Origin of the sequence: Vreelandella halophila (assembly GCF_009856365.1) — a bacterium.
GTDB classification, from domain to species: Bacteria; Pseudomonadota; Gammaproteobacteria; order Pseudomonadales; family Oleiphilaceae; genus Halospina; species Halospina utahensis_B.
On sequence record NZ_WMEX01000001.1, the window covers coordinates 113,540 to 344,225 of the forward strand.

Consider the following 230,686-nt stretch of genomic DNA (forward strand, 5'->3'; position numbering starts at 1 on the left):
AAGAGCACCGGTTCATCGTGGCCGAACAGGCCCGCCAGGCAGACATGGCGCTCGACCGGATCATGCTTGAGCCCTTTGGGCGTAATACCGCCCCTGCGGTGGCGATGGTCGCCATGCAGCAGCGCGCGCGTAACGCGGACCCGCTGCTGCTTGTGCTTCCTTCCGACCACCTGATCGATGACGATGAGCGCTTTACCACGCTTATTCAACAGGGCGCTGAGGCTGCGGCGGACGGTCAACTGGTTACCTTCGGGGTGGTGCCTACCGGCCCGGAGACCGGCTTTGGTTACATCGAGGCCGGCGCTCCGTTGAGTGAGGGCAGCAATGCGCTTGCCGTGAGCCGTTTCGTGGAGAAGCCGGATCAGGCAACCGCTGAGCAGTTCCTGGCCGCAGGCAATTTCTACTGGAACAGTGGCATGTTCATGTTCCGCGCCTCCGCGTACCTGGAAGAGCTGCGCAACAACCGGCCGGACATCTATGAAGCCTGCGAGCGGACAGTAGCGGCCATGCCACAGGACCCGGAGTTCGATCGGGTTCCGGCGGAAGTCTTCGAGGCATGCCCGGACGAATCCATCGACTATGCGGTCATGGAGCATACCCAAAAGGCCGCTGTTGTGCCCTTCGATGCCAGCTGGAGCGATCTTGGCTCCTGGTCCGCACTCTGGGAAGCGGAGCCCAGGGATGAGGACGACAATGTCTGCATTGGTGATGTGGTAACCCACGGAACGCGTAACTCCTACGTGCGTGGCGAGAGCCGGCTGGTCGCCGCCGTTGGGATGGAGAATGCCGTGATCGTGGAGACGGCGGATGCCGTGCTGGTAGCAAACCGGGATCGGGTTCAGGATGTCAAGAAAGTGGTGGAAGCCATCAAGAATGGCGACCGGACCGAGCATCACGCCCATGCCCGGGTCTTCCGCCCCTGGGGTGATTACCAGTCCATTGACGGTGGGCACCGGTTCCAGGTTAAGCGCATCACGGTCAAACCCGGCGAGAAGCTCTCCCTGCAGATGCATTATCACCGTGCCGAGCACTGGGTGGTGGTCAAAGGGACTGCCATTGTCGAGTGCAACGGCGAGGAGAAGCTTCTGACGGAAAACCAGTCCACCTACATCCCCATTGGCGCCACTCACCGGCTCAGCAACCCAGGCCAGGTTCCGCTGGAGCTGGTGGAAGTGCAGTCCGGCGCCTACGTGGGCGAGGATGACATTGTACGATTTGAGGATACCTATGGGCGCTCTTAAGGCACTCTGGGCCTATCGGGGCTTCATCCTCGGCAGTGTGAAGCGCGAGTTCCAGTCCCGGTATCTCAACTCCCTGCTCGGGGCTATCTGGACGGTGATCCAGCCCCTGTCGATGATCGTGGTCTACACGGTCATATTTTCGCAGATCCTGCAGGCCAAGCTTCCGGGGGTAGAGCACAGCTTCGGTTACAGCATCTATCTGTGCTCGGGTATAATCACATGGGGTCTCTTTCTAGATATCATTAACCGTGGGCAAAATATCTTCCTGGCGCATGGGGATTTGCTGAAAAAACTTAGTTTTCCGCGCCTTTGCCTTCCGGCAACCGTTGGGCTGACTGCTCTTTTGGACTTCGCCATCATCTTCGCCCTTTTTACGGCTTTTCTGGTTGTCACCGGCACCTTCCCGGGACTCGTGTACTTTGCAGTTATTCCTGTTCTGATCGTACAGCTTGTTTTTTCGATGGGGCTGGGCATCACGCTCGGCGTGCTGAATGTGTTTTTCCGGGATGTAGGCCAGGCGATGGGCGTTATCCTGCAGTTCTGGTTCTGGCTCACGCCAATCGTCTACCCCGCTAATATTGTGCCTGAGTCTGCGCGAGAGCTCTTGGCGTACAACCCTATGGTCGGCCTTATGGGAGCCTACCAGACCATTTTTGCGAGGGCAGAACTACCAGACTGGCATGCATTGATCCCGGTTATTCTGCTTGGCGTGTTCTTCTGTGTGGCGGGTATGCGCCTGTTCCGTAAACACTCCGGTGAAATTGTGGATGAGCTCTGATGGGTCAGATCACAGTACAGGGCTTGGGCAAAGCCTATAAAAAGTATCCTAACGAATGGGCCCGTTTGGCAGAGTGGGTGCTTCCGGGTCACAGGCAGAGGCATAAGCTCATCTGGGTGTTGCAGAACATCAGCTTCACCGTCAGCCCCGGTGAGGCTGTGGGCATCGCCGGTATGAACGGCGCGGGTAAGAGTACGCTGCTCAAGCTGATCACCGGCACTGCCATGCCCACAACGGGTTCGGTGGAAATGACGGGCCGGGTTGCAGCCCTGCTTGAACTCGGCATGGGGTTTGATGACGACTTTACCGGACGACAGAACGCCTACATGTCCGCACAGCTTCTGGGCCATTCGGTTGAGGAAATCGAGCAAATGATGCCGGAAATCGAAGCCTTTGCCGAGATAGGTGATTATATGGACCGGCCTGTCCGGATGTATTCCAGCGGCATGCAGATGCGTTTAGCTTTCAGTGTCGCCACGGCAAGGAGGCCGGATATACTCATTGTAGACGAAGCACTCTCCGTGGGAGATGCCTACTTTCAGCACAAAAGTTTTGATCGTATACGGGATTACACTGAACAGGGAACTACACTGTTGCTTGTGTCCCATGACAAGGCAGCTATCCAGTCGATCTGTGATCGGGCAGTACTCTTGAGTGAAGGTAAACTCGCCATGGAGGGAGAGCCAGAATCAGTTATGGATTTCTACAATGCGCTTTTGGCTGAAAGGGAAAACTACAAGGTTGAACAGACCGTACAGGAAGATGGTAAAACACAGACCATTTCGGGGACTGGCGATGTCACGCTGCTTTCCGCTGAACTCTTGGATAGCGATGAGCAAGCGATTGAAGTTGGTTCCGTAGGTCAATCTGTATCCCTGCGGATACGCGCAAGGTGCGTCTATAGTATTGAAAACTTGGTCGTTGGGTACCTGATTAAGGATCGCTTAGGTCAGCCAGTTTTCGGTACTAATACCTTCCATCATAAGTCAGTTTTGAACCATCTCGATAAAGGGCAAGATATAACCATAGACTTTGCTTTCGGGCTATGTATTGGGGAGGGGAGTTATTCCGTGACTATCGCTTTTCATGCAGGCGATACTCACGTAGCGAAAAGTTATGAGTGGCGAGATCGTGTTCTTGTTTTCTCTGTCATCAATACCTCGAAAGAACCGTTCGTCGGTGTTGCTTGGCTCCCTCCGAAGGTCAGGTGGCTTCCATGACAGATGACTTCTATCGAGCATTTGAGGAAAAGTATCGTGGTTCAAGGGAAGATATTCAGGAAAAACTGAGTGCCTACCAACCTTTTCTCCTTCCTTTTTTGAAAATTTGGGAATGCCCATCGGCTGTAGATTTTGGATGCGGCAGGGGCGAGTGGCTTGAATATCTCTCCAATCTTGGCTTTTCCGCCAGTGGAGTCGATCTTGATGAGGGGATGCTTGCAGCTTGCCAAGAATTACAGCTGCGAGCTGAGAAAGGGGATATGATCGAGTACATTAGAGGTCTGCCGGATGAATCAGAAGTGGTTCTTTCCGCGTTTCATGTAGTCGAACATATTTCTTTCGATGATTTGCGTAGCTTTATCGATGAGGCAATACGGGTTTTAAAGCCTGGAGGTGTTCTGATCATGGAAACACCTAATCCTGAAAATATTAAGGTCGCTACCTACAGCTTTCACTTTGATCCAACCCATAATAAACCAATCCCTCCAGAGCTTCTATCGTTTGTCGCCGAATACTATGGTTTTCATAGCACTAAAACGCTTAGGCTTCATGAGCCGAAAGACCTATCGATGGGAGATGATGTCAGTGTTCAGCAGTGGCTGGAAGGAGTTAGTCCAGACTATGCAATAGTCGCTCAGAAAGGCGGCGAGTCATCGGTTCTGGAGCACTTCAGGGCAGCTTTTGGCCACGAGTATGGGGTTAGTCTGAACGATCTTACCAGTCGATTGGATAATAGACTCAACGCACTGGAAGACCGAACGGACAAAAATATAGATATCTCTTACAGAGCAGAAGAACGGGCGAGAAATGCTGAACGCAAAGTTAATGACGCCGAAAAAAGAGCAGCAGAGGCCGAGGAAAGGGTGGATGCTGAACAGCGTAAGATGGAAGCGTTGAAAAACAGTACCTCTTGGAGAATTACTGCACCACTAAGGTTTCTAAGTGAGTCGAGAGGTCAGTTGAGATCTTTAAAAGAAAGTGAGAAGCCAGCACTGATTCTTCGGCATGCACTTCTTTACGTGAACCGTCGACCTCGATTGAAAAGGATTATTGAGAAAATCCTGACTTTGTCGCCGCGCTTGCGTACACGGTTAATCAGAATTGCCGCTGCGCATAGGGGATCGCCTGTTGCATCTGAGGATATTCCTCCTGAACTGGCGCACCTCAATCCGCAGGCTAGGCAAATATACCAAGATCTGAAAGCCTATTCTGTGGAGAAAGATAAGGAGCGAGAATAAGTAATGCGCATTGTCATCGATATGCAGGGCGCGCAGACGGAAGTTCAGTCAAACGGAGCTGGCCATCAGGCAATGGCATTTGCCCAAGCGGTGGTGCGCAATCGGGGGAAGAATGATGTCATCCTTGCGCTAAATGGGCTTCTATCTCACACAATTGAACCCATAAGGGCGGCTTTCGATGACGTGCTTCCACAGGAGAAAATCCGAATCTGGTATGGGCCGCTGGAGCCTCTAAGCGGTGAGGGGAGGGAGAGTGACGTTCGGCGGAACGTTGCTGAACTCGTGCGCGAGGCATTTTTGGCAAGCTTGGATCCGGATTTAGTTCATATCAGTAGTTTCTCCCTTATTGAAGAGGGTAACGCTGTTGCGAGCATCGGTCGGTTCGATACAACGACTCCGGTCAGTGTAATGTTGTCTCGGACCGATTTCTTTGCAGCTTCAGATAAATCTGAAAACTCACGTTTAAATTATGATCGGTTTGCCCCTGACAAACTACAGCAGCTGAAGGGGTGTGCTATATGTACGACCCTCTCAGAGGCAGGCGGTGAGTCGTCACTTTCTGAGGCTCTATTGGAGGACCCGCATGTCAGGATACTTGAGCTTTCTACTAATACGAACCAGGCCGCAGAGTTAGATACACAGCCTCAGAAATTGGGAAGCAATTATTGGGAGCGCATAAGTCACGCCTTTAGGTCTGCCGTTGAACAGGCGCTAGCGGCATGGGAGTCGTTAGTTCAAGGAAATGTAGTGAGCAAGATGCGGGAATCGGACGCTAAACCCCGTATGGCTTATGTGTCACCGCTCCCACCTGAAGGGACGGGCATTGCGGATTACAGCGCGGAATTACTGCCTGCGTTAGCAGAGCATTACGATATTACGGCGATAACAGCTGAAGAAAATCTTGATACCTCACGAGTCGATGGACAGCGTGTGAGCGTTAGGGGGGTAGCCTGGTTTCGGCGTCATGCTTCAGAAATGGATAGAGTAATTTACCATCTAGGTAATTCCGTTTTTCACAGCCATATGTTCTCCTTAATAAGAGAGATACCAGGAACGGTCATTCTACATGACTTCTATCTGGGTGATTTGATGTATTGGCTCGAAGAAAAAGGTGGATTCGAGAGGGTATGGAGCCGAGCACTTTATCAGGATCATGGTTACAAAGCTTTTAGGGCAGGAAGCTACGATGTTCATGCAGGCGTTAAAGATTACCCTGTTAACTTTGAGTTTCTAAAAAAGGCAGTTGGTATTATTTCTCACTCCGAGTATTCAAAGGAGCTTGCAGGCAAATGGTATCAAGAATCGGTGACGGAGAATTGGAGCGTAATACCACATCTACGGTCAGCAATTCCAAAAATTGAAAACGGTAAGCGGGATGCAAAGACTAAGCTGGGATTTTCAGAGCAAGATTTGGTTGTCTGCTGTTTTGGAGTTATTGGCCCCACAAAGTGTAATAAAGCTGTTGTCGAGAGTTGGCTAAATGCAAATTTGGCGAACGATCCCAAAAAATATCTAATTTTTGTAGGTCAAGATAATGATGATAGATATTCTAGAGAGTTAAAACAGATTATTAAGAAAAATGGATTGAAAGACAAGGTACGAATTACAGGGTTTGCATCCCATAATCTTTTTCATCAATATCTTGACGCAGCAGATTTGGCCGTTCAGCTCCGTACGCTTTCCCGTGGAGAAACCTCTGGTACAGTACTTGACTGTATGAATCATGGAGTGCCCGTCGTCGTTAACGCTAATGGGTCTATGAGTGAACTTGATCAAGATAGTGTTTGGATGCTACCCGACGACTTCGGCCAGGGTCAGCTACAAGATGCATTGATGGTGCTAATAGATGACGAGCAGCGGCGGGAAGCAATGGTTGAGCGCGCTCGAGAAGTATTAGTAGAACAACATGACCCAAAGAAGTGTGCAGGCCTTTACCATCAAGCTATCGAGCAATTTTATGGAAAAAAATGGGATGTACTAGAATCTTTAATTAGACGGGTAAGTGAGGCGAAAGATTCTGACGAGGTTGGTGGAGTTGAATTAACCGAAATAGCAGAGTCGATTGCATGGAGTCTTCCCGAGAAAAAGCCTTGTTCGACATTATATGTAGATATAAGTGCCACCTGTCGCAATGATCTTGGGACTGGAATAGAAAGAGTAGCGCGGGCACTCGTTTTGGCAATGTTCGAAATTAGTGAAAATGATGTCAGGGTTGAGCCAGTATATTTGGACTTCGTTAATGGGCAATGGCGGCATCGTTTGGCCAGTCGGTACACTTTAAATCTTATCGAATGCCCATGGAAAGCTGGCAACGACGAAATCATTTCACCTCAATCAGGAGACGTTCTGGTTGGTTTGGATCTTTGCGGAATTGAGTTGGTTCAAGCACAGAAACAAGGCCTGTTCGACAACTATCGTGACTTAGGTATTCCTGTGTATTTTATGGTTCACGACTTATTACCCGTTAGAATGCCTGAGGTTTTCCCGAAAGGGGCAGGTGAGGTGCATGAAGAATGGCTTTACTCTTTATCAACTTTTGATGGAATCATTGGTGTTACAGAAACTGTGGCGGAAGACTATTCGCAATGGTTGCAGGAGCATGGAATCGAATATTCAGGCAGGCGGCCATTTTTAATATTCTCATCACATCACGGCGCAGACGTCGGTAGTTCTGCGCCCAGCCGTGGTCTAGCAAGGGATGCGGGAGAAAAGCTTGCCAAGATCACTGCAAGGCCGAGTTTTCTTATGGTAGGGACAATTGAGCCACGAAAGGGGTGTTTGGAGGTTATTAACGCGTTTTCCTCTTTGTGGGAGCAAGGAGTAGAAGCCAACTTGGTCATTGTTGGCAATGAAGGCTGGAAAGAATTACCGGAAGAAGAGCGGAGGGATATCCCGGAAACCATACGATGCTTGAGAAATCACCCGGAGACTGACCGACACTTGTTCTGGCTTGAAGGGATTAGTGATGAGTATTTGGAAGAGGTGTATGCTGCCAGTAGCTGCCTTATCGCGGCGTCTTATGGGGAAGGGTTTGGGCTTCCGCTGATTGAAGCGGCGCAACACGGAATGCCTATAATAGCGCGTAATATTCGAGTTTTCAGGGAGGTTGCCGGGAATCACGCTTTTTATTTCAATAATAATGGTTCTGAAGAGCTCGCCGATGCGATCAAGGAATGGCTAGAACTTTATCAAGAAGGTGGCCATCCGCGCTCGGATGAGATGCCGTGGCGAACTTGGAAAAAGAGCGCACAAAATCTTATGGAAATTGCTTTGCATAAAAAGAAGAATAGTAGTGGTTTAAAAAAGGTAAGAAATAAAGAGGTGCAATGAGCAATATGTATTGGCTAGCCAGGAGCCTCGGATATAAAACCTTCTTGAGTATATGCCGATGGGGGATGCGTGAACGTCATACTCTCGGTTGAACCCGTTCGGTTCCCCCTGACCGGCATTGGCCGTTATACCTATGAGCTGGCGAAAGGGTTGCAGGAAAGTGAGGACCTTGAGTCCCTGAAGCTGTTCTCCGGCACACGGTTCATGGATCACCTCCCGGTACCCTCCCACGAGTCCACCAGCTCCCATGGACTAAAGCGCCTGATCCAGAGAAGTGGAACGGCGATGGAACTGTATCGCCGCCTTATGCCGCTGATTCGGGCTTACTCACTGCGTGGACATGAGGATTTCATCTACCACGGCCCCAACTTTTCGCTGCCGCCGTTTCCAGGCCGGAAGGTTGCGACGATCCACGATCTATCAGCGTTCAAGTGGCCGGAAACACAGGATCCGATCAAAGTAAGATATCTCCAGAAGGAGCTGGGAAAAACACTGGATTCGGCGGATGCATTGATTACGCCTTCAGAGTTCATCCGCCGGGAACTCGCTGAGTTTGCCGCGTGGCCGCTGGAGAAGATTCATGCCGTGCCGCTGGCTGCGGGCCCTGAGTTCCGGCCTCGAGGAGAGGAAGAACTGCAGCCCTTCCTTAAACGCCACGGCTTGAGCTATCAGGGTTACACGCTTTTTGTGGGAACCATTGAGCCCCGTAAGAACCTGGAAAGTCTTCTGGACGCGTATCGGCAGCTACCAAAAGCAGTGCGCCAACGCTGGCCACTGGTACTGAGCGGTTACTGGGGGTGGCAGAGCGATGACATACACGCACGCATCAAGGATGCGGAACGGGAAGGGTGGGCCAAGTACCTGGGCTTTCTGCCTGCTCAGGATCTACCCCTTCTGTATTCTGGAGCACGGCTGTTCGCATTTCCGTCTCTCTATGAGGGTTTTGGGCTGCCTATTCTGGAAGCGATGCAGTCCGGGGTGCCAGTGGTCTGTTCAGATGCGGCGTCGTTGCCAGAGGTCGCGGGGGACGCTGCGTTATGCCAGAAAGTGGAGGATGTCCCTGGGCTGGCTGATGGGGTTCGTTCCGTTCTCGAAGAGCAAGTCCTGCGCAACCGGCTCATCAGTGATGGCAGCGCACGAAGCGAATGTTTTAGTTGGGCTGAGTGTATTGCTGGAACCCGGATGGCGTACCATGCCACACAGCCTTGACTGCAATGCTGTATAAGAACAATCCGTTTAACAGGAGTGAAGTTGTGAAGCTGATAATCCAGATCCCTTGCTATAACGAGGCGGGGACTCTAGCTGTTGCGCTTTCTGCTCTCCCAAGGGAAGTCGAAGGCTTTGATGAAGTCGAGTGGCTGATAATTGACGATGGCAGTACCGATGAAACTGCGAGCATTGCTCGCGAAAATGGTGTCGATCATATTGTGCGGCATACTAGAAACCAAGGGTTGGCTAAAGGCTTCATGAGCGGGATGGACGCCTGCTTGCATCTGGGTGCGGATGTGATCGTTAACACCGATGCCGATAATCAGTATAACGCCGATGATATTCCTGCGCTCACTGCCCCTGTTCTAGAGGGAAGCTCCGACATTGTTGTGGGGGCTCGTCCTATAGAAGATATCGAACACTTTTCTCCGATAAAGAAGCTTCTTCAGAAGATTGGGAGTGGAGTTGTTCGAATGGCCAGCAACACTGATATTCCGGATGCGCCCAGCGGTTTCCGGGCTATGAGTCGTCGTGCAGCCCAACAATTGATGGTTTTCAACGATTACACTTATACTCTTGAAACCATAATCCAAGCTGGGCAGAAAAACATGGCGATCTCCTCGGTTCCGGTTCGAGTGAATGAAGACCTGCGCCCTTCAAGGCTTTTCAAAAGCATTCCTTCTTATATTAAACGAAGTATTTTTACTATCATCCGTATCTTTGTAATTTACCGTCCATTTCGGTTTTTTGGAACTATTGGCGGTATTCTTTTTGGCTTGGGCTTCCTCATAGGGCTGCGGTTTATGGGGTATTACATGATAGGCGACGGAGAGGGGCATGTGCAGTCTCTGATCCTAGCAGCGGCACTGCTTATCATGGGGTTTCAAACGATACTAGTAGCTTTTTTGGCCGATTTATTGGCTGCAAACAGAAAGCTGTCAGAAGAGATTCGCTACCGACTGAATAGCGATAACAAAAGAACGAAATCATAAATGTGCGGGGTTTAGGCTAAGATGAAAGTTTCTGGCGGTCTCACTGAAGACGGTGTTGTTATTGGAAATACGTTCGATAAATATGGAACAAAAAATCCAATAGCACGGAAATTGATGCGCGGGTTTGATCAGACCTTATCGGAGCTTGTTGATAAGTCCAGGCCTGAGTCAATACACGAGGTTGGCTGTGGCGAAGGGTTTTGGGTTCTGCGTTGGCATGAGCAAGGAATGCAAGTCCGTGGAACCGATTTTTCGTCGAAAATTATTGATATGGCAATTCAAAATGCTAACAAAAAGGGGATCTCGGATACCCTTTTTGAACAGCTTAGCGTTTACGACCTGAAAGCCGATCGGGATCAAGCAGATTTGGTTGTTTGCTGTGAAGTCATGGAGCACCTTGATAACCCTGAAGCGGCGTTAGAAGCGCTTCAGGGTATCGTGAAAGGGCACCTTATTGTCAGTGTACCGCGAGAACCTATTTGGAGAGTCCTTAATTTAGCCCGAGGGAAGTATATAACAGAGCTAGGGAATACGCCGGGGCATCTTCAACATTGGTCGACGAAGAAGTTTGTCGGACTGGTTTCGAGGTTTTTTCAAGTAGAAGAAATTCGGACCCCCTTGCCCTGGACTATGTTGCTCTGTAGGGCGAAGATCTGAATTGCTTCAATCAATCGGTAAGAACCAATTAAAGAAGTTTCTGCGATGGGCAGGAACATTAATCGCCGTTGGGGCGATTATATTTGTTGGTTCACGGTTGTGGGAGTTTGGAGGCAAAGTAGACTTCGAGAGGTTCGAAAGCTCTGATTGGTTAGTCATTGCTTTGTCTTCAGTGATTTATGGAGCCGCCAACCTTCTCCTTGGCTATGGTTGGGGCTGCATTCTTTTGAGGTTTGATAAAAGTGTTTCTTTTCATTGGGCCCAAAGAGTATACGGCATTTCTCAACTTGCTAAGTATATGCCCGGCAACATCTTCCAGTTCGCCGGGCGCCAGGCAATGGCCATGGCCGGGGGGGTCGACGGGTTTCTTCTTGCAAAATCCGTTGGTTGGGAACTGAGTCTGCTATCCCTATCTGGCGCTCTTTTTGGTATTGTTGTTGTCTCTATTTTTTTTCCGGCTATCCCTTATTGGCTTCTCTTATTTTTTCTGGGGTTGGCTATACTTCTAGTAAGTATATTCCTGAATCATCTCTTTGATCGCCATATTTCTAACGCATTTCGAGCTTATTCCGCCTTTTTGGCGGTCTCCGGTTCGTTATTTGTGGTTGTCTTGGAGTTGGTCTCTGATGGCTACCCCACTCAAAGTGAAATACCTTGGATTCCCGTATGCGGAGCTTACATATTAGCTTGGTTGGCCGGGTTAGTAACACCAGGATCTCCGGCCGGTTTAGGGGTACGGGAGGTCGTATTACTTTATCTTGTCGGTGGGATTGTAAATGAGCCTGCGCTCATACTCGCGGTATTAATCGGGCGCATGGTGACGATTTTGGGAGATATTTTATATTTTCTGTCGAGTTACTTTATCGGGGGTAAGGAATGAGTAGTTCTGTTAAGTTGCCAGTTCTAGTGGTGGCAGTATCGTTCATTCTCCTCGTTTACGGTGCGATTCCATTTTTAGGAGTTCCTGCCTTAGGGATCCCTGTCTGGAGTATGGGATTTGCCATGTCCTTCGTAAATGACTCCTTATTTTCGATCTATGCAACTAATTTTGGAATGCCTGAGCCAGCTCCTATGGCATTCGGTCTCGCTGGAGCTTTGCCGACGTCTTGGTTTATCCGGATGGGGCTTAGTCCTGGAGATGCGTATTCAGCCATGGCCGCTGTTTGGCTTTTATTATCTTTTTATGCGGCAATGAAGATCAGTTATTTATTTGGGAGTGGGTTTTATCGAGCAATTTTAGCGGGGGTCGTTTGGTTAACCATGCCTGTCGTTTGGGCCCACGCCGGCTATGCGATGTTGTCTCTCGGTTTTGCTCTGCTTCCATTATACTTCTGGGCAGCGATCAAATTGTTTTTGCAGCATCAACAAAACAATTCATCGTTTTTTGTTAGGTCCTTGTTTTATTGTTTGGTTTGCATTCTGGCTGTATTTATGGATGGATACAGTTTCATGATGTTTGCTTGTGGATCTAGCTTTCTGGTTATTTCACGGTTTATTCTGAACCCAGAAGACCGGGCTTATCTGTTAAAGCGTGCTGTCTGGATACATGTTGCGGGCTTTGGAATCGCCTATCTTCTATATGCTTTGTATATTGGAAAAACCCAATTCCAGGCTTACCCAATGGACTTTTTCCGAGGGTGGGGCGCGGACCTGATCTTCTTTGCTTTGCCTACCCAAGGAATTCACTGGATTCCAGATCTTTTAGGTCTGAGCGTTACTCGGTCAGGAAATGAGTATTTCGGCGATTCAAGTGTTTGGAAAACGACCTTTTCCTTGCCGATTTTTTTAGCCGCATTTTGGATTTGGGTTAAAATAAAGAAAAGTCAGCGGATTGTGACTGGGTTTTTGGTGATTGCCCTATTTGGGTTCTACATGTCTTTGGGGCCTTCACTTAAAGTAGCTTCAGTTAAACAATCTGAAGACTTAGGGCGTTCGATGCCAAGTGAAGAAGCAGTGGTGCCAACAGGGTCTTCTCTTCTCTCTGGGTATTTGCCCGGCTTTCAAAACATGAGGGCGAGCTATCGTTGGATAGCTCTAGGAGTTTTGGGAGCTTGGCTACTTTTAGTTTGCGGGATTTCCAGCAATAGAAAAGATGTATCCACTATTTCAATGGCTCTGGCTTTTGGTGTCGTGGTATTAAATATTCCAGATGTTCAAAGCCGCTATCAATCAAGTGTTTCCAATAGGGAAGCGCTGATTTCTGCGCATAATGATTTGGTTGGCTCTCTTGATAACACCTTGAGAGAAAATGAGAGAGTTGTTTTTCTTCCATATCGTAATGATTTTATGGTTAATTATCTAGCCGGAGCGTTGGACATTTACACCTATAACATTGGTGGGGATAAGAATTTGTCCCAAGCTTCCAAGCATTGGCCGGAAACAATGAAGGGCTTTGTGATGGGAGCCTACGACGAGCGGTTTGATGGTCGTATGTTGCTATTGCTTAGCCAAGGGTTAGTAGATGCTGTTGTGCTGCCTTATTTTGACTTGTTGGATGCGGCGCATCGTTGGCCGATCAAGCTCGACAATAAATCAAAGGTACAAGAAATCTTGGCGGATATTGGAGATCGCGAATTTCTATCTATTGAGGAAGGCCCGTTTTATTCAGTCGTTAGACTTTCTAAAAAAGGCGCTAAATTAGCTGAAAAAAATGTACTGGAAGATCGGATTTTAAAGGACTTTTATTACCCTGCTCCTGTTGAATTAAACCAAAAGTTAAGGTTTAACGAAAGCGGTGATGGAAAAGGTTATTTATGGGAAGGGTGGTCGTACCCTGAGAGTTGGGGAACATGGTCGAACGCTGGGCAAGCGACTTTGATTTTACCCTTGGGCAGTGGAAGGGCCAGCTCGGTAAAATTTGATGCTATTCCTTTTGTTGGTAAACATCTAAAAAAGCAAAATATACATATTAGTGTTAACGATGTTTTTGTTGAGAGTATTACCCTAGACCATGAGGATCATGGTTTTGAGCTGGAGATTTCCGATAAAATGAAAGATAATTCAACTATAGAAAATATGTTGAAGATAAGGTTCGAATTTCCTGATGCGGAGGCGCCAGCAAAATTGGGAATTAACAGTGATTCGCGAAAACTCGCGCTTGGCCTGAAAAGTCTTGTGGTTCAATGACTTTTCAGGCTTCTGCCTTGAGTATTAATTGTTTAGAGGGGGTGTTTGAAGTTTGAGTACTGCATGGAAAAGGCTTAATGCATTTCGAATGTGGGTCAATTGGTCCCTTAATTTTAGAAAGAGCCTTTAATGCTCAGTACGAGTAACTCGTTGGGTAAAAGGAAGCAATAAGGAAGGCCCAACACCCGTCAAGAATGGGTTTGCTTTGGCGACGATATCGTTACTCGGTGCGTTCACTATCAATTTTTGAGGTGTATGCTCTGGCATGTATTGTGGATATAAAGATGTAGTCCCGCTTCGGTGGTGATATAGGACCAACTGGAGTTAAACCACTCAAGATAAATTGGAGGCATCCCCGAAATGCCTTTTTTTACCAAAGCGACGCATGCCTCTCTTTCTTCGGCGAAATGGTCAAGATCTGAGGTGGAGGTATTTTCGTTAAGAATCTTGGTGTTATGAAGTGGGTGGATGTTTATAAATTGATCTTTAAGAAAAATGTTATCGCCATCATTTATAATTACCGGCCCGTTTTGAGCAAGATCTAAAGCTCTTTTGTATGCTGATATCCCTCCTCTTTTAGACAAAACTTCCCTTAAGGAACAAGTTGGGCCGCATTTTTGGCTAAATATTGACCCGTAAAAGCCGCTCCCGATTTCGCTATAGGCCCTCGACAACTGCGGGTATCCAACATTATAGAACGAGAATGCAAATAAAGTTGTGGCGAGTACGATTAAAGTCGTTTTAGACGCTCTAGGCTTTGCTCTTTCTACAAGTCCAAATGCATAAACTAAGCAAATTATTACCGATAACAATATATACCGTGTAAGAAATCGCCCTTCAAAGCGGTCAATGCTGAATATTATGAGGAATGCTACGGCGGCGATGCAAAGGGTGTCCTTGAACGTTATTTTTAGTAAGCAAGCTTTAATTGCTACTATAAATACGCATATAAAAATGCCTGCTAACGCAAGCGCACCTATACTGTCGTTGCCAGAGACGGGATAGGTGTCCAATAATAAACGCCAAACATTGGATATATAAGATAGAAAATCCAGTTCCAAACCGTTGGAGTTTCTCTCATCCCACAGAGATTGAGTAAAGTCGCTGAAACTCGTTCCAATGGGATAAATCGGGTTTCCTCGCGACCAGAATGAGTAACCGAGCCACGGAGTCAACGGAAGCATGAAAGCTAGTGCTGAGCGGGCTAGTTCACGAATATTGTTTAGGGCGCGAGTCCGGTAGTATAAAGCCGTAGCTCCGATAAAAAACAGGAGCACCGGAAAAGCAACCGTGAGTTTTGCAGCAGAAGCATACCCTGCAAGTACGAAGCTAATATAGATAGAATGCCTTGATTCTCGTTTATAAGCTTGGAGCAGAGACGTACATGCCAAAAGCGCTATAACGGCACTTGGGATATCGTTTTTCCCTAATCCGATCCTATAAGTGGAGCCTATTGTAAATAATGAAAGACATACAAGTAATGAAAAAGATCGGTTGAGGCCCATTGAGCGGGCTAAGAAATAGGTGACTGGGAACAGGAGAAGGGAAAAGCTTGCGTTATATGACTTTATTGCGAGGAGAGCCATGTCCGGGTAGTCGTCAAATAACAACACCTGTGGGATAAGTGCATGAGAAATATCGAACGCCAAGTATACGCCCCAGTTGAGTATCTCGGGGAAACGCAGAATTCGTCCGGCTTCGAGAAAATGTAAAGGGAGGGCGATATGGTAGCGTTCCGCATCCCCATGCAATATTGGTGATGCTGTTTTGGAAATGAAAATAATGGCAGCGCTTATTGATATCGCTGCTATCATCAGAATGCGAAGTAGTTTGAATCTTTCAGGATCCAGATAGTGAAGTTGATGTCTGAAAGGTTGAAAAGGATTTTTTGAATATAGGTAGGCGCTATAGCCTAAACCGGTCAGGAACGATGCTATAACAAAATAATTAGATAAAGCTCCGACAACTAGGAAAAAGAATAATAGGAGCGTTGATACGATCGCGCCGATTACGATGGCAATTAAATTCTTTAATGGTGTATCAAAATCACATGGAATGAATCTTAATGTGAGGTGGCCGTTGCCGAACAAGGCGAGCAGCATTAAAGGGCCTGTCAGGGTGGCACTCAAAACTAACAAAAAATCATGGAATTGGTTCATGCGGTTTTGAAGCTTATTGAAAGTTTAAGGACAGCCGGGTAACTGAATTTGAAATTAGAGGTTTTCTTGGTTAAGAATTCTGGACATGAAGCAACTTTCTTAAAAGAGTTTGAGTCGCTTCGATGGTCTCGGCTTCGCAATAACAGCGCAATTCGGGAGCATTGCCTGAGGGACGGAAATGAATGATCCATCCGTTGCTGAGAGTTGCACGCAGGCCGTCGGTTGTGTCTATAAGTTTTATTGGTGAGCCTAATTCCAGTTTTTCGCTTAAGGAACCTGGATCGTTCTCCCACTGATGGATTAGAGCCCGGCTTTCTTGGGGTGGAAAATTCTGAATCCGGTCGCTCGCCGTGTAACGGTTTGGTAGATCTTCGAGTAACTGGGAGAGGGGGTTGTTCTGGCTGGTGCCTTCGGCCAGAACCGTCAGCGCGGGAAGGACGGCATCCCGGGTTGGAAGTCCTCGCAGGGTTCTGGATCCGATTTGTAGGGTGGTTTCAAGCAGAAAACCGCCATTGGCCTCAAAGCCCGCGACCGTTTTGTATTCCTGGGCGAGGTGGCCCATTGCCTCGATAACATGAGGCGAGCCGATGCGGGTCCTGCTGACTTTCCTGAAAGCCCCGCTGAGCTCGATGGCCGTGTTGCAGCTCACCGGGGTCGCAATGGCCTCGATACCCAGACTGCGTGCGCACAGAAGGCCCAGAATGTCGCCATTCAACCATTCGCCGTTTTCGTCAGCCACCAGGGGGCGGTCCCCATCGCCATCCGTGGAGATTATGGCGTCCAGGTGATGGGTTTTGGCCCATTCCCGTGCCTGGGCGCGGTCGGTCTCTGAGACCGCTTCGGTGTCAATGGGGACGAACTCATCCGTGCGGCCCAGGGAAACCACCTCTGCCCCTAGGGCTTCCAGAATCTCCCGGTTGATGTCGCGCCCGGCAGCGGAATGCTCATAGAGGCCGATACGCTGCCCTTTCAGGGCGTCCGGTTCATGGAGGCTGGTGTAGCGTTGGATGTAGTGGGTTCTGGCCTGAGGGGAGGCTTCCGGCAAGGCCGGCTGGTAGTGCGGGAGGGGTTGATCGGCATCGAGGATACCGGCTTCATCCGCTTTGCTGATCTCGCCGTCCGGCCGATAGAACTTGATGCCGTTTCGGTCAAAGGGGATGTGGCTGCCGGTGATCATGATCGCCGGAATGCCGTCGCTCATGGCCTGGAGAGCCAGGGTCGGGGTCGGGAGGATGCCGTAATAGTCCACCTCAAGCCCGAGGGCCTGGGCAGCGCCGGCGCAGGCCGCGGCCATCTGAGGGCTGCTCGGGCGGCGGTCGATGGCGATGGCGACGCGCTGGAACTGGAAACGCGACTGCATCTGGCCCAGAAACGCGACGGTGAAAGCGGCGCAGGCGTCATCCGTGAACTGTTCTACCAGGCCTCTGGCACCGCTGGTACCGAAGTTGATCTGGCTGTTGGTGATGATCCGGTCGGTAGTCTGGGGTGCAGCCATGGGTTTAGGGCGTTCCTTTTCGAGTTGTCATCAGGGTGAGGATGATAGACATTGAGTGCACTTTTGCAATGGCGCCAGGCTATTCACTGGCGCCGGCCCGGAACCACAGAGCGATGATCACCAGCGGGGCGAATGCGGCTGTGAGGATGAGTGCGGGCGGTACGGTTGTTTTAAGCAGCAGGAGGGCCATGGGGGTGAGCCAGAGGAGGTTGATGAGGCCGAAGGCCAGCGAGACCGGTGCGTGGCTGCCGTAGTGGCGCGAGGCAACCTGATAGGCATGGCTGCGGTGCGCTTCGTAGAAAGGCTCGCCGCGAAGGATTCGACGCAGCAGGGTGAGCGTGGCGTCCACCAGGAACGTGCCCAGGAGGATGACCCAGGCGATGAACAGCTCGGCCTGAAGCAGCCCCTGCCAGACGGCGATCAAACCCAGAACCAGCCCCAGAAAGCCGCTGCAGGCATCGCCCATGAAGATGCGGGCCTGCGGGAAGTTCCACGCCAGAAACCCGAGCCCGCTGGCGATCAGTACCGCCAGCAAGAGGTCGGCTTGCTGAACGCCGGCAACTGCGCCTACGATCATGCCTCCGAGGGCGACGGTGATCAGCTCAATGCCGGCAATGCCGTTGATGCCGTCCATGAAGTTGTAGAGGTTCAGCAGCCACACCAGGAATACGGCTGCAAGCAGGTGGCCGGCCAGCCCCAGATCCACGGGCGCCTGCCACAGCACGATGGCCGGCAGCCCGCCCAGCCAGTAAAGACCCCATCCGGCGGCCAGGAAGTGCCCCAGAAGCCGCCAGCGCGCTGCCACGTGGGCGTGGTCATCCAGGAAGCCTACAGAGGCGACAATCAGCCCTGCCCCGCCGAGCGCGATGCCTACTCTGGGTTCAAGGCTCGCACTCCAGGGCATCAGGGCCAGAGCCGCAAGAACCACGATCACCACCGCCAGGCCGCCGCCCCTGGGTGTGGGCACCTGGTGTGAGCTCCGTGCGTTGGGCACATCAATCAGGCTCCGTGAGAGTGCGTAACGGCGGAAAGCACCTGTGAGCACGGTGGTGACAATGAACGCGCCCATAATCAGAAGAGGTTGGGTGGACATGTCAGTGCTTCCTCAGGGCATTGGCGGTCTGTCGCAGGCCTTCATCCATTGTCAGGGGCGGTGCCCAGCCAAGCGTCTCGCGGGTATGGCGTATATCCAGCTGCAGCGACCCAAACAGGCGCTGGTAGACTGGTTCCCTGCCGATCATTCTGGCACCGAATTTCATCAGCGGTGGTGGTACAGGCAGAAGACGAGCCGGCTTGCCCAGTGCTGCCGCCATGCGGCGCAGCAGCTGTGTGGTCGAGACATCCTCGCCGTCACTGGCGAGAAAGGTCTGGTTGGCGGCATCCGGGTGGTTAAGGCAGGTTGTGATGAGATCCACCAGGTTGTCCACGGCCAGGAGGGAGCGGGCATTATCCGTTCGGCCCAGGGGCAGGGGGATACCCCGCCTGAGCCAGTTCAGCATAACCGCAAAATTGCCTTTTACGCCTGGTCCATGGATCAGGGGCGGGCGGATAATCACCACTTCCATGCCGGTGCTGGCAGCAACTGCGCGCAATGCCTGTTCGGCTTCAGCCTTGGATTGCCCGTAGGGATCCTGGGGGGCCGGGATGTCGTGAGCGGTGAAAGGCCTGCCGGGGGCGGTGGATTCGCCATTGACCTTGATCGAGCTGATGAAGATGAAACGCCTGACGCCGGCGCTGGCAGCCTGTTCCGCGAGGTGGCGTGTGCCCTCTGTATTGGTCCGCCGGAATTCGCTCAGGGGGTCCTGTGCCTCATCTTTCATGACGTGGGCACGGGCGGCCAGGTGCACAACAGCCTCAACGCCCGCGAGTGCCGGCTGCCAGTCAGTCTTGCCATCGACAGGTCCGACAGCCACGGTCTGAGCGCCCTTTATCCGGGGCCCAGGGGAGCGCACCGCTGCGGTAACGGATGCCACACGACTGAGAGCGGGGGTTACCTGCCGCCCCACGAACCCTGTGGCACCAGTAACCAGAATCTGCTGTTGTTGGGGGGCCGCAGTCATGATCGGAAACGTTGATCCCTGTATGCCATCTGGGTTCCGAGCGTGCTGTTGTCTGGGGTATATCCTAGAGCCTCGATGTCCTGTTGGTACAGTTCCGACACAATGTTCAGGCTCTCCGGTGAGTAGTACTCAAGGTAGTGATCTGTGCCTGTGGTGGATGCGTTCCTGCGCTGTAGTGTGAGCGCATTGAGCCTGGGGTGAGGGGCGCTGGCAAGATCCTGGTCGAGTGTTTCGAAGAAGCAGAGGTCGTCCAGCGGGGTCTGCCAGTGCCGGTTCAGTGAGAGGTAATGGGTCTGCGGTTGAAAGTGCGGGGTGCGATGCATGGTTGCCGGAGTCAGCCAGGAGCGCACGAAGTCATCGAAGGAACGGTAACCGCTGAGGTGGTTATCGAAAAATGCTCGGTCTTTTTCGTTGAAGCCGCCGTTACTGAGAAAGTTGTATGCTGAAACCAACCTGTCCCAGGGGTTGCGGACAACGGTGAACTTGTAGGTGTTCAGGAATACGTTTGGGCTGGAGGCGTGCAGATAGCGCATCACCGGCTCGTGGCCCGGGCCCAGTGAGTGGTACAGCGCGTGGTTGAGGGCAATACCGGCGCATTTGGGGATATGCACGAATAGCAGCCCGGTCTCGATGGGGCCCTGATAGTTGTATTGTTTGTTCTTCCGGGTTTTATTGCGCAGTGCTCTTACGCTGCCAGGTCGTGTCGCCAAGTGCCAGAGAGTGGTTGCATAAAGCGAAGCGACGCCTGGCGTGTAGGGTGTAAGTTGCATGGCTGCGCTCAGCGTCCGATCAGGAACATGAGATTGGCCCAGACGCGCTGGCAGTTCTGCACCAGGGCATAGCGTTCCCGGCGGAACCGGGTTTTGAGGTTGCGTCTGGTCCTGGCTCTTCCCTGGCTGATCATTGAGTCGAATTGTGGATCATTGGTCAGGCAGGGGGGAACAAGCCCATAGCACTCGACCCCGTTTCGCCAGAACTGGTCCATGTAAAGGTCCACGGGGAGAATCCACTCAGAGGCGCCGCGAAGGAATTTCCGGGCGCCGGATGGTGTCAGGTAGTAGCCCGTGGTGCTCATGTGGCCTTTCAGGAACTTCTTCACGTACAGCTCCCCGGCGAGGTGGCGGGGATGGATGCCTTTCCGGACCTTTGATTTATTCTCGAACAGGCGAAGGCACTCAACATCCCCGGGGAGTTCGGGGATCGCGTTGACGAAAGCCTGGAACCGCTCGGGGTCAATCAGGGCATCGTCCTCAATCACCAGGATGGGTTCCTGTGACTCCACACACTCCTGCCAGATGCGGTAGTGACTGGCGAAGCAGCCCAACTGGCCGGGGCTCATGGGCTCGCCTCTCAGCTTCAGGCGTTTGGGTTCATTGTAGTGATCAAAAAGCGGGTGGTGCCCCTGGCCGCCGTCAACCCCATGGAAGTACTCGAAGGGGTGGCCGATGGCCTCAAGCTGGCCGGCAATGTTGCGCTGCCGGTCTTTGGCACGCTCCAGGGTGACAATCAGGGTTCTCATGCGGTCTGGCTCCCCGGCTCCTTTTCGGTGACATTGCCCAGCAGGGTCATGGTGAGGAAGAACAGGAAGATCGTCTCCGGGTGATGAAACGGGACGCTGCTCATGGAGGTGCCCCCGTAGAGGGCCACCAGCGCCAGGCCGGCCATTAGCGCAGCCGGGAACGCCCGGTTCAGCCAGGTGCTGCGCAGGGCTGCGAGGATGAGCGCTATGAAGAGGGTGACCCCGATCAGGCCTTTCTTGACCGTGTAGTCGAGGAGCTGGTTATGGAAGTGATCGAGCTGGAAGCGGTGGAGGCGTTCGGAGATCAAACCCTGTTCGTACAGGTTATCTACAATGGCGTAATGGCCCTCGCCAACGCCAACAATGGGTGACTCGGAGATCACCCTGAATCCCGCCTCCCACATTTCCAGGCGCAGCCCTATGGAAGTGGAGTGTTCAAGATTCTCTACTTCGTGGAAGGTGCGCTCGACCCTGTCTTCCATCAGCATCCATCCGGTTGGGATCAGGACGATGGAGAGAGCCGCGACGCCCACCAGTGCCGGCAGCTTCTGGCGTGAGCGAATGACCAGGATAACGGACGCTGCAACCACGATGATGCAAAAGGTTGCGGAAACGCCGCGGGTGCCGGTCATGAAAAGGGCTGATGCCAGAAGCAGGGCAAGCACCGCGAGGCCGCTCTGGACCCACCGATTACGAGCGCCTGTTGCAATACAGGCAATGACCACAGAGAGGCCACCCAGGGCCGCTGCGTAGGTGTTGGCATTGATGAACCCGTGAATGCGAGGGACACCCTGCGTGAATTGCCATAGCGAGAGTGTGATCAGCCCTGTGGCGGATACGGCCAGAAGGATAAAGAGGTGTCTTGCGGATAGGCGAAAACCAGCAATCACGGAGATATAAATGGCGGCTGCCAGATACCCCCTCACTTCGGTCCAGCTGTCTTCCATCCAGAAGAAGATCACGAGCGAATAGGCCATCCAGAGCCAGAATGCCCAGAGAAAGGCCTTATGGCGTTGGAGAATCGTGGTGTCCCTGAACCGCCATCCCCGGTTGGCCACAAAAGCCAGCAGCGCAAGGACGACAAGCCCCGGCACGTATTTCACGCCCTCGGGCAGCCACCACATGAGCGTGAAGCAGTACCAGAGCGGGAGCAGTGTCAGGCCATGGAGAATGGCGGAAAACCAGGTGAAAGGGGGACGTTCGCCCGAAATTGACGACATGAGGCTGCAGGAGACGTGATTAGTGGGTGTGGCGCGAGTCTACGGGGCCTTGGTGGGCCTCGCAAGCGTGAGAGACGAGGCTTTGGCCCTGTAGGAGCGAGCCTGCTCGCGATTCTTTTGGGTATCGCTTGCGAGGCAAGCTCCTACGGAACCGTGGATCCTGCATCCCCTGTAGGAGCGAGCCTGCTCGCGATTCTTTGGGGTATCGCTTGCGGGGCAAGCTCCTACGGAACCGTGGATCCTGCATCCCCTGTAGGAGCGAGCCTGCTCGCGATTCTTTAGGCTATCGCTTGCGAGGCAAGCTCCTACAGGGGTGGGGGAGGGCTGCTTCAGGTGTCATCCAGGAGCTGGCGGTAGCGGCTGAGCACCGCTTCGTCCTCTGCCGGGTATTCCGGTGCCAGGTTTTCCAGTGTGTCGGCCAGGAGGCTGGCGACAATGGCGCGGGCTTCCGGTTTGTTGTCGGCGGGGATGATGTGCCAGGGGGCTTCGGGGATGTGGGTGGCGGCGATGGCGTCTTCCGCGTAGCCTTGCAGTTCGGCCCGGCGCTGCCAGCCCTCGATATCCGAAGGGTCGAATTTCCAGCGTTTGTGGGGCTTCTCGAGGCGTTTGCGCAGCCGTTCCCGCTGTTCCTCCTCGGAAAGCTGGAGCCAGCACTTGAGGATGCAGGTGCCTTCCCGCGCCAGGTGCTGCTCGAACTGGCGCAGTGAGGTGTAGCGCCCCTCCGTATCCCCGGGGCTGGCGTGCCACACCGGCCAGGCCCGCTCGGCGATGACTGCCTCATGGTGGCTGCGGTTGAAGGCCGCCACTTCACCGAACCCCGGCAGCAGGGGGGTGACCCGCCACAGAAAGTCGTGCCGCGCCTCGCTGCCCGTGGGCCGTGCGAAGGACCAGGCGTGGAAACCGGCCGGGTCCATGTAGGTGGCCAACGTGCGGATCAGGCTGTCCTTGCCGCTGGCGTCTGTGCCGTGTACCACCAGCAGCAGTGCCTTCTCCCGGTTGGCCCAGAGACGGCGCTGGTATTCGCCGATGGTCTTCAGGCTGGTGTCCAGATCCGGCAGGGCCTCGGGCTGCTCCGCGCGGCTCGGGTAGTGGCTCAGTTGGGGGTGGTTGGGGTTGAACTGCCAGTCCATGGGGCCTCGATCGGGTAGAGGAGTTCGTCCCTTCAGCGTAGCCTATTTCCCGGGCACAACTGTAGGAGCGAGCCTTGCTCGCGATTTTTTGGTATCGCTTGCGAGGCAAGCTCCTACAGGGGGTGGAATACGTTTTGATTTGAACGGAAATAAGGAGACATCCCATGGATGGGAATACCGCTCCGGCAGGCCATCGCCTGCGGAAAGGGCGTGTGAGCGAGGCCGGGCGCATCTACCTGGTGACGATGGTGTGCCACGACCGCAGGCCTCTGTTCTCGCACTTCGACCACGGCCGCCAGGCCGTTCACAGCCTCCAGGCAACCCATTCCCTCTGCGACACCCTCTGCTTTGTGGTTATGCCGGACCACGTCCACTGGATGCTTCAGCTGCACGATGGCGTGATGCTTTCCCGTTGCGTCCAGAAGGCCAAATCCCTCACTACCCGTGCGATCAGGGACCGGCATCCCGATCCTGGAGGCGTCTGGCAGAGCGGTTTCCACGACCGGGCGTTGCGCCGTGATGAGGATGTTCGCGGTGTGGCGCGGTATGTGATTGGTAATCCGTTGCGAGCCGGGTTGGTGGAGCATATCGGGGATTACCCGTTGTGGGATGCGGTGTGGTTGTAACCGTGGCTACCATCGTTCTGTAGGAGCGAGCTTGCTCGCGATTGGTCTTTGGTAGCGCGTTCCCCGTAGGAGCTTGCCTTGCAAGCGATACCCGCAAATCGCGAGCGAGGCTCGCTCCTACAAGGCAATGCAGAAACGCCATTCCGTAGGAGCTTGCTCCGCAAGCGATACCACAGATCAATCGCGAGCGAGGCTCGCTCCTACAGTGAGGGGGGCAGATTTTCCAGGGTCTGCAGCGGTGAAAGGGTCCCCCTTTCACGATGAAATACCCTCCTGAGACACCCCGGCTTCTACGTATTGCTTTCCTTTCATTAACGTCCTTCCAGAACAACGCTTTAACAGCGTCTTTGTTGTTTCCGAACGCTCTGGCACAGCGCCTGCAATAGGTCAGGCAGAGCTGAACCAGAGACTGAACGTGCAGGAGGTGGAGCCTTCTGCGTTCCCGGACAACAACAAGGCGCTGACCAGCCATGACCAAACCACTCGAAGATGTGCGGATCATTGATCTGACGCACATGCTCTCCGGACCCTACGCCGGCATGCTGCTGGCGGACCTCGGAGCGGAGTCGATCAAGGTTGAGCCGCTCAAGGGGGAGGGCACCCGCTCGCTGCTTGCCGGTAACCCCAAGTTCTCCCATGGGGGGCAGGGGGCGTACTTCATCACCCTCAACCGCAACAAGAAAAGCGTGTGCATCGACCTCAAGAGCGAGGATGGCCTGGCCATCTTCTATGACCTGGTGCGCGATGCGGACGTGGTGCTGGACAACTTCTCCGCCGGCGTCCCCACCAAGCTGAAGATCGACCACGAGCACCTTTCCGAGATCAACCCGCAGATCATCACCTGCTCGGTCACCGGCTTCGGCGAGGACGGGCCCAACTACCAGCGCCCGGCCTTCGACCAGGTGGTGCAGGGCATTGGCGGTGGCATGTCGATCACCGGCCATGACGCCGAGCACCCGGCACGCGCGGGCATCCCCATCGGCGACCTGGGCGGCGGCATGTTCGCGGTCATGGGCATCCTCTCGGCCCTGCACTCGCGCACCACCCATGGCTACGGCCAGCACGTGGACATCTCCATGCTCGACTGCCAGGTCAGCATGCTCAACTACATGGCCACCATGTATTTCCTCTCCGGCGAGAACCCCTCGCCCATCGGCAACAGCCACTTCGTGCACGTGCCCTACGACGCCTTCCGCACCAGTGATGGTTTCGTGATCATCGCGGTGATCTTCGACAGCTTCTGGGACAACCTGGTGGAGCTGCTCGACATCAACGAACTGCGTGACCCGGAATACCGCACCCAGCCCGGGCGCTTCGCGGACAAGCACCGCATCAACGGCATCCTGACCGAGCTGCTGCGCACCGAGTCCACCGCGCACTGGGTGGAGCTGCTCTCCGGCGCCCGCATTCCCTGCGCCCCAGTCAATCGTCTGTCCGATGCGTTGAACGACCCGCAGGTGCTGTTCCGCAACATGGTGGTGGACATTCCCCAGCCGGACGGCGGCACCGTTCGTGCGCCCGGCAACCCGATCAAGCTCTCTATTGACGAGCCCGACTCCTACACACCGCCGCCGCTGCTGGGCCAGCACACCAGTGAGGTGCTGGAGAAGCTGGGCTACAGCGCGGACCGGATCCGTTCACTTCTGGATAAGGGGATCGTTGGATGATGGCAACCGCCGTAAACGATTCAGTCGTCATCAATGAGGTCGGCCCCCGGGACGGCCTCCAGAGCCAGGGCAAGACGCTGACACCAAGGGAACGCCTGGAGCTGATCCAGCGTCTTGTTAATACAGGGCTGCGTCATGTTGAGGCAGGCAGTTTTGTCTCGCCGAAGGCCGTGCCCCAGATGGCCGGCACGGATGAGGTCTTCCACGGTCTGCCCTCAAAGGACCAGGTGCGCTACGCCGCCCTGGTTCCCAACATGAAGGGCTATGAACTGGCCGTGGCCGCCGGGGCGCGCGTGGTGAACGTGGTGCTCTCGGTCACCGAGACCATGAACTACGAAAACATCCGCCGCACGGTGGATGAATCCGCAGCTGATTTTGAGCGGATCCTTGAGCGTGCCAGTGCCGAGGGTGTTGCCGGCCAGGCGTATCTGGCCGTGGCGTTTGAGTGCCCCTTCGAGGGGCCGGTAAACCCGGAGGTGGTCCGCCACTACGCCGAGCGTATGAGTGCGGCCGGCGCGGGGAAAATCATCATTGCGGACACCATCGGTGCCGCCAACCCGACCGGGGTTAAGGCGGTACTTGAGGCGGTCAGCAGGGTGATCCCCCTCAGCCGGGTTGCCTGCCATTTCCACGACACCCGGGGCCTGGCCCTGGCCAATGTGCTGGCCTCGCTCAACGCGGGCGTGCGCGAGTTCGATGCCTCCATCGGGGGTCTCGGTGGCTGCCCGTTCTCACCGGGCGCGACCGGCAATGTGGCCACTGAAGATGTCGCCCTGCTTCTGGGGTCCATGGGGTACGACACAGGTATTGACCCGCAGGCCCTGGTGCCGGTGGTGCGCGCCGTGCAGTCGCTGACCGGCACTGAGCTCGGCGGCAAGAGTTTCCGCTGGCTGTCACAGCAGTACGACAAACAGCAGGGAGGCGGTAGCAATGGTCGGTAAAGTGCTTGGATTTGCAGCCCAGCTGGCCCCGTGGGCCGTTGTGGCCAGCCTCGGTTACGCCGCGGCCTTCATCCACCCGACGGTGGAGCCGCTGCCCCTGCCCCAGCCGCTCACCGAGCCGCGGGACATCTTCTACGACGTGGCCAGCGCCAATGGCGAACGCTTCTGGTTCGTGGGCAACGCCGGCACCGTGCTGGAGGGCACCCGCGAGCCGCAGGGCTGGGAGCGCCACACCATGCCCGAGGCCATCAACCTCCAGGGCGTGGCCGTGACCCCTGAGGGCACCGTGGTGGCCGTGGGGAACGAAGGCGCGGTCTTCATCCGCCGGGCGGGTGAGTCGGCATGGACATCCCAGTGCCTGCCGGTGTCCGAACGCGCCGGGAAGATGGTGGACGCGGCCTGGCTCAAGGGTGAGCTGTGGGTCGTGGGCGAGATGGGCGCGATCTTCCGCAGCGACGATGGCGGCCGCAGCTGGCAGTCACTGGGCCTGGATGAGGACATCGGGCTCAACGACATCAATGCCGCGCCTGACGGCACCCTCTGGATCACGGCCGAGTTCGGGGAGCTGATCCACTCGCAGGACAACGGCCAGAGCTGGCAGACCCGGACCTTCGGTTCCGAAAGCCTGCGCTCGGTCGACTTCACCCAGAACGGCGCCGGCGTGGTGGTCGGCAACAACGGCACCATGCTGTACCGCGCCGGCTCTGACAGTGACTGGCGCGAGCTTGACCCAGTGACTTCCGAGCATCTGTACGACGTGGGCTTTGACGGCAAGCGCTGGCTGGCCGTCGGTAACTCCGGCGCCCTGGTCACCTCCACCGACGGGCAGCAGTGGCAGAGCCGCGAGCCCGAGAACTTTGGCAGCGGCTACCACACCCGCCTCCAGACCACTGAACGCGGCACCGTGATCGCCGGCCAGACCATTGGCCTGCTGCGGGCCTCCGACTGGAACACCTGGCCGGTAGCAGAGGAGAACCAATGATGTCGCTCAGCCGTTTCGCTCAGGCCCTGTCTGAATTCTGTATCCGCCACCGCAAGCCGGTGACCGCCCTGATCGTGGTCTCCACGATCGCCATGGCGGCACTGCTGACGCGCCTGGAGGTCTACACCGAGTTCAGTGACATGGTGCCCCAGGGCCACCCTTACGTGGACGTGCACCAGGAGTACAAGGAGACCTTCGGGGGCTCCAATAAGGTGTCGATCATGGTGGCGGCCGAGGAGGGCACCATCTTCCAGCGCCCGATCCTGAAGGAGGTGCAGCGCATTACCCAGGAGCTGGCCAAGGTCAGTGGCGTCAATCCCTTCCAGATCACCTCCCTGGCCTCGCGCAAGCTCAAGTCCGTGAACGCCTCTTCCCGGGGCATCGAGAGCGTGCCGCTGATGTGGCCGGATGTGCCCGAGACCCGCGAGGGCGTGGATAAGCTTCAGAGTGCGGTGCTCAACAACCCGCTGGTCTACGGCATCTACGTGGCCCAGGACCAGGGGTCGACGCTGATCCAGGTGGACTTCTACGACAACCTGGTGGACTACACCAAGATCTTCCCGCAGATCCAGTCGATCCTGGATGCCTCGCCGGTCGAGGACCAGGTCGAACACCACATTGTGGGCCAGCCGGTGCTGTACGGCTGGGTGAACCATTACCTGGGCGAGACCGTGAACATCGCGCTGGCCTCGCTGGGGGCGATGCTGCTGGCGCTGTTCCTGCTGAACCGGACCTGGCGCGGGACGCTGCTGCCGTTGCTCAGTGGCGTGGTCTCGACGATCTGGGCGCTGGGCATCGGGGTGCTGCTGGGCTTCAACTTTGATCCGCTGGTCATCGTGGTGGCGTTCATCATCACCGCGCGCTGCTTCAGCCATGCGGTGCAGTTGATCACCCGGTTTGATGACCTGTGCGACGGCGAGGGCGTTCAGCCGAAAAAGGCCGCCGAGCAGACCATGAAGGAGCTGTTCCGGCCCGGGCTTCTGGGGCTGGTCTCGGACGCCGGCGCCATCCTGTGCGTGGTGCTCACGCCCATCCCGCTGCTGCAGAAGGTGTCCATCATCGGCGCCATCTGGGTCATGACCATCGGCTTCTCCGCCGTGATCCTGACCCCGGTACTGCTGAGCTGGGTCAAGGCGCCGCTGCGCAACGCTCACCCGCTGAACCTGCGCTTTCTGCTGACTGCGGTGCTGAGCGTGGCGGTGAAGGTGGTCGAGACCCGCGCCCGCTACGTGGTGCTGCCAGTGACCGCCATTGCGGTGGGCCTGCTGGTGTTCAAGGCCACGGACCTGACCGTGGGCGATGCCACCCCCGGCTCGCCGATCCTTTGGGAGGATTCCTCCTTCAACCGGGACAGTGCGCTGATCAATGAGCAGTACCCGGGCACCGAGCAGATGTTCATCGTGCTCTCCGGCGGCGACGACGTGCTCAAGCGCCCGGATGTGCTCGACTGGATGCAGCGCTTCCAGCGCCGCATGGAGCGCATGCCGCAGGTCGGGGGCAGTCTCTCGCTGGCGGACATCGTGGTGGACGTGCGGCGCAACCTCTACGAGGGCAACCCGCGTTACCGCGAGCTGGGCAACAGCCAGATGGAGAACGGCGAGCTGATCAGCTTCTACATGCAGGGTGCGGCGCCGGACGATCTGGCCCAGTACGCCAACCCCATGTTCAGCGACGGCTCGGTGATCCTGTTCCTGCAGGACCGCAAGGGCGAGACCCTGCGTCAGGCGACCTACCAGATCAAGCGCTTCATCAACAACAACCCGCTGGATGGCGTGGACGTGCGCATGGCCGGTGGTTCCCTGGGGATCATCGCGGCGGTCAACGAGGTGCTTCTGAGGGACCAGGTCGAGGCGATCGCGCTGGCGCTGCTGGTGGTGATCCTGTCCTGCCTGGTGGTGTATCGCTCTTCCGCCAGCGGCATCTTCTTCATGGTGCCGGTGCTGATCTCGAACGTGGTGACCTTCGCGTTCATGGCCTGGCAGGGCATCGGCATGAGCATCAGCACGCTGCCGGTGGTTGCGCTGGGCATCGGGCTGGGGGTGGATTACGCCTTCTACATCGTGGACTCGGTCAAGGAATACCTTGAGAAAGAGCCCGATGGCGATGCCGTTGAGGCCATCCGCCAGTCCCTCTATTCCGCTGGACGCGGGGTGCTGCTGACGTCAGTGACCCTCGCCGCCGGCGTGCTTCTCTGGTCCTTTTCCTCTCTCCGCTTCCAGGCGGAGATGGGCATGCTTATCGGGTTGTGGTTGCTCGTTTCAGCGTTCACCTCGCTGTTCGTCATGCCCTCCCTGGTAAGGGTGCTGCGCCCGAAGTTCATCTTCGGCCAGGCCCCGCAGACCACCCGGAGCGATGACTCGACCGGGCAGCCTGCTCCCTCAACGTACTGACAACGGGTAAATGAGATGACTACATACAACAAACGCGGCTGCGGCCGCACAAGCACCCCGAGGCGTGCGCTGCTGGCAGGGGCGATCATGGCGGCATCGGCGGGAATCAGCAGCCCGGTGCATGCCGAGGAGCAGAGCTGGTTGCTCAAGGACTGGGAAATCAGCGGCTATCTGCGCCAGTACGTCGGCATGAACCTGGAGAACCCGACGCTGATCGGCCCCGGCCCGGCGATCTTCGATGGCACGCAGGAGGATGATTACAAGTACGACCTCTCGATGCTGCGCTCCGTGGGCAAGCTGAACCTGTTCCGGGACTTCGGCGACGGCACCCGCTTCAAGTTCAGTGGCCGGATCTCGCGCGAGGTGAACACCGAGTACATGCGCGACATGCAGCGGGTGGCTGATGAGTGGGCCCGCACGGGCCCCGAGAACGAGGCATTCCGGGATCTCAAACGCGATGTCTACAACGACGAGCAAGTGCGGGCGGCCTGGCTCCAGATGGACCTGACGGATTCGACGAACCTGAAGCTGGGCCGGCAGCAGGTGGTCTGGGGCGAGACGGACTTCTTCCAGCTGATGGACGTGGTCCACGGCTACGACTTCCGCTGGCGGTCCTTCCTGGAGCCGGAGAACGAGGAGCTGCGTAAGCCGCTCAACATCGTGAACCTGCGCCAGCGTATCGCCGACGGCGATCTGCAGGCGATCTACATTCCCGGCAAGCTCAACGACAAGGAAGACTTTGGTAACAGCTACGACGTTGAGGGTGGGCGCTGGGCCAATCAGCCCAACCGCGGGGTCCAGTTCCAGTCCGCGCCTTTCGGGGCCGGCGTGCGTTACAACTACGAGCACCCGGAGGCGGATGTGGAGGACGGCGCCTACGGCCTGCGCTGGAGCAGTACCCTGGGCAACTGGGGCTACTCGCTGGCCTGGTTCCATGGGCCCAACCCCAATCCGGTGGCCAACCCCAATCCGGCACTCAACAACACCGCGCCCCAGCTGAGCACGGGAGCCTATGAAGGCATCTATGAAGGGCCTGCCGGCAGGGCTGGTGAGTTCATCTTCCCGACCATCGATGTGTTCGGGGTAACGGCGAACAACTACTTCCCGGCACTGGATGTGGTGTTCAGCACCGAGCTGGCCTACATCCCGGAGGCACCGTACAACTTCGGTGTGGAAAGTAACGGTGCCGCGCCGCCCGGCGAGGCCTGCGGGTTTTTCCCCGGCTTCTGTGGTATTAAGGAGAAGAACCTCTTCCGGTCGATGTTCCGTATCGACAAGCAGCTGGATCTTACCGACCTGATCGGCACCAGCCGCCCGTCGTTCGCCAGTATCCAGATCTTCAACAACTGGATCACGGATTACGAAGGTAACGATCAGCTGGTCAATACCGCCGGTTTTGGCGGCAAGACTGAGGAGTTCAGTTCCATCCTGACCGCCGTGCTGTCGGCCAACTACGCCAACGACACGGTGAACCCGTCACTGGCCGCGGTCTCCGACCTGACCTATGGCGGTGGCGTGATCATACCGGCAGTTGAACTGGTACAGGGGGACCACATCCGTATTCGTCTCGAGGGGAACTTCTTCTTCCACGAGACCGACCAGGACCGCCCGCTGGAGGGGTTCAATGACACCAACCTGTTCGGGTACTTCTCAGGCAATGACCAGCTCATGGCCCGCCTGACCTACCAATTCTGAGGAGAACAACAATGACCATCCAACCCACAATCCGAAAGATGACTCTGGCGCTGGCCCTGGCGGCCGGCTCCAGCGGGGCCCTGGCGGCGGCACTGTCACCGGGCGATGAGCTCAACGCCGGCAACCTGAAGCAGCACCTCCAGGACACTTTCGAGGGCAACACCATTGAGTCGCTGCTGACCGACGTGCAGGAGCGCCTGATTCTGGAAGAGGGCCTGACCATGACCCTCAAGGCCTCGGAGCCGGTCAAGCTGGGCGAGGATTACATGGCGGCCACGGAGAAGTACTCGGACCAGGCCACCTTCAACCCGGAAACACGGCTGATGGAAGGCTGGGTGGCAGGCATGCCGTTCCCCGACGTAACGGAGGATACCCCGCATGCGGCCGAGAAGCTGGTCTGGAACCACCACGTGGCCCAGCCCACCAAGAACTTCCAGGACTACCCCAAGTTCGCGTACCTGTTCGTGGATGACGAGGACGGACTGGAGCGCCGCCAGGAATGGGTGTTCAAGCGCTTCTACACCAAGGGGCGCCTGGGCGAGGAACAGACCGAGGTGGGCGATGAGGATGTGCTGTTCAAGCAGCTTCTGTACGCCACCTACCCGAACGACATCCGCGGGCTGGGCCTGTTCACCATCCGCTATGACGGGCCGCAGCTGGACGACAGCTGGGCCTATCTGACAACGGTCCGGCGGACCCGGCGCCTTTCCGGCGGGACCTGGATGGACCCGATCGGCGGTACCGACCAGCTCAATGACGACATTGAGATCTTCAACGCCCACCCGACCTGGTACCCGGAGTACAAGCTGCTGGGTAAGCGCACCATCCTGGCGGTAGCCCACAGCCAGACGCGCTCCTGGAACCTGGACGCAAGCGGGCCCCAGGAGTTCCCGATTGTGGATCTCGACGATGCCCCGCACTGGAACCCGCAGGATGAGTGGGAACCGCGTGATGTCTGGGTGATCGAGGCCACCGCGCCGCCGGAGCACCCCTACAGCAAGAAGGTCATGTACATGGACACCGAGTTCCCGCGCTTCTACATGGCGGACGTCTATGACCGTAAGGGCGAGTTCTGGAAGTGGATGAACTACAACCTCAAGACCGTGGATACCGAGGACGGGGATCGCGGGATCGTGTCGGCCGCCGGCTTCACCATCGACTACCAGCGCCGCCACGCGACCATCTTCATCCTGCATCCGGATGTGCGGCTGAACACACCCGGAGTGGGTCCTGAAGACATCACCCTGCGTGAGCTCGAACGGGCGGCGGAACGCTGATGCCTCGCCTTTCAACCATCGAGCAACGGGCGGCTGACGCCCGTTGCCACCAATCGTCTGTAGGAGAGCATCTATGAGCTTCAGATTGGGTGTGGATGTCGGGGGTACGTTCACGGACCTGCTCCTGATCAACGATGCCACCGGCGAGGCATTCACCTGCAAGGTGCCCTCGACGCCGAGCGACTCCTCCCAGGGGGTGCTCAACGGCATTGAGCAGATCTGTCGCACGTCCGGGGTCAAGCCGCAGGACATCACGTCGGTGATGCACGGCACCACGGTGGCCACCAACGCCATCCTGACGCAGAAGGGCGCCCGGGTGGGGCTGGTGACGACCCAGGGCTACCGCCAGGTCCTGCACATTGCCCGTTCCTACGTGCCGGGCGGCATTGGCGGCTGGGTGATCTTCAACAAGCAGCCACTGCTGGCCTCGCTGGAGGACACGGTGGAGGCTCATGAGCGTATCGGGGCCAAAGGGGATGTGGTGACGCCGCTGGATGACAACGACATCCGGGGCAAGCTCCAGGCGCTCAAGGAAGCGGGCGTGGAGGCGGTGACGGTCTGTCTCATCAACGCCTACGCCAACGGCGAGCACGAGCGCCGCATCGGTGAGATCGCCGCCGAGGTGATGCCGGACATTCCGGTGTCGCTGTCCTCGCGGGTGGTCCCTGAGATGCAGGAGTACGAGCGCACCGAGACCACGGTGGTGAACAGCTTCGTGCACCCGGAGGTGTCGAGTTACCTCAGTCACCTGGAAAAGGAAATCGCCCACCGGCTGGCCGATGATGTGCACCTGTCGATCCTGCGCTCCGACGGTGGTCTGGCGGCCAGCGAGGCGGCGGCCGCGACACCGGTCAACCTGTTGCTCTCCGGCCCTGCCGGCGGCGTGGCCGGGGCGATCTGGTTCTGTTCGCGGGGTGGCTTTGACCGGGTGCTGACCTTCGATGTGGGGGGAACGTCCACGGACGTGGCCCTGATCGAGAACAGCAGCGCCCGGCTGCGCCGCGAAACCCAGGTGGGGGATGTGGCGGTACGCGCGCCCTCGGTGGACGTGCGTACGGTCGGGGCCGGAGGCGGCTCCATCGCCTTTGTGCCGGAGCTGACCAAGGCCCTGCGCGTGGGCCCGGACAGCGCGGGCGCCACGCCGGGCCCGGCGGCCTACGGCCAGGGCGGTGAGGCCCCGACGGTGACCGACGCGGACGTGGTGCTGGGCTACCTGCCCGCCGACCAGAAACTGGGCGGCAACATGGCCCTGCGCAAGGATCTGGCGGAAAAGGCGGTCCAGACCGTGGCGGACGCCATGGACCTGTCGATCAAGGACGCGGCCGAGGGCATTGTGCGTATTGCCAACGAGCACATGTTCGGCGCCCTGCGCCTGATCTCCGTGGAGCAGGGCTATGATCCCCGGGACTTTGCGCTCTGTGGTTTCGGTGGCGCCGGCCCGCTGCATGCCAACGCCCTGGGCATCCTGATGGACGCCTGGCCGGTGATCATCCCGCCCTCGCCAGGGGTGCTGTGCGCCTACGGGGATGCCACCACCCGGGTCAAGGACGAGGCGTCGCGCTCGCTGGTCAGGGGCTTCTCAGGCCTGACGAAAGACGACGTGGTTGCAACCCTGGACCAGCTGACCCAGCAGGTGAACGACTCCCTCGCCGACCAGGACATTCCCCGGGACCAGCAGGTGGTGACCTGGGAGGCGGATGTGCGCTACCAGGGCCAGGCCCTGCTGCTGACCCAGGTGGTCGAGCCCGAGACCCTGCGCAGCGAGGGACTGGACGTGCTCCGGCGCGCCTTCGATGCTGAGCACCTGCAGCTGTTCAGCTTCTCGCTGGATGAGGAGCACGAGCTGGTGAACCTGCGCGCCACCGCCAGGGCGCCGCGCCCGAACATCCGCGAGCGCCAGTGGGCGGTCAGCGAGACCAGCTCGGATGTCGCCATCGTGGGCGAGAGCCCGATCTATTACGAGGGCCGGGACTACAACGCCACGCTGTACGACCGCGACCACCTGAGTCCGGGCCATGTGGTGGAAGGGCCGGCCATTGTCATGGAGATGGACTCCACCACCGTCATCCTGCCCGGTTACCACGCCACCGTGGACAGGGTCGGGAACCTTCTGATCGAGCCTGCCAGTCCGGGCAAGGAGTAACTGCGATGCCAGCCACACTGAACGAAACCAACAATACTCCGCTGAAGCGGGTCGATGTGGACCTGGTCACCCTCGATATCATCGAGAATGCCATGTCCAACGCCCGCAAGGAGATGGACGCGGTGCTGATGCGCACGGCCATGTCCCCGGGCATCCGCGAGCAGGGTGACGCCTTCCCGATGATCGCCAACCACGAGGGCAAGATGGTGGTGGGCCAGTTCGGCTCCTTCATCTCCGGGTTCGTCAATTCCTATAACGGCGACATCAACGAGGGCGACGTCTTCCTCACCAATGACCCCTATGCCTGTGACGGCGCGGTCAGCCACCTGCCGGACTGGCTGATCCTGGTGCCGGTGTTCAAGGACGGGCGGCTGATCAACTGGGCGGCGATGTTCGGGCATATGTCCGATGTGGGCGGCAAGGTGCCGGGCAGCCTGCCCACCGATGCCACCTCCATCTTCGAGGAGGGCATCCGGATCCCGCCGATGAAGATCTACCGCGGCGGCGTGCTCAACGAGGACGCGCTGGACATCATCCTGCACAACGTGCGGGTGCCCAGCTGGGACCAGTCGGATTTCAATGCCATTGTGGCGGCCTGCCGCACGGCGGCGCGGCGCTGTATCGAGCTGGCGGAGCGCTTCGGTGACGACATCTTCACCAGCGCCCTGGGCGAGATGCTGGAACGCAACTACGTGGCGATGCGCGAGATCATCCGCAACGTGGTGCCCGAGAGCAAACGCTCCTTCGAGGATTACATCTGCGATGACGGCGCGGGTCTCGGGCCCTACACCATGCGCTGCACCCTGTGGCGCGAGGGCGACAAGGCCATCTTCGACTTCGAGGGCACCGACCCGCAGGCGCCGTCATCAGTGAACTTCTACCTCAACGAGGAGATGTTCAAGATGTTCTTCGGGGCCTTCACCATCAACCTGTTCGATCCCTCGATCCTGTTCAACGATGGCTTCTACGACCTGGTGGAGGTGCGCATCCCCCAGGGCTCCATCCTCAAGCCCAACTTTCCTGCGGCGCTGTCGTGCCGGACCCACCTGCTGGGGCGGCTGTTCGATGTGATGAGCGGACTGCTGGGCCAGGGTTCGCCGGATGCCATGAACGCGGCCGGCTTCTCGGACTCACCGCACTTCATGTACTCGGGTTACGACGACAACGAGGAATGGTTCCAGCTGTTCCAGATCGGCTTCGGGGGTATTCCCGGGCGCCCGCTCGGTGATGGGCCCGACGGTCACTCGCTGTGGCCGGGCTTCACCAACGTGCCCAACGAGTTCGTGGAGGCGTACTTCCCGATCCGGATCGAGACCTACGAGACCATCACGGACTCCGGAGGTGCGGGTAAACATCGCGGCGGTAATGGCATCCGCGTGGGCTACCGCTTACTGGCCAACGGCGAGGTCTCGATCCACGACGACCGCTGGCTCACCTATCCCTGGGGCGTGAATGGCGGTGATCCGGGTATGCGCAGCCGCAAGACGCTGCTGCGGGCGGACGGTTCCGAGCAGATCCTGCCCTCCAAGTGCGACCACGTGACCGTGCGCAAGGACGACCTGCTGCTGTTCGACACCTGGGGAGGCGGTGGCTGGGGCAACCCGCTTGAGCGTGATCCGGAGGCCGTTGCGACTGATGTAAAGCGTGGGCTGGTGAGTGTGGACGGAGCACGGCGCTACGGCGTGGTGCTGGACGCCAATGGCCGGATCGATGCCGCCGCGACGGAAAGCCTGCGCGGCGAGATGGCGCCCGGCCGGGATACCACGGAGCTGTTCAACCGGGGCGGCACCATTGCCGAGATCAAGGCGCGCTGCCTTGAGGAGACGGGGCTGCCGGCACCGGAAACCCCGACCTGGGACAAGCAGGGAGCCTGACCATGAGCCTGACTTCCCGATCCCTTGCAAGGGCAGAGCGTTACGCGCTGGTACTGGTGGACATGAGCGTGGGGTTCACCGACCCCGTGCAGAGCGCCCTGGGCACCGAATCGGCCGCCGTGGTGGCGGCCAACCAGCAGTTGCTGGCGTACTTCCGCGAGCAGGGGCTGCCGGTGTTCTACACCACGGTGGCCTACAGCGAGCCCGACCAGGCCCGGATCTTCCGGGAGAAACTGCCGTCGCTGGAAGTGCTGGCGCTGGGTTCCGGCATGGAGGTGATCGACCCCAGGGTCGCGCCCCGTGACAACGAACCGGTGATCATCAAGCACTGGCCCAGTGGCTTCTTTGGGACCGACCTGAACGAGTTCCTGAAACAGGCCGGTGTGGATGGCGTTGTGGTGACGGGCATGACCACCAGCGGCTGTGTCCGGGCCACCGCCCTGGACAGCCTGCAGAACGAGTACCGCACGATCGTGGTGCGCGATGCCGTGGGCGATCGTGATGCCCAGGCCCATGACGCCAACCTCAAGGACCTGGAGACCAAGTATGTGGACGTGCTTTCCCTGCAACAGACACTGGCGCTGCTGGCCGGTGATGATTAGCCGGGCGGTGGTGCCCGTGGCGCTGCTGGCGCTGGCGGGCTGCAGCGCGCTTCCGGGCCTCGGTGAGGATCCGCTGAAGGCGGAGCTGGAGGCCAGGCTGGCGAGTGAACCGGCGGCCTGTGCCGACTATCGGGCGGCCTACGTGGCGGGGTTCGAGACCCACGTCCAGGGGCTCAGTGTCGATCAGCAGGCGCTGACGCAGCAGGGGCTGGAACGGTTGGCGAGCAGCCGCGCCATTCTGGCGGCCAATGACCTGGCGCGCACGGACTGCACACGCCCCCACTGCATCATCGAGCCGTTGGATGCGGGCAAGCTGGACAGCTGGTGCGGCTACCGCCTTGACCGCAGTGACGGGCCCGAGGTGTTCCAGTGGTTTGAGTGGTCGAAGGTGGAGAATGAGTGATGATGGCAAGAACCCTGTACGACAAGCTCTGGGACAACCACCGGGTCGATGATCTGCCCGATGGCAGTTCGCTGATCTACATTGACCGCCAGCTCCTGCATGAGGTCACCTCGCCCCAGGCCTTTTCCGGGCTGCGCATGCAGCACCGGCCGGTGTGGCGCACCAGTGCCAGCATCGCCGTGCCGGATCACGCGGTCCCCACCCGTGACCGGGAGGCCGGCGTAACGGGCATTGCGGACCTTGTGGCCCGCCGTCAGGTCCAGCGCCTCACCGATAACTGCGATGAGTTTGGTATTGAACTGTTCCCGCTGTCGGACTCACGCCAGGGGATCGTGCACGTGATCGGCCCGGAGCAGGGCCTGACCCTGCCGGGCATGACCATTGTCTGTGGCGACTCGCATACCGCCACCCACGGCGCCTTCGCGACCCTGGCCATGGGCATCGGCACCAGCGACGTGGAACACGTGCTCGCGACCCAGACCCTGAAAATGCGGCGCCAGAAGAACATGCGCGTGGTCTTCGACGGCCGGCTATCGCCCTGGGTCACGCCCAAGGACCTGGTCATGGCCATGATCGGGCGCATCGGCACCGCCGGTGGCACCGGTTACGCCATTGAGTACGCCGGCTCGGCCATCCGCTCACTGAGCATGGAAGGGCGCATGACCATCTGCAACATGAGCATCGAGGCCGGCGCGCGGGCGGGCATGGTGGCCTATGACAGGGTCACCGAGGATTACGTGCGTGGGCGCCATTACGCGCCGAAAGGCGATATGTTCCAGCGCGCGATCGGTGTCTGGCGGGACCTGGTCTCTGACGAAGGGGCGCATTTCGACCGCGAGGAGCACTTCGATGCCGGGGCACTCTCACCGCAGGTCTCGTGGGGCACCTCCCCGGAGATGGTTTGTGGTATAAGTGAATCCATACCCCGGCTGGAAGAGGTCGCCGACCCGGGGTTGCGCGAGGCCTACCGGCGGGCGCTGGATTACATGGCGCTGGAACCAGGGCAGCCGCTGGCGGGCATAGAGCTGGATAAGGTGTTCATCGGCTCCTGCACCAATGCGCGCATTGAGGACCTGAGAGCCGTTGCGGCGGTGGTTGAGGGCCGGCGGGTGCACAAGCGGATCCGCCAGGCCCTGATCGTGCCGGGCTCGGGCCAGGTCCGCGAGCAGGCTGAGCGTGAGGGGCTCGACCGCATCTTTCTGGAGGCCGGCTTTGAATGGCGTGCGGCCGGGTGCTCGATGTGTCTGGGGATGAACGACGATCGCCTGTCCGAAGGCGAACGCTGTGCCTCGACCTCGAACCGCAACTTCGAGGGGCGCCAGGGTAAGGGAGGACGTACCCATCTCATGAGCCCGGTGATGGCCGCTGCCGCTGCAGTAACCGGGGCCATCACCGACGTACGGGAGTTGTGACCATGCAGCCTTTCAGTACCCATACCGGGATCGTGATCCCGTTTGACCGGCGCAATGTGGACACCGATGCCATCGTGCCCAAGCAGTACCTGAAGATGCTGGAGAAGACCGGCTTCGGGGCCTTCCTGTTCGATGACGAACGCTACCTGGACCCCGGTGATGTGGAAACGCCGATCACCGAGCGCCGCCCGAATCCGGACTTCATTCTCAACCAGGCGCCGTACGACAAAGGCAGTATCCTGCTGGCACGGGATAATTTCGGGTGCGGCTCCAGCCGTGAGCACGCCGTCTGGGCGCTGGCGGATTTCGGCATCCGTGTGGTGATTGCGCCGAGCTTCGGCGAGATCTTCTACAACAACTGCATCAACAACGGCCTGCTGCCGGTGATCCTGAAGCAGGCCAGTGTGGAGGAACTGTTCGCCTGCTGCCGCGAGCACGCTGGCTTTGAGCTGACGGTGGACCTGGAAAACCAGACACTGGTGAACCCGGCGCAGGGAGAGTGGCCCTTCCGGATGGAAGACGGTCACCGCAAGGCGCTGTTGCAGGGGCTGGATGAGATCGGGCTGACGCTGGAACGGGCGGAGGCCATCCGGGCGTTCGAGGCCAACCGTCGCGCCCGCGAACCCTGGTTGTTCACTGAGTGAGGGGCAGGCCGTGGAGTTCAACAATGCGGAGTCACGACGGGTCCAGATCTGCCTGATCGGCAATTCCAAGCTCAACCAGATGGTGCACTCGCTGATCCCGGAATACCGGGGCGTGGCGGACATCACCATCATCGACAGCATCTTCCACGATGCCCTGGGCGCGGCCCGGCGGATGGTGGAGTCGGATGCCGTGGATATCTTCATCAGCGCCGGCGCCAACGCCCACTACCTCAAGGATACCCTGCCCAAGCCGGTCGTGGTGCTGGAGGTGCGCCAGTCGGATATGATCAATGCCGTTCTGAGGGCGTCTGGGATCAGCAACCGGATCCTGCTGCTGACGTACAAGCACCAGCCCACCTGGACGGAGTTCCTGTCCTACTTCAATGGCCTGGAAGTGGTGCACAAGACCTACGGCACCGCCGAAGAGGCGCGGGATCTGTTCCTCAGCACCGACCTCAGTGAGTTCGGTGTAGTCATCGGTTCCAGCTATGTGTGCGATCTGGCGGAAAAGGCCGGGCTGCCGGGAACCCTGCTGTATTCCAAGGCCTCATGCCGGGCCATGATCGAGCAGGCGGTTGATACGGCGGCCCGGAACAAGGTGGAGCGCGAGCGCGATGCCTTCATCGATTTCCTGCTCTGGCAGTCGACCAAGGCGCTGGTGGTCACGGATGTGATGGACCGGGCGGTGGCGTTCAATGAGCGGGCGTTTGAGCTGATGCCGAAGCTCAAGCGGGGGCGGGGCGTGAAACGCTTCCTGGATGCCCGGTTCGAGAATTACACGGAGATGGTGGCCGAGGGTATGGTCCTCAATGATCGGCTGTGCCGGGTGACCAAGCGCCTGTTCGAGGTGGACGGCAATCACGTGGGCCACCTGTACTCGATTGTGGCCTCGCCGGTAAGGCGCGAGGACGACAGCGATGACGCCTCACGCTCGCTCGTGTTCCAGTCGCCGCAGATGACCGAGGCGAGCCATTTCCTGTCCATCTATGGCGCCACCCCGGGGCCGGTGCTGCTGCGCGGGGAGACCGGCACCGGCAAGGAACTGGCGGCGCGCCAGATCCATGAGGTCAGCCTCAACAGCAAGGGGCCGTTCGTGGCCATCAACTGCGCGGCCATTCCCAGCGAGCTGTTTGAGGCTGAGCTGTTCGGCTATTCCGACGGTGCGTTCACCCATGCACGTAGCGGCGGCAAGTCCGGTCTGCTGGAGTCGGCCAACAATGGCACCTTCTTCATGGACGAGATTAATTCGCTGCCACTGCCCCAGCAGGCCAAGCTGCTGCGCGTATTGCAGGAGCGCGAAATCAAGCCGGTGGGCTCGCGCACCACGGTGGCGCTCAATATCAAGTTCGTGGCCGCCTGCAACCATGACCTCTACGAGGAGGTCCAGGCCGGGCGTTTCCGGGAGGATCTCTACTACCGGCTGAATGTGTTCAACGTACGCCTGCCGGCATTGCGCGAGCGGATCGAGGACATCCAGCCGCTGAGCCACCACTTCCTGAAGAAGCTTGATGAGCAGTATCAGGTGGATGTGGACATTGAGGCGCTGGCCACGCTGTTGCAGCCGTACTTCGTGCGCTTCAACTGGCCCGGGAACGTGCGCCAGCTGGAGAACATGCTGGAGCGGTTGCTGGTGTCGGTCACGCTGTACGAGTCGCTGGCGGATTTTGAGAAGGCATTGCCGAGGCTGGTGCCGGAACTGTTCCCGGAGGACTGCGTGGAGCCTGAAGGGGTGGCCGTGGAAGGGCGCCTGCGCCAGGTGGAGCGCGAGGAGATCCTGAAGGTGCTCGGTCAGTTCGGGGGCAATAAGACCCGGACCGCCGAGTACCTGGGGATCAGTCAGACGACGCTGTGGCGCCGTCTGAAAGAGCTTTGAGGCCCGTTAAAGGGCCTGCATCTGCTCCGGGTTGAACTGCTCCAGCGAGCCCGGCTCGATGTAACGCTTCCAGTTGTCGAAGATTTCCCGACCCGCGAGAAAGCCCTCGAAAATGGCGTGGTCCGTCATCCGGGGCGTGACGCAGTCGCCCACCCGGTGGACGTTGGGCAGCTGGGCTTTCAGTTCGAAGTACAGGTCTTCCAGCGGCAGGTGCCGTACTGCCATCACCACTGAATCAATGCCTTCCAGCGTTTCGGTCTCGCCCGTGTAGAGGTTGAAGATGTCCACGCTGTTGTCGTGAATGGCGCCGACCCAGCTGTTGAGGGTGTGCGTCATGCCCGCCTTGAACAGGTTGGCGTACACCACCGGCTGGTCCAGGGTGGTGGCCAGCTTGTGGAACAGTGCGTTCCAGCGCGTGACCACATGCACCTGGTGGCCGCGTTCGGTCAGAAGCTCGGCGATGCCGGCGGAGTAGCGTGTGCCGTGTTCATCCACGATCAGCACCCGCTTGCCGATGCTGTCGGGCTTGCCCAGAACCTCGTCCACGGTGATCACGTGGTTGCTGTCCGCGCCCGGGACCTGGGCGACAAGGGGGTTGATGTCGCTGTAGCCGCTGCGATCCGGAGTGGAGCCGGTGGCCACGATGATGCCGTCCGGGTTCAGGCCCTTCACGGAATCCAGGGTGGCGGTGTGGCCGGTCTTGATCTCGACCCCCAGTTTCGCGATCTGCGCCTTGAGGTCGGTCACGATCCATTGGAACGAGTCCCGCCGTGGCAGCTGGACGATCTGGTTCACCTGGCCGCCCAGCTGGTTTTCGCGCTCGAGCAGGGTGACCTTGTGGTTGCGGCTCGCTAGGCCCTCGGCGGCCTTCATGCCGGCGGGCCCACCGCCGATCACTACCCAGTGCTGGGCACGGCCGGCCATCTGGATGGTCTCCGGGCCGAACACCGCTTCGCGCCCGGTGGCCGGGTTGACCTGGCAGGTCATGGAGGTGCCATGGAACAGGCGCGCCACACAGCCCTGGTTGCAACGGATGCAGTGATAGATCTCGTCCTCGCGCCCGGCCTCGGTCTTGTTCGCGAACGCCGGGTCGGCGATCTGGGCGCGCGTCATGGCCACCATGTCGGCACCGCCATCCTCCAGGATCTGCTCCGCTTCGGTGGCATTGCTGATGCCGGAAACGGCGAACACCGGCAGTGACAGGGCCTTCTTCAGGCGGGTGATGGGTGGCACCAGCCAGGAGTCCGGTACATCGTAGGGCGGCATGATGTAGGAGGCGGACTGATAGATCCCGGCGGTGGTCATGACGTAGTCGATCAGGCCCTCGGCCTCGATGATCCGTGCGATCTCGATCCAGTCATCGGCCTGGAGCCCGCCCGGGACCATCTCATCCACCGGCAGGCGGATGCCCACGATGATGTCATTGCCCACGCGCTCGCGCACCGCCCGGATAACCTCCAGCGGGAAGCGCATGCGGTTGGCCAGTTCACCGCCGTATTCGTCGGTGCGCTTGTTGAAGGCCGGCGACAGGAACTGGTGCAGCAGGTAGCTGTGGGCCAGGTGCACCTCGATGCCGTCGAAACCGGCTTCCCTGGTGTACTCGGCGGAGCGGCACCAGCCTTCCACCACCTCGTCCATGTCGCTGCGCTCCATGGCCTTGGCCATCTCGCCGAACACCGGCGACTTGATGTTCGAGGAGGACCACAGCACACGGTAGTCATCCATGGCGTGGGTCTCGCCCATGACACCGAAGTGGTTGAGCTGGGCGAAGATGTGCGAGCCGTGGCGGTGAACGGCGTCGGTCAGTTCGCGGTCCCGCTCCACCATCTCGTGGCGGTAGCCGTAGGGGTAACCGCGGGTGAAGGTGTTGGAGGTGGGGTGGATCAGCCGGTTGCCGGTGATCATCAGCCCGATGCCACCCTTGGCGCGGGCCACGTGGTAGTGGATGTCGCGGTCGGTGGTGATGCCGTCGCGCGTGTTGAACGCCATGGCATGGGCGGACTGCATGATCCGGTTGCGCAGTGTGACGTTGCGGATCGTCAGTGGCTTGAACAGGTTGGGGTATTGGGCGTGGGTCATTCCGATGGCTCCTTGATGGGATTGTTATTGCTCTGGGATATGGGCCTTTCGGAAGGCCCGGAACGGCGCTGGGCGCCGGGTTGGTAATGACTGATCAGGATGCCCGCGAATACGGCGATGGCACCGGCGATCTGCGCCACGGTCAGGGCCTGGTCGAGCACCAGGTAACCCAGCAGCATGGCGGAGATGGGACTGAAGAACAGGAAGGCGGTGATCAGCACCGGCTCGAGGTGGCGCAGTGCGCGATACCACAGGAAGTAGGGCAGCAGCGTGCCGATCACTGCCAGGTAGAAGTAACCGCCCAGGTGGCCGGTCTCCAGCTGCTGGAAGGGCAGCTCGAAGGCCAGGGCAAAGGGCAGCAGGAAAAGCCCGCCGAGCAGCAGCTGCCAGCCCGTGAACGCGAGCGTGGGGATGGCCAGCTGCCAGCGCTTGACCAGCAGGATGCCCAGGGCCATGGAGAACGCCGCTACCAGGGCGGCGGCGATGCCGACCGTGTCCCAGGCGAGGCGGCTGGGCGCGATCAGGATCATCGCAACGCCCCCCAGGCCAATGAACACGCCCACGGCGACGTGCCGTGGTGTGCGGTTTCCGAAGAGAAGCCAGCCCATGACCATGATCAGCAATGGCTGCGAGGCCACCAGCAGTGCGGCCAGCCCGCCCGGTAAGCGGTAGGCGGCAACAAACAGCGGCCAGTGCAGCAGCGACATGCACAACAGGCTGACCACCGCCAGCTTACCCCACTGGCTGCGGTCCGGGCGGTAGCGGGTCATCAATGTGATGACCAGCCCCACCGGCAGTATCCGCAGCACGGCCGCCATCAGCGGCTTGTCCGGGGGCAGCAGCTCGGTGGTCACCAGGTAGGTGCTGCCCCAGATTGCCGGGGGCAGCGCCGCCATGAGCAGGATCAGGGCACGGTGAGCGGGGCTCACAGAAGCTCCTTGCGCCAGCTCTCGTCAAAGCCCTCCAGCGCGCCGTGCTCGATGAAGCGATCCGGACTGTCCAGCAGTTCCCGGCCGGCGAGCATGCCCTCGTAGATCACGTCCTGAAGGGGACGGGGGAGCTGGGCATCACCGACGCAGTGCAGGTTCTCGATGCGCCCCTGGAGCGCCCCGTAAAGGGCGTTGTCCGAACGGTGGCCACAGGCCATGACGAAGGTGTCGGCCTCCAGAACCTGGGTGTCCTGGTCGGTGAACAGGTTGAACAGCTGCGTCCTGCCGCCGTCGATCCAGCGGACCCAGGCATTGATGGTGTATTCCAGCCCCTTGCGGAAGACGTGCTGGTAGTTCACCGGCAGGTCCAGTGTTACGGCCAGGTTGGGGGCCAGGGCGTTGAACCGGCTGATCAGGTGCACGTTGTGGCCCCGGTCCAGCAGGAATTCCGCCGCGCCCAGGGCGTAACGGCCGCCATCCTCGTCGAACAGCACGACGTTTTTACCCACGGAGCCGGGGTTGTCCAGGATGTCCATCACGCTGAGCACGTTGGCCTGGTTGGTGCCCGGGACTTCGTCCACGGCGGGGCGGGTGGAGGTGAAGCCGGTTTTCAGCGGTACCGAGCCGGTGGCGATGATGACGCCGTCCGCCCCGAACGCTTCAATCTCGTCGGCGCTCCAGCTGGTGTTGAGCCGGATATCGACGCCGGCCTTGCGCAGCTGGCGTTCCAGGTCGCGCGGGATGAAGCCGAACTTGTCGCGCCGTGGCAGCTGGGCGGCGTAGTTCACCTGCCCGCCCAGCTTGCCGGCACGTTCGATGAGGGTCACCTCGTGACCGCGCTGCTGCAGCGTCAACGCGGCTTTCATGCCGGCAGGGCCGCCCCCGACAACAAGCCAGTTCGCCGGTTTCCGGGCGGGCTGCAGCGTGTGCGCCCCAAAGGCCTGCTCACGCCCGGCGGCGGGGTTCACCACACAGGAGATGGCATTGCCCATCATCAGCCGCGCAATACAGCCCTGGTTGCAGCGGATGCAGTGGTTGATCTCGTCCTCACGGCCTTGCTGGAGCTTGTTGGCGAAGGCCGGGTCGGCGATCTGGGTGCGGGTCATGGCGACCATGTCCGTGGCGCCGCTGGCGACCAGTTCCTCGGCGCTGTGCGCATCCACGATGTGGCCGACGATGAACATGGGCACGTTCGGGTTGACCGACTGGATGGCCTTGCGCATGCGGGCGCCGTCCTTGACCAGCCAGTTCTCGGCGTAGTCCCCGGGCGGGATCTGGTCGGCGTGGGCGGCGTAGGTGCCGGCGGTGGCGCTGACGTAGTCGACCTTGCCGGTGGCGACCAGCAGCTTGGTCATCTCGATGGCCTCATCGGCCTGCATGCCGCCTGCGGTGCACTCGTCCATGGAAACGCGGATGCCGACCATGAAGTCCGGCCCCACGGCCTCGCGCACCCGATCGATGGTCTCGATCGGGAAGCGCACGATGTTCTCACGGCTGCCGCCGTACTCGTCGGTGCGCTTGTTGTAGACGTAGGACAGGAACTGCTGGTGGAGGTAACCGTGCGAATAGTGCAGCTCCACGCCGTCAAAGCCGGATTCCTTGGACTGTACCGCCGTGTGGGCAAAGGCCTCGGAGACTTCGTCCATCTCGGCCTTGGTCATCTCCCGGGCCCACTCGTTGTAGGCGGGGGATTTCATGGTGGAGGGGCCCCAGACTACGCGGTAGTCGTCCTGGGAGCCGCTGCGCCCCTGGGGGCCGAAGTGGATGAGCTGGGCCACGATCCGGCCGCCGAACTCGTGCACCGCCTGGGTCATCTGGGCGTCGCGCTCGACAATGGCCCTGAGGTTGCCGCGGGCCATGGTCCGGTGCGGGCCGGTGGAGTTGGGGTGGACGTGGCGCGCGCCGGTGACGATCAGGCCAATGCCGCCCTTGGCGCGCTCGGCCTGGTAATAGATGTCGCGGTTGTTAGTCAGTCCATCGCCGGCATGGAAGCCCTTGGCATGGGCGGTCTGCATCAGCCGGTTACGGATGGTGACGTTGCCGATGGTCAGCGGCGTGAACAGGTTCGGGTAGGCGTGGGAATTGTTATTGGTGCTCATGGTGGACCCCTTTGTGTGGTTCAAGGGGGTGTAGCAAACCGCAGGCCAACCCGGATAGGCGTGCAAAAACAGTTATTTATGGTTTGAGTTCGGGGTTTGGAAGGTGGGGGTGATCCATTGTGAAAGGGTGCGTCTTTCACAGCTGAAAAAAAGGCGCCGACCCGGAGGTCGGCGCAAGGACAGCGCTCGCATCGCTGTATCGGAGGCAGGGTGGTGCGCGAGTTGATGCTGGCTTACTTGAGAACGTTGGGGCCGCTCATGAACACAAAGACCCGGGAGAATTTGCCGTCCTCGACGTACCAGAAATTGCAGTTGGTCAGTTTGATCTCGCCGCCGTCTTCGGTTTTCAGGTAGACGTTGAAGCGGGCGGCGATGCTCTGGGTGGCTTCATCCGCCGTGCACTCGAAGTCGCCGTGCCAGATCTCGGTGTAGGAGTCGAACAGGGTCTGGAACATCTGGCGGATGCCGTCATCCCGGCCTTCGTGGACGATCGGGTCCGTGGGCACGGTGAGCGTGGCGTTGTCGTGGAAGTTGGCGAGCACGCCATCCATGTTCTTCCTGTCGACGTTGGCGAAGTAATCCATGGTCGCCTTTTCGATGAGCTGGTCGCGTGTGAGCTTGGTCATTGGGGTTATCCTCTATGGTGTTGTTGGTGGCCTCGGACAGTCTCAGCCGCCTTTCACGATCTGGTGGTAGACCTCGAAGTTGGGCTTCTCCGGGGCGGGGTAGGCCTTCTTGCTGTGGGTCAGCCCCAGCTCCAGCATCATCTGGCAGGTCTTGAACGCCACCTGGCCTGGATTGACCACGGGAACCGGGAGCCGTTCCGCCAGGAAGGCGTGCGACTGGTGCATGGTGGTCGAGCCCAGGATGATGGTGTCGGCGCCGTCCTCGGTGATCGCCTTCTGGGATTCCTCCAGAAGCTTATTGAACACCACTTCCTCCTTGCCGGCGAGCAGTTCCGACAGGTCCGGGCGTGTCTTGATGGAGCGCATTGAAGCCAGGCGGTCCCACATGCGGTATTCGGTCAGTGTCTTGTCGTAGAGCGGGAACCATTCGTCCCACATGGTGACGATGCCGAATTTCTTGCCCAGGTTCGCGGCCATGTAGAAGCTGGAGCCGCCGGGCGCCACAACCGGTATGTTGAGGCAGGAGCGCAGGGCGTTGAGCCCGGAGTCGCTCATGGTGTCGATGCAGACGGCGCTGTAGCCTTCCTTCTCGGCGGTCAGCGCGGCCTCGACCACGCTCACGTCCATCAGCAGGGCATCGTGGAAGCTGTCGCCCAGGGCCGCGCCGGCCTTGACCGCCTCAAACACGACCTCGTAGTCCGGAGGCAGCAGACCCTCCGGCAGCTGGGCCTGGCGCGCGGCCACGCCGGCGGCATCCACCGGGATGGGAATGATCACTTTGATTCGGTGGCTCATGGTGCAGTGTCCTTGTTGTGGCGTTGTTGTGAAGAGACAGCAGCATGCTCTGTGCCATGTTGTGATCGGATGGAAAGGGTCTTTTTAAAACAGGGTCTTAAAGGGGCGCGAGCGATAAGGGATGGGCACGGATTCTTCAATTCTGAAAAGCCCCCGTCCACGAATGAAACGCCCCCTATCGCGGCCATGGCCGCTCCCACAGAACCCCGCTCCCCCTCCCCCTGGAGGAGCAGCCATGGCTGCGACAGGAAAAGGTCGCGGCCGTGGCCGCTCTCACGGGTGAGCCTGGATTTGTAGGAGCAGCCATGGCTGCGACAGAAACAGGCCATGCCATCACTGCGATAGGACAGGAGTCGCGGCTATAGCCGCTCCTACAGGGATGGTGGGGGTTCCGTTGCGGTAGGCCGCGTGGGATCATTCCGGCCGGAACGCGTCTACAACCAGGGAAGGAGACCGCCCATGGAACGGGCCACCCAACCTGCAGGCCATCGCCTGCGTCGAGGCCGGGTCAGCGAGCCGGGCCGCATCTATCTCGTTACTGCAAACTGCTGGAACCGGCACACGGTATTCAGGGAACTCGAATCCGGCCGAGCCGTTGTTGGAGGGCTTCGTGAGGCGGAAGACCTCGCGGAGACCTGGTGTTTTGTGGTCATGCCCGACCATATCCATTGGCTGATGCAGCTGCGCGACGGCGCGTCACTTGAACGGGCGGTGGGCAAGGTAAAGGCCAGAGCTACGCTGCGCCTCAGAAATCTTCGTCCGGAACTGGCCGAAGCCCGTATATGGCAGCCTGGGTTCCATGACAGGGCGTTGCGCCGGTACGAGGATTTTCGGGCAGTGGCGCGCTACGTTGTGGCCAACCCCCTGCGGGCGGGGCTGGTCGAGCGGATTGAGGATTATCCGCTTTGGGATGCTTGTTGGTTGTGATTGGGGGGATGATCGCGGCCATGGCCGCTCCCACGGGTGAGCCTGGATTTGCAGGAGCAGCCATGGCTGCGACAGGAAAGGTCGCGGCCGCGGCCGCTCTCACGGGTGAGCCTGGATTTGTAGGAGCAGCCATGGCTGCGACAGGAAAAGGTCGCGGCCGTGGCCGCTCCTACGGAGGAGGATGGGTGTTTGATTGTAGGAGCAGCTATAGCTGCGATCAGTGAATCGCGGCCGTGGCCGCTCTCCTACGGGGGTCAGCCTTCCATTTCTTTCAGGATCATCAGGGCCTCTTCCCGGCTGTTTCCGCACACGCTGTGTTCGGCCTGGAAAGCTTCACACACGGCGGGGCGGCTGGGATCACCGAAAAGTTTGCAGTGGTAATTCTCATCGAGTTGCACACAGGGCGTGCCGGCGGGCTTGCCGTTGGGCATGCCAGGGATGGGCGACGAGATGGAGGGCGCGATGCAGCAGGCACCGCAGCCGGCGCGGCATTCGAAGGTGTTGGTATGCATCGGGGCATGATACCAGCCACCGCCCAGTGCCTGTAGGAGCAGCCAGGGCTGCGATAGAAGCAGGTCGCGGCCGTGGCCGCTCCTACGGGGGAGGATGGGCTTTTGTTTGTAGGAGCAGCTATAGCTGCGATCAGTGAATCGCGGCCATGGCCGCTCCTACGAGGGGGTGGTCAGAAGGACATGCCCAGCTCCACGGCGCCGCCTACTTCCTCGCTGCTGAACAGCGCGCCGGCCTCGATGCGCAGGGCCCAGGGGGACAGGGCAAAGCCGGCGGTGTACTGGGTTTCCTCCTCAATGCCGTCCTCCCCAGTATCGCTGGCGAGGTTCTGGCGGGCGCCGGCGCGCACGTTGATCCAGTCGTAGACGTTGAATTCTCCACCCACGGCGAGCCACTGCTGGTCGGCGGCCGGGCCGATGCCTTCGTTCTTGGTCAGGTCCAGGTCCGCGGTCAGGGTGTGCCAGCCGCTGCTGTGGGCCACGCCGACGGTGACCAGCGGGTCCAGCTTCATTTCTTTCTGATCGTACCGTACTGGCCGGTTGTTGTTCTCAACGGTTTTAAGAGTCTGCGGGATCAGGTTGCGGACGGAGGCGCCGACCCGCCATTGGTCACTGCTTCCAAGATCGGCGCTGGCGCCAATGTCCACGTTGATGTGGGAGTCCTCGGTCTCGTATTCGGAGGCGTCGAAGTCGTCTTCGTCAAAATCATCCACGCCCTGGGCGTAGTCGAAGGTGCGCATCTGGACGAGTTTGGGTGTCACACCGAAGTTCACGCTCTGCCCCTGGATCTGGAAGGAACGGGCAAGGGTGAGACCGATTTCGCCGACGGCTGAGGCGAGGACGCGGCCGTCGGATTCAAGATTATCGATATTCCCGTTGTTATCAACGATGTTGGTATTGGAGGGGATAGTGCCGCCTTCAATGTCTCTCAGGGCCTCGATTTCCTCCTGCTTCACTCTGGCTTGGACGGTCGCTCTGAGCTGGGCATTGGTATGCAGGCCCACCGAAAGATTCGGGGAAGGAACCGCGAGCAGGACGCCAAGGCCAGCGTCAGCTCTCAAGGGTTTCCTGTCGATGTTTTCCAGAGAATCCGCGAGTTTGCCTGCGTTGTCCTGTATCTCTCCCTGGGTTGTCGCCTGGTTGAAAGCATCAATCGTATCCTGAATCTCATCAATCTCGTCGACCACCTCCTCGTTTTCCGCATAGCGGGCGTTCACTGACGGCAGGGTGACTGAGAACCCATCGTTCCAGCCGCTGTGATCGGCCGCCAGCAGTGATGGGTTGAACAGCGCGGCACCGCTCGGGCGTGCTGCGGCGACGCCGGTGCCGCCCATGCCAAAGGCTCGGGCGTCGTTGAACTGGGGTGGCGCGGCCTGGGTGCTTGCAGCTGCCGTAGTGAACGCAACCGCCATGGCGAGGCGGGTCCGGGCTCGGGAGGAGCTTGTGGTCATGGGGTGATTCCCTCTCAGTGACGTGGATTTAATCCGGTGAACACTGGCAGCGTAGTCAAAGCACGGGGAAAGGCCATGTTTTGCTACGTGCGGAAACGACTTTTTACAGGCACTTGCAGAGTGATCAGATGCTGTACTGTCGGAGTATGGAAGGTGTTCTTTCTGGTCCGGTATTTGCAGGCATCTACTGACGGCAAACCTGAGGGGAGCTCCGGCAAAGCGTGAAGATTGTGCAACTGACCCTTGCCATGGTGGCGGCACTGCTGGCGGCAGGCTGTTCCAGTCTGCCCTGGATGGATACGCCTTTCGGTGCCCCGGAGGAGGCCTGGTTGCTGCTGGCCCGGGGGGAACTGGATGAGCCCACGGCTGAGTTCGGTGAGGTTGAGGACTACTGGCGCCAGCGTCTGTGTGAGACCGAGCAGCAGGCGAGAAGCCGACTGGAACACCGGGTGAGGGCGGAACTGGAAACGGCATGGGCCGAGGCAAGGCTGGCCGGGGGAGGCAATGCCTTGCCGGCGCTGACCGAGGGGAAACGGGAACAGATGGTCTCGCAGGTGATGGCCGAGGCCCGTCTGCTCGGTCGGGTCCGGCCTGAGTCGGGGCGTTTTGAGTCGTTCCATGGGGTCCGGTTGAGTGGCCGGCTGGCACAGTGCCTGACCGAGACCGCAGGGGCGAAGGAGTGCGCCCGTCCGCCGGTAATGGAGCCGGTATCGGCCTGCGGGGGTCTGACTCCCGCGCCTGAGCCACTGTATTTCCTGGAGGGGGCATGAGAATCACATTGATGGGAGCGCTGCTCATGGCGCTCGTGGCCTTGCCGCTGGGTACCAGTGGTGCCCAACAACAGAGCGCTGGCGCGGATAAGCAGCCCGTGCAGGTCCACTTCCCACAGCAGCTGCGCCCCCAGCCTGCGGTCTCGAGACTGGGCGGGCCGGGCAGTGCCGGGCAGGGTGAGGCAGTGAAAGAGACCCGCCCGGTCGCGCTGGTACCCCGGGATACGGACAACCGTGAGCGCTCGGCCGCCAACCTCCGGCGTTTGCAGCGGGCGCCCTCGCTGCAGGAAGGGTCCTCCTGCCCGGGGCGTGATACCAGCCGGTTCCGCAAGAGTGTGGCCATCACCCGTTTCCCATTGCTGGACTCCGATGGGGCGATGCTGGGGCGGCTGGGCAACGTTGTCCGGGCCCTGCCGCGGATGCTCAACGATGATCTGAGTTCCCGTGAAACCATCCTGATGCATCAGGCCTTTGACCGCCGGCTCTATGATCGGGCGGTCAACGCCCCGACCGTACAGGCGGTTGACCGGCATCTGACCCGTGCCTCGGAGCTGACCCGTGCCATGGGGGTGCAGTTTGTGATCTCCGGAGTGGTTCACGACATCGGCGTTGAGAACCCGGACGCCTGGGGAACCTCAGCCGCATCCTGGCTGGGTCGCGGACTGGGGGTCGCGAATCAGCAGCGCCGGCTGGCGGTGGATCTCTTCGTGTATGACGGGCTCAGTGGTGTGATGGTCATGAGTGACCGGCTGGCGGTGCGTGGCGAGTGGGATCACGCTCGGGAAGCCGACGTGGGTTTCGGCACGCCAGCGTTCGCGGAGACCGAATTCGGGAAACGGATTGGTGAGCGGGTTTCTGAGCTGGCGGATGAGGTGGCGGTGAATCTGGGCTGCCAGCCGTTCATCGCCTCCGTGGAGCGGGTGGACAGTCGCCGCGTACGGATCAGCGCCGGTGCGGATTCCGGGCTGCGCCCTGGCCAGACCATGGAAATTCTGCGCGCTGAGCGCTATCTGGATCAGCCCCAGGAATACCCGGCCCTGAGACCCATTGGCCGGACCCTGGAAATCCAGCAGGTCCAACCGCGCTTCAGCAGTGGTCAGCTGCCAGTGGAAGGTGGGCGGATCAATGTTCAGCGTGGGGATCGTGTGGTGATCTGGTAACCAGAACAGCGCCGTCACTAACCGTAGGAGCGGCCATGGCCGCGACCCGGATCCATCGCAGCTGTAGCTGCTCCTGCAGGGAATAGGTGGGGCGGGTCAGGTGTACTGCTGGGCGGTGGCGCGGATCTGTTCGACCATGGCGCGCAGGCCGTTGCCCCGGGTGGGCGAGATATGGCGCATCAGGTCCAGTTCCTCGAACAGGCCCTCGATGTCCACCGCCAGAAGGTCATCCGGTGTGCGGCCGTTCAGGGCGATCATGATGATGGCGGCGAGACCGCGCACGATCATGGCGTCGCTGTCGATCAGCAGGTAGAGCCGGCCACTTTCCGGGTCTTTCCAGTGGATCAGCCAGACCTGGCTCTGGCAGCCGTGGACGTAGTTCGCCTCGCGCCTCTCGTCGTCCGGGAAGGCGGGAAGCTTCTTGCCCAGGTCCATGATGTAGCCGTAGCGCTCTTCCCAGTCGTCCAGCAGCTCAAAGCCGTCCCGTACATCATCGGTTGTGATGTCGGTGCCGAGTTCGGTGTTGGTGAAGTTGGTATCCGTTGTCATGGGAACCTGTTCATCAGTAGGAGCAGCTATAGCTGCAATCTGTTTTGGGGTTCGCGGCCATGGCCGCTCCCACATGTTCTGTGTTTTCTGTAGGAGCGGCTATAGCCACGATTTGTTTCGGTTTCGCGGCCATGGCCGCTCCTACGTGTTCTGTGTTTTCTGTAGGAGCGGCTATAGCCGCGATCTGTTCGGGGTCTCGCGGCCGTGGCCGCTCCTACAGTGGGGGATCAGAGCAGGCCGAGTTCGAGTTTGGCCTCTTCAGTGAGCATCTCACTGCTCCAGGGTGGATTAAAGGTGAGTTCCACCTCGACATCGTCCACGTTCGGAACGGACTCTACCTTACGCTTTACGTCATCGGCAATCACAGGGCCCATACCGCAGCCCGGCGCAGTCAGGGTCATCAGGATGTAGGCGTGGTTGCCTTCGCTGTCGTTCCAGACCTTGCAGTCGTAGATCAGTCCCAGATCGACGACGTTCACGGGAATTTCCGGGTCGTAGCAGGTCATCAGGGCTTCCCAGACCTGGTCCTCGTTGATGCTGCCGTCGCTGGGGGTCTCGAACTCGCTTTCGGCTACCTGTTTGCCGATGGCGTCGGCGTCCTTGCCGTCAAGGCGCGCCAGGTTGCCGTTGACGGCCACGGAGAAGCTGCCGCCCAGTGCCTGTGTGAGCGTGACAAAGGTGCCCTCGGGGATGGTGATGGCGGTGCCGGAGGGCACCAGCCGGGCTTCCACATCCCGCTGGGTTACGACAACTTCCCGATCCTGCATAGTCTGTTCCGGTTGCCTCAGTTCACCGCAAAGCTTTCGCCACAGCCGCACTCGGCGGTGGCGTTGGGGTTGCGGAATTCGAACATGCTGTTGATGCCCTGAGTGACGAAGTCGATCTCAGTGCCGCCGACCATCGTCAGGTCCTTGGCGCTGACGTAGACCGTTACGTCCTCTGACATCTGAAACGCGGTGTCATCGTCGCCGGGGTCGCGCACGAAATCCGTGGTGTACTTGAACCCGGAGCAGCCGGATTTTTTCGTACCCAGGCGGATGCCGGCCATTTCCGGCCGCTTTTTCAGCTGTTCACGACAGTGTTCGATGGCTGCATCGGTCATGGTGACGCCGGTCTGGGGCGTTACGGTTTCCACTGTCATGTTGCCCTCCTTATTCCGATGGGCATTTTTTTCCGTGGGAATCGCTTGTTAGCAAGCGCCTACGGTAACTCTGTTTGCAGGGTTTCGCAGCTGTAGCTGCTCTTACTGAAACCCGAACCTTGGGAGCGGGCGCCGCGGCAATCAGCACTGATCGCAGCTGTCGCTGCTCCTACAATAAATCTGGAGTCTTAGGAGCGGCCATGGCCGCGATTACCGCCGGTCGCAGCCATGGCTGCTCCTACTGTTTATTTGCCGGTGAACAGGCGCTGGATCCTCTGCAGGCCCTGGAAGAAAGTGTCCACCTCTTCCACCGTATTATAAAACGCGAACGAGGCCCTGGCAGTACCCGCGATGCCGAAGTGCTCCATCAGCGGCATGCAGCAGTGATGACCGGTGCGGATCGCGATGCCCTGCTGGTCGAGCAGGGTGCCCAGGTCGCTGGGATGCAGGCCTTCGAGCCAGAACGAGAGGACCGGAACCTTGTTCTGCGCCTGGCCGTAGCGGGTCAGGCCAGGGAAGTCGGCGACCCATTCGTCCACGCGCCGGTCCAGTGCGGCCTCGGCCTCGTGCAGGCCGTCGTGGCCCAGATCGTCCAGATAGCGCATGGCGGTGGCCAGGCCGATGGCCTCGGCGATGGCCGGTGTGCCAGCCTCGAACCGGTAGGGCGAGTTCTGGAAGCTGGTGCCCTCGAAGCTCACCCGGTGGATCATCTCGCCGCCGGTCTGATACACGGGCCATTCGTTGAGCAGATCCTCCCGGCCGTACAGCACGCCAATGCCGGTGGGGCCGAACAGCTTGTGGCCGGAGAAGACATAGAAATCGCAGTCCAGCGCCTGAACGTCCGCGCCCAGATGCGGTATGGCCTGGGCGCCGTCGACCAGGGTGTAGGCGCCGGCTTCTTTCGCTGCGGCTACCATTTCCCGGGTGGGATTGATGGTGCCGAGCACGTTGGACACCGCCGTGATGGCGAAGACCTTGGTGCGCTCACTCAGCTGGTCGCGGAAGCTCTGCTGGTCCAGCTCGCCCTCGGGGGTAACCTCGATCACCTTCAGGCTCGCGCCGGTGGCCTCGGCCAGCATCTGCCAGGGCACGATGTTAGCGTGGTGCTCCATGCGCGAGACCAGGATCTCGTCGCCCTGTTTCAGGCTGCGATAGAACCCGTTGGCCACCAGGTTGATGCCCTCGGTGGTGCCGCGCGTCCAGATGATCTCGTTGGCGCTGGCGGCGTTGATCTGGCTGCGGACCGTCTCGCGGGCACCCTCGAACAGGGCTGTGGCACGATCACCCAGGCTGTGCGCACCGCGGTGCACGTTGGAGTGCGTCTCGCGGAAGTACTGGGTCATGGCGTCCATGACCGCCTGCGGCTTCTGGGCCGAGGCGGCGTTGTCCAGATAGACCAGTGGCTTGCCGTTGACCTCCTGCTCGAGGATCGGGAAATCCGCGCGCACCTGCTCCAGATTCATTCAGCCGCCCTCCGGAAGCTGGCCTCGATGAAGTCCGTCAGGCGGGTGTTGACCGCCTCGCGGATGTCCTCCAGCGGTACCTGGCCCACAAGCTCGTGCACGAAGGCCATGCTGAGCATGGTTGCCGCCGTGTCGCGGTCAATGCCGCGCGAGGTCAGGTAGAACAGCGAGCCTTCGTCCAGCTGGCCGACGGTGGCGCCATGGGCGCAGGTGACGTCGTCCGCGTAGATCTCAAGCTCGGGCTTGGTATCAATCTCGGCGTTGGTCGACAGAAGCAGGTTCTTGTTGTTCATATCCGCGTGGGACTGCTGGGCGTCCGGGTGGATATGAATGCGGCCGTTGAAGATCGCGTGTGAGCGGTCCGCGGCGAGGCAACGGTAGTTTTCGTCGCTGTCGCAGTTCGGTACCACGTGGTCGATGGCCGTGTGGTTATCGTAGTGCTGGCGGTCCTGGGTCAGGGCAATGCCGTTCAGCCGTGCGTAACCACCCTGGCCTTCGAGCCTGACCTGGAGGTCGTGCCGGCGCAGGTCGCCGCCGAAGCCGATGCAGTGGCTGTCGAGTTTGGCATTGGCGCCGACCTTCACGCCGGTAGCGCCGATGTGGCGCACGTTGGCCGGGTCCATGCACAGCCGGATGTAGGTGATGTTGGCGCTGTCGTCGAGCAGCAGTTCGGAGACGCTGTCCACCAGTACCGGCTGGTCGCCATTGCTGATGTATTCTTCCACCAGTGTCATCTTGCTGCCCTGGCCGGCTTCGACCATGACGCGGGGGTAGTTGGAGCCACTGGCGCCGGCATCGGTGACGTACTGGATGTAGACCGGTTTGTCGACGCTGGTGTCCGCTGAAAGCCGGATCAGTACGCCGTCTTCGAGCCGCGCGGTGTTGAGCGCCGCCAGCTGGGTGGTGCCGTGGTCGAGCGTGGTGTCGAGTTTCTTGGCCACGCTCTGGGCGGCGACATCGTCCAGATCCACAAAACGGCGAATGTCCACGCCGCTGGCGCTGGGCAGGTTGCTGCTGTCGAGATCGACCACCCCGTTGCGGATGACCAGACGGTAAACACCTTCAACGCTGCGGTAATCAGCGTCACCCGTGCCCTGGGTCTGCGGCGCCAGTTCCGGATCCAGCTTGAGGTAGCGGCTGGAGTATTTCCAGTTCTCGGTCCGGCGGTTGGGCAGTGCCATGCCAGTGATGGCCTTGCTGCGGATGTCGCGCAGGCTCTTCAGCGGCGCGGGCAGCTGCTTGCCACCTTCCGGTGTGAAGGCATCGTCCAGCGGTGTCAGGGGCGTCTTGTGCGCAAGTGTCATGGAACCTCCTTCAGCCGGCGGCTTCCGCTTCGTTGATGCCGAGCCAGCCGTAGCCGTGTTCTTCGAGTTCCATCGCCAGCTGCTTGTCGCCGGTCTTGATGATCTGACCGTTGGCGAGCACGTGCACGACGTCCGGCACGATGTGGTTGAGCAGGCGCTGGTAGTGGGTGACGACGAGGAAGGAGCGGTTGTCGGCCCGCAGGGTGTTCACGCCGTTGGCGATGGTTTTGAGCGCGTCGATGTCGAGGCCGGAGTCGGTCTCATCGAGGATGCCCAGGCGCGGCTCCATCATGAGCATCTGCATGATCTCGTTGCGCTTTTTCTCGCCACCGGAGAAGCCTTCGTTGACGCCACGCTTGAGGAAGTCGGGGCTGAGGTCAACCTGCTTGGCTTTTTCCTTGGCCAGCTTCATGAAGCTGGGGGCGTCGAGTTCGTCCTGGCCGTGGTGCTTGCGCAGGGTGTTGAGGGCGGTGCGCAGGAACTGGAGGTTGCTGACGCCGGGGATTTCGACCGGATACTGGAACGCCAGGAAGAGGCCAGCGAGGGCGCGCTCTTCGACTTCGAGCTCGAGCAGGTTCTGGCCGTCGAACAGGATTTCGCCTTCGGTGACTTCGAAGGCTTCGTGGCCGACGAGGACCTGGGCGAGGGTGGACTTGCCGGAGCCGTTGGGGCCCATGACGGCGTGGACTTCGCCGGGTTTGATCTCGAGGTTGATGCCCTTGAGGATCGGGGTGCCCTCGACGCTGGCGTGGAGATTTTTGATGGTCAGCATGTGGGTGCTCTCTACCTGTTTACAGTTGTTCAAATGATCAAGACTGATGAATTCCTGCTCCGGGCGCTGGGGGACTTCGCTCCGGGAATCGCCACGAGTACGTCCATGTAGGCTGCTCTTCCGCCATCCATGGCTCCAGAGCTTCCCGAATCGAAGTCCCCCACCACCCGGTATCTGATTCTCTGCTGTACGCCGCTGGTGATGGGGTGATGTACCCCACCCACCTTGATCTGATCGCCTTGAAGACGCCTGATCCGGGTGTCTTTACCCGACTGAGCCTTCCAGGCTCACTTCCAGCAGCTTGCCGGCTTCGACGGCGAACTCCATGGGCAGTTCCTTGAAGACTTCCTTGCAGAAGCCGTTGACGATCATGGACACGGCCTGTTCCGGGTCGATGCCGCGCTGGCGACAGAACAGCATCTGCTCGTCGCTCACCTTGGAGGTGGTGGCTTCGTGTTCCACCGTGGCGGAGCTGTTCTTGTTCTCGATGTAGGGGAAGGTGTGCGCGCCGCACTTATCCCCGATCAGCAGCGAGTCGCACTGGGTGAAGTTGCGCGCGCCTTCGGCGGTGGGCTGGAACTTCACCAGGCCGCGGTAGCTCTGGTCGCTGTGGCCGGCTGAGATGCCCTTGGCAATGATGGTGCTGCGGGTGTTCTTGCCCAGGTGGATCATCTTGGTGCCGGTGTCGGCCTGCTGGTAGTTGTTGGTCAGCGCTACGGAGTAGAACTCGCCGACGCTGTTGTCGCCCTTGAGCACGCAGCTGGGGTACTTCCAGGTGACGGCGGAGCCGGTTTCGACCTGGGTCCAGGAGATCTTGGAGTTTTTGCCCCGGGCCATGCCGCGCTTGGTGACGAAGTTGAAGATGCCGCCGTTGCCGTTCTCGTCGCCGGGGTACCAGTTCTGCACCGTGGAGTACTTGATCTCGGCGTCGTCCAGCGCTACCAGTTCGACCACGGCAGCGTGCAGCTGGTTCTCATCGCGCTGGGGCGCGGTGCAGCCTTCGAGGTAGCTGACGGAGGCGCCTTCGTCGGCGATGATCAGCGTGCGCTCAAACTGGCCGGTGTTCTCGGCGTTGATGCGGAAGTAGGTGGACAGCTCCATGGGGCATTTGACGCCCTTGGGCACGTACACGAAGGAGCCGTCACTGAACACTGCCGAGTTGAGTGAGGCGAAGTAGTTATCGCCACGGGGCACGACGGAGCCCAGATACTGCTTCACCAGCTCCGGATGCTCCTGCAGGGCTTCCGAGATGGAACAGAAGATGACGCCGGCTTCGGCCAGCTTTTCCTTGAAGGTGGTGACCACGGAGACGGAGTCGAAAACCGCGTCCACGGCGACGTTGCTGTAGGCGCCGCCACCGCCGGTGCTTTCAGCCTCGGACTCCGCCGGTGTGCCGGCGCCGGCCACGCCCGCCAGCGCTTTCTGTTCGTGCAGCGGGATGCCGAGCTTTTCATAGGTGCGCAGCAGCTCCGGGTCGACCTCGTCCAGGCTCTGGGGCTTGTCGCTGTCCTTCTTGGGCGCGGAATAGTAGGAGATGGACTGCAGGTCCACGGGCTCGAAGTTGACCTTCTGCCAGTTCGGCTCGGTCATTTCCTGGAACTGGCGATAGGCTTCCAGGCGCCATTCGAGCATCCATTCAGGCTCGCCCTTGATCTGGGACAGGCGCTTGATGACGTCCTCGTTCAGGCCGGGTTCGAAGGTGTCCGATTCGATGTCGGTGACAAAGCCGGCTTCGTATTCGTGCTTGACGAAGTCTTCGGGCTTATTGGATTCGGCCATGGCTGCAACTCCACTGGTTCTGGGCCTGTGCGCGCGTGGCACCGGCCTTTCATGAACGGATAAATTCGGGGAAGACTGTGCAGTGCAGTGTCTTGCCGGAATTCATCCAACCCCTTTGAAAAGCGTCTCCTGAAGCGGATTCCCGCGAGTTACGCTATCACTGGCTTCTACGTCCAGCCTTGTTCTGGAGATTGATTGTACAATACCTGAGTAAATATGTCAGGTATTCCGCCTGAGTGGTAACCATTATACCGGAAGCGGCATGGGCGGGGTTAATCGTGCTGATAGGGGTCGGCTCCGGGTATAATCCGTGGCTCCTGGATTGACTCTGGAGAGAGCTGTAATGGAGACCATTGAGTGGGGTGATTTCGAGCGGGTTCAGATCCGGGCCGGCACCATTGTTGAGGTCGAGGACTTTCCGCAGGCCCGGCGCCCGGCCTACAAATTGCGCGTGGATTTCGGGGCCGGGCTCGGGGTTCTCAAATCCAGCGCCCAGATCACGGATCTTTACGCCCGTGAGGAACTGGAGGGGCGCCAGGTTCTGGCGGTGGTGAACTTCCCCGCCAAGCAGATCGGCCCCATCCGCTCGGAGTGCCTGGTCACCGGCCTGCATCGTGAGGACGGCGCGGTCGTGCTGGCAGTACCGGACAAGCCGGTGCCGAATGGGGCGCGGCTGGCCTGAGCTCGGCTGGCTGGCGGATCAGTTGGGCAGTCTCAGGCGCAATGCCAGAGGAACAGTGAGTGCTGTGCACAGGGTGATGAATCCCACGGCGGCGAGTGCGGCCCCGGTGGTGTCCGCCAGAAGGCCGCCGCCCAGGGGTACGAGGAACGCCACGGTGTAGCCGATGGTGAAGGTTCCTGCCGACAGCCGGCCAGCCTCGGCGCTTGGGACCAGTTGGGGGGGCAGTGAGACGATCAGGATGAGCAGGATGCCGGCAAAGAAGCTCATGGCCACGGCGAAGGCAACACCGGGCCAGCCGTCGACCAGGATGAAGCCGAGCATGGCGGCCACGCTGAGACCGGCGCTGCACAGGATTGGGCCGCGCCGGCCGACCCAGTGCCGGGCCATCCACAGCATCAGGGCCGAGGCGACGACCTGCGCGAAGTTGAAGCTGAACAGGGTAGTGTCCAGCCGGGCCAGTTCGCCGCGGTCCTCAAGGACGCTGGCCATGTAGGCGTTGGTGCCGAAGAAAAGCGACGCGGTGCCGGCCAGGAGCAGGCCGAGCTTCCACATCAGCGGGTCGCGCAGGCGCGGCAGCCACTGGCTGCTGTCGCTGCCATCGCTGGAGGCGGTTTTCGGCAGCATCAGAAGGAGCGCGATCAGCAGGGCCGGCAGCGACCACACAAGCAGCGTCAGTCGCCAGCTGTTTCCGGTCAGCGGCATGATGACCGGCAGAGTCAGGCCGGCGCCGATGAACTCGCCCATCAGCATGCCGTTCATGTAACAGGCCGAGCCCAGAGCGAGCCGTGTGGGAGTGAGCCAGCGTGGGAGAAGCGCCGGCAGCGACGGCTGCATGACGGCTATCGCCAGACCCATGACGGCACTGGCGCCCAACAACAGGACGGGGCCCTGGGCGAGCCCCCGGGTTGCCGACATGACGCCGACCACGGCCAGGGCAGCTGCCAGTGCGTTGCGTGGGCCCATGCGCATGATCAGGAGCGACCCCGCGAGTGCCCCCAGGGCGAGCATCAGAACCGGCAGGGTGGTCAGTGCCCCGATGTGGGTCTGGCTCAGGGCCAGTTCTTCGCCGATGGCCGGTGCCAGGGCGGGAGCCACCAGTATGGGCAGGCGCATGTAGAGCCCTGCCAGCCAGAGCAGGACCAGCAGGCCGATGTCCCTGGTGCGGTCGTTCATGGAATCCCCCTGACAGTACCCCCGTAGGAGCGGCCATGGCCGCGATTGCCTGTGACCGCCTTTCGATCGCGGCCATGGCCGCTCCTACAGAGGGGTGTTGCTGTATGCCGTTGTGGAGCAGGCTAGGCCCGGAGCGCAGTCCGGGCCATGGGGATAAACCGAGATGCGGTGTCAGAAGTGATACTGGATCGAGCCGGTAATCAGGCTCAGGTCGTCCTCATCCAGTGCCCCGTCGCTGTAGTCAACGTTGGGGACGTAGTCGTAGTCCGCGCGGATATAGAGGTGCTCGGTTATACCCACCTGGGCACCGACACCGGTTCGCAGACTGATGCCGGTGTTATCCACCGTCGCTGTCGCTATGTCCAGTTCTGAGTCCCAGAAGAAGCCGCCGGCTTTGGCGAAGACATCCATCCGGTTACCCAGCGGCAGGTGAACGAGGCCGGTTACATCCAGTCCGTGCAGGCTGAGTTCCGTGTCTGTTGTATCGTTCAGCTCAAAGTCCTGACTCCGGGTATAGCCCACTTCCACGCCGAAGTTCGAAAGCAGCCGCGCACCGCTGTAGACGCGGAAAGCCGTGGTCCCATCGTCACAGTCGGAGCCCAGGTTGTCGCAGGCATCGGCCAGTGATGCCATGCCGCCGCCAATGCCGGAGTAGGGATACTCATAGTCCCCGCTGGCGTTCGCCTGGAAGGGAACGGCGGTGGCGAGCAGTGCGACGGCGGGAAGAAGTCGATTCATTGGTTGCCTCTTTTGCTGGAATGCGCGGTAAGGGTTTGATTCATCTGAGCAGAGATATAGCCGCTGCGATGCACCCTGTCAACGTGGGGGGCTCGCCGACAGCCCCGGTCGCAAAGGCAAATGCAATGCAAGGTGTTCTGTGGTTTGCTGTTTCCGTGTCGCGTTGGAGTAGCCAGTACTGAATCGCAGCTGTAGCTGCTCCTGTACAGAGGTCCGTAGGGGGCCCATTGGCGCGGGCAAATCGCAGCTGTAGCTGCTCCTACACAGGGGGTCCGTAGGGGGGGCCATTGCCGCGGTCGAATCGCAGCTGTAGCTGCTCCTGCACAGGGGGCCCGTAGGAGCGGCCATGGCCGCGACTGGACCGCAGCTGCTCTGAAGGGATCTGAAGAGAGGTTGATTATGACAGAGAACGATGCCGGCCCGATCCTTGATCGGCTTCTCGAGGCGCACGTGCAGCACGAAATGGCACGGATGGATCATGACGCGCTGCGCGAGGACCTGGAAAGGGAACTGGGCCATGCCCTTGAGGCAGCCAACAGCATCCGGCTGAACGAGGTGATCAGTGCGGACACGGTCAATGCCATCATTTACCGCCATACCGTGGAACGGGAGATGCCGCCGATTATCCCCGAGATGGCGGCCACCTTTACCCAGGATGTGGTTGGCTCGCAGTTCCACCGGGATGCCACACCGGGTGACCTGATGGACCGCCAGCGGCTGGAGGCCTTCGTGGACCAGGTGCTGCTTCTCAGGGAACAGCGCCAGAAGCTGATTGACCGGATGCTGGAGCAGCCGGTGTACAAGGAGCTGGTGGCCAACCTGATGTACGAGGCCATCGTGCGCTACGTGTACGAGGAGAACCTTCTGAGCCGGCGGGTGCCGGGGGTGAGCTCGGCGCTTAAGTTCAGCTCGAAGGTGCTCAACAGGGCCGTCTCCGGGCTGGACGATGTCTGGGAGAAAAGCATCAAGGGCTACATCTCGCGCAACGTTGAGAAGCTCGCACGCCACAGCGCGGACTTCCTGGCGGAGCAGCTTACGGATGAGGAGATCAAGGCCAGCGTGATGGATGCCTGGGATACGTTCAGCGACCGTCCCCTCTCCGAGCTGGAGCAGGGCCTTGGTGAGGTTGAGTGGAGCGAGTTTGTGGTGATGGGCTACGACTACTGGCTGGCTTTCCGCAAGAGCGATTACTACCGCAACGCCTACGAAACGGTGGTGAACCAGCTGTTCGAGCGTTATGGCGACCGCACCCTGGGTGATCTGCTGAACGAGTTCAACATTGACCAGTCAACCATCATGACGGAACTGGACGCGGTCCTGCCCCGGGCTCTGGAAGCACTGAAGGCCAGTGGCCTGCTGGAGGGGATTGTCCGGCGTCGGCTGGAAGGGTTCTATAACAGTGAGGCGGCACGCGCGGCGCTGGATGGATGAAAAACGGGCGGCCGAAGCCGCCCGCGGTGTGTCGTGCTGCCCTGGTGCACCTCAGAAGGCGACGTTCAGCCGGATATAGCCAGGGATGCTGACCTCGGTAGAGGCATCCGCCAGACCGTTGTTCGGGGTGGCCTGGATCATCGACACATCCAGGGTCACATTTTCGTTGTACAACCAACGGGTGCCCAGCATCAGCGAGGGGTCCACGCTGTCGCCGAAGCGGTCTTCCCGGGTCGTCACGTTGACCTCAAGGCCGGGCTCAAAGCGCCCGAAATCAGTCTCCGGCAGGGCGTAGTGGGCGCCCATGCCCAGGTTCAGGTAGGCATCACTGGCGTCATTCCGGGCACCGTCGTCGAACACCAGTTCCGGGTTGAAGTTGAGGATGAACCGGTCGATGTCGGCCGTGAAGGCGGCGCCGGCACCCAGGTTGGTAGTGCTTTCCTCGGTATAACCCTGCTGTTGTTGGGCATCGTCTGAATCGTAGTGGGCAACCGCACCGTAGGCCGCCCAGTCAATCACCACGTCATCGCCGGCCTGCAGGGGGCGCAGTCCCACCTTGAACAGCGCTTCATTCTGACTGGTGCGTGGGTTGATGCGGCTGTGGTTGAGAACCAGCTCGGAGCCGGGCAGTCCCAGCCGTACGCCGGCACTGAAGTCCTGATCACCCCCGGTGCGCAGATCAACACTGGCCTTTTTGTTGGGGGCCGTGGTGCCGCGCTCGAGCATGAAGCCACGCGTGGGTTCGTTGTAGCTCTGGTTCTGGGCGAGTGCACCGGTGGAAACAGCGGCGGTTGTCAGCGCCAGAGTGGTAACACGGAACATCTTGTTCATGGTGCTCTCCTTGGTGTTGAGCTGCATGATTGTCAGGTCTGTATTGCAAAAGCAATGTAAACGCGGGGCTGCGACTGGTTCAATTAAACCTGTGACAGGAAACACATTTGTGGGGTAGTAGCCTGTTCCCGCCATGACAGAGCGTTATCCTCAACGCTGCGTATTCCTTGGCAGTAAGGGAGAGTGAAGACTATGTCATCCAGGTTTTTTGTGGCGTTGCTGGCCGTTCTGGCGATGCCTGTCTGGGCCCAGGGCCCATCCTTTTCCTACGCGGAAGCCGGCCTGGCACTGTATCCGAACTTCGAGAGCGAGCCACTGCTGGGGGCCCAGGTGCGGGGCAGCCAGGCGCTGAACACGCAGTGGTTCATGTTTGGCGGGCTCAAGGCGCTGACGGGGGATATTGATGTCACGGCCCTGCATGGAGGCGGAGGGTATCGCTATTCGGTGGATCACCGGACGGATGTCTGGGGCGGCCTGACGCTGGAGTATCAGGATATTGAAGTGGAGCGTTGTCGGAGTGTTATGCGCCCCGGCAGCAACTTTGTGCGTTCATGTACCAGTGTATCCAGCGATGACACCGCACCGGGCCTGCGCGGCGGTATACGGCGCCAGCTGCACCGGGACCTGGAGATCGGCGCCTCGGCGCGCTACATCACCGGCGATCTGGACTACCTCGGATTCACCGGTACTGCCCGCTACCGCTGGCAGCCCAATGTGAGCGTGCTGGCGGAAGCGGACTATTACGATGGCAATTTCGGGGTGATCGGCGGTCTGTCGTTGCGTTTCTGATGGTGTAAAGGGTCGCGGCCGTGGCCGCTCCTACGGTTGTTGTCTGCAGGAGCAGCTACAGCTGCGATTGGGTCGCGGCCGTGGCCGCTCCTACGGTTGTTGTCTGTAGGGGCAGCTACAGGGGCGATTGTGGGTCGCGGCCGTGGCCGCTCCTACTGGTTGTTGTTTGTAGGAGCAGCTACAGCTGCGATCCTGATCAGGCAGCGTTGTTGTGGCTGCCGCCCTCGGGCGGCATGCGATAGCGTTCCTTGACCTCGCCGTTGTCCACACTCTCCAGAACCACATCGAAGCCCCAGAGCCGGTGCACGTGTTTGAGCACCTCCTGGGTATCATCGTCCGCCATGGGGATGCCGTCCACCCGGGTGTGGCGCAGCAGCAGGGAGCGGTCGCCGCGGGTGTTCACGTTCCAGACCTGAATGTTCGGGTCCTTGTAGCTGAGGTTGTACTGGCGCGCGAGCTTCTCGCGCACGCGCCGGTAACCGCGGTCGTCATGAATGGCCTTGATCTCGTAGGCATCGTCGCCTTCCTCGTCAGCAATGGCGAACAGTTTGAGATCCCGGATCACCCTGGGCGAGAGGTACTGGAGGATGAAGCTCTCGTCCTTGAAGTTGCGCATGGCGAAATCCAGGGTCTGTTGCCAGTCACTGCCGGCGATGTCCGGGAACCACGCCTGATCCTCCTCGGTCGGGTTCTCACACATGCGTTTTAGGTCCATGTAGATGTTGAATCCGAGCGTGTAGGGGTTGAGCCCGGAGTAGTAGGGGCTGTCGAACGGCGGTTGGTAGATCACAGCGGTGTGGTTCTGCAGAAATTCCAGCATGAAGCCGTCGTCCACCAGGCCCTCGTCGTACATCCGGTGCACGATGGTGTAGTGCCAGAAGCTGGCCCAGCCCTCGTTCATGACTTGGGTCTGGCGCTGCGGGTAGAAGTACTGGGCGATCTTGCGCACGATGCGCACCAGCTCACGCTGCCAGGTTTCGAGCAGTGGGGCGTTTTTCTCGATGAAGTAGAGCAGGTTCTCCTGGGGTTCGGCCGGAAAGCGTCGCTTCTGGGACTCGGGGTCGTCGTCGCCCCCCATATCGGGGATGGTGCGCCAGAGGTCGTTGACCTGCTCCTGGCGGTATTCCTCGCGTTCCTTCTGGCGCCGGCGCTCCTCTTCGGCGGAGATGGGGGCGGGGCGCTTGTAGCGGTCCACGCCCTGGTTCATCAGCGCGTGGCAGGAGTCGAGGATGGCCTCCACTTCCTCCACACCGTAGCGCTCCTCGCATTCGGCCACGTAGTTCCGGGCGAACATCAGGTAGTCGATGATGGAGCTGGCGTCCGTCCAGCTTCGGAACAGGTAGTTGTTCTTGAAGAACGAGTTGTGGCCATAGCTGGCGTGGGCGATCACCAGCGCCTGCATCATCATGGTGTTTTCCTCCATGAGGTAGGCGATGCAGGGGTTGGAGTTGATCACGATCTCGTAGGCCAGCCCCATCTGGCCGCGCCGGTAGCCCTTCTGGGTGGCCATGAACTGCTTGCCGAAGGACCAGTGGTGGTAGCCCACGGGCATGCCCACGGAGCTGTAGGCGTCCATCATCTGTTCGGCGCTGATCACCTCAATCTGGTTGGGGTAGGTATCCAGGCCGAAGTCGGCGGCAATGCGGGCGATCTCGCGGTCGTATTCCTCGATCAGCTCGAAGGACCAGTCGGAGCCGCTGGATATTGGTTTGGTCATAGCCACCTCATAGCCCGTGTTTCTGTTCACGTGGTTGCGGCCGTGGCCGCTCTTACGGGTTTGTGTTGTCTGTAGGAGCGGCTATAGCCGCGATTCCCGTGTCTTTATTCCCGTGATCGCGGCCATGGCCGCTCCTACGGTTCGTGATCAGGCGGTTTTGGGCTCGAACAGCTTGCGGAAAACGGGGTAGATCTCGCTGGCGTCCGACAGCTGCTGCATGGCGAAGCGGTCCGGGAAGTTCGCCTGTACCGTTTCGTACTCCTCCCAAAGGGCCTGGTGCTCGTGGGGGGTGATCTCCACGTACGAGTAGTACTGCACCATCGGAAGGATCTTCTCCTCGAGCAGTCTGCGGCAGATGGGCGAGTCGTCGTTCCAGTTGTCGCCGTCCGAGGCCTGGGCCGCGTAGATGTTCCAGTCGTCGCTGGGGTAGCGTTCCTCAATGATCCGGTGCATCAGCTTGAGCGCGCTCGACACGATGGTGCCGCCGGTCTCGCGGGAGTAGAAGAACTCCTCCTCGTCCACTTCCTTGGCGGCGGTGTGGTGGCGGATGAACACCACCTCGATGTGCTTGTAGTTCTTCTGCAGGAACAGGTACAGCAGGATGAAAAAGCGCTTGGCAATGTCCTTGTGCACCTGGGTCATGGAGCCGGAGACGTCCATCAGGCAGAACATGACGGCGCTGGTGGAGGGCTTGGGCTCCCTGCGGTGCTGGCGGTAGCGCAGGTCGATCTCGTCGATCCAGGGGATGCGCTTCACCTGCCGGCGCAGTTCGTCCAGCTCCTCCTGCAGGCCTTCGATCTGGCGTTCCCTGGAGAAGGCCGGGTCATCCGAGTCCGGCTGGGCTTCCAGAGCCGCGATCTGCTGCTCCAGCTCCCTGATCCGGCGCTTGCGCTTGCCGGCCAGGCTGATGCGCCGGGCGTAGGCCTTGCGCAGTGAGCGCACGACGTTGAGTTTGGCCGGGGTACCGTCAGTGGTGAAGCCGGCGTGAACATACTGGTACGAGTCCGCGCTCTTGAGCTTCTTGCGCACCAGGAAGGGCAGTTCCAGGTCGTCGAACAGGAAGTCCAGGAACTCCTCCTGGGTGATCTGGAAGACGAACTCATCCATGCCCTCGCCCTGGTCGCTGGCCTGGCCCTCGCCGCTGCCGCCACCGGAGCCGCCATCGGGCTTGGGCAGGCGGTCGCCGGTGACGAACTCCTTATTGCCCGGATGGACCATCTCGCGGTTGCCGCCGGCGCCGTGGTGGAACACCGGCTCGTGGATGTCCTCGCTCGGGATACTGACCTGCTCGCCCTGCTCCATGTCCGTGATGGAGCGGTTGTGAACGGCTTCGGATACCGCCTGCTTGATGTGCTTGCGGTAGCGGCGCAGGAACCGGTTCCGGTTCACCGCGCTCTTGTTCTTGCCGTTGAGGCGGCGGTCAACAACGTGACTCATGCCCATGCAGACACCTGCTTACCCTACTGGGATTTCCGGACGCGCAGGTACCACTCCGCCAGCAGCTTGACCTGCTTCTCGGTGTAGCCCCGTTCGATCATCCGGTCCACGAACTGCTGGTGCTTGCGCTGATCCTCCTCGGAGGCCTTGGGATTGAACGAGATCACCGGCAGCAGCTCCTCGGTGTTCGAGAACATCTTCTGTTCGATCACGCTGCGCAGCTTCTCGTAACTGAGCCAGGACGGGTTCTGGCCGTTGTTGCTGGCCCGTGCCCGCAGCACGAAGTTGACCACCTCGTTGCGGAAGTCCTTGGGGTTGCTGATGCCGGCCGGCTTCTCGATCTTTTCCAGTTCCTCATTGATGGCCGCGCGGTCGAACATCTCGCCGGTTTCCGGATCCCGGTAGTCCTGGTCCTGGATCCAGAAGTCGGCGTAGGTGACGTAGCGGTCGAACAGGTTCTGGCCGTACTCGGAGTAGGACTCGAGGTAGGCCGTCTGGATCTCCTTGCCGATGAACTCCACGTATTCCGGTGCCAGGAATTCCTTGATGAACCGGAGATAGCGCTCGTGGGTCTCCGGCGGGAACTGTTCCTGCTCGATCTGCTTTTCCAGCACGTACAGCAGGTGCACCGGGTTGGCGGCCACCTCGGTGGTGTCGAAGTTGAACACCTTTGAAAGAATCTTGAACGCGAAACGAGTGGACAGGCCGTCCATACCCTCGTTCACGCCGGCGGCATCCCGGTACTCCTGGATGGACTTGGCCTTGGGATCGGTGTCCTTGATGTTCTGGCCGTCGTAGACCTTCATCTTGGAGTAGATGCTGGAGTTCTCCGGCTCCACCAGCCGTGAAAGCACTGTGAACTGGGCCAGCATGCTCAGGGTGTCCGGCGCACACGGGGCACCGGCCAGGGAACTTTCGCGCAGCAGCTTCTCGTAGATCTGCTGTTCCTCGGTCACGCGCAGGCAGTAGGGCACCTTGACGATGTTCACCCGGTCCAGAAAGGCTTCGTTGTTCTTGTTGTTGCGGAAGGTCTGCCACTCGGACTCGTTGGAGTGGGCGAGGATGATGCCGTCGAACGGGATCGAGGACATGCCTTCGGTGGTGTTGTAGTTGCCTTCCTGGGTGGCGGTCAGCAGTGGGTGCAGCACCTTGATGGGCGCCTTGAACATCTCCACGAATTCCATGATGCCCTGGTTGGCGCGGTTCAGGCCGCCGCTGAAGCTGTAGGCGTCCGGGTCGTCCTGGCTGAAGTCCTCCAGCATGCGGATGTTGACCTTGCCGACCAGCGCCGAGATGTCCTGATTGTTGTCGTCGCCGGGCTCGGTCTTGGCCACGGCCACCTGGTCCAGGATGGAGGGGTATTTCTTGACCACCCGGAACTGGCTGATGTCGCCGCCGTATTCGTGCAGGCGCTTGACCGCCCAGGGCGACATGATGGGCTTGAGGTAGCGCTGGGGAATCCCGTACTCCTCCTCGAGGATGGGGCCGTCCTCTTCCGGGTCGAACAGCCCGAGGGGGGATTCGTTCACGGGCGAGCCCTTGATGGCGTAGAAGGGCACTTTCTGCATCAGGTGCTTGAGCTTCTCGGCCAGCGAGGACTTGCCGCCGCCAACAGGGCCGAGCAGGTACAGGATCTGCTTCTTCTCCTCCAGGCCCTGGGCGGCGTGGCGGAAGTACGAAACGATGTTCTCCACGGCTTCTTCCATGCCGTAGAACTCGGAGAATTCCGGATAGCGTTTGATAACCTTGTTCTGGAAGATCCGGGAAAGGCGCGGGTCGCGGGAGGTGTCGACAAGTTCCGGCTCGCCGATGGCGAGCAGCATGCGCTCGGCGGCGGTGGCGTAGGCGGAGGGATCCTCTTTGCAGATGCTGAGGTATTCCTCGAGGCTCATTTCCTCTTCCTTGGTTGCCTCGTAACGGTCCTGATAGCGCTGCAGTATGCTCATGCTTGGCCCCCTTGCTGTGACCTGGGTAAGGGGTGGTGCCTGCGCTGGCCGCACTCGCCCCTGATGGTGTCAGTTCATCATGCCTCTGTTCCGTTGGGTTCTGTCTTCAATTATGGGTAAGCCGGCGCGGGTTGCGAGTCTGATTGACGTTTCTGTGACCCGTTCGCGGCCAGGGTGCTTTCCCTTGAGATTAGTAGACGGTGGTGGGGTTGAACAGGGGCGTGTGGATTAAGGTTTGATCGCTCGGGGCGTGGCTGTTGATCCGCGGCGGCATGGATGACTTTCGAACGGGTGCGATGCCTTCGCCGAGTGCGCCTGTTGCTTGTCGGCTTCGTATAACCCGGAGCTGACAGACGTAGCACGAGCTATTTCCCGGGAGCTGGCGAACATGAGTCAAGGCTGCGAAAGCGTTGTGTCCTTTGATGACGAACCCCTGATCCTTGTCGACGAGAACAATCGCGTGCTGGGTTACGATTCCAAGGTTGCCTGTCACCGGGGGAGTGGGCAGCTTCACAGAGCCTACTCCATTTTCGTCTTCAATCGGCGCAATGAATTGCTTCTTCAGCAACGAAGCCCGATGAAGCCGCTGTGGCCGCTTTTCTGGTCAAACAGCTGCTGCAGTCATCCAAGGCGCGGTGAAAGCGAGCAGGAGTCGGTGCAACGGCGACTGGAAGAAGAGCTCACTATCGCGGCCCGCCCGGAGTTTCTCTACCAGTTCCGCTATCACGTTTCATTCGGTGATATCGGGTCGGAGCATGAGCTCTGCTCTGTCTACATCGCCCGCTGGGATGAACCGGTTGTGCTTAATCCGACTGAGGTTGCCGATTACTGTTACATCCAGCCGGAGGTGATGGATCGGGAACTGGCAGAGCACCCAGGGCGCTACACGCCCTGGCTCAAGCTGGAATGGCCCCGCCTTCGCAACGAGTTCTGGTCCAGAATCGAGAAACATTGAGACGTTTCCGGGAAGCAATGCGAGATTGCCGTGATCCTCTTCGGTGAGCTGGGCGTATCGCCCTTGAGTCGTCCTTCGGTGGCAACACCGGTTCGACTCGAATGTCCTGTGACAGGATCAGGCGCAATTTTCAGTGGGAGCAACACAAATGCTAAACCTTGAAACATTGTCAATGGATCAATACTCGTTCGTGGCCAATGCGTTCTCGTTCGGGCTGGCGGTGATGGCGTCGACCACGATTTTCCTGTGGTTGATGCGGTCCTCAGTAGCGCCAGCTTATCGCATGGCCGTGACTATTACGGGGTTGGTAACCGCCATAGCGGCCTACCACTACCTGCAGATTATGCTCTCCTGGGAGCATGCCGTAAGCATTGAAACGGGCGAGGTGGTCGCGACGGGCGAGCCCTTCAATCGGGCCTATCGTTACGTGGACTGGCTGCTCACGGTACCACTACTGCTGATTGAGCTGATTCTCGTTATGAAGCTGAGCCAGCAGGAAACCATCAACAAGTCGCTCAAGCTGGGTGGCGCGGCTGCGCTGATGATCGTGCTGGGCTATCCCGGCGAGGTGGCCGAGACAATCGGCACGCGGATGATTTTCTGGATTCTGTCCATGATTCCGTTCCTCTACATCGTGTATCAGCTGGTGATTGGGCTGAAGGAATCGGTGGACAAGCAGCCTGAGAACGTCAAGGGGTTGATGCACATCGCGGCCTACCTGGTCGTCGCCTCCTGGGCCTTCTACCCGCTTGTCTATCTCCTCCCACTCGCCGGCGTCACTGGCGGTTCCGCGATCGTTGCGGTGGAGACCGGTTACACCATCGCCGATATCGTAGCCAAGGCGGTGTTTGGCCTCTTCATCTTCACGATAGCCGTGCGCAAGTCCGAAGCCGAGGCTGGTGCATCGGGAACCTCTGCCAGCAAGAAGGCATGAGGTGACGACAACGCTCTGGGTGCCCGCCTGGTAGTAGGGCACCCAGGCGTTACCAATCGGTACCGAGGGGAGTAAAGACAATGACTATCTCCTGCGCCAGAACCGATATCGATCCTGCAGCACCGGATTGCGAACGAAGAGAGGGTAGCGGTGAGCCTGATTCAGGCTGGAACGAAGTCCAGGAATTGAATCGAGTCCAGGCATGCATGAAAGAGCATGTGCTGGGGCTGACACACGGACCAGCGACAGAGGCCGCCACTTACCAGATACGCAGTGGCGGCAGTTTTCTGAGAGCACGGCTGGCTCTGGCCAGCGGGCATTCATTTGGCCGGTCAATTGAGTACCGGGTGGCAGCGGCAGCAGCCTGTGAGCTGATCCATAACGCCTCACTCGTCCATGACGATCTGTCCGACGGCGATGAGCAGCGTCGCGGCAAGGCGACAGTCTGGCGCCAGTTTGGCGAAGACGTTGCACTCTGTACCGGGGACCTGTTGCTCTGCGCGGCTTTCGGGGTTGCGGCCGAGCTTGAGACCCCCGAGGAGTCCAGAGCCCTGACCCAGCAGTTGAGCCGTTTGACCAGCTGCACGATCGTGGGGCAGAGCCGGGAGGTGGCGTCCAGCCATGACCAGCATTTGCCGGGGCTAAGGCAGTACCTCGAGACGACCTCTGCGAAAACGGTACCGTTGATCGAGTTGCCGCTGATGTCGGGGGTCGTTGCGGCGAGAGCGGATGCGGTGACTCAGGCCGGGATCGTACGGCTGGCACGGTCAGTGGGGCTTGCCTACCAGATTATTGACGATCTGGACGACCTGACGGAGGAGACCCCGGCGTTGCACCCTTTTCATGCGTGGCATCATCATCGGCCAGTCGGGCAGCGAAGCGCCGGCGCCCGTTTCCGTCGTGCCACACAGCATGCCTTCGCGGCGCTGAATCGCGCTCAGAGGGCACTGGATGAGCTGGAGCGCCATGCCGTCGGCGGGCTTGCCGGTCGGTTGCAGCCACTCTTGTCCCAGCTGGAGAGCCGTGCCATCGCCCACCGCCGCACTGGCTCTGACGAGGGAGGAGCCGCTCTGCATGGCGTATCCCAACAGCAGTAACGGATCATCACGCGCCCTGGTGGTAGGCGCCGGTTTTGGAGGGCTGGCTGTCGCGCTGCGACTGCTTGCACGTGGTTACGACGTGCACCTTCTGGAGAAGCACACTGATCTGGGGGGACGCGCCCGGACCTTTGAGTTGGATGGCCACCGTTTCGACGCGGGCCCAACCGTCATCACAGCGCCTTTTCTGTTTTCAGAACTCTTCGAGCGCTTCGGGGAGCGCGTGGAGGACCACGTTACGTTCCTGCCGGTATCCCCTTTCTACCGGATGGACTTCGCGGATGGCTCCTGCTTCGACTACGGGGACACCACCGATGCCATCATTGCGGAGATCGAGCGCCTCTCGCCGGGTGAAGGCGAACAGTACCATGCGTTTCTGGAAGCGGCGGAGTCGATGTATCAGCGGGGATTCGTGGAGTTGGCAACCCGACCGTTTACGCGGGTCACCGATATGCTCGATGTGATTCCGGATCTGGTACGACTCAGAGCCGACCGCAGTATTTACCAGTTTGTTTCGCGTTTCTTCAGGGATGAGCGCCTCAGGCGGGCTTTTTCAGTGCCCTCGTTGCTGGTGGGGGGCAATCCGTTTCGCACCTCCTCGCTCTATGCACTGATCCACGCACTGGAGCGAAAGGGCGGTGTCTGGTACGCCAAAGGCGGCACGGGGGCGCTTGTCGATGCACTGGCAGCGCTTTTCCAGCGTCACGGGGGGCGGCTTCACGCTGGCCAGTCCGTGGAGCGCCTGGAAATGGACGGTTTGAGAGTGCAAGCCGCGGTGACGGCCGAGGGACAGCGTTTTGATGCGGATTTGGTGGTGAGCAATGCTGATCCACTTTATGTCTATAACCACTGGATCGCTCGGACCGCGGGGCAGCGACTTGCGGACAGTCACCGCAAGCGGCTCAAACACTCCATGGGGCTGTTCGTGCTCTATTTCACCACAGATCGCGTCTACTCCGAGCTTGAGCACCACACCATCGTTTTCGGAGAGACCTTCCGGGAGATCCTGGAGCAGCTTTTCGACCGCCATGAGCTGCCGCAGGATCTGAGTCTCTATCTGCATCGCCCCGGGGCCACGGACCCCTCCATGGCGCCCGACCAGGGCGACGCATTCTATGTCCTGGCGCCGGTGCCGAACCTCCAGGGCAATCAGGACTGGTCGACCCTTTCGCCGGTTCTCGAGCAGCGCATCGTGGCCATTCTGTCTCAACGGTTGATGTCCGACCTTCCGCAGACAATCCGCGCAACGCGCAGTATCTCTCCCCGTTATTTCCACGAGGCGCTTAACACGCCCCATGGGAGTGGCTTTTCGATCGCGCCCACGCTCACCCAATCCGCTGGTCTGCGGTTTCACAACCAGTCACCGCGCTATGACAACCTCTTTTTCGTCGGGGCGGGCGTGCATCCCGGTGCCGGTGTGCCCGGTGTGGTTTCCTCAGCGGCCGTGGTCGAGCGTCTGGTAGACCGCTGGCAGGGACAGACCCATCAAGCACATGCAAGTCGACCATCAACCGTCCCCCCGGAATCCGGATGATGGTAATGGCGCCCGCGGGAACGGATGCCGATGTACTGCGCCGTAATGGCCGCAGTTTCCACTGGGCCGGGCAGCTGCTCAGCGGTGATCAGCTCGCCAGGGCGGCGAGCCTCTACAGTCTGTGCCGCCGGATTGATGACCTGGCGGATGAGGCGGAAACCGATTCGCAGCGCCAGAACGCCTCTGAGCAGCTGCACAATCTGAACCAGGCCCTGCGGCAAGGCAGGTCACCAGAGGAGCCATTGCGACCGCTCTATGAGCAGGCGCAATGGTTGCTCGCGGGTGACGTCACCGCCCAGCAGGCATTGACGGACCTGATCGCCACCGTGCAGCAGGACCTTGAGCCGGTGCACATCCCCGACCATGCGGCGCTCTGCCAGTATTGCTACGGCGTAGCCGGTACGGTCGGTGTCATGATGGCCTCCCTGCTCGGGGCAGGGCCGCGCTCGCAGGCGCTGCCGCATGCTATTGATCTGGGAATCGCCATGCAGATGACGAACATCGCACGGGATGTGCTGGAGGACGCGGGGCTGGGGCGTGTTTATCTGCCCGTCTCGGGACCTGCCGGATCACTGGATCCTGACCAGCTTCGGCAAGGCCATGGACCTTCACGGCACCGGGCCTGGCTGGGCGTGCGCGAGCTGCTTGAGTGGGCCGAGCGCTATTACGCCAGTGGTTGGCAGGGCCTTGGTTTCCTGCCCGTGCGCCCCCGGTTCGCCATCGCTGTTGCCGCGCAGCTGTACCGGGAGATCGGGCGCCGTATTGAGCGTGAGGGTGAGGCAGCCTACTGGCGGCAGCGCAGCGTGGTCGGACCCCTGAGAAAAATTCGGGTAGCGTCCGCCGCCGTGGTGCAAGTGCTTCTGGTGCCATCCGCCCCAGCGAGCGGTGAGCATCATGGATCGCTGCACCAGGGAATCGTGACCTGCCTGGATCGGGGAAAGCCGCATGGGCGCGCCGAGACGGGCGGCTTTGAAGGGAGAGGCTGACCGCTATGGCGCCAGGGACCGCACCGGATCACGACCTTATAATCGTTGGCGCGGGTCTCACCGGCCTGAGCCTGGCATGCTGGCTGAAAGAGCTTTCCCAGGCCCACGGGCAGCGGATGCCGAACGTGCGTCTGCTCGAGCCGAGAACAACCTACACCAATGATCGCACCTGGTGTTTCTGGGATCGGATGGATCACCCGTTCCGGGAGCTGATCACACATCGGTGGCGCCACTGGCAGGTCAGCTCCGGGCAGCAGCGCGCGATCCAGTCCAGCGACTTAACACCCTATGCCCTGCTACCGGCGGATCGGCTCTATCGACACGCGCTGGCGTGCATTGATGCCTGCCAGGAACTGACCCTCGAACAGGGCGCCCGCGTGAGTAGTGTGGAAGAAGAGGGCAGCGGCGCCCGGGTGATCACTGATGCCGGGCAGCTGCGTGCGCGGGCCGTCGTGGATACCCGGATGCCAGCGAGCCTGCCCGGGAGCAGCGTCAACGGCTTCTGGCAGGTGTTTACGGGATTGGAGATTGAATGTCGCCATCACGGCTATGACACCACGACCGCACGTCTTATGGATTTCCAGGCGTGCCCATCCCATCCCTGTTTTGTATACCTTCTGCCTCTGGATGAGCACCACCTGATGGTGGAATGGACCGCCTTCAGAACCGAGCGCGATAACCGGGACACCCGGTCACAGCTTGAGCAATGGCTCGACCGGGCGGGGATCAACGATTACCGTGTCCTGCGGTCCGAATCCTCACTGCTGCCCATGATCCCGATGCGCCGTGAGCGCGGCACCGGGCGGGTGATCCGGGCGGGAGTCGGCGCAGGCTGGATGCGTGCTGCCACCGGCTACCACTTTGCAAGCTGCCAGCGGGGCACCCGGCATCTGGCGGAACAGATTCTTGCCGCCAATCAACGTGGGCAGTGGCACCTTCGTCCGCCCACGTTGCGTGCGCGCTGGCTCGAGTGGATGGATCGGGTCTTTCTGCGCGCCCTCCGTCGTCATCCCGATCGTGCGCCGGAATGGTTCCTGGCGCTGTTCGCAGGCACCACCGCCGCGCAGATGAGCCGATTCATGAACGACGAGCCTGGCCCGGGCGATGCGTTGGCCATTGCGGGTGCGCTTCCCCCAGCTCCTTTCCTCAGGGCGGCCCTATCATGAGTCAGGATGCCGGGAATACGGTCAAGGCGGGTCTCTCTCGCAGCGAGGGCGGCCGCCGTCATCAATGGAGTGTCCTTGTCGTGGCCTTGGCGGCGGCTTTGGGAGCGGTCGTGCTACCACCGTTGACCATCGAGCAGCAGTTCTGGATCGTGCTGGTGCCCATCGGGGTTTTCGGTCTGTCCCACGGGGGTGCCGATCCGCTGATTCTCAGGCGTTTGGCGGCCGATCGGCGGGGCACTGTTGCTCTTATGACAACGCTGTACGTGCTGGCTTCACTGGCGTTCGTGGCCCTGATCTGGTTTCTCCCAACGTTGGCGCTTCTGGTGTTCCTCCTGCTGTCCATATGGCACTTTGGCTACACGGATGCCAGTTTCCTCAGCGCTCAACCCAATGCGCTGCTGCTCTGGCTGAGCGGCAGCTTGCCCATACTGGGGCCCATGCTGGGGCATCCCGCGCAAACCAGCGAGCTCTTCGCCTGGCTTATTGTGAGAGACCCTGAGCAAGTGCGCTCAATTCTAGAGCTTGCGGGGCCCGTGCTGGCTGGGGTATGGCTGCTTGGGTTTGGTCGCCTGGCTTATCGGTATCATCACAAGCTGAGCTCGCGCGTACTCGCGGAACTGATTCTGGTGGCGGTTGCGCTCATTCTGTTGCCCCCGTTACTGGCCTTTGCGTTCTACTTCTGCGTCATTCACAGCATCCGCCACTTTCTCTCGGTCGCACAGCAGGGCCTTGGGGTTGGTGAGGTTGCCGCCACCCTGGCTTTTCTCGGGCGCAAAGCGGCACCGGCCACGCTCGGGGCAATCGGCATCGCGTTTGGGGTCTGGGTCGTGATCGTGCTTCTTGAGCCCTCCACCACCCTGCTGGTGGAGGCTGTCCGGGTGATGTTCTGGGCACTGGCCGCGCTCACGCTTCCCCATGGCCTGGTTGTGAAAACCTGGTGGGAAAGCAGGCTGAGCGCGTCCTAGTTGTCAGTCGGGCATGTCCGTTACGGCGCCCTGAGAGGCGGAGTTCACGGTCTTGGCGTACTTGGCCAGGGCGCCGCGCCGGTATTTGGGGGCCGGTTTTTGCCACTGGGAACGGCGCTGTTCCAGTTCTGAATCGCTGATGTCGACGTCGATCCGGTTGGTTTCGGCGTCGATCGTGATGGTATCGCCGTCCTGGAGAAGGGCGATGGGGCCGCCGTCGACCGCTTCGGGGGTGACGTGGCCCACCACAAAGCCGTGGCTGCCGCCGGAGAAGCGCCCGTCGGTGATCAGCGCTACCTGGTCGCCCAGGCCGCGGCCCATGATGGCGGAGGTTGGCGTGAGCATCTCGCGCATGCCGGGGCCACCCTTGGGTCCTTCGTAGCGGATGACCACCACGTCGCCGGCCTGCACGGTGCCGTCGTTGATCCGCGCCTGGGCTTCCTCCTCGGACTGGTAGCAGCGCGCGGTGCCGGTGAAGTGCGTGCCTTCCTTGCCGGTGATCTTGGCCACCGCGCCGGTGGGCGAGAGGTTGCCGTAGAGGATCCGCAGGTGGCTGTCCGGCTTGATGGGGTTGTCGAAGCTGTGAATGATGTCCTGGCTCTCCGGGTAGGGCTCCACGCCTTCAAGGTTCTCGGCGAGTGTCTTACCGGTCACCGTCAGGCAGCCGCCGTGAAGCAGGCCGCGATCAAGCAGCATCTTCATCAGCGGCTGGATGCCGCCGATGGCGACCAGCTCGGACATCATGTACTGCCCGCTCGGACGCAGGTCCGCCAGCACCGGGACGCGCTTGCCGATCTCGGTGAAGTCATCCAGCGACAGCTCCACGCCAATGGTGTTGGCCATGGCCAGCAGGTGCAGCACCGCGTTGGTGGAGCCGCCCAGAGCGATGACCACGGTGATGGCGTTCTCGAACGCCGCGCGGGTCATGATGTCCGAAGGCTTGATGTCCTTCGCGATCAGGTCCAGCACCGCCGCACCGGCAGCCCGGCAGTCCTCTTCCTTGGTCTTCGAAACCGCGTTCTGCGCCGAACTGTCCGGCAGACTCAGCCCCAGCGCCTCAATGGCCGAGGCCATGGTATTCGCCGTATACATACCACCACAGGAACCTGGCCCGGGAATCGCCGTCTCCTCGATCTGTTTCACATCGATCAGCGACTTGTCGCCCTTGGTGTAGGCGCCCACCGCCTCGAACACCGACACCAGATCCGTATGGTTTTCGCCCGGCTGGATGGTGCCGCCGTAAACGAAGACCGAGGGCCGGTCCAGACGCGCCATGCCCATGACGAGCCCGGGCATGTTCTTGTCACAGCCACCGAGGGTCACGAGCCCGTCAAAGCCCTCACAACCGGTCACCGCCTCCACCGAATCCGCGATGATCTCACGCGAGACCAGCGAGTACTTCATCCCCTCAGTGCCGTTGGCGATGCCGTCGGAGATGGTGATGGTGTTGAAAATCACACTCTTGCCACCGGCTTCATCCGCCCCGTTACCGGCATGCTCCGCCAGCTTGTTGATGTGCATGTTGCAGGGCGTGACCATGCTCCAGGTGGAGGCGATGCCGATCTGGTTCTTCTGGAAATCCTCATCCTCGAACCCGACCGCCCGGAGCATGGCCCGGCTGGCGGATTTGCCGACTCCGTCGACGACGTTGCTGGAATAGCGGCGGTTGTTGTCTTCGGCCATGGGTGACTCTCTTTTATCCTGCTGATTGTTTTCAGGCTTTGGCGTTAACCGGGGCGTTTGAAGTAAGGGAGCGGGGAGTCCTGATCGGGAAGCTCTGGAGCCATGGATGGCGGAAGAGCAGCGTACAGGGATGTATTCACAGCGTTTCCCGAGCAGGACTCCCTGCTCCCTTACCGCAACAAGCCGGAACGCTGGTATGGTAAAGCTTAAAGGCGTAATAGTACCGCGACTGAGAACTCAGGGTAAGGGACTCCATCAATAATGTGGCAGCAACGCATTCTCCAGTTATCCCCGAAATCCAAGGGCTTCCACCTCATCAGCCGTGAAGTCCTCGACCAGCTCCCCGAGATCGCCGACATCCAGACCGGCCTGCTGCACCTGTTCATCCAGCACACCTCCGCCTCCCTGAGCCTGAACGAAAACGCCGACCCCAGCGTACGCGGTGACATGGAACGCCACTTCCAGCACGCCGTGCCCGAAAATGCGCCATACTACGAACACACAATGGAAGGCCCCGACGACATGCCAGCCCATATCCGATCCGTGATGCTGGGCGAATCCCTCAGCCTGCCAATCGGGCAGGGCCGGCTGCTTCTGGGCACCTGGCAGGGGATCTATCTGGGCGAACACCGCAATAACGGCGGCGCACGCAGGGTCGTGGCCACCCTCAACGGCGATTAACAGGGGCAGCACGTGATACCCGAGTACCTGACCGCACGTCTTAAGGAATGGGAAAACTGGCTGCTGGAAAAGCCGGACGCCGAGCACCCCCGTTCGGTGGCCTTTGCCCGCCGCCAGCTGCGCGTCGCCTATGCCGTGGTCCGGGACCTGATGGCCGGCCAGCTCAACCTCCACGCCATGAGCCTGGTCTACACCACACTCCTCTCAATGGTGCCGCTGCTGGCACTGAGTTTCTCCGTGCTCAAGGCCATGGGCGTGCACAACCAGCTCACGCCAGTGCTGTACCAGTTCTTTGAACCCCTGGGTCGACAGGGAACCGAGATTGCCGAGCAGGTCATCACCTTCGTGGACAATATCAAGGTCGGCGTGCTGGGGTCGGTGGGGCTGCTCCTTCTGGTCTATACCGTGATCGCTCTGGTTCAGAAGATCGAGCGCTCCTTCAACATGGTCTGGCGTGCCCCGATGGGCCGCTCACTCGGGCAGCGGTTCTCCAACTACCTGAGCGTGATCACCATCGGCCCGCTCCTGATGGTGGCCGGCATTGGCCTCTCGGCCACGGTCTTCGGCTCCGACATCGTCCAGCAGCTCAGCGCCATCGAGCCCTTCGGCACCCTTATCGCTGTGGTCAGCCGCTCCACCCCCTTCCTGATCACGGTGATCGCTTTCACCTTTGTCTATGCCTTTGTGCCGAATACCCGGGTCCGCTTCCAGAGTGCCTTCGTGGGCGGGCTTGTCGCGGGTGTGGCCTGGCAGGCCGCGAGCCTCGCCTTCGCCTCCTTTGCGGTGAATGCCAGCCGCTACGAGGCGATCTACTCCAGCTTTGCCATTGGCATCCTCCTGCTGATCTGGCTCTACATCAACTGGATCATCCTGCTTTCAGGCGCCAGCATCAGCTATTACCACCAGCACGAACAGGCGATCTCCTCGCGTCGGGAAGTGCGGTCGTCACCGCAGGTGGAGGAGCGCCTGGCGCTGGCGCTGATGGAGCGCGTCGCGAAAGCCTTTGACCAGGGCGATAAGCCACCCCGCCAGGAGCTTCTGGCGCTGGATTTCGGCATTCCCGGGGACATCACCCAGCACGTGAGCGACAAACTGATCCGTGCCGGCATCCTCCACCCTGGCGGGGATGATGGTGAGGAACTGATCCCCGCCCGGTCCCTGGACCGGATCCGCCTGGTGGATATCCTCAGCGCCGCCCGGGCGGATGAGGACGGGTTGCTCGCGCGTCTGCCGGCTGTGGATGCGCCGCAGATGGAAGAGATTGCGGATGCCCGGCTTACGCAGACACTGGCGGACTGGGTGCGATGATCCTGGGTCTTGCAGCGTCTGATGGCTGATCCCTCCCGGAAGCCTGCGCGTACTCCTCTCCCATATGGCTCTATCAGAAGCTGCCCCTTGTTGAGGTGCTTTTCCTCCGGGGCAGCAATGACGCCTCTTTTCGCCCTGTGTTTGGACCGGATCCTGCTGGATCTGCTTTCCTTGACGGCAGGACAACCGGCTCCGGGAGTAGTAACCCATGACGACCCTGAATCAACAGGCGCATGAACGCCTGCCCAATGACAGACTGATGCTTGGCCTGCTTCTGGCCCACGTGCCCGTTGTCGGGCTGATCATTCCCTGGGGGTATGAAACCACGGCGTTTGCGCTGACGGCTTCCGTGGTCCTGGGATTGCTCGTGGCCCTCGCCCACGCGGCTCTGAAGGGTCAGCGTGCGTTCTCCGTTGTTGTGGCAATGGCGCTCATGGCGTTTTCGGCGATCATGATCCAGGCCCAGATGGGGCGCATTGAGATGCACTTCCACATCTTTGGTGCCCTCGCCTTTGTGATTCTCTACCGGGACTGGCTGCCGGTTGTCGCTGGTGCCCTCGTGATTGCTGTCCACCATATGGTGATGACGGCACTGCAGCTTGAGGGCGTGTCCGTCGGTGGTATGCCACTGATGATTTTCAGCCATGACTGCAGCTGGGGGGTGGCTTTCCTGCACGCGGCCTTCGTGGTGTTTGAGGCTTCCGTGCTCGTATTCCTGGCGCGGCTTCTGGGCGCGGAGAAAGAGCGAACCCACCGTATGCGTGAACTGGTGGAACGCGTTGCCGGGGATGGGGATCTGAGTGTGCGCCTGGATGCTGGCGGGCAGGATGCCAGTGCCACGGCCTTTGACCGGTTGATGGAACAGTTTGAAGGGCTGGTCCGCGACGCTACCGGGCTCTCCCGGAGGCTTCAGTCCGTTTCCGGCAATGTGGATGAGCTCAGCCAGGGCACTCTTGCCGCGGCGGATAACCTTCAGGGCCAGACCACGCAGGCGGCTTCGGCCATGGAGCAGATGAGCTCCTCGGTCAGGGGGGTCGCGGACAATGCGGCCCAGGGCTCCGAGGCAGCCACCCGTGCAGCGGCCCACGTGGGCGCCAGCCGCCAGGATGCCGATCAGGCCCACCAGGTGACCCGGGCCAGTAACGAGGCTATGGAGCAGGCGAGTAGCGTGATCCGCCGACTGAGTGATCAGGTGGCGGAAATCCACGGAGCCGTGAGCGCCATCAATGAGATCTCCGACCAGACCAACCTCCTGGCACTGAATGCGGCCATTGAGGCTGCACGCGCCGGTGAGCACGGGCGTGGCTTCGCGGTGGTGGCCGATGAGGTGCGCAGCCTGTCCCAGCGTACCCAGTCCTTCACGCAGCAGGTGCAATCCATTGTGGCCCAGCTCAACGAGGGCAGTGAGCAGGCGCTGGCGGCGATCGACATGGGGACCACCCGCTCGGGCGAGGCGCTGCAGCAGATGGAGCGGGTCAGTGAGGGCGCCCAGGAACTGGAGACGCTGGTGAACGACCTCAGTGGTTTGAGCCAGCAGATTGCTGCTGCCGCGGAGCAGCAGTCCTCCGCTGCGGATGAGATCAGTGGCAGTGTCCAGTCCGCGGCGGATGAGAATCGAACCGTGGCGGAGAAATCGGGTGAGACCCGCGAATCCGCGTCCGAGCTGCGCGCCCTGGCGACGGAAATGGATCAGCTTCTGAGCGGGTTCAGTATCAGGCGCGATTGAGCCCGGTCTACGGGCTCTTGATGTTGTAGGGCTCTTTAGACGGCAGTCGATCGCGCTGCTTGAGGTCTCTCAGGTTCTGATCCCAATCATCAGCCAGGGCCTGAGCGTTTGCCAGCATCTTTGAGACGAAGAAATGGACATCCAGTCGAGCGATGACATCGCTCTCAAGGCCGGTGAGCCCATACTGGGCAATGGTGGTGTCCGCCGACGTCTGGTAGTTCAGCAGGTAGTCGGCACGCCCAAACTGGATCATCTGGAGCGCTGACTGGTGCGTTCGGGCCTCAGTGATGCGCATGGCATCGCTTTCAGCCTCAAAGAAGCGCCCGAGCTGGCCGTAGGAGTAGCCTTTCATCAGCACCACGTGATGGCCCTTCAGTTGCTCCACATCGCTGACCGGTTGGGTGTCCTTGCGGTGGTACACGGTCAGGTTGAGGGTGATGGCGGGTTCTTCGGCCTCGACAGCGGTGTTTTTCAGTCGGTGCAGGTCGGCTGCAGCCAGTGTGAAAGCGGTCTCGCCGGAGTCAATCTGGCGATAGAGGCGGGTGGCCGGGTGCTGTACGAAGCGCACGGGCTGATCCATGGCACTGAATACCTGGCGAGCCAGCTCTACAAGGTATCCCTTCGACTGGCCCTCACTGTCCGTGTACCCGAAAGGCGGCAGGTGAATGTAGCCGAATTCCAGTGGCTCGGGTTCCGTCTGCGCGGATGCCTCCGTGGACAGGAGCAGGAGGCTGAACAGCAGAGACATGAACAGTGAGGTTCGGGAACTGCGGCGCAGGGACATCGTTCACCTGTCAGAGGGGGGATAGGGGAAGGTGATTCTATCGGCTGCACTCACTTTATGCGCTGATCAGGATGTAAACAATTTCAAAACATCGTCGCCCCGAAGATAAAGGTCAGCTGCGCCAGGCCGGCGAGGAAACCCAGGGCAGCGCCGGCGGCGATCAGCTTGATCTCGTCCTCCTGGAAACAGGGCCTCAGCAGCTCCTGGAATTCCGCGGGTGAGAGTTCCTCCATGCGCCGGCGCATGATGTCCTCCACGGCGGCGGCCCGGTCGTTGGCGAACATGGGGTCGTCGAAGGTTTCGCTCGCGATTTCGATGGACAGATCGCCCACGCGCTGCTTGAGGTTGGCGAAGGAGGTGGGGCCGAAAGCCATCTGGGTGAAGGCCTTGCCCATGCCGGCGGTCTCATCCACCAGCTTTTTCATGTGCTTGCGCACCAGGTTGCGGGCGCGGTCGGCTTTCGGGCCGTTGAGAATGGCATCCACCAGGTTGCCCACGGTCAGGATCTCGTGGGTGACAATGTGGCAGAAGGATTGGGCCACCTCGGGCTGACGGCGCAGGAACTGGCCCTGCAGTCGGAAGGGGCCGATCTTCACAGGGTAGAGCGGGCGGAAAATGAAATTGAGCGCGATCCAGTTGGTGGCCCAGCCCACCAGAAGCCCGAAGAAGGGCAGGATCCAGCCGGCCTGGAAATAGTACCAGACGATCATCTGGATGATGCCGAAGGCGAAGCCGAAGTAGAGCCCGGAGTTGATGATGAAGCGGAATTCCTTCTCGCCGCATTCGAGGAAGATGCGGTTGAGCAGGGAGCGGTCCTCGCCCAGCTGGGTGACTACCATGTTCTGGATGTCGAGCAGATCCTCGGCGTTGTTGGAGAAGTCATCAACCAGGTTGTCCACCAGTTCGGGGGAACGGTCCCGGACCCGCTGGTAGATCATTTCCCGTGCTTTCTGGGGCAGGTTTTCCCAGAAAGTGGGGTGTTCGGCGAGCATGATCTCGTCCACGTATTCGTCGGTGCGTGGCACGGTGTGGTCCACGATGTACTGGGTCAGAACGCGTGGGTCGATGTACTCGAAGATCTCCTGGACGGTGCCGATCTTGGCGATGGTGGAGTCCACGGCAATGCGGGCCATCTTTTCGGCCTTGGAGGGAATGATGCCCTGCCAGCCCAGGAAGGGGCGGATGCCGATGAATTCCTTGGGGTAGAAGGTGAGCTTGATCGCCATCCAGTTGGTGATCCAGCCGATGAGCGCGGCGATCACCGGGATGCTCAGGTATTTCCAGAATTCCGGGTTGGTGAGCAGGTCCGTCATTCAGCAGTTTCCTTACCGGAGGAATGGAAGTCGCCCCACAGCCACTGGCACAGGCCAATGGCAGCCACCGGCGCGGTTTCAGTGCGCAGTACCCGTGGGCCCAGGGCCAGGGGCGCGAAGCCCGCCGTTGCGGCGGCATCGAGCTCGGAATCATCCAGCCCGCCTTCCGGGCCAATGAGCAGGGCAACCGAGGTGGGCGCGGTGTCCTGGCTGCGGACCGGCTGGCCTTCATGGTGAAGGACGAGCCGGATAGCGTCGTCACAGTGCGTGAGCCAGTCGGCCAGTTTCATGGGGGAATGGATCGTCGGTATCCGGGCGCGGCCACACTGTTCAGCGGCGCTGATCGCCACCTGCTGCCAGTTCTTCAGGCGCTTGCGCTCACGTTCCGGGTTGAGCCGCACCTCGCAGCGGGCGCTGTCCAGAGGCTGGATGGCGGTCACACCCATCTCGGTGGCCTTCTGGATGGCGTAATCCATGCGATCACCCCGGGACATGACCTGACCCAGGGTGATGGCCAGCGGGGATTCGGTGCCGGGGTCATGGGGCGACTCAACGTGTACGGTGAGCCGCTTGCGGCCGGCCTCGAGGATTTCCGCCGGGTAGTCCAGTCCGTCACCGTTGAACAGCACCACTCGGTCGCCTGCATTCATGCGCAGGACAGTACCGGCGTGATGGGCGGCGTTACCGGCAAGGGTGTGCTCGCCCGGCGCCAGAGTCTCCGGGGTGTGGATCCGCGGTATCCGCATCAGTGCCTCAGTCCCTGGTGGCCTTGTCGATGCCTTCGGTGGCCACGGTGGCCAGGTGCCGGATCTGGTCCTCATTGATCACGTAGGGCGGCATGAAATAGGTGACGTTGCCCAGCGGCCGCAGCAGTGCCTCGCGGTTGATGGAGTGCTGGTAGACGCGCAGCCCGCGGCGTTCCTGCCAGGGGAAGGGCTCCATGGTGGCTTTGTCCTTGACCAGCTCCATGGCGAGGATCATGCCGTGCTGGCGGATATCGCCCACGTGCGGGTGCTCGCGCAGGTGTTCCACGCTCTCGCCCATGATCCGGGCTTTCTCACGATTGCTCTCGATGACGTTGTCATCCCGGAAGATGTCCAGGGTTGCCCGTGCCACGGCGCAGCCGATGGGGTTGCCGGTGTAGCTGTGTGAGTGAAGGAACGCCTTCATGGTTTCGAAGTCATCGTAGAAGGCCTCGAAGACGTCGTCCGTGGTCATTGTGATCGACAGTGGCAGGTAGCCGGCGGTCAGGCCCTTGGAAAGGCACATGAAATCCGGTGAGATGCCGGCCTGCTCGCAGGCGAAGAGGGTGCCGGTGCGGCCGAAGCCCACGGCGATCTCGTCCGCGATCAGGTGGATGTTGTAGCGGTCGCAGGCCTCGCGCAGCTTCTTCAGGTAGATGGGGTCGTACATGCGCATATGGCCGGCGCACTGAACCAGCGGCTCGACGATGACGGCGCAGACGTTGTCCGCGTTCTCGGCCATGAGCTTTTCCATGTGCTCAAACTGGCGCAGGGCGTAATCCTCCCAGCTCTCGCCCTTCTCGCGGTAGAAGGCGTCCGGGGCCGGGGCGGTGAGCATCTCCATCAGCAGCGGCTCGTAGGTCTCGCGGTAAAGGCCCACGTCGCTGAGCGCGAGGGCGCCCAGGGTTTCGCCGTGGTAACTGTTGGAGATGTTGATGAAGTTCTTCTTCGCCGGCTTACCCGTATTGCGGAAATAGTGGTAGCTCATCTTGAGCGCCACCTCGATGGCCGAGGAGCCGTTGTCCGCATAGAAGCAGCGGTTGAGTCCTTCGGGCGTCACATCGATCAGGCGTTCCGACAGGTCGATCACCGGTTCATGGGTAAAGCCGGCAAGCATGGCGTGCTCAAGCTGCTGGGTCTGCTGGTTGATGGCCTCGTTGATGCGCGGGTTGGCATGCCCAAACAGGTTCACCCACCAGGAGCTGACCGCATCGATGTAGCGGTTGCCGTCAAAGTCGTAGAGCCAGACGCCTTCACCGCGCTTGAACGGAATGAGTGGGAGCGTCTCGTGGTCCTTCATCTGGGTGCAGGGGTGCCAGACGGCCTTCAGGTCACGCTCGATCATCTCGCGGTTGGATGTCACGACTGCCTCCCGGTGGATCGTTTACAGAATCATCAGTGGGGGAGTGATGATACGGGCCGGGGGCCGGGCATGGAAGGGCTGTAATGACGGGGAGAGGATGTAGGAGCGGCTATAGCCGCGACCGGGTCGCAGCCATGGCTGCTCCTACATGGAAGGGCGGTGTTCAGAATGCGATCTTTTCCTGTACCTCGTTGTCGAGGCCGAGGTTTTTCCAGATGCGCATGCTGGGATCCGCCTGGTTCAGCGTGTAGAAGTGCAGGCCCGGTGCGCCGGCGTCGAGCAGCTGCTCGCACATGCGCGTGACCACTTCCTCGCCGAACTTCTTGATGGAGTCGGTGTCGTCACCGTAGGCTTCCATCTGCTTGCGGATCCAGCGGGGAACATCCGCGCCGCACATCTCGCTGAACTGGACCACCTTCTGGAAGTTCACGATCGGCATGATGCCGGGAACCACCGGAATGTCCACGCCCATCTTCTCCAGCCGGTCGATGAAGTGGAAGTAACTCTCGACGTTGAAGAAGTACTGGGTGATGGCACTGTTGGCGCCGGCCTCGACCTTGCGCTTGAAGTTCATCAGGTCCGCCTCGGCGCTCTGCGCCTGCGGGTGGAACTCCGGGTAGGCCGCCACTTCCAGGGAGAAGTGATCGCCACTGTGCTCGCGGATGTATTCCACCAGCTCGTTGGCATAACGCATCTCGCCATAGCCGGTGTTGCCCATGCCGGAGGGGATATCACCGCGCAGGGCCACGATCCGTTCCACGCCGCCTTCCTTATAGGCGTCGAGAAGGTCGGAGATGATGGCCTTGTCGGAACCGACGCACGACAGGTGCGGTGCGGTCGAGATGCCTTTCTGGTTGAGCTCGATCACCGTGTTCTTGGTGCCTTCGCGGGTGGAGCCGCCGGCACCGAAGGTGACCGAGAAGAATTCAGGGTTGAGCGTCGCGAGCTTGTCGCGCGTCTGATGCAGAGTCTCAGCGCCTTTGTCGCTCTTCGGAGGGAAGAACTCAAAGCTGAAACGTCGCTTGAACTGCTTCTGACTTTTCATGAATCTGTTCCTTTCGGGCGCCTGGCCCGGTCAATCACTGATTCAGAACCGGGAAAGCCGGGGCCCGAAGACCCCGGCTGTCGCCTTGATGAATCCGCGTGGGATCAGTACTTGTAGGCTTCCGCCTTGAACGGCCCGTGAACCGGAACGCCAACGTAGTCGGACTGTTCCTTGGTCATGCGGGTAATGGTGCCGCCAAAGCCTTCGACCATGTACTGGGCAACTTCTTCGTCCAGTTCCTTCGGCAGGACGCGGACGTAGAGGTTGTCCTTCTTCTTGTCTTCCGGCAGATCGGCGAACTTGCGCTCGAACAGGTACATCTGAGCTGCAACCTGGTTGGCGAAGGAGCCGTCCATGATGCGTGACGGGTGGCCTGTTGCGTTACCCAGGTTAACCAGGCGGCCTTCAGCCAGCAGGAAGATGTGATCGTCCTTGGACTTGTCACGATAGATCTTGTGAACCTGCGGCTTGATCTCGTCCCATTCCCAGTTCTCGCGCATGAACGCGGTATCGATCTCGTTGTCGAAGTGACCGATGTTGCAGACGATGGCGCCGGACTTGACCGCGGCGAGCATGTGCTTGTCGCACACGTCCACGTTACCGGTGGTGGTCACCAGAACGTCAGTGTCCTGCAGCAGCTGCTTGTTGATGCTGTCGGCCTTGCCAGTGTTCTCGCCATTGAGGTAGGGAGAAACCACTTCGTAGCCGTCCATGCACGCCTGCATGGCACAGATCGGGTCGATCTCGGAGATGCGAACGATCATGCCTTCCTGACGCAGTGACTGCGCGGAGCCCTTGCCGACGTCGCCATAGCCGATGACCAGGGCTTTCTTGCCGGACATCAGGTGGTCGAGTGAACGCTTGAGGGCGTCGTTCAGGCTGTGACGGCAGCCGTACTTGTTGTCGTTCTTGGACTTGGTGACCGAGTCGTTCACGTTGATCGCCGGCACCTTGAGGCTGCCTTCTTCGATCATGTGCTCGAGACGGTGAACGCCCGTGGTGGTTTCCTCGGAGATGCCGTGGCAGTTCTTGAGGATTTCCGGATACTTCTCGTGCAGCATCTCGGTCAGGTCACCGCCGTCGTCCAGGATCATGTTCGGTTCCCAGCCGTCAACGTCGGCGCCGATAGTGCGCTCGATGCACCACTCGTACTCTTCTTCGGTCTCACCCTTCCAGGCGAATACCGGAACGCCGGTAGCGGCGATGGCGGCAGCGGCCTGGTCCTGGGTGGAGAAGATGTTGCAGGAGGACCAGCGGACGTTGGCGCCCAGCGCGGTCAGGGTCTCGATCAGCACGGCCGTCTGTACGGTCATGTGGATGCAGCCCATTACGTTCGCGCCTTTCAGCGGCTGCTGGTTGCGATACTTTTCGCGCAGCTTGATCAGAGCGGGCATTTCGCTCTCGGCGATGGCGATTTCCTTGCGGCCCCAGCCGGCAAGGTCGATGTCGGCTACTTTGTAGTCAGTAAAATTACTGTCCAAAGGCATTGTTAATACTCCTGATTCATATGGGTAATTCGGTTGTGCAACAGGGCCAGCCGGCGGCCGGCCCTGTGTGGCAGAGGTTTACTTGGCTGCAGCCTTCAGTTCTTCCGCCTTGTCGGTCTTTTCCCAGGGGAAGGTAGTGAAGGTCTGGCCATTGACGGTCTTCTGTTCCGGCTTGCGGCCGAAGTGACCGTACGCGGCTGTGTCGCGGTACATCGGATGCAGCAGATCCAGTTGCTTGGTCAGTGCATAGGGACGCAGATCAAAGGTCTTGCGGACCAGCTGCTCGATCTTGCGGTCATCCATCTTGCCGGTACCGAAGGTGTTGATGGAGATCGAAGTCGGCTCGGCAACGCCGATGGCGTAGGAGATCTGGATCTCGCACTTGTCGGCCAGGCCAGCGGCTACGACGTTCTTCGCTACGTAACGGCCAGCGTAGGCAGCGGAGCGGTCGACCTTGGACGGATCCTTACCGGAGAAGGCGCCGCCACCGTGGCGAGCCATGCCACCGTAGGTGTCAACGATGATCTTACGACCTGTCAGGCCAGCATCGCCTACCGGGCCACCGATTTCGAAGTTGCCGGTCGGGTTGATGTGGAACTTGGTGTCGTTGTGGATCAGCTCGGACGGGATCACGTCCTTCACGATCTCTTCCATGACCGCTTCACGCAGCTGCTCCAGGGAAACATCCGGGCTGTGCTGTGTGGAAAGGACAACGGCGTCGATGCCGGTTACCTTGCCGTCTTCATAACGGCAGCTCACCTGACTCTTCGCGTCCGGACGCAGCCAGTCAAGCTTGTTGCTCTGCAGCAGCTCGGCCTGCTTCTCACACATACGGTGCGCGTAGCAGATCGGAGCCGGCATCAGCACGTCGGTCTCGTTGCAGGCGTAGCCGAACATCAGGCCCTGGTCGCCAGCGCCCTGATCTTCCGGCTTGGAGCGGTCAACGCCCTGGGCGATGTCGACGGACTGCTTGCCGACAACGTTGATGAAGGCACAGGTGTTGCCGTCGAAGCCAACGTCGGAGTGGTTGTAGCCGATGTCGGTGATCGCTTTACGCGCCACTTCTTCGAACTCAACGTTGGTGTTGGTGGTGATTTCGCCAGCGATCAGGCACATGCCAGTCTTGACGACAGTCTCGCAGGCGACACGCGCATAGGGGTCGTCCTGGAGAATGCGGTCAAGAATGGCATCGGATACGGCGTCGGACAGCTTGTCCGGGTGGCCGGCTGTTACCGACTCGGATGTAAAGAGACTGTAGTCACTCATGCTTGCTTTCCTCCTTTTGAAGGTGGTTAAAGGTCATATTGGGAAGCCGGTTCGCTAGCCCGTAAATTCCCTGACCTGGATCTGAAAACCATTGCGCAGGCCGATGAACAGGGTTTCGCCCTGTTTCAGGCCAGCGTCTTCTGCCCATCCCGTGAGCTCTTCCGGCTCAAAGCCCTGCCAGATATCGCCGCAGTTATCCCTGACCCAGCTCTGTTCGTGCCGGCAGAGTTCACTGACAATCATTCGGCCGCCGGGTTTCAGCAGCTGGGCGCTGTCGCGGAAGATGTTCGCGGGGCTGGCGACGTGGTGCAGCACCATGTTGGCCACCACAAGATTGAACGTTTCCCCGCGTTCAATCACATCAGGACACTCCCCGTGCACCAGGCGCACGTTGGTGAGTGCCTGCTGTTCGCAGAACTGCCCGGCGCGGTCGAGCATGGCCTGGACGTTGTCCACCGCCACCACCTCGCCGAAGCAGTTCGCCAGAACCGGCAGGAAGGGGCCTTCACCCGGCCCGATCTCCAGCGCGTTACCGCTGCCGTCGCAGGCGTAACGCCGGTGGACGAGTTCCGCCACTGGCTGCGCATAGCGCTGGTGATTGGCGATCAGCTCCTGCTGCTCCCGGAAGTGACGGGCGTAACGCGCGAAAAAGACCTGGGACTGTTCCGAGCGTTGACGCCGTATCGTGCGGATCCGGTCCAGCAGTTCCTCGGTGAGCTGGATCTGGTCCACGGCCTCGAAGACCGAGCGAACCGCGGTGTAGCGGGGTTCGTCTCCGACCCGAAGCAGTGGACGCCGGTAGAAGGTGGCGTTGCCTTCCCGCTGGGGTTCAAGCAGTCCGGCCTGGGTCAGCACCTTGAGGTGATGGCTCATGCCGGACTGGCGCATGTTAAAGAGCCGGCACAGTTCCATGACTCCGAAGGTGTCTCGCTGCAGGACCCGGAGGATATCGAGTCTCAGCGGGTCGCCGGCGGCCTTGTAGAGGCTCCCCAGCGTGTGCAGCGCTGTTTCGGTATCTGCGGATTTGACGTGTGCCGTTGAATTCATTGCCCCTACTTTACGGTCGGGTCTGAACCGGGGTCAACAGCTATATCAAAAAAAATTGATATAGCGTTGCGTCAAAGGTCGGATGACATTTGCTCAATCGGGTGGCGATCGGTGAAAATACGCGCCTCTTGAAACGGCCCCGTTGTGGGGCTGTATCCAATCAGCCAGTGGGAGACAATTCCGATGCCGTCGCGTAAAGACCTTGCCAACGCGGTACGCGCGCTCAGTATGGACGCCGTGCAGAAGGCGCAGTCCGGCCATCCCGGCGCGCCCATGGGGCTTGCCGACGTTGCCGAGGTGCTGTGGAACGATTACCTCAGGCACAACCCGGCCAACCCGTCCTGGCCCGATCGCGATCGCTTCGTGCTCTCCAACGGCCATGGTTCCATGCTCCAGTACAGCCTGCTGCATCTCACCGGCTACGATCTGGGCATCGAGGATCTGAAGCAGTTCCGCCAGCTCCATTCCCGTACCCCGGGGCATCCGGAATACGGCTACACGCCGGGGGTTGAGACCACCACCGGGCCGCTCGGTCAGGGCCTGGCCAATGCGGTGGGCATGGCACTGGCGGAGAAGAACCTGGCGGCGCAGTTCAATCGCGACGGCCATGAGGTCATCGACCATCACACGTACTGCGTGGTTGGTGACGGTTGCCTGATGGAGGGCATTTCCCACGAGGCATCCTCGCTGGCGGGAACACAGGGGCTGGGTAAGCTGGTTGTGTTCTATGACGACAACGGCATTTCCATTGATGGCGACGTCAGTGGCTGGTTCACCGATGACACGGCCAAGCGTTTTGAGGCCTACAACTGGCAGGTGATTGCGGGCGTTGACGGGCATGACCCCGAGGCGGTGAAAAACGCGATTGAGAAAGCGCGGGGCAACACCGAGCAGCCCACGCTCATCTGCTGCCGCACCGTGATCGGCTTTGGGTCACCCGGCAAGGCGGGCTCTGAAAGCAGTCACGGGGCGCCGCTGGGCGATGATGAGATTGAGGCGACCCGCCAGAATCTGGGCTGGAACCACGGGGCCTTTGAGGTGCCGGATGACCTGTATCAGGCCTGGGATGCCCGCGAGGCCGGCGCGGCGGCTGAGAAGGACTGGAATGAACGCTTCGCAGCCTATGAGAAGGCGTATCCGGAGCTGGCCGCTGAGCTCAAGCGCCGTCTGGCCGGCGAGCTGCCGTCTGATTTCTCACAGAAGGCCCAGGACTACATCCGCCAGTGCCAGGAGGGGGGCGAGAACATGGCCACCCGTAAAGCCTCCCAGAAGACGCTCAACGCGTACGGCCCGGTTCTGCCGGAACTGGTGGGTGGCTCGGCGGACCTTGCCGGTTCCAACAACACGCTCTGGAGTGACTGTCAGGCGATTACTGCGGGCGATGCCAGTGGCAACTACGTGTACTACGGCGTGCGCGAGTTCGCCATGACCGCCATTGGCAGTGGCATGGCCCTGCACGGTGGTGTGGTGCCCTATGTGGCCACCTTCCTGATCTTCATGGAATACGCCCGCAATGCCACACGCATGGCCGCGCTGATGAAGCAGCGCAACGTGCTGGTCTATACCCATGACTCCATCGGCCTGGGTGAGGATGGCCCCACCCATCAGCCGGTCGAGCAGCTGGCGACTCTGCGCCAGACCCCGAACATGAGCCTGTGGCGCCCCTGTGACACGGTTGAAACGGCCGTGGCCTGGAAGGCTGCCATTGAGCGCACCGATGGCCCCACGGCCCTGGTGTTCACCCGTCAGGCCCTGGCACATCAGGATCGGGATGAGCAGCAGCTTGCTGACATCGAGCGCGGGGGCTACATCCTGTCGGATTCCGACGGCTTCCCGGAGATCATCCTGATTGCCACCGGCTCGGAAGTGGCGCTGGCCCAGGAGGCGGCGATACAGTTGCGTGACCAGGGCCGCCAGGTGCGGGTGGTGTCCATGCCGAGCACGGACCGGTTCGAGGCCCAGCCCGCCGAGTACCGTCAGAAGGTGCTGCCGGCCGAGGTCACCTGCCGTGTCGCGGTGGAAGCGGGCATTACCGACTACTGGTACAAGTACGTGGGCATGGAGGGGCGCGTGCTTGGTATGACCACCTTTGGTGAGTCGGCGCCGGCCGGTCCGCTGTTTGAGGCGTTCGGCTTCACCGTGGATAACCTGCTCGCCATCAGCGAAACCCTGCTGGACGACATGGCGTGAACGGAGGGCGACCGATGCCGGCTCGGGTAGCGATCAATGGTTACGGGCGCATCGGTCAGTGCCTGCTGCGCGCGCTCTATGAGAATGGCTACCGCGACCAGCTTCAGGTCGTTGCTATCAATGAGCTTTCCGACCCGGAGACCATCGCGCACCTGACCCGTTTTGACACCACCCATGGCCGTTTTGCCGGTCAGGTGGATGTCAGTGGCCAGGGGCTGGTGGTCGATGGTGATCCCATCCGCATCGTGCGGGAGTCGGAGGCACAGAACCTGCCCTGGGGTGAGATTGGCGTTGATCTGGTGCTCGACTGCACCGGCCTTGGTGCCACCCGCGAGCAGGGTCGGAAGCATCTGGATGCCGGTGCTGGCCGGGTGCTGTTCTCCCAGCCGGGGGATCCGGATCTGGATGCAACCCTGGTCTACGGGGTGAACCATGAGACCCTGAGCGCCGGGGATCGCATCGTCTCCAACGCGTCCTGCACCACCAACTGCATCGTGCCCATCATCCAGGCTCTGGACGCGGCCTACGGGATCGAGCAGGGCTCCACGACGACCATCCATTCGGCCATGAACGATCAGCCGGTGATTGATGCCTACCATCACCAGGACCTGCGGCGCACCCGCAGTGCCTTTCATAACATGGTGCCGGTGGATACGGGGCTGGCCCGGGGTATTGAGCGGCTGCTGCCGTCCATGGCGGGGCGGTTCAGTTCGGTGGCCGTAAGGGTGCCGACCATCAATGTGTCGGCTATTGATATGACGGTGGCGGTGCGTTCGCAGACGGATACGGATTCGGTGAACGCGGTGCTGGCGGAGACGGCGGCGTCGTCGCTCGATGGGATCATCGGGTACACGGAGGAGCTTCTGGCGAGTACGGATTTTAACCATGATGCGCGCTCCGGGGTTGTGGATGCGGGGCAGACCCGGGTCAGTGGGGGGCGGATGGTTAAGGTGCTTTGCTGGTTTGATAATGAGTGGGGGTATGCGAATCGGATGCTGGATGTGGCTCGGTATTGGAGCCAGCTCCGGGAAGACTGACTGATTGTTGCAGGTGCTGAATTGGGGGAATGCTTTCCGGGACCGCTGTGAACCCATCCATGGGCGCTGGCGCGATGGCATCCATGCCATCGAGCCTCCCGGAAAGCATTCCCCCACTCCAGCACATTGGCGGTATTGGTATCGCTGGCGCCAGGGGTGTCTGGCCTCGGGTAGAGTTTTGAAAATTCATCGTTAATCGCGCTTTTGAGGAATCGCACCAATGAGCATTAAACGCATGACCGACATGGATCTGAAGGGCAAGCGGGTTCTGATCCGGGAGGATCTGAACGTGCCGATCAAGGATGGTGAGGTGACAGGGGATGCCCGTCTGCGGGCGTCGCTGGAGACGATTCGCGCAGCCCGGGATGCCGGTGGGCGGGTGATGCTCATGTCGCATCTGGGGCGTCCGGAGGAGGGCGTTTACTCGGAGGAGGATTCGCTCAAGCCAGTGGCGAAGCGGCTGGGTGAGCTGCTGGGTCAGGAGGTGCGTGTTCTGGATGACTACCTCGATGGCGTGGATGTGGCCGAGGGGGAAGTGGTTCTGTGTGAGAACGTGCGCTTCAACCAGGGTGAGAAGAAGGACGATGAGGCGCTCGCGAAGAAGTACGCAGAGCTATGCGATGTGTTCGTAATGGATGCTTTTGGCACCGCGCATCGGGCGCAGGCGTCGACTCATGGTGTGGCGAAGTTTGCGCCGGAGGCCTGCGCCGGGCCGTTGCTGGCGGGGGAGCTGGATGCGCTGACCAAGGCGCTTGAGCATCCGCAGAAGCCGGTGGTGGCGATCGTGGGTGGTTCCAAGGTGTCCACCAAGCTGACGGTGCTGGAGCAGCTGTCGAAGGTGGTGGATAAACTGATCGTCGGCGGTGGCATTACCAATACCTTCCTGGCGGCCAGTGGTAAGCCGGTGGGTAAGTCGCTGTGTGAGCATGACATGCTGGATGAGGCCCGGGCGCTGATGGAGAAGGTCGAGATTGCCCAGCCCACCGACGTGGTCGTGGCCAGTGAGGTCTCCGAGAGCGCGCAGGCCACCACCAAGAAGGTGGAGGATGTGTCCGATGATGACATGATCCTCGACATTGGCCCGGAAACGTCCGCGGCCCTGGCCGAGGAGCTCAAGGGGGCGAAGACCATCATCTGGAACGGCCCGGTGGGTGTGTTCGAGATTGAGGCGTTCTCCCATGGCACCCGCAAGCTCGGCGATGCCATCGCCAGCAGCGATGCGTTTTCTCTGGCGGGTGGGGGTGATACCGTATCCGCAATCGACGAATTCGGTCTCAGCGACCGGATTTCCTATATTTCGACCGGCGGTGGCGCCTTCCTGGAGTTCGTAGAGGGCAAGACGCTGCCGGCCGTTGCCGTACTCGAGGAGCGCGGCGCCTGAGCGCCGCTACCAGACCTGATATTAAGGAGAGGCCGACATGGCACTGATTTCCATGCGACAGCTGCTCGACCATGCCGCCGAGCACGGCTATGGCGTTCCAGCGTTCAACGTGAATAACCTTGAGCAGATGCGCGCCATCATGATGGCGGCGAACAAGACGGACAGCCCGGTGATCGTTCAGGCCTCGGCCGGTGCGCGCAAGTACGCGGGCGCACCTTTCCTGCGCCGGCTGATGGAAGCGGCGGCCGAGGAATGGCCGCATATCCCGATCGCGGTGCACCAGGACCACGGTTCCAGTCCGGCGGTGTGCCAGCGTGCCATCCAGCTTGGTTTCACGTCCGTGATGATGGACGGCTCTCTGGGCGAGGACGGCAAGACGCCCATGGATTACGACTACAACATGGGCGTAACCCGTAAGACCGTCGAGATGGCCCATGCCTGCGGCGTGTCCGTGGAAGGTGAGCTGGGCTGCCTGGGGTCACTGGAATCCGGTGAAGCCGGCGAGGAAGACGGTGTGGGCGCGGCCGGTAAGCTCAGCCATGACCAGATGCTGACGGATCCGGAAGAGGCGGCGCAGTTCGTCAAGGATACTTACTGCGATGCCCTGGCCATCGCCATCGGCACCAGCCACGGGGCCTACAAGTTCACCCGTCCGCCGACGGGCGACATCCTCGCCATTGACCGGATCAAGGAGATCCACGCCCGCATTCCGGATACCCATCTGGTGATGCACGGTTCCTCCTCCGTACCCCAGGAGTGGCTCGATATCATCAACGAGTACGGGGGCGAGATCCCGGAGACCTATGGTGTGCCGGTCGAGGAGATCGCCGAGGGCATCCGCCACGGTGTGCGCAAGGTGAACGTCGACACCGACCTGCGCCTGGCCGCAACCGGTTCCGTACGCCGCTTCCTGGCCCAGAACCCGGCGGAGTTTGATCCGCGTAAGTTCATGAAGGAAGCGCTGGCCGGCATGTATGACGTCTGCGTGAAGCGCTATGAAGCCTTCGGCACGGCGGGCAACGCCAGCAAGATCACACCGATCAAGCTTGAGGATATGGTCAGCCGTTACGACAGTGGTGAGCTTGACCCGAAGGTCAACTGATCAGTGACGTTAATGCCACAAAGCCGGGTGTGAATCGCGCCACAATCTGGTTTAGGCTTTATGCATGCTGACCGTGCATGGAATCCGTCTGACCAACATTGTGGCGCTGCTTGTCCTGGCGGTGTGCGCCATCATGGCTGCTCCCGCCAGCGGGAGCCCGGATATCCGCGAGCATCACCGGCTGCCGCTCGAGAATGAACTCCAGTTCCTGGAGGATCCGGGGGGCAGTCAGGACCTGAAGGACGTGCGCGGGCGCAATGACTGGCGACACCTCGACGGCCACACCTTCAATCGCGGCTATTCTGATTCCGCCTGGTGGCTTCGGGTCCGTCTTGCCAATGACGGCACGACGGACCTGGAGCGGTTTCTCTCCATTGGCTACCCGGTGCTGGGCGATGTGAGGGTGTATGCGCTGGCCGAGGGCCAACTGCGCAATTCCTGGCAGCTGGGGCATGATTACCCCTACAGCCAGCGTCCCGTGGATCACCGTTTTTTCGTAGTGCCCCTTGAGTGGGCGCCGAAGGAAACGCTGGATGTCTACGTTCGCGTTCGTACCGACAGTTCCGTCCAGGTGCCCGTGACGCTCTGGGACCGCGAAACCTTCCGCAGTCATGACATCAGTGCCAACACTCTCCAGGGCATCTACTTTGGCGCCTTTCTGGTGATCGGCGTCTACAACCTTCTTCTGTTCTTCGCTCTGGGTGAACGCAACTACCTGTACTACGTCGGTTTCGTGTTCAGCATCGCGCTTCTGATGGCGTCGCTGACCGGCTATGGCTTCCGCTATCTCTGGCCGGGGGCGACGGAGTGGAATGATCAGGCAATCCTGATCTTCATCTGCGGTGCTCTCGGCTTTGCCGGCCTGTTCACACGGCGCTTTCTGGAACTCAGCCGCCTTTCAACCGGCCTGAATGGGTTTGCCCTGCTGGTGATCATTGTCAGCGGTATCTGTGCGGTCCTGTCGTTCTTTCTCAGCTATTTCGTGCTGATTTCGGTTCTGATTCCCCTGGTGGTGCTCGGCTGTATTATGGCTTTCGCAGGGGGTGTCTATGCCTGGTATCGGGGCCAGATCACTGCCAAGTATTACGTCATGGCCTGGTCTTTCGTGCTGGCCGGAGGCGCTATCCTGGCCCTTTCCAAGGGCGGAGTACTGCCGTCGAACTTCTTCACCGATCACGCCGCCCAGCTCGGCTCCATCATCGAGGTGGTACTGCTTTCGTTCGCGCTGGCCCAGCGGATCAACGTAGAGCGTCAGCTCCGCTATCAGGCCCAGTCCGAAACCCTGGAGACGGCGCGGCGACTCAACCGGGAGTTGGAGGATCGGGTCAGGGAACGCACCCAGGAGCTGGAGGAACTCAACCAGAGGCTGAACGAGCTGAGTGTCACCGATGGGCTGACAGGGCTGCGCAACCGCCGTTTTCTGGATGCTCAGCTGCGCCAGGAGGTGGAACGGGCACGGCGCACCGGGCGGTCCATGGCCGTGGCCATGCTGGACATCGATCACTTCAAGCCGGTTAACGATACCTACGGCCACCAGACCGGGGATGAGTGCCTGAAGATGGTGGGCGAGATCATTCACGCCAATCTGCGCTCACCCCAGGACACGGCGGCCCGGTATGGCGGCGAGGAGTTCGCCATGATCCTGCCCGAGACGGATGAGGAGGGCGCGATGCGGGTTCTGGAGCGGATCCGTCAGGAGGTGGCCGCAGCGTCGGTTTCCTACGACGGGGTCACACTGCGGATGACGCTCAGTGGTGGCGTCACCATCCGGCGCGATGCCGAGGCCGTCACGCCTGAGCAGCTTCTGGCCGAGGCGGACGGGGCGCTGTATCGCGCCAAGTCCGGAGGGCGGGATCAGGTGTGTGTGTACAGGCCTCATGCCTCCTGATTGTCGGTATGTTTGAAATCACGGATGAAAATACCCCAGAAGGCGGTGAACAGGGCCGCGATGAGGGGGCCGATCACGAAGCCGTTGATCCCGAAGAGGATCAGCCCGCCGAGGGTTGAGAGCAGCACCATATAGTCCGGAAGCTTGGTGTCGCGCCCGACCAGGACGGGCCGCAGCAGGTTGTCGATCAACCCGATGACCACGGTTCCGAACAGCACCAGCACAACCGATTGGATCCAGTTGCCGATGGCGAACAGGTAGATGGCCGCCGGTACCCAGATCAGGCCGGCACCCACTGCCGGAATCAGCGACAGAACACCCATGACCACGCCCCAAAGCACCGCTGCCGGCAGCGCCAGAGCCCAGAAGATGAAGCCGCCGAGCAGGCCCTGGATCGCGGCGATGACCACGTTGCCCTTGATGGTGGCGCGGGTCACCTCCGCGAACTTGCCAAGCAGCAACTGCTCGCGCTCCCGGCTCAGCGGCACCGCCTGGCCGATGAGGTTGCGCAGGTAGCTGCCATCGCGCAGCAGGAAGAAGGCCAGATAGAGCATCACCCCGAAGTGGATGAAAAAGCGGGCGGTGTTCTGCCCGATGTTCAGTGCCGACTGGGCAAAGAACTGTCCGCCCTGCATGACCGCGTTGACTGCGCGCTCGCGCAGCGATTCGATATCCACGCCGAAGGATTCAAGGGCCGTGCCCACGAAGGGGACCGTCTCGCCAATGCGGTCGATAAAGGCCCGTGGGTCGATTTCCCCGGCCTGGATCTGCTGGTACAGGTTGACCCCCTCGAACACAAAGGAGGCGGCCACAAAGAGTGTCGGCAGGATCACGATGGTCAGGCAGAACGCGAGCGTGGCCAGTGCCGTCAGATTCGGCCGTTCTCCCCACAGCCGTGTAAAATACCGCTGCGCCGGGAAGAAGATGATGGCAATGGCGCAGGCCCAGAAGATGGCGCCGAAGAACGGCTGCATCAGGTACAGGAAAAGCGCGGTGACAATGAGCAGCAGGAACAGGAAGCTGCGCTGTTCGAGGCGTGCCTGCATGGTGTGGACCCTTCCCCGATTGATGAAAGGCAGAGGATACTGCGCCCCATGACCGATGCACAAACCAGCGGTGTTACCTGGCCGGTTCCGGCCCGCGAAGCCGAGGCGGAAACGCAGGTCCGCAAGAGCCGCTTCATCGCAAGGGCGGCCCCGGCCGCCAGCCGGGAGGAGGCGCTGGCACTGGTTGAGCGGGCGCGTCTGGACCATCCCGAGGCGCGCCATCACTGCTGGGCCTACGTGACCGGCGCGCCCGGGAGGGCCACCAGTGCCGCCATGAATGACGATGGGGAGCCGTCGGGCACGGCGGGTCGGCCCATTCTCAATGTCATTGAGCACAAGGGGATCGGGGATGTGGCAGTGGTCGTGATCCGTTATTTCGGGGGCGTGAAGCTGGGTGCGGGCGGCCTAGTGCGTGCTTACGCAGGCGCGGCCGAGGCGGTTCTGTCGTCGCTGGAAGTCGACCATCGGGAGCCGCGGGTGAGCCTTCAGCTGGAGATCGGCTTTGCGGATGAGCAGCCTTTGCGGCTGGAACTGGAGCGGCTGGGCGGCGAGCTGGCGGCCATTGAATATGGGCAGGGCGTTTCAGTGCGGGTGTCGGTGCCGGCGACAGCCCGGGAGGCCATCGGCTCATGGGCCGCCGGGCGCGGCCTTGGGGTAACGGAGCTCTAACTTCCTAGAAGCGCAGATGGGCGCCGATGCCGTTGGCCGTCAGGTAGACATCCGTTTCCACTTCCACCGCCGCCTGCCCGATACCGATCACACTGGATTCGCTCATGGTCCGTGGGAAGGTCCAGAGCTTGATTTCGTTGACCAGCATCCCGGTCAGAGCCACCTGCAGCGCGTCATCATGGCGGCCATCCTCCTCGGCAATGGCGTGATAGGCGCCGCCATTGACGATCAGCGAGCCCAGGCGCCCGCGCCAGCCCGTGCGGCTCTGCTCGGCCTGGGCCAGTGCCCTGGCATTACGGCGGGCGTCAGCCAGTGCGCCGGGGGCATCGCGGTCAATGGCATGGTGCCTGCGGTAGGCCGACAGGTGGGGCGGTGCCTTGATGATGGTATCCAGCAGCCCAAGGGTTGAGGTGATGGCGCGGACACGTCCGTCGTACTCATCCGCGTCCGTGTCGGCGCCGGCACTGGAGAGAGCGCTGAACACAGCGGAACCGGCAAAGAACAGGCTCCAGCGCTGGCGCCATGTCTGGGCGCTGTCCAGACCGTCCGCCATGACCCGGTCCAGGGCCTGCCAGTCCGGTTTCTCCTGGGCACCGAGAGGCGGCGCTGTGGCTACCGCCGTCAGCACAGTGGCTGCCATCAGCAGGCGTTTGGGTGTGACCATGGAACCTCCGGGTCAGTTCGGACTTCAGGTGAACGCCGCATTGTGGCGCAGTACATTCCACGATGATGTGATGGGCTGCACCGAACCGGCGTTTCTTGCTATCGATCAACGCGCTCCGGTATCCTCCTTCGCAATGTCCAGCCCTTGGAGCACCCCGCGCTGATGCTGCTTGCCGTTCTCTCCGGATTCATCCTGGCTCTGTTTGCCCCCCTGATCTGCAGGGTAGCGGGTGACCGGTGTGGGTGGGTGTTCGCACTGCTGCCGGCGACGCTTTTCGTGTGGTTTGCCTGGCTGCTTCCGGAGGTCATGGCCAACGGGGCGCAGGTGGTGCGCTATCCGTGGTTTCCGGCCATGGAGATCAACCTGGATTTCCTGATCGATGGCCTGTCACTGATGTTCGCACTGCTGATCAGCGGCATCGGTACCTTCATCCTCATCTATGCCGGCGGTTACCTGAAAGGCCATCCCTATCTGGGCCGCTTCTACGTGGTCATGCTCAGTTTCATGGCCTCGATGCTCGGGGTGGTGCTTTCGGACAACCTGGTCACGCTTTTCGTGTTCTGGGAGCTGACCAGCATCACCTCCTACCTGCTCATCGGTTTTGAGCACGAGGACGTCAAGGCCAGGGCCAGCGCCCTCCAGGGCCTGTTCGTGACGGTGGCGGGGGGGCTGGCATTGATGGCCGGTCTCATCATGCTGGGCACCATGGCCGGGTCGTACTCACTGAACGACGTGCTCGCCTCGGATGCGGACCTGCTCGGGCACGAATGGGCCGTGCCCATGTTGCTGTGCATCCTGGCCGGGGCCTTCACCAAGTCGGCCCAGGTGCCGTTCCATTTCTGGCTGCCCAACGCCATGGCCGCCCCCACTCCGGTATCGGCCTTCCTGCACTCGGCGACCATGGTCAAGGCCGGCGTCTATCTGCTGGCGCGGCTGAACCCGGCGCTGGGTGAGGCGGAGCTGTGGACACTGCTGCTCAGTTTCTTCGGGGGCCTGACCATGTTCACCGGTGCCTTCATGGCCATCACCCATACCGGGGCGAAGAAGGTTCTGGCCTATTCCACCATCATGGCGCTGGGTACTCTGGTGATGCTGATCGGCATCGGCACCCACTATGCCTTGGTTGCGTTCGCAACCTTCCTGGTGGCGCATTCGCTGTACAAGGGCGCACTCTTCATGATCGCCGGCATTCTCGACCACGAGACCGGCACCAAGGATGTGGCGGAAATGGGCGGCCTGGCGTCGCTGATGCCGGTGACTTCGGTGGCGGCGGCGGTGGCGGCGCTGTCGCTGGCCGGGCTGCCGCCACTGCTTGGGTTCGTAGGCAAGGAGCTGATGTTCGAGGCGGTGCTGGATGCGCCTGCCTGGCAGATGCTGCTGCCGGTGCTGGCCTTCGGGGCCGGAATCGGTGTGATGGTGGCGGCAGGCATCATCGCCATCAAACCCTTCTACGGGAAGCGCCTGGAAACCCCGAAACACCCCCATGAAGCGCCGGTTTCCATGCTGGCGGGGCCGGTGGTGCTGGCGGGGCTGTCGCTGCTGTTCGGTGTGGCCCTGTTCATTCCGGAGCAGACCCTGGTGGCGCCAGTGGTTGCCTCCCTGGGCGGGGCAGCGGAGAAAGTGCATCTGGCCCTCTGGCACGGCATCAACATGCCGCTGATCCTCTCTCTGGGCTGTCTGGTGGTGGCAGGGTTGATACTGCGCTTCTGGTCCCGCCTTCAGCCACAGCTGGATGTTCTGCGTGAGGGGCTGGGGCGCTTTGGCCCCGAGGCGGGCTACTTCCGGATCATGGAATGGCTGACCCGCATCGCGACCTGGCAGACGCGGGTGCTGCAGAACGGCACCATGGGCAACTACATGATCACGCTGGCGCTGACCACAGTCGGCATCACCGGCTTCACGCTCATCACCCAGTACGGGGTGCCGCTGCGGCTGCCGGTTCCGGATTCCGGCTTTGCCGCGGGCATCGCCCTGCTGATGATTGTGTCGGCCTTTTTCGCCACGGGGACGGTATCGCGGCTCGGGTCCGTGGCCGCCATGAGCATCGTCGGCTTTGCGGTGGCGCTCATTTTCATCCTTTTCAGCGCTCCGGATCTGGGCATCACCCAGATCCTGGTTGAGACCCTCACGGTGATCCTGCTGGTGCTGGTGCTGTTCCGGCTGCCCGGGTTCACGCGCATGTCCTCGCCCCTGGAGCGCTGGCGCGACATCATCGTGGCCGTGATGGTGGGCGCGCTCATGACGGTACTGATCCTGGCGGCTACCGAAGTCCAGTTCTTTGAACCCATCTCGGCCGAGCACGTGGCCCGCAGTGTCTCGGATGGCCACGGCCGCAACATTGTCAATGTGATCCTGGTGGACTTCCGGGCCCTGGATACCCTGGGTGAAATGTTTGTGCTGGCCCTGGCGGCCGTTGGTGTCTACTCCATGATCCGGCTCAAGGCGGAGGATCAGACAGCATGAGGGAAGCCAATACACTGATTCTTCGAACAGCGGCGCTGTTGCTGGTGCCTATGCAGTTGCTGTTCTCGGTTTTTCTGCTTCTGCGTGGCCACGACGAGCCCGGTGGTGGGTTCATTGCCGGGCTGGTGGCTTCCGGGGCCGTGGTGCTGTTCCTCTTCTCTTATGGCGTCAGCGCCACACGCGAGCTGCTGCGGGTGGATCCGCGTGATTTTCTGGGCGTCGGGCTGCTCATCGGCCTGGCCTCGATACTGCCCTCGCTGATTCTGGGCCAGCCGGCCATGACCGCGCAGTGGTGGCAGATTCCGCTGCCCGGAGGCGACTACTACAAGTTCTCGACGCCGCTGATTTTCGATGTCGGCGTCTATCTGACCGTAATCGGTTCCATTCTCACCATGGTGGTGGGCCTTTCCGAATCGGAGGAATCCGATGCCTGAGTGTGGAGGCTGCTGATGGAAACACTGATGGCCTATATCGTGGGCGCGATGTTCGCTGCCGCAGTGTACATGATGCTGCGCCGGTCCATCGTCAAGCTGGTGATCGGCCTGATGCTGCTGAGCAATGCGGCCAATTTGCTGATTTTTACCGTGGCCGGAATGCGCCAGGGGGCGCCGCCTCTGGTTCCCGAGGGCGCCGAGGTGCCGGCCTCGGCCGTTGCCGACCCGTTGCCACAGGCGCTGATCCTGACGGCGATCGTCATCGCTTTCGGTGTGCTGGCGTTCTCTGTAGTGCTTATCCACCGAGCCTATGAGGTGGTCGGTACGGATGACCTGGACCGGATGAAGGATACCGATACCTGATGTCGCTGGCTGTTGCTCCCATTCTGGTTCCACTGTTCTTCGGAGCCCTGTCGCTGGCGCTGTGGCGCTACCGTATCGCCCAGCGTGTGCTGGGGCTGGTGGGAACCCTGGTGCTGCTGGCGGTGGCCATACGCCTGTTCCAGGTGGTGCATGCGGAGGGTATGGTGGTGCTGCATATGGGCGGCTGGGCCGCACCGCTGGGCATCACCCTCGCCGTGGATATGCTGGGAGCCATCATGGTGGTGCTCACCGGCATAACGGGCCTGGCGATCGCGCTGTTTTCCATGGGCGACACCCCCGAGCGCCATGAGCATTTCGGCTACTACCCGCTGATGCACCTGCTTCTGGCAGGCGTGGCCGGCTCCTTTGTAACCGGTGACATATTCAACCTCTACGTCTGGTTCGAGGTGATGCTGATCGCCTCCTTCGCGCTTCTGACCCTCGGGGGTGAGCGGGCGCAGATGGAGGGGGCGATCAAGTACGTGACCCTGAACCTGTTCTCCTCGGCGATCTTCCTCTCGGCGGTGGGCATCCTCTACGGGCTGCTCGGCACCCTGAACATGGCTGACATCGCCCAGAAGATCGACCAGGTGGAGAACACCGCCATGATCAATGTGGTGGCGGTGATGTTCATGGTGGCCTTCGGCATCAAGGCCTCAGCCTTCCCGCTGTTCTTCTGGCTGCCGGCGTCCTATCACACGCCACTGGTAGGGGTATCCGCGCTCTTCGCCGGGCTGCTGACCAAGGTCGGGGTCTATGCGCTGTTCCGGATGTTCACCATTGTCTTCGACCATGACGTGGCCTACACCCATGAGATCCTGGTCTGGGTGGCGGGGCTGACCATGCTGTCCGGCGTACTGGGCGCGGCGGCCCAGTACGAGTTCCGGCGGATCCTTTCGTTCCACATCGTCAGCCAGATCGGGTACATGATCCTGGGGCTGGCGCTGTATACGCCGCTGGCGATCATCGGCGGGGTCTTCTACATCATGCACCACATCATTGTTAAGACCACGCTCTTCCTGGTCAGTGGTGTGACCTACCGGATCGCAGGCACCCATGAGCTGAAGGACCTGGGCGGGTTCTTCCGCAGTCGGCCGATGCTGTCGGTGCTGTTCCTGATTCCGGCCTTCTCGCTGGCGGGGATGCCGCCGCTTTCCGGATTCTTCGCCAAGTTCATTGTCATCCGTGCCGGCGTCGAGGCGGAGGCGTGGGGGGTGACCGCCGTGGCCCTGCTGGTGGGGCTCCTGACACTGTATTCGATGACCAAGATCTGGGCGGAGGTTTTCTGGAAGGCGGCTCCGGATACGGAATCCGGGGAGCCGGCCGGGCAGGGCAGTACCGTCGGACTGGGCTGGATGTATACCGCCATTGCCGGGCTGGCCGCCTGTACCGTGTTCATCGGCCTTAACGGTGAACCCATCTATGCGCTGGCGGAGACAGCGGCGGATCAGCTTCTGAACCCGGATCGCTATATCCGGGCGGTACTGGAGGCGCGCCCATGATTGCCTTTTTCTGGAATGTGATCCTGGCACTGCTGTGGGTGGCTCTGACCGGCAGTTTTTCCGGGGGCAATCTGCTGGCGGGCTTTGTTTTCGGTTATCTCGCGCTTGCCGTCATGCAGCGCCACATACCGGTGCTCCATGGCTACTCCCAGAGGGTGCCCCGATTCATGGCCTTTGCCTTGTTCTTCCTGAAGGAGCTGTTTGTGGCCAATGTGCGGGTGGCCTATGACGTCATCACCCCGGTGTGGTACATGAAACCGGGCGTTATCGCCATGCGCCTGGAGGCGGAGAGCGACATCGAGATCACGCTTGTGGCGAACCTGATCTCGCTGACACCGGGCACGCTGAGTCTGGACGTTTCGGACGACCGTAAAGTGCTCTACATCCATGCCATGTTCATGGCCGACGAACAGGAACTGCGCGACAGCCTGCACGAGCTGGAGCGTCGGATCCTGCGTGTGCTGCGCTAACGTGATCGGCTGCGGGGACTCGATACGATGAACAGCTTTGTGCTGACACTGGTTTACTCGATGCTGGCGCTGGCCATGCTGATGGCCGCCATCCGGCTGGGTAAGGGGCCCTCCCTGCCGGACCGGGTGGTGGCGATCGAGCTGATCAGCTCCATGGTCGTTGGCATCATTGGCGTGCACGCGCTGGATACTGGTGTGCTCAGTTTCCTGGATGTGGCGATCGTGGTGGCGCTGGTGGCCTTTCTGGCGTCCATCGGCTTTGCACGCTTCATTGAGCGGGGAGGACCTCGCGAATGATGGACCTGATCATTGCCGTATTCCTGATCAGTGGCGCAGCCTTCATGCTGCTGGCGGCACTGGGTATCCTGCGCCTGCCAGACCTGCCCACGCGCATGCACTCCTCCACCAAGGCCGGCGCCATGGGAGCCATGCTGATCATGGTGGGCGTGGTGATTGGTTTCGCCGAATGGCTGGCGCTCGCGAGGGGGCTGGCGATTGTCCTGTTCATCATGGCAACGACGCCCATTGCCGCCCACGCCATCGGGCGCGCGGGCTATATCATTGGCGTGCCCCTCTGGGACGGCACCATCAAGGATGAGCTGCGCGAGAACTACGATACCCGCACCCATGGCCTGCGCAGTGATGCCGCGGACCAGGACGAGCCACGCCTCTGATCCCCCTGCTGACTTGCCGGCGCTGAGCCGGTAAGGTGGTTTACATGAGACGTTCAACTCCCTGGTCCCTGCCGTCACTGGGCGCTCTGCGGGAAGCCCTGCTGCGTCCGGGGGTGGATGATGAACGGCTGACCGCTGCCCTGGCCCAGGCACGGGAGCAGCAGCCCCCTCCCGTGGTCTGGCTTCTGGGTAAGGCGCAGTCCGGCAAGACCTCTGTCATCCGGGCGCTGACCGGCAGTCCACGGGCCACCATCGGCAACGGCTTCCAGGCCTGTACCCGCACCGCTTCCTTCTACGATTTTCCGGAGCAGGCGCCTGTGGTGCGCTTTCTGGACACCCGTGGGCTGGGCGAGGTGACCTATGATGCGGGCGAGGACCTGGCCTTCTGCGAATCCCAGTCCCATCTGGTGATGGCGGTGATGAAAATCGCCGATCCGGATCAGGGGGCGGTTCTGGATGCTCTGGAGACCGTGCGCAGGCGCCACCCGGAGTGGCCTGTGGTGCTGGTGCACACGTCCCTCCACGAGCTGTACCCGCCTGGCTCGGACCATGTCATGCCGTGGCCCTTTGAGGCTGAGCCACTGCCGGAGACAGTGCCCTCGGATCTTCGTCGGGCGCTGGCTGAGCGCCGGGAGCTGGCTGAAGCGCTTCCCGGGCACGCCCCGGTGGTGTCGGTGGCTGTGGATCTCACCCTGGAGGAAGATGGCTTCGCCGTGGCGGATTACGGGCTGGAAGGCCTGTGGCGGTCGATTGAGGAGACCGCCACTTTTGAGCTTCGGGCAAGGCTGCAGCAGGATCCGGGTCTGCGGGATCTGTTCAGTCGGGCTGCCCACCCGCAGATCACCGGCTACAGTCTGGCGGCTGCCGGCGCCGGTGCCCTGCCGCTGATCGATGCCGCGCTGCTGCCGGCGCTGCAGGTGCGGATGCTGCACGCCCTTGGCCGGATCTATCAGCAGCCCTGGGACATGCGGCGCAGCTCCGAGTTCTTCGGTCTGCTGGGGGTAGGAGTGCTCGCCGGCTATGGGTTGCGCTGGGCCGGGCGCAGCCTGGTCAAGGTGGTGCCGGGCTGGGGCCAGACACTGGGGGCTGCCTGGGGCGCCTCCAGTGCCGCTGCGGTCACCTATGCGCTGGGCAAGGCGGCGGATTTCTATCTGGCCCGCACGGCGGATGGCATGCCGGTCGAGGCGGATGCCATCCGGCGTCTGTACCGCGAAGCGTTCGAGCAGGGCCTTCATCTGGGCCATGACAGGGGTAGCGAATGAGGGCCCTGCTGCGTGAGTTCGGTTACCTGCGGCTGTTGGCCGTACTGATCGCCTTCCTGCCATTTTTTGTGCTGCCCGCCCTGGGCGTGGTCTGGCTATGGCATTCCGGCCAGCTTCTGGTCTGGTTCCTGGTTACGGCGGGCTGTGGCTTCCTCGGGTATGGACTGCACTGGCTCTCGAGGCTGTACAGCCGCAGCCAGCTGCCGCCCGCCACGGGCCCCGAAGCCCACTGGCCTCCGGACTCCCATGAGGCCTGGCAGCACGTTGAGGCTCGCGCCAGCGAGGCTACACCGGAACAGTATCCGCTCAGCGACGCCACCGGACTCTTCCGACTGGGCCGAGATACCGTGGAGGATGTGGCCCGCCATTACCATCCGCACCGCGAACGCCCCCTGTTGGAGCTGACCGTTCCGCACATGCTGCTGATCATTGAGCGGGCCAGCCGCGAGCTGCGGGCGGACATTGTCGATCACGTGCCGCTCAGCCATCGGCTGACCCTGGGCAGCATGGCCAGGCTGCGACGCTGGCGGGATACGGCGGTGCGCCTGGAGGGACTGTATCGGCTGGGGCATGCGGCGGTGGACCCGACCAGTGTGGTGTTCCGCGAACTGCGTCGTGATCTGGGCAACCGGGTACTGGGTTACGGTTCGGAGCAGGTCCAGACCTGGTTGTTGCGTGAATACATCCGCAAGGTGGGCTATTACGCCATCGAGCTCTACAGCGGCCGTTTGCTGCTGGCGTCGGAAACACCCGTGGAATCGGTGACGCGGGCCTCTCAGCTGCAGCAGCAGGAGAGTGAAGGCCGCCCGGAATCGTCGGAACCGCTGAGGATCCTTCTGCTGGGTCGCGCCAATAGTGGCCGCTCCAGCCTGGTCAACGCGCTGGAGGGCGAACCGGTGGCGGCGGTGGACAGCGCTGCTGGAACCACCGGCGCCATTGAGGCCTACAGCTGGGGCAGCAGTGACGGCGATGAGGTGCTGCTGATTGACACCCCGGGAGTGGAAGGCGAGGCCCTTGATACCGCAACCCTGCGCCGCGAGGTACTGGGGGCGGATCTGGTGTTGTGGGTGACGCCGGCACTGCGCGCCGACCGTGAGGGTGAGCGGGCGGTACTGGAGCGCATACGCGACTGGTTCCGTGAGGATCCCTCCCGGCGCCCACCGCCGCTGATCGGCGTGGTGACAGGGGTGGACGCGGTCCGTCCTGCCCGTGAATGGGCGCCGCCCTATACGCTGGCCGAACCGGCGACGCCCAAGGCCCGCAACATTGTCGCCGCCGTGGAGGCGGTGGGTGGCGAGCTTGAGTTCGACGCCCGGCACCGGGTGGGCGTCAGTCTCAGCGGTGACGCGCCTTTCAACGTGACCCCGGGGCTGGTGGGGCTCATGGAGGGCCAGCTGGACGAGGCCCGGCGGATCCGGCTTCTGAGGTGCCTGCGCGAGCGCCGGCGGGACGAGACCTGGCGTTATCTCTGGCGGCAGGTTCGTAATGCCGGGCAGACGGCGCTTGCAAAGGCCCGTGAACGTCACTGAACGGGATCATGCGAATCGAGGCGCTTTCTATGAACCCGCCCCGGGACGTACCATTCACGCCAGTGTTTCGCTGACCTTCCAGGCACCCTGATGGACGCACAGACCCGCGCCCCGCGCCGTGAGATCTTCGGCTGGGCGATGTTCGACTTCGCCAACCAGGCCTACACGCTGCTGATCATCACAGTGGTGTTCGGGGACCTGTTCACCCGTGTGATCGTCGGCGACGGCCCTGACTACCGGTTGGGGAACTTCCTCTGGAGCCTGGCGCTGGCAGTCAGCTATGGGCTGGTGGTGGTAGCCAATCCGGTCTGCGGCGCCGTCATGGATTACACCCGTTCACGCAAGCGCTTCCTGTTTGCCAGCTACCTTGTGACCGTGGTGGCGACCGGCCTGCTGTACTTCGTGGAACCGGGCTGGATCACCATCGCCATGGTGCTGATCATCATCTCCAATTTCGCCTACGCCATCGGCGAGGGCTTCATCTCGAGTTTCCTGCCGGATCTGGGCCCGCGCGAGGCACTGGGCTGGATCTCGGGGCTGGGGTGGAGTCTGGGCTACATCGGCGGGCTGGTGGCGACGGCCTTTACTCTCGCCTTTCTGGGGGAGGTTACGGCGGAAAACTACGACACCATCCGCTGGGTCGGGCCCTTTGCGGCGGTGTTCTTCCTGATCGCGGCGATTCCCACCTTCCTCTGGGTGCGCGAGCGCGGCGACGCCCGTGTGGTGCCCGAGGGCTGGTCGCTGACCCGGCTGGGCATCAACCGCCTTCTGGCCACAGCGCGGGTGGTGAACCAGTTCGGGGACCTGCGCTGGCTGCTGGTCTCGATCTTCTTCTCAATGGCCGGGATCTACATCATCGTCAGCTTCTCGTTCATCTACGGCTCCCAGGTGATCGGCTGGGACGAGGCCACGCGTACGCTGATGTTCATCACCGTCCAGATCACCGCCGCCATTGGCGCGCTGCTGTTCGGCTGGCTCCAGGGCCACTGGGGCGCGCGCCGGACCTACCTCATCACGCTCTGGCTCTGGGTGGTGGCCATACTGGCCATCTGGCAGACCCCCAACATGACCCTGCTGCTTGAGCGGTTGGCCGGACTGAGCTTCGAGGCCCAGGAGGTGTTCCTGGTGGCCGGAGTTCTGGCCGGGCTCAGCCTGGGCTCGGCCCAGTCCGCCGGCAGGGCACTGGTGGGCGTGCTCACGCCCACGGGCAAGGCGGCGGAGTTCTTCGGTTTCTGGGGTACCGCCTCCAAGCTGGCGGCCATTGTCGGTATCCTGGGTCTGGGGCTGATCCAGTGGGCGCTGGGACTGGCGGATGCCATTCTGTTCTGCCTGGTGCTGTTCGTGCTGGCCATGGTGACAGTGCTGCCGGTGAATGAGGGTCGGGGGCAGGATGTGGCCGAAAACTGGCGGGAGTCGGAATCCGGATGAGTGCTGAGCTTTATATGAAGCGGGGAGCGGCCGTTCCGTGGAGATAGCGGCTCTGGTGGTGCTTGCCGTGGTGCTGGTGGTGGGGGCGTCCATCCTGTGGTCGACCCTTCGCACGGGCATGCCGCCGATGCCCAGTCTGGGCCGGGCACCGAAAGCGATGCTGGAACTGGTCCCTGAGCAGCCAGACGGCGCCATCGTGGACATGGGGTCGGGCTGGGGCACGCTTGCCATCCACTTTGCACGGCGCTTCCCGCGGACCCGGGTGGTCGGCTACGAGGTGTCGTTCTTTCCCTGGCTTGTGTCCGTATTACTGGCGCGGCTGATGCGGCTGGATAATCTTGTGTTTTACAGGCGGGATTTCCGGCAGGCTGATCTTGAGGGCGTCGAGGTGCTTCTGTGCTATCTGATGCCAGAGGGCATGCAGGCGGTACAGCAGCGGCTGGAGCGAGATCCGGGGTCGGTGCGCTGGGTGATCAGCCACTGCTTTGCCCTGCGTGGACGTGAGCCCGAGACGGTCAGCGAGCTCCCGGATCTCTACGCCACGCGGGTCTACCGCTATCGTTACCAGTAGCGCCCGCCGGTGGCGATGACCACTACGATCAGGCCGATGACCAGGTTGATGGCCACGAACTTGCGGATCTGGCCGACCCGGCGCTTGCCTTCCTCGATGTCGCCACTGTCTACGGCCTGCTTGAGGCGCTTGTAGGGAGCGAAGAAGATGTGCAGGAACAGCAGCATCATCAGCAGGCCGAGCCCGTGCATCATGTGGATGTGCCAGTTGACGCTGCCCATGCCGCCGTAGGCGTGGATCAGGCCGTAACCGGTGACCAGCAGGATGCCCACCGCGGCCCAGACCCAGCGGAAGAACAGCGACAGGGCGTGGCACCACAGCAGCGGGCGCTGGGAGGGATCCACCACCCGCACCACGGCCGGGCGCATGGCCATATAGGCGAAGAACATGCCACCCACCCAGATCACGGCGGCAAGGGCATGCAGAGAGAGAGACAGTCCGGTCATTGCGCGGTCTCCATTGAGTTCTTGTGGGTGTTTTCGGCGGTCTGGGTCTCGCGGGCCCTGAGGGCCTGGACCTGTCTGCGTTCATAGCGTTTGGCGGCACCGGCAATGGCGCCGCTTTTGCCCGTCCGGATCCAGCGCCGCACGCGCCCGGCGTCGCCCAGCGGGGTGTGTTTCCCAAAGGAATTCAGGAACACCATGCCCACCGGGCGGTCATCCACCCGGGTCACCATCATCAGGCAGCGCCCGGCGTCGTTCAGGTAGCCGGTCTTCGTCAGGCGCACCGGCCAGCCCCGGCGGTGCACCAGAACGTTGGTGTTGCCGTAGCGCAGCTGGTAGCGCGGGCTGCGGAAGTGCACGGTATGATAACGCGTGGTTGACAGCTCGCGCAGGGTCTCATTTTTCCAGGCCGCACGCATCAGCCGTGTCAGGTCCGCGGCCGTGGACTGGTTCTTCGACGACAGCCCGGCCGGGTCCACGAACCGGCTGTTGTTCATGCCGAGCAGAGTGGCTTTGCGATTCATTGCCTCGATGAAGGCATCGTAGCCGCCGGGGTGATGGCGCGCCAGCTGATGGGCCGCCAGGTTTTCGGAAGACATCAGCGCGATGCGCAACAGATCCCGGCGCGTGGCTTCGGAATTGATGCGGATGCGGGAGTAGGCGTTGACCGGGGCCGGGCGGTCCCGCTCCAGGATGGTGAGGTATTCATCCAGTGGCTCGTCGGATTCCAGGACCACCAGCGCGGTCATCACCTTGGTGATCGAGGCGATGGGAACCGGGGTCTGGGCATGTTTGCCATGGATCTGGGAGCCCGTCTCCAGGTCAACCACGGCTGAGTGAACGGAGGCGAGTTCCAGGTTCCGGGTGTCGAGTCCTTCGGTCAGCGGTGATGCACCCGCCCCTGCCGGAAGCAGGATGAGCAGGCAGAACAGCCAAGTCAGCCAGTGTCTTACCATCGGACCCCCTCCTCGTGAAAGACGTCATTGTTCCACACTGGGCGCCGGGGTGGAACCGGGTTCACTGTACCGTAACCACCTTGCTGGCGCGGCGGTAACGGATCTTCCAGCCCTTCCAACTGGGCAGTTCCCAGCGCTTCGGGGGCGTTTTCCGGGGGCCGTGGCGGTAGTCCAGGGTGATGCGCCGGGCGGTGGGTTCATAGGTTACATCCATGACCAGATCCCCGAGCGAAATCCGGCGGGGGTAACGCCGGTCGAAGGTTTCGCGTTCCCATTCCGGAATGCCCTCAAAGGCGAGGTCCCCGGGCTCAAGCAGGCTCTCATCCCCGGGCTCCTCCACGCCCAGCGCCTGCAGACGCTGACAGAGCCACTGCTGGGCGGATTCCGGAACCTCGCCTTCCCCATGACCCAGCGCCACGTACAGTGCCCACTGCTGGATATCCGCCTGGACCCTGTCGCCAACAGGGGTGAGCAGCTGGCCCTGGAGGATCAGTTCGGCGAGGGCGTTGCGCAGCTCCGAGCCAGCGGGGGTCGTATCCTCCGAGCTGACCACCCGGTTGGCGTAAAGGCGTTCGCGGCGAACCCGGGGCTCGCCATCCTCTAGGCGCATCTCCCCGAAGCGGACCTCGCCCAGGTCCAGCTCGTCCAGAATGGCCAGTGGCACCGGGGCCAGACAGGTGGCGATGGTGATGGTCTGGCGGTGGCCGCGCTTGCCGGGGGTGCTGTGCTCGTCCAGCACCAGTGCGGCCTCGGCGTCTTCCGGCAGCCTGGAGGCCTCATCCGGGAGAACCTCGCGGGCGTCGTTGCCCATGGCCTGGCGGCGCTTCTCGCGGCGGACAAAAACCAGCTCCGGAGCCGCACGGGCAATGGCCCGGCGCAGGTGGTCCGGGTTGCTGACCGGATCATCGGGGATGCCCGGAAGGGCCAGGGCGTCCCGAATGCGCCCGGCAAGCTGGCGGGCTTCCTGGCGGGCCTGGTTGTTCACGCTCAGTGGCGCCGGTGGGCGGTTCCGCAACAGAGCGATCAGTGTGGTGGCGTCGCAGGGGTCGGGCAGCCAGTCGCCCAGGGCGCGGCGCTGGTCTTCCCTGTCCGGGAAGCGGAACAGGCGTGGGCGGGTGCTCAGTGCGGCCGTGAGATCCGCCATGGCGCCCTGGGTGTCGGCATCCGGCATGGCCGAGATCAGGTGCGCGAAGAAACTGTCGATGGGGAGCTGGAACAGGCGCTGGCCGTAGTCGGTCGCAACGCCGTCTTCATCCACGGCACCCATGCGCTGGAGCTGCTCGAGCGCCTTGCTGTGGGCTTTCTGCGGCAGTGGGTCAGGGAAGCTCAGGCAGTGAGCGGGGGCGTTGGCGCAGCCGGCGGCCAGCACCAGCTCGGTCAGCTCCTCACGCTGGATTTCCGGTGCGGTGGTGGCCTCCAGCGGTGCGCCGCGGCCCCAGAGGCGGATGGCCGTACCTGCTTCGGTGCGTCCAGCCCGGCCACTGCGCTGGTCCGCTGAGGCCTGGCTGATGGCGGCCAGGCTGAGCACAGTGCGGCCGTTGCGCTGGTGGGTGCGCCTCTCCAGGCCGGAGTCCACCACGGCGGTCACGCCGGGGATGGTCAGGGAGGTTTCGGCCACGTTGGTGGCCAGGATCACGCGCTGGCCACCGTCCTCGGCCAGTGCCGCTTTCTGGGATTCGGCGTCCACGGTGGCGTGCAGGGTGAGTACCGGGACGCCGGGATCGACCAGGGCCTGCTCCGTATCACGGATTTCGCCCCGGCCCGGAAGGAACGCCAGCACTGGCCCGTGGGTCTCACTGAGCGCCCGCTTGATGGCCCGGGCCATCCGTTCCGCCAGATGTCGGCTTTCGGGCATCTGGCGTTCATCCTTTGCCTCATGCTGGAGGGTCACCGGGAACCGCCGCCCTTCCGCCTCGATCAATGGCGCCTGTAGATGGCGGGCTACGGCCTCCGCCGCGAAGGTCGCTGACGTGACAACGAGATGATGCTCGCCCTGGTGTTGAAGCAGAGCAAGCAGCAGGTCGGTGTCCCAGCGCCGTTCGTGGAATTCGTCCAGTACAACGGTCCGGAATCGCCGCAGTCCGCCTTCGCCCAGCCATCGCAGCGCCATGCCGGGGGTGGCGAAAACCAGTGGCGTGTCGCTGTTGCAGCGCACATCAAACCGAACGGCGTAGCCAATGCCCTCACCGAGGGCCGTCCCCTGTTGCCGGGCGAGGAAGCCAGCCAGTGCGGTGCAGGCTACCCGCCGGGGTTCGATCACCAGGGTGGCTCCCCGTTCGCAGGCCCACACGGGCAGGCGGGTGGACTTGCCGGAGCCGGTGTCCGCGGTCACAACGGCGTGGCCCTGCTGCAGGGCTTCCATGAAGCGTGTACGGTGGGAGTCGATGGGTAGTGGATGCATTCGGTTGCAGTCGAGCGCTGTATGCCGGTTCAATGGGCTAGGTAGTAATGCGACTCCCATTCTAACAGTGGCTGGCCTAATGTGGCGGCAAAAGGGGGGCGCCTGGAGTGCACGGAGCTGAACATGAACCCGAAAGGCAGTATGACGGCGCCCCAGAGGCGCTGGTGACGACACTCGACGCGGCCATCAGCCGCCTTGCTGAGGTCAATGCCGTTGAAGGCGTCTCGCCGGTTTTCGAGGTGATTGAGGCCGCACAGCCCCTGATGTTCAGTCCCGGAGGCCTGGAGACGCTCTACGAGCGCGTGCCCGCCATTGAGAGCGCGGGGTTTTTTGGCGGCAGTGATTGGGACTATCCCCAGACGCTGGTGCCCTCACTGGCCGTGCGCACGGTGCGTTACGGCGAACCCACCGCAACGCTGGTGGAGAGTCTGAGCCAGATTCGGCTTCTGGCGGTAGCGAAAGGCGATTACATCCATCCGTCGATTTCGGCGGAACACGCCCACCACTTTCTCGCCCAGGTCCTGGCCATGAATCTGGATCTGGTGGTCAGCGATCTGCAGGAAAGCGACCGGCTTCGGCCCAATGAGCTGGGTTACGCGGTTCAGAATCTCTATCACTACCTGCTCCGGCACCTGGGCTACGAGAATCTTCTGGAGCATCTGGTGGCTGAAGTCTGGCGGATTCTGGAACAGCGCCCGGTCCAGGTGGAGGGCGTCAAACAGATGGTGACGCAGATCGCGGTTTGCGTGCAGAAACCGGATGCACTGGGCAGTGAGGTTGGCGACGACGCGCTGCAACTGATCAACGCCGTGTTCAGCCCCACCGAAGCGTGCCGTGAAGATCCCGGTTTCGAGGTCTATTCGGAACGGCTGGCGGACATGGACGACGCCGCCCTGTTGCAGGAGGCCATCGCCTTTGCCCAGGCCATGCACAGCACTGGGCTGGTGTCGGCCTACATGCCGGTGTTTATACGCTACCTGCGGGGCCGCTGGAACGCCCTGATTCCGACAGCTTTGGGCCTGAGTTACACGGGTGCCGACGCGTTTCACTGCTACCCGGCATTGATCCACACCCTGATTGATGAGGCTGTGTTTCCCGAGACCAGCCAGTGTGCCTATGGCCTGGCCATGATGCTTGAGCGGGGTATTCTCTATGCGCCTCCGGTAGCCCCCTCCCTGTGGCGCCAGATACGGCTGTCCCTCTGTGACGCGGCCGCCCGGAAGATGGTGGCGGTTTTTGGCAGCGCCCGCTCACCGGCGTGTTTTCTGCTTGCCGACGTGCTCAATGTGCTTGGACGTCCGCTGGGCGTAGGGCAGGGGAACTATCCCACCTGCCAGTCGACCCGCGCCCTGTCCATGTGGGCGTACAGCATGCCGGAGGAACTGCTTCGGATCCTGGCCTGGGCGGCTCGCGACGACGAGGTGGTGATGCGCTTTGAAGGCAACAGTGTTTCGTCGCGGGAGCTGGGCGCCGGCCTGGCCGCCGAGCCCCCGGTGGATGTGGATGCCGTGTCGCTGCTGACCGTGCCACACCTGGATCGCATCTACTTCGAGATGGGGCGTCGCAGCGCCGGGCGCGGAGAGGACCCGCATAAATGGGTCAACGCCGAATTCCACGGTGATCGTGTGGGTCACGGATTCCGTATAGCGGTGGATGTGTTCACCGGCGGCCTGAAGGACTTTGAAGGGTTTATCCGCGACTTTTACGCGGCTTACCACCCCTTCTACAACGGCAATATTCCGGTCATCAATCCACAGCCTGCCGGTATTGCGGTCACCGACAGTGCCACGCGCTTTCTCGGCTGGCACGCGATCACCATCCAGCGGCTTGCGCTGGATACAGATAAGACCATGCGCGTCTATTTTTTCAACCCGAATAACGACAGCGGGCAGAACTGGGGCCAGGCTATTGTGACCTCGACCCAGGGCCACGGCGAGCTCTATGGTGAAGCCTCGCTGCCGGTGGCCGAGTTCGCGTCACGACTGTACGTGTTTCACTACGACCCTCTTGAGAAGGGCGAACCGAACGATATTCCAGCCGATGAAGTCAATCGGGCCATGCAATTGGCCCAAACGAGTTGGGCCCAAGGGCGTTAGCTGACCCCATAAGCCTGCTTGTCGAATGCTGGCGCTGCCAATCCTGGCGTCAGCTTCTTGCGCAAAGCAAAAGGAGAATAATGTATGCCAAGCGAATCACAAGTTCCAACAACAACCCGGGATGTTTCCGGCTGGACTGATCCGACACTGGACTCGGTACGCGGAACGGAAACACCCAAAGACCCGAATAAGGGCTACATCGCACTGCTGGGCTGGAGCGTCAACGCCATTAAAGCCGCCCAGAAGTTTGATCGGCGCTACATCGTGGTCGCCCCCGAGTGGGCCGCTGATTTCTGCGAAGCCAACAAGATTCCATTCATTTCCTGGGATTTTGAGCGTCTGAACGACCGTTCGCTGGAAATTGCCGAGCGGCTGAAAGAAGAAGGGGTTGATGTCGCCATACCCCTGTTTGAGGAAACCGTTGAGTGGTCGGGTGCGATCAACTCAGTGCTCATGGACAACCCGCGCATGTACGGTCAGTCCATCCTGTTCCGGGACAAGGCGCTGATGAAGCGCCGCGCCCAGCTGGGTGGTATACGCGTGGGGATTTTCGAGGAAGCCCACGAAAAGGACGACATCGTCCGCTTTATGAAGCGCGTTAACCAGACGCTGCTCAAGCTTGACGGTGACCCGGATGACCCGATTCACGTCAAAGCCTTCGACAAGGCCGGCTGCCTCGGGCACCGCATGATCCGCACGCTTGAAGAGATCGAGCACATACCGGACGAAGAGTATCCGCTGCTCATGGAAAGCCACCTGGATGGCTGGGAGTTCGCGGTCGAGGCCTGGATCCACGATGGTAAGATCCAGTTCCTCAACATCTCTGAGTACGTGACGCTGGGGTATTCGGTCTTTGTGCCCGCCACCAAGGAGCTGGAAAGCTGGCGCAACGCGATCACCAAGCAGATCGAGAAGCTGATCAAGACCTTCGATATCCAGTTCGGCCTGATCCACCCGGAGTACTTTGTGACCGCCGATGGCGAAATGTACTTTGGTGAGATCGCCTATCGTCCACCCGGGTTCAAGGCGTTCGAACTGATTGAGCGGGCTTACGGGTTCAGCGCCTATCAGGCGTCCATGCTGGTGTTCGATCCCAAGAGCACCAGGGAAGAGGTGGAAAACTTCTTCCCGAAAGAAGTGGAAGGTGCCAGGGGCTACGCCGGGTGCTTTGGTGTTTACCCGCGCCATCGTGTCGTCAGCAGGCTGGAAATGCCCAAAGAGACCACGGAACATCCGTACTTCGAGTCTCACGAACTGGTCGAACCAAAAGAGGAAACGGTACCGGACCGGTCAGCCTTCGGCACACACTGGGGGCTGGTCTTCTTCTTCGGGGACGACCCCATCACGATGCGGGATCTGCTCAAGGCGCAGGAAGACCTGCACTTCTACGTCTAGAACAGCCCCATCTGCTCACCGCCTGGGCGCCGGAACAATCCGGTGTCCAGCGGTTCCTCTTCGTGCACGTTCAACCCCACCGCACGGCACTGACGCTCGAACCGCTGCCGATAGAGTCCTGCCAGAACGCCCGTGCCCGTCATCCGTTGTCCCCACTCACTGCTGTTGGTATTGCCGCCCCTGAGATCGCGGATACGGTTCATGACGTGTGTTGCCCGGTCCGGGTAATGACGCTGCAGCCAGTCCTCGAACAGCGGCGTCACCTCGTAGGGTAGGCGCAGCAGCACCCAGCTGGCGCGCTGTGCGCCGTTTTCCGCCGCTGCGGTGAGCATGGATTCCATTTCGTGGTCATTGATGAACGGGATGATGGGGGCGGTCAGAACCCCGGTGGGGATACCAGCAGCACTGAGTTCACGCAGCACCCGTAACCGCGTGGCCGCTGCTGTGGCCCTGGGCTCCAGCTGGCCCTTGAGTCGGTTGTCGAGGGTCGTCAGCGAGACCCGCACGGAGCACAGCCCCATTGCCGCCATCTCCGACAGCAGGTCTGTGTCCCGCAGGATCAGTCCGCTCTTGGTAATGATGGACACCGGATGACGGTATTCGAGCAGTATCTCCAGCAGTTGGCGGGTGATCCGGTGATTCTTCTCTGCTGGCTGGTAGGCGTCCGTGTTGACGCCCAGAGCAATCGGCGTGGGCTTATAGCGGGGGTGGTCCAGAGCCGCTTTAAGCTTGTCGGGCGCGTTGGTTTTGACCTGGATCCGGGTCTCAAAGTCCAGCCCCGGTGACAGATCCTGGTAGGCGTGGGAAGGCCTGGCAAAGCAGTAAATACACCCGTGTTCGCAGCCCTGGTAAGGGTTTACGGACTGGCTGAAGGGTACATCCGGCGATTCATTCCGGCTGATGATCGAGCGCGCTGCCACCGGTTGGATGGTGGTAGGGGGCGCTCCCTCTGCTTCGGGAGACGATGCCTCATTGGCCCATGGCTCGCTGACGCGGGCCTCGAACCGATGCGGGATATTGGTCTGGCTGGCCCGTCCCTTCATCCTCAAAACTGTATAAATAGACAGTTTTGAGGTCAAGAAAAAGGTGTGGTTGGGACTTCCGAGCGATTTATAAAACCTAATAGTTCTATCGTTATACTCATATAGCATATTAAAAAGTTTCCCCCTATGATTCGCGTACTGGAGACAGCGACAGCCGGCGTCGACTCTCCAGAAACCATCAGTAATCACAGTGCACAGGGGAAACACCATGACACTTCGACTTGGCGATACAGCGCCGGATTTCACGGCAGAGAGTACAAAGGGAACCATCCACTTCCATGATTGGATTGGCGATTCCTGGGCCTTCCTCTTCAGCCACCCTGCGGATTTCACGCCGGTATGTACCACTGAAATGGGGCGGACCGCGCAGCTGGCCGATCAGTTCGAGCGCCGGGGCGTGAAACCCATCGGGCTTTCCACTGATACCGCGGAAGAGCACCTGAAGTGGATCGAGGACGTTAATGACACGCAGAGCACCACGCTTGATTTTCCGATCCTGGCGGATGCGGATTTCAATATCGCGCGGCTCTACGACATGATCCATCCGGGCGAGAGTGAGACGGCCGCGGTGCGCAGTGTTTTTATCATCGATCCGGACAAGCGGATCCGTCTGACCATGACCTACCCGATGACCGTGGGTCGCAATTTCGATGAGATTCTGCGTGCCATCGATGCACTGCAGACCAGCGATAACCGCACCTGCGCGCTTCCCGCTGACTGGAATCAGGGTGATGACGTGATCATCCCGCCGTCGATTCCAAACGAGCGGGCCAGTGAGCTCTTCCCGAACGGGTGGGAGGAGCTGCGGCCCTATCTGCGTATGGCGAAACTCTGAGGGCGGTAGGCCATCCCTGGTGCTGCGATAGCGTCCGGGGATGGTCCCGATAATCACGCCCCATTGCTTTATATGTCATTTGGTATTAACGTTATAACCAAATAGCTAAAAATTCATTAAGCTCACGATTCCTTTGGAGGCCGACATGAAAACGTTCGAGCGTTCCAGCAGCACAGGCGCCGGCAAGCCGGATGTGGCCGGGTTCTACGACCCGCGGACTTTCAGCATTCAGTACGTGGTTTCCGATCCCGCAACCAGCCAGTGCGCCATCATTGATCCGGTGCTCGATTACGACGAGAAATCGGGCGCGACGGGGACCCATCACGCGGATGAGATCCTGGAATACGTGGCGGACCAGGGTCTGACGGTTGAATGGATTCTGGATACCCATCCGCACGCCGACCATTTCTCCGCCGCCCAGTACCTGAAGGGCAAAACCGGCGCGCCAACGGCGATTGGCAGCGAGGTAACCGCCGTGCAGGCGCTGTGGAAAGACATCTACAACTTCCCGGACCTGGCGACTGATGGCAGTCAGTGGGACCGCCTGTTCAGTGAAGGTGACCGTTTCACCGTGGGTGAGATGGAAGCGGAGGTGATGTTCTCGCCAGGCCATACGCTGGCATCCATCACCTATGTGATCGGCGATGCCGCCTTTGTTCACGACACCCTGTTCCAGCCTGACTTTGGTACAGCGCGGGCGGATTTCCCTGGCGGCAGCGCCGAACAGCTCTGGGAGTCCATCCAGGCCATCCTGGCACTGCCGGAAGAGACAAGGGTCTTCACGGGCCATGATTACATGCCTGATGGCCGTGAACCTGAGTGGGAAAGCACGGTGGGCGAGCAGCGTCGCAGCAACAAGCACCTGGTGGATCAGAATCGGGAAGCCTATGTGGCCATGCGCAACGAGCGCGATAGCCAGCTGCCAATGCCGAAGCTGATCCTGCACGCGCTTCAGGTCAATACCCGCGGTGGTCGTCTCCCGGAGCCGGAAGACAATGGTCGGCGCTACATCAAGATTCCCCTGGACACCCTCTCTGGCGCGGCCTGGGGTAATTGAACGGAGGTTGCAGCAATGACGATCCAACAGGTTGAGGATGGTGTCGGACTTTCCGGCGCCATGACTGCTGAAGACCTGGAGAATGCGCAACAGCAGGGGTTTCAGGCGCTGATCTGCAACCGGCGGCCTGCTGAGTCTGCCGATCATGATGAGCAGGCCCTTGCGCAGAAAGCGCAGAGTCTGGGGCTTTCCTGGACCTGCATCCCGGTGGCCACCGGTGAGTACTCGGATGCCGACGTGGCCGCCTTTCACGAGGCACTTGAAACCCTGCCGCGCCCGCTTCTCATCTTCTGTCGCAGTGGGCGGCGTTCCATCCATCTCTGGGCACTTGCCCGAATCCGCCATGACGGCGAGCAGCCCGAGACGGTACTGGAGCGCATGCGGGCTCTGGGGCATGACCCCGAGACCCTGCGTCCACTGCTGGAGCCGGCCGGGGGTAGCCCCGATCCGGAATGACGTGAACCAACTGGAGACATCCCATGAGTGATCACACCGCAACGCCGGCGCCTACAACGACCCACCAGATCGTGATCATCGGTGGCGGGGCAGCGGGAATCTCCGTTGCCGCCAGTCTGCTCAAGCGCCAGCGCAGTCTGGATATCGCCATTGTTGAACCTTCGGAGGTACACAGCTACCAGCCGGGATGGACGATGGTCGGAGGAGGCGTCTTCTCTCCCGAGTCCACTCGTAGGCCGATGGCGAGCGTGATGCCGCGGGATGTCAGCTGGTACCGCACCAGCGCCAGCCGCGTTGAGCCGCAGCATCGTCAGGTGACGCTGGGAGATGGTCGTGTCCTCGGTTGGCGGCGGCTGATTGTCGCGCCCGGGCTGGATCTGGACTGGGATGCGATCGAGGGGCTCAGTGGCACGCTTGGCTGCAATGGGGTCACCTCCAACTACCGCTATGACCTGGCGCCCTACACCTGGTCACTGGTGCAGTCGCTGAAAAAGGGGACGGCCCTGTTCTCACAGCCTCCGATGCCGATCAAGTGCGCCGGTGCACCGCAGAAGGCCATGTACCTGTCCTGCCATTACTGGCAGCGCCAGGGTCGGTTGGGTGACATTGATGTGCACTTCTGCAACGCCGGCGATAAGCTGTTTGGCGTTCAGGATTATGTTCCCGCGCTGGAGCGCTATGTGGAGCGCTACGGCATCCATACCCAGTTCCAGAATCGCCTTGTGGCCGTAGATGGTCCGTCCCGGACCGCGCAATTCGCGGTGGCTGGCGATGATGGAGAGCACATGGTGGAGCGGCGTTTTGACATGCTGCACACCGTGCCGCCCCAGAAAGCGCCCCGATTCATCGCCGAGTCGGGCCTGGGCAATGACGGGGGATGGCTGGATCTTGATTCGGAGACCCTCCAGCATCGCCACTACCCGGCCATCTTCGGTCTGGGAGATGCCAGCGGCACGCCCAACGCCAAGACAGCCGCGGCGGTGCGCAAGCAGGCACCGGTTGTCGCCGAGAACCTTCTGGCTACCTTCAGCGGGGATCCACTGCCGGCAGCCTATCTGGGCTATGGGTCCTGTCCGTTGACGGTCGAGCGCGGGCGCATTGTGCTGGCGGAGTTTGGCTATGGCGGTGAGCTTCAGCCGACTTTTCCGAAATGGATCAATGACGGTACGAAACCCACCCGCCTCGCCTGGTGGCTGAAGGCTGGGCAGCTGCCCTGGATTTACTGGCAGTTGTCACTCAAAGGTCACGAGTGGCTGGCACGTCCGGAACGGCGGGACACGACCCCAACCTCACTGGGAGCTGATAAGGCATGAATCTGGAACGATGGCTGCCGCTGGCGGGCTGGCTGCGCGGCTACGGGCGCGATACCTTCCTGCGTGATGCCATAGCAGCTGTGATCGTCACCCTGATGCTGGTGCCTCAGGCACTGGCATACGCCATGCTGGCGGGGCTGCCACCGGAGGTGGGGTTGTACGCCAGTATGCTGCCGCTGGTGCTTTACGCGCTGCTCGGCACATCCGCGACGCTGGCGGTCGGACCGGTGGCGGTGGCTTCACTGATGACTGCCGCGGCGCTTGGCAGCATCGCCGAGGCTGGGACACCGGAGTATGTGGCTGGCGCCCTGGTGCTCGCGGCTCTTTCCGGCCTGATTCTGGTCGGTATGGGGATTCTGCGGCTTGGGTTTCTTGCCAACTTTCTCAGCCATCCGGTGATTTCGGGATTCGTAACCGCCTCTGGAATCCTTATAGCGGCAAGCCAGCTGCGCCATATTTTTGGTGTCGAGGCCTCCGGACATAACCTGGTTCAACTCGTGCCGGCCCTGTGGCAGGGGATGGACAACATCAGCGGTCTGACTCTGTTGATTGGTGGCGGTGCCTGGCTCTATCTGGTGCTGTGCCGGCGTCACCTGCGAACTGGCCTGCAGAAGCTGGGTCTGCCAGGTCAGGCCCCGGATCTGATGGCCAAAGCTGCTCCGGTCTCGGCGGTAATCGTGACGACGCTCCTTGCCTGGGGGTTCAATCTCAAGGCTCAGGGCGTGGAGCTGGTCGGAAAGGTCCCCAGCGGCCTGCCTTCTCTGGCGATGCCGAGCCTCGATGGTGAGCTCTGGTCCACGCTGCTTCCGGCCGCGGTACTGATCAGCCTGGTCGGGTTCGTCGAGTCGGTATCAGTAGCGCAGACCCTGGCAGCCAAACGGCGTCAGCGGATCGATCCGAATCAGGAGCTGATCGCCCTGGGTGTTGCCAATATCGGTGCTGGGGTCAGCGGTGGTTCACCCGTTTCGGGAGGCTTCTCCCGCTCGGTAGTGAATTTTGACGCTGGGGCTGTCACGCCTCTGGCCGGTGCCCTCACCGCGCTGGGTATTGCGCTGTCCACGCTGCTGCTAACCACACCACTGGCTTTCCTGCCCAAGGCAACGCTGGCGGCGACCATTATCGTCGCGGTAGGTACCCTGATCGATCTGCCCGCCATCCGCCGCACATGGGCCTATTCCCGAGTGGATGGCGTAGCGATGGTGGCGACGCTGGCGCTGACACTGTTCCACGGTGTCGAGAGCGGCATTCTGACCGGTGTGGCGCTCTCGCTGGGGCTGCATCTGTACCGCACGAGCCAACCCCATAGTGCCGTGGTGGGGCGCGTTCCTGGAACCGAGCATTTTCGCAACGTTGAGCGCCATAATGTGGAGACGGACCGCCATCTGGCGCTGCTGCGGGTCGATGAGAGCCTGTATTTCGCCAATGCCCGCTACCTTGAAGACACAGTTCTGGAACTGGTTGCCCGGCGCCCGGAACTGCGTGATCTGGTGTTGACCTGCCAGGCAGTCAACATCATTGACGCCTCCGCGCTGGAGAGCCTGGAGGCGATCAACAGCCGGCTCAGCGATGCCGGCGTGCGCCTGCATCTGGCGGAAGTCAAGGGGCCGGTCATGGACAGGCTCAAGAACTCCGATCTCCCCCATGAGCTCAGCGGACGCATTTTCCTGAGCACCTATGAGGCCTGGCAGGCCCTTGGGGGTGATGGCGGAGCTGGAAAGTCTGTTTGACCTTTGTTTCCTGGCTGCACGATCGCCAAAATTGAAATCGATAACCACTGTGATCCCGTCCTTGCGGAGGCTTTATGGATCTCGATCCCGTTCTTCTGTCACGCATACAGTTTGCTTTCGTGGTGTCATTCCACGCCATATTCCCGGTGTTCACGATCGGGTTGGCTTCGTTCATCGCATTTCTTGAGACATGTGCCTACGCATCGGGCAATCCGCTGTACACGCGCCTGTCAAAGTTCTGGATCAAGGTCTTCGCCGTGGTCTTCGGTATGGGGGTGGTCTCGGGGATTGTCATGTCGTTCCAGTTCGGGACGAACTGGAGCAACTTCTCCCAGGCTACGGCCAACTTTCTCGGACCCGTTCTGAGTTATGAGGTGGTGACGGCATTTTTCCTTGAGGCTGCGTTCCTCGGGATCCTTCTTTTCGGGCGTGACCGGGTGCCGGCCGGTATCTATCTGTTTGCCTCGTTCATGGTGGCCATCGGCACCTTCATCTCATCATTCTGGATTCTTTCCGCGAACAGTTGGATGCATACCCCGGCGGGAACCGTGATGGAAAACGGCATGCACCAGGTCGTTTCCTGGAGTGAGGCAATATTCAATCCGTCATTCTGGTACCGGTTTACCCATATGGGGCTGGCGTCATTCCTGACGGGCGGGTTTGTGGTGGCGTCCCTCAGTGCCTGGTTCCTCCTGAAAGGGCGCGAGGTTGAAGCCAACCGGCGTGCATTGTCCATGTGTCTCTGGCTTCTTCTGGTGATCGCGCCCGCTCAGCTGTGGGTCGGGGACCTTCATGGTCTCAACACCCTCAAGCACCAGCCCACTAAGGTGGCGGCGATGGAAGGCAACTGGGAGACCTCGTCCAACGTCCCGCTGCTTCTGTTCGCCTGGCCGGACCAGCAGGCACAGACCAATCACTGGGAGGTCGGAATCCCCGGCCTCGCGAGCCTGATCCTGAAGCACGACACTGACGGCGTTGTCCCCGGTGTTTCTGCGGTGCCTAGAGAGGAGCAGCCGCCGGTCGCGATCGTCTTCTGGTCGTTCCGTGTCATGGTTGGTCTTGGCATGCTGATGATCGCGTTCGCAATCGCTGGTCTCCTGTTGCGTCCCGGAGGCCGCTACTGGCGCAGTCGCTGGTTCCTCAAAGGGCTTGTTCCGATGGGCGTAGCACCCTTTGTGGCTGTGCTCGCGGGCTGGTTTGTCACCGAAATCGGCCGCGCACCCTGGTTGGTTTATGGTCAGATGACACAGGCAGAGGGGGTAACGCCCTCCCTGACCGGTGGCATGGCACTGTTCACGCTTATCGGTTACATCGTTGTCTACGCCCTGGTCTTCACCTCCGGGCTCTACTACCTCGGACGGCTGTTTGAAAGCGGTGTCGAGGATGCCGGTCACGACAGCGATCTTGATCAAGAAGAAGTGGAACGGGCGAAACGACCGTTTTCCGCTGCCCATGTGCCGCTTGAACACGAAGGAGGGCGCGCCTGATGGAACCGTTTGACCTGACACTGATCTGGGCCGGAATCATCGCGTTTGGCGTGATCATGTATGTCCTGATGGATGGCTTTGACCTTGGGGTTGGCATCCTGTTTCCGCTGGCACCGGATGAAGAGTCCCGTGACCTGATGATGAACTCGGTTGCGCCGGTATGGGACGGCAACGAAACCTGGCTGGTGCTGGGAGGGGCCGGTCTTCTGGCGGCGTTCCCGATGGTCTACTCGATCATGCTGCCGGCGCTTTACCTGGGCGTTTTCCTGATGCTATCAGGGCTTATTTTCCGGGGCATTGCCTTTGAGTTCCGGTTCAAGGCCAACCGCTCGCGTTATCTGTGGAATATTGCCTTCGCGGGGGGCTCAACTCTGGCGGCCTTTGCCCAGGGCATGGTGGTTGGCAAGTACATTGAAGGGATCAATACGGCCAACGGTGTCTACGTCGGTGGGCCTCTGGACTTCGTTACACCCTTTACCTTGCTGACAGGTCTGGGCCTGGTAGCCGGATACGCGCTGCTCGGAAGCACCTGGACCATTATGAAGACCGAAGGCACGACGCAGGCCTGGGCCCGGCGTATGGCCCGGCCTCTGCTTATGATCGTGCTGGCCGTGTTTGGCGTTATCAGCCTCTGGACTCCGTTCGTGGATGAAGCTGTCTATGAACGCTGGTTCTCAAACCTGCACCTGATCTGGGTGCTTCCGGCGCTGGCACTGTTCTTCGCCTGGCGGATCTGGCACGGGGTTACGCACAAGCGCGAGGGCTCGCCGTTTGTCGCGACCATGGGATTATTCGTCTTCACCTATCTCGGGCTTCTGGTCAGCAAGTGGCCTTATGTTGTCCCCCCTGAAATCACGCTCTATGACGCGGCATCAGCCTGGGAGTCACAGCTGTTCCTGCTTCTGGGACTGCTGTTCGTGATTCCGATTGTGCTCACCTACACCGCATGGACGTACTGGGTTTTCCGGGGCAAGGTGAGGGCCGGTGACGGCTACCACTGATCCACGCGCCGGCGCGCGATGGCTGAGCCAATGGGCGCGGGATGCCAGAGGGTATCTTGCGCTGGGGGTCATCGCGGGCGTTGTACAGGCGCTGGCCATGGTGGTTCAGCTCGGTTTGATGGCCTGGTTCGTGGATCGTCTTATCGTCCACGACCAGCCGGTAACCCTTGTCGCCACTGGTGCCGCACTGGCGCTGGCAGTGGTCGTGCGCAGCATTGGGCAGTGGGGTCAGGAGATGGCCGGTCTGCAGGCCAGTCACCGGGTGCGGCGTCAGGTGCGCCGGGCACTTCTGAATGCCTGGGCCAGTGCGGGGCCAGTTGGCCTCAGTAGCTGCGATTCCGGCAGGCTGTCCAGTGAGTGGACTGAGCAGGTTGACTCGCTCGATGGCTACTACGCCCGCTTCCTTCCCCAGATGATCCTGGCGGTTATCGTTCCCCTCATTATTCTCAGCGTGGTCGCGGTTCAGGACTGGTTGGCGGCGCTGTTCCTGCTGGCGGCAGCGCCGCTGATCCCACTGTTCATGGCCTTGATCGGGATGGGTGCGGAGCGTGTGAACCAGCGCCACTACGAATCCCTTGCGCGTCTCTCCGGTCACTTCCTGGATCGTATCCGTGGAATGACGACCCTGCAGCTATTCGGTCGCAGCGTGGATGCAGTGGAGGATGTTGCGGCTGCGACTGATCATTACCGGCGATTGAACATGGCGACCTTACGGGTCGCTTTCCTTTCCTCCGCGGTCCTGGAGTTTTTTGCGTCCGTGGCAATTGCCGCGGTTGCGATCTATGTCGGCTTCGCGCTGCTGGGGATGATTTCTTTCGGACCGGCAGACGAAATGAGCCTGTTCAGCGGGCTCTTTGTGCTTCTCCTGGCTCCAGAGTTCTTTCAGCCGCTCAGGCTGCTGTCACAGTACTACCACGACAGGGCCGCCGCATTGGGGGCAGCGGCTCACCTGAGTGCGAGATTGGTTGCCAGCGACAGTCTGGTCCCGCAGGCGGCGCAAGCACAACGCCAGGAGCCTGACAGCTCAGGCATCCGGGTGTCCGGACTGGGCGTGCGCTATCCGAATGGGCGTGAGGTGCTGAGTGATCTGGATTTCGAGCTTCCATCCGGGCAGACGCTTGTTGTGACGGGGCCCTCAGGCTGCGGGAAGTCCACGCTGCTGGCGGTTCTGGCGGGATTCATGGCGCCCTCACAGGGAGAGGCCAGAATCCGCGGGCAATCGCCGGGATCGATGCCGGTGGGCTGGATGGGGCAGAGGCCCTGGCTGGTGCCCGGGAGCTGGCGTCAGAACCTGAGGCTGACCGCGCCAGAGGCCAGCGAAGGGGCGATGCTGGAGGCGATCGATCGGGTAGGGCTCAGGTCTGTCCTGGATGGGCTTCCTGAGGGGCTTTCAACCCGGATCGGCGAGGGGGGCCTGGGGCTTTCAGGCGGTCAGGCGCGGCGTCTGGCTCTGGCTCGTCTTTTCCTCACCTCGTCCACCGTGATGCTGCTGGATGAGCCGACAGCTGGGCTCGATGAAGCAACCGAGGCTGAGGTGATTGAAGGGGTGAGAGGGATCATAGGGGGGCAGCGTCTTTGTGTGATTGCCTCCCATCAGCCGGCGCTGCGCGCGCTGGGAGACCAGCATCTGGCATTGGGGAGCACTCATCATGCGTGAACTCCGACCCTGGCTGGGCCTGCTCCAGCGTCATCGCCGGCAGTTGGCAGTGGGTCTTGTGTTGATGGCCGCAACGTTGATGGCGGGTCTGGGACTTCTCGCTCTCTCTGGCTGGTTCATTACCGCCACCGCCATTACCGCACTGGCCTGGGCCGCCGGGCTCAATGCCAGCCTGAACCTCTATGCGCCGGGAGGGGGAATCCGGTTCTTTGCGCTGGCGCGCACGGCGAGCCGCTATTTTGAGCGTCTGGTCAATCACGATGTGGTACTCCGGCTGCTGGCGGATATCCGGGTGGAGCTTTTCCGCAAACTGCTCAGGGCCGAGGCATACAGCGCTAAGCGTTTGGGATCGGCGGCCTTTCTGAACAGGCTGGTCAGCGACGTGGACACGCTCGACAATCTCTACCTGCGTCAGATCGCGCCGCCATTGGTAGCGCTTGCAGGAAGCCTGGGGGCAGCCGGGCTGATTGCTGTGTTTGCCCCGGCGCTGTCACTGGTGGTGCTGGCTGTGCTCGTGCCCTGGCTTGGCGTGGTGACGCTGGGCATGGCCTGGTGGACGCGGCGGCATGGTGCAGCGGAAATGGAAGCCGCGGAGCGGCTGCGCAGTCACGCCCTGACCGAACTTGAAGGGATGGCAGAGTTGTCCGCAGCGGGACTGCTGTCACGCGACCAGAATGATCTGCTGGGTGAGGACAACGCCCAGCGATACCGTCAGATGCAGCAGGAGACCTCGGCCATCAGTGGGCAGGCGCTGAATACGCTGGTGATCCACCTGCTGGTGGCGGCCCTGCTGCTGTTCGCGTCCCAGGCCTGGCAGGCGGGCCAGATCTCGGGCGCCGTGATGGTCCTTATTCCTCTGGTTATCATGGCATTGTCTGAAGGGTTCCTGCCGCTGCCCAGGGCGTTCATGCGCTTGGGAGCGACGGAAGCGGCTGCCGAACGCCTCAACACTCAGGACGGTTCCCAGCCAGACTCATCAGGCCAACCGTCGGAGGTTGGTTTGCCTGAAAATCCCACGCTGACCTGGTCCCATATCCGTGTTGCCCGCGGTGCGCCGGTCGTTTTCGAGGATTTCAGTCTCTCGGTCTCACCGGGAGAGCGGCTGGTTATAACGGGAGCGTCAGGCAGTGGTAAGTCCACTTTGGCTTCATTGGCGGCCCGCCTGACATCACCAGACGATGGGCAGGTGATGGTCAATGGTAATGACGGCGCCCTGTTTTCGCTCAGCGAGTGGCGTGAGCGCATCAGCTTGCTGACCCAGGATGCTCATCTTTTCAATGAATCGGTAGCCGCCAACCTCCGGGTGGGAGATGCCGATGCGAGTGAAAGCCGGCTTTGGCGGGTTCTTGAAGCGGTAGACCTGGCGCCGCTGGTGGCGTCACTTGATTGTGGTCTTGAGACACCTGTTGGTGAAGGGGGAGGGCAGCTCTCCGGCGGTGAGGGGCGACGTCTTGCGCTGGCGCGCGTGCTGCTGCGCTCGGCGCCGATCGTCATTCTTGATGAGCCTTTCACGGGGCTTGATGAGGCGACAGCGGAGCGAGTCTGGAAAGGCATTCAGCACTGGCTCAGCGGTTGCAGCGTTGTGCTTATGCTGCACGACTCAATGCCCTTTATTGAGGCGGATAGGGTCATTTCGCTGACGGCAGGAAGGGCTATGTAACGAAAAGAGCTGTTTAAAGGGCATATCGGCGGCCCCCCTCAGGGTGACCGCCATAATGCGAACGGGAATGATCAGACCTTGGTCATGCGCAGGTACGGGCGCAGTTCGCGCCAGCCCTCTGGAAACATTTCCTTCGCCTGTTCATCGGTGATGGAGGGCGGAATGATGCACTCATCACCTTTACGCCAGTCTGCCGGCAGCGCACAGCTCTTTGCGTCACTGGTCTGAAGGGCATCAATGGCACGAAGTATCTCATCGAAATTCCGCCCTACAGTCATCGGGTAGGTCATCGTCAGGCGGATTTTCTTGTTCGGATCGATGATGAAAACACTTCTGACCGCCGCCGTTTCGCTTTCCCCGGGGTGTATCATGTCGTACAGCTGGGCGATTGAGCAGTCGGCGTCCGCCAGGATGGGGAAATCCAGGCTGCAGGACTGGGTGTCATCGACATCCTCAATCCACTTGAGATGCTCTTCCGCGGTATCGGTGGAAAGCCCCAGCGGCTTTACATTGCGCTCAGCAAACTGTTCCGCGAGCTGAGCGGTACGACCCATTTCCGTGGTGCACACCGGCGTGAAGTCAGCTGGATGACTGAAGAAAAATACCCAGGAATCGCCGATCCAGTCATGGAAGTTGATTGTGCCTTTAGTGCTTTCGGCGGAAAAGTTCGGCGCTGTGTCGCCAAGTCGAAGTGCCATAGGTCGGTTTCTCCCTTGATCTCTTGGTTACTGTCAGTGTGACTGGCCAATGGTTATGAGTCAGAAGCGATTGACGGGGACCTTGAGGTACACCTGACCATTGTCCTCAGCGGGCGGCATCTCGCCGGCTCTCATGTTGACCTGGACTGAGGGCAGGATCAGGCGCGGCATGTTCAGTGTCGCGTCACGCTCGGTTCTCATTTTCACGAACTCATCCTCTTTGATGCCTTCGCGGACATGGATGTTGCGTTCACGCTGTTCGGCAACGGTTGTCTCGTGGACAAATTCATCACGACCCGGAGCCTTATAGTCATGGCAGAGGAAGATGCGTGTTTCTGGTGGCAGAGCCAACACCTTCTGGACTGAGTGGTACATGGTATGCGCGTCTCCCCCCGGGAAATCACAGCGCGCGGTACCGGCGTCAGGGGCAAAGAGGGTGTCGCCAACGAAGGCGGCATCGCCAATGACGTATGTCAGGCACGCGGGGGTATGCCCCGGGGTGTGCAGAACGCTCGCCTCGAGATTGCCGATGGTAAAGGTGTCCCCTTCACTGAAAAGCCGGTCGAACTGACTGCCATCACGGGCGAACTCAGTTCCCGCATTGAAGGCTTTTCCAAAAATATCCTGAACTTCCATGATCTTATGGCCGATGCCTGTCTGGCCACCCAGCTGCTCATGCAGGTAGGGGGCGGCAGAGAGGTGGTCAGCATGGACGTGGGTTTCGAGGATCCATTCAACTTCTAGCTGATTGTCTCTGATGAAACGGATGATCTCGTCAGCCGACCGCACGTCCGTGCGTCCCGCCGCGTAGTCAAAATCCAATACCGAATCGATGATGGCGCAGGCCCTGCTGTCAGGGTCCTGAACCACGTAGCTGAATGTGTTTGTGGGTTCGTCGAAAAAGTGTTGTACCTGTGGGCTATTCATAGCGTCGTCACCTCTGCACGGTTGGTCACCTATTTCACTATTAGAACATTCTAATAATTATAACGATAGACTTAATCGAAATATTAAGCCTCTGCCTTTGATAGCTTGGCTCAATGAAAGTCGGATTGAATTCCGCAGCATGAAGGCGCAGCATAGTGTTTGAAGGAATAACAATATTCCTTTAAGGATTACAAATTCGGGAGATTGAGTCATGACAGTCAATATCGGTGCTTTGGATCGCAGCATTCGTGCCATAGTCGGGGTGGTTCTGGTCGCCCTGGTTTTTATCGGACCTGAAAGTGCATGGGGCCTGATCGGTCTGATTCCTCTAGCGACGGCTGCTATGGGCAATTGCCCGGCTTACAGCTTGATCGGGATCAGCACCTGCAAGGCCGGCAACCGTTGAAAGGGGGGACACTATGATCAAGAGAACGGTTGGGACAGTGGTGCTTGCGCTGATGGTCTGTTTGCCCATGAGCGTCTCTGCGTCGGGCCATGATGGAGCTGTTGGGAAGGTGATGATCATCCTTTCAAGCAGTTCGCCACAGACTCAGGGAATGGCAATGGTTTTGGGTAACACCATGGCCCAGGAGGGAGCTGAGGTTGAGGTGCTGCTGTGTGACGCCGCCGGCGACCTCGCGCTCGCTAACCAGGATGGCAACACAGCCCTCGAGCCTAAAAAGGTTACGCCGGCTCAAATGCTGAATGGGCTCGTGGAGAAAGGGGCATCTGTCTCCGTCTGCGCACTTTATCTGCCTAACAGCGAATACATGGAGTCGGATCTTGCGGATGGTGTCTCTGTGGCCAAACCTTCCCAGATGACCGCCCTGATGCGGGATCCTGAAGTACGGGTGTTTGCATTCTGACCGGAGGTGCCAGGGGCGGTCGCGGCACCAGCTCAGCTGCCCCGGATTGGCCTCCTTCTGGTGAGGCCAAAGAATTAGTCAAACTTTCAAAGAGAGGAAGAGGTCTATGAAGACGAACCAGTTGACCAAGCCAGCCTTAATGCTGGGTTTGGCGCTCAGCATCAGCCTGGGCGTGTCAGGTTGCTCCCATGTTCACCATTGGAATGAGTCGCCTGATGAGTCCTCCATCAGTCAGGGCGCGTCACAGCGTGGACAGCCATTTGATACGAGCATTGATGCTGGGATGGCGCCTTTCGGCGATGTCATGACACAGGCTGTGTCCAATTACAACCGGCCGTCGCCGTACATCGGAACAGGCGGCCATGTGTCTGCTGGTGCTATGCCGGAACTGAAGCAGATGGGGTTCAGAACCGTGGTCAGCCTCCTCACTCCAGAAGAGGGGCTGAGCGATGAGCGTGACGCGGCCGGTGATGCAGGACTGGGGTTCCACGGCATCAGCGTATCTGGGGGGCCACCCACGGCGGACCAGGTGGATGAGTTCGCCAGAATCGTCTCGGAACAGGGCAACTACCCCATCCTCATGCACTGCGCCAGTGGTAACCGCGCGGGGGCGATGTGGGCCCTGTACCGGCATCAAGTCGGCGTTCCGGCAGAAATCGCCCTGGAGGAAGGCAGGGCCGTAGGGCTGGACAGCCTTGAGCCGGGCGTGCGTGAGCGACTTGGCCTGGGTGCTTCTGACTAGCTGATCAGTTCGAACTCCCGGGGCCGGGAGAGGTCGAAGACGATACAAAAGGCAGCTCCTGAGCTGCCTTTTCAGTATAGGCCCTGATGGCTTGCGCCTCGCGTCGGCAGAAATCCGCGACCGCTGGCCTCAGCTGCTTATCGCCCACCCAGTGGAAGGATTCGAACAGCTCCGGCTGGAAGCCGCGCTTGAGCTTGTGCTCGCCCTGGGCGCCGGCGTCGAAGCGGCTCAGCGCCCGTTCGATGCAGAGGTCGATGCCCTGGTAGTAGCAGGCCTCGAAGTGGAGTTGATCGTACTCCTCGAGACAGCCCCAGTACCGGCCGTAGAGGCGCTGCTCATCGTGCAGGAAGAGAGCAGCGGCCACGTAGTGGCCCTGGTGGACAGCCATGACCAGGGTGAGCTGTTCCGGCATGCGGTCCGCCAGGTACTGGAAGAAATCCCGGTTGAGGTAGGGGCGCTGGCCGCGCTTGAGATAGGTGGCCTGGTAGAAGACATGGAAAGCTTCCAGCGCGTTCTCCGGAATGCCGTTGCGGCCGGAGTAGTGGCGGAATTCAATGCCCTGGTCCGCGACCAGGCGCCGTTCCCGCCGGATCTGCTTGCGTTTGCGCGATTTCAGGGTGGCCAGGAAGGCCTCGAAGTCGGCAAACCCCGGGTTGTGCCAGTGGAATTCGCAGCTCAGGCGGCGCAGCCACTGGTCGCGATCCAGATGGTGCTGTGATTCCGCATCCGGGAACAGCAGGTGCCAGCTGGAGTACGAGCCGCCTTCCAACTCCGCCAGAACAGCTTGCGTACTGCGGAATCCGGTACTGGCACCGTCCGCGTCATGATGCAGCAGCAGGCGGGGGCCCTCGCAGGGCGTGAAGGGCACCGCGCTGAGCAGCTTGGGGTAGTAATCGCGCCCGTAATGGGCCCAGGCCTCTGCCCAGGCCCAGTCGAACACGTACTCGCCGAATGAGTGGTGCTTGCGGTAGCAGGGAAGGGCCGCCATCAGTTGGCCCTGGTCATCCCGTTCAATCCAGTGGTGGGGCGTCCAGCCGGTTGCCGTTGTGGTGCAGCCCGTGGTTTCCAGCCCGTACAGGAACTCATGGCGCAGAAACGGCGAGTGTGTGCCCTGCAGGCGGTTCCATTCGCTCGGTTCGATAGCAGCGAGGCTGTCGATGAACGCCATGTTGCGCTCCCTATTGGGCCGGTATGGACAGCAGCGCGGAGGCGAGCCCGAAATAGACCAGGATACCGGCGACGTCGGCGATGAACGAAACCACCGGGGCGCTGGCTGTGGCCGGGTCCATGTTCAGCTTGTTGAGCACGAACGGCAGTGACATGCCGATGAGGCTGCCGCTGAGCACCACGATCACCATGGTCAGCGATACCACGTGGGCCAACTCGGCGCCGCCCCGGTAGAGCCCGATAGCCGCGACGGCGGCTGCCATGGTCAGCCCGAGCATCAGCCCCAGGCCGATTTCGCGCAGCAGCATGCGGAACCAGTCGCGGCTGATGACGTCACCGGTGGCGATGGCGCGCACCATGAGGGTGGCGGACTGGGAGCCGGCGTTACCGGCACTGGCGATCAACAGCGGCAGGAAGAACACCAGCCCCACGTGGGCCTGGATGGTGTCCTCGTAGAGCGAGATGCTTGCCCCTGAGAAAACGTTGGCGAAGACCAGCAGTACCAGCCACATGATGCGCTTCTGGTAGAGGGTTGTGAGCGCGGTTTCCTTGAGGCTGCCCGGCAGGTCGCCGACGCTGGCGCCCTTGTGGATGTCCTCGGTGGCCTCGGCCTCCTGAACGTCCATGGCATCGTCGTGGGTGACGATGCCGACCATGCGGTCTTCATCGTCCACCACCGGGACCGCCAGCAGGTCGTAGTCGGCGATCAGGCGTGCCGCCTCGGCGCTGGGTGCGTCCGTATGAACGTTGACCACCTCGGTCTGCATCAGGTCCTCGACCGACTCCCCGGGGGAGGCCACCACCAGCCCACTCAGGGTCACGATCCCCAGCAGGTGACGCTCGGTATCGAGCACGTAGGCGACGTAGATTGTTTCCTTGTTCAGCGCCTGCAGGCGCAGGCGCTCGATGGCCTGGCGGGCGCTGATGTGGGCCGGGACCGTGGCGTATTCGCTGGTCATCACCGAGCCAACGGTCCCCTCGGGGTAGCTGGTAAGCCGCAGCAGATCCTCGCGTTCGGCCTTGGCCAGGGCGGGCATCAGCGCTTCCTGAACGTCCTCGGGCAGTTCCTGGTAGAGGTCGGCCCGTTCGTCGGCGTTCATGTCCGTCAGCAGCCTGGCCTGGGCGTGACGGCCCAGGTGCTGGACCATGCTCAGCTGATGGGACGGCTGCATGTAGGGCAGTATTCGCGCCTGGGTACGGCGGTCGAGCTGGTCGAACAGGGCGTAGGCGGTTTCACCGTCGAGCTCGTCAATAACCCCACCGACTTCCGCAGGGTGGCGGTTATTGAGGAACTCAATGGCGGCATCAAGGTCGCCCTGTTCGAGCAGCGTCCGGACTTCGGATTCGAGTTCGGCGGTTTCGGTCATAGCCGTCTCCGGTCAGTCGGTGTTCAGCGCTGCCAGATCCTCCTCGGAGAGCATCTGTTCAAGAGCCGGGGATACCCGGGTCTGGAAGCGGTCGTCTTGGTGCTCGATAACGAGCACGGCAACGTCATGGGTGCGGGCATAGTCCAGCGTCTGCGTCACGCCCATCACCATGAAGGCCGTGGCCAGTGCGTCCGCCCTCCGGTTACTGGGGTGGAAGACGCTGGCCGAGGCCAGCGAATGCGTGACCGGACGCCCGTTGCGTGGGTCAATGGTGTGGGAATAACGCTGTCCGTCCACTTCAAAGTAGTTGCGGTAATCGCCTGAAGTGGCCAGCGACATATCCTCCAGCGGCAGTATATGGCGAGGGCTCTGTGGCCCGTTCCGGGGGACTTCAATGCCGATGCGCCATGGTGCGTTCTGCGCCTTGCGCCCGCTGGCCAGCAGGTCGCCCCCGATGTTCACAAGGTGGTTTTCATGGCCTCGTTCCTCCAGCAGGGCCGAGACCCGGTCCACCGCCTCGCCCTTGGCAATGGCCGATAGATCCACGAACAGGTCCGTCATGCGCCGGGCACGGTTGGCTTCCGGGTTGATCTCGAGGTTCCCGTGACCAACCTGTTCCAGGCGCGCCTCAATGGTGGCGTCCGCTGGTACCTCTGTAGGGCGGGCCTCGGGGCCGAAGCTCCACAGGTTAACCAGGCCGCCGATGGTGGTATCGAAGGCGCCTTCGGTGCGTTCCGAGAGGTCATCGGCCGCCTGCAGTACATCGATCACTCCTTCCGGCAGATTGACCCAGTCGCCCGGCGTGCTGCTGTTGAGCCGCATGAGGTCGGAGTCATCGCGGTAGGTGGACATGCCCTGGTCGACTTTGGCGAGAACCCCGCGCACGGCTTCATGCAGGGATTCACGACGCTCTTCGGGGAGCTCGCCGGCAACGCTGACCTGGTAGAAAGTACCGAAGATCCGCCCTTCAACCCGGGTGACGGGAACTTCCCGGTTTTGCGGCTCGCCGGGATCACTGCAGCCGCCCAGGAGCATCAGTGGGATCAGAAGACAGAGGATGAGGGCAGGCGGAAGCGCGGTACGGCGTGGCATGACGGCTCCGGGCAGGTCAGTGACTGGCGGCATTATACCCTGTCCGGGCCGGCTTAACATCCGTGGCGCGGACACAAAAAAGCCCGGCCGGAGCCGGGCTTGTGTGGCGTGAGGAAGGCTGCGATCAGCTGTTGCTGTCCGCCATGTCCTCTTCCGCTGTCTCGACTTTTTCCAGAATGGTGTCGAGGACTTTCTGGCCTTTCTCGCCAGCCTGCTCCAGATAGATCTGGCGCACGTCCTTGCTGGCTTCGCGGAAGACCTCGCGCTCTTCCTCGGTCAGCTCAACCCATTCAGTGCCGCCTTCGTCGAGAATGGTCTGCAGCCGGTCCTCGTTGTACTCGCGCTGCTTCTCGCTGATCCAGGACACCATGTTGTCACGCACATCCAGAATCAGCTCCTGGCGCTCCTCGGAGAGGTTGTTGAACCAGTTGTTGCCGGTCGCCAGGGTGGTGATGAACTGGGCGTGGCGTGCGGAAGTGAGCACGTCCTGCTCCTCGTAGAAGCTCATCTCTTCGATAGCGAAGATCGGGTTCACCTGACCATCGATCTGACCCAGCTGGAGGCCGCTGTAGACCTCGGAGTAGGGGGTCGGGGTCGGGTTGGCGCCATAGGCCTTATAGGATTCGACCAGGATCGGTGAGGTCATGGTACGGATCTTGAAGCCCTCGAAGTCCTCCGGGCTGCGCAGGGCCTTGTCACCACTCCAGACCATCCAGCCTTCCGGGATGATGTCGAGCAGCTGCAGGTCCATTTCGTTGTACATCGGCTGGAAGAGTCCGTAGACCTCCGGATCCGACAGAACCGCGCGGTTCACCTCGGGGTCCTCGGACAGCACGAAGTGCAGCGTGAAGATGCCGACTTCCGGGATGGCGTCCGCCAGGTGGCCCGGGGAAGCGAAGGCGATCTCAATGGCACCGTTCTGGAGCAGTTCGGTCAGCTGGGAGGAAGTGCCGAGTGTCCCGTAGGGGTACACCTCAACCTTCACCTCACCGTCAGTACGCTCCTCAATGCGGCTCTTGAATTCCTGGGCGTAGGCGTCCTGGACGCTGCCTTCGACTTCTTCCAGCGCAAAGCGCCACGTGTCGGACTCGCGCTGTTTCGCCAGCTCTTCATCGCGATCCATCTCCTCCTGCGACGACTGCCCGCTGCTGGAGCTGTCGCTGGAGGTGTCACCGCCATCAGAGCAGCCATAGAGAAATGCCATGGCAAGCAGCATGATCAGGCCCGTAAGCCATTGGCGAGGTTGGTTCATACCCTGTCTCCCTCTGTTGGATTTTCTTGTTGATCCGCATTAAACATAACACATCTTTACAGCAGCAAAAGCAGTGAACGTGAATTTCCGGCAAAGCGTACGGGAATGTTGCCGAACCCCGGATCGTCAGACTATTGTTACGTATGAGCGACCTGCGGAGAGTCCCATGACGGACCAACCTCAAGCCGGCCACGGAGGTGGCTGGCGAAACGCCCTTAAGGCGCCCTTTGACTGGATCGACTCGGGTCTCGACTGGTTTGAGCGCAGTGCACTGATTCTCTGTGTGGCGGGTATGGCGACAGTGACTGTCGGCAATGTCATCGCCCGCAACCTGCTGGGTTTCAGTCTGCAGTTCGCCAACGATGTGGCCCAGATGCTGCTGGTGATGGTGACCTTCCTGGGGATCGGTATCGGGGCACGTCATGCCCGTCACATCCGGGTTTCGGCGCTGCACGACCTGCTCCCCCATCTGGGACAGAAAATCCTGCTGGTTATTGTGAGCTTCACCACCGCCTGGCTGCTGTTCTCGCTGGCGGATTTCGCGTGGAACTATGCTGGCGCCGTGCAGCGCACCTGCCGGGTTCTTCCAGAGGCTGTTGATCTGGGGCTGTTTTCACTGCCCGTTGGCGGCATGCCCCTGGCAGCGGGCATTGTGGCCACACTGGTTGGCATTGCCCTGGCGGGGCACCTGATCCGCCTGATCAGCGAGGGCGGCGCCCGGCTTCTGGACCGCTTTGACGGGACCCAACGCCAACTGATGGTGCTGGCGGCGCTGGTGGTGTTGGCGCTTCTGGCCTGGGGGATCTTCACTGTGTTCATCGGGATGGTGGAAGCGCGCAGTGGCCAGTGCCGGGTGACGTCGTCCACCGGCTTCCCGGTCTATCTCAACTATATGGTCGTGCCGCTGGGCTTTCTGTTTGGTGGTATCCAGTTTTTCCTCGCGGGGGTCCGCAACCTGATCAGTCCTGAGAACTACCTGTCCTGGTATCAGAAGGATGAGTACGAGGAAGAGGGTGTGGACCCGGGTATGACCGGTGGCTTTGACCCCGAAGAGGATGCGGCTGAGGAGCGTGACCGTGGCTGAACTGATTGAATGGCTCAACCTGTCTTCCATGGCCACGCCGGATGTCGCTCTGGTGGTCGGCGCTGTGATGATCGTGCTGCTTCTGATGGGCTACCCCATGATGGTGCCGCTCACCGCCGGCGCGCTGCTTCTGATGGCCGCGAAGTTCTCGGGGCTCAACGAGTCCACCCTGATCCAGCAGATGATCGGGGGTGTGGAGCAGACAGTGCTGGTGGCCGTGCCCATGTTCATACTGGCGGCCGACATCATGATCAAGGGCCACACGGCCAATCGATTACTGGATCTGGTCAGCAAGTTTGTGGGCCACATCCGCGGCGGGCTGCCGGTCACCACGGCGGTTTCCTGCACGCTGTTCGGAGCGGTTTCGGGCTCCACCCAGGCCACGGTGGTGGCGATGGGTCGTCCACTAAGGCCACAGCTGATCAATGCCGGCTACTCGGACCGCTTCGCCATTGCCCTGATCATCAACGCGAGCGATATCGCGCTTCTCATACCGCCGTCCATCGGGATGATCATCTATGGTGTGGTTTCCGGCACCTCCGTAGGGGCGCTGTTCATTGCCGGTATCGGTCCGGGCCTTCTGATCCTCGCGCTGTTTGCGGTCTACTGCTATGGCATCTCGGTATGGAAGGGCATACCGGTGCAGCCCAAGGCAAGCTGGAACGAACGGCTGATAGCCCTTAAACGTGCCAGCCTGGCCACCGGCTTCCCGGTGATCATCATTGGCGGTATCTACACCGGTACCTTCAGTCCCACCGAGGCGGCGTCGATGTCGGTGGCCTATGCACTGTTCCTGGAGATGATTCTGTACCGGCAGGTGCGGCCTTCCCAGCTGCCCGAGATCGCGCTCTCCACCGGCATGATCACCGCCGTGGTTTTCATTCTGGTAGCCGCCGGCATGGCGTTCTCCTGGATGATCTCCTTTGCCCAGATTCCGAGTCTGTTGCTGGGAGACATGCTGGCCGAGGCCTCCCAGCATCCCTATCAGCTGCTGATCCTGATTGCGGTGGCGTACTTCGTGGGCTGTATGTTCGTGGACCCGATCGTGGTGATCCTGGTGCTCACGCCGATCTTCTCACCGGCCATTGCGTCCGCGGGCCTGGATCCCGTGCATGTTGGGACGCTGGTGGTGCTCCAGGCGGCCATTGGTTCGGCAACACCACCCTTCGGGTGTGACATCTTCACGGCCGTGGCCATATTCCGGCGGCCCTATCTTGAGGTGATCCGCGGAACACCGCCCTTTGTCATGATCCTGCTGTTCGCAACTGCAATGCTGATCATGTTCCCGCAGATCGCACTCTTCCTGCCCAATCTGATGCGGTGATACCAATCCTGACGGGAGGGTCCTGATGAGTCACGAACCCGCCGAGGTCCGTTTCCATGTTGAGGGCGAGGCGCTGGCCGGCTGGTGGTTCCAGCCGGCAACGCCCGCGCGCAGCCCGTGCCCCTGTATTGTGATGGCCCATGGTCTCGGGGGTACCCGGGATGCGGGGCTTGTTCCCTATGCCCGGGCCTTTGCAGAGGCTGGATTTGCGGTACTGCTTTTTGATTACCGGCATTTCGGGGCGAGCGCGGGTGAGCCACGGCAGCTGGTGTCCGTGCAGCGCCAGCTGGCGGACTGGCAGGGCGCCATTGATTTCGCACGCCAGCAGCAGGGCATTGACCCAGAGCGCATCGCGCTTTGGGGATCGTCGTTTTCGGGGGGACATGTGCTGGTGGCAGCAGCCCGTGACGGCGGTGTTGCAGCGGTTTCCGCTCAGGGCCCGATGATGGACGGCCTGGCTGCTGTACTGAATGTGGTCAGCTATGCCGGCATCGGTGGCATCCTGCGCCTGAGCACCCTGGCACTGAGGGACCAGCTTCGCGCCCTGGTGGGCGGCGCCCCCCTGTACGCGCCCATTGTTGGCCGCCCGGGTGAAACGGCGGCCATGGCCACCGAGGATGCCTATGACGGGTACCGGGCTATTGCGCCTCCAGACTGGCGTAATGAGCTGGCGGCGAGACTGGCACTGCAGCTGCCGCTTTACCGTCCGCTGCGCCATGCGCGTCGACTGCCGTGTCCGGCACTGATCCAGGTCTGTGGCCGTGATTCCGTAGCGCCGCCGGAGGCAGCGGAGAAAGCCGTGAGCAGAGCCGGAGGCCGGGCGGAACTGAAGCGTTACGAGGACCTGGGGCATTTCGATATCTACGTGGGGGATGGATTCGAGCGCTCATGCGCGGATCAGATTGATTTCTTCCAACGCCATCTTCTGTCATGAAAGAGGCCCCGATCCCGGATAACGAACCGGAGCGGCAGGCGGCTCTGGATGAGTACGAACTGCTCAGCGGGAGCCCGGAAGAGTGGTTCGACGACATCGTTGCCGTCGCAGCCGAGGTCTGCAGCAGTGAAATGGCCATGGTCAATCTGCTCGACCGGGATCAGCAGCTGTTCAAGGCTGCGGTGGGTGTGAACCGGGAGCATTTCATTCCGGAGCGTTCCTCCTCGTTCTGTGGTCACGCCATTGTTCAGTCCGATGTGTTCGAGATCCCCGATGCCCGCGAGGATGAGCGTTTCCATGACAACCCCTGGACGCTGGACCATGGTGTCCGGTTCTATGCCGGTGTGCCCCTGGTCAACGCGGATGGTTATGCACTCGGGACCATCTGCGTGCTGGACCGTCATCCACGCCACCTGGATGAGCGTCAGAAGGAATCGCTGAAGTCGCTGGCGCGCGTGGTCATGAAACACATTGAGACCCGCCGCGCCGAGACCTTCGGCTGGCGTGTGAGTGAGCTGATCCAGCAGAGCGATGATTTTGTGGCCATGGTGGATGCCACAACGTTCACGGTGCTCTACGTCAATGACGGTCTGGCCGATCTTGTAGGGACAGCAAGCGATCGTCAGTCGCTCAAACAGCTGGCCATCAGCGGCATTTTCCCCTCGCTGACACCGCAGCGGCTGAGCGAATGGGCGGCTCTCACCCCGGATCAGGGATCCGTGGATCTTTTCTCGGAGACGCTCAGGGGGGCGGACCAGGAACGTGTGGTGAGCCTCAGGATCACCCCCTCCCGGGTCCGGGATCGGCCGGTGCTCCTGCTGGTGGCCGAGGACATGGAGGCACTTCTCAGCAGTCGCAAACGCGAGGAGCAGGCAGCCAGTGAGGTGCGGCGTCTGGCCCTGGTGGCCCGTAAGACTGATAACCCGGTCATCATTACCGACGCTGAGGATCATATCGAGTGGGTGAATCCGAGCTTTGAGTCACTGACCGGCTACCCGCTGGATGAGGTGCGCGGACTGCGGCCAGGGGATTTCCTGCAGGGTCCGGACACGGATGAGCAGGCCCGGCGACGGCTCGCCATTGCCATTGCCAACGGTGAACCGGTACGCCAGGAGATTCTCAATTACAGTCGCCAGGGCCATACCTACTGGCTCGATCTGGATATCCAGCCGGTGCATGATGATGGGGGGCGGCTGGTGAATTTCGTGGCCGTCCAGACCGACATCACAAGGCGCAAGGAGCTGGAACACCGGCTGCGCCAGGCCAAGGAGGACGCGGATCGCTCCAACCAGGCCAAATCCCAGTTTCTGGCCAACATCAGCCATGAACTGAGGACCCCCCTGAACGGTATTATCGGAATCAGCGAGCTGCTCCAGCGGGATCAGAAGCGACCGGATGCCGAGGAGCAGCTGTCGACCCTCAAGGATTCGGCCAACGGCCTTCTGGAGATCATCAACGATCTGCTGGATCTGTCCAAGATCGAGGCCCGCAGCCTTGAGCTGGAACTCCGGCCTTTTGATCTGGACCGTATGCTGCGCAATCTGGACAACCTTTTCCGCCCGCAGGCGGAGGGTAAGGGCGTCACGCTCCATTTCGATATAGAGGAGCAGGTCCCCCGGCACCTGCACGGCGACGAGCAGCGCCTGCGCCAGGTTCTGATGAACCTGTTGGGCAACGCGCTCAAGTTCACCCAGCAGGGGACGGTAACCCTTGCCATCGACTCCCGTGCCTCCTTCGGTGATACCTGCAACCTGGCGTTCCGGATTACGGACTCCGGGCCCGGGATTGAACCGTCCGCACGCGACAGGATCTTTGAACCCTTTGGCCAGGCGGATGCGTCCCTGGCAAGACGTTATGGTGGGACCGGGCTGGGTCTGACCATCTGCCAGCGTCTGGTGGAGCTGATGGGGGGCAGCATCCAGGTGGAGAGCGAAGAGGGCCAGGGCGCCACCTTCTCGTTCGTGCTGCCGCTGCTGGCAGCGTCCGAAACAGAGGTGCACCGTCTGGAGGACGACCAGGATGACATGCGCGTGGAGTCCTTTGCCGGCGAACCGAGTGTGCTGCTGGTGGATGACAACCCGGTCAACCGCCATGTCGGGGAAGCCATGCTGGGGGAGCTGGGAATGCGGGTAACCAGCCGCGAAGATGGCGCCGGGGCGCTGGAGGCGTTTTCAGGCGGGGTCTTTGACCTGGTTCTTCTGGATATCCAGATGCCGGACATGAACGGCTATGATGTGGCGATCCGGATGCGGGACCTGGATGCCAGCCATCAGCGCCACACCCCGCTGGTGGCGGTAACGGCGCACAGCGCGCCGGATCTTGACAGCCGGCAGGCCGGTTTCATGGATGGCTACCTGACCAAACCCCTGACGTTCCAGGGGCTGTACCGCATGTTGAGCCGGTGGCTGGCACAGGGTGAGCATCCGACCACGGGGGCCACGGTTGAGGAAGGTGCTGCCGGCGACAAACCGGCCTCGGGAACCACTCTGGCGCAGGAACCCATGGTGGACCGGGATCTGGTCCTGCGGAACCTGGGCGGCAACCCGCGACTCATGGGCACGCTCAAGGATCTGTTTGAGCAGCAGCATGAGCAGTACCTGGAGGCGATCGCCAGAGCCCACGCTGACGATGACGCGGCGGCCCTGGCCGAGGCGGCGCACGGGTTGAAGGGGGCGGTGGGGTACTTCACCGCCGGCCGGCTCTGGCAGGCTGTGTCGGATATGGAGAAAACGGCCCGCGATGGCAGCCTGCCGGAAAAAGCCGCTCTCTCCGAACTCGATCAGGCCGTGCGTGAGATGGCGCGGGAGATCCGCAACCTCAGTCCGGATCAATCGTGAACTCAACCTCCACGCTGGCGCCGTTGTCCAGAAAACGGAGGCGGTCGGCCAGGCTCGCCACGACTCGGATGCCACGCCCGTAGGCGTGGGTTGCCACCTCATCCGCCGAATCCATTGACGAGAAGCTGGTGGTATCGAATCCTGAACCGCTGTCCATGACCATCAGCCTCAGGGCATTGCGGTTATGGTACTGGCTGCGGGTGGCCAGGATCTTGATGAAGCCTTCGTTCAGTGCGGCCAGGCGCTGCTGGCGCTCCTGCACATAGTGGTCAAACCCCTGCTCCGTCTTACTGCTGGACTCCATGCCGAGAAGGCCATGGTCCACCGCATTGTTGAGCAGTTCCGTCAAAACCACGAACGCTTTCTGGCGCAGACGCCTGTCCAGGCGCAGGTTTTCCAGGACCTGGTTGACGGTTGGCACGATCTCCGTTCGGCTGATATCGGAACCGCGGAGCTCAAGCCGGAAGTCCCAGCCCGCCATGCTGTTGTCATCGCCGCTGCTTTCCGGCGGCTGGTCGATGCCGTCTTCATTGCTGAAAGGCACCTCCATTGGGGTGTCAACGGCCAGCGCCAGCATGGACTGGTCATCGTCCGGCAGCCTGGTGCCCCGGAACCGGGAGATTGCGTCGGTAACCGACTCCACCAGGCTGTGGTTTGTGCTGCAACCGGTCAGAACGGCTTCCAGGCGGGTGCTGCCGAACATCTCGTTATCCGCGTTGCGCGCCTCCACCAGCCCGTCTGTACAGGCGAAGAAACGGTCGTCGACGTTAACGGTGCAGAGCTGGGCGGTGTCGTCAAAATCCTGATCATCCAGCACGCCCAGCGGAGGGTGGGCCGATGGAATACGGTGGCGGATGGCGCCTTCCGGGCACAGCACATAGGCCTGTGGGCAGGCCCCGTTCCAGGCGATCAGGGCGTGGCGCTGGGGGTTGATCAGCACCACGGTGGCCGCGAGGAAGTGATTCGGTGGCAGGCGTGCCCGCAGGCGCTGGTTGATCTGGCGCACGATGGAGGCCACGCCATAGCCGCGCCGGCTCATCTGGTAGAAGATCTCCATGGCCGGCATGAGGGTAATGGCGGCCGGTAGACCGTGGCCGGTGGCATCGGCCATGAGGGCATAGGTGTTGCCGGAATGCGAGTTGACGGTTGATATAACGTCGCCGCTGAACTGCTCCAGGGAACGTACGGATTGATGGATCCGGGTATCCGACGTGGTGTAGTTCTGTATGATCCGGTCAATCATCTGCTGCGCCAGGTCGTTCTCGGCGCGGCTGTGCCGATAATAGCTTGAGAGTTCGGTATTACGGCGCTCGAGTTCGCGCTGGAGGTTGGCGATGCGCTGGGAGCTGCGCACTTTCGCGGCCAGGATCGGGAAACTGATGGGCTTGGTCAGGTAGTAGTCCGCACCTGTGTTCAGGCCCGCCGCCTGATCCTGCTCCTCGTTGTTGGAAGAGATCATCATGACGGGCACCCAGCGCTGCTCCATCATCCCCTTGATATGGCGGCAGGCCTCCAACCCATCCATGACCGGCATCTTGACGTCCAGGATGACCAGATCCGGGGATTCCCTGGAAAAGGTTTCAACCGCTTCACGCCCGTTTTCGGCGACCAGCACCCGGTGACCTTCCTCATCAAGGTAGGACTGCAGGAGCTGACGGCTGAGAAGGTCGTCTTCCGCAACCAGAATGGTCAGTTCCGACGGCGCTTCCATGGATCAGTCGATGAAACGGAACATGCGCTGGAAATGCGCGATCTCCAGGATCTCCTGTACAACGCCGGTGGCGCCTCGGATCACGATTTCAATGCTGCGGTCCTGGGCTTTCTCGCGCAGCAGGAGCAGGGTTCCGAGAGCAGCACTGTCCAGGTAATCCAGCTTGCTGAGGTCGAGCACAATGAATTGCGCGCCGGGGGTGTCCAGCGCTTCCGTCTGTTTGGGCTTGAATTCGCTGTAGGCGTTGAAGTCAAACTGTCCGGAAAGGTTAAGGGTGACAGTGCCTTCCCCGTCGTCGTGCTTATCAATGCTGAACATGGGTCAGTGTCCTTCGTTGGGGTCAGAACAGGTCTACGCTGCCCTCGGACATGGAGTCCTGGGTCAGCGTGTTGTCTCGGATGCGCGTCTGCTCATCGCGTGCGCGCTCCACTTCATCCGCCAGCTCGCGCAGCCAGGTTTCCGGCTCCAGGTCCGTCTGCCCACGGATGCGGATGACCGAATCGTCCACCAGCGCCAGCCGGTCGTTCACGCGCTGCAGGATCTGGTCGACCATGTCCTGGAACTGCATCTTGCGGACGCCGGTGTTCACATCCTCGTTGACCGTCTCGGCGATGCCGGCCAGCTCGTTGGCCGCCTCGTTGCGCGAGGCGTCGAGCGTGCGGATTTCCTCCATCAGTGACTCAACGGATTTCTTTGACTGCAGGGCAAAGTTCATGTCCTGAGAGGCCACCTCGTTGATGGACTGCTCGACGTGGGTTACCAGGTCCTGGACCGTGGAGACGTTGCGGCGGATGTCCTCACTGAACTGCTGGGAACGGCTGGACAGGTTCTGGACTTCCTGAGCCACCACCGCGAAGCCGCGGCCCGCCTCGCCGGCCCGAGCGGCCTCGATCGCGGCATTGATGGCCAGCAGGTTGGTCTGGCCGGCGATGCTGTCCATTTCGCCCAGGTTGCCGTCGATCTTCTGCACTTCGCCCGTGATCTGGCCCATGGTATCCACCAGCTCCACGGAGATCCGGCTGGTCTCGACGATGGTGTTGACGAAGTTCTCCAGCACGGCGGTGACATCCTGGACCATGCGTTCGAAGCTGACGTCGCCATCATCGTCGTTGCCGGTCACGGATTCACTTGCGGAGAGCATGCGCCGGATCACGTCATCCTGGGTTTCCAGGTGGGACTGCAGCTGGAAAAACAGGTTCATCATGTCCGGAACGGAATCGTCCAGAAGCCCCTTGAGCTGGCCGGTATCGGTGCGCACGCGGTCAAGGTTGTCCTGATAGGTGGAGAGAATGTCGTTAAGCCGCTCCCGGAAGCCGCTGAACTGGTCGTTCACGGCCGCATGGGCCTGCTCCGCCTGGCTTTCACGCCCCTGATTCAGCGTCCAGGTACCGAGTACACCCACGCCCGCCACACCCAGCACACTGAGACTGACCGCAGCCGTGGTGGGCACGCCCAGAAAGAGCCAGTGCAGCCAGGGAACGACGATGGCAAGACCCACGGACATCAGGATCGGAGGGGAGGTAATGTTGGCTCGACTACTACGCATCTCGGGCATTACGCCACCGTTCCGTGCATTGGATCAGTCTGGATGTCATTATTGACAGGCTTTTTCACAGTTGTCTGAGACAAGCTTATGCGGTCCTGCCGCTGGGTCAAACGGGAATCCCGCGAATGACGCCTGCCGGGGACTGCGCGTATTGTTCAATCTACGTTCAGGATCAGTCTGGATGCCGCAGCACGACAGTGCCACCCGTCCCGGTTGGGACCGCGACGCGGTTGTTGCCTCGCTTCCCCCCTTCAGTTTCTCGCAGACCCCGGAGCCGGATACCACGGTTGCCGCCTACCAGGCATTCTACCGTCTCGAGCCGGGTTCGGAATTCCCTTCGGTGCGCCACCATCTCGGTTGGATACGGGCAGCGGGGTATCGTATCGCCACGCATTATTACGAGCAGCCCGGTGCCCATGGGACCGTATTTATTTTCCATGGCTACTTTGACCATGCTGGCCTCTATACCCGCATGATCCGTTACTGTCTCGGTCTGGGGCTGAATGTGCTGATCTATGACCTGCCGGGGCATGGTCTGTCGAGCGGGCGGCCGACCGCCATCGGGAGTTTCCGTGAGTACCAGCGGGTTCTTCTAACGGTTCTGGGCCTTTCCCGGGATCGTGTGCCCGGGCCCTGGATTGGCGTCGGGCAGAGCACCGGTGGCGCCGTTCTGATTGACTACCTTCTTTCCTGTCGTGAGGCGCCGGACGCCATTGCGTTCAGCGGTGTGGTGCTGCTGGCGCCACTGGTGCGGCCGGCGGGCTTCAGCAGTGGCAAATGGCTGCACATGCTGATGAATCCATTCCGGGAGACCTGGAAGCGGGTGTTTACCGCCAACAGTAATGACAATGAGTTCGTGCGCTTTCTCAAGGAGCATGATCCGCTGCAGTCCCGGTTCATGGCCATGAACTGGGTGACCGCCCTGAAACGCTGGATCCCGCGTATCGAGGCGGCACTGCCGGTGGACTATGATCTCGCTGTGGTCCAGGGCGAGCAGGACATGACGGTGGACTGGCGGCACAACCTGCGCGTGCTGCGGCGTAAGTTTCGGCGCCTGCGGCTTTACCAGATCCCGGAGGGCAGGCATCATCTGGTGAACGAAGCGGATCCCATCCTGGGCCAGGTTCAGGACGCGGTTGGCGCTGAGATTGAGCGGGTGCTGGCGGAAGCCGTCATGCCCGGTGTCCATAGAAAGGGGAATGAGGAATGAAAAAAACGCTGATGGCTGTTGCGCTGAGCACGACCATGGTCAGTGGCTGTGCCACCCAGGACGCCTATACCGGTGAACAGCAGACCTCGAAGACCGTTATCGGCAGCGTGATCGGTGCTGTTGCCGGTGCGGCCACTGGTGCCGCGACGTCGAGCAAGGGTGACCGTGAGAAGGGCATCATGATCGGCGCCGCCTCGGGCGGACTGCTCGGTGCCGGTATCGGCCAGTACATGGACCGCCAGGAAGCACAGCTGCGCCAGCGGCTCGAAGGTACCGGCGTCCGGGTCAAGCGTGATGGCAACAAGATTGAGCTGATCATGCCCGGCAATATCACCTTTGACGTGGATCAGTCGAACATCCGTTCGTCTTTCTACAATGTGCTGGACTCCGTGGTGCTGGTGGTGAAGGAGTTCGACCAGACCGCCATCGCAGTGGGCGGGCATACCGACAGTACCGGCAGTTTTGAGTACAACCAGCAGCTCAGTGAGAGGCGCGCCCAGTCCGTGGCCCAGTACCTGCTCAACAAGGGCGTGGCGCAGGGGCGTGTTCATACCACCGGCTATGGCCCGCGCTTCCCCATCGCCAGCAATGATACTGAGCAGGGACGGCAGCAGAACCGCCGTGTCGAGATCGACCTGATGCCCATGGAATGAGGCCTCAGCCGGCCCCGCCGGGATAGACGGTGCTGACGGTCAGTACCGTCATGATCCCGCATAGAATATTCAGGGGCAGGCCGGCGCGCATGAAATCGATGAACCGGAACCCGCCAGGGCCGAAGACCATCAGATTGGTCTGGTAGCCCAGAGGCGTAGTGAAGCTGGCGGAGGCTGCCATCATCAGGGTGAGCACAAAGGGCTCCGCCGGCATGCCGGTGCTCTGGGTGATCGCCAGCACAATCGGAAGCGTCAGCAGTGCCGCCGCGTTGTTGGTGATCATCTCGGTCATGACGTTGACCAGCGCATAGGTGGCCACCAGCATCAGCAGGTAGTCCCCCGCTGTCAGGCTGAGCACACCGTGAGCCAGCCAGGCGGCTGCCCCCGTCTTGTCCATGGCATTACCGAGCGCGAATGAGCACGCGATGGTCAGCAGCACATGGCCATCCAGGCTGCGCCGGGCCAGGTTCAGGTTCAGGCACTTGGTGGCCATCATCGCCAGTGCGCCGACCATGGCGGCGTGCAGCATCGACAGGGTGTTGGTGGCGGCCAGCAGCACCACCGCCAGCAGAATGGTCCAGGCCCGCCAGGACTTGCGGTGGTCCGGGCTTTCCTCTTCCGTGTCGTTGACCAGCAGGAAGTCCCGCGAGTAGCGCTGTCGGGTCACGAACACGGGCCGCGCCTCCAGCAGCAGCGTGTCCGCCGATTCCAGGCGGATATTGCCGAGGTTGCCTTCAATACGCTTGCCGTTGCGGGCAATGGCCAGTACCACTGCGCCGTATTTCTCCCGGAAGCGGCTCTCGCGGATGGTACTGCCCACCGCCAGGCACTCGGGGGATACCACGGCCTCGACAATGCGCCGCTCTGGTGCCTCCTTGGCAAGCAGGGGCTGTTCCTCGGTGGAGGGCACCAGCCCCCGGATCTGGCGCAGTTCAATGATCGACTGGACGTCACCGGCGAACACCAGGCGGTCGCCGCTGCGCAGCCGTTCTTCGGACGGTACGGCGGTGACCACACCGCCTTCGCGCTCGATTTCCACCAGGTACAGGCCCTGAAGGTGGCGCAGCCCGGCTTCTTCCACAGTCTGGCCGACCAGCGGACCGTCATTGGCCACGGCCATCTCCACCGTGTATTCACGGAAATCGCCGAACATCTGCCTGCCATTATTCCGGCGGCCACGGAGCACGAATGGCAGCCAGAGCACGATGAAGATAAGGCCGACCAGCACCACCGGCACACTGATCCAGGTGATATCGAAGAGGTGGAACCCTTCGGTATCCGCCAGATCCATATAGAGGCCATTGACGATGAGGTTGGTGCTGGTGCCGATCAGCGTCAGTGTGCCGCCCAGGATGGCGGCGTAGCTCAGGGTCATGAGCAGCGGCGCCACGGGAATGCCGTGGTGGCGGGCCCAGCGAGCAATGGCCGGGATGAAGGTGGCAACCACCGGGGTATTGTTCAGGAAGCCACTGAGGCCGGCGACCGGGGCGATGACCCTGGCCTGTGCGTACCGTATTGTTTGCGGGTGCCCGAGCAGGTGCTTGATGATCCAGTCCAGCCCACCGGTGTTATGGATGCCGGCCGCGATCATGTACATGAAGGCAACGGTGATCAGGCCGCTGTTGCTGAAGCCGGCCAGTGCCTCCTGGTGGGTCAGAATGCCGGAGACGGTCAGGAAGATCAGGGCCGTGAGCATGACCAGGTCGGTCCCAAGGCGTGTGGTCATCAAAGTGATGAGCACACCGGCCACGGTCATAAGGCTTATCCAGCCGTTCCAGTCCATTACGCCTCTCGGGTCATCTGTGAAATACCGGGAGAGGCTACCACTGGCCCATATTACCAGAAAGCCTTATTGTTCATTTTGATATTCGTTTAAGGAATTAATAAAAGGGGGAGGAGAAGGCGGACACCCGGCTGGGCGGGTGTCCCGGGGGTAGGTTCAGGAACGACGGTTCAGAAAGTCCTCAACCTTGCTCCTGAGCTCACTGAGGCGTGACTCGCCACTGGCGCGAAGTTCCTCGAGTCGTGTGCGGGCCGTATCAATATCCTCCTTGAGGTCCGCAATCCGCTTGGCGGTCTTTTCCTTGAGTTCTTCCGTGGCCTGATGGTTCTCCGCCTTGGCCTTGTACTCATTGAACTGCGCCCGAAGAGTCTCGAGCCGGCTTTCCCAGCTCTCAACCTGCGTTTCCAGTTTCTGGATCAGCGTATCCTTCAGTGACATGTCACACCTCCCAGAGTGTGTCAGAACAGTACCCGTGCCTTGATGGTGCCCTTCACTTCACGGAGTTTCTTCAGGGCCACATCGCTGTACGCCTTGTCGACGTCCACCACGACATAACCAATCTGATCATTGGTGCGCAGGTACTGTCCACACACATTGACGTCATTTTCGGAGAAGATCTGGTTGATCTCGGACATGACGCCCGGGATGTTCTCGTGGATGTGCAGCAGCCGGTGCTGGTTCGGGTGCTCCGGCAGGGCCACTTCCGGGAAGTTCACCGAGCCCACGGAGGTACCGTTGTCGCTGTAGGTGGACAGCTTCTCGGCCACTTCGGAGCCGATGTTCTCCTGCGCCTCTACGGTGGAGCCACCCACGTGGGGGGTCAGTATGACGTTGTCGAACTCACGCAGCGGGGAGACGAACTCCTCGTTGTTGGACTTCGGTTCGGTCGGGAAGACATCCACGGCCGCGCCAAGCAGCTTACCGGAGCGCAGGGCGTCGGCGAGGGCATCAATGTCCAGCACGGTACCGCGCGAGGCATTGATCAGGATGGAGCCCTGCTTCATCTGGGCCAGCTCCTCGGCGCCGAACATGTTGCGTGTGGATTCGGTCTCCGGGACGTGCAGGGTCACCACGTCGGATATCGCCAGCAGCTCCTTCATGGAGCTCACCTGGGTGGCGTTGCCCAGTGACAGCTTGGCGATGACGTCGTAGAAGTAGACATGCATGCCCAGGGATTCGGCCAGCACGCTCAGCTGTGAGCCGATGTTGCCGTAACCGATGATGCCCAGGTTCTTGCCCCGGGTTTCGTAGCTGTTGCTGGCGGACTTGGTCCAGACACCGCGGTGGGCGGCGGCGTTTTTCTCGGGAGTGCCGCGCAGCAGCAGGATGGTCTGTGCGATCACCAGCTCCGCCACGCTGCGCGTGTTGGAATGCGGCGCGTTGAAAACGGCAATACCGCGCTTCTTGGCGGCTTCCAGATCGACCTGGTTGGTGCCGATGCAGAAGCAGCCCACGGCCACCAGCTTGTTGGCGTGCTGGAACACCTTCTCAGTGAGCTGGGTGCGGGAGCGGATGCCGATGAAATGGGCATCCTTGATCTTCTCCAGCAGCTCGTCCTCCGGCAGGGAGTGGCTGATGTGTTCGATGTTGGTGTAGCCGGCTGCGTTCAGTGCATCCACGGCCGACTGGTGAACGCCCTCAAGAAGCAGAAAGCGAATCTTACTCTTGTCGAGTGATGTCTTAGCCATGACAGAAAATTCCCGTCTGAGTCAGAGTTTTCGAAAAAATAAAGTGAAATCAGAAAGTTGCGGTCTTCGCCGCATTGCTGGAGAAGCTATGGTAGCATAGCTTACGATCTTTTCCCGACTTTTGGTCGGATTTTGAACAGCTCCTGGAGGAATCCTGACGCTATGAGTACAACGGCAACGGCGTTCGATCCGCAGACACTTGAAGGACTTCTTACCGACGGTGGTAAGGTCCTGACCGCCCCTGACGATCTGGCCGCCTATGGCTGCGACTGGACCCGCATCTACGATCCGGCGCCACTGGCTGTGGTGCTGCCGAAATCAACGGAGGAGGTTCAGGCCATCGTCCGGTACGCCAATGAGCAGCACATGGCGCTGGTGCCCTCCGGTGGCCGCACCGGCCTGAGCGCAGGTGCTGTCGCCGCCAACGGTGAACTGGTGGTGGCCATGGATCGCATGAACCGGATCCTGGATTTCAATGCCAATGACCGTCTGGTGCAGTGCGAGGCGGGTGTGGTGACCGAGCAGCTGCAGCAGTACGCGGACGAGCAGGGCCTGTACTATCCGGTGGATTTCGCCTCCGCCGGTTCCAGTGAACTGGGCGGCAACATTGCCACCAATGCTGGCGGCATCAAGGTGATCCGCTATGGCATGACCCGTGACTGGGTGCTGGGCCTGAAGGTGGTCACCGGTGCCGGCGAGATCCTGGAGCTCAACAATGGGCTCGAGAAGAACAACACCGGCTATGATCTGCGCCAGCTGTTCATCGGCGGCGAGGGCACCCTGGGCTTCATTACCGAGGCGACCATGAAGCTGGCGCGCCAGCCCTCCAATCTGACGGTGATGGTTCTGGGGCTGAATGACCTGAGCAATACCATGGATGTGCTCCAGAGCTTCCGCTCCAAGCTGGACCTGACCGCTTACGAGTTCTTCTCCAATGAGGCGATCGGGCATGTCCAGGCGCATGCCGAGGTGCCGCGGCCGTTCGAGACCGAGTGCCCCTACTACGCGCTGTTGGAGTTCGAGGCGACCTCCGAGGGTGTGATGGAGGAGGCCATGGCGCTGTTCGAGCACTGTGTGGAGCAGGAGTGGGTGGTTGATGGTGTCATCAGCCAGAGCGAAAGCCAGGCACAGAAGCTGTGGCAGCTGCGGGAGCGGATCTCGGAGTCCATTGCGCCGCATACGCCCTACAAGAATGATCTGTCAGTGCGGATTTCGAAGGTGCCGGAGTTCCTGAACGAGATCCATTCGGTGGTGAGCAAGGAGTACCCGGATTTCGAGATCATCTGGTACGGCCACATCGGCGACGGCAACCTGCACCTGAACATCCTCAAGCCAGGTGACATGGAGAAGCAGGAGTTCTTCAAGCGCTGTGAGACGGTGAACGATCTGGTGTTTGATATCGTTCAGCGTTATGAGGGCAGTGTCTCCGCCGAGCATGGTGTGGGGATGGTGAAGAAGAAGTACCTCGGGTTTACCAAGAGTGCCGAGGAGATTGCTGTTATGAAGGGGATCAAGAAGGTATTTGATCCTAACGGCATCATGAACCCGGGTAAGTTGATCGACTCGGACTGAGGTTTGGCGTCGTCACCAGCTTGCTGGCTTGGCTGCTGTGTGGCGCGCCGGGGGATCCCTTTCAGGGACCGCTGTGAACCCATCCCTGGGCGCTGGCGCGATGACATCCTGTCATCGAGCCTCCCTGAAAGGGATCCCCCGCCACACCACTTCATACCCTTTCGATAGCGCAGGCGAGCTGTTCTCAGCCGTATCCGGCTGATTGACCTGCCTGTCTAGTCTGATTCCTGTTCGAGATATTCTTCCAGCAATGGCCGGAAATCGGTCTTCACGCCCAGGCGTTTCATCATCCAGTAGTGGCCGGCGATCATGCGGTCGATGAGGATGCTTTCGACCGGGGGTTTGAAGGCGTTCAGGTACTGGAACACGCTGCGGGTGTTGGCGGCGACCTGCTGGTGGAGGTCGGATTGGCCGTAGTCGTAGGGCTGGTTGCCCGGGTCCAGGGGCTGGTAGAAGATGTTGCGCCACATTCTGTAGTACTCGGGGTCTACCGGCGGGTGGTCTTCCACGCGGGCGCCAAGGTGGATCAGGTGCTGGTCGAGAGCTGCGTAGTCCTCGTTGAGGGCGTCGACGATGCAGTGGCGGTAGGCCGCAACCGTTGAGGGCCGCAGGGTTTTGACGCAGCCGAAGTCGTAGAGGACGACGGTGCCGTCGGGCCGGTAGGCGAAGTTGCCGGCGTGGGGGTCGCCGTGGATGCAGCGGTGGCGGAACAGGCCGTCGGCCATGGTGCGGAAGATGCGGTGGCCGATGAGGTTGATGGTCTCCTGGTCGTAGCGCTCCCGGGTGACCTCGCTGATGTGGTCGCCTTCGACCTTTTCCATGGTGAGCACGCGGCGCGAGCTGCGTTCCGGGATGGCTTCCGGGATCAGGATGCCGTCGTCACCGCCGTGCTGTTGGGCAAAGTGGTGGATGTTGCGGGCTTCGTTCTCGTAGTCGAGTTCCTCGTGCAGGCGGTCGCGAACTTCGTTGAAGAGGTCGTCGACGCTTTCCTTGGGCATTTTCAGCAGCCCGCCGAGGCGCAGGGCGGTGCGCAGCTGGCGCAGGTCGGAGTCGCAGGAGCGGTCGACGCCGGGGTACTGGATCTTGATGACCACCTGGCGGCCATCAAGGAGCTGGCCGGCATGGACCTGGCCAATGGAGGCGGCGGCGTAGGGGGTTTCGTCCACACTGGCGAAGAGATTCTCCACACTGTCCCCGAGTTCGCTCTCGATCTGCTGCCGGATGACTGCGAATTCCATCGCCGGCGCCTCTTTCTGCAGGCGCTGGAGGGCATCGGTGAGTTCCCGGGGCAGGAAGTCCTGGGTCTGGGAGGCGATCTGGCCGACCTTCATGACCGCGCCCTTGAGCTCGCCGAGGGTGTCTACGATTTCCTCGGCCATGCGACTGTAGTACTCGTGGCGGCTTTCCTCGCTCTCCTCGCTGAAAAGCCCGCGGGCCTTGCGCGCAGCGTAGCTGGAGGCGACTGAGCCGGTCATGCCGGCCAGGCGGAAGAATCGCCCGGTCCGTGTTGTAACCGGTTTCCTGCTCATGAATCGAGGGAGCTCCGTGTCAGAGAACGCTGGTGGCGATCGTCAGCTGGTCTTCCAGTGTTAGCGTCAGCTCGCTGCCTGAGGCCAATACCCCGACACCGGCTGGCGTGCCCGTCAGCACAACATCCCCGGGTTCCAGCGTAAAGTGTTTACTCATATACGACACAAGTGCGGGAATGGGTTTGATCATGTCGGCGGTGTCACCGCTCTGGCGTGGTTCGCCGTCGATCGCGAGGGTGAACTGTAGATTCCCGGTGGTGAGCCCGGCCCGCGGGATGAATCGGGAGAGAGGGCAGGCGCCATCAAACGCCTTGGCGATTTCCCAGGGATGACCTTCTTTCTTGAGTCGACTCTGGGTCTGGCGCAGGGTCAGATCCAGAGCCAGGCCCAGTCCGGTGATGGCCGCGTCGGCTTCGGTTTCGTTGGCATGGCTCAGTCGCCTGCCGATGAGCAGAGCCAGCTCGGTCTCGTAGTGGACAGGCTCATCCACCGGAGGCAGGCGGATGCCGGCCTCGAGCTCTGTGATGGCAGATGGTGGTTTGATGAACAGCAGCGGTTCGGTCGGGACCGGGTTGTCCAGTTCAGCGGCATGTTCCGCGTAATTGCGCCCCACACACACCGCTTTGGTGATGGGGGTGTCGCTGCTTGTGCCCTCCAGAAAGCGCGCCCTTGGCAGTGTCATTGTCGTCTCCGTTGGTCATGACGATCCAAGCATAGCGGACCTCGATACGGCATTGCACGAACTGGCCGGCCACCGCTTATGGGGTGAGGCGGACCACGCGCCCATTGGCGGCGTCGGTCAGCAGCCAGAGGGTACCCTCTGGCCCCTGGGTCACCGCCCGGATGCGTTCTCCCCAATCGCTCAGCAGATCTTCCTCCCTGGTTACCTTGTCCCCGTCCAGTTCCACACGGACCAGCTTTTTCATGGCCAGGGCACCGACGAAGAGGTCACCCTGCCAGTCGGGGAAACGCTCGCCGGTGTAGAAGGCCATGCCCGAGGGCGCAATTGAAGGGTCCCAGTAATGCAGGGGCTGGGCCATGCCTTCCTTGTGGTTTTTTTCGGAAATGATGGTGCCGTCGTAATCAATGCCGTAGGTGATCTCGGGCCAGCCGTAATTGGTGCCGGCTTCGATGATGTTGATCTCATCGCCGCCCTGAGGCCCGTGTTCGTGGCTCCAGATCGCACCGGTTTCCGGGTGGCGGGTCATGCCCTGGATATTGCGGTTGCCGACGGTGTAGAAGGTGTCGTTCGTAGCCGGATTGTCCAGGAAGGGGTTGCCCGGGGCCGGCTCGCCATCGAGGGTGATGCGGTGGACGCCGCCGGCGTCATCATCGGTCTTCTGCGCACGCTGCTTTTCGCCCCGGTCGCCCACAGCGACGTACAGGTTGTGGTCATCATCGAAGACCATGCGGCCGGCGAAGTGGCGCGTGGTGCTGGAGCGGGGTTCGGCGGTGAAGATCACCTCGCGGTTGTTGAGGCGGTGGTCCTCCAGCGTGGCGTGCATCACCCGGGTGGTCATGCCCTCACTGTTGCGGTGGGCGTAGCTGATGACCAGTTCCTTGTTCTCCTCGAAGTCCGGGTGGAGTACCACATCCAGAAGGCCACCCTGGCCCCGGGCGGCAACCTCGGGTACGTTGCCGATGGCGTCCTCCCGGAGAGTACCGTCTTCGATCAGGCGCAGGCGCCCGGCGCGCTCGGTGACCAGGGCGTCACCGTCGGGCAGGAAGGCGATGCTCCAGGGGTGTTCCAGCCCTTCGGCAACGGTCTCGACCTGGAAGTCGTAGTGCTCGGATTCGAAGCTCTGGGCGGTGCATGGGACCGACGTGAGGGCGAGGGCCAGGATAAGCAGCTTGCTGGGGTTCATGGGGCCTCCGTATGGGTCAGTCTTTGACTGGCTCCGTACTGACTGTACGTGACTTGGGCGGATTTGGGGCAGGGGGAGTGGTCATTTATAAGGGTTGTTGATGCTTGTGGATGATCGATATTTATTTGATTGATGTCACCCAGGGGATTACGTTGATTGTCAGCTGGTTGCATGGGCGGGAGCGGGGAACGCTTCACGGGAATCGCCACGAGTACTTTTCAGTTGCGCAATCCCGCTTCACTGAAAAGTCCTGGGTTTACATCCGTGTAAACCCGTTTGCGCTTAATCGCGCAAACCCCTGTAGGCTGCTCTTCCGCCATCCATGGCTCCAGAGCTTCCCGTGAAGCGTTCCCCGCTCCCGCCCTTCAAGCGTCACGTGGCTTCCAGATTACAAGATTGAACGACTACACGGAGATTGAGTAATGCGTGCCATTCTGTGCCACGAATACGGCCCCGCCGATAAACTCCAGATCGGCGAACTGGATTCACCCGAGGTTAAGGGTAGTGGGGTCAAGGTCCGGGTCAAGGCGGCCGGGCTGAACTTTCCGGATACACTGATCATCGAGGGCAAGTACCAGCTCAAGCCGCAGATGCCGTTTGCGCCGGGCGGTGAGATGGCCGGCGAGGTGCTGGAGGTGGGTGAGAAAGTGACCCGCTTCAAGCCCGGAGACCGGGTTATGGGGCTGACCGGTTACGGCGCCTTCGCGGAGGAGATCGTGGCTCCTGAGGCTCAGCTGATTCCGATTCCCGATGGCATGAGCGATGAAGAAGCGGCTTCCTTCTCGATGGTCTACGGCACCTCCTACCACGCCCTGAAGCAGCGCGCGAACATTCAGGAGGGCGAAAAGCTCCTTGTACTGGGCGCCAGTGGCGGTGTTGGTCTGGCCACGGTGGAACTGGGCAAGGCCATGGGCGCACACGTGATTGCCGCGGCTTCGAGCCAGGCCAAGCTGGATGTGGCGAAGGAAGCCGGTGCGGATGAGCTGATCAACTACACCGAGGAGAACCTCAAGGATGCCGTGAAGAGCCGTGCGCGCCAGGGCGTGGACGTGGTCTATGATCCTGTCGGCGGCGACTTCACCGAGCAGGCACTGCGCTGCATGGCCTGGAACGGTCGCCACCTGATCGTGGGCTTTGCCGCTGGTGATATTCCGCAGATCCCGGCCAACCTGCCCCTGCTCAAGGGCTGTTCCGTGGTGGGCGTGTTCTGGGGCAACTTCACCATGAAAGAGCCCGAGACCAACATGCAGAACATCATGGACCTGCTGAAGCTCTATGGTCAGGGCAGGATCCGGCCACGTGTCAGTGAGGTGCATCCCTTTGAGGATTACGTTAACGCCCTGAACGGCCTCAGTGAGCGCCGTGCTACCGGGAAGATTGTTCTGAAGGTGGCAGACTGAGCGTCTATAAGGATTAACTGACAGAGAAGCGAGACCAGGGTCAACTGTTAGAAGGAATCTAATGGTTGCCTGGTTTCCGTTCCTGTGTCTGGGAGCTTGCAGCTGACTGGTGCAAGTTGTTCAGTTGTAAAGGATAACTTGATAACTGGGCAGAGTGTCTGGAGGTAAGATATGAACGTGTTGCTCCAGTATTATTCTGAACGTATCCTCTAATCAATTACGAGCCCAACCGGATGGGCAATCTGATGAAAGGAGTCATCCATGAGCGAAATCACGCTTTCCCTTCCCGATATACCGGATTCCAAGGTCGTACTGAATGAGCAAGAGGCCCGAGAGGTGCTCGCATTCTTCTGGCCTTCCAAGAAACCCATTCTTCAGAATCGCGTCATCACTCTGGAACTCCGACGATACGCCCAGGCATTGCTTGTCGTGGCCGTTGACGGGTCCTATCTGATGGGATTTGTGGAAATTGCTTTCGATACGCTGTTCAGTCCCAAACCGGGGACCTCAGTTAAAAAGTTGATCCGGAAAGTGGTTCTCAAATCAGCAAAGCACTGGTGGGAGCATGCAAGCCAGGAAGATCTGGAGGATCCAACGGTCTATGAGACTATTCGCTCGGAAATCGCTCGCAAGCAGAAATCGGTTTTTGAACTGAGGCTCAATGGATATACCCGGATTCCGCCACAAAAGAGACGAATTGTCCTGAGTGGAGTTGAACCGGGGACGCTTGCCTGGACCTGAGGTGTGATATGAGAAAGCTGCTTAAGGCTACAGGGATCAGCCTGATTCTCCTCGTCGGTGGCGTTGCCGGTGCAGTGGGGTACCACTTTGCTACCACGCCCACTTTTCAGATGATTGCTGTTTATATGGATCCTGATTATGGGCCGTCAGCGTTCACGTGGGGGGCGGAAAAGGCCTTTTATATCTTTCATCCTGAGGAGGCGGACGTCGAACAACTGAACAGGGAGGCGGGCGCTCAGTATGTAGTGGATGTATTCAGTGCGGAAGAAGCGAGGCCCATTCTGGAGCATCTCCTTGAGCATGGTTTGGATATCAACAGTGTTGAGACAGTCACCGGTAAGGGGCTGACAGCTCTGCATGCGGCTGCGCTAAGCAATAATCGCTCGGGAGTGGAGCTGCTTCTGGAATATGGAGCTGACCCCCAATTGACGGATAACGAGGGGCGAACTGCTCTGGAGCTTGCAAAGGCCAGTGATGAAGCCCGGCCTGAGATGGACTATGGTTCTGTCATCGAGCTCCTGGAGAAGGCGACGGTAGCCAACGACAAGGCCCAGGAACCATCCCAACAGGCCCGCTCGGGTTAAGCGTTCCCTGTTCAGAAACAGCTCTGCTCACTTTCCAGTTCATACCCCAGCTCGAGTAGCAACCGCTCCTGCCCGTGTCCGGCGGCCAGGTGGACGCCGATGGGCAGGCCGGCTTCGGTCCAGCCCATGGGCATGGACAGGGCCGGCCCGCCGGCGGTGTTGCAGTAGGGCGTGAAGCTTACGTAGGCGGAAAGGCGCTCCATCAGGGTGTCGTAGGGCACGTCCGGGTGCAGCCAGCCGAGCTCTGGCGTGGTGTGGCCGAGCACCGGTGAGAGCAGGATGTCGTAGTCCTCGAAGAAGCGGGCGTACTGACTCCGGGTGCGCTTGAGCCGCGTGATGATGGCCGGAAGGCGGTGCATGTTGCGGCGGAAACGTTGATAGAGCCCACGGCTGAGGCCGTCCACCTGCTCAGGGTCAAACCCTTTGCCGAAAGCGAAACGACCGCCGGCGGTAGCCAGGAACGAGAGCATGCCCCAGTAGTGCTTGAAGTCCTCCGGGAACGAGGGATCCACCGGTGGGGCCACGGGCTCGATCCGGTGGCCGTTGAGCTCCAGCTGGTGGGCGGTGTCCTCCACGGCGCGCCGGGTAGCCTCGTCGGTCGGGGTGCCGTTGATGGAGTCCGGCATCAGGCCCACGCGGCACCGCTTCTGGCCCGGCCCCTGGACATGGCCGATGGGCGGTAGTTTGCGGTTGCGGTGCACACGTTCCATTTCGGCATGAAATAGAGCAGTGTCACGGACCGTGCGGGTGACCACGCCTTCGCTGACCACATTGATCGGTAGTGGGCGGGCGGTTTCACTGACAGCATGGCGCCCGCGTGTGGGCTTGAGCCCGACCAGGCCGCAGCAGGCAGCGGGAATGCGGATGGAACCACCGCCATCGTTGGCATGGGCCATGGGGACGGCGCCAGCCGCGACCATGGCCGCGGAACCACCTGAGGAACCGCCGGTTGAGAATGCCGGGTTCCAGGGGTTGCGGGTCGGCTCGTCGTGGGCCGGTTCGGTGGTGGCGTTGAAACCGAACTCGGGGAGAGCCGTCTTGCCAAGCAGAGTCAGGCCCGCAGCCAGGAATTCCTTTGCGTAGGCGCCGTCGTGCCTGGCCGGGTGCGGCTGGATGGCGGCGGAGCCATGGCGGCTGGGAATCCCCTTGAGGTCGGTGTTGTCCTTGAGCAGTGACGGGATGCCGGACAGGCTGCCGTTTCGACCCGGAGTACTTTGCCGTGGCTCGTCGAAGCATTCCGCCACCAGAGCGTTAAGCTGTGGATCCAGCTGGCGCAGGCGTTCGATGGCGGCCCGGGTCACGTCCTGCTTGGAAACCGTGCCTCGTTTGAGTCGTTCCTTCAGCGCTACCGCATCATCGTTGCCCAGGGCATCGTCCTGGAAGGCATGGATCTTCGGCGTTGGATCTGTCATCGATACTCTCCCTCAGAAGGCGATCTCGCCGCGGTCGATGGCTGCCACGGTGGCCTTGTCCAGTTCCTGGTAACCGTTGCCGCCCGGCAGTAGCGCAAACACCTGATCGCCTTCGTCGCCCGGGTGCCAGGCCTGCTTCTGGAGGTCGTTTTTCTTGTACTTGAAAGTGCCGGTGGTCTCGATGGCTTCGGTCAGCCGCAGGAAGACAGGCACCGCGTAGGGCGGAAGGTTGTCTTTCAGATAGCGGTGCAGGGCATCCAGATCCGGCGCCTGGTCGCGCGGCACCAGGGTGGCCATGCCCGCCTTGCCGTCATGGCCCGGGATGGCCACGCCGTAGACGACAATGTCCTCAAAGCCCCCGAAGCCGTCGATGATGTTCTCCACTTCGTTAGTGGAGACGTTTTCGCCCTTCCAGCGGAAGGTGTCGCCCATGCGGTCGACGAACTGCAGGTGGCGCCAGCCGATGTCGCGCATTATGTCGCCGGTGTTGAACCAGGCGTCGCCTTTTTTGAAGGCGTCCCGGATGATGGACTTTTCGGTGTCCTCCTTGCGGGTGTAGCCCTCGAAGTTCCATTTCTGGTTGATCTCGCCGATCAGCAGGCCGGGCTCGCCCTTCGCGACTTCCTGCAGCTTGCCCTGGTTGTCCCGGATGGGTTCCTTGGTGCCTTCCTTCACCTTCACGAGCTTGTAGGGTGCCGTGGACATGCCCACGGTGCAGTCGAGGTTGAAAACGTTGGTGAACCCGATGTTGCCTTCGCTGGAGGCGTAGAACTCCGCCACCTGTTCGATACCGAAGCGCTCCTTGAACTCGTTCCAGATGGAGGGACGGAGCCCATTACCGATCATCTTACGCAGTGGATGGTTGCGATCCTGGGAGGTGGCTGGCTGGTTCAGCAGGTAGCGGCAGAGTTCGCCCACGTAACCGAAAGTGGTGGCGCCGTAGTAGCGCACGTCATCCCAGAAGCGGCTGGCACTGAACCGGCGTTTCATGACCAGTGATGAGGCCCCGGAGAGCACGGAGCCCCAGCATACCAGCAGTGCCGTGCCGTGGTAGAAGGGCAGGCTGCAGTAGAGCACGTCGTCCGGCGTCATGTTCAGGGCCATGAGCCCGAAGCTGCCGCTGGCCTTGAAGAACTTGCGGTGGCTGCTCGGGGCTGCCTTGGGCAGGCCGGTGGTGCCGGAGGTGTAGATGTAGACGGCGGTGTCGCCGAGCCGGGGTGGGTCCTTGGGCGCGGGATCCAGTGTATCGACGGTACTGATGGCCTCGGCGAGATTGGTATAGCCCTCTGGGGCGTCGCCGAAGTCGCTGCGGGTATCCCGGTCGGCAAGGTACAGCAGGGTGTTGTCACCCTCCGGCGTGACGCGGTCCCGTATGGCTTCAAACGTGTCCAGGAGTTCCTCGCCCACCACAACCTTTTCCGGCTCGACCAGACCAATGCTGTGTACGAGGACGTCACCTTTCTGCGAGGTATTGAGCATGGCGCAGGCAATGCCCATCTTCCCGGCGCCGGTGACGATGGCCAGCAACTCGGGGCGGTTCTCCAGCAGCACTGCGACGGTGTCGCCCCGCTTCAGGCCCTGGCTGCGGAACCAGTGGGCGTACTGGTTGGCCCATTGGTTGAACTGGTGCCAGGTGAGGGTCTGCTCGCCGTAGTGGATGGCAGCGTTTTCGCTGTGGCGGCGTGCGTTGCGTTCGACGAAGGTGCCGATGCTCTGGGTCTTTTCGTCGTCGCTCATGGAATAGTAATAGAGGCCCCGTGCCATGTAGGGCGCCTTGCGGATAAGGCCTGGAACTTTGCGGATGACGTCGGTAGCTTTGATCTGGTCCGTGGTCATGGCGATCCTTGTTAAGCTCGTTGCAAGAGGGGAAGCGGGGCACCCTTCACGGGAAACGCTGTAAATACATCCCTGTACGCTGCTCTTCCGCCATCCATGGCTCCAGAGCTTCCCGTGAAGGGTGCCCCGCTCCCCCTCATCGAGCTCGTTGCTGGTCTTCAGTCGTCCAGGAAAAAGTCCTTCATCAGCTCCGGTCCGTTCGGGTCATAGCGGTAGTGTTCCAGATCGTGGACACCTTCTTCTGCCAGCACGTCGTCGTCGATCAGGCACTGGCCTGTGGTGCGCGACGGTGGGCGCTGGAGAATGGCCGCCGCAGCGTCACCCATGACTTCCGGTTTACGGCCTTTCGCCATCAGCTCCGGACCGCCCACTTCGAACTCAATGGCGGCCGTGGACACCAGGGTTCGCGGCCAGAGCGAGTTCACCGCGATCGGCATCTTGCGGAACTCTTCCGCCATGCCGATGGTGAGCATGGACATGCCGTACTTGCTCAGGGTGTAGGGGGCGTTATTCGCGAACCACTTGGGGTTGAGGCTGATCGGCGGTGCCAGGTTCAGGATATGCCCATGGTCGGACTCGCGCAGCCAGGGCAGGGCGGCCTGGGAGCAAACGAAGACCGCGCGGGCGTTGATGGACTGCATCAGGTCGTAGCGCTTGACCGGCAGGTCCGCCACGCCCTGAAGGCGGATGGCGCCGGCATTGTTGACCAGACAGTCGATGCCGCCGAAGTGGTCCGCCGCTTTCTGCATGACCTCGGCGACCTGGTTCTCGTCCTGTACGTCCAGTTTCAGCGCCAGTGCCTTGCTGCCTGTCTCTTCCACTTCCTGAGCGACTGTGTGGATGGTGCCGGGCAGCTTCGGGTGCGGCTCGTCGGACTTCGCGGCCACCACGATGTTGGCGCCCTGCCGGGCGCAGGCGAGGGCAATGGCGCGGCCGATGCCGCGGCTGCCGCCGGTGATGAGGACCGTCTTTCCGTTCAGGTTACTTGTCATTGTTGCTCTCCGCGTCGCGTGAGGCGTCGGCCGTGACGGTCATCAGGATCTGGCGGGTGCGCACCTGGTCGCCGGTGCTGACCCGGACCCCGGTGATCTCACCGTCGCGATCGGCCCTGAGTGGGTGTTCCATCTTCATTGCTTCCAGTACCGCCAGTGTCTGGCCGGCCTGGACCCGGTCACCCTCGGTCACGCTCACTTCAACGACGGCGCCATCCATTGTGGCGCGCACCTCGCCGCTGCCCTGTTCGTCGGCCCGCCGGGCCGGAGCGTGAGTCGTGTCCTCAAAACGCAGGGCGCGACCCTTGGCGTGACAATATAGGGTTGATCCGACAATCTGATATTGGCTCTTCTGACGCACACCGTCGAGGGTGACGACCAACTCATTCGCATCCTGGGACTCAATCCGCAGCTCATGGCGGGTTTCACCGACCTGCGCCTCGATCAGGCCCCGCTGATCGGTCAGTCGGACCCACTGCTGTCCCTCACCGGTCGCCAGCTGGATCGGGCAGGCACTGGGCAGGCTGTTGCTCCAGCCTGCGTGATCCTCAAGGGGGCCGGTGATGCCTGTCCGGTAAAGCATGAGCGCCGCCAGGGCCAGCTCCGCAGTTGTGGGGTCAAGCGGGGAAAGGCTGGGGTCGCCCTGGAATTCGGTCTCAAGGAAGGCCGTGGTGGCCTCGCCGGCGGCAAAAGTCTCATGGGCGAGAATGCGGGAGAGAAACCAGGCGTTGTGCGTGACGCCGAGCAGGACCGTATCCTCGAGGGATCGGATCAGTCTGCGCCGGGCGCTGTTGCGGTCCTGGCCGCGTGCCACGATCTTGGCGATCATCGGGTCGTAGTGCGGCGTGACCGCGTTTCCCTCGCGGATGCCGTCATCCACGCGGATTCCGTCATCCACGCGGATTCCGTCACCCAGAGCGGGGCGCCAGCGGTGGAGCGGGCCGGTCTGAGGCATGTACCCCTGGGCGGGATCCTCGGCATAGAGCCGGACTTCGATGGCGTGGCCCTGAATGCGGACATCCGACTGCTGCAATAGCAATGGTTCGCTCTGGGCGACCCGGAGCTGCAGTTCCACCAGGTCCAGCCCCGTGACTTCCTCGGTGACTGGGTGCTCCACCTGAAGGCGCGTGTTCATCTCCAGGAAGTAGAAGTTCCGCGCCTCGTCCACGATGAACTCCACCGTGCCGGCGCCCACATAACCACAGGCCTGGGCGGCCTTCACCGCCGCATCGCCCATGGCCTGACGCATGGATTCATCGACGAACGGCGAGGGCGCTTCCTCGACCACTTTCTGGTGCCGGCGCTGGACGGAGCAGTCCCGTTCCCCCAGGTGGATGGCATGACCCTGCTGATCCGCGAAGACCTGAATCTCGATATGTCGCGGCCGGACGATCGCCTTCTCCAGGATCAGCTCCCCGTCGCCGAAGGCCGACTCCGCTTCCGAGCGCGCCCTGGCCAGCTCATCCGCCAGTTTGTCGGGCTCATGCACCAACCGCATGCCCCGTCCGCCACCACCGGCGGATGCCTTGATCATCACCGGGTACCCGATCCCATCGGCAGCCTTCTGCCAGGGCGACGGATCCGTCTCCGCGCTCTGGAAGCCCGGCACCGTTGGTACGCCCGCCTCGGCCATCGCCTCCTTGGATCGCCGTTTGCTGCCCATCAACTCCATTGCATGCGCTGGCGGCCCGATGAAGGTGATCCCGTGTTCCGCGCAGGCCGAAACGAACGCCGCGTTCTCCGAGAGAAATCCATACCCCGGGTGCACCGCATCCGCCCCGGTCAGGCGTGCCGCCTCCAGGATGGCTTCAATGTTCAGGTACGACTCACCCGCCGGTGCCGGCCCCACGCGAACCGCTTCATCCGCCATCCGCACATGCGGCGCGTCCCGGTCCGCATCACTGAACACCGCGACCGTCCGATACCCCAGCGCCTGGGCCGTCCGGTTCACCCGCACCGCGATCTCGCCGCGGTTTGCTATCAATAGTTTGTTGAACATCCGACCTGCACCCATAAAGGTGATCTAATTGGTGTTCTGTAGGAGCGAGCTTGCTCGCGATCCTGGAAACAATCGCGAGCAAGCTCGCTCCTACAGTATTTCTCGTAGCGTTTTCCAATGGTTTTCGGGGTGTCGGTGCGGGGGAGGTCTTTCAGGGAGGCTCGATGACAGGATGTCATCGCGCCAGCGCCCATGGATGGGTTCACAGCGGTCCCTGAAAGACCTCCCCCGTGCCGACACCTGCAACCAACTCAACCATCTGGAGACGACGCTATTCCTCAGCCCACGAAGGCTTCCGCTTCTGCATAAACGCCATTGTTCCCTCCTGGCCTTCATGCCCCCGAACAGCCCCTGCAAAATCCCGAGCTGCCCGATCCAGCAACTCATCCAGCGGCTCACTCTCAACCGCCAGCAAAAGCTCCTTGGTCATCCGCGAAGCCCCGGGCGCACAATGCCGGATCCGCTCCAGCACCTGCCCCAGCTTCTGATCCAGCTCCTCACCGGATTTGGCAAAGTCATGTACAACGCCAAGCCAGAACGCCTCGCTCCCATCAAACCGATGCCCCGTCAATGCCAGCCGCCGCGCCTGGGTCAGCCCGATCCGCCGCACCACAAAGGGCGCAATCTGCGCCGGCGTGATCCCCAGTGTTGTCTCCGGTAGCCCGAATTTCGCGCTCTCCAGGCACAGGGCGACATCCGACACACAGGCCAGCCCGAAACCGCCGCCCATGACGGCGCCCTCCAGTACCGCGACCGTCGTCTGCGGCGCCGACTCCGTTTCGCTTAACAGATGCCCAAAGGCCCGGTTCAGCTCAAAGATCGGATCACTGCCATCCTCCGCCTTCTGCCCACGCGCCGAGGCCATGTCCTTCACATCACCCCCGGCACAGAAGTGCCCGCCGGTGCCGCGCAGGACCACGGCCCGCACCCCAGTGTCGTCGCGAATGGCGGCAAACACCGAGCGCAGCTCGTGGACCATGGCCAGGCTCATGGCATTGCGGCTGTCCGGCCGGTTGAGGGTGAGATGCAGGATGCTGCCGGACCGTTCCAGTTTCAGCGTCTCGCACTCGGGGAGCGTGGCCATCACGAGTCTCCTTTCTGCTTGCCGGGCAGCGTGCCCATGAGTTTGCAGATGATGCCGAGCATGATCTCGTCGGCACCGCCGCCCACCGAGACCAGGCGAACGTCGCGATAGGCCCGCGAGACCGGGTTGTCCCACATGTAGCCATTGCCGCCCCAGTACTGCAGGCAGGCATCGGTCACCTCGCGGCCCAGACGCCCGGCCTTGAGCTTGGCCATGGAGGCGAGCTGGGTGACGTCCTTCTGGGCCACGTGCAGTTCGCAGGCCTGGTAGGTGAGGGCACGCAGCGCCTCGATCTCCGTCTGCAGCTCGGCCATGCGGAAGTGGATGGCCTGGTTGTTGATCAGCGGCTGGCCGAAGGTCTCGCGCTCGCGGCAGTAGTCGATGGTTTTATCCACGCAGCCTTCCAGTGCCTTGATGACGTTGGCAGCGCCCCAGAGGCGTTCCTCCTGGAACTGCAGCATCTGCATCATGAAGCCGGTGCCTTCGGCGCCGATGCGGTTGCGCTTGGGCACGCGCACATCGTCGAAAAAGACCTGGGCGGTCTCGGAGGAGCGCATGCCGAGCTTGTCCAGGTGCGGCGCGACGCTGATGCCGGGGGTGTCCATGGGGACGATGATCAGGCTCTTGTTCTTGTGGGGCTTGTCGTCGCTGGTGTTGGCCAGCAGGCAGATGAAGTCGGCGCTGGGCGCATTGGTGATCCACATCTTGTGGCCGTTGATGATGTAGTCGTCGCCGTCGGATTTCGCATTGGTCTTCAGGCCCGCGACGTCCGAGCCCGCGCCGACTTCGCTGACGCCGATGCAGCCGACCTTTTCCCCGGTTATGGAAGGCCGCAGGAATTCCTCTTTCTGCTCGGCAGAACCGAAACGGGCCAGTGCCGGAGTACACATGTCGGTCTGGACGCCGATGGACAGGGGCACACCACCAGCGGCGGCGATGCCGAATTCTTCGGCGGCGACGAGGTTGTAGCTGTAGTCGAGGCCCATGCCGCCGTATTCCTCGGGTTTCTGGATGCCGAGGAGACCCAGGTCGCCGAGTTTCTTGAAGATCTCGTGGATGGGGTAGCGGCCGTCGCGTTCCCATTCGTCGCAGTTGGGGTTGATTTCGTTTTCGACGAAATCGCGGACGGTTTTTCTGAGGGCCTGGTGTTCTTCGGTGAATTGCATTGGGTTCTGGCCTCTGTCTTGTCTCTAGACTGGTTGTTGTGTACCGGGCTCTGAAGTGGGGGAGTCTTTCCGGGACCGCTGTGAACCCATCCATGGGCGCTGGCGCGATGACATCCCTGTCATCGAGCCTCCCGGAAAGACTCCCCCACTCCAGAGCCTTCCAAACGTTCAGGTAGCGCCGCCGTGGTTCTCATAGGCGCGCCACGCCAAAACTATTCGATTGGAGCTCGCGCTCATCACCTTCCTGGCAGATCGCCAGCGCCTCGCCCACGACCCGGCGTGTGTCCCTGGGGTCAATCAGTCCGTCATCCCAGAGTCGGGCAGTGCCAAATAGGGAGTGGGAGCCGTCGTTGAGTTTCTTGGCGGTAGACTGCTCCAGTACATTTAGTTGCTGTGGGTCGGGCTCGACGCCGTTCTTGCGTTGTTTCTCTTCGGCCACGATGCGCATCACCTTGCCGGCCTGGGCGCCGCCCATGACGGCGGTGCGGCTGTTGGGCCAGGCGAAGATGAATCTCGGGTCGAGGCCGCGGCCGCACATCGCATAGTTGCCGGCGCCGTAGGAGCCGCCGACGACCACGGCGATGCGGGGAACGCGGGCATTGGTGACGGCCTGGATCATCTTGGAGCCGTGTTTGATGATGCCGTTCTGTTCGGAGTCGGTGCCGACCATGAATCCGGTGGTGTTGTGCAGGAACAGGAGTGGTGTCTGTGACTGGTCGCAGAGCTGGATGAACTGGGCGGCCTTGGCGGCGCCGCGTGGGGTGATGGGGCCGTTGTTGCCGATGATGCCCACGGAGCCGCCGTAGACCTCGATCCAGCCGCAGACGGTCTGGCTGTCGAAATCGTTCTTGAAGTCGAGGAAGCGTGAGCCGTCGGCGATGCGGGCGAGGATTTCGCGTACGTCGTAGGGCCTGCGGCTGTCCGCCGGGATGACGCCGGGTAGTTCATCCGGGCTGTAAAGCGGCTCTTCCCAGGTTTGTGGCGCCCGTGCCGGCAGGGTCTTGTTCCAGTCGAGGGTGGCCATGATTTCGCGGGCCTGGCGTACGCCGTCGGCGTCGTTCTCCGCCAGGTATTCGGCGGTGCCGGCGACCTCGCTGTGCATCTCCGCGCCGCCGAGCTCTTCATCGGTGGCGACCTCGCCGGTGGCGGCCTTGAGCAGGGGCGGGCCGGCGAGGAACATCTTGGCCTGCTCGCGGACGACGATCACGTAGTCCGAAAGGCCGGGCTGGTAGGCGCCGCCGGCGGTGGCGTTGCCGTGGACCACGGTGATCTGGGGAATGCCGGCGGCGGACATCCGGGCCTGGTTGGCGAACCCCCGGGCGCCGGGCACGAAGATGTCCGTGGCGTAGTTGAGGTTGGCGCCACCGCTTTCCGACAGCGAAATCACCGGCAGGTTGTTCTCCATGGCGATTTCCTGGGACCGCAGGGTCTTATCGAGGCCTGCCGGCGTGATGGTGCCGCCCTTGATGGCGCTGTTGCTGGCGGAAACCATCACGCGGGCGCCGCCCACGTACCCGATGCCGCAGATCATGCCGCCGCCGGCCATGGAGCCGTCCTTGTCATCGTGCATCTTGTAGCCGGCCAGCGGGCAGATTTCGAGGAAGGGGCTGCCGCGATCCAGAAGCAGGTTGATGCGGTCCCGGGGCAGGAGCTTGTTCTTCTGGTTGAACTTCTCCCTGGCTTCTTCCGCCTTGTCGCGCACCAGCCGCTCGACAGCACGGAAGGTCTCGATCTCTGTCTGCATGGCCTCGGCGTTTTCGGCGAACTCCGGGCTGTTGGGATCGATGGTGGATTCAATCACCTGCATGGCGTTCAGTCCTCGTCGTCCTGGAGTACCCGGGGCGTAACTGCCCGGTGGAAGCCGTTGAAGTCTTCGTTGTTCTTCGCTTTGGGCAGGGGCCAGACACTTCCGCCCTGGGAGGCGCCGCCGTCGATGCGCAGCGTGTCGCCTGAGATGAAGCGGGAGCCGGGGGAGAGCAGGAAGCAGATGGCGCTGCTGACTTCGGCTTCGGTGCCGATGCGCTTGCAGGGCACGGCCTCGCGCAGGCCACGGATCCAGGACTTCATGCTGTCCGGGTAGCTGTCCATGCCGCTGGAGGCGATCCAGCCCGGGGCCACGGCGTTCACGCGTACCCCGGAGGCACCCCATTCCACGGCGGCGGTCTGGGTGAAGTTCACCATCCCGGCGCGCGCGGCCCCGGAGTGGCCCATGCCCGGCATGCCGCCCCACATGTCGGCGACGATGTTGACGATGGCGCCGCCGGTCTTCGTCATGCTCTGGTTGTAGACTTCGCGGGAGACGAGGAAGCCGCCGGTGAGGTTGGTACGCACGACGGTTTCCCAGCCTTTCTGGTTGATGCCGGCCAGCGGCGAGGGGAACTGGCCGCCGGCGTTGTTGACCAGGCCGTGGATGGGGCCGTGGTCCTGGATGATGCTTTCGATGACGGGTTTGACGGCGTCTTCGTCGCGGATGTCGCAACTGTAGGGATGGGCGGTGCCGCCATCTTCCCTGATTTCATCCGCGACGGCCTGGACTTTTTCGAGCTTGCGGCCGATGAGGATGACGTTGGCACCCAGGGCGGCCAGTTCATGGGCGGTGCAGCGGCCGATGCCGGAGCCGCCGCCGGTGACGATGATGGTCTGGTTCTCGAACAGGCCTTCTTTGAAGATTGATTGGTAGCTCATCGGGTTTTTGTCTCTTGTCCCAGGTCTGGTTGTTGGTTGCATGCCCCAAATCGGGGCTTCCGACGTTTGGGGTGGCGCTAACCTGCCTCTTCGCTCCTACACATTTCATTTTTTACCTCGGTTGCGTCACCGCGAAGCTCGCAGCACTCCCCACTTTGGCGCCTCCTCCGAGCCGGCATGCTGCAGTAATCACGGCAGCAAACTCGAAGGCACAGCCACAGGAATCTCCAGTAACTGCTGCGCAAAGGCCTTCCCTTGGGGATCGATTCGCAGGCTGGCCACGCCGCCGCCTCCCAGGCTGTGTTTCAGCAGAAAATTCAGGGCGTTGATGCCGGGCATGTGCCAGCGCAGGACCTCGCCTTTTTCCGGGTCCAGTGTGTGTCCCATCCATTCGGCTACCCGCTTCTCAGTAAGCGCAGCCGCAATCCACGGCAGGTACTCCGGGCGGCGGGCGACGATGCCGATGTTGCAGTGGTCGCCCTTGTCGCCGCTGCGGCCCCAGGCGAGGTCGACCAGGCGGACGTCGGTGTCGGCGTTTCCTTCCGGGGCCGGTACGTCCACGGGTTCCGCGATTTGATCCCGTGAGAAGCCGCCTGTCTGTGGTACTGCCACCTCGGTCTTATCACCGTTGAGTTCCACTCTCACCGATACCTGCTCCTTGGGCACCAGACAGGAGTAAAGCCGGATCTTGGGCCAGACAGTGGGGCGGCCGCCGACGATGCCGGTCAGGCCCGGGGCCATGCCGGTGCCGGCCTGGGCGATTTCGCGGGAGAAGATGACCAGGGCTTTCTTGTCCGGGTGGGTGGCGCTGATCTTGATGACCACTTCGCGGGTGTCGCCGTGTCGGCCCTGGGGGCCGTAGGTGGTTTCGGTGCCGAGCAGTTCCACGCTGGTGTCGCTGTAGGGGGCGTAGCCCTGTTCCTGGATCAGGCGTTCGGACTTGCGCAGTATCGCGCTGGCAACCGCTTCGGCTTTGCTGGCGGCATCCATTCCGGCGAGCAGGAAGGTGACGGTGCACTTGTGGCCGTCGGGCCAGGTGCCGGCGACCTTGTAGGTGTGGGTCGGGGGCAGGCCGCGGGCGCCGCTGATGCGGACATGGTCAGGGCCGATTGTCTCGATGGTGACGTTGGTGAAGTCGCAGATGACGTCCGGCAGGTAGTAGGCACGCGGGTCGTCGATTTCGTAGACGAGTTGTTCCGCCGCGGTGCCGAAACTGACTTCGCCGCCGGTTTCCGGGGGCTTGGTCAGGGTGAAGCTGCCGTCCGGACCCACCTCGGCGATGGGGAAGCCCATGTTGTCGAAGCCCTCGGCGACGCGTTCCCAGTCGGTGAAGTTGCCGCCGGTGGCGTGGACGCCGCATTCGATGAGGTGGCCGGCGAGGCTGCCCTGGGCGAGACGGTCGTAATCGTCGAAGCTCCAGCCGAATTCGTGCATCAGGGGCGCCAGGACGACGGCGCTGTCGGCGACGCGGCCGGTGATGACGATGTCCGCGCCCTGTTCCAGCGCCTGCACAATGCCCGGGGCACCGAGGTAGGCGTTGAGGCTGACCATCATGTCGGGCAGGGGGGCGCCGGTGTCGATTTCGGTAATGCCGGCCTTCGAGAGTTCGCTTTTCTGTGGCATCAGGTCGTCGCCCAGCACCAGCGCGATCTTCAGGTCCAGGCCCTGTTCATCCACCAGGGCCTGGAGGGCATCGCAGCAGGCGGTGGGGTTCACGCCACCAGCATTGCTGATGACTTTAAGGCCCTGGTTGCTGACCTCCCCAAGAAGCGGCCCCATGACGGTATCGACAAAGTCCCGGGCATAGCCCTGGCTGGGGTCCTTCATTTTCTGGCCGGCCATGATGGACATGGTGATTTCGGCCAGGTAGTCGAAGACCAGGTAGTCCAGGTTGCCCTTTTCCACGAGCTGGCGCGCGGCGGTCTGGGTGTCGCCCCAGAAGGCGGCGGCGCAGCCGATGCGCAGTGACTGGGGGGCGCTCATGGTGGTGGTCCTCTGTGTGCTTGCCATTGGTTCGACTGAATATACCTAGCAAGCGCTTGGTTTGTAAACTGTGGTAGACTGTGTTCCTGCTAGAATCAGTCGCACTATCCACATGGAGACTTCTGCTTTGTCCCAGGAAATGGCCGCCCCGTCCGATCCCCCGAGCTTCACCGACCCGGAGTCCCCAAGAGGCCGCCTCCTCCGCCAGGCTGCCCACCTGTTCCGGGACAAGGGGTATGAACGCACCACGGTGCGGGATCTGGCCTCCGCTGTCGGTATCCAGTCCGGGAGCATCTTTCATCATTTCCGTACCAAGGAGGAGATCCTGAAGGCGGTCATGAGGGAGGCGATTCTGGTCAACACGGGTCGGATGCGTTCACGGCTTGAGGCGGTAGCCGATACGGGCGAGGCGGTGCGGACGCTGGTGCAGTGTGAGCTGGAGTCGATCAATGGCGAGACGGGCGAGGCCATGGCGGTGCTGGTGTATGAGTGGCGGAGCCTGTCCGAAGCCAGTCAGGCGGAGATCCTGGAACTCCGGGAGGTCTACGAGGGCATCTGGCTGGACACGCTGACCCGAGCCAAAAGCGATGGGCTGATCGAGGCGGAGCCGTTCATACTGCGCCGGTTCCTCACTGGCGCACTCAGCTGGACCATTACCTGGTACCGGCCCGAGGGGGATATGACCATTGAGAATCTGGCGGATCATGTGATGAGCATGCTGAAAATCCCTCCTGCCTGAAGCCTCTTTTCCCAAAATTCTGCGCTGTCCGTAGCCTTGTGGACCCAGGCCAGACCGTTGTTACCGGTGGTTACTCGCTGTAACGACATCACAGGCCTGCCATTTCGGCCGTTGCATCCTCCCCGAGACTGCCGTTTCATGACGGCCTTGACGATCATCAAGCTTTAACCCGCGCTGTGGCGGGCGCTTGAGTGGATTGTCCAACAAGTCGGTGCCCGCTTCCGGGCTGCTGCGTAACAGATGGAGAGTGATCATGCCGAACAAAACCAATAACGGCATCTCCCTGGCTCGTATCACTGGTGTGCTTGTCGCTCTGGTAATGCTGGCCGGGTGTTCCGTTAACCCCCTCCACAAGATAACCGGTGACGTGATGACCGGTTATGCCGAAGCCGAGAACACGCCCTACGTGCTGGCCATGACCGACGTTGGCAAAGCCTGTGCGCTCGGCGAGTCGGTAGACCCGCTTCTCTACTCCTTTTCCCGGGTAACCATGGAGCCGGCCAAGACCGGTACCCTGCTGTCTGTTCTGGCGGGCATCTGCATGGAGCAGGACGCACAGGAAGAAGAGCTGCGTTACCTGCGGGCCGACTATGAGGGCAACCTGAACGAGCTGCGTGACGCCCGCGAAGCGATGCAGCGCAAGTACGGTATTACGGCGGAGCGCCGCGAGCGTGCTTTCAAGCGGATGCTGACGGGGTTCAGTTACGAGCCCAAGCCGGATGCTGAATGCCCGAACCTCTATACCGACCAGGACGAAATCACCTTCCTGCTCGGCCTCGTCTCCGGCGCCCAGGCGGTCCTGAACGACGGCAAGGCGGGCGGTCGTGCCGATGTGTCCCGCCGTCTGGCCGCTCAGGTTGAGCGTTCCACCTACTGCGTCGACAACGAGAAGTGGGCCGGTATTCCGGAAGGCCTGAGGGCGACGATCTGGGTACTGCTCCCGGATTTGAAGCCGGACGAGGTCAGTGCCAGTGCCTGGGAAGTTCTTGAGCGCAACCGCAAGCTCGGTGTCGAGAAAGGGCTCCGGATTCCTGCTGCGTTTGAGCTTCAGATTGCCGAGAACGTCGGTCGGGATAAGACCATTGCCGAAACATTGGCCTATCTTGATGAAACCTCCGAGGACTTCGAAGTTTGGGAGCGGTATCAGCTGACGGACCGTGTGGCCATGCAGATTGCATGGGCGGTGTCCGATCGCCTCTGGACCCGGGAACACGGCTATCGCACCCCGGTCAATCGTTTCGGGGAAACCGGTAACGAACCGGACGAGGGCAGCAACATTGATACCGAGGGCCTGCTCTGAGCAGGCCCGCAGTGGGACTCAACTGACAACAACATCCAACAGGAGATATCCATGCGACTCCGCAGTCTGACGGCAGCCGTCTGTCTTGGCCTGGCACCTTTCGCGCAGGCCCAGGAAAAAGAAATCAACATGTGCGTGTTCGACCTGATCGGTTCCAGTGGCGACCAGTACGCGCTGATCGAGGACTATGCGCTGGATATGCGCGAGAAAGGCATCAAGTTCAATCTGGAGCCGTACACCGACGAGGGTGTGGCCATGTCCTCCTTCTCTGCGGGTGATTGCGATGCGCTGGCGGCCACCGATATCCGGATCCGGCGCTACAACGAGTTCACAGGCACCCTGAGTGCCGTGGGCGCGATTCCCTCCTATAAGCACCTGGAGACGGTGCTTGCCGCTATCAACAAGCCCTCGGCCAGTCAGTACATGAAAGAGGGGGACTACGAGATCGCGGGGATTTTCCCGCTGGGGGCCGCCTACCTGTTCGTAACGGACCGGGACATGGACACGGTCGAGGATCTTGCAGGCAAGCGCCTCGCGACCCTCAATCATCACCCGGATGCGGTCCACATGGTGAACTATGTGAATGCGAGCGTGGAGCCGTCGTCGATCACCGACTTTGGGGGCAAGTTCAACAACCGCTCCGTGGACGCGGCTTACGCGCCAGGCTGGGCTTATGAAGCACTGGAGCTCTATCGGGGGATCGGAGACACCGGCGGCGTGATTGATTACCCGCTGGGCCAGCTGACCATGCAGATCGTGGTGCGTGATGACGCGCTGACGGACGAGGAGGCCCAGACCTCGCGTGAGGTGGCGTTTGATCACTTCAACACCGCGCTTAAGTCCGTCAAGGAATATGAAAAGGACATCCCGGACGATACCTGGGTGGAGATTCCGGATGCCGACATCGCGGACTATCAGGAAATGTTCCGGCAGAACCGCATCGAGCTGCGTGACGGCGTGGACGGGGACGGTAATGAGGTGCCGGAGGTGTATCACGGCGAGATGCTGACGCTGCTGCGCAAGGTGCGTTGCCGGATCAATCCGGGTGCCTCCGAGTGCACAGCACCGGACCGTGAGTAACACCACTCATTCCTGATTCCTGACGTATTGAGGTAGTCATGTCGGAACCGTCCTCCTCCTGGGGTAGCGCCCGCGCCCCCAGCCATGCGCGCCGTCTGCACGGCGCGATCGTTCTCCTGCTGCTGGTCGCCCTGCTCCTGATGGGGCTCGGCAGCAATATGCATGCCCGCATGCTGTCCATGGGCGAGCAGATATGGCCGGGGTATTACTCGCTGGATCCGGGGGCCGAGGCCCCCAGCTGCGAGACGGATGTCGACATTGATAAGCGGGTTCAGGAAGAGCTGTCGGCGAAGGAGGACGACCCCTTCGGTCTGGGTGGTGGTGGCCCCAGCGAGGAGCAGCTGCGGCGTTCGATCAAGGGCAACGTTGAGCGCTGCGAGGAGCAGCACGAACAGTACGAGGCCATGCAGGAGCGTATTACGCCCGTTCTGGTGGCCTACAAAACAGTTGAGCGGGGCATGTCCGCATGGTTGACGGATAATCGGTCCCTCTCCACCTACCTGTTCATCATGCTGCTTGGTTTCGGCGCGGCTACCGCAGCGTTCGCGAACCATCACATCAGTATCCGCCCCCCGATCAGCCGGGTGGACTGGGTGCTGGCGGAAGCCGGCCAGCTGGTGGTCAACCTGCTGATGGTCTACTCCCTTTACAACTACTTCGGCGATCTTGTCGATACGCCGGACACCGGAAGCCTCCAGATGCTCCAGAAGGCCTGGATGACGATGTTCAGCGTCCTGGCGGCGATCAACCTGGTGCGTCTGTTCAGCATGCCGGCGGATCTGCCCCGGGGTAAGCTGGCCATCTCATCGCCTCTGGCCATTCCGCTCTACTGCTGGATGGGGGTCATGGGCTACCTGTACTTCTCCAGCGGTGGTGAGTGGGATACGGCCGGTCTTGGTGTTTACCTGAACCAGCTGACCAAGCACGCGTCGCTGTTCGTGAACATTGGTCTCTATGTGTTTGTGGGCATGATGCTCAAACAGACCAATATCCCGGACCGGCTCCTCGCCATTGTTCAGCCCTGGCAGCTGCCGCCGGCGACGCTGGCCTCACTCGTGATCTTCGCCACGGCCTTCCCGACCGCGTTCACCGGTGCCTCCGGCATCTTCATCCTTGCGGTGGGCGGCACCGTCTATGATGAACTGCGGCGGGCCGGGGCCGGGCGTCAGCTGTCTCTGGCTACGACGGCCATGTCCGGCAGCCTGGGCGTGGTCCTCAATCCCTGCCTGTTGATCGTGGTGGTCGCGGCGCTGAACAAGGAAGTCACAACGAGCGAACTCTTTGGCTGGGGCTTCTGGGTGTTCATCCTCTCCGCCACCATCTTCACCCTGATGGTGACCCGGAGCGAGAAAGAATGGAGGCCCAGGGTCGAGAACCCACGGCTTGCCATGAAGCAGTCGCTGCGGGCGCTCAAACCGCTGATTCCGGACGTGATCCTGATTGCGGTGATGGTGTTCCTGTTCTGGTTCCTGCTGGGAATGAAGTTCAACGAGTTCACCGCGCCCATGATGCTGCCGATCATCATGATCGCCCTGGTGGCGCTTGATTACGATGGCGGGGGCAGCCGCATCGCGGGCACCACCCGTCGGATCGCGCTCGGTGCCGGTGAGTCCGCCGTGCATGTGGGCGCGCTGCTCACGCTCATTGGTCTGTCCATGACTGTTGGTGGTGTGCTGGAGCGCTCCCATGTGATCGCCGGCCTCTTCCCGGCGGAAGCCGAGTCGGTCCTGCTGGTGGTGCTGGCGCTCATGGTGATGCTGACCATCATCGGCATGTTCATGGACCCGTTCGCGGCCGTGGTGCTGGTTTCCGCCACCATTGCGCAGCCAGCCATTGGTCTGGGTGTCGACGCGCTGCATTTCTGGGTCATGACCATTGTGGCCTTCGAGCTGGGGTACCTGACGCCACCGGTTGCACTTAACCACCTCCTTACCCGACAGGTGGTGGGCGTTAAGGAGGCGCTGGTCCCGGAACCCGAGGCGCCCAACCTTTACCGGCGTTTCCAGCGCCTGATCCTGCCACTGATGGTGATGGGCACGACGCTGCTGCTGGTTGGCCTGGTGCCTCTTCTGTTCTACGGTTGAAACTGTGAAAGCTTGTACAAAAGCGGCCCTTCGGGGCCGCTTTTTCGTAGGTATTCATGGATGATGGAGATGACCTGCAACCGGGAATAGTGAGGACCGATCCGTGTACCCCAGGTGGCTGACCCAACTGATCGTGAGCGGAGCGTCAACGCTTCTGCTGGCCGCCTGTGGTGGCGATGGTGGGGGGGCAAATGGTCCGGGAGTGATCCGGGGCACAATTGAGATCGCGTCCGGGACCCGCACCGATGCGGATACGGCGCTGGACCTGACGGTGCAGGGGTTGGACAGCTCCCGGGACGTGCCGCTGAACGGTGTTCAGAATTCGGGGTCTCCCTATCCCGGTAATGTGACGGTAGGCGGCTACGTCAGTTCGGGAGCAGGCAGCTACGGGAATGGCTTCAGCTACCCTGCGGATGACACCGATCAACTGCGCCTCAGCCTTGTGAACGGGCAGCGTGTGACCGTCAACATTTTCCCCGCGCCCTACAATCCATCCGGTGCCACACTGGCACCTCCCTCGACACAGCTCAGGCTGGAGCCGGTTGCAGGTGGGGTAGACAGCGAGTCAGCGGATAATCAGGAAACCACCAAGTCGGTCCAGGCGCAGCAGGGTGGGGAGCATGACCTGATCCTGACGGCAAGCGGTGGCGGCCCGGCGCGTTACGTGGTCCGGGTCACGTCGCTCAGCCAGGGTGAGACGCTTGGGGTGGCCGGTTCGGATATCCTGCCTGGGGAAGCGATTGTGACCATGGAGCCCGGGAGCGGCAGCGGTCAGATGCGGACCCAGGCCGGTACTGCGGTTGCGTCGGCAGGGCAGCAGCGGGCTCTCGGCGGAGGCCAGCATCATGTGCGCATGCCGCGTGAGCGTGAAGCTCTCATGCCGGCGGATGCCACCCGTAGTGAGACGGTGGTTCGCACCCTGGAATGGATCCGGGAGCTGGAAGAAACACCCGGGGTGGCATCGGCCACGCCCAACCATCGGGTCAAGGCTCTATCGCCAACCACCCAGACCGGTTATCCGAAACAGAGGTGGCATTACGATCTCATCAATCTGGATAAAAATGCATGGGACAGGCGTGATGGCTCCGGGGTGCGGGCGGCTGTGCTCGATACCGGTGTGAGTCGTCGCGATGAGGACTGGCACCCGGAGCTGGCGCCCAATATCAATTGCGCGCAACAGGGCTGTTATGACGCGGTTGATGATGACTACAGGCCCCTGGACGAGAGCGACAGCGATCACGGCACGCATGTGACGGGTACGCTTGGTGCTGATGCAAGTGGTACCAACGGGAAGGTGACCGGCGTTGCCCATGCCGTGGATCTGGTGCCGGTGCGCGTGCTTGGCAGTGATGAGGGCAGTGTCGCCGATGTCATTGAGGGGATCCGTTGGGTCCTCAACGAGGGCGGTCAGCCGCGGGCGGACCTCATCAACCTCAGCCTCGGCAGTCAGACGAATAATCCGAGCCTGGCGGACGCCATTGCCGACGCAGAAGATGCGGGCGTGATCGTTGTGGGCGCCTCGGGAAATGCCGGGGACGACCGACCCTTTTTCCCGGCTTCCTACCCAACGGTCCTGGCGGTTGGAAGCGTGGATTGCACGGGGGAGCGCTCCGAGTTTTCCAACTTCGGGGTGTGGCTGGATCTGGTTGCGCCGGGCGGAGGCGTGACGAATGGCTGTGGTGGTGATGGTAAGGGAGCCGTGTTCAGCACTGTTCCCGGAGGCGTTGGGTATCTCCAGGGCACCTCCATGGCCGCACCCCATGTCAGTGGTGTGATGGCCATGCTGAGGCAGGGGGACGATGAGCTCTCACCGGCAGTGGCGCGGGCCCTGGTTCGCGAAGGCCAGATAACCAAGGCCACCGGGACCGATGCGTTTGATATAGAGACCGGTAGCGGTGTGATCGATGCCTCGGCAGCAGCATCCAGTGACTGGTCGGGCTATGCGGCCCTGGAGCCCCAGCGTGAAGCGTTCCAGTTTGATGACGACAACACTGAAGCGGAACTGCGATTGCGTGAAATCGGTAATACGGGGGTGGCATTCAGTAAACCGGACGTTGCCAGCACCGAGAACTGGCTGAGTGTGGTGCGTCTGGGTGAACGCCGCTTCCGGGTTGAGCTGAATACCGACAACATGAATACCGGCACCCTATACCGTGACACGTTGGAGGTGACCTATTCGGCCAATGGCGAGGACCGGGCATTCAGTCTCCCGGTCACCGCCACGCTCGAGAGCGGGGAGGAGAACCGGAATGCCGGCGCTCATTTTGTCCAGTTGATACCGGTTGATGACAGCAACGACAGAGTGGAAGTCGTACAGAAGCTTGTGGAAGCGAACGAGGGGCGGTATCAGTTCGAGTTCAACACTTCCGACATCGAGCCCGGGCGCTATCATTTGATTGCCGGGACGGATATGGACAATGACGGCGCCTTCTGCGGCCCGGGTGAAGCTTGCGCGGAATACCTGTCAGAGGGGCGGCTGCGAGAGGTTGAGGTGACCCGGACCATGAACCTGAGCGTGACACTGGAAACTGCCTTCACCCGCCCGGTTGATACCCAGGCGGATCCCGGCTACCGTCGAATCAATAATCAGTGAGTTGCCGGTAAGGGGATTATGGCAATGATAAGTCTTCGAATTTTGGGAATCGGGCTGCTGGTGCCGTTACTGGTGGGATGCCAGTCGGGGCAGGCGGAGATGGCGTCGCTTTCCGGTGTCGACGTGGTTGGGAAGGCGGATCACTGCAACCGTCAGAGCCCCGGGCTCTCGCTGGCGCGGTCAATGTCGGAATTTCCCGATGTGGATGGTCTGCTGCCGGCTGGTGAGGGGGCGCTCAAGGCCGGACGGGACGTACTGGTGATCTATCTGGGGCAGCGTCCTACTCCGGGTTACGGCGCCGAGCTGCGTCAGGCGCAAACGGTCGAGAAGGTCCTGACCCTGTCGCTGGAGGCAACCAGGCCGGATAGTGACGCCATGATGGCCCAGGTCATCACAACACCCTGCGTTGCGCTCGCTATCCCCGATGAGGGCTGGTCAAGCCTGTACGTCGAGATGGACTCTGACGGTTTTCCGTTGAGCCTGGAAGCGTCGGCCGGGCGCTGAATCACCTCCCTTTCTCTGGTACTGTTACGAGCATACTGAATCCGGTGGCCCCAGGGGTCGCCGCCTCACTCCCGTTGATGGACACCCGAGCCCATGAGCCAACGCAGTGATTACAACGCCGATTCCATTGAAGTCCTGAAAGGGTTGGACCCGGTGCGCAAGCGCCCGGGCATGTACACCGACACCTCCCGCCCGAATCATCTGGCCCAGGAGGTCATCGACAACAGTGTGGACGAGGCGCTGGGTGGCCATGCGAAGCGGATTGATGTGGTTCTGCACGCTGACGGCCGCCTGTCGGTGACCGATGATGGTCGTGGCATGCCGGTTGATGCCCATCAGGAAGAGGGCATTCCGGGGGTGGAGCTGATCATGACCCGGCTGCATGCCGGCGGTAAGTTCAATAAGGCCAATTACCAGTACTCCGGCGGGCTGCACGGGGTAGGGGTATCGGTGGTCAACGGGCTTTCCAGGGAACTGGAGGTGCTGATCCGGCGCGACGGTAAGCTGCACCGGATCCGTTTCGAGCACGGTCACAAGGTCGAAGACCTGAACGTCATCGACACTGTGGGCAAGCGCAATACGGGCACCACCCTGAGCTTCCTGCCGGATCCGGATTATTTTGAGACCCCGAAATACTCGATTCCCCGCCTGCGCCACAACCTGCGTGCCAAGGCCGTTCTCTGCCCGGGGCTGACCGTTACTCTGCTGCAGGAAGAGAGTGGCGAGAAGGACGAGTGGTATTACGAGGACGGGCTGACCGACTACCTGAAAACCGCCCTGGCGGATCGGGAGTGCCTGCCGCAGGAGCCGTTCACCGGCGAGATCAGCGGCAACACCGAGATGGTCAGCTGGGCGCTGCAGTGGTTGCCCGAGGATACGGAGGTGGTGGCCGAGAGCTATGTGAACCTGATTCCAACCACCCAGGGCGGCACCCATGTGAACGGCCTGCGGACAGGGCTTCTGGAAGCGCTGCGCGAGTTCTGTGAGCTGCACAACCTGTTGCCGCGCGGGGTGAAGCTCACGCCGGATGACATCTGGGAGCGCTGCAGCTATGTGCTGTCATTCAAGATGCAGGAGCCGCAGTTCTCTGGCCAGACCAAGGAGCGTCTGTCCTCCCGGGAGGCTGCCAGCTTCATCTCCGGCGTGGTCAAGGACGCCTTCAGCCTCTGGCTGAACCAGCACACGGACATTGCCGAGGCGCTGGCCGAGTTCGTGATCGGCAATGCCCAGCGCCGCCTCAAGGCTTCACGCAAGGTCCAGCGCAAGAAGATTACTTCCGGTCCGGCACTGCCTGGCAAGCTGGCGGATTGCACCGGTACCGATCCGGCCCAGTCGGAGCTGTTCCTGGTGGAGGGGGACTCCGCGGGCGGTTCCGCCAAGCAGGCGCGGGACCGTGAATACCAGGCGGTCATGCCGCTGCGGGGCAAGATCCTCAATACCTGGGAGGTGGATTCGGGAGAGATCTTCAGCTCCCAGGAAGTGCACGATATCGCCGTGGCCATTGGCGTGGATCCCGGCTCCGGGGACCTGGCCGGCCTGCGCTACAACCGGGTCTGCATCCTGGCGGATGCGGATTCGGACGGCATGCACATCGCCACACTGCTGTGCGCCCTCTTCGTCAAACACTTCCGGCCCCTTGTGGAGTCGGGGCACATCTTCATGGCCATGCCGCCGCTGTATCGCATCGATCTGGGCAAGGAGACCTTCTACGCCCTGGACGAGCACGAGAAGCAGGGCATCATCGACCGCCTGGCGGCGGAAAAGCGCAAGGGGAAAATCCAGACCCAACGCTTCAAGGGCCTTGGCGAGATGAACCCGCTGCAGCTGCGTGAGACCACCATGGCACCGGACACACGGCGTCTCGTTCAGCTTTCACTGAGTCCGGATGATGGTACCGATGATCGGATGGACATGCTGCTGGGCAAGAAGCGCGCCGCGGACCGGCGCACCTGGCTGGAAGAGCACGGCAACGAGGCCGAGGTCGTGGGATGACCCCGGCCCGCTGCCTGCGGGTCAGCCGTCGAAGCGGCGGAAGACCAGAGTAGCGTTGGTGCCGCCGAAGCCAAAGCTGTTGCTCATGACCAGCGGCAGGTCCACATTCTCTTTCAGTTCACGCAGTATGGGGTAGCCCTCGGCGCCTTCATCAAGGTTCTCGATGTTGGCGGATGGCGTGATGAAGCCTTCGCGCTGCATGATGAGGGTGTAGATGGCCTCGTGCACCCCGGCCGCACCCAGCGAGTGACCGGTCAGCGGCTTGGTGGAACTGGTCGGGGGCATGGCATCGCCCGTGACCTTGTGAATGGCCTGCAGCTCCACGACGTCGCCCATGGGCGTGCTGGTGCCATGGGTGTTGATGTAGCTCAGCGGCTCATCGATGCCCTTCAGTGATTGCTGCATGCACCGGACGGCGCCTTCACCCGATGGCGCCACCATATCAGCGCCGTCGGACGTTGCCCCGAAGCCGACCAGTTCGCCCAGGATCGGAGCACCGCGTGCCTGGGCATGTTCCAGTGACTCAAGCGCAAGCACACCGCCCCCGCCGGCGATGACAAAACCGTCCCGGTCCGCGTCATAGGTGCGGGAAGCCTTCTCGGGTGTGTCGTTGTACTTGGTCGACAGAGCGCCCATGGCGTCGAACAGCAGCGTCAGGGTCCAGTGCAGGTCTTCGCCGCCGCCGGCGAACATCACGTCCTGGCGTCCCAGTGCGATCAGGTCGGCGGCGTGGCCGATGCAGTGGGCGCTGGTGGCGCATGCGGAGGTGATGCCGTAGTTGACGCCCCGGATGCCGTAGGCAGTCGCCAGGTTGGCGTTGATCGCCGAGCCCATGGTCCGCGGTACGCGGTAGGGGCCAACGCGCCGGATACCCTTCTCGCGGTGGGTATCGATCGAGTCCATCAGTTCAACGGTCGAGGCACCGCCGGTGCCCATGATCAGCCCCGTGGTATCCGCCTTGATCTCTTTGTCCGTGAGGCCGGACTGCTCCACGGCCTCCTGCATCGCCATATAGGCATAGGCGGAGGCGGGGCACATGAACCGGTAGAGCTTGCGGTCGATGTGCTCTTTAGGGTCGATATGGAGGCCGCCCCAGACATGGCTGCGGAGCCCGTTATCCCGGGCGTCCTCACTGAACTCGATGCCTGAACGGACCTGGCGCAGGGAGTCGGTGACTTCCCGCTGGTTGTTGCCCAGGCTGGAGATGACCCCCATCCCGGTAATCACGACACGTCTCATTGCTAGTCTCTGCCTCAGAAGTTTTCCGTGGATGTGAAGAGCCCGACGCGCAGGTCCTTCGCGTGGTAGATGGGGCGCCCATCCACTGAGACGACCCCGTCGGCAATGCCCATGGTAACACCACGCCGGACGATGCGTTTGATGTCGAGCTGGTAGCGCACCAGCTTGTTTGAGGGTAGCACCTGACCGGTGAATTTCACCTCTCCGCAGCCCAGAGCCCGACCCCGGCCCTGGCCACCTGTCCAGGCCAGATAGAAACCGGTCAGTTGCCACAGGGCATCCAGGCCCAGGCAGCCCGGCATGACGGGATCGCCCTTGAAGTGGCAGTCGAAGAACCAGAGCTCGGGGTCGATATCCAGCTCTGCGATCAACTGGCCCTTACCGTACTCACCGCCTTCATCACTGATGTGGGGAATCCGGTCCAGCATCAGCATCTGATCAACCGGCAGCCGCATATCGCCTTCGAAGAGTTCCCCTCTTCCGCAGCGTTCCAGATCGGCTTTGTCAAATTGGGCCACTGTCATGGCGATCTCCTGAGAATTACAGTTGTTACGGTAACAGACTCTGGTGCGGATTGCTTGATACTCTGTTCCCACACTTTGACTGCATGTGTGGAGGCGTAAAGCTAACACGTGTTCGCTTTACGGGGAATCACTGTTACTGGTTGAGTGGGTGCCAGGAAAACTCAGACTCCAGGCTGCTCACCGGTAAGAATGTCGCAGCACAGTACCAGGGTGCGGTCCCCGTGGACGAAGGCGCGTGACAGGGTTATGCACATGTGTGCGCCGGTTGCCGAAAGATAGGGCCGGGTGATCTGGAGCTCGCCGGGATAGCGCAGGGCGCGGCGAAGGTAGTGCTGTCGGTACCAGTCCGCCTGTACGGTATTTTCCAGTGGTCGGAAACGCGGATCCAGACGGTGGGCGCTTTCCGGTGAAAGCAGGCTGTCGTGGACCTGGACACCGTCATCACCGATAAGGTAGCAGCGCGATACGGTGTGGTGATTGACCAGCGTTTCACAGGCCTGTTCAAAGCCATGTCCTGCCTGGAGTGCGCTGATCACCCGTTCAAAGCGATGGCTGAAGAAGCTGGTGATCGTCTGTGTCGGGTCGGACTGCTGCTGTTTCTCCTGCTTGTATTCCTCGAGCAGTGTATCGAAGTCTGTGGCGCCCCGGACGGCGCTGCCCAGCTCGGTTGTTGGCCGGTGGAAATAGAAACCCTGGACGAAATCCACGCCCGCATCCACGGCGATGAGGGCCTGGTCGCGGGATTCGACACCTTCCATCAGTACCAGGCAGCCGGACTCGTGGAGCAGTGAAACAATGCCCTTGAGAATCTGTCGTGTGCGCTTATCTTCAGTCGCCCGGGCGAGCATCTGGCGGTCCAGTTTGACGATATCCGGACGCAGGTTCCAGATGCGCTCGAAGTTTGAGTGCCCTGCACCGAAATCATCAATGGCCGTAAGGCAGCCCAGGGAACGGTAGTATTCCACCGTGCGGCGCAGCAGGGCCGGGTCGTCGCTGGGTTTTTCGACAATCTCCACGACCACCCGATGGGCGGGGAAGCCTGAATCCTGCAGGAGTCTGCCGAAGAAGGCATCCGACTGCATGCCGCTGGCCATGCACTGGGGGGAGACGTTGAGAAACAGCCAGTTGATCTCGTCTGAGACGTTCTGGAAATTGCGCACATGCAACGCGCGGCACAGGCGGTCCAGGAGCAGGTTTGAAGGGTGATCCTCGGCGAGATCGAACAGGTGGGGCGGCAGGACCGGCGACGAGTCGTTGTCAAAAGCGCGGATCAGTGCTTCATAGCCGACAGTGCGCTTGTGGGAGATGCTGAATATAGGCTGGAGTGCGGTACGCAACACCAGACCTTCATAGCGCCCGACCCAGCAATGGTCCTCAGCTGCCGGAGACAGCAGGGCGCTGACACGCTCAAGATCGCTCACTGAACTGCTCTGGTCGAGTGGTGGCATGGCCCTGACTGCACTATGAACAACGTCCCGTTTTTACGGCCCTCCTCCTGACAGGCATAGCGGATTGTGCCAATTTCATCAACGTAATGACATCCCCTGTCATCAAACAACGTTAAAAGCACCATGGAGACAGTCAGATTTTCTGAAGGTCAGTGACAGAACTTTTCGGTTTCACCGCTCGCAGGCAGGGGCTAGGCTGGAAAAACTCCAAAGTTGAGGAGGGGGAGCAATGCAGTGGCGTAACACATGGAGCCGATGGGGGATTGTCAGCGTTGGCCTGCACTGGCTGATGGCGGCTGCCGTCATCGGGCTTTTCGGGGTCGGCCTTTACATGGTCGATCTCGGATACATGGATCCGTTGCGCAACGTGCTGCCGGACTGGCACCGCAGCGTTGGCCTGCTGCTGGGAGCGGCTCTGGTGCTGCGGCTGCTGTGGCGGTTCGTTTCGCCCCCTCCCGCACCGGTGCCTGAACACACCAGGGTGGAGCATCTCAGCGCCCATGCCGTGCACTGGCTGCTTTATGGGCTGATGCTGGCCATGGTGATCAGCGGCTATCTGATCTCCACCGCTGATGGGCGCGAAGTGGCCGTCTTCGACTGGTTCAGCGTGCCTGCTGTCACAGGCGATGTGCAGGGCATGGAGGATCTGGCCGGTGACTGGCACCGCTGGCTGGGCTGGACCCTGATCATACTCGCGGGCCTTCACGGACTGGCCGCTCTCAAACACCACTTCTGGGATCGTGACGACACGCTGCGACGGATGCTGTGCATGAAGCTGCGTCAGTCACGCTCCCCGGACAGGCAGTAGACAACACACAGAAGGAGAACACCATGAATCACCGTACAAATCTGACCCGCAGTTTCATTGCATCAGCTGTAACTATGGCCGTTTTGGGTACCGGCCAGGCACTGGCGGCGGACCCCAGTGGCACCTATGCCTTTGACCGGGAGGGCCAGCACCAGTTCATCCAGTTCCGCATCAGCCATCTTGGTTTCAGTACCCTCTACGGGCGTTTCAATGATTTTGATGGCAGCTTCGAGTACGACGCGGATAATCCGGAAGAATCCTCGGTTCAGGTGACCGTCGACACCAGCAGTGTGGATTCCAACCATTCGGAGCGGGATAAGCACCTGCGGGAAGAGGACTTCCTGTACGTGAGCGAGTACCCGGAGGCTACGTTCAAGAGCACGTCCGTCGAGATGGAAGATGAGGATACCGCCACCGTAACCGGTGATCTGACCCTGCGTGGTGTTACCCGAGAGATCGACCTGGAGATGGAGCTGATCAATCACGGAGAGGATCCGTGGGGCAATTACCGGATGGGGTTCGAGGGTACAACGACCCTGACACTGGAGAACTACGGGATCGACTATGATCTGGGGCCGCAGGCGGAAGAAGTGACCCTGATGCTTTCCGTGGAAGGCATACGTCAGTGACGGCGGCGTAGCCGGTCATCAGTGGCGCCTTCATTGTTTGGGCGTCGCTGGTGTCGGGTCCAGAACAGGTTCAGGAACACCAGCACACTCACCCCGAGGCTGGTGAGTCCGTACAGGCGCAGATCCACCAGAGCGCCAGCCCACATGTATTCCACTACAATGATCAGCACGAAGGTGACAAAGCCCACCATGAGTCCCTGGGCCGCAGCCCGGCGCGCAGCGCGTATTCGACTCGATGCCATAAGGGGTATCGGTTCCACCGTGATAACAGGATCGTCGCTGAAGGTGGATTCACGGTAGCCCCCGGCGCTCCCGGCCCACTATTCGGGAAATCCACTACCGTTGGTTTGGAGTCCAGCGCAAGCCTCCCTATAATGGCGCTTTGCCCGAAAGGGGCACCCACCCATGACGGAGCACAGAGGGCCTATGCCGGAATTCGAGACCACCGACGAGGGCTATGAGCGCGTCGCGCTGCGTGATTATACGGAGAAGGCGTACCTGGACTATTCCATGTACGTCATTCTCGACCGCGCGCTGCCGCACATCGGGGACGGCCTGAAGCCCGTCCAGCGTCGGATCGTCTACGCCATGTCCGAGCTGGGTCTCTCTGCGACCGCCAAGTACAAGAAGTCCGCGCGCACCGTGGGCGATGTGCTGGGCAAGTTCCATCCCCATGGCGACTCCGCCTGTTACGAGGCCATGGTGCTGATGGCCCAGCCCTTTTCGTATCGCTACCCGCTGGTGGACGGCCAGGGCAACTGGGGCAGCCAGGACGACCCCAAGTCGTTCGCGGCCATGCGCTACACCGAGGCACGGCTGGCGAAGTTCTCCGAGGTGCTGCTCAGCGAGCTGGGGCAGGGCACGGTGGACTGGCAGCCGAACTTCGACGGGACCCTGAATGAGCCCGCGACCCTGCCGGCCCGGGTGCCGCACGTGCTGCTCAACGGCACCACCGGCATCGCCGTGGGCATGGCCACGGACATCCCGCCGCACAACCTGCGGGAAGTGACCTCTGCCTGCATCCGGCTCCTGGACGACCCCGGGGCGGACGTGGATGCCCTCTGTGACCATATCCAGGGCCCGGATTTTCCGGCGGGTGCTGCCATCGTCTCCTCACGGGAGGATCTGCGCCAGCTCTACCGTACCGGCCGCGGAACCCTGCGCATGCGGGCCCGCTGGCAGCTGGAGGGGGGCGACATCGTGATCACGGCCATGCCGCACCAGGTCTCCGGCAACCGGATCATGGAGCAGATCGCGCAGCAGATGCAGCAGCGCAAGCTGCCCATGGTGACCGACCTGCGCGACGAGTCCGACCACGAGAATCCGGTGCGGCTGGTGATCTCGCCGCGTTCCAACCGTGTGGACACCGATGGGCTCATGGAGCACCTGTTCGCCAGCACGGATCTGGAAAAGAACTACCGGATGAACCTCAACGTCATCGGTCTGGACGGCCGTCCGATGGTCCGCGACCTCCGTGGGCTGCTCTCCGAGTGGCTGGAATACCGCCATGAGACAGTACGCCGCCGGCTCGAGCACCGCCTGGGCAAGGTGACGGCCCGGCTGCATATCCTCGAGGGGCTGCTGGTGGCCTACCTCAATATTGATGAGGTGATCCAGATCATCCGCGATGAGGACAAGCCCAAGCCGGTACTGATGGACCGCTTCGGGCTCTCGGACGAGCAGGCCGAGGCCATTCTGGAACTCAAGCTGCGCAATCTCGCCAAGCTCGAGGAGATGAAGATCCGGGGCGAACAGGACGAGCTGCAGCAGGAGCGCGACAGTCTCCAGGCCACCCTGGGCTCCGAGGACCGCATGCGCGAGCTGATCAAATCCGAACTCGAGGCCGACGCCGAAACCTTCGGCGACGACCGCCGCAGCCCCATCGAGGCCAAGGGCGAGGCCAAGGCCTTCAGCGAGACGGACCTGGTCTCCGGGGATCCGGTTACCGTGGTGCTTTCCGAGAAAGGCTGGATACGGGCGGCCAAGGGGTATGATGTCGACCCCAGCGGGTTCAGCTACAAGGCTGGGGACCGCTTCGCCCTGGCGGCACGCGGGCGCAACAACCAGCAGGCGCTGGTGCTTGACACCACGGGGCGCAGCTATGCCCTCAATACCCATACGCTGCCCTCGGCGCGGGGCCAGGGCGAGCCGCTGACCACCCGCATCAATCCGCCCACCGGCGCCGGTTTTGCCGGCCTCATGATGGCTAGTGAGGGGCGGGTTCTGCTCAGTACCACCGCCGGTTACGGGTTTGTGACGCCGCTGTCGTCACTGGTCAGCCGCAACCGTAACGGCAAGGCCGTTCTCAACGTGCCCCAGGGCGCCGGGATACTGCCCCCTCAGCGGGTGCGCGAGGGCGACAGCGTCTGGCTGGCGGCGGTGTCCAGCGAGGGCCGCCTGCTGGTTTTCCCGCTCAGTGAGCTGCCGGAACTGGCCAAGGGCAAGGGCAACAAGATGCTCGGAATTCCGCCAGCGCGCGTGAAAAGCGGTGAGGAATCCATGGTGGCGGTCACCACCTTCTCGGAGCGGGACCAGCTGGTGCTGCACGCCGGCAAGCGCCACCTGACGCTGCGCTTCAGTGATCTCGAGCACTACCGGGGCGAGCGGGGCCGGCGTGGCCACAAGCTGCCGCGCGGGCTCCAGCGGGTTGACCGTATGGAAGTGATTGAACACGACAACGCCGGGGAGGCGTCTTCAGCGGATGAGTGAACTGGTACTGATCAATGTCTCCGGGCGCGACAAGCCCGGCCTTACCTCCGAGATCACCGGTATTATGGCGCGCTTTGATGTGCGCATCCTGGACATCGGCCAGGCGGTGATCCACGACCACCTGACCTGGGGCATCCTTGCGGAGATTCCCGAGGAGAACAACGCCCCCCAGGTGTTCAAGGAGCTGCTGTTCCGTATCCATGAGCTGGACCTGCAGGTGCGCTTCGAGCCCATCACCGAGGAGGCCTACGGCGAATGGGTTCAGGGCAAGGGCCGCGGCCGCTATGTGGTCACCCTGATGGCGCGGGACATCACCGCGGACCAGATTGCGCGGGTCTCCAGTATTACCGCACAGCACGGGCTCAATATCGACAACATCGCCCGCCTTTCCGGGCGCACCAGCCTGGAGCGCAGTGACCGTATCGCCTGTGTGGAATTCTCCGTGCGCGGCACGCCCCAGGACCTGGAGGCGCTGCGCTCGGATTTCCTGCATATTGCCACGGATCTCAACGTGGACATCGCCTTCCAGGAGGACTCCATCTACCGCCGCAACCGCCGGCTTGTGGTGTTTGACATGGATTCGACCCTGATCGAGGCAGAGGTGATCGACGAGCTGGCCGCCGAGGCGGGCGTGGGCCACAAGGTGGCCGAAATCACCGAAAGGGCCATGAAGGGGGAGCTGGACTTCAGCCAGAGCTTCCGGGAGCGGGTGGCGCTTCTGGAGGGTATGGAGGAATCCGTGCTTGAGCGTGTGGCGGAGCGGCTGAAGCTGACCGAGGGCGCCGAGCGGCTGATCACCACTCTGCGTAACCTGGGCTACCGTACCGCGATCCTCTCCGGCGGCTTCACCTACTTCGCGCGGCATCTGCAGCAGCGGCTCAACATCGACTATGTCTACGCCAATGATCTGGAGATCGAGAATGGTCGTGTAACCGGCGAGGTGGCCGGCCGGATTGTGGACGGTCAGCGCAAGGCCGAACTTCTGGAGCAGATCGCGGATGAGGAACGCATCCGCCTGGAGCAGGTGATTGCCGTGGGCGATGGCGCCAACGACCTGCCCATGCTCAGCAAGGCCGGACTGGGCGTAGCCTTCCGGGCCAAGCCGCTGGTTAAAGAGTCCGCCCGCCATTCCATTTCCACCCTGGGGCTGGACGCGATTCTGTACCTGCTGGGGTACCGGGAATCGGACAGGGCGCCGGACCTGGTGGCCATGAACCGGGATCAGTAGAAGCGCCTTTCGCGCTTCTCAGTCCCCCTCGCCGAAGTCGTAGTCCATGTCCGGCGTTGGCGCCTGCAGGTAGTAACCCTGGATGTAGTTGACGCCCGCCTGCCAGATGGTAGCCAGCACCGAGGCACTTTCGACCAGCGGCATGACTGTTAGACGGCCCTGCTGGTGCAGGGTCTGGATCATTTCCTTCACCGTCTGGCGTGATTCCTCGTTTTTCTGGATTTCGTCGGTGTAGGAGCCGTCCAGTTTCACGTAGTCCACGTCCAGATGCTTGAGGGTGTTGAACGGATTCAGCGCGCCCCCGAAGTGGGTGATGGACAGGGAGCAGTGCAGTTCACGCAGCGCGCCGCAGAAATCGCGTGCCTGCTTGAGGTAGGTGGTGGCATCGCGCTCCGCGATCTGGAAGATCAGCGAGTCCCCGGGCAGCCTTGCCGCCTTCAGGGCCACGCCCAGCCATGACGGGAAGGTCTGGTCCTGGACGGTCTCCGCGGTTACGTTCAGGAACAGCCGGGTCTCGTGCCCCTTGGAGCGGTGACTGGCCAGCTGTTTGATGGTCTGCAGGACCACCCAGCGGTCGATCTTGGCCGCCGTGTTCACGGGCCCGCCCGGGGGCAGGAAATCGTAGGGCGAGACCTCTTTGCCATGCTCATCCAGCATCCGCACAAAGGCTTCGTAGTGCTCCTCGCCCTCGCCGCGCAGGTTGATGATCGGCTGGAACAGCAGCCGGAACTGGTCGTTGTCCAGTGCCTGCTGGATGGCGTCGGCAGTGCCATCCGCACTGCCCTGGGACTGCAGCTGCGGTTCGTGGACGTTGATGCCGTTACCCGCCTCATGGCCTTCCTGCTGGCGCACCTCGTCGGCTGCGGTGTGGGCACGCCCCACCAGATCCTCCGCCTGCGGGGCGTTCTCGGTGATCGCGGCAATACCGATGCTGACCGTCAGCTGCAGGGTTCGGCCTGAAACGTCGAACAGGTGATCCTCAACGCGTTTGCGCAGCGTCTCGGCAACCTCATTCATGTTCTCAACCGTGTCCTGGGGGCCGAGGATGCAGAAGGCGTCGTCACTGAGTCGTGCCACTACCTGGTCTTCCCGGGCACAGGCAGCGATCAGCCCGGCCATGTCACCGATCACCAGATCCGCTCCGGAAATGCCGATCTGGGTTTTCTTGTGCACGAACTCATCCAGGGCGATGTAGGCCAGTGCCGCATCCGAGCCGTCTTTCTGCACCCGGGCAATGGTCTGGGACAGCGTATCCATCAGGTGATGCCGGTTATAGAGCCCGGTGAGTACGTCCTTGCTGCTGATCTCCCGCAGCTTCTCCGCCAGCTCCGCACTGTCCTGGACGGGGCGGGCCACGATCTGGATGCAGGGCTCACCGTCATAGGTGGCGGCGGAGAGTTCGGCCGTGACCTCGATGGTTTCGCCGTCCGGGCGCTCAATGGTGACGGTGAGCGGTTCCTGCGGTTCCTCCCCTTCGCGGAACTGCTTCATGGCCTCCTTGAAGTGCTGTTGGCTGCCGCTGTCAAGGGTGTCCAGAACCGGCAGGGCCAGAAGGTCGTCCGGGTCCTCATAGCCCAGCAGTTCCAGGTAGGACTGGTTGGCGTAGACGTGCAGGCCGTCATTGATATAGGCAATGGCGTCCTTGGAGCTTTCCAGCAGCAGGTGGCAGCGCTGCTCCGCATCCCGCAGGTGTCCGGAGAGAGAGCGCCGCTGCCGCCGTTCACCGAGGTTGGCCAGCTCCCGGTCGATGACCTGGCGCAGCAGGGTGCTGTTGTCGAAGGGGACGGCGTCCTGAGCGCCGCGTTCCATAACGGCGCTGCGACGTTCGCCGTCCTCGCCGGCGGTCATCAGGATGGCGGGCAGATCCTTATCCTGGCGCCGGATCTGGTCGAGGGCGTCCTCTGGCGAGGGTTCCTGCTCCGCATCCCTGATAAGCATCAGATCCCAGGTTCCGCTGCCAAGAGCGTCCTGCAGATCTTCCGGCGACGTGACCCGGTGCGCCCGTGTTGCGCGCCCCGCGTTGCGCAACAGGCTGACAACCTGCTCCGCATCATTCTGGGAGGGGTCAAGGAGAAGCAGGTGGATGGTTTCAGTCTTCTGGGGCATGATGCCGCGCGAACTCCCTGAATTGATTGCAGGCCACAGTTTTACAGCGATTGCCAGAGTGAAGCAAAGTCATCGTCGTCACTGGTGCCGGATCGGTCTTTGCCTGATGGGCCACGGAATCGCAGCTCAAACTGACTGATGCTGCTGGTGGCGGATACACGCCGGCTGAGCTGGGCTGTTTCCTGCTCGCCGTCACGCAGCAGCGTGATGCGGTGCCCGGTCTGGAAGGGCATGCGTGGCGTCAGCAGGGTTGCCGGCTGGCCGATGGCACTCAGTTCCGGCAGCAGCAGTCCCCGCAGGAACTCACTGCCACTGCCGCTCTTGTTGTCGAGGCGCAGCGCGCAGGGCATCGCGCCAGGGCCCAGCAGTTCAATACCGAGCTGGGCACTGCGCTGACCGCCCTGGCGGATCCACCGGATCAAGGCGACGCTCCAGGGGTGATCGACATTTTCGCGCACGCCCAGGATCTCGCCAGTCTGAAGGCTGGACGGCATCTCCGCATCCCAGTTGATGCAGTAGCCGCCAGGGCTGGTGTTCTCCAGGCTGACTTCGTAAAGCGGGTAGGCATGCTCGCTGTCACCGGCCATATCGCCGCCCGAGCCCCGGAAATTGATTGGCGCATCCGGAGAGGTCATGGATTCATGGTGTCCGGCGTCGAAGGCGCTGGCCCAGGGATCATTGCGCCGCTGCGCCGCGCCCAGGAAGACGTTCTGCGACGGCTCTGTGTCCTGGCTGTCCACGAAGCGGTTGAAGGCCACCTGGCCGGAGGAAAAATAGTGTACGGAGGTCATGCCAACCGCGACCTGCAGGCTGCCGGAGCTCTCGATACGCCTGTAGGAGCGCTGGGTCAGGACCCCCAGAGCCTGGCCCAGGTGCATGAGCAGTGCATCACTGACCTTCACGGGCAGTTCAGGGGCATCCGCCGGTGGGGCGGCGTTCCGGTTGTTCGCCAGTGCGGCCAGGCCCTCCGCGAGTTCGGTGCTGTCGAAGCCGATGTGCTGCGTGGTCAGCGGTGTCCGGAGCAGGTTGCGGTAAGTCGGGGGGGCATCCTGGCCGAGATTGATCACAAAGAGCGCGTCATTCATGCCGCGCTGGAGGATCCGGGTATGGGCGGTCCAGCACTCGAACAGGCTGTAAACTTCCGCCAGCTCCTTCTGGCGAAGCTGATTCGGTCGGCAGCAGCCAAGCAGCAGCAGCCGTTTGTAGGCATCCTCAACAGTACTCCTGCGGTGGTGCTGGTTGACCGGATCCTCGATGGCAATGCCTGTGATCTGGCGTGCGAGTGCCCAGCTGAAGATCTGGTGGGCTTCGTACCAGGTGCCGCCGGGGCTGGGCGCGTACAGTTGGCTGGCCCGCAGAAGCGTGCTGCCGAGGCTGGAGATCGCCCGATGGCAGGCCTGGGCATTGGCCATCTTCTGTTTGTCCGGATTGGGCGTATCGGCGAGCTGGCTCACGACGATCTTGTAGCCCGTGGCCAGGTGGCGCTGCAGGGCCTGAGCAAGGTTGGCGACTTTGCGCTGCTTTTCCGTCAGAGCGATGGATCGCCCCAGAAAATGCTGGGACAGCTGGTCACAGATGAAGTTCAGCTGCGGACGCAGTTGGCCTAGCAGCTTCATTCTCAGGGCTGGAGTGATATCGAGCTGGTTAAGCTCGATGACGGCATGGTAAAGCTGGCGTGCGGACTCACCCACATTGGCGATCGGCAGCCCGTCGACCCATTCCCTGAAGGCGCGTGGGGACGCCTCACAGAAGGATAGACTGCTGAGCTTCTGTTCCGGAAGCGCGAGATCCGGCTTTCCTGCTTTGCCCGCCATTGATCATTACCGCTGGTTTCTGGGTGTCCGCTTACAATACAAGTCCAGGGTCGGGAGAATAGCAAGCGCAACAGGCTTTTGCCGTTGATTTCACAACGACTTTAAAGATTCAGGGGCTGTTTGGCAGGTTGGCCGGGGACTTCCCGCACCAGCTTCGGTACCAGAAAGCCGGGGAGCCGTTCCAGCAGGGTCCGGGTCAGTGCCCGGGCCCTTTCATCACCGGGGTCATAGTGTGCGGCGCCCGCGATGGGGTCAAACGCGTGCAGATAATAGGGGAGAACACCGCACTCGAACAGGCGCTCGCTGAGCTGCTCCAGGGTATCGGCCTCATCGTTGATCCGGCGCAGCAGAACCGCCTGGTTCAGTAGCGTGGCCCCGGCGCCGGCCAGTGCCCTCAGCGCAGCATGGACGTCGTCGTCGATTTCCGCCGGGTGGTTGATGTGCACCACGATCACCTTCTGCAGTGGTGATCCACCAAGCCAGTCCAGCAGGTCGGTATTCACCCGCTGGGGGATGACCACGGGAAGCCGGGTGTGGATGCGCAGGCGGCGCACATGGTCGATACTGGCCACCGCCGCAGCGAGCCGGGCCAGGAGCCGGTCCGGGCTGGCGAGCGGGTCGCCGCCGCTGAAGATCACCTCGTTGATCGCCGGGTCGGCATCGATCCGGTCCAGGGCAGCCTGCCAGTCGGAGCCGCCCAGCTGGTGTTCCTCATAGGGGAAGTGGCGCCGGAAACAGTAGCGGCAGTTGATGGCGCAGGCACCGGTGACCATGAGCAGGGCCCTGGAGGCGTACTTGTGTACAAGCCCTGAGGTGGCGCTGGCACTGTCGCCACTGACTTCCTCCAGTGGGTCACTCACATAGCCGGGCTGGTCCTCGCCTTCCTCGGGCAGGGGCAGGATCTGGCGCAGCAGCGGGTCGTCCGGATTGCCGGGCTCGATCCGCCGCAGCCAGGGTTCCGGCGCCCGGACCGGGAACTGGCGGTGACCGGGTGCCATGCCGGCTAGCATGGATTCCGGTAGCGCCAGGCGCTGGCACAGGGCTTCAGGCGTGGTAACGGCCTGCCCCAGCTCCTTCTGCCACCGGGGGCGGTCGCTGGCGATGGTTGTGGTTTCGACAGGCGCGTGACCGGACTGTATCATTGGCATCCCAAGTTTACTGGCAATTCGAGCGAGGCATCGATGGCGACCTATTCTACCAACGAATTCCGCGGCGGGCTGAAAGTCATGCTCGACGGCGACCCCTGCGTGATTGTTGAAAATGAGTTCGTCAAACCCGGAAAGGGCCAGGCGTTCAGCCGCGTGAAGCTGCGCAACCTGATGACGAACCGGGTCTGGGAACGCACCTTCAAGTCCGGGGAGACCCTGGAGGCGGCGGATGTGCTTGAGTTCGACATGGAGTACGTCTACAGCGACGGCGAGTTCTGGCACTTCATGAAGACTGACGGTTCTTTTGAGCAGTTCGCTGCGGACGAGCGCGCCGTGGGTGATGCCGCCAAGTGGCTCAAGGAACAGGACGTCTACACCGTCACACTGTACAACGGTGCCCCGCTGAACGTCACACCGCCGGCCTTCGTGGACCTGGAAGTGGTGGACACGGATCCGGGCGTTAAGGGGGATACCGCCCAGGGCGGCTCCAAGCCGGCGACCCTGTCCACCGGTGCCGTGGTGAACGTGCCGCTGTTCATGGAAATCGGCGAAGTCATCCGCGTGGATACCCGCAAGAACGAGTACGTCTCCCGCGTCCGCAACGGATGAGCTGGGAGCCGGGTGCCACCCCCGCGATGCTGCGCGCCCGGGCCCACCTGCTCCGGGCGTTGCGGGATTTCTTCGACACACGCGGGGTGCTTGAGGTCCAGACGCCGGTTCTGGGCCGCCATACCGTTACCGAACCCGCCATTGAGACCCTGCCGGTGACTGTTGATGGTCTGGAAGCCTGGCTTCAGACCTCCCCGGAATACTTTATGAAACGCCTGCTGGCCGCTGGATCCGGCTCCATCTACCAGATCGGGCCGGTCTTTCGCGCAGGTGAGCAGGGCCGGCGCCACAATCCGGAGTTCACGCTGCTGGAGTGGTACCGGGTCGGTTTCGACCTGGAGGCCCTCGTTGTGGAGGTCGGTGATCTGGTGCAGGAGGTGCTGGAGAGTCCGCGCCCCCATGTCGCGGAATACCGGGAGCTGATGCAGGCGCATGCCGGTGTGGATCCATGGCGGGACGAGCCCGCCCGGCTGGCGGAACGGGCTTCAGCGGTCAGCGGCATTCCCCGGGAGCAGCTGAACCGGGGGGAGGCTCTGGATCTGCTGATGAGCGGCTGTGTGGAGCCGGCCCTGGCAGAGCAGGGCCCTGTGATCGTTCAGCATTATCCTTCCGACCAGTGTGCACTGGCAGCGGTTACCGAGGTCGGCGGTGTCCCGGTAGCACGCCGGTTCGAGCTCTATCTGGACGGGATCGAGATCGGCAACGCCTACGAGGAGCTTCTGGATGCCACGGAGCAGCGTCGGCGGTTCGAGGCGGATAATGCGCGCCGCCGCGAGGCGGGTCAGCCCATCCCAGAGCCGGACGTCAGGTTTCTGGAGGCGCTGGAGGCAGGTCTGCCTCCGTGCAGCGGTATGGCCATGGGGGTGGACCGCCTGCTCATGCATCGGACTGGAGCCGGTTCCCTGGATGAGGTGATGGCCTTTTCCCGGGAACGCCTCTGAGGCCGGGGGTCAGCTGGCGCGGAACAACGGCTCGCCCATTCGAACGCTCTGCTCTGGGGTCAGTTCACCCGTCGGCTCAAAGGCGCCCCTGGGCAGCATCAGTATGACCGTGCTGCCCAGATAGAACCGGCCCATCTCGGCGCCGCGTGCCAGGTGAGGTCCATCGTGTGCGGCATGGCGGATGCTTCGCGCCCCGGGCGCAACCCGGCCTCCCCAGACCGTTTCGATGCCTGCCACGATCATGGCGCCGACCATCACCACCGCCATGGGCCCGTATTCGGTACGGAACCAGGCGACCAGCCGCTCGTTGCGCGCAAAGAGCCTCGGCACATTACGGGTGGTGGCCGGGTTCACCGAGAACAGACGACCTGGGATGGTAGTGGTTGCCTCAAGGGTGCCGGTCACAGGCATATGCACCCGGTGATAGTCCTTCGGAGACAGGTAGATGGTGGCAAACCGGCCCTGCTCGAAGGCAGCCAGTTCGGGTTCGGGCCGGGCGGTCAGCTCCGCCGCGGAAAAGCTCTGGCCCTTGGCCTGGAACAGGCGCCCACGGCTGATGGTGCCGCTCTGGCTGATGGCCCCGTCTGCCGGGCAGACCAGCGTGCGCTCGTCGCCTTCGATGGGGCGGGCGTCATCGCGCAGAGGCCGGGTGAAAAAGTCATTGAAGCTGGCGTAGGCCTCCGGATCCGGGTCCGCTGCCTCGCTCATGTCCACACCATAGCGGCGGATGAAGCCATTGATCAGGCGCCGGCGCAGGGCGGGATGCCGGGAGTCCGCCACGCGCCCGGCCAGGCGTGACAGGCCGTGCTGGGGGGCCAGGTGCTGGGCGGCGATGAAGCCGCTGTCGAGCAGGGAATGCATCATTCGACGGGGGTCTCCGTGCGGTTGCCCCATTCCGCCCAGGAGCCGGCGTAGGCGCGCACGTCGTGGTATCCCAGGGCACGGGCGGCGACGTAGGTGAGCCCGGAGCGGTGATGGCTCTGGCAGTGGGTGATGACGGGTTTCGAGGGTTCAATACCGAGCGAGGTCAGGGTTTCCCGGAGCCGGTCTTCCGGCAGCAGGCGGTAGTTGCGCTCCGGGTCCATGATCTCGGTCCATTCCAGGTTGACCGCGCCGGGTATGTGACCGGAGCGGGCCGCGGACTGGCGCTCGCCACGGTATTCCGCAGGGGCGCGTGCATCCCAGATGGCGGTGTTGCCGGCTCTGACGGCCTCGAGCACTTCTTCGAGATCCGCTGTTGTCGAGGGGTCCAGGGTGAGGGCCGGACGCGAGGATTCGGTGGCCTCTGACACCTCGGTGCTGGTTGGGTAGCCTTCGCGGATCCAGGCGATGCGCCCGCCGTTGAGAAGGCTCCAGTTGCGGTGACCCACGGACTCCAGCAGCCAGATGAAGCGCCCGGCCCAGCCGCCACCCTCATCATCGTAGGCGACCACGTGGTGCTCCGGTTTGAGACCGATCCGCCCAAGCAGCTGTTCGAGCTCCGCCTTTTCCGGCAAAAGACCCGGTACGGGTGAGGCAGCGCCCCGGGTCTCGCGGGGGTGAACGTGGATGGCACCCGGGATATGGGCTTCCGTGTAATGCTCCGGGCCGGAAAGATCCACCAGCAGCAGGTTCTCATCATGGAGGTGCTGATGCAGGGTATCCGGCTCAAGAATCATAGGAAGGGATGGCATTGGGGCCTCGGTATCGTCCGTATTCGGCCGAAGGATACCAGAGGCCCCGGGTGCGGACGAGACTATTCGATCTCGACCAGTACCTCACCGGGGGTGACCCGGTCGCCCTTAGTGATGTGCACGGCCGTGACGGAGCCGGCTACCGGCGCCTTCACCTCGGTTTCCATCTTCATGGCCTCGATGATCAGCACCGGGTCGCCGGCGGCGACGCTGTCGCCCTCCCTGACCACCACATCCACGATGTTGCCGGGCATGCTGGTGGTCACGTGGCCCTCCCTGGTGGCTCGGGCCCGCTGACCACCGCCCGGGGCGGACTCACCGACGGCTTCCAGTTCGATCTCTTCGGGGACACCATCGACGGTCATGTAGAACCGACGCCGGTCATCGCCACCGGGGCTTACCCCGGTCACCTGGATGTCGTAGGTCTCGCCATGGACCTGGATGCGGAACTCGGTGGGGACGTGGCCGGAGGCGTTCTCCGAGGGTGCCGGCTCCAGGACTTCCGGCTGGAGAGTGCCGTCGCGGCGCTGTTCCAGGAAGGTCCGTGCCTGATCCGGGAACATGGCGTAGGTGAGCACGTCCTCCTCGGATTCGGCGACGTCGGCGACCTCATCCTTCAGTTTGTGGAACTCGTTGGCCAGCAGGTTGGCCGGGCGTTCCTCGACCGGCTCCTCCTTGCCCACGGCACGCTGCTGCAGATTCTGGTCCACGTCGCCCGGCGCCTTGCCGTACCAGCCCTGGAGGTACTTTTTCACCTCGTTGGTGATGGTGCCGTAACGGCTGTCCGAGAGGACGTTGATCACCGCCTGGGTCCCCACAATCTGGGAGGTCGGTGTGACCAGAGGGGGATAGCCCAGCTCCTCCCGGACCTTCGGGATCTCGCGGAACACGTCCTGGATGCGGTCCAGCGCGCCCTGTTCCTTCAGCTGGTTGGCAAGGTTGGACATCATGCCACCCGGGACCTGGGAGAGCAGGACAGTGGTGTCCACGCCGTTGTACTCGCTTTCGAACTGGTGGTACTTCTTCCGGACCTCCCGGAAGTGGCGGGCGATGCTGTCCAGCTTCTCCAGGTCCAGCCCGGTTTCGTAGCCGGCGTCATGGAGTGCGGCCACTACGGACTCGGTGGGCGGATGGCTGGTGCCGCCGGCGAATGAGGAAATGGCGGTATCCAGGTGGTCCACGCCCGCCTCCACGGCGGCCCACTGGCACATGCTGGCCATGCCCGAGGTGTAGTGGGAGTGCAGGAAGACCGGCACGTCGAAGCGCTGCTTCAGGCCGCTGACCAGCTCGGACGTGGCGGCGGGTGTGAGCAGGCCCGCCATGTCCTTGATGGCGATGCTGTCCACGCCCAGGTCCACCATGGTCTTGGCCTGCTCCAGGAACGCCTCGGTGCCATGGACCGGGCTGACCGTGTAGCAGAGGGTGCCCTGGGCGTGCTTGCCGGTTTTCTTCACGGCGCGGATGCTGGTTTCCAGGTTGCGCACGTCGTTGAGCGCGTCAAAGATACGGAAGACGTCGATGCCGTTGTCCGCCGCCTTCTGCACGAATGCCTCGACCACGTCGTCCGCGTAATGGCGGTAGCCCAGCAGGTTCTGCCCGCGCAGCAGCATCTGCAGCCGGGTATTGGGCAGCGCCTTTTTCAGCTGGCGCAGCCGCTCCCAGGGGTCTTCCTTGAGGAAGCGGACACAGGCGTCAAAGGTGGCGCCGCCCCAGCATTCCAGGGACCAGTAGCCGGCCTGGTCCAGCCACTCGCAGGCAGGGAGCATGTCCTCGGTCCGCAGGCGCGTGGCGATCAGGGACTGGTGGGCGTCGCGCAGGATGACGTCGGTGATGTGGATCTTGCGTTGGCTCATGATGTTTCTCCTGATTCGGGGCTCACAGGCCAGCCTGGGCGGCAATGGCCGCGGCGATGGCGGTGGCGACGGATTCGGGCCTGGACTTGGTGCTGTATTCGAGCAGTTCCGGATGGTTCTCAACGAAGCTGGTGTTGAACCCGCCCGCGCGGAACTCCGGGTTCTGGAGGATCTGTTGGTAGTAGGGGATGGTGGTGGTGACCCCGTAGATGCCCATGTCGTTCAGGGCACGCCGGCTGCGTTCCAGCAGCTCCTCCCAGCTGAGGGCCCAGACGATGAGCTTGGCGCACATGGAGTCGTAGTGCGGCGGAATCTCATACCCCGTGTACATGGCCGCGTCCGTCCGCACCCCGGGGCCGCCGGCGGAGTAATAGCGGCTGATGCGCCCGAAGCTCGGCAGGAAGCCGTTCTGCGGGTCCTCGGCGTTGATCCGGAACTGGGCGGCGAAGCCCCGGTAGCTGATGTCGGACTGGCTGTACGGCAGGGGCTCGCCCGCGGCGATGCGGATCTGGGTCTTCACGATATCCACGCCGGTGATTTCCTCGGTGATGGTGTGCTCCACCTGCACCCGGGTGTTCATCTCCATGAAGTAGAACTCACCACTGTCGTCCAGCAGGAATTCCACGGTACCGGCGTTCTCGTAGCCACAGCCCTTCGCCACCCGTACGGCCAGATCGCCAAGGTACTCGCGCTGCTGCTCGGTCAGCTGTGGCGATGGTGCCAGCTCGATCAGCTTCTGGTTGCGCCGCTGCACGGAGCAGTCACGCTCGTAGAGGTGGATGGCGTTGCCCTGGCGGTCGACCAGGACCTGGACCTCGATGTGGCGCGGGTTGACGATGCACTTCTCAAGGAAGACCTCGGCACTGCCAAAGGCCTTGGTGGCCTCGGAAATGACCCGCTCGTAGTTCTGGCGCAGTTCCTTCTCGCTGTCACAGCGGCGGATACCACGGCCACCCCCGCCGGAGGTGGCCTTGAGCATGACCGGGTAGCCGATGCGCCCGGCCTGGGCAACCGCGTCTTCCACGTCCTCCAGGTTGCCCTCGGAGCCCGGTGTTACCGGAACGCCGGCGCGGATGGCTGTGTTACGCGCCTCGGTCTTATCACCCATGCCGTGGATGACTTCCGAGGCCGGGCCGATGAACTGGACCCCACGATCCCGGCAGACGGCAGCAAGGGTCTCGTTCTCGGACAGGAATCCGTAGCCGGGGTGCAGGGCATCGCACCCTGTCTCCACGGCCATGTTCACCACCTGATGGGGATTGAGGTACCCGGAGAGCGGATCCTGACTGATGCAGTGGGCCTCATCGGCCTTTTTGACATGCAGCGAATAGCGGTCCGCTTCCGAGTAGATGGCGACCGCCGTGATGCCCAGCTCCTGGCAGGCGCGGGCAATCCGGACGGCAATCTCGCCCCGGTTGGCAATGAGCACCTTTTTGATCGTCATGTCATAGTCTCCATTAGCTGGACTCCGGTCAGAAGTAGCCTTCGCGCTTCTTTTTCTCCATGGACCCGGTCTGATCCCTGTCGAGCAGACGCCCCTCGCGCTTGGTGGTCTTCGCCGCCAGCATTTCCTTGAGGTGAGAAGAAGATACAGGGATTCTCAAAGCAGGCGACCACCTCCCGGATAACATGAATCGCCTCAGCTTCCAGCTCTCGGAGGTGGTTGGTGATCTTTTCCACGATTACAGCTTTCTCCCGCCGTGTGCTGTTTCGTCATGGGCCTACCGGATTCGGAATCCAGACCTTAATGAGTTATTGATTTCGAAAAAATCGAAAAAATAATTTTTATAGTTCGAGATATTCGATTTATTGATGAGCCTCTCCAGAAAAGGCATGCCATCCTGATTCCCGTGTCCGCCGTTCGATGACCTGATCTCCGCCATCGATGCGGAAAAGGTGAAGCCAGCCATTCTCAAACAGGTTCCGGACCGATGGATTTCTGTCGATAACCTGATCGATCGCACCGGCAGGTGCCTCAATGAACACCGAGAGCCTCAGTGGCTGGTGCACCCAGGCGGACCCGTCGTGTAGCGACTGCAGCGGCAGCCCGGTGCGCAGGTCGCCGCCGTTGCCCTCGAATACGCCGATATGGCCGCCCACGACGTTGTGCAGCACCTTGTTGCCGGCGCCGTAATGCCGGTTGTCGACGGTGGAGGCGTAGTACTGGAAGTTGATCCAGTGGCTCACGACCATCGGCGCGGTCATGATCAGCTCCAGTACCTGCGCGTTCGAGTCCTGGTGCCAGTCGTAGTCATGCAGGAAGGTACGCCCCGCGAGTTTCAGGTGGCCGGAGCGCTCCCGTGGCGCCACGATCAGGCTCGCGTTGCCCGCCAGCCCCCATTCGGGACGGACCTGTGACCAGTCCTTTCGACGGCGACCCAGGGCATTGAGAAGCCGCCCGCCCCGGTGCGGGGAGAGACCGAAGCGTTCCGCGCGTTCATCCCGGGTTCGCTGACCCGCCTCTGCCAGCGTGGATTCGACACGCGTCACCACCATGTGATGGGAGGCGGGGATCTGGCTGGTATCAAGGAGCGTGACCTCATCGGTAACCGTATCGTGAACCGCCGGCAGGAACAGGGTGTGTGCGGCGATATCGCAGCCCAGCGCCTCAAGCTGGTTGCGCACGTTCGGGTCGTTGAGCAGTCCGGCCAGGGCCCGGGCGTTGGATGATCCGCTCTGGCCGCAGCAGGCACCGCAATGCAGCGAGGTTGCGTGAGGATTATTGGTGGTCGGGCTCTTGTGACCCACGAGCAGGACCACGCCAGCGTCAGTCCGGGTCATGCCCATGCCAGTGAGCGCATTGAACGCGATCTGCGCCTTGGATTCGACATCCAGGGCTTTGCCCGTCTCGAGTGCATGGAGCTCCGGTTTCCCGAACGGCTCCCCGTGCCCGTGGAAACTGTTCAGGGCAGCGGGGGGGTGGCTGATGCCGGGGGTACCGGCAAGCAGCTTGAGGCCGTAGAGCCATCCCAGCGATTCCACGTAGCCGAAGATGGCGGGCGGGGCCAGGCTGAAGGATTGCCAGTGCGCTGATCTGGTCAGTTCCAGGCGGTTTTCGCTGGCGGCCTCTCCGGACACGTCAGGATGCTGCATGCGCACCTGTGGCGCGAGGAGCCCGGGCAGGTGGCCCTGCTCATGCGCGAGACCGGGGACGGCACGGGTGGCAGGGACGCCAAAGAAGCCGGCAAACCCATGGGTGCGGATGGATGGCGAGACCGCTTCCAGGTGACGGCGCAGTACCTCCGAGCGCACGTCGATGCAGAACACGGCCTCGATGCGCTCGAAGGACCTGGTTGGCTCTTCCTGGTGATGGCAACCCCACGCGGGCAGGAAGCGTGCAAGCGGCTGCTGGTAGGCCAGCTCGCTGGCCCGTTGCCAGATCCAGTCCGGTCGTTGTGCCGCCCGGTTATGGTCGTCCAGAAGGGGCCAGCGCTCCTTTTCCTCGAGCCATTCCTGCTCCAGCGTCAGGCCCTTGTGGAGGCGGTAGAGAACCAGTTCCCAGGCAAGACGGATGGCGAGCAGATCGCGCAGGCAGTCGTCGCTGCCATCCAGGCCAAGATCACGCTGCCAGCTGTGCCATGCGCAATGGCTGGCCCAGCCATGGATGGTCAGCAACAGGTGGTGGAGGTAGGCTTCTGCCGAGGCGTGGGGAATGGCCTGCTCGGCCAGTGCCAGGGCGATGAGTTCTTCCGGCTGGTCGGGCAGTGATGCAAAGGCCCTGTGCAGTCGGGGCAGTCCCGAGACAATGGCAATGCCCCGCTCATGCACGACCTGGGCCAGCCATTCCTCGTAGAGGCCGCCGCGATCGCCGATTGGCCACTGCGCCTGTCCCTGGTCAAACCAGGCGCCGCAGAACTGGCTGATCTGGTGCACGATCATCTCATGCCAGAACTCGTTCTCGCTGCTTGGACCGTAACGGTCCAGTACCATCGAGAAGGAGTGCATGGTGGACGGCTTTATGTCCTTCTGCACCGCCTGGACCAGTGTTCTGGTGTTAAAACAGCTTCCGTATTCAGTGGCTGCCCTTTGCAGGTGGTCTTCGCTGATGTGGCCTGTTTCCCACAGGCGGCGATAATAGGGGCGTGGCATCAGCAACCTGGCCCCCTGACGCGTCGCCAGTTTCGCGGCAACGGACTCAATGGGCTGATCCGTCATATGCCAGAACGGGTTGACCGTTATGAACTGATCCAGCGGCCACGAGGGTGTGATCAGTCCGCCAACTCTCTCGACGAGGTCATGAACCTCCCCGGGATTGGAGGATTCCGCATACTGATTGAGGCAGGCTTGGTTGAGGGTCATGATGAGACTCCTTCATCCGGGTAGATGGGGGCGGGTTCCGGTTGCTCACGGCGGGCGCGCGGCTTGGGAGGCCAGAGAGTGAAGGTGATCCGCGTGAACGCTTCATCCAGGTACAGGCCGTTGAACAGCAGGGGACGCACGCGCTGCCAAAGCCGCGCCTCAGGGCGGTGCATGATGTGCGCCCGCGCCACCAGAAGAAGTGCGAGGACGCCTGCTGCCAACAGAAAGGCCGATGGCGCGGGCGGCATTGCCGAGGCTGGCACGAGCCCCCCGAAAATCTGTTCCGCCAGCAGGTAGGCGCCGGTGATGGCGAATGATGCCGCGAGTGCCTTACGCCAACCAGCGTGACCCAGCGCCCCGCCGAGTTCCGCCAGCAGTGAGGCAACCGCTGTTACCAGCACGGCGCCGGTCAGAAGTGTTGCCATGGTGATGGGCTTCCCGAACACGTAATGACCCAGCATGAAGATGCCGAGGCCGGCTGAAAGCGCGAGAACCCAGATTGCCGGTCGCGGGCGGCCCACCTCATTGCTGCCGCGCCTGATCAGCGACTGCATGGGCGCCTGTCCCGAGCTGAGGAAGGTGTGGGCCTTGTAGAACGAGTGTGCAACGAGATGAACCAGCGCAAGATGATACAGGCCCAGCGCGCACTCAAGGAGCATGAACCCCATCTGTGCCGTAGTGGACCAGGCGAGCATCACCTTGATGCTGATGCGGGTCATCATGACCAGGGACGCGATGGCCACCGTGGCCAGTGCGATGGCAAGGAGCAGCCAGACCGCGAACTGCGTGGCCTCGAGCAGCGGGGAGAGGCGGATCAGCAGGTAGCCGCCCATATTGACGACCCCGGCGTGGAGGAGCGCGGAAACCGGCGTGGGTGCCTCCATCACCTGGATGAGCCAGCCGTGGAAGGGCAGCTGGGCGGACTTGAGCGCTGCCGCCAGAACAATCAGCACGGCCGCCACTTCCAGACTCAGGGCCCCGTTGCCTGCTCCTGCCTGAAGCCGTTCATTGATCATTGCGATATCGGCACTGCCAAGCCCCTGAGCGATCAGGACAAAACCGGTGACGAGCATGATGTCCGCCAGCCTGCTGACCAGGAACTTCTTGTGGGCCGCAAGCAGCGCCTTGGCGCGATCAGGGTAGAACACCAGCAGCCGGTGAAGGCTGAGGCTGGTGGCCAGCCAGGCAAGTGCAAGCACGGCAAGGTGACTGGCAAGGACCAGAACAGTGACGCTTGTCAGCGTGAGTGAGAACCAAAGCGTAAAACGCAGTCTCCCGGGCTCGCCATCAATGTAGTTTCTGGAGAAGCGCAGGATGGACCAGCCCACAAGGGACGTCATCAGGACCATCACCGCGCTCAATGAGTCTGCAGCGAGCAGCGGAAAATGGTGGGTGGGCGTTGCTGAGTGGAGTGTTGTGGCCAATATCGCAAAAGCTAATACGACGGCAGCGGAAGCGAATACCTGGGTGAGGAGCCAATGCTGGCGATGCAGCTTCGGAAGGCATGGAATGAAGGCAGCACTCAGCCAGGCCAAGGGAAGCAGGGCCGGAAGGTAACCGTTCAGGTCAAAAAACCACGGCATAGGACAGCACCTCTTGGGTCAACTCTGTTTGCCGGGATTGTCAGCTGGTTAAAAACATATTAAAAATAGAAACTATGGAACCAAACGATCTGTTTTTTAGATTGAACAGGCTTAACTACCACCACCTTTACCATTTCTGGTGGGTTGGACGGCTTGGCAACCTGACGCGCGCCGCTGATCAGCTCCATGTGGCTCAGTCTGCGGTTTCCACCCACGTGCATCGCCTCGAATCGGCGTTGGGCCAGACTTTGTTTGACCGCCAGGGGCGAGCTCTCCAACTCACCGAGGCCGGGCGTGTGGCCATGCGTCATGCCGAGGAAATCTTTCAATCCGGTGCCGAACTGGTTGGGCTTCTTTCAGAGGGTAAAGAAGGTAGGACGCGGGATGTCCATGTTGGGGCCGTTTCCACGCTCTCGCGGAACTTCCAGGAGGCTTTCCTGTCCCCGCTGATCGGCAGTAGCGATGTGAACATGACGCTCAGCTCGGGGCGTCTGGATGATCTGCTCAAAGCTTTGGAAAATCACAGCCTGGATCTGATCCTGTCGAATACCGCTGTAACCCCGGGAGCGGCAGGCATCCGGTCCTGCCAAGAAATTGCCCGTCAGGTGGGCAGCATTGTAGGGCCTCCCCGCCTCATGGAGACGTCGAGCCGTGTCTCTGATATCGATGGCGTCCCGCTGCTCCTTCCAGGGCGTAGTAGTGGTTTCCGAGCCTCGTTTGACCTCTACTGCAGGCGTATGGGGGTAACGCCTGTCATCGTGGCAGAGGTCGATGATATGGCCATGTTGCGTCTGCTCGCCAGGGATTCCAATTTTGCTGCCGTGCTGCCGAAGGTCGTCGTCAAGGATGAGCTGCGCTCAGGAATGCTCGTGGAGTATGGAGAGCTGCCAGATGTTTATGAGTACTTTTACGCCATCACTGAGAAACGCCGATATGATAAGCCCGTCATACTGGAGCTGCTACGTCAGCTGGACGATGTACATCTCCACCAAAGCATGAGAGCGTCCGAGTGAACCCAAGGCTGAGTCGGTTCGAGGACAGAGACCTGAAGTAGGCTGAAGACTTGATAACAAGCCGGTTACTCAGGAATACGGGTAATATCTATGACGCAGTTGATTGACAGTCGTTCATCTTCCGAACCTGCGCTGGCGATCAGTTCCGTCAAATCGGCCTTGGTCTGTAGTAGCTGCTCAATACGCCGGTTGCTCTGCTCGCTGATATCGCCTAGCCGTTCCTGCTGGCTGAACCTGTCTTTTCGGTGGAATTGGATCTTGTGTTCGATCAAAGCCAGGAGAATGGTCTTAGCCTCTTCGGCTGAGAAGTCGCCGTCAATCAACTGATAGCGAACATGTTCAGAATTTTCCAATGTCAAACTCCATACCAGAGTACCACACATAAAATATAGCGCTTTCTGGGCGAATTGAGTAGGGGGAGCCTCGGGGACGGAAACCCAACGGCAGGAAGCCGACTCGCAAGTCTCGGCCCAACGAACTGTACTCACTTTGTCCTTTACTTTTGCCGCTATAGCGCGACCTGGGTGCAGTCAGATGCTGTGCGATTTGCGGGTGCGTCTGGTCTGGTCCAGAATTAGCGGCGGGTCGTATCCCCACCCGAGACCAGTCCAGCAGGAGTTACGCTAACCCATGCTCATCATCATCGGCGCGGTAGTGGTCACGTTCAGCGTGCTGGTCGGGTATGTGCTGCATGGGGGCAATCTGCCCGTACTGTGGCAGCCCACCGAGCTCCTGGTCATATTCGGCGCTGCTTTCGGCGCCTTTCTGATGGGCAACAGCTTCCACACCGTCAAGGCGACCTTTGCCGCCTGGCCGAGGCTCATCATGGGCACGCCTTTCAACAAGGCGTTCAACATGGATCTCCTGAGCCTGATGTATGACGTGTTCGACAAGTCCCGGAAGCAGGGCATCATGGCCATCGAGGCGGATGTGGATGACCCTGAGGAGAGCCAGATCTTCACCCGTTATCCTGCCATCATGAAGATGGAGGAACTGCTCCATTTCATTACCGATTACCTGAGAATCATGAGCACCGGCAACATGGCGGCCCATGAACTGGAAGGGCTGATGGACCAGGAGATCGAAAAGCGTGAGGAAGAGCTCAAGGAACCCGCGCACGCGGTCGGCTCCGTCGCGGATGCCCTGCCGGGGCTCGGCATCGTGGCCGCGATCCTTGGAATCATCATCACCATGGGCTATCTGGGAGGAGAGACCTCGCAGATTGGCAGCCTTATTGGCGCGGCGCTGGCTGGTACCCTGACCGGTATCTGGGCGGCGTACGGTTACGTGGGGCCAATCAGCAAGACCATGGAGCGCCAGGTCGACGAGGAGATGAAGTGCTACGAGTGCGTGAAGAACTCACTGCTCGCCACTGTCTCCGGCCAGGCACCACAGATGGCCATCGAATTCGGGCGCAAGGTCCTGCCAACCGAATCGCGGCCCAGCTTCCAGGAGCTGGATGATCATGTCCGTTCGCGCTGATACCGGCGCAGGTGATCGGGGTCGGAGGTAAGCAGTGGAAGATCGACCGATCATCGTCAAGCGCGTCAAGAAAAAGGGTGGCGGCCATCATGGCGGCGCCTGGAAAGTGGCGTTCGCAGACTTCGCCATGGCCCTTATGGCGTTCTTTCTGGTGATGTGGGCGACCAACCAGGCCACACCGGAACAGAAGGAAGACATCTCGCGCTATTTCTCCGACCCTGTTGGTTACGAGGAGGGTGGCAATCCGAACCCTGTGGATCTTGGCGGAGCGCCGGCGGTGACGCGTAATGAGGGGCCGAGTGACGTCGCGCCCGAGCCGCTGAGCCTGAACGAGGACAACGTTAAAGAGCTGGCGGAGGCCATGGAGCGTCGCCAGACCGAGCAGCTCATGCAGGAACTGGATCAGAAACTTGAGGAAAGCGAGACCCTTCAGAAGTTCAAGGATCAGCTCCTGATCGACATTACCGATGAGGGGCTGAGGATCCAGATCGTGGATCGCTCCAACCGACCCATGTTCGCCAGCGGCAGCGACGAGCTTCAGCCCTACTCCCGGGACATTCTGTTCGAACTGGCGGAGCCCCTGGCGAAGGTCTCCAACAGGCTCAGCATTACGGGCCATACCGATCGCACGCCCTTTGCCCAGACCAACGAGCAGTACACCAACTGGGAACTGTCCGCCGACCGCGCCAATGCCGCCCGGCGCACGCTGGTGGCCGGTGGCGTTCCCGAGAGCCACATCGGCCGGATCGTGGGGCTGGCGGACTCAGTACTGTTCAACAAGGAAAATCCGCAGGCTCCCGTCAATCGCCGGATTTCGATCATTGTGCTGACCGAAGCCGCGCAGAAAGCCATCGAGGAGCGTGAGTCCAGCGATACAGCGAGTGCCGAGGATCGCGAGACCATGGCCAATGATAACTGGATGGAGCGCGCCCGGGAGAGCCAGGTGGAAGAATCCGAGGTCAACTGGTAGTCCTGCCGGCCTCGGCCTCATCCCGGATCATGAGGTAGTGTTCCATCCGCTGGGGATCCAGCTCCCCGTTTTCCACGGCTTTCTGCAGGGCACAACCCGGTTCCTTCTCGTGCCGGCAGTCCCGGAACCGGCAATGGCCGATCCATTCCCGCACGTCCGGGAAACCGTCGATGACCACCTCCGGGTCCATGTGCCAGAGGCCGAACTCCCGTATGCCGGGGGAATCGATAATGGCGCCGCCGTTGGCCAGCCGGTATAGGCAGGCCGTGGTTGTCGTGTGGGTGCCTTCGCCGCGGCGGGTGAGGTCACCCGTGCGGATCTCGGTGCCGGGAAGCCAGCGGCGGATCAGGCTGGATTTGCCGACCCCGGACTGCCCGGCAATGATGCTGGTGACCGCGTCATCCAGCGGCTCGGGCAGGGCGCTGTCCTCGCCGTCAGAGGCTGAGGTAAGTGCCACTTCATAACCGAGGTCCTGGTAGGGAGCGAGGACTTCCTCCAGAAGCTCCATGCTGTCCTCGTCCAGCAGGTCCGCCTTGTTCAGCAGGATGACCACGGACAGCCCGTGGATCTCCGCCGCCGCCAGGTAGCGGTCCATCAGCGCCGGCTGGGGTGCCGGTGCTGGCGCGATGACCAGCACCAGCCGGTCGATGTTGGCGGCCATGGTCTTGAGCCGGCCGTAGCGGTCCGGGCGCTGGAGCTCGCGCTCGCGTGGCTGTCTTGCTACGACTACGGCAGTACCGTTTTCCTCCTCGCGCCACACGATCCGGTCGCCGGCGACCAGGCCGCCCAGATTAGCCCTCGGCTGGGCGCGGCGCTGCTCCCAGCCGGCCTCCACGGGATAGTCGATCAGCAGCTCGCCCCCGAAGTGCGCCACCACGGTGCCGTCATGGCCTTGCTCGCGTGTGGCGTCCTGCCACTGTTCCTGGCGGGACTGGATACGGCGCTGCTGCTGGTGGGAAAGGTTGCGTTTGCGGGGCACTGGGTCTTGTCTTGATGCTGTGAGAAGATGACGCCAAACCAACAGCCTATCGGAAAAGGAGCGCATCAGCCATGGCGCAGCAGAACGAACGGGCCCAGAGACTGATCTGGATTGACCTGGAAATGACCGGCCTGGACCCGGACAGCGATCGCATCATCGAAGTGGCCACCATCGTTACCGATGCAGACCTCAATGCCCTGGCCGAGGGCCCGGTCCTGGCGGTGCACCAGTCCGATGCGGTGCTTGAGGGCATGGATGAGTGGAACACCACCACCCACGGCAATTCCGGCCTGACCCGGCGCGTGCGCGAGAGCAGCCTCACCGAGCGCGACGCCGAGCTGGAAACCATCGCCTTCCTGAAGGAATGGGTGGACGCGCGCACCTCGCCCATCTGCGGCAACAGCATCTGTCAGGACCGGCGCTTTCTCGCCCGCTACATGCCGGAACTGGAAGCCTTCTTCCACTACCGCAACCTGGACGTGAGCACCGTCAAGGAGCTGGCCCGGCGCTGGAAGCCCGAAGCCCTGGAAGGCTTCAAAAAGAAGGGGGCGCACCAGGCGCTGGACGACATCCGCGAGTCCATTGCCGAGCTTCAGCATTACCGGAAGACGTTGTTTGAACTGTGAATGCGATTCCGTCCGCGTTCACGTTGACGTGCGTCCTTGCATAACTCGCTCAGGATGACGCTGTGGCTTCCAGATCCTGCAGGATCTCATCCACGTGCGCTTCCGGCTTCACCTTGGCGTAGTGCCTGCGGATCACGCCCTGTTCGTCGATCAGGAAGGATTCCCGGTTCACGCCCAGAGCCGGCTTGCCGAACATGGTCTTCTCTTTGAGCAGGTTGTAGGCCTTGAGGACCTCATGTTCCGGGTCGGCAAGGATCGGGAAGTTCAGTGATTCCTTGTCCGCGAACTTGCGGTGGGACTTGACGGTATCGCGGCTGACGCCCAGGACCTGTACGCCGTGCGCCTGCAGCTCCTCAAGACGGTCTCGGAATTGCTGCGCCTCCACGGTGCAGCCCGGTGTATTGTCTCTGGGGTAGACGTAGAGCAGCACCGTCTGGCCGCGGTAGTCCGCCAGGGAGTGTTCGTTTCCGTCCTGATCCGGAAGCCGGAAATCCGGCGCCTGTTGTCCTTCCCAGCTCATGATTCAGTGTTCCTCCGTTGGTGGTCAGGTATGGGAGCTCGGTGTGGGGTCAGATCATACCTGAACGATGCCGTGTCTGCGCAGGGCCCACTGCACATGCTCCCGCACCAGCTCTGACGGGAAGTCCTCCCGTGCTCTTAGCGCCTCGATCACCGGAATGGTGCTCGGGGCATTGCCCAGCCCCACGGCCAGATTCCGTAGCCAGCCCTCGTAGCCCGCCCGCCGGATGGCGGAGCCCTCGGTGCGTTTCAGGAAAGTTGCCTCGTCCCACAGGAAGAGCTCTGCCAGGGTGCTGTTGTCCAGTCCGTGGCGGGGCTGGAAGTCGGGTTCCTCGGTGGATTCACTGAACTTGTTGAACGGGCAGACCAGCTGGCAGTCGTCGCAGCCGAAGACGCGGTTGCCCATCAGCGGTCTTAGTTCTTCCGGGATGGGGCCGTTGTTCTCGATGGTGAGGTAGGAGATGCAGCGGGCCGCGTCCAGCACATAGGGTTCCGGGAAGGCGTTGGTGGGGCAGACGTCCAGGCAGGCGGTGCAGCTGCCGCAGTGGTCGGTGGTCCAGGGCTCGTCCACCGGCAGTGGGGCGCTGGTGTAGATCTCGCCCAGGAAGAACCAGGAGCCCGCCTGTGGGTGCAGCAACAGGGTGTGCTTACCCTGCCAGCCCAGGCCTGCCTTCACGGCGATGGGCTTTTCCATCACCGGGGCGCTGTCGACGAAGGCGCGGTGGTAGTAGCCGGGTAGTGCCTCGTCGATCCACTTAGCCAGCTTCGCCAGACGCTTGCGCATGAGCTTATGGTAATCCCGCCCGAGGCTGTAGCGGGTGATGTAGGCCTTTTCGTCGTCGGCCAGGACCGCGTCCGGGGCGTCGGGCTCGGGGCGGTAATCCAGGCGGACCGCGATGATCCGTTCGGTGCCTTCCACCAGTTGCGCCGGCCTGTAGCGCTTCTCGCCGTGCTGTGCCATGTAGCTGAGATCGGCGTTCAGCCCCCTGTCCAGCCACTGGTTCAGTCGCTGGCCGGTTTCCTCCAGCTCCGTATCCGTAATGCCAACGGCCTGGAAGCCCAGTTCGTGGGCCCAGTCACGGATTTGTTCAGCGGTGGCGGTAAGATCGTTGGTCATCCGGTCCTATGGCGTTTGAGTCGGAATTTGCTATGCTTATCAGGGTTCTGTGCGGATTTCTTAAACCGCATTGTGATAACTGGTTCATTTTTGAGCGAAAATATGCCCAACCAGCCGCTGCCATTGTACACCGCTGAGCAGGTACGCAACCTGGATCGAGCCGCCATCGAGGACTTCGGGGTGGACGGTTTTGACCTGATGAAGCGGGCCGGTAAAGCCGCATTCCGGCTGGCGCGCCGGCGCTGGCCGGAGGCGCGTCAGCTGCTGGTGCTTTGCGGTGGTGGCAACAACGGGGGCGATGGCTATGTGGTGGCCGGGCTGGCCGCCCAGCAGGGGATCGCCTGCCACTGTGTGGCGGTATCCAATCCCTCGAAGCTCAGCGGTACGGCGGCATCCGCCTTTGCCTTTGCCCGTGAGAGCGGCGTTGACGTCATATCATTTGAATCTCTGGACGAAGGCCAGTTCGGTGCGCTGTTGGCGGAATCGGATCTGGTTGTGGATACCCTGCTCGGAACCGGCCTTGCCGGTGAGGTCCGTGCGCCCTATGCCGGGGTGATCGATCAACTCAACGCCTCACCAGTGCCAGTGCTCGCCGTGGATATCCCGTCTGGCCTGTGCAGTGGCACGGGTCGGGTGCTGGGGACGGCCGTCCGGGCAGCGGCCACCATCACCTTTATCGGGCGCAAGGCAGGACTGTACACGGGGCGGGCGCGGGACTGCACCGGGCCTGTGAGTTTTGACGATCTTTCCGTGGATCCGGCGGTCCATGACGCGGAACCGGAACCTGCCGCGTGGCTCTGGTCGCCGGAAGCCGCGCTCACCCATCTGCCCCGGAGGCATCCCACCACCCATAAGGGCGAATGCGGTCGTGTGCTCGTCGTTGGTGGTGATGAAGGTATGGGCGGTGCCGGAATCCTGGCTGGTGAGGCGGCCCTGCGCTGCGGTGCCGGCCTGGTGTTCCTGGCAACACGGGGTGTCCATGTGCCGGCGGCACTGGCGCGACGCCCGGAAATCCAGGCGCGGGCCGTGGAGCATGGTAATGATCTGGACCCGTTGCTGGAGCGCGTGGATGTGGTCGTGGTTGGGCCCGGTCTTGGGAGCAGCGCCTGGGGGCAGCAGATGCTGCAGCGGGTGGCGGGTTTTTCCGGGCCTGTGGTCGCGGATGCGGATGCTCTGGCACTGATGCAGCAGCAGGGGGTGCCGGCGGATGCTGGCCAGTGGATACTGACGCCGCACCCCGGCGAGGCGGCCCGGTTGCTGGGGGCCAGCGTGCCGGAGGTCGAGGCCGACCGCTATCAGGCCCTGGCGACACTGGTTGAGCAGCAGGGGGCGACCGTGATTCTCAAGGGGGCCGGCAGTCTTGTGGGCGCGCCCGGGCGAACGCCGGCTGTCATCGAGGGCGGTAATCCCGGCATGGCTACGGCCGGCATGGGAGACGTCCTCAGTGGCGCCCTGGGGGCGCTTCTGGGCCAGGGTCTGGGGCCGTTCGGCGCTGCCGTTACCGGTGCCGCATGGCATGCGGCGGCTGCGGATCACGCACTGGAATGGACCGGCTCGCATGGTCTCCTGGCGGGTGACCTGACGGAGGCGTTCGGCGTGGCCACCGCTGCTGTGCTTCCGGAGGTGGAGCGTGACTGAGCCAACGGTTCTCGAGCTGCCGGATGAGCAGGCCACGGAAGCCCTGGGGGCAGCCCTGGGGCAGGCCTGTTCCGCCGGCGGTGTGATCCACCTGGTCGGGGATCTGGGCGTTGGCAAGACGACCCTGGCGCGCGGACTCATGCATGCGCTGGGGCATGAGGGCGCGGTACGCAGCCCGACCTTCACGCTGGTGGAACCCTATGAAGCGCTGTCGCCGAAGGTCTATCACTTTGATCTCTATCGGCTCGGTGACCCTGAGGAACTGGAAATGATGGGCATCCGCGACTACATGGAAGAAGGGGCTCTGGTTGTAATCGAGTGGCCGGAGCGTGCCGGGGGCGTGCTTCCGGCGCCGGAATGCCGGGTTGAGCTGTCGGATGCGGGCAGTGGGCGCAGCGCCCGGATTCATACGAATGATCGGATTGCCGGGGCCGCCAGGCAGGCCCTGGCCGGCAGGAGCAGCAGTCAATGAGTACCTGGATGACACGTTTTCTGGCAGGTCTGACCCTGATGGTGGCAGCCGTGGCCCAGGCCCAGGCCGGCACACCGGTTGATAACGCCCGGATCTGGCCGGCGACGGATCATACAAGGCTGGTGCTTGAGACGGGCAGCTCCGTGGAACACCGGCTGTTTGCCCTGGAGTCGCCCCGCCGGCTGGTGATCGACGTGGAGCAGGCGGATCTTGAGACCGACCTCGGCGCGCTGGACCTTGATGAGACGCCCATCCGCCGTATCCGCACCGGCCGCCGGAAGAACGGCGACCTGCGCGTGGTGCTGGATATGAAGGAGGATGTGGAACCCCGCAGCTTCCAGCTCAAACCGAACCAGAAATACGGTCACCGCCTGGTCGTCGATCTCATGGATCTCGACAAGACCCGTGAGCAGGAGCAGGAAGCGGTTCTGGAAGACCAGAGCGAGAGCAAGCGCCGGAACATCATTGTGGTGGTGGACGCCGGTCATGGGGGCGAGGACCCGGGGGCCATCGGTCCCTCAGGGGTTCAGGAGAAACACGTCACCATGGAACTGTCCAGGCGGATGGTGGACCGGATCAATGCCATGGAAGGCTACGAGGCCTATCTGACCCGCAAGGACGACTATTACATCGGTCTGCGCAAGCGTACCGAGATCGCCCGGGACTATAACGCGGACCTGTTTGTGTCCGTGCATGCGGATGCCTTCCGCTCCCCGCGGCCGCGCGGTGCATCGGTGTATGCGCTGTCGACGGACGGCGCCAGTAGTGAGGCCGCGCGCTGGTTGGCGGAGAGTGAGAACAGCGCTGACCTGATCGGCGGTGTTGGCGGTGTCTCGCTCAAGGACAAGGACGAGATGCTGGCGGGCGTGCTGCTGGACCTTTCCATGACGGCGAGTATTGAGTACAGCATGGGGGTCGGGTCCAATGTTCTCGATCAGCTGGACACGGTGGGCAAACTGCACAAGTCATCTGTTGAGCAGGCGGGATTTGCGGTGCTCAAGAGCCCGGATATTCCGTCCATCCTTGTTGAGACCGGGTTTATTTCCAACCCGACGGATGAGCAACGCCTGACCCAGGCATCCCATCAGCGCCAGATTGCGGACGCGGTTGTCTCGGGTCTGGGTCGCCACTTCCGTGCCTCGCCGCCACCCGGGACCCTGATCGCCCACCGTCAGGGGAACGCAGAGGACAGGCGCGAGTATGAAATCCGGCGCGGCGATACCCTGTCGGCCATCGCCCGGCGCAATCAGGTGTCGGTGCAGAAGCTCAAGTCAGCCAACAACATCAATGGTGAGACGCTGCATATCGGGCAGGTGATCAGCATCCCCTCGTCCTGATCTGGTACCATTCCGATCATGGCAGCCATCCAGACCCTACCCCCCCGTCTCGCCAACCAGATCGCGGCCGGCGAAGTCGTTGAACGCCCGGCCTCGGTTACGAAGGAACTCCTCGAAAATGCGCTGGATGCCGGCGCCTCCAGGGTTGAAGTGGAGGTGGAGCAGGGCGGGGCGCGCCTGATCCGGGTGCGCGATGATGGCGACGGTATTGCCCATGATCAGATGCCGCTGGCGCTCAGCCGTCATGCCACCAGCAAGATTCACAGCCTTGATGACCTGGAGGCGGTGAGTTCCCTGGGGTTCCGCGGTGAGGCACTGGCAAGCATCAGTTCCGTGGCGAGGCTGACGCTGACCTCCCGCGCCAGAGGAGAGACCGAGGGGTGGTGCGTGGAGGCCGAGGGGCAGGACATGCAGACTCGGGTGTCACCGGCGGCCCACCCCCAGGGCACCACCGTCGAGGTTCGGGATCTGTTCTTCAACACGCCGGCCCGTCGCAAGTTCCTGCGCACCGAGAAAACCGAGTTCAATCACCTGGAAGAGACCCTGAGGCGCCAGGCGCTGAGTCGCTTCGATGTGGGCTTCACCCTCCAGCACAATGGCCGGGCGGTGCAGTCCCTGCGGCCGGCAACCACCGAGCGTGACCGGCAGCAGCGGGTGGCCAGTCTCTGCGGCAGCCAGTTCATGGAACACGCCCTGAGTATTGATGTGGAGGCGTCGGGCCTGCGCCTGCAGGGCTGGGTGGCGCTGCCGACGTTCTCGCGCAGCCAGGCGGATCTGCAGTATTTCTTCGTCAACGGTCGCCCCATCCGGGACCGGCTGGTGGCTCATGCAGTGCGCCAGGCGTATCGCGACGTGCTCTATAACCAGCGCCATCCGGCTTTTGTGCTCTATCTGGAGGTTGATCCGGCCAATGTGGATGTCAACGTCCACCCGACCAAGCACGAGGTCCGTTTCCGAGACGGCCGCCTGGTCCATGATTTTCTGTTCCGCAGCCTGCACCGCGCCCTGGCTGAAGTGCGACCCGGCGATGACAGCACGGAGCCGGGGCAGGGTGAGGCGGGTGCCCCGGCCCCGTCTGGATCTGCTGTTGCAACGGGGGTGGCTGATGAGCCTGCGGTGAGCGGTCCGGCGCAGAGCCGGGACAGGCCCGCCAGTCCCTCGGAGACCGAGGCCCAGATGGCCTTCTACGGCGGGCTGCACCAGGGCGGCGGCCCCTCCGCCAATGCCGTTCGGGAAGCCTCGCCCACGCCCTTCATCCAGAGCCGCACCACGGCTCCCTCCACTATGCCTGAGAGCCCGGAAGGGGAAATGCCGCCACTGGGCTACGCCGTCGCGCAGCTCCATGGTGTGTACATCCTTGCCCAGAGTGCCGAGGGGATGGTGATTGTGGACATGCATGCCGCCCATGAACGCATTGTCTATGAACGCATGAAGCGCGGTGTGGCAGGGGAAGGTGTGACCTCCCAACCGATGCTGGTACCGCTGACGCTCAACGTGAGCCAGCGTGAGGCGGATCACGCCGAACAGTACGCCGACGACATGGCAACACTTGGGCTGCAGTTGGACCGCATGGGTCCGGAAACGGTGACCGTGCGCCAGGTTCCGGCGCTGCTGCGGGACGCGGATATGGAGCAGCTGGTGCGCGATGTTCTCTCGGATCTGGTGACCCATGGCCGCAGTCAGCAGGTGGAGGCCCGTATCGAGCACTTGCTGGGCACCATGGCCTGCTACGGCTCAGTACGGGCCAACCGCCAGTTGACGATCCCGGAAATGAACGCACTGCTGCGCGATATGGAGGCCACGGAGCGCAGCGGTCAGTGCAACCATGGTCGGCCCACCTGGACGCGGCTGAGCATGGGGGATCTGGACAAGCTCTTCATGCGGGGTCAGTAGCCATGGTGTGGCGGCCTCCCGCGGTTCTGGTCATGGGGCCGACGGCCTCGGGCAAGACGGACCTGGCTGTTGAACTGCGTGAGCGCCTGAATGGTGAGCTCATCAGCGTGGACTCGGCACTGGTCTACCGGGGCATGGACATCGGTACTGCCAAGCCGGATGCGGCCACACTGCGCCGGGCGCCCCATCACCTGATCGACATCCGTGATCCGGCGGAACCCTATTCGGCGGCGGAGTTCGCGGCCGATGCCGGGGCCCTGATCGGGCGCATCCGGGGAGAGGGCCGGGTGCCGATTCTGGTGGGCGGCACCATGCTCTATTTCAATGTGCTTCGCCAGGGGATGGCGAGTTTGCCGCAGGCCGATAAAGGCGTAAGGGCGGAACTGGAACATCGCTTTGACACCGAGGGGGGTGACGCCCTCTATCGTGAGCTGGAAGCTGTGGATCCGGTGGCCGCCGCCGGGCTGCATCCGAACAACCGCCAGCGACTGATCCGTGCCCTGGAGGTCTATCGCCTCTCAGGGCGACCGATATCCGCGCACTGGGCGCAGGGCGCCGGTGAGGATCAGGGCGGCGGGCTACCGGAAGGTACCGTCAGCCTCGCGCTGGCTCCGCCGCAGCGCCGCGATCTGCATGAACGGATCGAGCGCCGGTTCAGGGCGATGCTGGAGCAGGGGCTGCTGGAGGAGGTGCAGACGCTTTATGCGCGCAGCGACCTGTCCCCGGATCTGCCGTCCATCCGGGCGGTGGGGTATCGTCAGGTGTGGGACTACCTGAGCGGCGCAACCCAATATGATGATATGATTGAGCGCGCGCTGGCAGCCACCCGTCAGCTGGCCAAGCGCCAGCTGACGTGGCTTCGCAGGTGGCCGGATGCGCACTGGCTGGACAGTCAGGGCAAGGATCCGTTGGCCGATGCCTTGAAAATCGTCAAAGGCGGCACCACTGTCTCCGGTGATCCAGACACCACGCCGCATGGTATGAAAGGAACAGCGCCCGGGGATCGCCCCGGGGGCGAGCAATCATAAAAAACAGGAGCAGCCTCATGTCAAAAGGGCATTCCCTACAAGACCCTTACCTGAATTCCCTGCGCAAGGAACGCATCCCCGTGTCCATCTTTCTGGTCAACGGCATCAAGCTCCAGGGGCAGATCGAATCGTTTGACCAGTTCGTGGTCCTGCTGCGCAACACTGTCAGCCAGATGGTCTACAAGCACGCCATTTCCACGATTGTGCCGTCGCGTAATGTGAAGGCGCCCCAGCATCCCGGTGACGAGGGCGAGGCGGTCGATCCCGAATGAGGAGCAGCACCTGATTGTTTGAGCGTCCTGAGGTCGGTGAACGGGCCCTTCTCGTTCACATTACGCTGGCGTCCGAGATGGAGCCGGAAAATCCGGATGAATTCCGCGAGTTGGCAGAGTCCGCCGGAGTGACCTGTGCAGCCGTTGTCACCGGGACCCGGAATCAGCCCAGTTCGCGCTTCTTTCTGGGCAAGGGCAAGCTCGAGGAGCTGCGTGCGACCCTGAACGCCGAGGGCGCGGACGTGGTGCTGTTCAATCACCAGCTCAGCCCCAGTCAGGAGCGTAATCTCGAGGCCGAACTCAAATGCCGGGTACTGGACCGCACCGGGGTCATTCTCGATATCTTCGCCCAGCGCGCCCGCACCTATGAAGGCAAGCTGCAGGTGGAGCTGGCCCAGCTGGAGCACATGTCCACGCGGCTGGTCCGGGGCTGGACGCATCTGGAGCGCCAGAAGGGCGGTATCGGTCAGCGGGGGCCGGGTGAGACCCAGCTTGAGACCGACCGACGGCTGCTGCGCTCGCGCATCAACCAGATCAACCGCAGGCTCGAGAAGGTCCGGCGCCAGCGCGAGCAGGCGAGGCGGTCGCGTAAGCGTGCCGAGATCCCAGTGGTCTCGCTGGTGGGCTATACCAATGCGGGCAAATCCTCCCTGTTCAACCATCTGACTGATTCCACGGTGTTTGAGGCGGACCAGCTGTTCGCCACCCTGGACCCCACGGTGCGCCGTGTGAGCGTGCCGGACGTGGGCCCGGTGGTGCTGGCGGATACGGTTGGGTTTATCCGGCATCTGCCGCACACCCTGGTCGAGGCGTTCCGCGCCACTCTTGAGGAGACGGTCGAGGCCTCGCTGCTGCTTCATATCATCGACAATACCGATCCGGCCCGTGATGACACCATCCAGCAGGTTGAATCGGTGCTGGGTGAGATCGGAGCCGGTGAAGTGCCGGTTCTGCAGGTGTGCAACAAGATCGATCTCATCCCCGGTGCGCAGCCGGGGGTGGAGCGGGACGAGAGCGGTCGTCCGGTACGCGTCTGGCTGTCGGCCCATACCGGGGCTGGCATGGAGGAGCTGCGCGACGCCGTCGCGGAGCGTCTGGCCGAGGACGTCGTCCATCGCTATGTGAAACTGTCTCCGGCGGATGGCTGGCTGCGGGCCCAGTTCTACCAGAGCGGTGCCGTGGTGGCGGAGCGCATGTCCGACAGTGGCGAGCCTGTGCTGGAGCTGCGCATGGAGGCCCGCGACTGGCACCAGCTGCTTGCACGTGCCGGCACGGACGAGAATCGGCTGACCTGCCTGGACGGCAGTGACTGGATGGCGGTTGAGGCGGTGTAGTACCCCCGGTTGTCGCGGCCTTTCAGAACACCTACTATTTGCATCTGTTGTGCCCGGCAGACCCGGGCCGCTGCAGCGTATAACCTCAGACGGAGAACACTATGGCCTGGAACGAACCGGGTGGTAACCGCAACAACGACCGCGACCCCTGGAGCTCGGGCAATCGCGGCGGCAACGATCAGGGGCCGCCGGACCTCGATGAGGCCCTGAAAAAGGGCCTCGACAAGCTGAACCGGCTTTTCGGCAACAAGGGCGGTTCCGGTGGCAGTGGCGGCTCGGGCAGCAGTGGTGGCCAAGGCGGTGGCGGCTTTGGCCTGATCCTCGCCGTGGTCGGTCTGCTGGTTTTCGGCTTTCTGGCCTGGCAGTCGGTCTACATCGTGGACGAGCGGGAAAACGGCGTTGTCCTGCGCTTCGGTGAGTACCACAAAACCACCATGCCAGGTCTGAATTTCAAGATTCCGCTGCTGGACGATGTCCGCATGGTCACAGTGACCGATGTGCGCTCCTTCAGGTCCACGGGGCACATGCTTACCGAGGATGAGAACATCGTCAGTGTGAACCTGAGCGTCCAGTACCGGGTCGAGGAGCCGAAGAACTTTGTGCTCAATGTGCGCAGTCCCAGCACGACCCTGCAATACGCGACGGACAGCGCCCTGCGCCACGAAGTGGGTAGTTCAACCCTGCATGGGGTGCTTACGGAGCGCCGTGCGGAACTGGGGCAGCTGGTTGAGAAGCGCCTGCAGCGTTTTCTGAATACCTATACGGTGGGCATGCAGATCCTGCGAGTGAACGTCGAGAGTACCCAGCCCCCGGAGCCGGTGCAGGAAGCCTTCCGTGATGTGCAGCGTGCCCGTGAGGACATGCAGCGCTTCGTTGATCAGGCGGAACAGTATCGTAACCGAGTGGTCCCGGAGGCGCGGGGTCAGGCAGAGCGTATCCGCGAGGAAGCGAAGGCCTATCGAGACAAGGTGGTGGAAGCCGCCCAGGGTGAGACAGCCCGCTTCCTGGATGTGCTCGGCGTCTATGAGCAGGCTCCGGAGATTACAGCCCGCCGGCTCTATATCGATACCATGCAGCAGGTTCTCACCGGGACCAGCAAGGTGGTTGTCGACATTGAGAAGGGCAACAACCTGATGATGCTGCCGCTGGATCAGATGATGAAGGGCGGCGCCAGGGCCATGGCGGATGATGCTCCGGGCGGGAGTAGCTCCGGCGATACACAGCATCAGGGTATTGGCTCCACCAATGACCGCATTGACCGGATCAGCGATCAGGTGATCGATCGCATCCGTGATCAGCAGAACAGTAATTCCGGCCGGGAGAGGCGTTAAGCATGAACACTAAGGGTATACTGGCGATCATAGCCGGTGTCGTGGTTCTTTACCTCGTGTCGGCGACCGTCTACATCGTGCCGGAAACCCATCGCGGCGTCGTTCTGCGGTTTGGTGAACTCGTCAAGACAGGTGTGGAGCCCGGACTGCATTTCAAGCTTCCCTGGGTCGAGACGGCAGAGGAGTTCGATACGCGGATTCTGACACTCAATATCGAAACCCAGCGGTATCTGACCATTGAGAAAAAACCACTGGATGTGGATTCCTACGTGACCTGGCAGATCATCGATGTGGCCGACTTCTACCGGGCCACCGGTGGCAGTGAGATGCGGGCGGAAGGGCTTCTTGCCTCCCGGATTGAAAACGGCCTCCGGGATGAGTTCGGGGTGCGTAACATGACGGAGGTTGTTTCTGGTGCCCGTGATGAGCTGATGGAGAAGATTCAGGGCAACGTGGATGAATTCACGCGCAAGGAATTCGGCATCCGCGTTCAGGATATCCGGATCAAGGGGATTGAGCTCCCGGATGAAGTCAGTGAAACGGTGTATCAGCGCATGCGCACTGAGCGCCAGGCCGAGGCGCAGGAATACCGCTCCCGTGGGCGCGAACAGGCCGAGGGCGTGCGCGCTGCGGCGGACCGTAAGGTGACGGTGCTGCTGGCCGAGGCGAACCGTGAAGCCCAGGAAACCCGTGGTGAGGGTGACGGCAAGGCCGCGACCATTTACGCGGAGGCCTACGGGCAGGACCAGGAGTTTTATGAGCTCTATCGCACGCTTGAGGCTTACCGCAGCACCTTCAACAGTCGCCAGGACGTGTTCCTGATGGATTCCCAGAGCGACTTCATGAACATGCTGGACGGACCCATGGGCGGGCAGTAACACCTGCAGCCCCAGTGAACCGGAGCTTCGGCTCCGGTTTTTTTATGGGCGCGATGGGCGTAGAATCCCGGCTCTGTAACAAACCCGAACGGTGCCTGGTATTGCCATGTGGCAGGATCTGCTGACAGCTCTGGCGCTGGTGCTCATCATTGAGGGCGTCATGCCGTTTCTGTGTCCGCAGCGCTGGCAGCGGATGGTGGAAGTTCTGGCACAGATGGCGCCCTCAAGTATGCGGTGGGCGGGGTTTGCGAGCATGCTGGTGGGGGTGACCCTGCTCTATGTTGTTCGCTAGGTTCCCCCGGAACCGCTTGAAACGTTCCTGCTCAGTCAATCAATCACGGATTCAAGCGTCATGAGTACGTCTGATCGATGGTTGCTGCCCGATGGGGTGGCCGATGTCCTGCCGCCCCAGGCCCAGAAGGTCGAGGCCCTGCGCCGCGAGCTGATGGATACCTATCGGCGCTGGGGCTATGAACTCATCATCCCCCCGATGATCGAATACCTGCAGTCGCTTCTGACCGGTACCGGCAATGATCTGGATCTGCAGACGTTCAAGCTGACGGATCAGCTGACCGGTCGGATGATGGGCGTGCGCGCCGACATGACCCCGCAGGCGGCGCGGATGGACGCGCACAGCCTGCGCCGCCCGGGTGTCACGCGCCTGTGTTATGCCGGCCATGTTCTGCATGCCCGCCCGAGCAGCATGCTGGCCAGTCGTACCCCGCTGCAGGTCGGGTGCGAGCTTTTCGGCAGCCGCAGCAGTGGCGCCGACCAGGAAATCATCGATCTGATGCTGGAGACCCTGACTGCGGCTGGCGTTGAAACGGTTCACCTGGACATCGCCCATGTGGGCATTTTCCAGTGCCTGGCGGAAGAGGCGGCCCTGGGGGGCGATCTGGAGCAGCGGGTCTTTGATGCCCTGCGCCGGCGCTCCATCCCGGAGCTGGACGAGCTTCTGGGCACTGCCGAAGCCGGCTCCGCCCGCGCCATGCTGCGGGAGCTGGGCCGGCTCAGTGGTGGCGAAGGGGTGCCGGATGCCGCTCGGCAACGGCTGGCGGGAGCGCCTGCGCCCGTGCTCGAGGCCATTGACCAGCTGGAGCAGACCGCCGCCCGGGTGCGTGAGCGTCACCCCGGCGTGGCCATCGGGTTCGATTTCAGCGAACTGCGCGGCTACAACTATCACACCGGCCTGGTGTTCGCCGCCTACACACCGGGGCAGGAGGAAGCGCTCGCCCAGGGCGGTCGATACGATGCCGTGGGCGAGGATTTCGGTCGCGCCCGCCCGGCCACCGGCTTCAGTGCCGACCTGAACCGGCTTCTGGAAGCGGGCCGGCGAACCTTCGGTGCCGGCGGGGGCGCCATCCTGGCCCCGGCTGGAACGGACGCGGCGCTGCGCCGGCGCATCAGCGAGCTGCGCCAGAGTGACACGGTCATCCAGCAGCTGGACGACGAGGCCGATGACCGGCTGCCGCCCGGCTGTGACCGCCAGCTTGTCCTGAAGGACGGTGACTGGAAAGTGGAGCCGCTGTAGCCGCAGCGGCGTGAACGTCAATCATGAGTTTGTGAACGGATCAGCGAGCCATTCATGGGTAAGAACGTCGTAGTGCTGGGCACCCAGTGGGGTGACGAAGGCAAGGGCAAGATCGTGGATCTGCTCACCGAGCAGGTATCCGCCGTTGCGCGGTTCCAGGGCGGACACAACGCCGGCCATACACTGGTGATCGATGGTGAGACCACCGCGCTTCACCTGATTCCCTCCGGGATTCTGCGCAAGCACATCACCTGCATGATCGGCAACGGTGTGGTGCTGGCACTCCAGGCCCTGCTTGAGGAGATCCGCAAGCTGGAGGCGCGCGGCGTGGATGTGCGTTCACGGCTGCGG

The 230,686-nt window shown here is 61.6% G+C and carries 194 protein-coding genes and 1 pseudogene (2 of these 195 cut by a window edge); 110 read left to right on the forward strand and 85 right to left on the reverse strand.

Annotated features, from left to right (window positions below; all coding sequences use genetic code 11):
- The 10 genes from GLW01_RS00495 to GLW01_RS00540 all read left to right on the forward strand — a co-directional run.
- On the forward strand, positions 1 to 1,241 hold the 3' portion of the coding sequence (locus tag GLW01_RS00495; protein WP_160897737.1) for a mannose-1-phosphate guanylyltransferase/mannose-6-phosphate isomerase. The gene continues 184 nt to the left of window position 1, outside the view; 1,241 of the gene's 1,425 nt are visible here — the last part of the coding sequence; its start codon lies beyond the left edge, outside the window; the stop codon is at positions 1,239 to 1,241.
- The gene (locus GLW01_RS00500) at positions 1,228 to 2,019 is read left to right on the forward strand and encodes an ABC transporter permease (protein ID WP_160897738.1); all 792 of its coding nucleotides are present in this window, start codon (positions 1,228 to 1,230) and stop codon (positions 2,017 to 2,019) included. The genes GLW01_RS00495 and GLW01_RS00500 overlap by 14 nt, the downstream gene beginning before the upstream one ends.
- Entirely contained in the window at positions 2,019 to 3,239 is a 1,221-nt protein-coding gene (locus tag GLW01_RS00505) for an ABC transporter ATP-binding protein (RefSeq protein WP_160897740.1), read from the forward strand. Before GLW01_RS00500 ends, GLW01_RS00505 begins: the two co-directional genes overlap by 1 nt.
- Positions 3,236 to 4,477, forward strand: coding sequence for a class I SAM-dependent methyltransferase (locus tag GLW01_RS00510; RefSeq protein WP_160897741.1), 1,242 nt, complete (start codon positions 3,236 to 3,238; stop codon positions 4,475 to 4,477). Before GLW01_RS00505 ends, GLW01_RS00510 begins: the two co-directional genes overlap by 4 nt.
- 3 nt (positions 4,478 to 4,480) lie before the next feature.
- Complete coding sequence (locus GLW01_RS00515; RefSeq protein ID WP_160897742.1) at positions 4,481 to 7,807, forward strand: glycosyltransferase; 3,327 nt, start codon at positions 4,481 to 4,483, stop codon at positions 7,805 to 7,807.
- A gap of 69 nt (positions 7,808 to 7,876) precedes the next feature.
- Positions 7,877 to 9,016, forward strand: a complete 1,140-nt coding sequence (locus tag GLW01_RS00520; protein ID WP_160897744.1) for a glycosyltransferase family 4 protein — start codon at positions 7,877 to 7,879, stop codon at positions 9,014 to 9,016.
- A gap of 44 nt (positions 9,017 to 9,060) precedes the next feature.
- Positions 9,061 to 10,008 carry a glycosyltransferase family 2 protein gene (locus tag GLW01_RS00525; RefSeq protein WP_160897745.1) on the forward strand — a complete coding sequence of 316 codons (948 nt, stop codon included), beginning with the start codon at positions 9,061 to 9,063 and terminating at the stop codon, positions 10,006 to 10,008.
- Between the two features lie 21 nt (positions 10,009 to 10,029).
- Positions 10,030 to 10,665: a class I SAM-dependent methyltransferase gene (locus GLW01_RS00530; protein WP_160897747.1), complete on the forward strand. Its 636-nt coding sequence runs from the start codon at positions 10,030 to 10,032 to the stop codon at positions 10,663 to 10,665.
- Position 10,666: 1 nt separating this feature from the next.
- Complete coding sequence (locus GLW01_RS00535) at positions 10,667 to 11,545, forward strand: hypothetical protein (RefSeq protein WP_160897749.1); 879 nt, start codon at positions 10,667 to 10,669, stop codon at positions 11,543 to 11,545.
- Positions 11,542 to 13,791, forward strand: coding sequence for a hypothetical protein (locus GLW01_RS00540; protein ID WP_160897750.1), 2,250 nt, complete (start codon positions 11,542 to 11,544; stop codon positions 13,789 to 13,791). Before GLW01_RS00535 ends, GLW01_RS00540 begins: the two co-directional genes overlap by 4 nt.
- 239 nt (positions 13,792 to 14,030) lie before the next feature.
- Here GLW01_RS00540 and GLW01_RS00545 read toward each other — a convergent pair whose 3' ends face one another.
- The 8 genes from GLW01_RS00545 to GLW01_RS00580 all read right to left on the reverse strand — a co-directional run bounded on the left by GLW01_RS00545 (position 14,031) and on the right by GLW01_RS00580 (position 23,374).
- Positions 14,031 to 15,950 (reverse strand): hypothetical protein, encoded by a 1,920-nt coding sequence (locus GLW01_RS00545; RefSeq protein WP_160897751.1) that lies wholly within the window; start codon positions 15,948 to 15,950, stop codon positions 14,031 to 14,033.
- A gap of 70 nt (positions 15,951 to 16,020) precedes the next feature.
- Positions 16,021 to 17,445: a phosphomannomutase gene (locus GLW01_RS00550; RefSeq protein WP_160897752.1), complete on the reverse strand. Its 1,425-nt coding sequence runs from the start codon at positions 17,443 to 17,445 to the stop codon at positions 16,021 to 16,023.
- 79 nt (positions 17,446 to 17,524) lie between these two features.
- The gene (locus GLW01_RS00555) at positions 17,525 to 18,538 is read right to left on the reverse strand and encodes an MraY family glycosyltransferase (protein ID WP_160897753.1); all 1,014 of its coding nucleotides are present in this window, start codon (positions 18,536 to 18,538) and stop codon (positions 17,525 to 17,527) included.
- 1 nt (position 18,539) lies between these two features.
- Complete coding sequence (locus GLW01_RS00560; RefSeq protein WP_160897754.1) at positions 18,540 to 19,505, reverse strand: UDP-glucose 4-epimerase family protein; 966 nt, start codon at positions 19,503 to 19,505, stop codon at positions 18,540 to 18,542.
- Positions 19,502 to 20,275, reverse strand: coding sequence for a sulfotransferase family 2 domain-containing protein (locus tag GLW01_RS00565; protein ID WP_160897756.1), 774 nt, complete (start codon positions 20,273 to 20,275; stop codon positions 19,502 to 19,504). The genes GLW01_RS00560 and GLW01_RS00565 overlap by 4 nt, the downstream gene beginning before the upstream one ends.
- Positions 20,276 to 20,283: 8 nt before the next feature.
- A complete protein-coding gene (locus tag GLW01_RS00570; protein WP_160897757.1) occupies positions 20,284 to 21,024 on the reverse strand; it encodes a glycosyltransferase family 25 protein in 741 nt (246 codons plus the stop codon).
- A complete protein-coding gene (locus GLW01_RS00575; protein WP_160897758.1) occupies positions 21,021 to 22,244 on the reverse strand; it encodes an O-antigen ligase family protein in 1,224 nt (407 codons plus the stop codon). The genes GLW01_RS00570 and GLW01_RS00575 overlap by 4 nt, the downstream gene beginning before the upstream one ends.
- A gap of 329 nt (positions 22,245 to 22,573) precedes the next feature.
- Positions 22,574 to 23,374 (reverse strand): polyphosphate kinase 2 family protein, encoded by an 801-nt coding sequence (locus GLW01_RS00580; protein ID WP_160897760.1) that lies wholly within the window; start codon positions 23,372 to 23,374, stop codon positions 22,574 to 22,576.
- 164 nt (positions 23,375 to 23,538) lie between these two features.
- On the opposite strand from GLW01_RS00580, the gene GLW01_RS00585 reads away from it, so the two are divergent.
- The 14 genes from GLW01_RS00585 (at position 23,539) to GLW01_RS00650 (ending at position 41,903) form a co-directional block, all read left to right on the forward strand.
- Positions 23,539 to 24,000 (forward strand): REP-associated tyrosine transposase, encoded by a 462-nt coding sequence (locus GLW01_RS00585; protein WP_160897762.1) that lies wholly within the window; start codon positions 23,539 to 23,541, stop codon positions 23,998 to 24,000.
- Between the two features lie 470 nt (positions 24,001 to 24,470).
- Positions 24,471 to 25,667 (forward strand): CaiB/BaiF CoA transferase family protein, encoded by a 1,197-nt coding sequence (locus GLW01_RS00590; protein ID WP_160897764.1) that lies wholly within the window; start codon positions 24,471 to 24,473, stop codon positions 25,665 to 25,667.
- On the forward strand, positions 25,664 to 26,608 hold the full coding sequence (locus GLW01_RS00595) for a hydroxymethylglutaryl-CoA lyase (RefSeq protein ID WP_202405497.1): 945 nt from the start codon (positions 25,664 to 25,666) through the stop codon (positions 26,606 to 26,608). The genes GLW01_RS00590 and GLW01_RS00595 overlap by 4 nt, the downstream gene beginning before the upstream one ends.
- The gene (locus GLW01_RS00600; RefSeq protein ID WP_160897765.1) at positions 26,598 to 27,590 is read left to right on the forward strand and encodes a WD40/YVTN/BNR-like repeat-containing protein; all 993 of its coding nucleotides are present in this window, start codon (positions 26,598 to 26,600) and stop codon (positions 27,588 to 27,590) included. The genes GLW01_RS00595 and GLW01_RS00600 overlap by 11 nt, the downstream gene beginning before the upstream one ends.
- A complete protein-coding gene (locus tag GLW01_RS00605) occupies positions 27,587 to 29,980 on the forward strand; it encodes an efflux RND transporter permease subunit (RefSeq protein ID WP_202405498.1) in 2,394 nt (797 codons plus the stop codon). Before GLW01_RS00600 ends, GLW01_RS00605 begins: the two co-directional genes overlap by 4 nt.
- Before the next feature lie 15 nt (positions 29,981 to 29,995).
- A complete protein-coding gene (locus GLW01_RS00610; RefSeq protein WP_160897766.1) occupies positions 29,996 to 31,675 on the forward strand; it encodes a DUF1302 family protein in 1,680 nt (559 codons plus the stop codon).
- A gap of 11 nt (positions 31,676 to 31,686) precedes the next feature.
- Positions 31,687 to 32,952: a DUF1329 domain-containing protein gene (locus GLW01_RS00615; RefSeq protein ID WP_160897767.1), complete on the forward strand. Its 1,266-nt coding sequence runs from the start codon at positions 31,687 to 31,689 to the stop codon at positions 32,950 to 32,952.
- Positions 32,953 to 33,025: 73 nt separating this feature from the next.
- Positions 33,026 to 35,095, forward strand: coding sequence for a hydantoinase/oxoprolinase family protein (locus GLW01_RS00620; protein ID WP_160897769.1), 2,070 nt, complete (start codon positions 33,026 to 33,028; stop codon positions 35,093 to 35,095).
- Between the two features lie 5 nt (positions 35,096 to 35,100).
- Positions 35,101 to 36,969, forward strand: a complete 1,869-nt coding sequence (locus tag GLW01_RS00625; RefSeq protein WP_151441393.1) for a hydantoinase B/oxoprolinase family protein — start codon at positions 35,101 to 35,103, stop codon at positions 36,967 to 36,969.
- 2 nt (positions 36,970 to 36,971) lie between these two features.
- Positions 36,972 to 37,571 (forward strand): isochorismatase family protein, encoded by a 600-nt coding sequence (locus GLW01_RS00630; RefSeq protein ID WP_151441392.1) that lies wholly within the window; start codon positions 36,972 to 36,974, stop codon positions 37,569 to 37,571.
- Complete coding sequence (locus GLW01_RS00635) at positions 37,561 to 37,974, forward strand: isopropylmalate isomerase (RefSeq protein ID WP_160899689.1); 414 nt, start codon at positions 37,561 to 37,563, stop codon at positions 37,972 to 37,974. The genes GLW01_RS00630 and GLW01_RS00635 overlap by 11 nt, the downstream gene beginning before the upstream one ends.
- On the forward strand, positions 37,974 to 39,386 hold the full coding sequence (leuC, locus tag GLW01_RS00640) for a 3-isopropylmalate dehydratase large subunit (protein ID WP_160897772.1): 1,413 nt from the start codon (positions 37,974 to 37,976) through the stop codon (positions 39,384 to 39,386). The genes GLW01_RS00635 and leuC overlap by 1 nt, the downstream gene beginning before the upstream one ends.
- Before the next feature lie 2 nt (positions 39,387 to 39,388).
- Positions 39,389 to 40,030 carry a 3-isopropylmalate dehydratase small subunit gene (leuD, locus tag GLW01_RS00645; protein WP_160897773.1) on the forward strand — a complete coding sequence of 214 codons (642 nt, stop codon included), beginning with the start codon at positions 39,389 to 39,391 and terminating at the stop codon, positions 40,028 to 40,030.
- 10 nt (positions 40,031 to 40,040) lie between these two features.
- Entirely contained in the window at positions 40,041 to 41,903 is a 1,863-nt protein-coding gene (locus GLW01_RS00650) for a sigma 54-interacting transcriptional regulator (RefSeq protein ID WP_202405499.1), read from the forward strand.
- Between the two features lie 6 nt (positions 41,904 to 41,909).
- Here GLW01_RS00650 and GLW01_RS00655 read toward each other — a convergent pair whose 3' ends face one another.
- The 5 genes from GLW01_RS00655 to GLW01_RS00675 form a co-directional block, all read right to left on the reverse strand.
- A complete protein-coding gene (locus tag GLW01_RS00655) occupies positions 41,910 to 43,982 on the reverse strand; it encodes an FAD-dependent oxidoreductase (protein WP_160897775.1) in 2,073 nt (690 codons plus the stop codon).
- Positions 43,979 to 44,911: a DMT family transporter gene (locus GLW01_RS00660; RefSeq protein ID WP_160897777.1), complete on the reverse strand. Its 933-nt coding sequence runs from the start codon at positions 44,909 to 44,911 to the stop codon at positions 43,979 to 43,981. Before GLW01_RS00660 ends, GLW01_RS00655 begins: the two co-directional genes overlap by 4 nt.
- Entirely contained in the window at positions 44,908 to 47,010 is a 2,103-nt protein-coding gene (locus GLW01_RS00665; protein WP_160897778.1) for an FAD-dependent oxidoreductase, read from the reverse strand. The genes GLW01_RS00660 and GLW01_RS00665 overlap by 4 nt, the downstream gene beginning before the upstream one ends.
- A gap of 233 nt (positions 47,011 to 47,243) precedes the next feature.
- Complete coding sequence (locus GLW01_RS00670) at positions 47,244 to 47,636, reverse strand: nuclear transport factor 2 family protein (protein WP_151441385.1); 393 nt, start codon at positions 47,634 to 47,636, stop codon at positions 47,244 to 47,246.
- A gap of 42 nt (positions 47,637 to 47,678) precedes the next feature.
- The gene (locus tag GLW01_RS00675) at positions 47,679 to 48,431 is read right to left on the reverse strand and encodes an aspartate/glutamate racemase family protein (protein ID WP_160897780.1); all 753 of its coding nucleotides are present in this window, start codon (positions 48,429 to 48,431) and stop codon (positions 47,679 to 47,681) included.
- Positions 48,432 to 48,890: 459 nt separating this feature from the next.
- On the opposite strand from GLW01_RS00675, the gene GLW01_RS00680 reads away from it, so the two are divergent.
- Entirely contained in the window at positions 48,891 to 49,358 is a 468-nt protein-coding gene (locus GLW01_RS00680; protein WP_160897782.1) for an REP-associated tyrosine transposase, read from the forward strand.
- A 254-nt stretch (positions 49,359 to 49,612) separates the two neighbouring features.
- Here GLW01_RS00680 and GLW01_RS00685 read toward each other — a convergent pair whose 3' ends face one another.
- Entirely contained in the window at positions 49,613 to 49,870 is a 258-nt protein-coding gene (locus GLW01_RS00685; protein WP_151441382.1) for a YkgJ family cysteine cluster protein, read from the reverse strand.
- Positions 49,871 to 50,040: 170 nt separating this feature from the next.
- On the reverse strand, positions 50,041 to 51,318 hold the full coding sequence (locus tag GLW01_RS00690; RefSeq protein WP_160897784.1) for a conjugal transfer protein TraF: 1,278 nt from the start codon (positions 51,316 to 51,318) through the stop codon (positions 50,041 to 50,043).
- A gap of 221 nt (positions 51,319 to 51,539) precedes the next feature.
- Here GLW01_RS00690 and GLW01_RS00695 point away from each other — a divergent pair, with 221 nt between their 5' ends.
- Together GLW01_RS00695 and GLW01_RS00700 are read left to right on the forward strand one after the other, a co-directional pair.
- A complete protein-coding gene (locus tag GLW01_RS00695) occupies positions 51,540 to 52,088 on the forward strand; it encodes a hypothetical protein (protein WP_160897786.1) in 549 nt (182 codons plus the stop codon).
- Positions 52,085 to 53,248, forward strand: coding sequence for a flagella assembly protein FlgT middle domain-containing protein (locus GLW01_RS00700; RefSeq protein ID WP_160897788.1), 1,164 nt, complete (start codon positions 52,085 to 52,087; stop codon positions 53,246 to 53,248). Before GLW01_RS00695 ends, GLW01_RS00700 begins: the two co-directional genes overlap by 4 nt.
- Positions 53,249 to 53,344: 96 nt before the next feature.
- On the opposite strand, the gene GLW01_RS00705 is transcribed toward GLW01_RS00700, so the two are convergent.
- From GLW01_RS00705 to sufB, 7 genes are all read right to left on the reverse strand, one after another.
- A complete protein-coding gene (locus GLW01_RS00705) occupies positions 53,345 to 53,797 on the reverse strand; it encodes a SufE family protein (RefSeq protein WP_160897790.1) in 453 nt (150 codons plus the stop codon).
- A gap of 227 nt (positions 53,798 to 54,024) precedes the next feature.
- Entirely contained in the window at positions 54,025 to 54,564 is a 540-nt protein-coding gene (gene sufT / locus GLW01_RS00710) for a putative Fe-S cluster assembly protein SufT (protein WP_160897792.1), read from the reverse strand.
- A 17-nt stretch (positions 54,565 to 54,581) separates the two neighbouring features.
- Positions 54,582 to 54,938, reverse strand: coding sequence for a HesB/IscA family protein (locus tag GLW01_RS00715; protein WP_151441378.1), 357 nt, complete (start codon positions 54,936 to 54,938; stop codon positions 54,582 to 54,584).
- A gap of 245 nt (positions 54,939 to 55,183) precedes the next feature.
- Complete coding sequence (locus tag GLW01_RS00720) at positions 55,184 to 56,401, reverse strand: aminotransferase class V-fold PLP-dependent enzyme (RefSeq protein ID WP_160897793.1); 1,218 nt, start codon at positions 56,399 to 56,401, stop codon at positions 55,184 to 55,186.
- Positions 56,398 to 57,705, reverse strand: coding sequence for a Fe-S cluster assembly protein SufD (gene sufD, locus GLW01_RS00725; protein WP_160897795.1), 1,308 nt, complete (start codon positions 57,703 to 57,705; stop codon positions 56,398 to 56,400). The genes GLW01_RS00720 and sufD overlap by 4 nt, the downstream gene beginning before the upstream one ends.
- A 10-nt stretch (positions 57,706 to 57,715) precedes the next feature.
- The gene (gene sufC / locus GLW01_RS00730; protein WP_151441375.1) at positions 57,716 to 58,477 is read right to left on the reverse strand and encodes a Fe-S cluster assembly ATPase SufC; all 762 of its coding nucleotides are present in this window, start codon (positions 58,475 to 58,477) and stop codon (positions 57,716 to 57,718) included.
- A 264-nt stretch (positions 58,478 to 58,741) separates the two neighbouring features.
- Positions 58,742 to 60,256, reverse strand: a complete 1,515-nt coding sequence (gene sufB, locus GLW01_RS00735) for a Fe-S cluster assembly protein SufB (RefSeq protein WP_160897797.1) — start codon at positions 60,254 to 60,256, stop codon at positions 58,742 to 58,744.
- 343 nt (positions 60,257 to 60,599) lie between these two features.
- Between sufB and GLW01_RS00740 the strand changes: the two genes are divergently transcribed.
- Positions 60,600 to 60,938 (forward strand): tRNA-binding protein, encoded by a 339-nt coding sequence (locus GLW01_RS00740; RefSeq protein WP_151441373.1) that lies wholly within the window; start codon positions 60,600 to 60,602, stop codon positions 60,936 to 60,938.
- Positions 60,939 to 60,956: 18 nt separating this feature from the next.
- On the opposite strand, the gene GLW01_RS00745 is transcribed toward GLW01_RS00740, so the two are convergent.
- Positions 60,957 to 62,111: a CynX/NimT family MFS transporter gene (locus GLW01_RS00745; protein ID WP_160897798.1), complete on the reverse strand. Its 1,155-nt coding sequence runs from the start codon at positions 62,109 to 62,111 to the stop codon at positions 60,957 to 60,959.
- A gap of 171 nt (positions 62,112 to 62,282) precedes the next feature.
- Complete coding sequence (locus GLW01_RS00750) at positions 62,283 to 62,849, reverse strand: porin family protein (RefSeq protein WP_160897799.1); 567 nt, start codon at positions 62,847 to 62,849, stop codon at positions 62,283 to 62,285.
- Between the two features lie 399 nt (positions 62,850 to 63,248).
- Between GLW01_RS00750 and GLW01_RS00755 the strand changes: the two genes are divergently transcribed.
- Positions 63,249 to 64,280 (forward strand): hypothetical protein, encoded by a 1,032-nt coding sequence (locus tag GLW01_RS00755; protein WP_151441370.1) that lies wholly within the window; start codon positions 63,249 to 63,251, stop codon positions 64,278 to 64,280.
- Positions 64,281 to 64,331: 51 nt separating this feature from the next.
- On the opposite strand, the gene GLW01_RS00760 is transcribed toward GLW01_RS00755, so the two are convergent.
- A complete protein-coding gene (locus tag GLW01_RS00760; RefSeq protein WP_151441369.1) occupies positions 64,332 to 65,111 on the reverse strand; it encodes a hypothetical protein in 780 nt (259 codons plus the stop codon).
- 192 nt (positions 65,112 to 65,303) lie between these two features.
- Between GLW01_RS00760 and GLW01_RS00765 the strand changes: the two genes are divergently transcribed.
- The gene (locus tag GLW01_RS00765; protein ID WP_160897801.1) at positions 65,304 to 65,900 is read left to right on the forward strand and encodes a hypothetical protein; all 597 of its coding nucleotides are present in this window, start codon (positions 65,304 to 65,306) and stop codon (positions 65,898 to 65,900) included.
- A gap of 196 nt (positions 65,901 to 66,096) precedes the next feature.
- Here the strand turns inward: GLW01_RS00765 and GLW01_RS00770 are convergent, their stop codons facing one another.
- The 3 genes from GLW01_RS00770 to GLW01_RS00780 form a co-directional block, all read right to left on the reverse strand.
- Positions 66,097 to 67,617 carry a SpoVR family protein gene (locus GLW01_RS00770; RefSeq protein WP_160897803.1) on the reverse strand — a complete coding sequence of 507 codons (1,521 nt, stop codon included), beginning with the start codon at positions 67,615 to 67,617 and terminating at the stop codon, positions 66,097 to 66,099.
- Between the two features lie 147 nt (positions 67,618 to 67,764).
- The gene (locus GLW01_RS00775; protein ID WP_202405500.1) at positions 67,765 to 69,054 is read right to left on the reverse strand and encodes a YeaH/YhbH family protein; all 1,290 of its coding nucleotides are present in this window, start codon (positions 69,052 to 69,054) and stop codon (positions 67,765 to 67,767) included.
- Positions 69,055 to 69,077: 23 nt separating this feature from the next.
- Positions 69,078 to 71,000, reverse strand: a complete 1,923-nt coding sequence (locus tag GLW01_RS00780; protein ID WP_151441365.1) for a PrkA family serine protein kinase — start codon at positions 70,998 to 71,000, stop codon at positions 69,078 to 69,080.
- Positions 71,001 to 71,388: 388 nt separating this feature from the next.
- Here GLW01_RS00780 and idi point away from each other — a divergent pair, with 388 nt between their 5' ends.
- The 7 genes from idi to GLW01_RS00815 all read left to right on the forward strand — a co-directional run bounded on the left by idi (position 71,389) and on the right by GLW01_RS00815 (position 78,637).
- The gene (gene idi / locus GLW01_RS00785) at positions 71,389 to 71,955 is read left to right on the forward strand and encodes an isopentenyl-diphosphate Delta-isomerase (RefSeq protein ID WP_160897805.1); all 567 of its coding nucleotides are present in this window, start codon (positions 71,389 to 71,391) and stop codon (positions 71,953 to 71,955) included.
- A gap of 172 nt (positions 71,956 to 72,127) precedes the next feature.
- On the forward strand, positions 72,128 to 72,889 hold the full coding sequence (locus tag GLW01_RS00790; RefSeq protein WP_202405501.1) for a bacteriorhodopsin-like: 762 nt from the start codon (positions 72,128 to 72,130) through the stop codon (positions 72,887 to 72,889).
- Positions 72,890 to 73,095: 206 nt separating this feature from the next.
- Positions 73,096 to 73,986: a polyprenyl synthetase family protein gene (locus GLW01_RS00795; RefSeq protein WP_160897807.1), complete on the forward strand. Its 891-nt coding sequence runs from the start codon at positions 73,096 to 73,098 to the stop codon at positions 73,984 to 73,986.
- The gene (crtI, locus tag GLW01_RS00800; RefSeq protein WP_160897808.1) at positions 73,964 to 75,520 is read left to right on the forward strand and encodes a phytoene desaturase family protein; all 1,557 of its coding nucleotides are present in this window, start codon (positions 73,964 to 73,966) and stop codon (positions 75,518 to 75,520) included. Before GLW01_RS00795 ends, crtI begins: the two co-directional genes overlap by 23 nt.
- The gene (locus tag GLW01_RS00805; RefSeq protein WP_160897809.1) at positions 75,517 to 76,506 is read left to right on the forward strand and encodes a phytoene/squalene synthase family protein; all 990 of its coding nucleotides are present in this window, start codon (positions 75,517 to 75,519) and stop codon (positions 76,504 to 76,506) included. Before crtI ends, GLW01_RS00805 begins: the two co-directional genes overlap by 4 nt.
- 5 nt (positions 76,507 to 76,511) lie before the next feature.
- The gene (locus tag GLW01_RS00810) at positions 76,512 to 77,672 is read left to right on the forward strand and encodes a lycopene cyclase family protein (RefSeq protein WP_160897810.1); all 1,161 of its coding nucleotides are present in this window, start codon (positions 76,512 to 76,514) and stop codon (positions 77,670 to 77,672) included.
- Positions 77,669 to 78,637 (forward strand): Brp/Blh family beta-carotene 15,15'-dioxygenase, encoded by a 969-nt coding sequence (locus tag GLW01_RS00815; protein WP_160897811.1) that lies wholly within the window; start codon positions 77,669 to 77,671, stop codon positions 78,635 to 78,637. Before GLW01_RS00810 ends, GLW01_RS00815 begins: the two co-directional genes overlap by 4 nt.
- 3 nt (positions 78,638 to 78,640) lie before the next feature.
- Here GLW01_RS00815 and ilvD read toward each other — a convergent pair whose 3' ends face one another.
- The gene (gene ilvD, locus GLW01_RS00820; protein ID WP_160897812.1) at positions 78,641 to 80,320 is read right to left on the reverse strand and encodes a dihydroxy-acid dehydratase; all 1,680 of its coding nucleotides are present in this window, start codon (positions 80,318 to 80,320) and stop codon (positions 78,641 to 78,643) included.
- A 261-nt stretch (positions 80,321 to 80,581) separates the two neighbouring features.
- On the opposite strand from ilvD, the gene GLW01_RS00825 reads away from it, so the two are divergent.
- The 3 genes from GLW01_RS00825 (at position 80,582) to GLW01_RS00835 (ending at position 84,035) form a co-directional block, all read left to right on the forward strand.
- Complete coding sequence (locus GLW01_RS00825) at positions 80,582 to 81,001, forward strand: secondary thiamine-phosphate synthase enzyme YjbQ (RefSeq protein WP_151441363.1); 420 nt, start codon at positions 80,582 to 80,584, stop codon at positions 80,999 to 81,001.
- Positions 81,002 to 81,013: 12 nt separating this feature from the next.
- Positions 81,014 to 82,309: a YihY/virulence factor BrkB family protein gene (locus tag GLW01_RS00830; protein WP_202405502.1), complete on the forward strand. Its 1,296-nt coding sequence runs from the start codon at positions 81,014 to 81,016 to the stop codon at positions 82,307 to 82,309.
- Positions 82,310 to 82,517: 208 nt separating this feature from the next.
- Complete coding sequence (locus GLW01_RS00835) at positions 82,518 to 84,035, forward strand: methyl-accepting chemotaxis protein (RefSeq protein ID WP_160897813.1); 1,518 nt, start codon at positions 82,518 to 82,520, stop codon at positions 84,033 to 84,035.
- 7 nt (positions 84,036 to 84,042) lie between these two features.
- On the opposite strand, the gene GLW01_RS00840 is transcribed toward GLW01_RS00835, so the two are convergent.
- The 8 genes from GLW01_RS00840 to GLW01_RS00875 all read right to left on the reverse strand — a co-directional run bounded on the left by GLW01_RS00840 (position 84,043) and on the right by GLW01_RS00875 (position 93,083).
- Positions 84,043 to 84,783: a substrate-binding periplasmic protein gene (locus tag GLW01_RS00840; protein ID WP_160897814.1), complete on the reverse strand. Its 741-nt coding sequence runs from the start codon at positions 84,781 to 84,783 to the stop codon at positions 84,043 to 84,045.
- 119 nt (positions 84,784 to 84,902) lie between these two features.
- A complete protein-coding gene (locus GLW01_RS00845) occupies positions 84,903 to 86,132 on the reverse strand; it encodes a DUF445 domain-containing protein (protein WP_151440963.1) in 1,230 nt (409 codons plus the stop codon).
- The gene (locus GLW01_RS00850) at positions 86,129 to 86,878 is read right to left on the reverse strand and encodes a 16S rRNA (uracil(1498)-N(3))-methyltransferase (RefSeq protein WP_160897815.1); all 750 of its coding nucleotides are present in this window, start codon (positions 86,876 to 86,878) and stop codon (positions 86,129 to 86,131) included. Before GLW01_RS00850 ends, GLW01_RS00845 begins: the two co-directional genes overlap by 4 nt.
- A 7-nt stretch (positions 86,879 to 86,885) precedes the next feature.
- Positions 86,886 to 88,238, reverse strand: coding sequence for an adenosylmethionine--8-amino-7-oxononanoate transaminase (locus GLW01_RS00855; RefSeq protein ID WP_340162423.1), 1,353 nt, complete (start codon positions 88,236 to 88,238; stop codon positions 86,886 to 86,888).
- Between the two features lie 163 nt (positions 88,239 to 88,401).
- Complete coding sequence (metF, locus tag GLW01_RS00860) at positions 88,402 to 89,283, reverse strand: methylenetetrahydrofolate reductase [NAD(P)H] (protein WP_151440965.1); 882 nt, start codon at positions 89,281 to 89,283, stop codon at positions 88,402 to 88,404.
- A 104-nt stretch (positions 89,284 to 89,387) separates the two neighbouring features.
- The gene (ahcY, locus tag GLW01_RS00865) at positions 89,388 to 90,770 is read right to left on the reverse strand and encodes an adenosylhomocysteinase (protein ID WP_151440966.1); all 1,383 of its coding nucleotides are present in this window, start codon (positions 90,768 to 90,770) and stop codon (positions 89,388 to 89,390) included.
- A 78-nt stretch (positions 90,771 to 90,848) separates the two neighbouring features.
- Positions 90,849 to 92,036 carry a methionine adenosyltransferase gene (gene metK / locus GLW01_RS00870; RefSeq protein ID WP_151440967.1) on the reverse strand — a complete coding sequence of 396 codons (1,188 nt, stop codon included), beginning with the start codon at positions 92,034 to 92,036 and terminating at the stop codon, positions 90,849 to 90,851.
- 54 nt (positions 92,037 to 92,090) lie between these two features.
- The gene (locus GLW01_RS00875; RefSeq protein WP_151440968.1) at positions 92,091 to 93,083 is read right to left on the reverse strand and encodes a metalloregulator ArsR/SmtB family transcription factor; all 993 of its coding nucleotides are present in this window, start codon (positions 93,081 to 93,083) and stop codon (positions 92,091 to 92,093) included.
- Between the two features lie 183 nt (positions 93,084 to 93,266).
- Between GLW01_RS00875 and tkt the strand changes: the two genes are divergently transcribed.
- From tkt to GLW01_RS00900, 5 genes are all read left to right on the forward strand, one after another.
- A complete protein-coding gene (gene tkt, locus GLW01_RS00880; RefSeq protein WP_151440969.1) occupies positions 93,267 to 95,273 on the forward strand; it encodes a transketolase in 2,007 nt (668 codons plus the stop codon).
- A 14-nt stretch (positions 95,274 to 95,287) separates the two neighbouring features.
- Positions 95,288 to 96,310 (forward strand): type I glyceraldehyde-3-phosphate dehydrogenase, encoded by a 1,023-nt coding sequence (locus GLW01_RS00885; RefSeq protein ID WP_160897816.1) that lies wholly within the window; start codon positions 95,288 to 95,290, stop codon positions 96,308 to 96,310.
- A gap of 220 nt (positions 96,311 to 96,530) precedes the next feature.
- Positions 96,531 to 97,691 carry a phosphoglycerate kinase gene (locus GLW01_RS00890; RefSeq protein WP_160897817.1) on the forward strand — a complete coding sequence of 387 codons (1,161 nt, stop codon included), beginning with the start codon at positions 96,531 to 96,533 and terminating at the stop codon, positions 97,689 to 97,691.
- A gap of 37 nt (positions 97,692 to 97,728) precedes the next feature.
- Positions 97,729 to 98,793, forward strand: coding sequence for a class II fructose-bisphosphate aldolase (gene fba, locus GLW01_RS00895; protein WP_160897818.1), 1,065 nt, complete (start codon positions 97,729 to 97,731; stop codon positions 98,791 to 98,793).
- A 64-nt stretch (positions 98,794 to 98,857) separates the two neighbouring features.
- Complete coding sequence (locus tag GLW01_RS00900; RefSeq protein WP_160897819.1) at positions 98,858 to 100,681, forward strand: sensor domain-containing diguanylate cyclase; 1,824 nt, start codon at positions 98,858 to 98,860, stop codon at positions 100,679 to 100,681.
- Here the strand turns inward: GLW01_RS00900 and GLW01_RS00905 are convergent.
- Positions 100,669 to 101,727 (reverse strand): AI-2E family transporter, encoded by a 1,059-nt coding sequence (locus tag GLW01_RS00905; RefSeq protein WP_151440974.1) that lies wholly within the window; start codon positions 101,725 to 101,727, stop codon positions 100,669 to 100,671. The genes GLW01_RS00900 and GLW01_RS00905 overlap by 13 nt on opposite strands.
- Positions 101,728 to 101,775: 48 nt before the next feature.
- Here GLW01_RS00905 and GLW01_RS00910 point away from each other — a divergent pair, with 48 nt between their 5' ends.
- Positions 101,776 to 102,396, forward strand: a complete 621-nt coding sequence (locus GLW01_RS00910) for an IMPACT family protein (RefSeq protein WP_160897820.1) — start codon at positions 101,776 to 101,778, stop codon at positions 102,394 to 102,396.
- 4 nt (positions 102,397 to 102,400) lie between these two features.
- Here the strand turns inward: GLW01_RS00910 and GLW01_RS00915 are convergent, their stop codons facing one another.
- Complete coding sequence (locus GLW01_RS00915) at positions 102,401 to 103,060, reverse strand: hypothetical protein (protein ID WP_160897821.1); 660 nt, start codon at positions 103,058 to 103,060, stop codon at positions 102,401 to 102,403.
- A gap of 162 nt (positions 103,061 to 103,222) precedes the next feature.
- Here GLW01_RS00915 and GLW01_RS00920 point away from each other — a divergent pair, with 162 nt between their 5' ends.
- From GLW01_RS00920 to GLW01_RS00970, 11 genes are all read left to right on the forward strand, one after another.
- Positions 103,223 to 105,523, forward strand: a complete 2,301-nt coding sequence (locus GLW01_RS00920) for a putative monovalent cation/H+ antiporter subunit A (protein ID WP_202405503.1) — start codon at positions 103,223 to 103,225, stop codon at positions 105,521 to 105,523.
- Complete coding sequence (locus tag GLW01_RS00925; RefSeq protein ID WP_151440977.1) at positions 105,520 to 105,957, forward strand: Na+/H+ antiporter subunit B; 438 nt, start codon at positions 105,520 to 105,522, stop codon at positions 105,955 to 105,957. Before GLW01_RS00920 ends, GLW01_RS00925 begins: the two co-directional genes overlap by 4 nt.
- Positions 105,958 to 105,972: 15 nt before the next feature.
- The gene (locus GLW01_RS00930; protein ID WP_077530485.1) at positions 105,973 to 106,320 is read left to right on the forward strand and encodes a Na+/H+ antiporter subunit C; all 348 of its coding nucleotides are present in this window, start codon (positions 105,973 to 105,975) and stop codon (positions 106,318 to 106,320) included.
- The gene (locus GLW01_RS00935; protein ID WP_160897822.1) at positions 106,320 to 107,822 is read left to right on the forward strand and encodes a Na+/H+ antiporter subunit D; all 1,503 of its coding nucleotides are present in this window, start codon (positions 106,320 to 106,322) and stop codon (positions 107,820 to 107,822) included. Before GLW01_RS00930 ends, GLW01_RS00935 begins: the two co-directional genes overlap by 1 nt.
- On the forward strand, positions 107,819 to 108,292 hold the full coding sequence (locus GLW01_RS00940; protein WP_095618395.1) for a Na+/H+ antiporter subunit E: 474 nt from the start codon (positions 107,819 to 107,821) through the stop codon (positions 108,290 to 108,292). The genes GLW01_RS00935 and GLW01_RS00940 overlap by 4 nt, the downstream gene beginning before the upstream one ends.
- Positions 108,293 to 108,352: 60 nt before the next feature.
- A complete protein-coding gene (locus GLW01_RS00945; protein ID WP_408607577.1) occupies positions 108,353 to 108,589 on the forward strand; it encodes a monovalent cation/H+ antiporter complex subunit F in 237 nt (78 codons plus the stop codon).
- Positions 108,586 to 108,966 carry a monovalent cation/H(+) antiporter subunit G gene (mnhG, locus tag GLW01_RS00950; RefSeq protein ID WP_095618393.1) on the forward strand — a complete coding sequence of 127 codons (381 nt, stop codon included), beginning with the start codon at positions 108,586 to 108,588 and terminating at the stop codon, positions 108,964 to 108,966. Before GLW01_RS00945 ends, mnhG begins: the two co-directional genes overlap by 4 nt.
- Positions 108,967 to 109,010: 44 nt before the next feature.
- Positions 109,011 to 110,228, forward strand: coding sequence for a GTPase family protein (locus GLW01_RS00955; protein WP_160897823.1), 1,218 nt, complete (start codon positions 109,011 to 109,013; stop codon positions 110,226 to 110,228).
- On the forward strand, positions 110,225 to 111,757 hold the full coding sequence (locus tag GLW01_RS00960; protein ID WP_160897824.1) for a GTPase family protein: 1,533 nt from the start codon (positions 110,225 to 110,227) through the stop codon (positions 111,755 to 111,757). Before GLW01_RS00955 ends, GLW01_RS00960 begins: the two co-directional genes overlap by 4 nt.
- Before the next feature lie 90 nt (positions 111,758 to 111,847).
- Entirely contained in the window at positions 111,848 to 113,185 is a 1,338-nt protein-coding gene (locus GLW01_RS00965; protein WP_151440982.1) for an MFS transporter, read from the forward strand.
- Positions 113,186 to 113,222: 37 nt separating this feature from the next.
- Positions 113,223 to 113,756 (forward strand): methyltransferase, encoded by a 534-nt coding sequence (locus GLW01_RS00970; protein WP_160897825.1) that lies wholly within the window; start codon positions 113,223 to 113,225, stop codon positions 113,754 to 113,756.
- Here GLW01_RS00970 and GLW01_RS00975 read toward each other — a convergent pair.
- The 3 genes from GLW01_RS00975 to GLW01_RS00985 all read right to left on the reverse strand — a co-directional run bounded on the left by GLW01_RS00975 (position 113,747) and on the right by GLW01_RS00985 (position 117,556).
- On the reverse strand, positions 113,747 to 114,202 hold the full coding sequence (locus GLW01_RS00975) for a CopD family protein (protein ID WP_160897826.1): 456 nt from the start codon (positions 114,200 to 114,202) through the stop codon (positions 113,747 to 113,749). The genes GLW01_RS00970 and GLW01_RS00975 overlap by 10 nt on opposite strands.
- The gene (pbpG, locus tag GLW01_RS00980) at positions 114,199 to 115,155 is read right to left on the reverse strand and encodes a D-alanyl-D-alanine endopeptidase (protein WP_160897827.1); all 957 of its coding nucleotides are present in this window, start codon (positions 115,153 to 115,155) and stop codon (positions 114,199 to 114,201) included. Before pbpG ends, GLW01_RS00975 begins: the two co-directional genes overlap by 4 nt.
- 61 nt (positions 115,156 to 115,216) lie before the next feature.
- Positions 115,217 to 117,556 (reverse strand): helicase-related protein, encoded by a 2,340-nt coding sequence (locus GLW01_RS00985; protein ID WP_160897828.1) that lies wholly within the window; start codon positions 117,554 to 117,556, stop codon positions 115,217 to 115,219.
- Positions 117,557 to 117,720: 164 nt separating this feature from the next.
- Here GLW01_RS00985 and GLW01_RS00990 point away from each other — a divergent pair, with 164 nt between their 5' ends.
- Together GLW01_RS00990 and GLW01_RS00995 are read left to right on the forward strand one after the other, a co-directional pair.
- Positions 117,721 to 119,652, forward strand: a complete 1,932-nt coding sequence (locus GLW01_RS00990; protein WP_202405504.1) for a hypothetical protein — start codon at positions 117,721 to 117,723, stop codon at positions 119,650 to 119,652.
- An 84-nt stretch (positions 119,653 to 119,736) separates the two neighbouring features.
- The gene (locus GLW01_RS00995; RefSeq protein ID WP_151440987.1) at positions 119,737 to 121,047 is read left to right on the forward strand and encodes an ATP-grasp domain-containing protein; all 1,311 of its coding nucleotides are present in this window, start codon (positions 119,737 to 119,739) and stop codon (positions 121,045 to 121,047) included.
- On the opposite strand, the gene GLW01_RS01000 is transcribed toward GLW01_RS00995, so the two are convergent.
- Positions 121,044 to 122,090, reverse strand: a complete 1,047-nt coding sequence (locus GLW01_RS01000) for a PA0069 family radical SAM protein (RefSeq protein WP_160897830.1) — start codon at positions 122,088 to 122,090, stop codon at positions 121,044 to 121,046. The two genes, GLW01_RS00995 and GLW01_RS01000, sit on opposite strands and share 4 nt — an antisense overlap.
- A gap of 208 nt (positions 122,091 to 122,298) precedes the next feature.
- Here GLW01_RS01000 and GLW01_RS01005 point away from each other — a divergent pair, with 208 nt between their 5' ends.
- The 9 genes from GLW01_RS01005 (at position 122,299) to cydC (ending at position 133,283) form a co-directional block, all read left to right on the forward strand.
- Positions 122,299 to 122,925, forward strand: a complete 627-nt coding sequence (locus GLW01_RS01005; RefSeq protein WP_160897831.1) for a peroxiredoxin — start codon at positions 122,299 to 122,301, stop codon at positions 122,923 to 122,925.
- 145 nt (positions 122,926 to 123,070) lie between these two features.
- Positions 123,071 to 123,982, forward strand: coding sequence for an MBL fold metallo-hydrolase (locus GLW01_RS01010; protein WP_151440990.1), 912 nt, complete (start codon positions 123,071 to 123,073; stop codon positions 123,980 to 123,982).
- A gap of 15 nt (positions 123,983 to 123,997) precedes the next feature.
- Positions 123,998 to 124,438 (forward strand): TIGR01244 family sulfur transferase, encoded by a 441-nt coding sequence (locus GLW01_RS01015; RefSeq protein ID WP_151440991.1) that lies wholly within the window; start codon positions 123,998 to 124,000, stop codon positions 124,436 to 124,438.
- 23 nt (positions 124,439 to 124,461) lie between these two features.
- A complete protein-coding gene (locus GLW01_RS01020; RefSeq protein ID WP_151440992.1) occupies positions 124,462 to 125,751 on the forward strand; it encodes an NAD(P)/FAD-dependent oxidoreductase in 1,290 nt (429 codons plus the stop codon).
- Positions 125,748 to 127,478, forward strand: coding sequence for a SulP family inorganic anion transporter (locus GLW01_RS01025; RefSeq protein ID WP_160897832.1), 1,731 nt, complete (start codon positions 125,748 to 125,750; stop codon positions 127,476 to 127,478). Before GLW01_RS01020 ends, GLW01_RS01025 begins: the two co-directional genes overlap by 4 nt.
- Positions 127,479 to 127,552: 74 nt before the next feature.
- On the forward strand, positions 127,553 to 128,965 hold the full coding sequence (locus tag GLW01_RS01030; protein ID WP_151440994.1) for a cytochrome ubiquinol oxidase subunit I: 1,413 nt from the start codon (positions 127,553 to 127,555) through the stop codon (positions 128,963 to 128,965).
- Entirely contained in the window at positions 128,965 to 129,966 is a 1,002-nt protein-coding gene (gene cydB, locus GLW01_RS01035; protein WP_160897833.1) for a cytochrome d ubiquinol oxidase subunit II, read from the forward strand. The genes GLW01_RS01030 and cydB overlap by 1 nt, the downstream gene beginning before the upstream one ends.
- Positions 129,950 to 131,623: a thiol reductant ABC exporter subunit CydD gene (gene cydD, locus GLW01_RS01040; RefSeq protein ID WP_160897834.1), complete on the forward strand. Its 1,674-nt coding sequence runs from the start codon at positions 129,950 to 129,952 to the stop codon at positions 131,621 to 131,623. The genes cydB and cydD overlap by 17 nt, the downstream gene beginning before the upstream one ends.
- Complete coding sequence (gene cydC, locus GLW01_RS01045) at positions 131,616 to 133,283, forward strand: thiol reductant ABC exporter subunit CydC (protein ID WP_160897835.1); 1,668 nt, start codon at positions 131,616 to 131,618, stop codon at positions 133,281 to 133,283. Before cydD ends, cydC begins: the two co-directional genes overlap by 8 nt.
- Before the next feature lie 71 nt (positions 133,284 to 133,354).
- Here the strand turns inward: cydC and GLW01_RS01050 are convergent, their stop codons facing one another.
- Together GLW01_RS01050 and GLW01_RS01055 are read right to left on the reverse strand one after the other, a co-directional pair.
- On the reverse strand, positions 133,355 to 133,981 hold the full coding sequence (locus GLW01_RS01050) for a peroxiredoxin (RefSeq protein ID WP_160897836.1): 627 nt from the start codon (positions 133,979 to 133,981) through the stop codon (positions 133,355 to 133,357).
- 60 nt (positions 133,982 to 134,041) lie between these two features.
- The gene (locus tag GLW01_RS01055) at positions 134,042 to 134,908 is read right to left on the reverse strand and encodes an MBL fold metallo-hydrolase (RefSeq protein WP_160897837.1); all 867 of its coding nucleotides are present in this window, start codon (positions 134,906 to 134,908) and stop codon (positions 134,042 to 134,044) included.
- Positions 134,909 to 135,119: 211 nt separating this feature from the next.
- Here GLW01_RS01055 and GLW01_RS01060 point away from each other — a divergent pair, with 211 nt between their 5' ends.
- From GLW01_RS01060 to GLW01_RS01070, 3 genes are all read left to right on the forward strand, one after another.
- Positions 135,120 to 135,314 carry a YgaP family membrane protein gene (locus GLW01_RS01060; RefSeq protein WP_151440999.1) on the forward strand — a complete coding sequence of 65 codons (195 nt, stop codon included), beginning with the start codon at positions 135,120 to 135,122 and terminating at the stop codon, positions 135,312 to 135,314.
- A gap of 13 nt (positions 135,315 to 135,327) precedes the next feature.
- Positions 135,328 to 135,774, forward strand: coding sequence for a DsrE family protein (locus tag GLW01_RS01065; RefSeq protein WP_160897838.1), 447 nt, complete (start codon positions 135,328 to 135,330; stop codon positions 135,772 to 135,774).
- A gap of 304 nt (positions 135,775 to 136,078) precedes the next feature.
- Positions 136,079 to 136,516 (forward strand): fused DSP-PTPase phosphatase/NAD kinase-like protein, encoded by a 438-nt coding sequence (locus tag GLW01_RS01070; RefSeq protein ID WP_160897839.1) that lies wholly within the window; start codon positions 136,079 to 136,081, stop codon positions 136,514 to 136,516.
- A 4-nt stretch (positions 136,517 to 136,520) separates the two neighbouring features.
- Here GLW01_RS01070 and GLW01_RS01075 read toward each other — a convergent pair whose 3' ends face one another.
- The 4 genes from GLW01_RS01075 to dctP form a co-directional block, all read right to left on the reverse strand.
- Positions 136,521 to 137,684 (reverse strand): GNAT family N-acetyltransferase, encoded by a 1,164-nt coding sequence (locus GLW01_RS01075; RefSeq protein ID WP_160897840.1) that lies wholly within the window; start codon positions 137,682 to 137,684, stop codon positions 136,521 to 136,523.
- 10 nt (positions 137,685 to 137,694) lie between these two features.
- The gene (mgtE, locus tag GLW01_RS01080; RefSeq protein WP_160897841.1) at positions 137,695 to 139,050 is read right to left on the reverse strand and encodes a magnesium transporter; all 1,356 of its coding nucleotides are present in this window, start codon (positions 139,048 to 139,050) and stop codon (positions 137,695 to 137,697) included.
- Positions 139,051 to 139,062: 12 nt separating this feature from the next.
- Positions 139,063 to 140,142: an FAD:protein FMN transferase gene (locus GLW01_RS01085; protein WP_160897842.1), complete on the reverse strand. Its 1,080-nt coding sequence runs from the start codon at positions 140,140 to 140,142 to the stop codon at positions 139,063 to 139,065.
- A 124-nt stretch (positions 140,143 to 140,266) separates the two neighbouring features.
- A complete protein-coding gene (gene dctP, locus GLW01_RS01090) occupies positions 140,267 to 141,394 on the reverse strand; it encodes a TRAP transporter substrate-binding protein DctP (RefSeq protein ID WP_160897843.1) in 1,128 nt (375 codons plus the stop codon).
- A gap of 166 nt (positions 141,395 to 141,560) precedes the next feature.
- Here dctP and GLW01_RS01095 point away from each other — a divergent pair, with 166 nt between their 5' ends.
- The 4 genes from GLW01_RS01095 to GLW01_RS01110 are packed head-to-tail and all read left to right on the forward strand — an operon-like array spanning position 141,561 to position 147,573.
- Positions 141,561 to 142,478 carry a TRAP transporter small permease gene (locus tag GLW01_RS01095; protein WP_160897844.1) on the forward strand — a complete coding sequence of 306 codons (918 nt, stop codon included), beginning with the start codon at positions 141,561 to 141,563 and terminating at the stop codon, positions 142,476 to 142,478.
- A gap of 28 nt (positions 142,479 to 142,506) precedes the next feature.
- Positions 142,507 to 143,802 carry a TRAP transporter large permease gene (locus tag GLW01_RS01100; RefSeq protein WP_160898108.1) on the forward strand — a complete coding sequence of 432 codons (1,296 nt, stop codon included), beginning with the start codon at positions 142,507 to 142,509 and terminating at the stop codon, positions 143,800 to 143,802.
- A 25-nt stretch (positions 143,803 to 143,827) separates the two neighbouring features.
- Entirely contained in the window at positions 143,828 to 144,736 is a 909-nt protein-coding gene (locus tag GLW01_RS01105; RefSeq protein ID WP_151441005.1) for an alpha/beta hydrolase, read from the forward strand.
- Positions 144,733 to 147,573 (forward strand): ATP-binding protein, encoded by a 2,841-nt coding sequence (locus GLW01_RS01110; RefSeq protein ID WP_160897845.1) that lies wholly within the window; start codon positions 144,733 to 144,735, stop codon positions 147,571 to 147,573. Before GLW01_RS01105 ends, GLW01_RS01110 begins: the two co-directional genes overlap by 4 nt.
- Here the strand turns inward: GLW01_RS01110 and GLW01_RS01115 are convergent.
- From GLW01_RS01115 to GLW01_RS01125, 3 genes are read right to left on the reverse strand one after another with little or no spacing between them, the layout of a single operon-like run.
- Positions 147,554 to 149,284 (reverse strand): ATP-binding SpoIIE family protein phosphatase, encoded by a 1,731-nt coding sequence (locus GLW01_RS01115; protein WP_160897846.1) that lies wholly within the window; start codon positions 149,282 to 149,284, stop codon positions 147,554 to 147,556. The genes GLW01_RS01110 and GLW01_RS01115 overlap by 20 nt on opposite strands.
- A gap of 3 nt (positions 149,285 to 149,287) precedes the next feature.
- Entirely contained in the window at positions 149,288 to 149,602 is a 315-nt protein-coding gene (locus GLW01_RS01120) for an STAS domain-containing protein (RefSeq protein WP_151441008.1), read from the reverse strand.
- A 22-nt stretch (positions 149,603 to 149,624) separates the two neighbouring features.
- Positions 149,625 to 150,839, reverse strand: a complete 1,215-nt coding sequence (locus GLW01_RS01125; protein ID WP_160897847.1) for a methyl-accepting chemotaxis protein — start codon at positions 150,837 to 150,839, stop codon at positions 149,625 to 149,627.
- Between the two features lie 172 nt (positions 150,840 to 151,011).
- On the opposite strand from GLW01_RS01125, the gene GLW01_RS01130 reads away from it, so the two are divergent.
- Positions 151,012 to 152,040: an alpha/beta hydrolase gene (locus GLW01_RS01130; RefSeq protein WP_151441010.1), complete on the forward strand. Its 1,029-nt coding sequence runs from the start codon at positions 151,012 to 151,014 to the stop codon at positions 152,038 to 152,040.
- The gene (locus GLW01_RS01135; RefSeq protein ID WP_160897848.1) at positions 152,037 to 152,693 is read left to right on the forward strand and encodes an OmpA family protein; all 657 of its coding nucleotides are present in this window, start codon (positions 152,037 to 152,039) and stop codon (positions 152,691 to 152,693) included. Before GLW01_RS01130 ends, GLW01_RS01135 begins: the two co-directional genes overlap by 4 nt.
- A gap of 4 nt (positions 152,694 to 152,697) precedes the next feature.
- On the opposite strand, the gene GLW01_RS01140 is transcribed toward GLW01_RS01135, so the two are convergent.
- From GLW01_RS01140 to serA, 3 genes are all read right to left on the reverse strand, one after another.
- Positions 152,698 to 154,476, reverse strand: coding sequence for an SLC13 family permease (locus GLW01_RS01140; RefSeq protein ID WP_160897849.1), 1,779 nt, complete (start codon positions 154,474 to 154,476; stop codon positions 152,698 to 152,700).
- A 156-nt stretch (positions 154,477 to 154,632) separates the two neighbouring features.
- Positions 154,633 to 154,914, reverse strand: a complete 282-nt coding sequence (locus GLW01_RS01145; protein WP_151441013.1) for a hypothetical protein — start codon at positions 154,912 to 154,914, stop codon at positions 154,633 to 154,635.
- A gap of 20 nt (positions 154,915 to 154,934) precedes the next feature.
- Positions 154,935 to 156,164, reverse strand: a complete 1,230-nt coding sequence (gene serA / locus GLW01_RS01150) for a phosphoglycerate dehydrogenase (protein ID WP_151441014.1) — start codon at positions 156,162 to 156,164, stop codon at positions 154,935 to 154,937.
- 162 nt (positions 156,165 to 156,326) lie between these two features.
- On the opposite strand from serA, the gene GLW01_RS01155 reads away from it, so the two are divergent.
- Positions 156,327 to 157,736, forward strand: coding sequence for an FAD-binding oxidoreductase (locus GLW01_RS01155; RefSeq protein WP_160897850.1), 1,410 nt, complete (start codon positions 156,327 to 156,329; stop codon positions 157,734 to 157,736).
- 215 nt (positions 157,737 to 157,951) lie between these two features.
- Here GLW01_RS01155 and GLW01_RS01160 read toward each other — a convergent pair whose 3' ends face one another.
- From GLW01_RS01160 to GLW01_RS01170, 3 genes are all read right to left on the reverse strand, one after another.
- A complete protein-coding gene (locus GLW01_RS01160; RefSeq protein WP_160897851.1) occupies positions 157,952 to 159,265 on the reverse strand; it encodes an ABC1 kinase family protein in 1,314 nt (437 codons plus the stop codon).
- Positions 159,266 to 159,284: 19 nt separating this feature from the next.
- Positions 159,285 to 159,947 (reverse strand): fumarylacetoacetate hydrolase family protein, encoded by a 663-nt coding sequence (locus tag GLW01_RS01165; RefSeq protein ID WP_160897852.1) that lies wholly within the window; start codon positions 159,945 to 159,947, stop codon positions 159,285 to 159,287.
- A 76-nt stretch (positions 159,948 to 160,023) separates the two neighbouring features.
- Complete coding sequence (locus GLW01_RS01170) at positions 160,024 to 161,130, reverse strand: PQQ-dependent sugar dehydrogenase (protein ID WP_160897853.1); 1,107 nt, start codon at positions 161,128 to 161,130, stop codon at positions 160,024 to 160,026.
- 422 nt (positions 161,131 to 161,552) lie between these two features.
- Between GLW01_RS01170 and GLW01_RS01175 the strand changes: the two genes are divergently transcribed.
- From GLW01_RS01175 to GLW01_RS01185, 3 genes are all read left to right on the forward strand, one after another.
- Positions 161,553 to 162,530 carry an NADPH:quinone oxidoreductase family protein gene (locus GLW01_RS01175; protein WP_160897854.1) on the forward strand — a complete coding sequence of 326 codons (978 nt, stop codon included), beginning with the start codon at positions 161,553 to 161,555 and terminating at the stop codon, positions 162,528 to 162,530.
- 261 nt (positions 162,531 to 162,791) lie between these two features.
- Entirely contained in the window at positions 162,792 to 163,271 is a 480-nt protein-coding gene (locus tag GLW01_RS01180; protein ID WP_160897855.1) for a hypothetical protein, read from the forward strand.
- A gap of 8 nt (positions 163,272 to 163,279) precedes the next feature.
- A complete protein-coding gene (locus tag GLW01_RS01185) occupies positions 163,280 to 163,855 on the forward strand; it encodes an ankyrin repeat domain-containing protein (protein WP_160897856.1) in 576 nt (191 codons plus the stop codon).
- An 11-nt stretch (positions 163,856 to 163,866) separates the two neighbouring features.
- Here GLW01_RS01185 and GLW01_RS01190 read toward each other — a convergent pair whose 3' ends face one another.
- From GLW01_RS01190 to GLW01_RS01230, 9 genes are all read right to left on the reverse strand, one after another.
- Complete coding sequence (locus GLW01_RS01190) at positions 163,867 to 165,267, reverse strand: amidase (RefSeq protein WP_160897857.1); 1,401 nt, start codon at positions 165,265 to 165,267, stop codon at positions 163,867 to 163,869.
- A 12-nt stretch (positions 165,268 to 165,279) separates the two neighbouring features.
- Positions 165,280 to 167,103: a long-chain-acyl-CoA synthetase gene (locus GLW01_RS01195; RefSeq protein WP_160897858.1), complete on the reverse strand. Its 1,824-nt coding sequence runs from the start codon at positions 167,101 to 167,103 to the stop codon at positions 165,280 to 165,282.
- 158 nt (positions 167,104 to 167,261) lie between these two features.
- Positions 167,262 to 168,095, reverse strand: coding sequence for an SDR family oxidoreductase (locus tag GLW01_RS01200; RefSeq protein WP_160897859.1), 834 nt, complete (start codon positions 168,093 to 168,095; stop codon positions 167,262 to 167,264).
- Positions 168,085 to 170,094 (reverse strand): acetyl/propionyl/methylcrotonyl-CoA carboxylase subunit alpha, encoded by a 2,010-nt coding sequence (locus tag GLW01_RS01205; protein ID WP_160897860.1) that lies wholly within the window; start codon positions 170,092 to 170,094, stop codon positions 168,085 to 168,087. The genes GLW01_RS01200 and GLW01_RS01205 overlap by 11 nt, the downstream gene beginning before the upstream one ends.
- Positions 170,095 to 170,365: 271 nt before the next feature.
- A complete protein-coding gene (locus GLW01_RS01210; protein WP_160897861.1) occupies positions 170,366 to 171,178 on the reverse strand; it encodes an enoyl-CoA hydratase/isomerase family protein in 813 nt (270 codons plus the stop codon).
- Positions 171,178 to 172,344: a citronellyl-CoA dehydrogenase gene (atuD, locus tag GLW01_RS01215; RefSeq protein WP_160897862.1), complete on the reverse strand. Its 1,167-nt coding sequence runs from the start codon at positions 172,342 to 172,344 to the stop codon at positions 171,178 to 171,180. The genes GLW01_RS01210 and atuD overlap by 1 nt, the downstream gene beginning before the upstream one ends.
- 190 nt (positions 172,345 to 172,534) lie before the next feature.
- Positions 172,535 to 174,151, reverse strand: coding sequence for an acyl-CoA carboxylase subunit beta (locus tag GLW01_RS01220; protein ID WP_160897863.1), 1,617 nt, complete (start codon positions 174,149 to 174,151; stop codon positions 172,535 to 172,537).
- A gap of 5 nt (positions 174,152 to 174,156) precedes the next feature.
- Positions 174,157 to 175,029, reverse strand: coding sequence for an SDR family oxidoreductase (locus GLW01_RS01225; protein ID WP_160897864.1), 873 nt, complete (start codon positions 175,027 to 175,029; stop codon positions 174,157 to 174,159).
- A gap of 189 nt (positions 175,030 to 175,218) precedes the next feature.
- Positions 175,219 to 177,012, reverse strand: coding sequence for an acyclic terpene utilization AtuA family protein (locus GLW01_RS01230; RefSeq protein WP_160897865.1), 1,794 nt, complete (start codon positions 177,010 to 177,012; stop codon positions 175,219 to 175,221).
- 127 nt (positions 177,013 to 177,139) lie between these two features.
- Here GLW01_RS01230 and GLW01_RS01235 point away from each other — a divergent pair, with 127 nt between their 5' ends.
- The 7 genes from GLW01_RS01235 to parE all read left to right on the forward strand — a co-directional run bounded on the left by GLW01_RS01235 (position 177,140) and on the right by parE (position 187,304).
- A complete protein-coding gene (locus tag GLW01_RS01235) occupies positions 177,140 to 177,751 on the forward strand; it encodes a TetR/AcrR family transcriptional regulator (RefSeq protein ID WP_286173203.1) in 612 nt (203 codons plus the stop codon).
- Positions 177,752 to 178,004: 253 nt separating this feature from the next.
- Positions 178,005 to 179,051 (forward strand): hypothetical protein, encoded by a 1,047-nt coding sequence (locus tag GLW01_RS01240; RefSeq protein WP_160897866.1) that lies wholly within the window; start codon positions 178,005 to 178,007, stop codon positions 179,049 to 179,051.
- Between the two features lie 51 nt (positions 179,052 to 179,102).
- Positions 179,103 to 180,131 carry a putative solute-binding protein gene (locus GLW01_RS01245; RefSeq protein ID WP_160897867.1) on the forward strand — a complete coding sequence of 343 codons (1,029 nt, stop codon included), beginning with the start codon at positions 179,103 to 179,105 and terminating at the stop codon, positions 180,129 to 180,131.
- 38 nt (positions 180,132 to 180,169) lie between these two features.
- The gene (locus GLW01_RS01250; RefSeq protein WP_160897868.1) at positions 180,170 to 182,215 is read left to right on the forward strand and encodes a TRAP transporter large permease subunit; all 2,046 of its coding nucleotides are present in this window, start codon (positions 180,170 to 180,172) and stop codon (positions 182,213 to 182,215) included.
- A gap of 133 nt (positions 182,216 to 182,348) precedes the next feature.
- The gene (locus tag GLW01_RS01255; RefSeq protein ID WP_160897869.1) at positions 182,349 to 184,808 is read left to right on the forward strand and encodes a S8 family serine peptidase; all 2,460 of its coding nucleotides are present in this window, start codon (positions 182,349 to 182,351) and stop codon (positions 184,806 to 184,808) included.
- Positions 184,809 to 184,832: 24 nt separating this feature from the next.
- Positions 184,833 to 185,312, forward strand: coding sequence for a protease complex subunit PrcB family protein (locus tag GLW01_RS01260; protein ID WP_160897870.1), 480 nt, complete (start codon positions 184,833 to 184,835; stop codon positions 185,310 to 185,312).
- Between the two features lie 93 nt (positions 185,313 to 185,405).
- Positions 185,406 to 187,304, forward strand: a complete 1,899-nt coding sequence (gene parE / locus GLW01_RS01265; RefSeq protein ID WP_151441049.1) for a DNA topoisomerase IV subunit B — start codon at positions 185,406 to 185,408, stop codon at positions 187,302 to 187,304.
- Between the two features lie 21 nt (positions 187,305 to 187,325).
- On the opposite strand, the gene fabB is transcribed toward parE, so the two are convergent.
- The 3 genes from fabB to GLW01_RS01280 form a co-directional block, all read right to left on the reverse strand.
- Positions 187,326 to 188,543: a beta-ketoacyl-ACP synthase I gene (fabB, locus tag GLW01_RS01270; protein WP_160897871.1), complete on the reverse strand. Its 1,218-nt coding sequence runs from the start codon at positions 188,541 to 188,543 to the stop codon at positions 187,326 to 187,328.
- Between the two features lie 14 nt (positions 188,544 to 188,557).
- Entirely contained in the window at positions 188,558 to 189,067 is a 510-nt protein-coding gene (gene fabA / locus GLW01_RS01275; protein WP_095618655.1) for a bifunctional 3-hydroxydecanoyl-ACP dehydratase/trans-2-decenoyl-ACP isomerase, read from the reverse strand.
- A 161-nt stretch (positions 189,068 to 189,228) separates the two neighbouring features.
- Positions 189,229 to 190,488, reverse strand: coding sequence for an EAL domain-containing protein (locus GLW01_RS01280; RefSeq protein WP_202405505.1), 1,260 nt, complete (start codon positions 190,486 to 190,488; stop codon positions 189,229 to 189,231).
- Between the two features lie 256 nt (positions 190,489 to 190,744).
- Here GLW01_RS01280 and GLW01_RS01285 point away from each other — a divergent pair, with 256 nt between their 5' ends.
- Positions 190,745 to 191,323: a cytochrome b gene (locus GLW01_RS01285; RefSeq protein WP_151441057.1), complete on the forward strand. Its 579-nt coding sequence runs from the start codon at positions 190,745 to 190,747 to the stop codon at positions 191,321 to 191,323.
- A 23-nt stretch (positions 191,324 to 191,346) separates the two neighbouring features.
- Entirely contained in the window at positions 191,347 to 191,952 is a 606-nt protein-coding gene (locus GLW01_RS01290) for a YceI family protein (protein WP_202405506.1), read from the forward strand.
- On the opposite strand, the gene GLW01_RS01295 is transcribed toward GLW01_RS01290, so the two are convergent.
- Positions 191,946 to 192,194, reverse strand: coding sequence for a hypothetical protein (locus GLW01_RS01295; protein ID WP_151441058.1), 249 nt, complete (start codon positions 192,192 to 192,194; stop codon positions 191,946 to 191,948). The two genes, GLW01_RS01290 and GLW01_RS01295, sit on opposite strands and share 7 nt — an antisense overlap.
- A 163-nt stretch (positions 192,195 to 192,357) precedes the next feature.
- Here GLW01_RS01295 and parC point away from each other — a divergent pair, with 163 nt between their 5' ends.
- Both parC and serB read left to right on the forward strand, forming a co-directional pair.
- The gene (parC, locus tag GLW01_RS01300) at positions 192,358 to 194,661 is read left to right on the forward strand and encodes a DNA topoisomerase IV subunit A (protein WP_237416450.1); all 2,304 of its coding nucleotides are present in this window, start codon (positions 192,358 to 192,360) and stop codon (positions 194,659 to 194,661) included.
- Complete coding sequence (serB, locus tag GLW01_RS01305; RefSeq protein ID WP_151441059.1) at positions 194,654 to 195,889, forward strand: phosphoserine phosphatase SerB; 1,236 nt, start codon at positions 194,654 to 194,656, stop codon at positions 195,887 to 195,889. The genes parC and serB overlap by 8 nt, the downstream gene beginning before the upstream one ends.
- Before the next feature lie 18 nt (positions 195,890 to 195,907).
- Here serB and GLW01_RS01310 read toward each other — a convergent pair whose 3' ends face one another.
- The 3 genes from GLW01_RS01310 to epmB all read right to left on the reverse strand — a co-directional run bounded on the left by GLW01_RS01310 (position 195,908) and on the right by epmB (position 200,951).
- Positions 195,908 to 197,995 carry an EAL domain-containing response regulator gene (locus tag GLW01_RS01310; RefSeq protein WP_160897873.1) on the reverse strand — a complete coding sequence of 696 codons (2,088 nt, stop codon included), beginning with the start codon at positions 197,993 to 197,995 and terminating at the stop codon, positions 195,908 to 195,910.
- A gap of 41 nt (positions 197,996 to 198,036) precedes the next feature.
- On the reverse strand, positions 198,037 to 199,809 hold the full coding sequence (locus GLW01_RS01315) for a GTPase (protein WP_160897874.1): 1,773 nt from the start codon (positions 199,807 to 199,809) through the stop codon (positions 198,037 to 198,039).
- A 101-nt stretch (positions 199,810 to 199,910) separates the two neighbouring features.
- Positions 199,911 to 200,951, reverse strand: coding sequence for an EF-P beta-lysylation protein EpmB (gene epmB / locus GLW01_RS01320; RefSeq protein ID WP_202405507.1), 1,041 nt, complete (start codon positions 200,949 to 200,951; stop codon positions 199,911 to 199,913).
- Positions 200,952 to 200,990: 39 nt separating this feature from the next.
- On the opposite strand from epmB, the gene efp reads away from it, so the two are divergent.
- Positions 200,991 to 201,566: an elongation factor P gene (gene efp, locus GLW01_RS01325; protein WP_151441063.1), complete on the forward strand. Its 576-nt coding sequence runs from the start codon at positions 200,991 to 200,993 to the stop codon at positions 201,564 to 201,566.
- A complete protein-coding gene (gene epmA, locus GLW01_RS01330; protein ID WP_160897876.1) occupies positions 201,563 to 202,507 on the forward strand; it encodes an EF-P lysine aminoacylase EpmA in 945 nt (314 codons plus the stop codon). Before efp ends, epmA begins: the two co-directional genes overlap by 4 nt.
- Positions 202,508 to 202,516: 9 nt before the next feature.
- On the opposite strand, the gene asd is transcribed toward epmA, so the two are convergent.
- The 7 genes and pseudogenes from asd to GLW01_RS01365 all read right to left on the reverse strand — a co-directional run bounded on the left by asd (position 202,517) and on the right by GLW01_RS01365 (position 211,915).
- The gene (asd, locus tag GLW01_RS01335; protein ID WP_202405508.1) at positions 202,517 to 203,371 is read right to left on the reverse strand and encodes an archaetidylserine decarboxylase; all 855 of its coding nucleotides are present in this window, start codon (positions 203,369 to 203,371) and stop codon (positions 202,517 to 202,519) included.
- Positions 203,368 to 204,180, reverse strand: coding sequence for a sulfurtransferase (locus tag GLW01_RS01340; protein ID WP_160897877.1), 813 nt, complete (start codon positions 204,178 to 204,180; stop codon positions 203,368 to 203,370). The genes asd and GLW01_RS01340 overlap by 4 nt, the downstream gene beginning before the upstream one ends.
- Positions 204,181 to 204,242: 62 nt before the next feature.
- Positions 204,243 to 206,033 carry a sodium-extruding oxaloacetate decarboxylase subunit alpha gene (gene oadA / locus GLW01_RS01345; protein ID WP_160897878.1) on the reverse strand — a complete coding sequence of 597 codons (1,791 nt, stop codon included), beginning with the start codon at positions 206,031 to 206,033 and terminating at the stop codon, positions 204,243 to 204,245.
- A gap of 22 nt (positions 206,034 to 206,055) precedes the next feature.
- Entirely contained in the window at positions 206,056 to 207,477 is a 1,422-nt protein-coding gene (locus tag GLW01_RS01350) for an acetyl-CoA carboxylase biotin carboxylase subunit (protein ID WP_160897879.1), read from the reverse strand.
- Positions 207,478 to 207,505: 28 nt separating this feature from the next.
- Positions 207,506 to 207,610: pseudogene (locus GLW01_RS01355) on the reverse strand (sulfate adenylyltransferase subunit CysD); the annotation flags it as partial.
- A 229-nt stretch (positions 207,611 to 207,839) separates the two neighbouring features.
- On the reverse strand, positions 207,840 to 210,332 hold the full coding sequence (locus GLW01_RS01360; protein ID WP_160897880.1) for a YbcC family protein: 2,493 nt from the start codon (positions 210,330 to 210,332) through the stop codon (positions 207,840 to 207,842).
- The gene (locus tag GLW01_RS01365) at positions 210,329 to 211,915 is read right to left on the reverse strand and encodes an NADH-quinone oxidoreductase subunit L (protein WP_160897881.1); all 1,587 of its coding nucleotides are present in this window, start codon (positions 211,913 to 211,915) and stop codon (positions 210,329 to 210,331) included. Before GLW01_RS01365 ends, GLW01_RS01360 begins: the two co-directional genes overlap by 4 nt.
- A 74-nt stretch (positions 211,916 to 211,989) precedes the next feature.
- Between GLW01_RS01365 and GLW01_RS01370 the strand changes: the two genes are divergently transcribed.
- A complete protein-coding gene (locus GLW01_RS01370) occupies positions 211,990 to 212,928 on the forward strand; it encodes a LysR family transcriptional regulator (RefSeq protein ID WP_160897882.1) in 939 nt (312 codons plus the stop codon).
- A gap of 65 nt (positions 212,929 to 212,993) precedes the next feature.
- Here GLW01_RS01370 and GLW01_RS01375 read toward each other — a convergent pair whose 3' ends face one another.
- Complete coding sequence (locus tag GLW01_RS01375) at positions 212,994 to 213,281, reverse strand: hypothetical protein (RefSeq protein ID WP_160897883.1); 288 nt, start codon at positions 213,279 to 213,281, stop codon at positions 212,994 to 212,996.
- A gap of 277 nt (positions 213,282 to 213,558) precedes the next feature.
- Between GLW01_RS01375 and motA the strand changes: the two genes are divergently transcribed.
- Together motA and motB are read left to right on the forward strand one after the other, a co-directional pair.
- Complete coding sequence (gene motA / locus GLW01_RS01380) at positions 213,559 to 214,410, forward strand: flagellar motor stator protein MotA (RefSeq protein WP_151441070.1); 852 nt, start codon at positions 213,559 to 213,561, stop codon at positions 214,408 to 214,410.
- A gap of 34 nt (positions 214,411 to 214,444) precedes the next feature.
- Positions 214,445 to 215,380: a flagellar motor protein MotB gene (gene motB, locus GLW01_RS01385; protein ID WP_160897884.1), complete on the forward strand. Its 936-nt coding sequence runs from the start codon at positions 214,445 to 214,447 to the stop codon at positions 215,378 to 215,380.
- Here motB and rsgA read toward each other — a convergent pair.
- Positions 215,370 to 216,359 carry a ribosome small subunit-dependent GTPase A gene (rsgA, locus tag GLW01_RS01390; protein ID WP_340162424.1) on the reverse strand — a complete coding sequence of 330 codons (990 nt, stop codon included), beginning with the start codon at positions 216,357 to 216,359 and terminating at the stop codon, positions 215,370 to 215,372. The two genes, motB and rsgA, sit on opposite strands and share 11 nt — an antisense overlap.
- Positions 216,360 to 216,430: 71 nt before the next feature.
- On the opposite strand from rsgA, the gene orn reads away from it, so the two are divergent.
- On the forward strand, positions 216,431 to 216,985 hold the full coding sequence (gene orn / locus GLW01_RS01395; protein ID WP_160897886.1) for an oligoribonuclease: 555 nt from the start codon (positions 216,431 to 216,433) through the stop codon (positions 216,983 to 216,985).
- A gap of 49 nt (positions 216,986 to 217,034) precedes the next feature.
- Here the strand turns inward: orn and bcp are convergent, their stop codons facing one another.
- Both bcp and queG read right to left on the reverse strand, forming a co-directional pair.
- Positions 217,035 to 217,505 (reverse strand): thioredoxin-dependent thiol peroxidase, encoded by a 471-nt coding sequence (bcp, locus tag GLW01_RS01400; protein WP_160897887.1) that lies wholly within the window; start codon positions 217,503 to 217,505, stop codon positions 217,035 to 217,037.
- Between the two features lie 54 nt (positions 217,506 to 217,559).
- Entirely contained in the window at positions 217,560 to 218,621 is a 1,062-nt protein-coding gene (queG, locus tag GLW01_RS01405; protein ID WP_160897888.1) for a tRNA epoxyqueuosine(34) reductase QueG, read from the reverse strand.
- Between the two features lie 102 nt (positions 218,622 to 218,723).
- Here queG and GLW01_RS01410 point away from each other — a divergent pair, with 102 nt between their 5' ends.
- From GLW01_RS01410 to GLW01_RS01465, 12 genes are all read left to right on the forward strand, one after another.
- The gene (locus tag GLW01_RS01410; RefSeq protein WP_160897889.1) at positions 218,724 to 220,259 is read left to right on the forward strand and encodes an NAD(P)H-hydrate dehydratase; all 1,536 of its coding nucleotides are present in this window, start codon (positions 218,724 to 218,726) and stop codon (positions 220,257 to 220,259) included.
- Positions 220,252 to 220,731, forward strand: a complete 480-nt coding sequence (gene tsaE, locus GLW01_RS01415; protein WP_160897890.1) for a tRNA (adenosine(37)-N6)-threonylcarbamoyltransferase complex ATPase subunit type 1 TsaE — start codon at positions 220,252 to 220,254, stop codon at positions 220,729 to 220,731. Before GLW01_RS01410 ends, tsaE begins: the two co-directional genes overlap by 8 nt.
- Positions 220,728 to 222,068, forward strand: coding sequence for an N-acetylmuramoyl-L-alanine amidase (locus GLW01_RS01420; RefSeq protein ID WP_160897891.1), 1,341 nt, complete (start codon positions 220,728 to 220,730; stop codon positions 222,066 to 222,068). The genes tsaE and GLW01_RS01420 overlap by 4 nt, the downstream gene beginning before the upstream one ends.
- Positions 222,069 to 222,086: 18 nt before the next feature.
- Positions 222,087 to 223,961, forward strand: coding sequence for a DNA mismatch repair endonuclease MutL (gene mutL, locus GLW01_RS01425; protein ID WP_160897892.1), 1,875 nt, complete (start codon positions 222,087 to 222,089; stop codon positions 223,959 to 223,961).
- A 2-nt stretch (positions 223,962 to 223,963) separates the two neighbouring features.
- Entirely contained in the window at positions 223,964 to 224,989 is a 1,026-nt protein-coding gene (gene miaA, locus GLW01_RS01430) for a tRNA (adenosine(37)-N6)-dimethylallyltransferase MiaA (protein WP_160897893.1), read from the forward strand.
- A gap of 17 nt (positions 224,990 to 225,006) precedes the next feature.
- Positions 225,007 to 225,261: an RNA chaperone Hfq gene (gene hfq / locus GLW01_RS01435; protein WP_077530587.1), complete on the forward strand. Its 255-nt coding sequence runs from the start codon at positions 225,007 to 225,009 to the stop codon at positions 225,259 to 225,261.
- Between the two features lie 14 nt (positions 225,262 to 225,275).
- On the forward strand, positions 225,276 to 226,595 hold the full coding sequence (gene hflX / locus GLW01_RS01440) for a ribosome rescue GTPase HflX (RefSeq protein WP_160897894.1): 1,320 nt from the start codon (positions 225,276 to 225,278) through the stop codon (positions 226,593 to 226,595).
- A 101-nt stretch (positions 226,596 to 226,696) separates the two neighbouring features.
- Complete coding sequence (gene hflK / locus GLW01_RS01445) at positions 226,697 to 227,926, forward strand: FtsH protease activity modulator HflK (protein ID WP_160897895.1); 1,230 nt, start codon at positions 226,697 to 226,699, stop codon at positions 227,924 to 227,926.
- A 2-nt stretch (positions 227,927 to 227,928) separates the two neighbouring features.
- Positions 227,929 to 228,804, forward strand: coding sequence for a protease modulator HflC (hflC, locus tag GLW01_RS01450; protein ID WP_160897896.1), 876 nt, complete (start codon positions 227,929 to 227,931; stop codon positions 228,802 to 228,804).
- 106 nt (positions 228,805 to 228,910) lie between these two features.
- A complete protein-coding gene (locus tag GLW01_RS01455) occupies positions 228,911 to 229,096 on the forward strand; it encodes a DUF2065 domain-containing protein (protein WP_151441084.1) in 186 nt (61 codons plus the stop codon).
- Positions 229,097 to 229,156: 60 nt separating this feature from the next.
- Positions 229,157 to 230,335, forward strand: a complete 1,179-nt coding sequence (locus tag GLW01_RS01460; RefSeq protein ID WP_160897897.1) for an ATP phosphoribosyltransferase regulatory subunit — start codon at positions 229,157 to 229,159, stop codon at positions 230,333 to 230,335.
- A gap of 54 nt (positions 230,336 to 230,389) precedes the next feature.
- On the forward strand, positions 230,390 to 230,686 hold the beginning of the coding sequence (locus GLW01_RS01465) for an adenylosuccinate synthase (protein WP_151441086.1). 999 nt of this gene lie beyond the right edge of the window; the window shows 297 of its 1,296 coding nt (coding positions 1-297); it begins with the start codon at positions 230,390 to 230,392; the stop codon falls past the right edge of the window.

Coding starts and splice junctions, on each gene's coding strand:
- GLW01_RS00500 (WP_160897738.1), top strand. CDS start 1,228: ATGGGCGCTCTTAAGGCACTCTGGGCCTATCGGGGCTTCATCCTCGGC.
- GLW01_RS00505 (WP_160897740.1), top strand. CDS start 2,019: ATGGGTCAGATCACAGTACAGGGCTTGGGCAAAGCCTATAAAAAGTAT.
- GLW01_RS00510 (WP_160897741.1), top strand. CDS start 3,236: ATGACAGATGACTTCTATCGAGCATTTGAGGAAAAGTATCGTGGTTCA.
- GLW01_RS00515 (WP_160897742.1), top strand. CDS start 4,481: ATGCGCATTGTCATCGATATGCAGGGCGCGCAGACGGAAGTTCAGTCA.
- GLW01_RS00530 (WP_160897747.1), top strand. CDS start 10,030: ATGAAAGTTTCTGGCGGTCTCACTGAAGACGGTGTTGTTATTGGAAAT.
- GLW01_RS00540 (WP_160897750.1), top strand. CDS start 11,542: ATGAGTAGTTCTGTTAAGTTGCCAGTTCTAGTGGTGGCAGTATCGTTC.
- GLW01_RS00545 (WP_160897751.1), bottom strand. CDS start 15,950: ATGAACCAATTCCATGATTTTTTGTTAGTTTTGAGTGCCACCCTGACA.
- GLW01_RS00550 (WP_160897752.1), bottom strand. CDS start 17,445: ATGGCTGCACCCCAGACTACCGACCGGATCATCACCAACAGCCAGATC.
- GLW01_RS00555 (WP_160897753.1), bottom strand. CDS start 18,538: ATGTCCACCCAACCTCTTCTGATTATGGGCGCGTTCATTGTCACCACC.
- GLW01_RS00560 (WP_160897754.1), bottom strand. CDS start 19,505: ATGACTGCGGCCCCCCAACAACAGCAGATTCTGGTTACTGGTGCCACA.
- GLW01_RS00565 (WP_160897756.1), bottom strand. CDS start 20,275: ATGCAACTTACACCCTACACGCCAGGCGTCGCTTCGCTTTATGCAACC.
- GLW01_RS00570 (WP_160897757.1), bottom strand. CDS start 21,024: ATGAGAACCCTGATTGTCACCCTGGAGCGTGCCAAAGACCGGCAGCGC.
- GLW01_RS00575 (WP_160897758.1), bottom strand. CDS start 22,244: ATGTCGTCAATTTCGGGCGAACGTCCCCCTTTCACCTGGTTTTCCGCC.
- GLW01_RS00580 (WP_160897760.1), bottom strand. CDS start 23,374: ATGGACTGGCAGTTCAACCCCAACCACCCCCAACTGAGCCACTACCCG.
- GLW01_RS00585 (WP_160897762.1), top strand. CDS start 23,539: ATGGATGGGAATACCGCTCCGGCAGGCCATCGCCTGCGGAAAGGGCGT.
- GLW01_RS00590 (WP_160897764.1), top strand. CDS start 24,471: ATGACCAAACCACTCGAAGATGTGCGGATCATTGATCTGACGCACATG.
- GLW01_RS00595 (WP_202405497.1), top strand. CDS start 25,664: ATGATGGCAACCGCCGTAAACGATTCAGTCGTCATCAATGAGGTCGGC.
- GLW01_RS00600 (WP_160897765.1), top strand. CDS start 26,598: ATGGTCGGTAAAGTGCTTGGATTTGCAGCCCAGCTGGCCCCGTGGGCC.
- GLW01_RS00605 (WP_202405498.1), top strand. CDS start 27,587: ATGATGTCGCTCAGCCGTTTCGCTCAGGCCCTGTCTGAATTCTGTATC.
- GLW01_RS00610 (WP_160897766.1), top strand. CDS start 29,996: ATGACTACATACAACAAACGCGGCTGCGGCCGCACAAGCACCCCGAGG.
- GLW01_RS00615 (WP_160897767.1), top strand. CDS start 31,687: ATGACCATCCAACCCACAATCCGAAAGATGACTCTGGCGCTGGCCCTG.
- GLW01_RS00620 (WP_160897769.1), top strand. CDS start 33,026: ATGAGCTTCAGATTGGGTGTGGATGTCGGGGGTACGTTCACGGACCTG.
- GLW01_RS00625 (WP_151441393.1), top strand. CDS start 35,101: ATGCCAGCCACACTGAACGAAACCAACAATACTCCGCTGAAGCGGGTC.
- GLW01_RS00630 (WP_151441392.1), top strand. CDS start 36,972: ATGAGCCTGACTTCCCGATCCCTTGCAAGGGCAGAGCGTTACGCGCTG.
- leuC (WP_160897772.1), top strand. CDS start 37,974: ATGATGGCAAGAACCCTGTACGACAAGCTCTGGGACAACCACCGGGTC.
- leuD (WP_160897773.1), top strand. CDS start 39,389: ATGCAGCCTTTCAGTACCCATACCGGGATCGTGATCCCGTTTGACCGG.
- GLW01_RS00655 (WP_160897775.1), bottom strand. CDS start 43,982: ATGACCCACGCCCAATACCCCAACCTGTTCAAGCCACTGACGATCCGC.
- GLW01_RS00665 (WP_160897778.1), bottom strand. CDS start 47,010: ATGAGCACCAATAACAATTCCCACGCCTACCCGAACCTGTTCACGCCG.
- GLW01_RS00670 (WP_151441385.1), bottom strand. CDS start 47,636: ATGACCAAGCTCACACGCGACCAGCTCATCGAAAAGGCGACCATGGAT.
- GLW01_RS00675 (WP_160897780.1), bottom strand. CDS start 48,431: ATGAGCCACCGAATCAAAGTGATCATTCCCATCCCGGTGGATGCCGCC.
- GLW01_RS00680 (WP_160897782.1), top strand. CDS start 48,891: ATGGAACGGGCCACCCAACCTGCAGGCCATCGCCTGCGTCGAGGCCGG.
- GLW01_RS00685 (WP_151441382.1), bottom strand. CDS start 49,870: ATGCATACCAACACCTTCGAATGCCGCGCCGGCTGCGGTGCCTGCTGC.
- GLW01_RS00690 (WP_160897784.1), bottom strand. CDS start 51,318: ATGACCACAAGCTCCTCCCGAGCCCGGACCCGCCTCGCCATGGCGGTT.
- GLW01_RS00700 (WP_160897788.1), top strand. CDS start 52,085: ATGAGAATCACATTGATGGGAGCGCTGCTCATGGCGCTCGTGGCCTTG.
- GLW01_RS00705 (WP_160897790.1), bottom strand. CDS start 53,797: ATGACAACGGATACCAACTTCACCAACACCGAACTCGGCACCGACATC.
- sufT (WP_160897792.1), bottom strand. CDS start 54,564: ATGCAGGATCGGGAAGTTGTCGTAACCCAGCGGGATGTGGAAGCCCGG.
- GLW01_RS00715 (WP_151441378.1), bottom strand. CDS start 54,938: ATGACAGTGGAAACCGTAACGCCCCAGACCGGCGTCACCATGACCGAT.
- GLW01_RS00720 (WP_160897793.1), bottom strand. CDS start 56,401: ATGAATCTGGAGCAGGTGCGCGCGGATTTCCCGATCCTCGAGCAGGAG.
- sufD (WP_160897795.1), bottom strand. CDS start 57,705: ATGACACTTGCGCACAAGACGCCCCTGACACCGCTGGACGATGCCTTC.
- sufC (WP_151441375.1), bottom strand. CDS start 58,477: ATGCTGACCATCAAAAATCTCCACGCCAGCGTCGAGGGCACCCCGATC.
- sufB (WP_160897797.1), bottom strand. CDS start 60,256: ATGGCCGAATCCAATAAGCCCGAAGACTTCGTCAAGCACGAATACGAA.
- GLW01_RS00740 (WP_151441373.1), top strand. CDS start 60,600: ATGGAGACCATTGAGTGGGGTGATTTCGAGCGGGTTCAGATCCGGGCC.
- GLW01_RS00745 (WP_160897798.1), bottom strand. CDS start 62,111: ATGAACGACCGCACCAGGGACATCGGCCTGCTGGTCCTGCTCTGGCTG.
- GLW01_RS00750 (WP_160897799.1), bottom strand. CDS start 62,849: ATGAATCGACTTCTTCCCGCCGTCGCACTGCTCGCCACCGCCGTTCCC.
- GLW01_RS00755 (WP_151441370.1), top strand. CDS start 63,249: ATGACAGAGAACGATGCCGGCCCGATCCTTGATCGGCTTCTCGAGGCG.
- GLW01_RS00760 (WP_151441369.1), bottom strand. CDS start 65,111: ATGAACAAGATGTTCCGTGTTACCACTCTGGCGCTGACAACCGCCGCT.
- GLW01_RS00765 (WP_160897801.1), top strand. CDS start 65,304: ATGTCATCCAGGTTTTTTGTGGCGTTGCTGGCCGTTCTGGCGATGCCT.
- GLW01_RS00770 (WP_160897803.1), bottom strand. CDS start 67,617: ATGACCAAACCAATATCCAGCGGCTCCGACTGGTCCTTCGAGCTGATC.
- GLW01_RS00775 (WP_202405500.1), bottom strand. CDS start 69,054: ATGAGTCACGTTGTTGACCGCCGCCTCAACGGCAAGAACAAGAGCGCG.
- GLW01_RS00780 (WP_151441365.1), bottom strand. CDS start 71,000: ATGAGCATACTGCAGCGCTATCAGGACCGTTACGAGGCAACCAAGGAA.
- idi (WP_160897805.1), top strand. CDS start 71,389: ATGAGTCAAGGCTGCGAAAGCGTTGTGTCCTTTGATGACGAACCCCTG.
- GLW01_RS00790 (WP_202405501.1), top strand. CDS start 72,128: ATGGATCAATACTCGTTCGTGGCCAATGCGTTCTCGTTCGGGCTGGCG.
- GLW01_RS00795 (WP_160897807.1), top strand. CDS start 73,096: ATGAAAGAGCATGTGCTGGGGCTGACACACGGACCAGCGACAGAGGCC.
- crtI (WP_160897808.1), top strand. CDS start 73,964: ATGGCGTATCCCAACAGCAGTAACGGATCATCACGCGCCCTGGTGGTA.
- GLW01_RS00805 (WP_160897809.1), top strand. CDS start 75,517: ATGATGGTAATGGCGCCCGCGGGAACGGATGCCGATGTACTGCGCCGT.
- GLW01_RS00810 (WP_160897810.1), top strand. CDS start 76,512: ATGGCGCCAGGGACCGCACCGGATCACGACCTTATAATCGTTGGCGCG.
- GLW01_RS00815 (WP_160897811.1), top strand. CDS start 77,669: ATGAGTCAGGATGCCGGGAATACGGTCAAGGCGGGTCTCTCTCGCAGC.
- ilvD (WP_160897812.1), bottom strand. CDS start 80,320: ATGGCCGAAGACAACAACCGCCGCTATTCCAGCAACGTCGTCGACGGA.
- GLW01_RS00825 (WP_151441363.1), top strand. CDS start 80,582: ATGTGGCAGCAACGCATTCTCCAGTTATCCCCGAAATCCAAGGGCTTC.
- GLW01_RS00835 (WP_160897813.1), top strand. CDS start 82,518: ATGACGACCCTGAATCAACAGGCGCATGAACGCCTGCCCAATGACAGA.
- GLW01_RS00840 (WP_160897814.1), bottom strand. CDS start 84,783: ATGTCTCTGCTGTTCAGCCTCCTGCTCCTGTCCACGGAGGCATCCGCG.
- GLW01_RS00845 (WP_151440963.1), bottom strand. CDS start 86,132: ATGACGGACCTGCTCACCAACCCGGAATTCTGGAAATACCTGAGCATC.
- GLW01_RS00850 (WP_160897815.1), bottom strand. CDS start 86,878: ATGCGGATACCGCGGATCCACACCCCGGAGACTCTGGCGCCGGGCGAG.
- metF (WP_151440965.1), bottom strand. CDS start 89,283: ATGAAAAGTCAGAAGCAGTTCAAGCGACGTTTCAGCTTTGAGTTCTTC.
- ahcY (WP_151440966.1), bottom strand. CDS start 90,770: ATGCCTTTGGACAGTAATTTTACTGACTACAAAGTAGCCGACATCGAC.
- metK (WP_151440967.1), bottom strand. CDS start 92,036: ATGAGTGACTACAGTCTCTTTACATCCGAGTCGGTAACAGCCGGCCAC.
- GLW01_RS00875 (WP_151440968.1), bottom strand. CDS start 93,083: ATGAATTCAACGGCACACGTCAAATCCGCAGATACCGAAACAGCGCTG.
- tkt (WP_151440969.1), top strand. CDS start 93,267: ATGCCGTCGCGTAAAGACCTTGCCAACGCGGTACGCGCGCTCAGTATG.
- GLW01_RS00885 (WP_160897816.1), top strand. CDS start 95,288: ATGCCGGCTCGGGTAGCGATCAATGGTTACGGGCGCATCGGTCAGTGC.
- GLW01_RS00890 (WP_160897817.1), top strand. CDS start 96,531: ATGAGCATTAAACGCATGACCGACATGGATCTGAAGGGCAAGCGGGTT.
- fba (WP_160897818.1), top strand. CDS start 97,729: ATGGCACTGATTTCCATGCGACAGCTGCTCGACCATGCCGCCGAGCAC.
- GLW01_RS00900 (WP_160897819.1), top strand. CDS start 98,858: ATGCTGACCGTGCATGGAATCCGTCTGACCAACATTGTGGCGCTGCTT.
- GLW01_RS00905 (WP_151440974.1), bottom strand. CDS start 101,727: ATGCAGGCACGCCTCGAACAGCGCAGCTTCCTGTTCCTGCTGCTCATT.
- GLW01_RS00910 (WP_160897820.1), top strand. CDS start 101,776: ATGACCGATGCACAAACCAGCGGTGTTACCTGGCCGGTTCCGGCCCGC.
- GLW01_RS00915 (WP_160897821.1), bottom strand. CDS start 103,060: ATGGTCACACCCAAACGCCTGCTGATGGCAGCCACTGTGCTGACGGCG.
- GLW01_RS00920 (WP_202405503.1), top strand. CDS start 103,223: ATGCTGCTTGCCGTTCTCTCCGGATTCATCCTGGCTCTGTTTGCCCCC.
- GLW01_RS00925 (WP_151440977.1), top strand. CDS start 105,520: ATGAGGGAAGCCAATACACTGATTCTTCGAACAGCGGCGCTGTTGCTG.
- GLW01_RS00930 (WP_077530485.1), top strand. CDS start 105,973: ATGGAAACACTGATGGCCTATATCGTGGGCGCGATGTTCGCTGCCGCA.
- GLW01_RS00935 (WP_160897822.1), top strand. CDS start 106,320: ATGTCGCTGGCTGTTGCTCCCATTCTGGTTCCACTGTTCTTCGGAGCC.
- GLW01_RS00940 (WP_095618395.1), top strand. CDS start 107,819: ATGATTGCCTTTTTCTGGAATGTGATCCTGGCACTGCTGTGGGTGGCT.
- GLW01_RS00945 (WP_408607577.1), top strand. CDS start 108,353: ATGCTGGCGCTGGCCATGCTGATGGCCGCCATCCGGCTGGGTAAGGGG.
- mnhG (WP_095618393.1), top strand. CDS start 108,586: ATGATGGACCTGATCATTGCCGTATTCCTGATCAGTGGCGCAGCCTTC.
- GLW01_RS00955 (WP_160897823.1), top strand. CDS start 109,011: ATGAGACGTTCAACTCCCTGGTCCCTGCCGTCACTGGGCGCTCTGCGG.
- GLW01_RS00960 (WP_160897824.1), top strand. CDS start 110,225: ATGAGGGCCCTGCTGCGTGAGTTCGGTTACCTGCGGCTGTTGGCCGTA.
- GLW01_RS00965 (WP_151440982.1), top strand. CDS start 111,848: ATGGACGCACAGACCCGCGCCCCGCGCCGTGAGATCTTCGGCTGGGCG.
- GLW01_RS00975 (WP_160897826.1), bottom strand. CDS start 114,202: ATGACCGGACTGTCTCTCTCTCTGCATGCCCTTGCCGCCGTGATCTGG.
- pbpG (WP_160897827.1), bottom strand. CDS start 115,155: ATGGTAAGACACTGGCTGACTTGGCTGTTCTGCCTGCTCATCCTGCTT.
- GLW01_RS00985 (WP_160897828.1), bottom strand. CDS start 117,556: ATGCATCCACTACCCATCGACTCCCACCGTACACGCTTCATGGAAGCC.
- GLW01_RS00995 (WP_151440987.1), top strand. CDS start 119,737: ATGCCAAGCGAATCACAAGTTCCAACAACAACCCGGGATGTTTCCGGC.
- GLW01_RS01000 (WP_160897830.1), bottom strand. CDS start 122,090: ATGAAGGGACGGGCCAGCCAGACCAATATCCCGCATCGGTTCGAGGCC.
- GLW01_RS01005 (WP_160897831.1), top strand. CDS start 122,299: ATGACACTTCGACTTGGCGATACAGCGCCGGATTTCACGGCAGAGAGT.
- GLW01_RS01010 (WP_151440990.1), top strand. CDS start 123,071: ATGAAAACGTTCGAGCGTTCCAGCAGCACAGGCGCCGGCAAGCCGGAT.
- GLW01_RS01015 (WP_151440991.1), top strand. CDS start 123,998: ATGACGATCCAACAGGTTGAGGATGGTGTCGGACTTTCCGGCGCCATG.
- GLW01_RS01020 (WP_151440992.1), top strand. CDS start 124,462: ATGAGTGATCACACCGCAACGCCGGCGCCTACAACGACCCACCAGATC.
- GLW01_RS01025 (WP_160897832.1), top strand. CDS start 125,748: ATGAATCTGGAACGATGGCTGCCGCTGGCGGGCTGGCTGCGCGGCTAC.
- GLW01_RS01030 (WP_151440994.1), top strand. CDS start 127,553: ATGGATCTCGATCCCGTTCTTCTGTCACGCATACAGTTTGCTTTCGTG.
- cydB (WP_160897833.1), top strand. CDS start 128,965: ATGGAACCGTTTGACCTGACACTGATCTGGGCCGGAATCATCGCGTTT.
- cydC (WP_160897835.1), top strand. CDS start 131,616: ATGCGTGAACTCCGACCCTGGCTGGGCCTGCTCCAGCGTCATCGCCGG.
- GLW01_RS01050 (WP_160897836.1), bottom strand. CDS start 133,981: ATGGCACTTCGACTTGGCGACACAGCGCCGAACTTTTCCGCCGAAAGC.
- GLW01_RS01055 (WP_160897837.1), bottom strand. CDS start 134,908: ATGAATAGCCCACAGGTACAACACTTTTTCGACGAACCCACAAACACA.
- GLW01_RS01060 (WP_151440999.1), top strand. CDS start 135,120: ATGACAGTCAATATCGGTGCTTTGGATCGCAGCATTCGTGCCATAGTC.
- GLW01_RS01065 (WP_160897838.1), top strand. CDS start 135,328: ATGATCAAGAGAACGGTTGGGACAGTGGTGCTTGCGCTGATGGTCTGT.
- GLW01_RS01070 (WP_160897839.1), top strand. CDS start 136,079: ATGACACAGGCTGTGTCCAATTACAACCGGCCGTCGCCGTACATCGGA.
- GLW01_RS01075 (WP_160897840.1), bottom strand. CDS start 137,684: ATGGCGTTCATCGACAGCCTCGCTGCTATCGAACCGAGCGAATGGAAC.
- mgtE (WP_160897841.1), bottom strand. CDS start 139,050: ATGACCGAAACCGCCGAACTCGAATCCGAAGTCCGGACGCTGCTCGAA.
- GLW01_RS01085 (WP_160897842.1), bottom strand. CDS start 140,142: ATGCCACGCCGTACCGCGCTTCCGCCTGCCCTCATCCTCTGTCTTCTG.
- dctP (WP_160897843.1), bottom strand. CDS start 141,394: ATGAACCAACCTCGCCAATGGCTTACGGGCCTGATCATGCTGCTTGCC.
- GLW01_RS01095 (WP_160897844.1), top strand. CDS start 141,561: ATGACGGACCAACCTCAAGCCGGCCACGGAGGTGGCTGGCGAAACGCC.
- GLW01_RS01100 (WP_160898108.1), top strand. CDS start 142,507: ATGGCCACGCCGGATGTCGCTCTGGTGGTCGGCGCTGTGATGATCGTG.
- GLW01_RS01105 (WP_151441005.1), top strand. CDS start 143,828: ATGAGTCACGAACCCGCCGAGGTCCGTTTCCATGTTGAGGGCGAGGCG.
- GLW01_RS01110 (WP_160897845.1), top strand. CDS start 144,733: ATGAAAGAGGCCCCGATCCCGGATAACGAACCGGAGCGGCAGGCGGCT.
- GLW01_RS01115 (WP_160897846.1), bottom strand. CDS start 149,284: ATGGAAGCGCCGTCGGAACTGACCATTCTGGTTGCGGAAGACGACCTT.
- GLW01_RS01120 (WP_151441008.1), bottom strand. CDS start 149,602: ATGTTCAGCATTGATAAGCACGACGACGGGGAAGGCACTGTCACCCTT.
- GLW01_RS01125 (WP_160897847.1), bottom strand. CDS start 150,839: ATGCCCGAGATGCGTAGTAGTCGAGCCAACATTACCTCCCCTCCGATC.
- GLW01_RS01130 (WP_151441010.1), top strand. CDS start 151,012: ATGCCGCAGCACGACAGTGCCACCCGTCCCGGTTGGGACCGCGACGCG.
- GLW01_RS01135 (WP_160897848.1), top strand. CDS start 152,037: ATGAAAAAAACGCTGATGGCTGTTGCGCTGAGCACGACCATGGTCAGT.
- GLW01_RS01140 (WP_160897849.1), bottom strand. CDS start 154,476: ATGGACTGGAACGGCTGGATAAGCCTTATGACCGTGGCCGGTGTGCTC.
- GLW01_RS01145 (WP_151441013.1), bottom strand. CDS start 154,914: ATGTCACTGAAGGATACGCTGATCCAGAAACTGGAAACGCAGGTTGAG.
- serA (WP_151441014.1), bottom strand. CDS start 156,164: ATGGCTAAGACATCACTCGACAAGAGTAAGATTCGCTTTCTGCTTCTT.
- GLW01_RS01155 (WP_160897850.1), top strand. CDS start 156,327: ATGAGTACAACGGCAACGGCGTTCGATCCGCAGACACTTGAAGGACTT.
- GLW01_RS01160 (WP_160897851.1), bottom strand. CDS start 159,265: ATGAGCAGGAAACCGGTTACAACACGGACCGGGCGATTCTTCCGCCTG.
- GLW01_RS01165 (WP_160897852.1), bottom strand. CDS start 159,947: ATGACACTGCCAAGGGCGCGCTTTCTGGAGGGCACAAGCAGCGACACC.
- GLW01_RS01170 (WP_160897853.1), bottom strand. CDS start 161,130: ATGAACCCCAGCAAGCTGCTTATCCTGGCCCTCGCCCTCACGTCGGTC.
- GLW01_RS01175 (WP_160897854.1), top strand. CDS start 161,553: ATGCGTGCCATTCTGTGCCACGAATACGGCCCCGCCGATAAACTCCAG.
- GLW01_RS01180 (WP_160897855.1), top strand. CDS start 162,792: ATGAGCGAAATCACGCTTTCCCTTCCCGATATACCGGATTCCAAGGTC.
- GLW01_RS01185 (WP_160897856.1), top strand. CDS start 163,280: ATGAGAAAGCTGCTTAAGGCTACAGGGATCAGCCTGATTCTCCTCGTC.
- GLW01_RS01190 (WP_160897857.1), bottom strand. CDS start 165,267: ATGACAGATCCAACGCCGAAGATCCATGCCTTCCAGGACGATGCCCTG.
- GLW01_RS01195 (WP_160897858.1), bottom strand. CDS start 167,103: ATGACCACGGACCAGATCAAAGCTACCGACGTCATCCGCAAAGTTCCA.
- GLW01_RS01200 (WP_160897859.1), bottom strand. CDS start 168,095: ATGACAAGTAACCTGAACGGAAAGACGGTCCTCATCACCGGCGGCAGC.
- GLW01_RS01205 (WP_160897860.1), bottom strand. CDS start 170,094: ATGTTCAACAAACTATTGATAGCAAACCGCGGCGAGATCGCGGTGCGG.
- GLW01_RS01210 (WP_160897861.1), bottom strand. CDS start 171,178: ATGGCCACGCTCCCCGAGTGCGAGACGCTGAAACTGGAACGGTCCGGC.
- atuD (WP_160897862.1), bottom strand. CDS start 172,344: ATGCAATTCACCGAAGAACACCAGGCCCTCAGAAAAACCGTCCGCGAT.
- GLW01_RS01220 (WP_160897863.1), bottom strand. CDS start 174,151: ATGCAGGTGATTGAATCCACCATCGATCCCAACAGCCCGGAGTTCGCC.
- GLW01_RS01225 (WP_160897864.1), bottom strand. CDS start 175,029: ATGAGCTACCAATCAATCTTCAAAGAAGGCCTGTTCGAGAACCAGACC.
- GLW01_RS01230 (WP_160897865.1), bottom strand. CDS start 177,012: ATGAGCGCCCCCCAGTCACTGCGCATCGGCTGCGCCGCCGCCTTCTGG.
- GLW01_RS01240 (WP_160897866.1), top strand. CDS start 178,005: ATGCCGAACAAAACCAATAACGGCATCTCCCTGGCTCGTATCACTGGT.
- GLW01_RS01245 (WP_160897867.1), top strand. CDS start 179,103: ATGCGACTCCGCAGTCTGACGGCAGCCGTCTGTCTTGGCCTGGCACCT.
- GLW01_RS01250 (WP_160897868.1), top strand. CDS start 180,170: ATGTCGGAACCGTCCTCCTCCTGGGGTAGCGCCCGCGCCCCCAGCCAT.
- GLW01_RS01260 (WP_160897870.1), top strand. CDS start 184,833: ATGATAAGTCTTCGAATTTTGGGAATCGGGCTGCTGGTGCCGTTACTG.
- parE (WP_151441049.1), top strand. CDS start 185,406: ATGAGCCAACGCAGTGATTACAACGCCGATTCCATTGAAGTCCTGAAA.
- fabB (WP_160897871.1), bottom strand. CDS start 188,543: ATGAGACGTGTCGTGATTACCGGGATGGGGGTCATCTCCAGCCTGGGC.
- fabA (WP_095618655.1), bottom strand. CDS start 189,067: ATGACAGTGGCCCAATTTGACAAAGCCGATCTGGAACGCTGCGGAAGA.
- GLW01_RS01285 (WP_151441057.1), top strand. CDS start 190,745: ATGCAGTGGCGTAACACATGGAGCCGATGGGGGATTGTCAGCGTTGGC.
- GLW01_RS01290 (WP_202405506.1), top strand. CDS start 191,347: ATGAATCACCGTACAAATCTGACCCGCAGTTTCATTGCATCAGCTGTA.
- GLW01_RS01295 (WP_151441058.1), bottom strand. CDS start 192,194: ATGGCATCGAGTCGAATACGCGCTGCGCGCCGGGCTGCGGCCCAGGGA.
- parC (WP_237416450.1), top strand. CDS start 192,358: ATGACGGAGCACAGAGGGCCTATGCCGGAATTCGAGACCACCGACGAG.
- serB (WP_151441059.1), top strand. CDS start 194,654: ATGAGTGAACTGGTACTGATCAATGTCTCCGGGCGCGACAAGCCCGGC.
- GLW01_RS01310 (WP_160897873.1), bottom strand. CDS start 197,995: ATGCCCCAGAAGACTGAAACCATCCACCTGCTTCTCCTTGACCCCTCC.
- GLW01_RS01315 (WP_160897874.1), bottom strand. CDS start 199,809: ATGGCGGGCAAAGCAGGAAAGCCGGATCTCGCGCTTCCGGAACAGAAG.
- epmB (WP_202405507.1), bottom strand. CDS start 200,951: ATGATACAGTCCGGTCACGCGCCTGTCGAAACCACAACCATCGCCAGC.
- efp (WP_151441063.1), top strand. CDS start 200,991: ATGGCGACCTATTCTACCAACGAATTCCGCGGCGGGCTGAAAGTCATG.
- epmA (WP_160897876.1), top strand. CDS start 201,563: ATGAGCTGGGAGCCGGGTGCCACCCCCGCGATGCTGCGCGCCCGGGCC.
- asd (WP_202405508.1), bottom strand. CDS start 203,371: ATGATGCATTCCCTGCTCGACAGCGGCTTCATCGCCGCCCAGCACCTG.
- GLW01_RS01340 (WP_160897877.1), bottom strand. CDS start 204,180: ATGCCATCCCTTCCTATGATTCTTGAGCCGGATACCCTGCATCAGCAC.
- oadA (WP_160897878.1), bottom strand. CDS start 206,033: ATGAGCCAACGCAAGATCCACATCACCGACGTCATCCTGCGCGACGCC.
- GLW01_RS01350 (WP_160897879.1), bottom strand. CDS start 207,477: ATGACGATCAAAAAGGTGCTCATTGCCAACCGGGGCGAGATTGCCGTC.
- GLW01_RS01360 (WP_160897880.1), bottom strand. CDS start 210,332: ATGACCCTCAACCAAGCCTGCCTCAATCAGTATGCGGAATCCTCCAAT.
- GLW01_RS01365 (WP_160897881.1), bottom strand. CDS start 211,915: ATGCCGTGGTTTTTTGACCTGAACGGTTACCTTCCGGCCCTGCTTCCC.
- GLW01_RS01370 (WP_160897882.1), top strand. CDS start 211,990: ATGGAACCAAACGATCTGTTTTTTAGATTGAACAGGCTTAACTACCAC.
- motA (WP_151441070.1), top strand. CDS start 213,559: ATGCTCATCATCATCGGCGCGGTAGTGGTCACGTTCAGCGTGCTGGTC.
- orn (WP_160897886.1), top strand. CDS start 216,431: ATGGCGCAGCAGAACGAACGGGCCCAGAGACTGATCTGGATTGACCTG.
- bcp (WP_160897887.1), bottom strand. CDS start 217,505: ATGAGCTGGGAAGGACAACAGGCGCCGGATTTCCGGCTTCCGGATCAG.
- queG (WP_160897888.1), bottom strand. CDS start 218,621: ATGACCAACGATCTTACCGCCACCGCTGAACAAATCCGTGACTGGGCC.
- GLW01_RS01410 (WP_160897889.1), top strand. CDS start 218,724: ATGCCCAACCAGCCGCTGCCATTGTACACCGCTGAGCAGGTACGCAAC.
- GLW01_RS01420 (WP_160897891.1), top strand. CDS start 220,728: ATGAGTACCTGGATGACACGTTTTCTGGCAGGTCTGACCCTGATGGTG.
- mutL (WP_160897892.1), top strand. CDS start 222,087: ATGGCAGCCATCCAGACCCTACCCCCCCGTCTCGCCAACCAGATCGCG.
- miaA (WP_160897893.1), top strand. CDS start 223,964: ATGGTGTGGCGGCCTCCCGCGGTTCTGGTCATGGGGCCGACGGCCTCG.
- hfq (WP_077530587.1), top strand. CDS start 225,007: ATGTCAAAAGGGCATTCCCTACAAGACCCTTACCTGAATTCCCTGCGC.
- hflK (WP_160897895.1), top strand. CDS start 226,697: ATGGCCTGGAACGAACCGGGTGGTAACCGCAACAACGACCGCGACCCC.
- hflC (WP_160897896.1), top strand. CDS start 227,929: ATGAACACTAAGGGTATACTGGCGATCATAGCCGGTGTCGTGGTTCTT.
- GLW01_RS01455 (WP_151441084.1), top strand. CDS start 228,911: ATGTGGCAGGATCTGCTGACAGCTCTGGCGCTGGTGCTCATCATTGAG.
- GLW01_RS01460 (WP_160897897.1), top strand. CDS start 229,157: ATGAGTACGTCTGATCGATGGTTGCTGCCCGATGGGGTGGCCGATGTC.